Source organism: Reichenbachiella sp. MSK19-1 (assembly GCF_003590315.1).
Lineage (GTDB): Bacteria > Bacteroidota > Bacteroidia > Cytophagales > Cyclobacteriaceae > Reichenbachiella > Reichenbachiella agariperforans.
The window spans coordinates 115344-346029 of record NZ_MIER01000021.1; the positions used below are offsets into that span (position 1 = coordinate 115344).

The 230686-nt window shown below is 42.5% G+C and carries 204 protein-coding genes and 5 tRNA genes (1 of these 209 running past the window's edge); 138 read left to right on the top strand and 71 right to left on the bottom strand.

The features are described from left to right. The 5 genes from BGP76_RS18385 to BGP76_RS18405 all read right to left on the bottom strand — a co-directional run. Positions 1 to 1904, bottom strand: the 5' portion of a protein-coding gene (locus tag BGP76_RS18385) for a TonB-dependent receptor domain-containing protein (protein WP_119845776.1). It extends 493 nt beyond the left edge of the window; 1904 of the gene's 2397 nt are visible here — the first part of the coding sequence; its start codon is at positions 1902 to 1904; its stop codon lies beyond the left edge, outside the window. Continuing rightward, positions 1897 to 3222 carry an HTTM domain-containing protein gene (locus BGP76_RS18390; RefSeq protein WP_255416157.1) on the bottom strand — a complete coding sequence of 442 codons (1326 nt, stop codon included), beginning with the start codon at positions 3220 to 3222 and terminating at the stop codon, positions 1897 to 1899. Before BGP76_RS18390 ends, BGP76_RS18385 begins: the two co-directional genes overlap by 8 nt. Continuing rightward, entirely contained in the window at positions 3215 to 4291 is a 1077-nt protein-coding gene (locus BGP76_RS18395) for an imelysin family protein (protein ID WP_119845777.1), read from the bottom strand. The genes BGP76_RS18390 and BGP76_RS18395 overlap by 8 nt, the downstream gene beginning before the upstream one ends. Next, the gene (locus tag BGP76_RS18400; protein ID WP_119845778.1) at positions 4288 to 5676 is read right to left on the bottom strand and encodes a di-heme oxidoredictase family protein; all 1389 of its coding nucleotides are present in this window, start codon (positions 5674 to 5676) and stop codon (positions 4288 to 4290) included. The genes BGP76_RS18395 and BGP76_RS18400 overlap by 4 nt, the downstream gene beginning before the upstream one ends. 71 nt (positions 5677 to 5747) lie before the next feature. Then, a complete protein-coding gene (locus BGP76_RS18405) occupies positions 5748 to 6932 on the bottom strand; it encodes an imelysin family protein (protein ID WP_119845779.1) in 1185 nt (394 codons plus the stop codon). Positions 6933 to 7688: 756 nt separating this feature from the next. On the opposite strand from BGP76_RS18405, the gene BGP76_RS18410 reads away from it, so the two are divergent. Then, complete coding sequence (locus BGP76_RS18410; RefSeq protein WP_119845780.1) at positions 7689 to 8417, top strand: DUF6261 family protein; 729 nt, start codon at positions 7689 to 7691, stop codon at positions 8415 to 8417. A gap of 158 nt (positions 8418 to 8575) precedes the next feature. On the opposite strand, the gene glmS is transcribed toward BGP76_RS18410, so the two are convergent. From glmS to BGP76_RS18425, 3 genes are read right to left on the bottom strand one after another with little or no spacing between them, the layout of a single operon-like run. Beyond that, positions 8576 to 10411, bottom strand: a complete 1836-nt coding sequence (glmS, locus tag BGP76_RS18415; RefSeq protein ID WP_119845781.1) for a glutamine--fructose-6-phosphate transaminase (isomerizing) — start codon at positions 10409 to 10411, stop codon at positions 8576 to 8578. A 5-nt stretch (positions 10412 to 10416) separates the two neighbouring features. Further along, positions 10417 to 11832 (bottom strand): DUF4270 family protein, encoded by a 1416-nt coding sequence (locus tag BGP76_RS18420; RefSeq protein WP_158584333.1) that lies wholly within the window; start codon positions 11830 to 11832, stop codon positions 10417 to 10419. Further along, positions 11825 to 12637 (bottom strand): glycogen/starch synthase, encoded by an 813-nt coding sequence (locus tag BGP76_RS18425; RefSeq protein ID WP_073122937.1) that lies wholly within the window; start codon positions 12635 to 12637, stop codon positions 11825 to 11827. The genes BGP76_RS18420 and BGP76_RS18425 overlap by 8 nt, the downstream gene beginning before the upstream one ends. 118 nt (positions 12638 to 12755) lie before the next feature. On the opposite strand from BGP76_RS18425, the gene panC reads away from it, so the two are divergent. From panC to BGP76_RS18450, 5 genes are all read left to right on the top strand, one after another. After that, a complete protein-coding gene (gene panC / locus BGP76_RS18430; protein WP_119845782.1) occupies positions 12756 to 13610 on the top strand; it encodes a pantoate--beta-alanine ligase in 855 nt (284 codons plus the stop codon). After that, the gene (locus tag BGP76_RS18435) at positions 13610 to 14614 is read left to right on the top strand and encodes a lysylphosphatidylglycerol synthase transmembrane domain-containing protein (RefSeq protein ID WP_158584334.1); all 1005 of its coding nucleotides are present in this window, start codon (positions 13610 to 13612) and stop codon (positions 14612 to 14614) included. The genes panC and BGP76_RS18435 overlap by 1 nt, the downstream gene beginning before the upstream one ends. Positions 14615 to 14664: 50 nt before the next feature. Then, positions 14665 to 15354, top strand: a complete 690-nt coding sequence (locus tag BGP76_RS18440; protein ID WP_119845784.1) for a zinc metallopeptidase — start codon at positions 14665 to 14667, stop codon at positions 15352 to 15354. Between the two features lie 136 nt (positions 15355 to 15490). Then, positions 15491 to 16630, top strand: a complete 1140-nt coding sequence (locus BGP76_RS18445; protein ID WP_119845785.1) for an acyl-CoA dehydrogenase — start codon at positions 15491 to 15493, stop codon at positions 16628 to 16630. Positions 16631 to 16753: 123 nt separating this feature from the next. Further along, positions 16754 to 17674, top strand: a complete 921-nt coding sequence (locus BGP76_RS18450) for an AraC family transcriptional regulator (RefSeq protein WP_073122932.1) — start codon at positions 16754 to 16756, stop codon at positions 17672 to 17674. On the opposite strand, the gene BGP76_RS18455 is transcribed toward BGP76_RS18450, so the two are convergent. The 11 genes from BGP76_RS18455 to BGP76_RS18505 all read right to left on the bottom strand — a co-directional run bounded on the left by BGP76_RS18455 (position 17657) and on the right by BGP76_RS18505 (position 28065). Then, positions 17657 to 18421, bottom strand: coding sequence for a geranylgeranylglyceryl/heptaprenylglyceryl phosphate synthase (locus BGP76_RS18455; protein ID WP_073122931.1), 765 nt, complete (start codon positions 18419 to 18421; stop codon positions 17657 to 17659). The two genes, BGP76_RS18450 and BGP76_RS18455, sit on opposite strands and share 18 nt — an antisense overlap. After that, a complete protein-coding gene (locus BGP76_RS18460) occupies positions 18390 to 18767 on the bottom strand; it encodes a hypothetical protein (RefSeq protein WP_119845786.1) in 378 nt (125 codons plus the stop codon). The genes BGP76_RS18455 and BGP76_RS18460 overlap by 32 nt, the downstream gene beginning before the upstream one ends. Then, positions 18757 to 19110, bottom strand: a complete 354-nt coding sequence (locus BGP76_RS18465) for a phage holin family protein (protein WP_119845787.1) — start codon at positions 19108 to 19110, stop codon at positions 18757 to 18759. Before BGP76_RS18465 ends, BGP76_RS18460 begins: the two co-directional genes overlap by 11 nt. 136 nt (positions 19111 to 19246) lie before the next feature. Next, the gene (locus BGP76_RS18470; protein ID WP_119845788.1) at positions 19247 to 20437 is read right to left on the bottom strand and encodes a M20 family metallopeptidase; all 1191 of its coding nucleotides are present in this window, start codon (positions 20435 to 20437) and stop codon (positions 19247 to 19249) included. A gap of 132 nt (positions 20438 to 20569) precedes the next feature. After that, complete coding sequence (locus BGP76_RS18475; protein WP_158584335.1) at positions 20570 to 21109, bottom strand: SPOR domain-containing protein; 540 nt, start codon at positions 21107 to 21109, stop codon at positions 20570 to 20572. Positions 21110 to 21133: 24 nt separating this feature from the next. Continuing rightward, the gene (secA, locus tag BGP76_RS18480; protein ID WP_073122926.1) at positions 21134 to 24499 is read right to left on the bottom strand and encodes a preprotein translocase subunit SecA; all 3366 of its coding nucleotides are present in this window, start codon (positions 24497 to 24499) and stop codon (positions 21134 to 21136) included. Between the two features lie 382 nt (positions 24500 to 24881). Beyond that, on the bottom strand, positions 24882 to 25649 hold the full coding sequence (gene dapF, locus BGP76_RS18485) for a diaminopimelate epimerase (protein WP_119845789.1): 768 nt from the start codon (positions 25647 to 25649) through the stop codon (positions 24882 to 24884). A gap of 115 nt (positions 25650 to 25764) precedes the next feature. Further along, positions 25765 to 26118 (bottom strand): 50S ribosomal protein L19, encoded by a 354-nt coding sequence (rplS, locus tag BGP76_RS18490; RefSeq protein WP_073122924.1) that lies wholly within the window; start codon positions 26116 to 26118, stop codon positions 25765 to 25767. A gap of 116 nt (positions 26119 to 26234) precedes the next feature. Continuing rightward, complete coding sequence (gene trmD / locus BGP76_RS18495; protein ID WP_119845790.1) at positions 26235 to 26924, bottom strand: tRNA (guanosine(37)-N1)-methyltransferase TrmD; 690 nt, start codon at positions 26922 to 26924, stop codon at positions 26235 to 26237. Beyond that, a complete protein-coding gene (gene rimM, locus BGP76_RS18500; RefSeq protein ID WP_073122922.1) occupies positions 26914 to 27447 on the bottom strand; it encodes a ribosome maturation factor RimM in 534 nt (177 codons plus the stop codon). Before rimM ends, trmD begins: the two co-directional genes overlap by 11 nt. Before the next feature lie 6 nt (positions 27448 to 27453). Continuing rightward, complete coding sequence (locus BGP76_RS18505) at positions 27454 to 28065, bottom strand: 30S ribosomal protein S16 (RefSeq protein WP_119845791.1); 612 nt, start codon at positions 28063 to 28065, stop codon at positions 27454 to 27456. Positions 28066 to 28418: 353 nt separating this feature from the next. Here BGP76_RS18505 and BGP76_RS18510 point away from each other — a divergent pair, with 353 nt between their 5' ends. The 17 genes from BGP76_RS18510 to BGP76_RS18580 all read left to right on the top strand — a co-directional run bounded on the left by BGP76_RS18510 (position 28419) and on the right by BGP76_RS18580 (position 46987). Next, positions 28419 to 31130: a 2-oxoglutarate dehydrogenase E1 component gene (locus BGP76_RS18510; RefSeq protein WP_119845792.1), complete on the top strand. Its 2712-nt coding sequence runs from the start codon at positions 28419 to 28421 to the stop codon at positions 31128 to 31130. 37 nt (positions 31131 to 31167) lie between these two features. Then, a complete protein-coding gene (gene odhB / locus BGP76_RS18515) occupies positions 31168 to 32694 on the top strand; it encodes a 2-oxoglutarate dehydrogenase complex dihydrolipoyllysine-residue succinyltransferase (protein WP_119845793.1) in 1527 nt (508 codons plus the stop codon). A 24-nt stretch (positions 32695 to 32718) separates the two neighbouring features. After that, the gene (locus BGP76_RS18520) at positions 32719 to 33069 is read left to right on the top strand and encodes a four helix bundle protein (RefSeq protein ID WP_073122918.1); all 351 of its coding nucleotides are present in this window, start codon (positions 32719 to 32721) and stop codon (positions 33067 to 33069) included. A 64-nt stretch (positions 33070 to 33133) separates the two neighbouring features. Further along, on the top strand, positions 33134 to 34528 hold the full coding sequence (lpdA, locus tag BGP76_RS18525) for a dihydrolipoyl dehydrogenase (protein WP_073122917.1): 1395 nt from the start codon (positions 33134 to 33136) through the stop codon (positions 34526 to 34528). A 138-nt stretch (positions 34529 to 34666) separates the two neighbouring features. Further along, positions 34667 to 35707 (top strand): serine hydrolase, encoded by a 1041-nt coding sequence (locus BGP76_RS18530; RefSeq protein ID WP_119845794.1) that lies wholly within the window; start codon positions 34667 to 34669, stop codon positions 35705 to 35707. 43 nt (positions 35708 to 35750) lie between these two features. Further along, positions 35751 to 35963, top strand: a complete 213-nt coding sequence (locus BGP76_RS18535; protein WP_119845795.1) for a hypothetical protein — start codon at positions 35751 to 35753, stop codon at positions 35961 to 35963. Between the two features lie 174 nt (positions 35964 to 36137). Beyond that, positions 36138 to 36557, top strand: coding sequence for an HU family DNA-binding protein (locus BGP76_RS18540; protein WP_099599972.1), 420 nt, complete (start codon positions 36138 to 36140; stop codon positions 36555 to 36557). A gap of 548 nt (positions 36558 to 37105) precedes the next feature. After that, positions 37106 to 37273 carry a hypothetical protein gene (locus BGP76_RS20360; RefSeq protein ID WP_158584336.1) on the top strand — a complete coding sequence of 56 codons (168 nt, stop codon included), beginning with the start codon at positions 37106 to 37108 and terminating at the stop codon, positions 37271 to 37273. Between the two features lie 19 nt (positions 37274 to 37292). Beyond that, positions 37293 to 37463 (top strand): hypothetical protein, encoded by a 171-nt coding sequence (locus tag BGP76_RS20365; RefSeq protein WP_158584337.1) that lies wholly within the window; start codon positions 37293 to 37295, stop codon positions 37461 to 37463. A gap of 64 nt (positions 37464 to 37527) precedes the next feature. Next, positions 37528 to 39306 (top strand): carboxypeptidase-like regulatory domain-containing protein, encoded by a 1779-nt coding sequence (locus BGP76_RS18545; protein WP_158584338.1) that lies wholly within the window; start codon positions 37528 to 37530, stop codon positions 39304 to 39306. Between the two features lie 88 nt (positions 39307 to 39394). Then, a complete protein-coding gene (locus tag BGP76_RS20640; protein ID WP_119845797.1) occupies positions 39395 to 39505 on the top strand; it encodes a hypothetical protein in 111 nt (36 codons plus the stop codon). Between the two features lie 163 nt (positions 39506 to 39668). Continuing rightward, positions 39669 to 41462 (top strand): hypothetical protein, encoded by a 1794-nt coding sequence (locus tag BGP76_RS18555; RefSeq protein WP_119845798.1) that lies wholly within the window; start codon positions 39669 to 39671, stop codon positions 41460 to 41462. A 285-nt stretch (positions 41463 to 41747) separates the two neighbouring features. Next, positions 41748 to 42350, top strand: a complete 603-nt coding sequence (locus tag BGP76_RS18560; RefSeq protein WP_119845799.1) for a CPBP family intramembrane glutamic endopeptidase — start codon at positions 41748 to 41750, stop codon at positions 42348 to 42350. Between the two features lie 626 nt (positions 42351 to 42976). Continuing rightward, the gene (locus BGP76_RS18565; protein WP_119845800.1) at positions 42977 to 43903 is read left to right on the top strand and encodes a hypothetical protein; all 927 of its coding nucleotides are present in this window, start codon (positions 42977 to 42979) and stop codon (positions 43901 to 43903) included. Between the two features lie 189 nt (positions 43904 to 44092). Further along, a complete protein-coding gene (locus BGP76_RS18570; RefSeq protein WP_147407520.1) occupies positions 44093 to 45253 on the top strand; it encodes a carboxypeptidase-like regulatory domain-containing protein in 1161 nt (386 codons plus the stop codon). Between the two features lie 139 nt (positions 45254 to 45392). Continuing rightward, the gene (locus BGP76_RS18575) at positions 45393 to 46319 is read left to right on the top strand and encodes a hypothetical protein (RefSeq protein ID WP_119845802.1); all 927 of its coding nucleotides are present in this window, start codon (positions 45393 to 45395) and stop codon (positions 46317 to 46319) included. Further along, a complete protein-coding gene (locus BGP76_RS18580; protein ID WP_119845803.1) occupies positions 46307 to 46987 on the top strand; it encodes an ABC transporter ATP-binding protein in 681 nt (226 codons plus the stop codon). Before BGP76_RS18575 ends, BGP76_RS18580 begins: the two co-directional genes overlap by 13 nt. Before the next feature lie 157 nt (positions 46988 to 47144). Here BGP76_RS18580 and BGP76_RS18585 read toward each other — a convergent pair whose 3' ends face one another. Next, positions 47145 to 47402, bottom strand: coding sequence for a hypothetical protein (locus BGP76_RS18585; protein ID WP_073122907.1), 258 nt, complete (start codon positions 47400 to 47402; stop codon positions 47145 to 47147). Positions 47403 to 47661: 259 nt separating this feature from the next. Between BGP76_RS18585 and BGP76_RS18590 the strand changes: the two genes are divergently transcribed. Together BGP76_RS18590 and BGP76_RS18595 are read left to right on the top strand one after the other, a co-directional pair. Continuing rightward, positions 47662 to 48225 (top strand): Crp/Fnr family transcriptional regulator, encoded by a 564-nt coding sequence (locus tag BGP76_RS18590; RefSeq protein ID WP_119845804.1) that lies wholly within the window; start codon positions 47662 to 47664, stop codon positions 48223 to 48225. A 91-nt stretch (positions 48226 to 48316) separates the two neighbouring features. Next, on the top strand, positions 48317 to 48706 hold the full coding sequence (locus tag BGP76_RS18595; protein ID WP_119845805.1) for a RidA family protein: 390 nt from the start codon (positions 48317 to 48319) through the stop codon (positions 48704 to 48706). Between the two features lie 43 nt (positions 48707 to 48749). On the opposite strand, the gene BGP76_RS18600 is transcribed toward BGP76_RS18595, so the two are convergent. Both BGP76_RS18600 and BGP76_RS18605 read right to left on the bottom strand, forming a co-directional pair. Next, positions 48750 to 49127, bottom strand: coding sequence for a hypothetical protein (locus BGP76_RS18600; protein WP_119845806.1), 378 nt, complete (start codon positions 49125 to 49127; stop codon positions 48750 to 48752). A gap of 153 nt (positions 49128 to 49280) precedes the next feature. Next, a complete protein-coding gene (locus BGP76_RS18605) occupies positions 49281 to 50243 on the bottom strand; it encodes a substrate-binding domain-containing protein (RefSeq protein ID WP_119845807.1) in 963 nt (320 codons plus the stop codon). 508 nt (positions 50244 to 50751) lie between these two features. On the opposite strand from BGP76_RS18605, the gene BGP76_RS18610 reads away from it, so the two are divergent. The 3 genes from BGP76_RS18610 (at position 50752) to BGP76_RS18620 (ending at position 53303) form a co-directional block, all read left to right on the top strand. Further along, positions 50752 to 50934, top strand: coding sequence for a hypothetical protein (locus BGP76_RS18610; protein ID WP_073122902.1), 183 nt, complete (start codon positions 50752 to 50754; stop codon positions 50932 to 50934). Next, positions 50922 to 51119 (top strand): type II toxin-antitoxin system RelE/ParE family toxin, encoded by a 198-nt coding sequence (locus BGP76_RS20645; RefSeq protein WP_221409909.1) that lies wholly within the window; start codon positions 50922 to 50924, stop codon positions 51117 to 51119. Before BGP76_RS18610 ends, BGP76_RS20645 begins: the two co-directional genes overlap by 13 nt. 387 nt (positions 51120 to 51506) lie before the next feature. Further along, positions 51507 to 53303, top strand: coding sequence for an NACHT domain-containing NTPase (locus BGP76_RS18620; RefSeq protein WP_119845808.1), 1797 nt, complete (start codon positions 51507 to 51509; stop codon positions 53301 to 53303). A gap of 541 nt (positions 53304 to 53844) precedes the next feature. Here BGP76_RS18620 and BGP76_RS18625 read toward each other — a convergent pair. From BGP76_RS18625 to BGP76_RS18640, 4 genes are all read right to left on the bottom strand, one after another. Further along, positions 53845 to 54909, bottom strand: a complete 1065-nt coding sequence (locus tag BGP76_RS18625) for a phytase (RefSeq protein WP_119845809.1) — start codon at positions 54907 to 54909, stop codon at positions 53845 to 53847. Positions 54910 to 54915: 6 nt separating this feature from the next. Continuing rightward, positions 54916 to 55896 (bottom strand): hypothetical protein, encoded by a 981-nt coding sequence (locus BGP76_RS18630; protein WP_119845810.1) that lies wholly within the window; start codon positions 55894 to 55896, stop codon positions 54916 to 54918. Between the two features lie 21 nt (positions 55897 to 55917). Continuing rightward, the gene (locus BGP76_RS18635; RefSeq protein ID WP_119845811.1) at positions 55918 to 58656 is read right to left on the bottom strand and encodes a TonB-dependent receptor; all 2739 of its coding nucleotides are present in this window, start codon (positions 58654 to 58656) and stop codon (positions 55918 to 55920) included. Between the two features lie 177 nt (positions 58657 to 58833). Beyond that, entirely contained in the window at positions 58834 to 60507 is a 1674-nt protein-coding gene (locus BGP76_RS18640) for a tetratricopeptide repeat protein (protein ID WP_119845812.1), read from the bottom strand. Between the two features lie 246 nt (positions 60508 to 60753). Between BGP76_RS18640 and BGP76_RS18645 the strand changes: the two genes are divergently transcribed. The 4 genes from BGP76_RS18645 (at position 60754) to BGP76_RS18660 (ending at position 64151) form a co-directional block, all read left to right on the top strand. Beyond that, positions 60754 to 62505, top strand: a complete 1752-nt coding sequence (locus tag BGP76_RS18645; protein WP_158584339.1) for a T9SS type A sorting domain-containing protein — start codon at positions 60754 to 60756, stop codon at positions 62503 to 62505. A 570-nt stretch (positions 62506 to 63075) separates the two neighbouring features. After that, positions 63076 to 63282, top strand: a complete 207-nt coding sequence (locus tag BGP76_RS18650; RefSeq protein ID WP_147407521.1) for a hypothetical protein — start codon at positions 63076 to 63078, stop codon at positions 63280 to 63282. 47 nt (positions 63283 to 63329) lie between these two features. After that, a complete protein-coding gene (locus BGP76_RS18655; RefSeq protein ID WP_119845815.1) occupies positions 63330 to 63809 on the top strand; it encodes a PAS domain-containing protein in 480 nt (159 codons plus the stop codon). Positions 63810 to 63875: 66 nt separating this feature from the next. After that, positions 63876 to 64151: a hypothetical protein gene (locus tag BGP76_RS18660; protein WP_119845816.1), complete on the top strand. Its 276-nt coding sequence runs from the start codon at positions 63876 to 63878 to the stop codon at positions 64149 to 64151. Between the two features lie 62 nt (positions 64152 to 64213). Here the strand turns inward: BGP76_RS18660 and BGP76_RS18665 are convergent, their stop codons facing one another. The 9 genes from BGP76_RS18665 to BGP76_RS18705 all read right to left on the bottom strand — a co-directional run bounded on the left by BGP76_RS18665 (position 64214) and on the right by BGP76_RS18705 (position 78862). After that, a complete protein-coding gene (locus tag BGP76_RS18665) occupies positions 64214 to 66700 on the bottom strand; it encodes a heavy metal translocating P-type ATPase (protein WP_119845817.1) in 2487 nt (828 codons plus the stop codon). Positions 66701 to 66768: 68 nt separating this feature from the next. After that, positions 66769 to 67335 carry an AraC family transcriptional regulator gene (locus tag BGP76_RS18670; protein WP_119845818.1) on the bottom strand — a complete coding sequence of 189 codons (567 nt, stop codon included), beginning with the start codon at positions 67333 to 67335 and terminating at the stop codon, positions 66769 to 66771. A gap of 64 nt (positions 67336 to 67399) precedes the next feature. Next, positions 67400 to 67981 carry a DUF3347 domain-containing protein gene (locus BGP76_RS18675; protein WP_119845819.1) on the bottom strand — a complete coding sequence of 194 codons (582 nt, stop codon included), beginning with the start codon at positions 67979 to 67981 and terminating at the stop codon, positions 67400 to 67402. Positions 67982 to 68033: 52 nt separating this feature from the next. Next, entirely contained in the window at positions 68034 to 69806 is a 1773-nt protein-coding gene (locus tag BGP76_RS18680; RefSeq protein ID WP_119845820.1) for an efflux RND transporter periplasmic adaptor subunit, read from the bottom strand. Between the two features lies 1 nt (position 69807). Then, positions 69808 to 71052 (bottom strand): TolC family protein, encoded by a 1245-nt coding sequence (locus BGP76_RS18685; protein ID WP_119845987.1) that lies wholly within the window; start codon positions 71050 to 71052, stop codon positions 69808 to 69810. Positions 71053 to 71065: 13 nt separating this feature from the next. After that, the gene (locus BGP76_RS18690) at positions 71066 to 74983 is read right to left on the bottom strand and encodes an efflux RND transporter permease subunit (RefSeq protein ID WP_119845821.1); all 3918 of its coding nucleotides are present in this window, start codon (positions 74981 to 74983) and stop codon (positions 71066 to 71068) included. A 174-nt stretch (positions 74984 to 75157) separates the two neighbouring features. Beyond that, positions 75158 to 75568 (bottom strand): hypothetical protein, encoded by a 411-nt coding sequence (locus tag BGP76_RS18695; protein WP_147407522.1) that lies wholly within the window; start codon positions 75566 to 75568, stop codon positions 75158 to 75160. Between the two features lie 98 nt (positions 75569 to 75666). Next, positions 75667 to 76782, bottom strand: a complete 1116-nt coding sequence (locus tag BGP76_RS18700) for a lactonase family protein (protein WP_119845823.1) — start codon at positions 76780 to 76782, stop codon at positions 75667 to 75669. A gap of 400 nt (positions 76783 to 77182) precedes the next feature. Further along, positions 77183 to 78862: a polysaccharide lyase family 7 protein gene (locus BGP76_RS18705; protein WP_305000237.1), complete on the bottom strand. Its 1680-nt coding sequence runs from the start codon at positions 78860 to 78862 to the stop codon at positions 77183 to 77185. 368 nt (positions 78863 to 79230) lie between these two features. On the opposite strand from BGP76_RS18705, the gene BGP76_RS18710 reads away from it, so the two are divergent. The 6 genes from BGP76_RS18710 to BGP76_RS18735 all read left to right on the top strand — a co-directional run bounded on the left by BGP76_RS18710 (position 79231) and on the right by BGP76_RS18735 (position 86457). Further along, positions 79231 to 79974: a FadR/GntR family transcriptional regulator gene (locus BGP76_RS18710; RefSeq protein ID WP_119845825.1), complete on the top strand. Its 744-nt coding sequence runs from the start codon at positions 79231 to 79233 to the stop codon at positions 79972 to 79974. A 547-nt stretch (positions 79975 to 80521) separates the two neighbouring features. After that, entirely contained in the window at positions 80522 to 82699 is a 2178-nt protein-coding gene (locus BGP76_RS18715) for a heparinase II/III family protein (RefSeq protein WP_255416158.1), read from the top strand. 44 nt (positions 82700 to 82743) lie between these two features. Continuing rightward, entirely contained in the window at positions 82744 to 83115 is a 372-nt protein-coding gene (locus tag BGP76_RS18720) for a cupin domain-containing protein (RefSeq protein ID WP_073122878.1), read from the top strand. A gap of 73 nt (positions 83116 to 83188) precedes the next feature. Further along, on the top strand, positions 83189 to 84454 hold the full coding sequence (locus BGP76_RS18725) for an MFS transporter (protein ID WP_073122877.1): 1266 nt from the start codon (positions 83189 to 83191) through the stop codon (positions 84452 to 84454). Positions 84455 to 84480: 26 nt separating this feature from the next. Beyond that, complete coding sequence (locus BGP76_RS18730) at positions 84481 to 85242, top strand: SDR family NAD(P)-dependent oxidoreductase (RefSeq protein ID WP_221409910.1); 762 nt, start codon at positions 84481 to 84483, stop codon at positions 85240 to 85242. Positions 85243 to 85437: 195 nt separating this feature from the next. Beyond that, positions 85438 to 86457 carry a sugar kinase gene (locus BGP76_RS18735; RefSeq protein ID WP_073122875.1) on the top strand — a complete coding sequence of 340 codons (1020 nt, stop codon included), beginning with the start codon at positions 85438 to 85440 and terminating at the stop codon, positions 86455 to 86457. A gap of 569 nt (positions 86458 to 87026) precedes the next feature. Here BGP76_RS18735 and BGP76_RS18740 read toward each other — a convergent pair. Beyond that, positions 87027 to 87947, bottom strand: coding sequence for a PKD domain-containing protein (locus BGP76_RS18740; protein WP_158584340.1), 921 nt, complete (start codon positions 87945 to 87947; stop codon positions 87027 to 87029). Between the two features lie 293 nt (positions 87948 to 88240). After that, positions 88241 to 89689 carry a polysaccharide lyase family 7 protein gene (locus BGP76_RS18745; protein ID WP_147407523.1) on the bottom strand — a complete coding sequence of 483 codons (1449 nt, stop codon included), beginning with the start codon at positions 89687 to 89689 and terminating at the stop codon, positions 88241 to 88243. A 471-nt stretch (positions 89690 to 90160) separates the two neighbouring features. Between BGP76_RS18745 and BGP76_RS18750 the strand changes: the two genes are divergently transcribed. After that, the gene (locus tag BGP76_RS18750) at positions 90161 to 92656 is read left to right on the top strand and encodes a chondroitinase-B domain-containing protein (protein ID WP_119845830.1); all 2496 of its coding nucleotides are present in this window, start codon (positions 90161 to 90163) and stop codon (positions 92654 to 92656) included. Positions 92657 to 92750: 94 nt separating this feature from the next. Continuing rightward, on the top strand, positions 92751 to 95072 hold the full coding sequence (locus BGP76_RS18755) for a chondroitinase-B domain-containing protein (RefSeq protein WP_119845988.1): 2322 nt from the start codon (positions 92751 to 92753) through the stop codon (positions 95070 to 95072). 233 nt (positions 95073 to 95305) lie between these two features. On the opposite strand, the gene BGP76_RS18760 is transcribed toward BGP76_RS18755, so the two are convergent. Continuing rightward, a complete protein-coding gene (locus BGP76_RS18760; RefSeq protein ID WP_119845831.1) occupies positions 95306 to 96706 on the bottom strand; it encodes a polysaccharide lyase family 7 protein in 1401 nt (466 codons plus the stop codon). Between the two features lie 546 nt (positions 96707 to 97252). On the opposite strand from BGP76_RS18760, the gene BGP76_RS18765 reads away from it, so the two are divergent. Next, entirely contained in the window at positions 97253 to 100267 is a 3015-nt protein-coding gene (locus tag BGP76_RS18765) for a TonB-dependent receptor (protein ID WP_119845832.1), read from the top strand. Positions 100268 to 100314: 47 nt separating this feature from the next. After that, positions 100315 to 101928 carry a RagB/SusD family nutrient uptake outer membrane protein gene (locus tag BGP76_RS18770; RefSeq protein ID WP_158584341.1) on the top strand — a complete coding sequence of 538 codons (1614 nt, stop codon included), beginning with the start codon at positions 100315 to 100317 and terminating at the stop codon, positions 101926 to 101928. 301 nt (positions 101929 to 102229) lie between these two features. Here BGP76_RS18770 and BGP76_RS18775 read toward each other — a convergent pair whose 3' ends face one another. Continuing rightward, positions 102230 to 102877, bottom strand: a complete 648-nt coding sequence (locus tag BGP76_RS18775) for a response regulator transcription factor (protein WP_119845834.1) — start codon at positions 102875 to 102877, stop codon at positions 102230 to 102232. Then, positions 102877 to 105012 (bottom strand): tetratricopeptide repeat protein, encoded by a 2136-nt coding sequence (locus tag BGP76_RS18780; protein ID WP_119845835.1) that lies wholly within the window; start codon positions 105010 to 105012, stop codon positions 102877 to 102879. The genes BGP76_RS18775 and BGP76_RS18780 overlap by 1 nt, the downstream gene beginning before the upstream one ends. 130 nt (positions 105013 to 105142) lie before the next feature. Between BGP76_RS18780 and BGP76_RS18785 the strand changes: the two genes are divergently transcribed. Then, on the top strand, positions 105143 to 107164 hold the full coding sequence (locus BGP76_RS18785) for a PKD domain-containing protein (RefSeq protein WP_119845836.1): 2022 nt from the start codon (positions 105143 to 105145) through the stop codon (positions 107162 to 107164). A 216-nt stretch (positions 107165 to 107380) separates the two neighbouring features. On the opposite strand, the gene BGP76_RS18790 is transcribed toward BGP76_RS18785, so the two are convergent. Further along, positions 107381 to 108331 carry a phosphatase PAP2 family protein gene (locus BGP76_RS18790; protein ID WP_119845837.1) on the bottom strand — a complete coding sequence of 317 codons (951 nt, stop codon included), beginning with the start codon at positions 108329 to 108331 and terminating at the stop codon, positions 107381 to 107383. A gap of 558 nt (positions 108332 to 108889) precedes the next feature. Between BGP76_RS18790 and BGP76_RS18795 the strand changes: the two genes are divergently transcribed. The 48 genes from BGP76_RS18795 (at position 108890) to eno (ending at position 142184) form a co-directional block, all read left to right on the top strand. Next, positions 108890 to 108975, top strand: a tRNA-Tyr gene (locus BGP76_RS18795). A 37-nt stretch (positions 108976 to 109012) separates the two neighbouring features. Beyond that, a tRNA-Gly gene (locus BGP76_RS18800) sits at positions 109013 to 109085 on the top strand. 14 nt (positions 109086 to 109099) lie between these two features. Next, positions 109100 to 109171 (top strand) — tRNA-Thr (locus BGP76_RS18805). Between the two features lie 228 nt (positions 109172 to 109399). Continuing rightward, on the top strand, positions 109400 to 110587 hold the full coding sequence (gene tuf, locus BGP76_RS18810; RefSeq protein ID WP_073122864.1) for an elongation factor Tu: 1188 nt from the start codon (positions 109400 to 109402) through the stop codon (positions 110585 to 110587). Between the two features lie 116 nt (positions 110588 to 110703). Continuing rightward, a tRNA-Trp gene (locus tag BGP76_RS18815) sits at positions 110704 to 110776 on the top strand. A gap of 27 nt (positions 110777 to 110803) precedes the next feature. After that, positions 110804 to 110995, top strand: coding sequence for a preprotein translocase subunit SecE (secE, locus tag BGP76_RS18820; RefSeq protein ID WP_073122863.1), 192 nt, complete (start codon positions 110804 to 110806; stop codon positions 110993 to 110995). Between the two features lie 19 nt (positions 110996 to 111014). Beyond that, a complete protein-coding gene (gene nusG / locus BGP76_RS18825; protein ID WP_073122862.1) occupies positions 111015 to 111572 on the top strand; it encodes a transcription termination/antitermination protein NusG in 558 nt (185 codons plus the stop codon). Between the two features lie 2 nt (positions 111573 to 111574). Continuing rightward, positions 111575 to 112018, top strand: coding sequence for a 50S ribosomal protein L11 (gene rplK, locus BGP76_RS18830; RefSeq protein WP_073122861.1), 444 nt, complete (start codon positions 111575 to 111577; stop codon positions 112016 to 112018). A 12-nt stretch (positions 112019 to 112030) separates the two neighbouring features. Beyond that, positions 112031 to 112729, top strand: a complete 699-nt coding sequence (gene rplA, locus BGP76_RS18835; RefSeq protein WP_073122860.1) for a 50S ribosomal protein L1 — start codon at positions 112031 to 112033, stop codon at positions 112727 to 112729. A 51-nt stretch (positions 112730 to 112780) separates the two neighbouring features. Next, the gene (gene rplJ, locus BGP76_RS18840; RefSeq protein ID WP_073122859.1) at positions 112781 to 113311 is read left to right on the top strand and encodes a 50S ribosomal protein L10; all 531 of its coding nucleotides are present in this window, start codon (positions 112781 to 112783) and stop codon (positions 113309 to 113311) included. Between the two features lie 40 nt (positions 113312 to 113351). After that, complete coding sequence (rplL, locus tag BGP76_RS18845) at positions 113352 to 113732, top strand: 50S ribosomal protein L7/L12 (protein ID WP_073122858.1); 381 nt, start codon at positions 113352 to 113354, stop codon at positions 113730 to 113732. A 132-nt stretch (positions 113733 to 113864) separates the two neighbouring features. Further along, positions 113865 to 117737, top strand: coding sequence for a DNA-directed RNA polymerase subunit beta (rpoB, locus tag BGP76_RS18850; protein WP_073122857.1), 3873 nt, complete (start codon positions 113865 to 113867; stop codon positions 117735 to 117737). 54 nt (positions 117738 to 117791) lie between these two features. Beyond that, positions 117792 to 122105: a DNA-directed RNA polymerase subunit beta' gene (gene rpoC / locus BGP76_RS18855; protein ID WP_119845838.1), complete on the top strand. Its 4314-nt coding sequence runs from the start codon at positions 117792 to 117794 to the stop codon at positions 122103 to 122105. Next, positions 122098 to 122433, top strand: coding sequence for a DUF3467 domain-containing protein (locus BGP76_RS18860; RefSeq protein ID WP_073122855.1), 336 nt, complete (start codon positions 122098 to 122100; stop codon positions 122431 to 122433). The genes rpoC and BGP76_RS18860 overlap by 8 nt, the downstream gene beginning before the upstream one ends. Before the next feature lie 216 nt (positions 122434 to 122649). Next, on the top strand, positions 122650 to 123030 hold the full coding sequence (gene rpsL, locus BGP76_RS18865; RefSeq protein ID WP_073122854.1) for a 30S ribosomal protein S12: 381 nt from the start codon (positions 122650 to 122652) through the stop codon (positions 123028 to 123030). 16 nt (positions 123031 to 123046) lie between these two features. After that, positions 123047 to 123514: a 30S ribosomal protein S7 gene (gene rpsG, locus BGP76_RS18870; RefSeq protein ID WP_073122853.1), complete on the top strand. Its 468-nt coding sequence runs from the start codon at positions 123047 to 123049 to the stop codon at positions 123512 to 123514. 12 nt (positions 123515 to 123526) lie between these two features. After that, positions 123527 to 125626 (top strand): elongation factor G, encoded by a 2100-nt coding sequence (fusA, locus tag BGP76_RS18875; RefSeq protein WP_073122852.1) that lies wholly within the window; start codon positions 123527 to 123529, stop codon positions 125624 to 125626. Between the two features lie 19 nt (positions 125627 to 125645). After that, entirely contained in the window at positions 125646 to 125951 is a 306-nt protein-coding gene (rpsJ, locus tag BGP76_RS18880) for a 30S ribosomal protein S10 (protein WP_073122851.1), read from the top strand. Between the two features lie 180 nt (positions 125952 to 126131). After that, positions 126132 to 126764, top strand: a complete 633-nt coding sequence (rplC, locus tag BGP76_RS18885; RefSeq protein ID WP_073122850.1) for a 50S ribosomal protein L3 — start codon at positions 126132 to 126134, stop codon at positions 126762 to 126764. 2 nt (positions 126765 to 126766) lie between these two features. Then, positions 126767 to 127396 carry a 50S ribosomal protein L4 gene (rplD, locus tag BGP76_RS18890; protein WP_119845839.1) on the top strand — a complete coding sequence of 210 codons (630 nt, stop codon included), beginning with the start codon at positions 126767 to 126769 and terminating at the stop codon, positions 127394 to 127396. Positions 127397 to 127400: 4 nt separating this feature from the next. Continuing rightward, positions 127401 to 127688, top strand: a complete 288-nt coding sequence (rplW, locus tag BGP76_RS18895) for a 50S ribosomal protein L23 (RefSeq protein ID WP_073122848.1) — start codon at positions 127401 to 127403, stop codon at positions 127686 to 127688. A gap of 11 nt (positions 127689 to 127699) precedes the next feature. Next, positions 127700 to 128521, top strand: coding sequence for a 50S ribosomal protein L2 (gene rplB, locus BGP76_RS18900; protein ID WP_073122847.1), 822 nt, complete (start codon positions 127700 to 127702; stop codon positions 128519 to 128521). A 3-nt stretch (positions 128522 to 128524) separates the two neighbouring features. Further along, positions 128525 to 128800: a 30S ribosomal protein S19 gene (gene rpsS / locus BGP76_RS18905; protein WP_073122846.1), complete on the top strand. Its 276-nt coding sequence runs from the start codon at positions 128525 to 128527 to the stop codon at positions 128798 to 128800. Positions 128801 to 128810: 10 nt separating this feature from the next. Beyond that, complete coding sequence (gene rplV, locus BGP76_RS18910) at positions 128811 to 129200, top strand: 50S ribosomal protein L22 (RefSeq protein WP_073122845.1); 390 nt, start codon at positions 128811 to 128813, stop codon at positions 129198 to 129200. After that, positions 129200 to 129937 carry a 30S ribosomal protein S3 gene (rpsC, locus tag BGP76_RS18915; RefSeq protein WP_073122844.1) on the top strand — a complete coding sequence of 246 codons (738 nt, stop codon included), beginning with the start codon at positions 129200 to 129202 and terminating at the stop codon, positions 129935 to 129937. The genes rplV and rpsC overlap by 1 nt, the downstream gene beginning before the upstream one ends. Before the next feature lie 44 nt (positions 129938 to 129981). Further along, complete coding sequence (gene rplP, locus BGP76_RS18920; RefSeq protein ID WP_073122843.1) at positions 129982 to 130401, top strand: 50S ribosomal protein L16; 420 nt, start codon at positions 129982 to 129984, stop codon at positions 130399 to 130401. 31 nt (positions 130402 to 130432) lie between these two features. Then, positions 130433 to 130630, top strand: coding sequence for a 50S ribosomal protein L29 (rpmC, locus tag BGP76_RS18925; RefSeq protein ID WP_073122842.1), 198 nt, complete (start codon positions 130433 to 130435; stop codon positions 130628 to 130630). Between the two features lie 7 nt (positions 130631 to 130637). Continuing rightward, positions 130638 to 130895: a 30S ribosomal protein S17 gene (rpsQ, locus tag BGP76_RS18930; protein ID WP_073122841.1), complete on the top strand. Its 258-nt coding sequence runs from the start codon at positions 130638 to 130640 to the stop codon at positions 130893 to 130895. Positions 130896 to 130897: 2 nt separating this feature from the next. Then, on the top strand, positions 130898 to 131266 hold the full coding sequence (gene rplN / locus BGP76_RS18935) for a 50S ribosomal protein L14 (RefSeq protein ID WP_073122840.1): 369 nt from the start codon (positions 130898 to 130900) through the stop codon (positions 131264 to 131266). A 33-nt stretch (positions 131267 to 131299) separates the two neighbouring features. Beyond that, complete coding sequence (rplX, locus tag BGP76_RS18940) at positions 131300 to 131620, top strand: 50S ribosomal protein L24 (RefSeq protein WP_073122839.1); 321 nt, start codon at positions 131300 to 131302, stop codon at positions 131618 to 131620. Further along, positions 131613 to 132173 carry a 50S ribosomal protein L5 gene (gene rplE, locus BGP76_RS18945; RefSeq protein WP_073122838.1) on the top strand — a complete coding sequence of 187 codons (561 nt, stop codon included), beginning with the start codon at positions 131613 to 131615 and terminating at the stop codon, positions 132171 to 132173. The genes rplX and rplE overlap by 8 nt, the downstream gene beginning before the upstream one ends. A 1-nt stretch (position 132174) precedes the next feature. Then, positions 132175 to 132444 (top strand): 30S ribosomal protein S14, encoded by a 270-nt coding sequence (rpsN, locus tag BGP76_RS18950; RefSeq protein ID WP_073122837.1) that lies wholly within the window; start codon positions 132175 to 132177, stop codon positions 132442 to 132444. Positions 132445 to 132517: 73 nt separating this feature from the next. Beyond that, positions 132518 to 132913 carry a 30S ribosomal protein S8 gene (rpsH, locus tag BGP76_RS18955; protein ID WP_073122836.1) on the top strand — a complete coding sequence of 132 codons (396 nt, stop codon included), beginning with the start codon at positions 132518 to 132520 and terminating at the stop codon, positions 132911 to 132913. A gap of 10 nt (positions 132914 to 132923) precedes the next feature. After that, positions 132924 to 133475, top strand: a complete 552-nt coding sequence (gene rplF, locus BGP76_RS18960) for a 50S ribosomal protein L6 (RefSeq protein WP_119845840.1) — start codon at positions 132924 to 132926, stop codon at positions 133473 to 133475. 9 nt (positions 133476 to 133484) lie between these two features. Next, complete coding sequence (rplR, locus tag BGP76_RS18965) at positions 133485 to 133832, top strand: 50S ribosomal protein L18 (RefSeq protein WP_073122834.1); 348 nt, start codon at positions 133485 to 133487, stop codon at positions 133830 to 133832. 6 nt (positions 133833 to 133838) lie between these two features. Then, a complete protein-coding gene (gene rpsE / locus BGP76_RS18970; protein WP_073122833.1) occupies positions 133839 to 134357 on the top strand; it encodes a 30S ribosomal protein S5 in 519 nt (172 codons plus the stop codon). Between the two features lie 4 nt (positions 134358 to 134361). Next, positions 134362 to 134541, top strand: coding sequence for a 50S ribosomal protein L30 (gene rpmD, locus BGP76_RS18975; protein WP_073122832.1), 180 nt, complete (start codon positions 134362 to 134364; stop codon positions 134539 to 134541). 31 nt (positions 134542 to 134572) lie between these two features. Beyond that, entirely contained in the window at positions 134573 to 135019 is a 447-nt protein-coding gene (gene rplO / locus BGP76_RS18980; RefSeq protein WP_073122831.1) for a 50S ribosomal protein L15, read from the top strand. A gap of 3 nt (positions 135020 to 135022) precedes the next feature. Beyond that, a complete protein-coding gene (gene secY / locus BGP76_RS18985; protein WP_073122830.1) occupies positions 135023 to 136342 on the top strand; it encodes a preprotein translocase subunit SecY in 1320 nt (439 codons plus the stop codon). Between the two features lie 13 nt (positions 136343 to 136355). Then, positions 136356 to 136574 (top strand): translation initiation factor IF-1, encoded by a 219-nt coding sequence (infA, locus tag BGP76_RS18990; RefSeq protein ID WP_073122829.1) that lies wholly within the window; start codon positions 136356 to 136358, stop codon positions 136572 to 136574. 6 nt (positions 136575 to 136580) lie between these two features. Further along, positions 136581 to 136697 carry a type B 50S ribosomal protein L36 gene (gene ykgO, locus BGP76_RS18995; RefSeq protein ID WP_073122828.1) on the top strand — a complete coding sequence of 39 codons (117 nt, stop codon included), beginning with the start codon at positions 136581 to 136583 and terminating at the stop codon, positions 136695 to 136697. Between the two features lie 2 nt (positions 136698 to 136699). Further along, entirely contained in the window at positions 136700 to 137077 is a 378-nt protein-coding gene (rpsM, locus tag BGP76_RS19000; protein ID WP_073122827.1) for a 30S ribosomal protein S13, read from the top strand. Between the two features lie 9 nt (positions 137078 to 137086). Beyond that, complete coding sequence (rpsK, locus tag BGP76_RS19005; protein WP_073122826.1) at positions 137087 to 137479, top strand: 30S ribosomal protein S11; 393 nt, start codon at positions 137087 to 137089, stop codon at positions 137477 to 137479. 24 nt (positions 137480 to 137503) lie between these two features. Next, positions 137504 to 138109 (top strand): 30S ribosomal protein S4, encoded by a 606-nt coding sequence (gene rpsD, locus BGP76_RS19010; RefSeq protein ID WP_119845841.1) that lies wholly within the window; start codon positions 137504 to 137506, stop codon positions 138107 to 138109. A gap of 33 nt (positions 138110 to 138142) precedes the next feature. Further along, positions 138143 to 139132, top strand: coding sequence for a DNA-directed RNA polymerase subunit alpha (locus BGP76_RS19015; protein ID WP_073122824.1), 990 nt, complete (start codon positions 138143 to 138145; stop codon positions 139130 to 139132). A gap of 1 nt (position 139133) precedes the next feature. Next, entirely contained in the window at positions 139134 to 139682 is a 549-nt protein-coding gene (rplQ, locus tag BGP76_RS19020) for a 50S ribosomal protein L17 (RefSeq protein ID WP_119845842.1), read from the top strand. Positions 139683 to 139800: 118 nt separating this feature from the next. Further along, a complete protein-coding gene (carA, locus tag BGP76_RS19025; RefSeq protein WP_119845843.1) occupies positions 139801 to 140910 on the top strand; it encodes a glutamine-hydrolyzing carbamoyl-phosphate synthase small subunit in 1110 nt (369 codons plus the stop codon). Continuing rightward, positions 140907 to 142184: a phosphopyruvate hydratase gene (eno, locus tag BGP76_RS19030; RefSeq protein WP_073122821.1), complete on the top strand. Its 1278-nt coding sequence runs from the start codon at positions 140907 to 140909 to the stop codon at positions 142182 to 142184. The genes carA and eno overlap by 4 nt, the downstream gene beginning before the upstream one ends. Positions 142185 to 142280: 96 nt before the next feature. Here the strand turns inward: eno and BGP76_RS19035 are convergent, their stop codons facing one another. The 8 genes from BGP76_RS19035 to BGP76_RS19070 all read right to left on the bottom strand — a co-directional run bounded on the left by BGP76_RS19035 (position 142281) and on the right by BGP76_RS19070 (position 152965). Continuing rightward, complete coding sequence (locus BGP76_RS19035) at positions 142281 to 143090, bottom strand: hypothetical protein (protein ID WP_119845844.1); 810 nt, start codon at positions 143088 to 143090, stop codon at positions 142281 to 142283. A 12-nt stretch (positions 143091 to 143102) separates the two neighbouring features. Next, the gene (locus BGP76_RS19040) at positions 143103 to 143894 is read right to left on the bottom strand and encodes a DUF6503 family protein (protein ID WP_119845845.1); all 792 of its coding nucleotides are present in this window, start codon (positions 143892 to 143894) and stop codon (positions 143103 to 143105) included. Positions 143895 to 143920: 26 nt separating this feature from the next. Continuing rightward, on the bottom strand, positions 143921 to 144961 hold the full coding sequence (locus BGP76_RS19045; RefSeq protein ID WP_073122818.1) for a hypothetical protein: 1041 nt from the start codon (positions 144959 to 144961) through the stop codon (positions 143921 to 143923). A 52-nt stretch (positions 144962 to 145013) separates the two neighbouring features. Further along, positions 145014 to 146390 (bottom strand): PAS domain-containing sensor histidine kinase, encoded by a 1377-nt coding sequence (locus BGP76_RS19050; protein ID WP_119845846.1) that lies wholly within the window; start codon positions 146388 to 146390, stop codon positions 145014 to 145016. Next, positions 146380 to 147759, bottom strand: a complete 1380-nt coding sequence (locus tag BGP76_RS19055) for a sigma-54 dependent transcriptional regulator (RefSeq protein ID WP_073122816.1) — start codon at positions 147757 to 147759, stop codon at positions 146380 to 146382. Before BGP76_RS19055 ends, BGP76_RS19050 begins: the two co-directional genes overlap by 11 nt. A 197-nt stretch (positions 147760 to 147956) precedes the next feature. Then, positions 147957 to 148349, bottom strand: a complete 393-nt coding sequence (locus tag BGP76_RS19060) for a T9SS type A sorting domain-containing protein (protein ID WP_073122815.1) — start codon at positions 148347 to 148349, stop codon at positions 147957 to 147959. 102 nt (positions 148350 to 148451) lie between these two features. Next, the gene (gene gcvP / locus BGP76_RS19065; RefSeq protein WP_119845847.1) at positions 148452 to 151337 is read right to left on the bottom strand and encodes an aminomethyl-transferring glycine dehydrogenase; all 2886 of its coding nucleotides are present in this window, start codon (positions 151335 to 151337) and stop codon (positions 148452 to 148454) included. A 338-nt stretch (positions 151338 to 151675) separates the two neighbouring features. Next, positions 151676 to 152965, bottom strand: coding sequence for a DEAD/DEAH box helicase (locus tag BGP76_RS19070; RefSeq protein ID WP_119845848.1), 1290 nt, complete (start codon positions 152963 to 152965; stop codon positions 151676 to 151678). 149 nt (positions 152966 to 153114) lie between these two features. Here BGP76_RS19070 and BGP76_RS19075 point away from each other — a divergent pair, with 149 nt between their 5' ends. The 3 genes from BGP76_RS19075 (at position 153115) to bshC (ending at position 156625) form a co-directional block, all read left to right on the top strand. Continuing rightward, positions 153115 to 154455, top strand: coding sequence for a dihydroorotase (locus tag BGP76_RS19075; protein WP_119845849.1), 1341 nt, complete (start codon positions 153115 to 153117; stop codon positions 154453 to 154455). Positions 154456 to 154525: 70 nt separating this feature from the next. Further along, positions 154526 to 154601, top strand: a tRNA-His gene (locus tag BGP76_RS19080). 464 nt (positions 154602 to 155065) lie between these two features. After that, positions 155066 to 156625, top strand: a complete 1560-nt coding sequence (bshC, locus tag BGP76_RS19085; RefSeq protein ID WP_119845850.1) for a bacillithiol biosynthesis cysteine-adding enzyme BshC — start codon at positions 155066 to 155068, stop codon at positions 156623 to 156625. A 238-nt stretch (positions 156626 to 156863) separates the two neighbouring features. Here the strand turns inward: bshC and recQ are convergent, their stop codons facing one another. The 9 genes from recQ to BGP76_RS19130 all read right to left on the bottom strand — a co-directional run bounded on the left by recQ (position 156864) and on the right by BGP76_RS19130 (position 167717). Continuing rightward, complete coding sequence (recQ, locus tag BGP76_RS19090; RefSeq protein WP_119845851.1) at positions 156864 to 158990, bottom strand: DNA helicase RecQ; 2127 nt, start codon at positions 158988 to 158990, stop codon at positions 156864 to 156866. Between the two features lie 135 nt (positions 158991 to 159125). Continuing rightward, positions 159126 to 159920, bottom strand: coding sequence for a transporter substrate-binding domain-containing protein (locus tag BGP76_RS19095; protein WP_119845852.1), 795 nt, complete (start codon positions 159918 to 159920; stop codon positions 159126 to 159128). A 15-nt stretch (positions 159921 to 159935) separates the two neighbouring features. Beyond that, positions 159936 to 160637 carry a hypothetical protein gene (locus tag BGP76_RS19100; protein ID WP_147407524.1) on the bottom strand — a complete coding sequence of 234 codons (702 nt, stop codon included), beginning with the start codon at positions 160635 to 160637 and terminating at the stop codon, positions 159936 to 159938. A gap of 147 nt (positions 160638 to 160784) precedes the next feature. Then, positions 160785 to 162563, bottom strand: coding sequence for a translational GTPase TypA (gene typA / locus BGP76_RS19105; RefSeq protein WP_119845854.1), 1779 nt, complete (start codon positions 162561 to 162563; stop codon positions 160785 to 160787). 76 nt (positions 162564 to 162639) lie between these two features. Then, entirely contained in the window at positions 162640 to 163215 is a 576-nt protein-coding gene (locus BGP76_RS19110) for a YqaA family protein (RefSeq protein ID WP_119845855.1), read from the bottom strand. A 15-nt stretch (positions 163216 to 163230) separates the two neighbouring features. Further along, a complete protein-coding gene (locus BGP76_RS19115; RefSeq protein WP_119845856.1) occupies positions 163231 to 163965 on the bottom strand; it encodes a hypothetical protein in 735 nt (244 codons plus the stop codon). An 85-nt stretch (positions 163966 to 164050) separates the two neighbouring features. Next, entirely contained in the window at positions 164051 to 164935 is an 885-nt protein-coding gene (locus BGP76_RS19120) for a diacylglycerol kinase family protein (protein ID WP_119845857.1), read from the bottom strand. A gap of 69 nt (positions 164936 to 165004) precedes the next feature. Beyond that, positions 165005 to 165943, bottom strand: coding sequence for a DUF3078 domain-containing protein (locus tag BGP76_RS19125; protein WP_119845858.1), 939 nt, complete (start codon positions 165941 to 165943; stop codon positions 165005 to 165007). 88 nt (positions 165944 to 166031) lie between these two features. Continuing rightward, positions 166032 to 167717, bottom strand: a complete 1686-nt coding sequence (locus BGP76_RS19130; protein ID WP_119845859.1) for an AMP-binding protein — start codon at positions 167715 to 167717, stop codon at positions 166032 to 166034. Between the two features lie 472 nt (positions 167718 to 168189). Here BGP76_RS19130 and BGP76_RS19135 point away from each other — a divergent pair, with 472 nt between their 5' ends. From BGP76_RS19135 to frr, 4 genes are all read left to right on the top strand, one after another. Then, positions 168190 to 168660 (top strand): Lrp/AsnC ligand binding domain-containing protein, encoded by a 471-nt coding sequence (locus BGP76_RS19135; protein WP_073122801.1) that lies wholly within the window; start codon positions 168190 to 168192, stop codon positions 168658 to 168660. A 59-nt stretch (positions 168661 to 168719) separates the two neighbouring features. Next, entirely contained in the window at positions 168720 to 169214 is a 495-nt protein-coding gene (locus tag BGP76_RS19140) for a biotin/lipoyl-containing protein (RefSeq protein ID WP_119845860.1), read from the top strand. 64 nt (positions 169215 to 169278) lie between these two features. Next, positions 169279 to 169983 (top strand): UMP kinase, encoded by a 705-nt coding sequence (pyrH, locus tag BGP76_RS19145; RefSeq protein ID WP_073122799.1) that lies wholly within the window; start codon positions 169279 to 169281, stop codon positions 169981 to 169983. A 38-nt stretch (positions 169984 to 170021) separates the two neighbouring features. Further along, positions 170022 to 170582, top strand: coding sequence for a ribosome recycling factor (gene frr / locus BGP76_RS19150; RefSeq protein ID WP_119845861.1), 561 nt, complete (start codon positions 170022 to 170024; stop codon positions 170580 to 170582). Here the strand turns inward: frr and nadD are convergent. The 4 genes from nadD to BGP76_RS19170 are packed head-to-tail and all read right to left on the bottom strand — an operon-like array spanning position 170579 to position 172622. Further along, positions 170579 to 171163: a nicotinate (nicotinamide) nucleotide adenylyltransferase gene (nadD, locus tag BGP76_RS19155; RefSeq protein ID WP_073122797.1), complete on the bottom strand. Its 585-nt coding sequence runs from the start codon at positions 171161 to 171163 to the stop codon at positions 170579 to 170581. The genes frr and nadD overlap by 4 nt on opposite strands. Beyond that, complete coding sequence (gmk, locus tag BGP76_RS19160; RefSeq protein ID WP_119845862.1) at positions 171160 to 171732, bottom strand: guanylate kinase; 573 nt, start codon at positions 171730 to 171732, stop codon at positions 171160 to 171162. The genes nadD and gmk overlap by 4 nt, the downstream gene beginning before the upstream one ends. Positions 171733 to 171739: 7 nt before the next feature. After that, complete coding sequence (locus tag BGP76_RS19165; protein WP_119845863.1) at positions 171740 to 172063, bottom strand: hypothetical protein; 324 nt, start codon at positions 172061 to 172063, stop codon at positions 171740 to 171742. Next, entirely contained in the window at positions 172041 to 172622 is a 582-nt protein-coding gene (locus tag BGP76_RS19170) for a sigma-70 family RNA polymerase sigma factor (RefSeq protein WP_073122794.1), read from the bottom strand. Before BGP76_RS19170 ends, BGP76_RS19165 begins: the two co-directional genes overlap by 23 nt. Before the next feature lie 287 nt (positions 172623 to 172909). On the opposite strand from BGP76_RS19170, the gene BGP76_RS19175 reads away from it, so the two are divergent. From BGP76_RS19175 to BGP76_RS19210, 8 genes are all read left to right on the top strand, one after another. Beyond that, entirely contained in the window at positions 172910 to 173503 is a 594-nt protein-coding gene (locus BGP76_RS19175; RefSeq protein ID WP_073122793.1) for an RNA polymerase sigma factor, read from the top strand. A gap of 168 nt (positions 173504 to 173671) precedes the next feature. Beyond that, positions 173672 to 174622: a FecR family protein gene (locus BGP76_RS19180; RefSeq protein WP_119845864.1), complete on the top strand. Its 951-nt coding sequence runs from the start codon at positions 173672 to 173674 to the stop codon at positions 174620 to 174622. Between the two features lie 66 nt (positions 174623 to 174688). Next, positions 174689 to 177973: a TonB-dependent receptor gene (locus BGP76_RS19185; RefSeq protein WP_119845865.1), complete on the top strand. Its 3285-nt coding sequence runs from the start codon at positions 174689 to 174691 to the stop codon at positions 177971 to 177973. 233 nt (positions 177974 to 178206) lie between these two features. Further along, positions 178207 to 179643, top strand: a complete 1437-nt coding sequence (locus tag BGP76_RS19190) for a hypothetical protein (protein WP_119845866.1) — start codon at positions 178207 to 178209, stop codon at positions 179641 to 179643. Positions 179644 to 179921: 278 nt separating this feature from the next. Further along, entirely contained in the window at positions 179922 to 181505 is a 1584-nt protein-coding gene (locus tag BGP76_RS19195) for an IPT/TIG domain-containing protein (RefSeq protein WP_158584342.1), read from the top strand. Positions 181506 to 181673: 168 nt separating this feature from the next. After that, positions 181674 to 182375 carry a DUF4469 domain-containing protein gene (locus tag BGP76_RS19200; RefSeq protein ID WP_073122787.1) on the top strand — a complete coding sequence of 234 codons (702 nt, stop codon included), beginning with the start codon at positions 181674 to 181676 and terminating at the stop codon, positions 182373 to 182375. A 224-nt stretch (positions 182376 to 182599) separates the two neighbouring features. Further along, entirely contained in the window at positions 182600 to 183562 is a 963-nt protein-coding gene (locus BGP76_RS19205; RefSeq protein ID WP_119845868.1) for a YncE family protein, read from the top strand. A gap of 221 nt (positions 183563 to 183783) precedes the next feature. Beyond that, a complete protein-coding gene (locus BGP76_RS19210) occupies positions 183784 to 185415 on the top strand; it encodes a S8 family serine peptidase (RefSeq protein WP_119845869.1) in 1632 nt (543 codons plus the stop codon). A 101-nt stretch (positions 185416 to 185516) separates the two neighbouring features. Here BGP76_RS19210 and ahcY read toward each other — a convergent pair whose 3' ends face one another. Then, positions 185517 to 186818, bottom strand: a complete 1302-nt coding sequence (ahcY, locus tag BGP76_RS19215; RefSeq protein ID WP_073122784.1) for an adenosylhomocysteinase — start codon at positions 186816 to 186818, stop codon at positions 185517 to 185519. A 200-nt stretch (positions 186819 to 187018) separates the two neighbouring features. Further along, entirely contained in the window at positions 187019 to 187771 is a 753-nt protein-coding gene (locus BGP76_RS19220) for a biotin--[acetyl-CoA-carboxylase] ligase (RefSeq protein WP_119845870.1), read from the bottom strand. A 39-nt stretch (positions 187772 to 187810) separates the two neighbouring features. Here BGP76_RS19220 and rsfS point away from each other — a divergent pair, with 39 nt between their 5' ends. The 6 genes from rsfS to BGP76_RS19250 all read left to right on the top strand — a co-directional run bounded on the left by rsfS (position 187811) and on the right by BGP76_RS19250 (position 193079). After that, positions 187811 to 188182, top strand: coding sequence for a ribosome silencing factor (rsfS, locus tag BGP76_RS19225; RefSeq protein WP_073122782.1), 372 nt, complete (start codon positions 187811 to 187813; stop codon positions 188180 to 188182). Between the two features lie 51 nt (positions 188183 to 188233). Next, on the top strand, positions 188234 to 190297 hold the full coding sequence (ftsH, locus tag BGP76_RS19230) for an ATP-dependent zinc metalloprotease FtsH (RefSeq protein ID WP_073122781.1): 2064 nt from the start codon (positions 188234 to 188236) through the stop codon (positions 190295 to 190297). A gap of 76 nt (positions 190298 to 190373) precedes the next feature. After that, positions 190374 to 191129, top strand: a complete 756-nt coding sequence (locus BGP76_RS19235) for a UDP-2,3-diacylglucosamine diphosphatase (protein ID WP_119845871.1) — start codon at positions 190374 to 190376, stop codon at positions 191127 to 191129. Continuing rightward, a complete protein-coding gene (locus tag BGP76_RS19240) occupies positions 191126 to 191911 on the top strand; it encodes a hypothetical protein (RefSeq protein WP_119845872.1) in 786 nt (261 codons plus the stop codon). The genes BGP76_RS19235 and BGP76_RS19240 overlap by 4 nt, the downstream gene beginning before the upstream one ends. A gap of 27 nt (positions 191912 to 191938) precedes the next feature. Then, the gene (locus BGP76_RS19245; protein WP_119845873.1) at positions 191939 to 192397 is read left to right on the top strand and encodes a DUF6452 family protein; all 459 of its coding nucleotides are present in this window, start codon (positions 191939 to 191941) and stop codon (positions 192395 to 192397) included. Then, the gene (locus BGP76_RS19250) at positions 192372 to 193079 is read left to right on the top strand and encodes a DUF6048 family protein (RefSeq protein WP_119845874.1); all 708 of its coding nucleotides are present in this window, start codon (positions 192372 to 192374) and stop codon (positions 193077 to 193079) included. Before BGP76_RS19245 ends, BGP76_RS19250 begins: the two co-directional genes overlap by 26 nt. A gap of 46 nt (positions 193080 to 193125) precedes the next feature. Here the strand turns inward: BGP76_RS19250 and BGP76_RS19255 are convergent, their stop codons facing one another. The 3 genes from BGP76_RS19255 to lysA all read right to left on the bottom strand — a co-directional run bounded on the left by BGP76_RS19255 (position 193126) and on the right by lysA (position 196980). Then, complete coding sequence (locus tag BGP76_RS19255) at positions 193126 to 194352, bottom strand: pyridoxal phosphate-dependent aminotransferase family protein (protein ID WP_073122776.1); 1227 nt, start codon at positions 194350 to 194352, stop codon at positions 193126 to 193128. A gap of 74 nt (positions 194353 to 194426) precedes the next feature. Then, entirely contained in the window at positions 194427 to 195548 is a 1122-nt protein-coding gene (locus tag BGP76_RS19260; protein WP_073122775.1) for a hypothetical protein, read from the bottom strand. Between the two features lie 250 nt (positions 195549 to 195798). After that, positions 195799 to 196980, bottom strand: coding sequence for a diaminopimelate decarboxylase (gene lysA / locus BGP76_RS19265; protein WP_255416162.1), 1182 nt, complete (start codon positions 196978 to 196980; stop codon positions 195799 to 195801). 104 nt (positions 196981 to 197084) lie between these two features. On the opposite strand from lysA, the gene BGP76_RS19270 reads away from it, so the two are divergent. Next, on the top strand, positions 197085 to 197756 hold the full coding sequence (locus BGP76_RS19270; RefSeq protein ID WP_073122773.1) for a hypothetical protein: 672 nt from the start codon (positions 197085 to 197087) through the stop codon (positions 197754 to 197756). 7 nt (positions 197757 to 197763) lie between these two features. Here BGP76_RS19270 and BGP76_RS19275 read toward each other — a convergent pair whose 3' ends face one another. Both BGP76_RS19275 and BGP76_RS19280 read right to left on the bottom strand, forming a co-directional pair. After that, positions 197764 to 198462 carry a M23 family metallopeptidase gene (locus BGP76_RS19275; protein ID WP_119845876.1) on the bottom strand — a complete coding sequence of 233 codons (699 nt, stop codon included), beginning with the start codon at positions 198460 to 198462 and terminating at the stop codon, positions 197764 to 197766. A 6-nt stretch (positions 198463 to 198468) separates the two neighbouring features. Beyond that, positions 198469 to 198804: a PadR family transcriptional regulator gene (locus BGP76_RS19280; RefSeq protein WP_073122771.1), complete on the bottom strand. Its 336-nt coding sequence runs from the start codon at positions 198802 to 198804 to the stop codon at positions 198469 to 198471. A gap of 399 nt (positions 198805 to 199203) precedes the next feature. Here BGP76_RS19280 and BGP76_RS19285 point away from each other — a divergent pair, with 399 nt between their 5' ends. The 19 genes from BGP76_RS19285 (at position 199204) to BGP76_RS19375 (ending at position 223010) form a co-directional block, all read left to right on the top strand. Further along, positions 199204 to 200370 carry a cytochrome c3 family protein gene (locus BGP76_RS19285; protein WP_245816835.1) on the top strand — a complete coding sequence of 389 codons (1167 nt, stop codon included), beginning with the start codon at positions 199204 to 199206 and terminating at the stop codon, positions 200368 to 200370. A gap of 36 nt (positions 200371 to 200406) precedes the next feature. Continuing rightward, on the top strand, positions 200407 to 203490 hold the full coding sequence (locus BGP76_RS19290) for a TAT-variant-translocated molybdopterin oxidoreductase (RefSeq protein ID WP_073122769.1): 3084 nt from the start codon (positions 200407 to 200409) through the stop codon (positions 203488 to 203490). Positions 203491 to 203504: 14 nt separating this feature from the next. Beyond that, entirely contained in the window at positions 203505 to 204869 is a 1365-nt protein-coding gene (gene nrfD / locus BGP76_RS19295; protein ID WP_073122768.1) for an NrfD/PsrC family molybdoenzyme membrane anchor subunit, read from the top strand. A 1-nt stretch (position 204870) separates the two neighbouring features. Next, positions 204871 to 205398 (top strand): DUF3341 domain-containing protein, encoded by a 528-nt coding sequence (locus BGP76_RS19300; RefSeq protein ID WP_073122767.1) that lies wholly within the window; start codon positions 204871 to 204873, stop codon positions 205396 to 205398. A gap of 27 nt (positions 205399 to 205425) precedes the next feature. Continuing rightward, positions 205426 to 206046, top strand: a complete 621-nt coding sequence (locus BGP76_RS19305; RefSeq protein ID WP_119845877.1) for a cytochrome c — start codon at positions 205426 to 205428, stop codon at positions 206044 to 206046. Positions 206047 to 206067: 21 nt separating this feature from the next. Continuing rightward, entirely contained in the window at positions 206068 to 207393 is a 1326-nt protein-coding gene (locus BGP76_RS19310; RefSeq protein ID WP_119845878.1) for a quinol:cytochrome C oxidoreductase, read from the top strand. A 35-nt stretch (positions 207394 to 207428) separates the two neighbouring features. Beyond that, a complete protein-coding gene (locus BGP76_RS19315) occupies positions 207429 to 208484 on the top strand; it encodes a cytochrome c oxidase subunit II (RefSeq protein WP_073122765.1) in 1056 nt (351 codons plus the stop codon). Between the two features lie 10 nt (positions 208485 to 208494). After that, entirely contained in the window at positions 208495 to 210336 is a 1842-nt protein-coding gene (locus BGP76_RS19320) for a cbb3-type cytochrome c oxidase subunit I (RefSeq protein WP_073122764.1), read from the top strand. A 3-nt stretch (positions 210337 to 210339) separates the two neighbouring features. Next, entirely contained in the window at positions 210340 to 211401 is a 1062-nt protein-coding gene (locus BGP76_RS19325; RefSeq protein ID WP_119845879.1) for a heme A synthase, read from the top strand. Position 211402: 1 nt separating this feature from the next. Beyond that, a complete protein-coding gene (cyoE, locus tag BGP76_RS19330) occupies positions 211403 to 212296 on the top strand; it encodes a heme o synthase (RefSeq protein WP_119845880.1) in 894 nt (297 codons plus the stop codon). A 14-nt stretch (positions 212297 to 212310) separates the two neighbouring features. Beyond that, complete coding sequence (locus tag BGP76_RS19335; RefSeq protein ID WP_245816834.1) at positions 212311 to 212874, top strand: cytochrome c oxidase subunit 3; 564 nt, start codon at positions 212311 to 212313, stop codon at positions 212872 to 212874. A 17-nt stretch (positions 212875 to 212891) separates the two neighbouring features. Then, positions 212892 to 213638 carry a cytochrome c oxidase subunit 3 gene (locus tag BGP76_RS19340; protein WP_073122760.1) on the top strand — a complete coding sequence of 249 codons (747 nt, stop codon included), beginning with the start codon at positions 212892 to 212894 and terminating at the stop codon, positions 213636 to 213638. Between the two features lie 17 nt (positions 213639 to 213655). Beyond that, positions 213656 to 213985 (top strand): cytochrome C oxidase subunit IV family protein, encoded by a 330-nt coding sequence (locus BGP76_RS19345; RefSeq protein ID WP_073122759.1) that lies wholly within the window; start codon positions 213656 to 213658, stop codon positions 213983 to 213985. Between the two features lie 57 nt (positions 213986 to 214042). After that, the gene (locus BGP76_RS19350) at positions 214043 to 214624 is read left to right on the top strand and encodes a hypothetical protein (RefSeq protein WP_139280993.1); all 582 of its coding nucleotides are present in this window, start codon (positions 214043 to 214045) and stop codon (positions 214622 to 214624) included. 1 nt (position 214625) lies between these two features. Then, positions 214626 to 215198: a DUF420 domain-containing protein gene (locus tag BGP76_RS19355; protein ID WP_158584344.1), complete on the top strand. Its 573-nt coding sequence runs from the start codon at positions 214626 to 214628 to the stop codon at positions 215196 to 215198. A gap of 10 nt (positions 215199 to 215208) precedes the next feature. After that, the gene (locus BGP76_RS19360) at positions 215209 to 215463 is read left to right on the top strand and encodes a hypothetical protein (protein ID WP_073122756.1); all 255 of its coding nucleotides are present in this window, start codon (positions 215209 to 215211) and stop codon (positions 215461 to 215463) included. Between the two features lie 31 nt (positions 215464 to 215494). Then, entirely contained in the window at positions 215495 to 215815 is a 321-nt protein-coding gene (locus tag BGP76_RS19365) for a DUF983 domain-containing protein (protein WP_245816833.1), read from the top strand. 73 nt (positions 215816 to 215888) lie between these two features. Further along, positions 215889 to 219464, top strand: coding sequence for a HAMP domain-containing sensor histidine kinase (locus BGP76_RS19370; RefSeq protein ID WP_119845883.1), 3576 nt, complete (start codon positions 215889 to 215891; stop codon positions 219462 to 219464). Positions 219465 to 219524: 60 nt separating this feature from the next. Next, positions 219525 to 223010, top strand: coding sequence for a hypothetical protein (locus BGP76_RS19375; protein ID WP_147407525.1), 3486 nt, complete (start codon positions 219525 to 219527; stop codon positions 223008 to 223010). Between the two features lie 302 nt (positions 223011 to 223312). Here the strand turns inward: BGP76_RS19375 and BGP76_RS19380 are convergent, their stop codons facing one another. Both BGP76_RS19380 and BGP76_RS19385 read right to left on the bottom strand, forming a co-directional pair. Then, positions 223313 to 224068, bottom strand: a complete 756-nt coding sequence (locus BGP76_RS19380; protein ID WP_119845885.1) for an ABC transporter ATP-binding protein — start codon at positions 224066 to 224068, stop codon at positions 223313 to 223315. A 1-nt stretch (position 224069) separates the two neighbouring features. After that, entirely contained in the window at positions 224070 to 224798 is a 729-nt protein-coding gene (locus BGP76_RS19385; protein WP_073122751.1) for an ABC transporter permease, read from the bottom strand. Positions 224799 to 224959: 161 nt separating this feature from the next. Between BGP76_RS19385 and BGP76_RS19390 the strand changes: the two genes are divergently transcribed. From BGP76_RS19390 to BGP76_RS19415, 6 genes are all read left to right on the top strand, one after another. Beyond that, complete coding sequence (locus BGP76_RS19390; protein ID WP_119845886.1) at positions 224960 to 225664, top strand: SDR family oxidoreductase; 705 nt, start codon at positions 224960 to 224962, stop codon at positions 225662 to 225664. Between the two features lie 110 nt (positions 225665 to 225774). Further along, entirely contained in the window at positions 225775 to 227706 is a 1932-nt protein-coding gene (gene ispG, locus BGP76_RS19395) for a (E)-4-hydroxy-3-methylbut-2-enyl-diphosphate synthase (RefSeq protein ID WP_119845887.1), read from the top strand. After that, on the top strand, positions 227703 to 227903 hold the full coding sequence (locus BGP76_RS19400; RefSeq protein WP_119845888.1) for a DUF6728 family protein: 201 nt from the start codon (positions 227703 to 227705) through the stop codon (positions 227901 to 227903). The genes ispG and BGP76_RS19400 overlap by 4 nt, the downstream gene beginning before the upstream one ends. A 1-nt stretch (position 227904) precedes the next feature. After that, a complete protein-coding gene (locus BGP76_RS19405) occupies positions 227905 to 228258 on the top strand; it encodes an MmcQ/YjbR family DNA-binding protein (protein ID WP_119845889.1) in 354 nt (117 codons plus the stop codon). A gap of 267 nt (positions 228259 to 228525) precedes the next feature. Beyond that, the gene (locus BGP76_RS19410) at positions 228526 to 229134 is read left to right on the top strand and encodes a hypothetical protein (RefSeq protein ID WP_147407526.1); all 609 of its coding nucleotides are present in this window, start codon (positions 228526 to 228528) and stop codon (positions 229132 to 229134) included. Positions 229135 to 229178: 44 nt separating this feature from the next. Next, complete coding sequence (locus BGP76_RS19415; protein WP_073122745.1) at positions 229179 to 230435, top strand: replication-associated recombination protein A; 1257 nt, start codon at positions 229179 to 229181, stop codon at positions 230433 to 230435. Positions 230436 to 230686: the final 251 nt, after the last annotated feature.

A 230686-nucleotide genomic window follows, 5' to 3' on the forward strand; every position in this document is an offset into this window, starting at 1 on the left:
CCTACATTGGTTCTAAATCTAGCACCGGTTCTATTGGACAACATGGGACCTATGCGGTCATTGTATCTCAAATAGAAAACAGATATGTCATACTTGATTGCTTTATTTCCTCCCCTGATACCTATGTCTGCGTTGTAGCCAAACTCATCGCTAATGTTTTCATCTACGGTCAGTGAAGGATTGATTACTCGGATATCGTTAAAATTAATGGCTTTGTAGTTTTGAGAATAGTTGGCATAAATCTCCAGTATATCACTAGCCTTGTAGCTCGTACCCAATCCGAAAATCATGAAGTGTCGGGACTTATCTCTAGATTCATCCTCGCGATCTACGCGTAATATATTCCCAGCAAAATCGGTCACAGGGTAATAGTAGAATCCATCCGCTTGCGTTTTGATGTATTCAAATCTAGCTCCTGGCGTTACACTCCACTTGTCTGTTAGGTTAAAGACATTCTCCACAAAGACCGATACATTGGTGCTTGGAAACAGATATTCTGAGTAGCTGTTTTGCTGCTCGATAAAATCGAAATCTGCTCCCGAGGATGCGCTACCTTCTCCTTGTCTGCGATCAGTCTTGCCAAAATAAAGTCTGTTCCCTATGATCATGACTGATTTCTTGCCGAGCAGCGGGTAGTGAATGATAGCCCTCAATTCATTGCCCCAATTGAAATATTCATCCTTGAGCAGGTTCCTCTCACTGCTGAGGTCATCGTCTTCATTGATGTTTTCTAGATTGCCCACTGCATATCTATTGGCGCTAAGAAGGAAGGTTCTGTTGTTAAATTTAATACTGTTGTTCACTCGGTAATTCCACTCCATGGCAGACAAGTCCCAGCCCACCTGAAACCAATTTCTCTCCCGCTTGGATATGGAAGGGTCACTGTTAAACTCATCATCGGTCATCCCACCTGGCTGATGTGCCAAATAGGACATGTGAGTGTGCTCAATTTTCACATTTAACAAAGGGGAAATATTATAAGTAACCGACCCGAAGAGATTGTGCTGACTCTGGTCCGAATTGGGTCGCCAACCTTCACTGGTCTTGTACTGGTAAAACCCGTAATAGTTCACCTTGCCAACCGTGCCTCCCAGGCTGTTAAAAGAATTGAAAAGTCCGAAAGAACCTAGGCTTTGTGTAGAGCTCACACCTATCTTTTTATCCTTTGGACCTTCTTTGAACTGGAAGTTGAGCATGCCTCCAAATTGGGTTCCGTACTGTAAACCGGCCGCTCCTCGTACCAATTCGATGCGCTGTAAGGCTTGAATCGGAGGAGTATAGTAACTCTCAGGATAGCCTAATGCATCCGCTGAAATATCGTATCCATTCTGGCGGACGTTGAAGTTGGACGTTCTATTAGGGTTCAATCCTCGTCCACCAATGCCTAGGTTAATCCCTGCACCATCATTTTCCCAGATATTCAGCCCAGGTACACGTGAATATACTTGACGACCTACGTTGGCTGCCTTGTTGCCAATGAGTTTATCTATTTCGATTAATTCGGTTTTTTTGGATTCATAGATGGCACTGCCCGAAACAGACTGGAGCCATCCCATGTCTGTATCTCCAGAGATAGCCTCAGTAATTGTTACCTCTTCTAGTTGGGTATTAAGGTCTTCTAATACAAAATCAAAGGTTAGCTTTTGGTTTGACTGAAAAGTCAGTTTGGTAGAGGTAGTTTGGTATCCTGATACGAAGGCCACTAGCTTGTAAGTTCCCGCTTTAAAACCGGAGAGAGAGTACTTTCCGTCCTGACCAGAAGGAGCTTTATATGAGGTGCTTTCTATGAGTACAAACCCTTCTAACGGTGCTCCGTCAATGTCCGTGATTTTTCCTGAAACCTCTTGAGCAAAACTGATGCTTGCCCACAGTAACAATCCTATGATGAATATTCCTCTACTCATAACTTAGCACCCAATCTTTATGTTTCCAGCCCTCTTTCAACTGGCTCAAATCTTTTTGTTCTTCTATAAACCTTCTACTTCTTCTACCATTGAGGGTCACATAGGCATCTACAGTTACCTTTGGATCGTTCATTCCCTTCTGTTTATAGATATTTTTCAAGTGATGTGCATATTGCAAAATCATGTCAGGTTGGGTGGCCATCATTTTTTCCTGCTGCGGGGTAAGATGTAATGAATTATCAACTATCATTTTTCGATTTCCGTCGGAGATATAAAAAGTAGCCTGCCCCATCTTTTCCATGAGCATGACTCTCCAAGAAAAGCGATAGCCTTGCTCATGCCAGAATACAGACCCTGGATAGGCCAGATAGCGCCAAGGCATGGCCAGCTGAACCAGCGCAAAACAAACAAATAATAGAACCTTAGCCTTCGAAAATGTGGAAATACTGTTGAGAGGCAGCTCATTAGATAGTTTCCTTTCGATACTACTCAGCCATTTCTCCTGTTGGGAAGAGGGAAAGAATATCAGCGTACTCAATATCATCACGTAGGGAAACATCCCAATAGGGAAAAGAAGGGCTGTCAATGTATGAAAGACGATGACGGAGCAATATGCCACCCATCGCGTATATCGCATAGATAGAAAAAAGGGGATCGTCAAGTCATACAATGCACCAAACCAAGAGAAGAAATAAGCAACCCAGCTTTTGGTCAGTAAAGCCCCAATGATTGGTATGTGACTATTGGCAGGCAACCAGATTTTCAATGGAAGTGCCTTGAGCAACCAGTCTGGATTGAGTTTGGCTATCCCTGCAAAGCAATAGAGTACAGCTACTTGAAACCTCAATGTGGCGATCTCATAAAAGCGACAAGTCTTCTGAACAGTGCCTCGCCACCAAGCATCCACTGAAAACCTCTCTCCAGCAGGGAGCCAGATCAATAGAAAAGCTATCAAGCTCACGAAATAGTAATGATTGAGATAGTAGGTCTGATCAATCAGCTCCACATAGGTGAAGCTCAGAAAAAACACTGTGGTAGATATTCGATAAAGAAGCCCTAAAGCTATGCCTACTGCAGAAATTAGCATCAGGGCAAACAGCACGTGCATGCCATATTTAGGCAAAACCTGTACCCACTCAAATCCATAGTAGGAGAAATGAAAAGATGGAGTCAGGTAGAATTCTTCTACCCAGCCATTGATCATGAATCGTACGACACTGGCAGTCATTAATATACCAAAAGCCATCCTGAATAGCACCAGAGGTGCATTAGATACCTCGCGCTTTTGATACTGCCATATGGATTTGAGATCAGTCACCGTCGTTATCACTAAAAACCACGAGCAATCCGAGCTGAGACATCATGTCTGTTTTGATGAGTAAGGTCAATTCTTGTAAATCATTGTAGAGCAGTTCTACTGCAGCTTTGTCTGAAGTTATCGCCTCTTGCATAGTGCCAGATATGGCAGTCAGGTCGGCCTGACATTTGTCTATCAGATTAACAATCACAGCTGATAAGGCTTGGCCATCGCTGTCTTCTATTTTCAGTTCATTCAGATAGTCATCAAAACCACTGCCATCTCCTCCAGTAAAAACTCGCTTGGTGATCACTAGACTTTGTGCGATCAGCGCTTTAGATTCATGGGCATAGTAAGACTCCAGTGTCTTAGGCAATGGAGTTTCAGAGCCAGAACGAATCCCTAAGGGGGTGGCAAGGCGGTAATTTTTAATTACCTCTACATGATAGATGAGCTCATTGGCTAGTAAGGTGGTACTCGCACCTGCTCCATTGCCTAAGTCAGCTTTGAACGCAGCAGCATAAGAATCTGACCATGTATTCTTCATTTGCACAGCAATGGCATTCAAATTATCAATGAGTAAACCGAGAAAAGTCAAACGGTTGGTGTCTTGAAATGCCAACAAGGTTTCTTCATCCGACAGATTAAACAATAGGTATTCGATGGCGGCAAAACCCTTTCTATCACTGGGTATGATATTAACATTGGTCGAACTAGCGTCCTCGCTGGTGGTTTCAATCCCATCTACGTTGATAGGCCATAGATCCACCGCGTTTTCTACGCCTGATGATTCTAATGGGCCAAATTTGAATGGTTCACAATTCTTCCAGCTTAATCGAGCGGTTAACCAGGCTGTTCTCAATTCAGCCAGACTTTGATTGTCCAGATTGCTTTGGAATGTTGCAAACTTGGCTTGACAATCCGATGTGCTGGAAGCAAAATCATTCCAAGCAGGCAAAATGATATTATCGGTGAGGTTGTTTAGGATCAGGCCTCTGTCAAAATTATCCTCTACACCATCGTTTTCTGCACTACACCCTAGTAAAACAAAGAGCGTTACAACGCTGGCTATGACACTTACACTTCTCATAATGATTCTATAAATTTTATTAATGCGCTTCTACCTGACTTGTCCAAATCTTTAAAGTTTTGCTGGCTGGTCTTCGCCTCTCCTCCATGCCAAAGGATGGCTTCTTCTATATTTCTGGCTCGGCCATCGTGCAGCAAATAGGTATGGCCACTGACCACATGAATTAACCCTAGTCCCCACAGTGGTGGGGTCTTCCATTCCTGACCATCTGCCAAACCATCAGGCCGGTTATCTGCTAGTCCGCTTCCCATATCATGCAAAAGCAAATCAGTATAAGGACGGATGGTTTCGTTAGAAAATTCGGGGTGGACATCATAGTTCCCCGTGACTATTTTGGGGATATGGCAACTGACACAACCCACTGATTCGAACAGCCCTTTGCCTTTGAGTACTTCAGGCTCTTCCCAGTCTCTTCGTCTTGGCACAGCCAACACTTCACTGTAGAGTGATACACGGTCCAATATATCTTCTGTAAGTTCTGGATCTCCGCCATGGGCAATCTCAGAGCAGTCTTGGTTGGGGGCACAGGGCTGATCGGGGAAAAGGGAGGATGTGATTCCGATATCACCATTGAACGCGCCTGCTACCTGTTGTCTCACGGTTGGTTGGTTGGCCTTCCATCCAAAGCGACCAATCTGCATCATGCCAGTCTCTACATTCATGACATAATTGGCTCTTCCTGAGATTCCGTCACCATTTGCATCTTCTGGATCAGCAAAACCCAAAAGGGTTTCTTCTGCAATCGCTTCTAGCAGACCAAGACCTATCATTTGTGGTCCTATCCGTGGTGAAACTTGCGTCTCAGGTTCTAGCGAACCATAGTTCAGTTTGGAGAAGTCATAGATCGGATTCCTTAGCGAGTAGGTGGTACCGTCAGGATAGATGCCTGGTTGCTCTCGGTATGAGACAGATACAAACCCTTCTCCTTCTACAGCTAGGATTCCGTGAGGCTGGATTTGAAATCCATAATTATCATCTGGTAAGTCCTCGCCTCCAGAAGGTTTGCTCAGTCTAAACAATAGTCCTAAGGGCTCTTCGTCTGGCGTCAGAGGAGGAGCAGCGCGACCGTCAAGAGCGTGGCAGGCAGAGCAAGAGCGGGCATTAAAATAGGGGCCTAACCCATCCAGATCTTCTGTGGATGCTGGAGCGGTTACCCAATTTCTTTTGAAGAATGCATTACCTGTGACAAACAGCAAATCCTTGTCTCCAGTCAGGTTAGGTGCAGCCTGCCCAAAGGCATTGACAGATTCGTCTAATATCGTGGTAGCTCCTCCACCAAACTCTTCTCCCTCTTCCAAAAATGCTTGATAGGGTACTTCTGCCTCTGGTCCGCACGAAGCGAAAAGTATCCCCAATAAACCACCAAGTAGTATAAATCTAGTCATATATAAAACGCAAGAAAGTACATGCCTCTTGACATGTACTTTCTCATAGTTAATTCGTTATTGGATATCTATTAGATATCTGTTGGGTCAAATTCAAAACCAAGTGCTGAAGCAGCTTCTGCCAATTGATCACCCTGCGCTCTCAGGCTAGTGATAGCGGCGAAGATTCTAGTTCTACCTGCTTCATTCAAAAATTCCTGATCAAATGGATCTTGTATCGCTTCGCACAATTCCACGCTAGATGCGATCTGTGCTTTTAGTTCGTTGGCTAGTTCTTCATCTTCCATAGCAATTACATCGTAAATGGAAGGGCCAGTCAGGTTGCCATACGAGCCAAGGAATACATTTTGAATCCCCAGTGCATTGGTCACAATGTCTCTGTGCGTATTGTCACTAAAGCACGAGTGCTCGTCTTCTTTGCTCTGTAAGTCATATGCTACGAACATTCTTTCGCCAGCTAGCTCACCTTTGCTCAGTTTGCCTAGTGCACTAACAATATTTTCAATGGACTCATCAACCGATGACTCAAAGCTCACTCTATAGCTGGCGCCTTCTTCCCAAGCGCTCACCAATGAAGATAGGTCGTTCACCAAAAGTTTAGTTACCTCTACTAGGTAATTAGCTCTCCTTTCTTGGTTGGCATTAGTGCCTGATCCATCTGTTACATAGTCGGTATAGGGTCTTTCACCTCCACCAGCACCCTCACTAAGATCCTGACCCCACAGCAAAAATTCAATTGCGTGGTATCCTGTGCTGATGTTGGTTTCACTTCCTTGCTCATTTAGACCAGCTAATATTTCTGCCGTAATTTCTGGAAAGTCATTTGGGCTATTGATGATGTTAGTACCATCGACAGGCTCATCTCCTACGATTACATAGTCAATGTATGACTCATCCAAAGGCCAAGCGTTCAACTGTCCTTCTGGGCCATCTTCGTCATCGATCGGTCCACCATAAAACCTAAAGGCTTCTGTTTGTCCATAAGTTTCTCTTGATGCCAACCAAGCATCTTTAGCGGCTTCTAGCGTAGTCTCGGATGGAGAGGCTACCAAAGCATCTATCGCAGTTTGTAAAGCTACTGCATCAGTATGGGCGTCAGAGTAATTGGCATGTACGATGGTGGCATATTGAGCGATGGCTCCAGCCTTGGCATCATCGAGTGCCGACCCACCATTGTCATTGTCACTATCGCATGATGCAACGGCGAAGGCGAGGATAATAAGGGTAAAAAACTTTGTTGATTTTATGAGATTCATACTTAGGTGTTATTTTAATTTATTCTAAATAAAAGCGAAAGTAGGTCAAAAAACGAATTCAGGCAAGGTACTCTTGTTTTTTCGTGAGAGGGAGGGGTGGAAAATTCATTTCAAATTTTTCAAGTAACCTATTTCGACCCGTCAAATTTTTGTTGAAAGAGGATGAGTAAAACAATAAAAAACAGCCTTTGTCAAAGTGGTAATCACAAAATCATTGTAGCAGAACTCTCTCAGTCACATCACCTTCCTAAACGACCGACGAAGGACTATTTTTATTTGGTTATGATTTGCAACGCCCGTTGAGCAGCCTCTTGTCTTCGAAGACCCCGTCTGACAGGCGTTTGATGACCTGATCAAGCCAATCTACTCCCTAAATAATCGTAGAGCAAGCGTTTTTGTCTTGTTAAGCTCCCCAACGGTCTTCGAGGAGGTGTTTGGGTCTCGACAGGTTCTCCGACGGGTGTTTGGGGTGTGTTTTGATCTCCGATAGTACGCCAACGGGCGTTTGGGGTGTGTTTTGATCTCAGACAGTACGCCAACAGGCGTTGGAGAGGATGGGCAGCTTCGACAGCTATTTCGACACCCATTGGCATGCTATGAGACATTGAGATTCATCCCCTTGCATCGATGGAGATTTAGCGGGGGAGCGATTTGGAGAGAGTAGATGATCATCATCATTATTTTGTTATATTTGGATAAGCAGCCACATGAGAATAGTTAATTGTTTAAATCATTTTTTCAATTAAATATTTTATCATGATTATTAGACCAATCGTTAAGTCCTACTATTCTAATCAAGAGATAGAGGCTTTGTCCAAAAGTTTTATTGAGGCAATCGCCAAAGTACAAGGAGAGCAAGCCATTGTTCAGGCTTTGGGAGAGAAACTTTCCGCCGCGCATGAAGCCATCAAGGAGGCCAGCCTCAACTCTAATCACAACAGCAAAACGGCACTCGTACAAGAGGCCGACCGTGTGCGCGACCTAGCATTTCGTGCCTTTTACGATTTGATAGAGGCAGGGATACTTCGTCAAAACGAAGCGCACCGCATCGCCTGCACCAAAATCATGAGTTATTTGGAGCGGGTGGACAAGCGGCTCTACAGCTATGGCTATACCAAAGAGTCTATCGAACTGCGCAAGCTATTTGATGAGATGGAAAACGTCAAAGACGAGATCGATTTGGTCAGTGCTAGGGACTGGCTCTCAGAGTTGAAAAGTGCCGAGGAGGCGTTTAGCATACTACAGCAAGAAAAGCTAAATGAAGAAACGGAGACACGTATCGTGATTCGTACCAAGGAGGCCAAAGACCAAGCCTTGGGCCAGTTGATCAATGTGGTGAACACGCTCAACGGTCTAGCGTCCATCGGCATAGCAGGTGTCGCTGAGCTCAATGCACAACTCGACAGTATCGTTGCAGCGATCGAAGGGCCTGCCAAAGCTCGCTTGAGTCGTCGAGAGAACCAATCCGTCGAGATCAGCGAATAGTATTAATAGTATCTGAGATCTAATTGCTGTCTAACGAGTAGCGGTTAGATCTCTGTTTTGTTACTCATATCCGCTACCTAGCCTAGACCTACGAAAACCAGCGTTTCTTCTTGATAGTGGGAGTATTCTTTATCATAGACCAAATTGCCATATTTTACTTACTCCACAGTCACAGACTTGGCTAGATTCCTAGGCTGATCGACGTTGCAGCCTCGCATGATCGCGATGTGGTAGCTCAGCAGTTGTAGCGGGATCACAGAGATCAGTGGCATGAGTGCCTCGTCACACTGTGGCACTTCGATGACATAGTCTGCCATGTTTGGAATCAAAACATCTCCCTCTGTCACGATGGCAATGACGACTCCTTTTCTAGCTTTTACCTCCTGAATGTTGGAGACGATCTTGTCATACGAGCTGTCTCGTGTAGCGATGACTACCACAGGCATTTCTTCATCGATCAGCGCGATTGGCCCATGTTTCATCTCTGCGGCAGGATAACCTTCGGCATGGATGTAAGAGATTTCTTTGAGTTTGAGCGCTCCCTCTAGTGCTACAGGGAAGTTGTACCCGCGACCTAGGTAGAGGAAGTTTTTGGCATCTTTGAATTTCTCCGAGATCTTTTCGATCTCATCATTCTTCCTCAATACCTTTTTGATTTTTTCAGGGATGTTTTCCAAATCTGAGAGCAGATCCTTCAACTTGCTATCTGTGATGGTTTTTTTCCTCGCAGCAGTAGACAATACGATCATCGTCAGCACAGAGAGTTGTCCTGTGAATGCTTTTGTACTGGCTACACCGATCTCTGGGCCTGTATGTAGATAGGCTCCTTCGTGCGACACGCGGGAGATAGACGATCCTACTACATTGACCACTCCGAGGATGATGGCTCCTTTCGATTTAGCCAGTTCTATGGCGGCTAGGGTGTCTGCAGTTTCGCCAGATTGAGAAATGGCGATGACGACATCTCCTTCGTTGATGACGGGGTTTCTGTATCTGAACTCCGAGGCGTATTCAACCTCCACTGGGATTCTACAGAACTCCTCGAAGAGGTACTCCGCAACCAGTCCAGAGTGCCAGCTGGTGCCACAGGCAATGATGATGATACGCTTTGCCTCGGCTAGATGATCCGCATATTCATGAATGCCTCCTAGCGTTAGTTTGTTGTTTTTTCTATCTACTCTACCACGCATACTATCGGAGATGGAGTTGGGCTGTTCGAATATTTCTTTGAGCATGAAATGCTCATAGCCGCCTTTTTCGATAGCGTCTAGTTCGAGCTCTACTTTTTGGATGTAGGGATCTTGTTCGACATTTTCAATGTTGACGATTTTGAATTCGTCTCTACTGATCACAGCGATTTCTTGGTCGTTGAGGTAGACTACCTCGTCTGTATATTCGATAATAGGTGTGGCATCCGAAGCGATGAAATATTCTTTATCTCCGATTCCTAGCACCATTGGACTGCCCTTTCTAGCCGCGATCAGTTGATCGGGGTTGTCCTGATCCATGATCACAATAGCATAAGCTCCTTCGATAGTGGATAGGGCTTGTCTCACGGCGGCTTCCAGAGTCAGGCCGTGCGACTTGATATCTTCGATGAATGTGATGAGCACCTCTGTGTCTGTATCACTGGCAAAGGAGTAACCTTTAGATTCTAACTCCTTTTTGAGGGAACTGTAGTTTTCGATGATTCCGTTATGGATGATCGATAGCTTTTTATCACTCGAAAAATGCGGGTGCGCATTTTTGTCATTCGGTTCCCCATGAGTAGCCCAGCGGGTATGACCTATGCCGATGGTACTTTTGAGTTTTTGGCTTTTGAGGGAGTTCTCTAACTCGGCTACTTTGCCCGCTTTTTTAAAAATCTGCAGTTGGCCGTCTTCGTGTACGGAGACTCCAGTACTGTCGTATCCTCGGTATTCGAGACGTTTGAGTCCTTTGATGATCAAAGGATAAGCTTCTTGGTTACCCAGATAAGCTACGATTCCACACATATACCTTAGTTAGGTTTGGAGTAAAATATTTTCATTTTGATACTGTCCTGCGGGATGATCGATCGATCAATAGACATAGGATCGGTAGATAGTAGTACTAGACTATTACGTATAGATTCTCCCTCCTCTGGTTTTAGATCGATGTATCCATTATTGACAGACTGGGCAAATAATGTAGCAGCGCCACGGTATTTGACCGCAGAGGTATCAATGGGCAAGTTGAGTAACAGCAGTGAACCTGTGAGATAACCTATGTCAGTCATGACTCCCGTTGTATAGAGATTTTGGGCCGAAAGCCCGTTGATATTGATCTGAGATTGGTCACCGATGAAGTACAGTCTTAAGTTTTTGACCTTGTTGTTCAGCGGAGTTTCTGTACCTTCTGATACTAATTCGAACTCAACATTGTTGAGCTGAATGAGCTCATTACCGTCAGCTTCTAAGAAATCGACTAATGGCTGTAGACTGAGCTTTGGATGTATACCAGAAGCAGGATTGATATAGAGTTTGTTGTCTCCTGTAGAGAAATTCTCCAAATTGTCACCGATGTGATTACCGATCAGGCTTCCCGTGCGATCTGTCGTGATCTTATTGTATTTTGCATTAGCTGCTGATAGTGAAAAGTTGACCACAAGACTGTCTGCATATACGGTATCTGCCTCTAGATGATAGTGTACATTGAGAGCCGTGAGCCCTGTGGAGAGATATTCTATCATTGCAGTATTCGTTTCGTCTGGCACGATCGCTATTCCTTTGAAGTCTTCACGAAGCAACTGTGCTCTGTCTGATTGTCTAGCAATTTCAAATAGTCTTTCAGCCCAAGTTTGGTTGAGTTTGAAATGCACTGTGTCACTCGAAGGATCTTCTAGTGTCAGAGAATCCATTCGCGGAGTGAAAGAGAATCCATGCGCTGATTCTGCGGGTAGAATAGGCGTTTCGAAATCAGCGAGGTAATACACGCCAGAAAATAACTGGTCATCGACTTCATGAATACTTAGCGTCTGTGAGGTGACGGTAGCCTCGCTCGAGCTAATATCACCATAGTTGAGCGTCAGGACTGCCGAATCAATCACATATTTAGTCCATAGTGTGTCTACTACTATTGGGTCTGTACTGAGCGTGTCTAGTCTAAATACCAGAGGCTGTACACTCGACACGGTAGAGAGCTGTGCATAAGCAGTGGAGCTTGTGCTGCCGAATACATCGTCGGTGATTTTTCCGATCAGAAACCGGAACTGTTCACCAGTACTTGTCCTAATGCTGTCTATGAATACGTTTTGGGCGGGGAGGAGTAGTTCTTCGTAGTACACTCCTGTTTCGATACCGTCTGGATCTAATCCTAAACCAACTTCACTCGGGTCTTCACAAGAAAAAATGGTTAGGGTTGCGAAAATCAACAACCCAGACCAATTTTTATCCAACAAGTTCATTATATAAATTATAGTAAGAATCTAAGTAATTGTCGTCCTTTTGAATGGTTTCGACTTTTTTGTCCTTAGGCGCGGCACTGATCAGTTGATCAATTTTGTCACCTACTTCTGCTTTAGAACTGATGACTGCATCTGCATATTCCATACCAAGCTTAACAAAGCCTTCATAATCGGCAGTGAGCAAATGATCTAACATGCTCTCGTCTATGTCCATCATCATCGCCTTGTTGATCAAGTTGCCTTGGAACTTGTGGTCAAATGAGTTGCCATAGATGTTGTAGATCGACTTTGCATCCTTAAATATGGGATCGTTTTTGTAGGTCGTCTTCAAATAGAGCGGAATAAAGCTTGTCATCCAGTCGTTGCAATGTACGATGTCTGGTGCCCAACCCAATTTTTTAACTGTCTCCAAAACACCTTTACAGAAGAAAATAGCTCTTTCGTCATTGTCTTCATGGAATTTTTCTTCTTTATCGAAAAACACAGACTTTCTGTGGAAGTAGTCTTCGTTATCGATGAAGTAAACTTGGAGTTTGGCATTTGGGATAGAAGCCACTTTGATGATCAAAGGTTTCTCTTCGTCACCTACTGCAATGTTGATTCCTGAGAGTCGAACTACCTCGTGTAGTCTGTTCTTACGTTCGTTAATTAAACCGAATCTTGGAACCAAAATTCGTATTTCCATTCCTCGTTCTTGCATAGCCTGGGGCAAGGCTCTAACAAAATCTGCCACTTCTGTGGTCTGTAAAAATGGGTTTATTTCATTTGCAACATAGAGAATCTTATACTGTGACATAAACCTTGATTTTTAAATATGTTATTATTTCAAAATGACCACAAAATTATACTATTTTTGGATCATTTTCAACTATAATGCCTTTTAACATCGAGGCAGTCTGGATTTATCCTCTCATATGATCGTTTATCGTAGTATTCATGACTTGCGCGCTGCGCTAGATGCTGAGCGTGCTCATGCTAAAACCATCGGTTTAGTTCCTACTATGGGAGCGTTGCATGCGGGGCATATGTCACTGTTGGCACAGAGTGTAGAGCACAATGACCTAACGGTATGTAGCTTGTTCGTCAATCCCATTCAATTCAATAATCCTGAGGACTTGAAAAAGTACCCTAGAAATGAAGTCGCTGATTTCGCCATGCTAGAATCTAATGGTTGTGATATTGTCTTTGCTCCGGACCAAGGGGAAATGTATGGTGAAGAGACAGGGTTGAAGATGAACTTCGGAGTACTAGAGAGCGTACTGGAAGGGGAATTTAGACCAGGACATTTTTCAGGAGTGGGGGTGGTCGTTTCTAAGCTATTCAATATAGTACAGCCACACCGTGCCTATTTTGGACAAAAGGATCTACAGCAGTTGGCAATTATTCGTAAGCTGACCAGAGATTTAAATTTTCCAATCCAGATAGTGGGAATACCTATCATGAGAGAAGCCAATGGTTTGGCCATGAGTTCTCGTAACATGCGGTTATCCGATGCACAGCGAGATATTGCAGCACAGTTGTACGTGGCTATGTCATCGATCAAGGAAGACTTGGATAGGAATGTGCCGATAGAGAAAAGTATTGCTTTGGCCAAGGATAGCCTGCGGCATATGGAAGGAATCCAACTAGAATACATGGAGATCGTAGACTCAGACACGATGCAACCCGTCTCCAACATAGAGAATGACAAGAATATATCGATTTGTGCCGCCGCATTCGTAGGAGAGGTCAGAATCATCGATAATTTATACATAGCCCAAAATAGATAGTGAAAATATCGACTGTTTTAAAGTTTAGTGTTTCTATAGTCTTAGCAGGGCTAATATTTTATTTCGTTTTTAGAAATGTGTCTTTTAGTGATTTTACCGAGAGACTTTCTAGTGTCAGTTATGGTTGGGTCTTTCTATCAATGGCCTTGTCTATCGTTAGTCATTTACTTAGGTCATATCGGTGGAATCTAATGCTGGAACCCTTGGGTTATAAGCTGACGCTCTGGAGGACATTTTTGGCATTGATGTCAGGATACTTGGCTAATTTGGCTTTCCCAAGACTAGGAGAAGTGACAAGATGCGGTGTGCTCAAACGAAACGATGGCGTGCCGATTACAGTCGGTTTTGGATCGGTAATCACAGAGAGGGTATTGGATTTTTTGATCTTACTGAGTTTGATCGCCTTGGATCTGATCCTAGAGATGGATCAGATACTAGACTATTTCATGACGTCTGTGCGCTATGATCAATGGCGAGCTAACGGTTGGCTAATCGCGGCGGTAATAGCCATTCTACTTGTAGGAGGTGTGGTTGGGGTGTTGGGTCTTAGATACATTCTCAAAAATGAATATAGCAACGAGACGTTAAATAAAATACGAGCAAAGCTGGCTGATATGGTCAATGGACTGATGTCCATTCGAAAAGTGAAGAGCCCAGTGGGGTATATTCTCTCTACTATTGGGATATGGGTTTTGTATTTTTTGATGAGTTACGTGATTTTCTTTTCCATGGACGCAACTTCCTTTTTGGGGTTTGGAGCAGGGCTGTCCATACTAGCTGCCGCAGGGGTAGCTATGGCTGCTCCGGTGCAAGGTGGGATTGGTGCTTACCATGCTTTGGTTAGTGGTGTGTTGACGATCTATGGAGTGGAAGCGACTACTGGTTTGTTTTTTGCGACGATGCTGCATACCTCACAGGTGATTATGTACATAGTGGTAGGAGGTGCGTGCTTGGTCATTAGTTTGTTTGTTAAGAAAAGAATTAGAACAGAATTTAGCATTTGACGTAATGTCATTTGAGCGGTTATAGCCATTACATATATATTCTTAGAAGTATGATAGTTATATTAATTGTATTCATGATTGTTGGCTTTATAGTGAGCAATCGTTTGAAGAGCAAGTTTAAGAAGTACTCACAGGTCGGGTTACAATCTGGTTTATCGGGTAGGGAGATAGCGGAGTTGATGCTCCGGGACAACGGGATCACGGATGTGAAAGTAGTTTCAGTACAGGGACAATTGACGGATCATTATAACCCAGGCAATAAAACTGTCAACCTGAGTCCGGAGGTTTATGGAGGACGCAGTGCAGCAGCTGCTGCTGTAGCATCACACGAATGTGGGCATGCGGTACAGCATGCCACAGCCTACAGCTTTTTGGAGTTTAGGTCTGCCATGGTGCCCATTCAGAACTTGAGCGCCAAGGTGCTGAACTTTTTGATGATAGGGATGTTTCTTTTTGGGAGCATGGTCTATGCGATGAATATGCAGACGATATTCTTGGTGATAGTAGCAGCACAGGCAGTGATTACCTTGTTCGCGTTGGTTACGCTACCTGTGGAGTTTGACGCCAGTAAGCGTGCATTGGCATGGATAGACAGACGAGGTATCGTTACAGCAGAGGAGCATGTGATGGCTAAAGATGCCTTGCATTGGGCGGCCATGACTTACGTGGTAGCAGCCATATCGGCGATTACTCAGTTGCTCTATTTTGTGATGCTATTTTTAGGCGGTAGCCGAGATTGATTTGTTCGATTCGAAGAAATGAAAAGGCTTGAGAGATCAAGTCTTTTTTTGTGCTCTCTAGAAATAAAGTATGCGCGCATACTAATGTTTGATCAGATTGATTTATTTTCACTCTAGAACATTAAACGCTTAGAAGATGAATTTCGATTACTCAGAAGAACACTTAGCTGTTAGAGAGGCAGCTAGAGAATTTGCAAAAAACGAATTACTGCCTGACGTAATAGATCGGGACGAAAAGCAGCAATTTCCAGCAGACCAAATCAAGATGATGGGAGAGTTGGGTTTTATGGGGATGATGGTGCGACCTGAGTATGGAGGTGGAGGGATGGATACGGTGTCTTATGTACTCGCCATGGAAGAGATTTCTAAAATTGATAGTTCTTGTTCTGTTTCTATGTCGGTCAACAATTCTCTGGTATGCTGGGGGTTGGAAAAATACGGTACGGAGGAACAAAAACGGAAATATCTGAAACCATTGGCCTCTGGGCAAATTATTGGTGCTTTTGCACTCTCTGAGCCAGAAGCAGGGTCGGATGCTACCTCTCAGCACACCACCGCAGCAGATATGGGTGATCATTATCTATTGAATGGTACGAAGAACTGGATTACCAATGGCAGTACGGCTTCCGTGTACATTGTCATGGCACAGACCGATCCCGAAAAGAAGCACAAAGGGATAAATGCACTGATTGTCGAAAAGGGGCAAGAAGGCTTTGCGGTAGGCCCAAAGGAAAATAAATTGGGTATACGAGGTTCGGACACCCATTCTTTGATGTTTTCGGATGTGAAAGTCCCAAAAGAGAACAGGATTGGTGATGATGGGTTTGGGTTTAGCTTTGCGATGCAAGTGTTAAACGGCGGGCGTATCGGGATTGCCTCTCAGGCATTAGGGATTGCTTCTGGCGCGATGGAGTTATCCATCAAGTACGCAAAGGAGCGCAAGACATTTGGAAAGCCTATTGCCGAACATCAGATGATTCAGTTTAAACTTTCCAAAATGTCTACTGAGATAGAAGCGGCAAGGTTGCTGGTGCTACAAGCGGCAATGAAGAAAGATAAGGGGGAGTCTTTCGTGAAGGAAGCAGCAATGGCTAAATTGTATGCCTCACAAGTCGCAATGGATACTACCGTAGAGGCGGTGCAGATCCATGGTGGCTATGGCTTTGTCAAGGAATACCATGTAGAACGATTGATGCGAGACGCAAAAATCACACAGATTTATGAGGGTACATCAGAAATCCAAAATATCGTTATTGCTCGGGAGATATTGAAATAATATAAAAGTACAGGGGTGTTTAACTTCGGTTTGATTTTGTGATTTTTCTAGAAAATATTAGATTTATACAATGCTATGTTTGATATTTGCTGGTATTCGATGGATAATCCTAAATAATTTACAGTGGAAGACTATAATAAAATCATAGAGTCGCTCGGCGTTAGATTTATTTCGGCTAAGAATATTAATATTTTGCAGCCAGTTACGATAGAAAATTACTACGATGTGGAGAACGTGTTTATTTACGTTCACAAGGGTGAAATGTCTGTAGGGAAAGACAAAGAGGTCGTAGGAGAGAGTGAGATATTGTTCGTGCCCGGAGGTAAAATGGTGTCATTGACCTATGGTAGTGGTCAGGCTTTGAGTCTGTCTAATGACGATTTTATCAACAATAAGGAGAAGTTCTTTCAGAATAACGAAAAATTCAGCTCACTCCATGAGCATGATAATGTTACGATGATCAATTTCGAGGCGAAGGTGTTTGACACAGTCAATTTCTTTGCTTCTCTCGATATTCCGCCATTTGTGATCCGAAACAATAATAAGTTGATTTCACTGGCCAAAGAGATCGTGAGAGAGATTTATTCAGATGCTCCTGGGAAGGCACGAATCGTCAAATTGGAAACCGAGTATGTGGTGGTAGAGTTGATCAGACATATACTGGATCAGGGACTTTTCGTGGAGCAATTGGCTACCAATTCTACATATTTTAAGGATCCCCGATTAATAGATATCTTTTCTTACATTAAAGATCATCTCAATGATGACCTGTCGAACAAAGCCTTGGCTAATGTCGCAAATGTATCTGAGGATTATGTGGGGCAGTATTTCAAGATGCTGACAGGAATCAATCCACAGGATTACATAGAGTATCAGCGAATGGAAATGGCCGTCAATATGTTACGTACGACCAAGAAAAGCATTAGAGATATTGGTAAAGAAGTGGGCTTCAAAGACACGGCTTATTTCTGCCGACGATTCAAAATGATGTTTGGTATACCTGCAGGAAAGATGAGACGAAGAGAATCACTGATGAACGTCTAAGGCGGCGTTCATACTGTGTATCTTTTCACTGACTTCTATCAGGAGATTTTGATCTTTTTCCAGCGCATTGCCAATGACTATAACATCTGCGCCAGCTTCCAGTGCTAGGTTGACCTTACTTATCGAATTGAGTCCTCCCCCTACAACGAGAGGGACTGATGTCGATCGAGACACTTTTGTAATGATTTTTTGAGGAATAGGTGTTAATGCACCACTCCCTGCATCGAGGTAGATGGTCTTGAGACCAAGCATTTCACCAGCCATGGCGGTACAGGCTGCTATCGTGGTTTTGTCTGAGGGGATGGGCGTGGTATTGCTCATGTAACTGGCCGAAGTGGCAGGCCCTGAATTGACCAGCATATAACCCATTGGGATGATCTCTAGCTTGCTCTTTTTTAGAATAGGTGCTGCTAGGACATGCTGTCCGATAAGGAACTCAGGGTTCCTCCCTGATATTAGTGACAGGAGTAGGATTCCATCTGCATTAGAATCAATCTGAATATTGTTCCCTGGAAAAATCAACACCGGTATATCTGTGTTTGACTTGATGAGCGCTATGACTTTAGAGAAGTTGTCGTTGGTAATTAGGCTACCTCCTACGAAAATATAATCTACCCGATTTTCAACGCATAGATGTAGCGTTTGCATCAAGTGAGTCACTTCATCGATCTTGTCAGGATCAATGAGAACGGCGAGCGATTTTTTATTGCAAGCTTTATTTTTTTCGAGTTGTCCCAGTAGACTCATTCGTTTGATTTGATTGATGGGAGTTTAATTTTTCTACTGCCAAAGGTAATAGTTTCGTTATTGCTAGAGATAGTACAGATCGCCCAATCGTTTCTGCGAGCTTTGGAGAGCTAGTTTTTGCTATCACGGGTGAGACTTTCTGACGTTTAGGCTTAGAGGGAGAAAATAATTTGTATAAGGTGTATGCCCCAACTATGCCTGCGGTGACGACTCCAAGCGTTTTTAACGTTTTTATGAGCTGCTCTTCTAGTTCGGAGGTTTCTTTATTCAGTTGGTGGCGAAGCTCCTCTTCGGTTTTCTTCATTTTTTCTTTGACGCGGAGGTTTTGGATATCTTTATTCTTCATCGTGTTGGTCGTTTTTGTCAAAACTAGAGATCATTTTCTCTTCGAAGAAGGATTCTAGTTTGCCTGATTTGAGAAAATAAAACACAACGGATAGAATCAAAGCATAAGCGCCTGCAACGACCATAAAACCAAGATAACTACTCTGTAGCTGTTCATTGATAAGAAAAGCTAGCCCGATGCTGATAAAGAAAAGGACTACCAGTGCTGTCAATACAATGATGGAATAGGCTATGACTTGAGCAACTACCCTAGAGATGTGTTGGCTCATATCTAGTTTAAATAGCTCAATTTTCACTTTGAGATAGTCTGCGAATGCTTCTTTTAGTTTGTTGATATTGAACATATCGGTGTTTTTGGGCTCGTTACTAATTTGGATATAAATATAAACGAATTGGGATAGACTACTTTCTTATTACCTAATAGTAATTGACTTGAATCTAGACCAGATCTAATTGTAAACGAACGGAAGTGGAGGAAGTTTACATAGATAGCTCATTGAGCGCTATCCATGCCATCAGGCCTGGTCCTAATTCTAAGGCTTCTTCGTCTATATCGAAGGTAGAGGTATGCACGGCAGAGATGATGTTTTTTTCCTCATTTCTAGTTCCCAGACGATAGAAACAGGCATCGGCTTTTTGGGAATAGTAGGCGAAATCTTCTGCACCCATCCATACATCTAAGTCTACCACATTTTCTTCGCCGAGATAGGAGATGGCTGATTGACGTGCGCGTTCGGTTAGTTCTGGTTCGTTTTTCAGGAAAGGGTAACCTACTTGGATGTTAAAATCACAAAAGCCTCCCATTGATTCTGCTAGTCCTTCTGCCAGTTTTTTCATTCGGACGTGTGCTTCTTTTCTCCACTTTTCATCCAAGGTTCTAAATGTACCTTCTATTTTCACTTCACTTGGGATGACATTGGTTGCACCCATCGCTTCTACCTTACCAAAAGTGAGTACGCTTGGCGTTTTAGGGCTTGCCATTCGACTGACGACCTGCTGGAGTGCTACGATGATGTGAGAGGCAATGAGTACAGTGTCCACACAAAGTTCTGGGAGTGCGCCATGTCCGCCTTTCCCTCGTACGGTGACGTAGATTTCGTCGGCACTAGCCATGTACATTCCCTTGCGGAACCCCACTTTTCCTACGGGGATCAGTGGCATGACGTGTTGTCCAAAAATGGAAGTAGGCTTAGGGTTCTTTAAAATCCCTTCCTTGATCATGAGTGATGCCCCTCCGGGGAAAACTTCCTCTCCTGGCTGGAAGATGAATTTCACCGTGCCTTCGAACTGATCTCGGAGTTCGTGGATAATTCGGAGACAAGTCATCAGTGACGAGGTGTGTACATCATGACCGCAGGCGTGCATGATGCCAGGCTTGGTTGATTTATAGGGTTTTAGGCTTTCTTCCTTGATAGGGAGGGCATCCATGTCCCCACGAAGTGCGGTGATTTTCTTTTCTGGATTTTTACCTTCTACGATGGCTTCTATCCCATTTCCGGCAATACCAGATTTATATTTTACGCCTATTTTTTCTAGAAAAGCTATGATATAAGCAGCCGTTTCAGTTTCCTCAAACGACAACTCAGGGTAGGCATGCAGATGCCTCCTGTTGGCAATTGTGTCTTCATGAAACGTGCTAGAAAGCGATTTTATCTTATTGATTAAATCCATAGGTAAATTTTTGGCAAGTTAGTCAATTTACCGTTTTGCTATGAGTGAATCTTAACGATTGTCGTAAAATTTAAATCAGATTTAATAAAACACAATGATTGTTGAATGTATCGTAATTTTTATGAGGAGGGCTTAATTGTCTATTTGAATCTTTGCGGGGATAAGTACTGCGCGTGAGAAGGTTTTCTTGAGGGTATTGTAGTCTTTGTTTGCTTCTAGTTTGCTGTAGTACTCGCCGACCTTGACCTTGTAGTTGGGCTGATCATAGATGACCCTAGGTCTTTGGTTTTCTAGTAGATCGTAGGCTCTGCTTTTGTACCCATTTGCTTGATCACGACTGTTACCAGAGTAGATTTGAATAGAGAAGCCATCGACGTAGTTTACGTCTTTTCTTGTGTCAACAATGATGTTAGTGATGCTGTCTAGTTCCACTCTGATGTCATGTGAGGGAGCTGGAGCAGTGATACGTACTTCCTCTATAGGCGTTTCCTTAGTGTCTTTATCTAAGGTGATGTCATCTTCTTTGTATTCCTTTCGGTATATAGAGAGGTCTTCACTATAAGAACTGTTGCTTATTGTTTTGGATGCACTGGGTGCGCAAAATTGAAGCAGTGTAGCGATGGTGATGATTGGGAACAAAGCCAACGGGTTAATATGGTGATGATTTTTCAAAGCACTAAAGATATATGGATTCTATTAATTCTCAATAATGACACAATTATTAGCCGCTACGTCTGCTTCTACGCTCTTGAACTTTACGTCCTTTTTTACTGTCCCGTTGGCATATTGAACTGAAACTTTGTCATTTCGTCCATACACTTTATTAGACTTAATAGGGGCTGTTTTTTCTACAGGAGCGGTGCGGTTTGCGTTTGGTTGTCGGTTGCCTCCGCTTAGCGCAGAAGAAGATTCCTCTTTGCTTTCTTGGTAGTTTTGTGTAGCACGCTGACGTCTTGCTTCTTGTACTTCTTCTGGATCTTGAATAGGGATTTCAGCTTTGGTCAAGAAAGATACGGTGTCTTCATTGACCCTGGATATGAACTGTTTGAACATCTGGTATGACTCAAATTTGTATACCAAAAGAGGGTCTTTTTGTTCGTGAACAGCCATTCTTACGGACTGTTTTAGATCGTCCATTTCTCTGAGGTGTTCTTTCCAAGTCTGGTCAATGATGGCTAATGCAATCAGTTTTTCCATCTGCTTGATCAATTCACGCCCTTCAGACTCTACTGTTTTTTCCAAGTTGGCTACTACACCGATTTGTTTTTGTCCGTCAGTAAATGGGACTTTGACTTCTTTGAATGTAGCACCTCTGGTGGTGAGAATATTCTTCATGACAGGGAGAGATTTCTCAGCCACCATTTTGTTTTTCGTACGATAGTTGGCAAGTGCCTCTTGGAAAAGCTGTTCGCCTAACTTGTCTTCTGACGTACCTAAGAATTGATCTTGTGATAATTTGGTATCTAAGCCTAAAGTGCTCAAGCCATTGAGTTTGAAACTCTCATAATCATTGCTCGCTTTGGCATTGCTTGCTAACTCTTCAGAAGTGTCATACATCATGTTGAGTATGTCTAGGTCGAGTCTTTCGCCGAATAGGGCATTCTTTCTTCTCTTGTAGATTACTTCTCTTTGAGAGTTCATGACATCATCATATTCGAGGAGGTGCTTTCTAGAGGCAAAATTGTTTTCCTCTACTTTCTTCTGTGCGCGCTCGATAGATTTGGTAATCATGCTATGCTGGATAACCTCTCCTTCCTCTAGTCCGAGTCTATCCATGATTTTGGCAATACGGTCAGAGCCAAACAGGCGCATCAAGTTGTCTTCCAGCGATACGAAAAACTGAGAAGACCCTACGTCACCTTGACGACCTGATCTACCTCTAAGCTGTCTGTCTACACGTCGGGATTCATGTCGTTCGGTACCGATGATAGCAAGACCACCAGCAGCCATAGCTTCTTTGGTGAGTTTAATATCTGTACCACGACCTGCCATGTTGGTAGCGATGGTGACTGTACCAGGCTTACCCGCTTCGGCTACTACATCAGCTTCTCTAGCGTGTTGTTTGGCGTTAAGAACCTGGTGTTGGATACCTTTCATGTTTAGCATTCTACTGACAAGCTCGGAGATGTCTACGGATGTAGTACCAACGAGTACAGGTCTGCCTGCTTTAGTGAGTGTGACAATTTCATCTGCCACAGCGTTGAATTTTTCTCTTGTGGTTTTGAAAACCATGTCTTCTCTATCGTCGCGCTGAATAGGCCTGTTGGTAGGGATGACGATTACATCCATTTTATAGATTTCCCAGAACTCACCTGCTTCCGTTTCTGCAGTACCTGTCATTCCTGACAGTTTGTGGTACATACGGAAGTAGTTTTGGAGCGTGACGGTCGCATACGTTTGCGTAGCATCCTCTACTTTGACATTTTCTTTTGCTTCTATTGCTTGGTGCAGCCCGTCTGAGTAACGTCGACCATCCATGGCACGTCCCGTTTGCTCATCTACGATCATTACTTTGCCGTCTACCACGATGTACTCCGTGTCTTTCTCGAATAGCGAGTAAGCTTTGAGTAGTTGATTGACAGAGTGAATTCTTTGTGCTTTGGCAGAATAGTCTCGGATCAAGGCTTCCTTTTGATGAAGCATGTCCGACTCGTTGAGTTCAGTATTGTTCTCTAACTGAGCGATTTCCATCCCTATATCTGGGAGGATGAAAAAGTGTGGGTCTTCGCCTGATCCAGTGATCAGGTCAATTCCTTTGTCAGTTAATTCGATACCATTGGTTTTTTCGTCAATAGTGAAGTATAGCGGCTCGTCTGCCTCTGGCATCAGTTTTTGATTGTCTGCTAGATAGACGTTTTCAGTTTTTTGCAGCACCTGTCTGATTCCCGTTTCACTCAGGAACTTAATCAAAGGTTTATACTTTGGTAATCCTCTAAAGGCTCTGAATAGCGCTAGCCCACCTTCGTTTTCATCACCAGCAGCAATTTTCTTTTTGGCTTCATTGAGATATTGGCCGACCTCTTTTCTTTGAGCTTCTACCAGTTTGGCAATTCTTGGTTTGAGCTCATAGAATTCGTGCTCGTCTCCTTTCGGGATAGGACCAGAGATAATGAGTGGCGTACGCGCATCATCAATCAATACTGAATCGACCTCATCGACCATGGCAAAATGGTGTTTGCCTTGTACTAATTCGTCTGGGTGGTGTGCCATGTTGTCTCTGAGGTAATCAAAGCCAAATTCGTTGTTGGTACCGTAGACGATATCACATTTGTATGCTTGTCTACGCTCAGGAGAATTGGCTTTGTACTTGTCTATACAATCTATGGTGATGCCATGGAATTCAAAGATAGGGGCATTCCATTCTGCATCCCTTTTGGCTAGGTAGTCGTTGACTGTAATGACGTGTACGCCTTTGCCAGATAGACCATTTAGGAAGGCTGGAAGGGTCGCTACCAAGGTTTTTCCTTCCCCTGTCATCATCTCTGCAATCTTGCCTTGGTGTAGTACTACACCTCCGACGAGTTGAACGTCGTAGTGGATCATGTTCCACTCTACGTCGACCCCAGACGCTACCCATTTGTTGTGCCAGATCGCTTTTTCTCCCTGTATTTCTACATGTGGCTTTTTGGCAGCATACTCTTTGTCTAGCATCGTCGCTTCTACCACGAGTTGTTTGTTTTCTGTCAATCGACGTGCGGTATCTTTGACGATGGCGAATGCTTCAGGCAGAATCTGTAGGAGTACTACTTCGAGTTCTTCGTCTCTGTTTTTGGCGAGCTTGTCAATTTTTGCAAAAACATCTTCTTTCTCATCGATATCCATGTCAGGATTGTTGTCGATGGTTTCGTGATGTTGAGCTATTTTGTCATCTATTTCCTGTAGGTGGGCTTGAATTCTATCCCGTAGTTCTTGTGTCTTCGCTCGTAACTGGTCGTCAGAGAGAGGGCTTAGTTTTGCATATTCACCATTGATTAGGTCTATGTATGGCAAAAGATCTTTTAAATCTCTGTCGGCTTTGGTTCCGAATACTTTTGCAATGCCTTTGGTCAATAAATTCAACATAAAATATAATGGTTAAACTATGTGCTGTTAGCCTAGTCGTTTTATAGTTATTTAAAAATCAGTGAACAGATTCGTGGTCTGAGTGGGTATTGTCTTAGGCTTAAAGCCATGTTCAAAAACCCATGCCATGCTGTCTGAGAGGAGTGTTTCAAAGAAACAATTCTTCAGACGTATTCTGTTCTTTTTTTGTCCGAATTGGCTTGTGCGGTTTTCGGATTAAATGAAGTCGTAAATTTAATTTCTTTTTAATTCTAGCCTATGCATTCATGTTTTATTCCCTTAAGAATTTGCAGAATGCATGCTTGATTATGAGAAGAAGCTTTCAAAATCTTGCCAAAGGGAAAAAGAGAGACAAATTGGCAGTTAGAGAAAGGGAGGCTGTTTAGATATCTATGCTGCCTTCGAATACCTGTTCAGCAGGACCGATTAGTTTGATGTTTGTGAAGCCTCCATTGTTTCGTTCGAACTGAACTTGAAGGCGGCCGCCTTTCGACTGAACATCAATAGGGCTCATGAGGCCTTTATCCGCAGAGGCTAAGCATGAAGCTGTGATGCCTGTCCCACAAGAAAGGGTTTCGTCTTCTACACCACGTTCATAGGTTCTGACGAACACTTCGTGTTGGTTGATGATCTCTACAAAATTGACATTTGTACCGTTGGGTTGGTAGGCTTGTGAATAGCGGATGGTCGCTCCTTGTTTTACCACAGGAGCGGTTTCGGCTTTCTCTACAAAAATGATGTGATGGGGTGATCCGTTATTTAGGAAGTAGTGATCTTCGAATTGTTCGGGTAGTACTTGGTCTTTCATCGATAAGTGTACGATCCCGTCTTTTACTTCGGCAGCATACTGTCCGTCGATGGTGTTGAACTCTGTAGTGTCTTGAATAACGCCAAGGAACTTGGCAAAGTTGACAGCACATCGGCTGCCGTTTCCACAGAGGCTTTGTGATCCGTCTGCGTTGAAATAGACCATGTCAAAATCTAGTGAGGGGTGGTTTTCGATCAGTATAAGACCATCTGCACCTATGCCTGTTCGGCGGTTGCATAGTCGGGCGATTAATTGGACATCATGCGGAAAGACGGATTCTCTATTGTCTATCATGATGAAATCATTGCCAGTGCCTTGGTATTTGTAGAACGAAATTGACATAGCGCAAACATTGTTGGTTTGAGTTGTTACGGATTAGTGCAAATTGGGTTTGTTGAACTAAAAAAAGCCATTCGTCGGTAGACGAATGGCTTTCAATTCCTTTGGTGAGGAAGAATTATAGTTTCTCCTTAATTCTCGCCGCTTTACCTTTTCTACCTCTCAAGTAGTATAGTCTTGCTCTTCTCACTTTACCTTTTCTCAATACTTCGATTTTATCGATGTTTGGAGAAGATAATGGGAAAATTCTCTCTACAGCAATGCCGCTTGATATTTTTCTTACAGTGAAAGTCTCCCCGTTTGTGTTAGGGTTTTTTCTCTGCATTACTGTTCCTTGGAACTGCTGGATTCTCTCCTTAGTACCCTCGATAATCTTAACGTGGATGTTTACAGTATCGCCAGGACCGAAAGTAGGGAACGATCCTCTTCTTTCTTTATATTCTTCTTCGATAAGTTTTATTAACTCGCTCATTTTTTTAGCTTTTATACCCTTCTCAAAAATCGGACTGCAAATATAGGAAATATATTTTCAAATTGTAATTATGATTTGAAGATAATTACTTGAATTTCTGATGTTTTGATGGGATGTTATTGTTTTATGTCTTCACTGAGTAAATCAGGTCGTTTTTCCTGAGTTCTTTTCACTGCTTGTTTAAACCGCCAGTCATTGATTTTAGCTTCATGTCCAGAGGTGAGAACTTCTGGCACTGTCCAGCCTTTGTATTCTGCGGGTCTGGTGTAGACTGGAGGTGCTACTAGATTGTCTTGAAATGAATCTGTCAGTGCCGAGGTTTCGTCGTTCATCACACCTGGAATGAGACGGATGACAGAGTCTGCTACGACTGCAGCTGCTAGTTCACCACCAGTCAATACATAGTCTCCAATACTGATTTCTCTGGTTACTAGATGCTCACGTACACGTTCGTCTACTCCTTTGTAATGACCACAGAGTAGGATCATGTTTTCGTTGAGACTGAGTTCGTTCGAGATGCCTTGGGAGAGGAGTTCCCCGTCAGGACTCATATAGATGATTTCGTCGTAGTTTCGTTGTGCTTTTAGTCCCGAAATGCATTTTTCGATAGGCTCTATCATCAGTACCATGCCTGCACCACCGCCGAAAGCATAATCGTCTATTTGATTGTGCTTGTTGACGGCATAGTCTCTCAGGTTATGTATGTGGATGTGGGCTACATTCTTGTCTGCAGCACGCTTAAGTATGCTTTGATCCACGGTGCCTGTAAACATCTCAGGTATACATGTGATAATATCAATCCTCATTGTCCTCTAGATATACTTCTAATAATCCTTCAGGTAATTTCGCAAGAATGATGTTTTTCTCAAAATCTACCGATTCAATGATTTGATCGTTGATCGGGATCATGATCTCTTTGCCCTGATGGGTGATGGATAGTAGGTTTTGTGGAGCGATTTCATAGACAGAGTCTACTATGCCAAGTTCTTTTCCTTGATTGACTAACGTGAGTCCTACGAGTTGGTGATAGTAGTACTGTCCGTTTGGTAGATCGGGTAGATTGGATAGCGGGAGATAGAGCTCACAGCCGACGAGTTTGTTTGCCTCTTCTATACTGTCTATGTCTTCTATTTTAGCAATCGACTTCTTGGAATTGATTTGGATGTGATCCAAAAAAAATGGAATCAGTGCATTGCCTTGTTTGACAAGTACTGATTCCAAATCTTGATATTCACTGGGGGCGTCCACATCCAAAAAGAACTGAACTTCCCCTTTCAATCCATGAGTCTTGATTACATAGCCTAGTTGGTAGCAATCTTCGACTTTCATAAGATATTATTCAGCTTTTTTCTCTTCTTCAGCTGGAGCCTCTGCTGCAGGAGCTTCTTCAGTAGTCTCCACTGCTGGCGCTTCCTCAGTAGTTGCTTCTGTTGCAGTTTCTTCGCTAGCTTCCGCCTCGGCAGCCGCTACCGCTTCTGCTTCCTCTTCTACTTTGTTTTTCTTAGCGATTTCTTCAGCTCTAGCAGCGTTCACTTTGGCTTCTGCTTCTAGTCTTGCTTTTTTATCAGCTGCTTGAGTCTTAGCTAGGCCGTCAGCCGTACCTTGAACTTTCGCTTCCTTCTCACTCCACCATGCGTCATATTTCTTGTCTGCATCTTCTTGAGTGATTGCTCCTTTGTTCACACCTACTTGCAAATGCTTTCTGTACATTACGCCTTGGTCTGAAAGGATTTTTTTGGCTGTTTCTGTTGGTACAGCTCCATCCAATACCCATTTAACTGCGCTATCAACATTGATGTTGACATATGCTGGGTTTTGGTTAGGGTTGAATGTCCCCAACTTCTCGATGAATTTACCATCACGTGGTGCTCGAGCGTCCGCTACTACTACATCGTAGATCGGTTGTTTTTTACGGCCTCTTCTGGCCAATCTGATTTTTACTGCCATTATATATAATGTTAAAAGTTCGCGGATCGCGTCCGCATTTATTTAAAAAGTCCGCAAATATAGAGTATTTATCACTCACAAGTGACCTAAAATCAGGTCTTTGTTTGTGAATTTATTGTATTGGCTGTTAGTAGAAAGGAATTCATGATGATTGGTTAATGAGTTTGGGATTGTCTCGTGTATTGAGGATAAAAAATGTAGCTTTATGTGGAGTCGTAGTTGCGCATCTGTCAGTGGAGTTGAAATCTCTCTTTTTGACGGCTAATTGCTAATATTTGTGTAAACGATTTAACAGTTTTCAAATTAAAAACTAACCTTCTATATTTGTCATCGCAAAATCAAAATTTGATGTGATGGACAAATATTCTTATATCGCCAATGCACATACCAATGTGATAGACGATATGTACCAATCGTACAAAAACAATCCAGAGTCTGTAGATGAGACCTGGCAAAGGTTTTTTGAAGGGTACGATTTCTCTTTGGCTAAATATGGCGAAGACGGACAAGCAGACGTAGGTGTCTCAAATAAAGAAATCGCAGTACGCGACTTGATCCACGCCTACAGATCGAGAGGTCATTTAAAATCAACTACTAACCCAGTCAGAGAAAGAAAAGACCGAGAGGCTCGCCTAGAGCTAGAGGATTTTGGTCTGAGCAAAGCTGATCTGGATACAGAGTTCGAGTGTGGTAAGCTTATCGGAGTTGGCAAAGCCAGCTTGAAGAAAATCATCGAAGCGCTCAAGGATATCTATACAGGCAATGTCGGGTTTGAATATTTGTATATCCGCAAGCCAGATATCGTAGATTGGTTCAAAGAAAAGGTAGAGAAGGATGCGCTTAAATACAATCCCCCTATCGAGGAGAAAAAGCAAATTCTATCTAAGCTTAATGAGGCAGTTGTTTTTGAAAATTTCCTCCATACCAAATATTTAGGTCAGAAGCGATTTTCACTCGAAGGAGGGGAGACGACTATTCCTGCCTTGGACGCGCTCATCGATCGTAGTGCCGAGCTAGGTGTAGAAGAAGTTGTGATCGGTATGGCTCACCGTGGACGTCTCAATGTCCTCGTGAACATCATGGGTAAAACCTACGAGCAGATATTCAATGAATTCGAAGGATCTTTTGCACCGGATCAAACGATGGGCGATGGTGATGTGAAATACCACATGGGCTTTTCGTCTCAGGTAGTAACTCCGTCAGGCAAGAATGTCAACTTGAAGTTAGCGCCTAATCCGTCTCACTTAGAGGCAGTCAATCCAGTCGTGGAGGGATTTGTAAGAGCGAAAATTGATAACCTATATAAGGACAGCAAAAAAGTAATGCCGATCCTCATCCATGGTGATGCGGCATTGGCAGGTCAAGGAATTGGATACGAGTTGATACAGATGTCCAAACTCGATGCGTATGGTACAGGGGGCACGATTCATTTCATTATCAACAATCAAGTAGGATTTACCACGGATTTTGATGAAGCGAGATCGAGTATATACTGTACAGATTTAGCTAAGACAGTAGATGCACCTGTGCTTCACGTCAATGGTGATAGTCCAGAGGCGGTCGTCTTCTGTATGAAGGTAGCTGCGGAGTATCGTCAGAAATTCGAAGGAGACATCTTCATCGATATGGTGTGTTACAGACGTCACGGACACAATGAGTCAGATGAGCCGAAGTTTACTCAGCCATCGCTCTACAACTTGATCTCTAAGCACCCGAACCCAAGAGAAATTTACAACAAGAGCCTCATCGAAAGAGGGGACATTGATGCGGGATTGGCCAAGTCAATGGATAAGGAATTCAAAGCGCAGTTGCAAGATCGTCTCAATATGGTCAAGCAAGAGCAGCTTCCATATACACTGCAGGAGAGTGAGAAGGAGTTTTCGGAGATGAGACTGTCTCGTCCAGAGGATTTTGATGAGTCTCCAGATACGTCTGTGAGTGCAGAGTATATCGAGAAAGTAGGTAAGGCTTTGATGAGCGTACCGAGCGGCTTCAAACCAATCAAGCAAATCGACAAAGTGCTCAAACAGCGCAAAGAGATGTTCTTTGACAAGAAAGAGCTGAACTGGGCCTCTGCAGAATTGTTGGCTTACGGATCGCTATTGCTTGATGAGAAAGTCGTGCGTATGACTGGGCAGGATTGTAAGCGGGGCACATTCTCTCACCGTCATGCGGTGGTCAGAGATATGAATACCAACGAGCCGTACAACTTCCTCGATCATATCGAAGAAGGACAAAAGCCCTTCCAAATCTACAACTCACTGTTGTCAGAGTTTGGGGTACTTGGTTTTGAGTTTGGCTATGCGATGGCGGATCCAAACGCAGTAGTGATTTGGGAAGCACAGTTTGGCGATTTTGCCAACGGTGCACAGGTGATGGTGGATCAGTTTATCTCATGTTCGTACACCAAGTGGAGAAGAATGAACGGTTTGGTTCTTCTTTTGCCGCATGGCTATGAAGGGCAGGGGCCTGAGCACTCCAATGCTCGCCCAGAGAGATATCTACAGTTAGCATCAGGCAACAACATGTATATCTGTAACCTAACCAAGCCTTCTAATTACTTCCACATGATCAGAAGACAGCTTGCCATGCCGTTTCGTATGCCGTGTATCTTGATGTCGCCTAAGTCTCTGTTTAGACACCCATTGGTGGTGTCGAAAGTAGAGGAGTTCACCGACGGGAAATTCCAAGAGGTGATCGGAGATGACTATGTCGATGCGAAGAAAGTAACGAAGGTACTGTTGTGTACAGGTAAGGTTTATTTTGATCTACTCGAAAGACAGCAAAAGGATAAGCGCAAGGATGTCGCAATCATCAGAGTCGAGCAGTTGCACCCATTCCCTAAAAAGCAAGTGATGGCTGAGCTGGACAAATACAATGTCAAGACGGTACATTGGGTACAAGAAGAGCCAGAAAACATGGGCGCATGGTCGTTTATCTTGAGAACTTTCAGAGAAGTGAAGAAAGACGTCATCTCAAGAAAGAACGCCGCTTCACCAGCGACAGGATTTGCGAAAGTCCACAAACAAGAGCAGGAAGACATCATGAACAGGTCGTTCGCTTAATTTAATATTTGAATCAAAACATTGAAAACATAGAGATATGATTGAGGTTAAAATACCAACAGTTGGCGAGTCGATCACAGAAGTGACGATCTCCCAATGGACCAAACAAGATGGGGATTACGTCGAAATGGACGAGGTAATCTGCGAATTGGAATCTGACAAAGCGACGTTCGAGCTCAATGCTGAATCAGCTGGAATCCTAAGTATCAAAGTAGAGGAAGGCGAAACCATCGAGATCGGTACAGTAGTATGTACGATCGATGATAGTGCTGCCAAAGGTGCGTCCGCTTCGGAAGCTACGCCTGCTGCTAAATCTGCAGAGCCTGCAGCTGCTCCAGCGTCTAGTGGAGGCAAAACAGGTGAAATCTACGAAATGATCGTCCCTACTGTAGGGGAATCTATCACTGAGGTGACTGTGGGCTCATGGGTCAAAGAAGACGGTGACATGGTCGAGCTGGACGAAATCATCGCAGAGATTGAGTCAGACAAAGCGACTTTCGAATTGACTGCTGAGGCGAGAGGAATCCTCCAAATCGTCGCACAAGAAGGAGATACCATCGAAATCGGTGGCATGATCTGCAAGATTGAAGTAGTAGAAGGGGCAGCACCAGCTGCCAAGACAGCAGCAAGCGCACCAGCTGCCACAGCTAGTGACGAAGGAAACTATGCGGCAGGGCATCCATCTCCAGCAGCGGCTAAGATACTCGCAGAAAAAGGTATCGATGCATCACAGGTGAAAGGCACTGGCAAAGACGGTCGTATCACCAAGGAAGATGCAGAAGCAGCTCAAAAGGCAGCACCTGCGCCGAAGAAAGAAGCGCCTAAGGCTGCTGCAGCTCCTGCAGCTCCGTCACTGGGAGGCAGCAGAGAGCAGACACGCAAAAAATTGACGCCATTGAGAAAGACAGTTTCTCGTCGATTGGTGTCTGTGAAAAATGAAACGGCGATGTTGACTACTTTCAACGAAGTAGACATGAAGCCTATCATGGATCTTCGCAAGAAATACAAGGATGCATTCAAAGACAAGTACGAAGTAGGGCTTGGGTTCATGTCTTTCTTCATCAAGGCATCTTGTATGGCACTCCAAGAGTGGCCTGCAGTCAACGCACAGATCGATGGAGATGAGATCGTCTACAATGACTTCTGTGACGTATCGATTGCAGTGTCTGCACCGAAAGGGTTGGTAGTACCTGTGATCAGAAATGCCGAATCTTTGTCGTTCAACCAAGTGGAGAGCGAAGTGGTGAGATTGGCTGTCAAGGCTAGAGACAACAAGCTGAGCATCGACGAGATGCAAGGCGGTACTTTTACCGTGACCAACGGGGGTATCTTTGGTTCGATGCTGTCTACACCGATTATCAACGCACCACAGTCAGCCATCCTAGGGATGCACAACATCGTGGAGCGTCCTGTAGCGATCAATGGCCAAGTAGAAATCAGGCCAATTATGTACTTGGCACTGTCGTACGATCACCGTATCATCGATGGGCGTGAGTCTGTGAGCTTCCTCGTGCGACTCAAGCAGTTGCTCGAAGATCCAGCGAGATTGATGCTTGGTATTTAGTACAAAGTCCTAAGACTTATTATCATGCACAAGTACAAGGAATTGAAAGTTTGGAAGAAGGCAATGGATTTGGTAGAGGAGGTTTACTCTGCTGTAAAGAAATTTCCTGATGATGAAAAGTTTGGTCTAACTAGCCAGATGAAACGTTGTTCAACTTCAATTCCTTCTAATATTGCCGAAGGAGCCGGAAGAAATACAGGTAAGGACTTTAACCGGTTTTTAGATATGGCAGTTGGGTCTTTGTTTGAATTGGAAACGCAGACGTTGCTTTCCGCTCGATTAGGTTTTATGCCTAATGAAAACCAAGAAGTAATATTGAAACAGATCTCTGAAATACATTTAATGACCATTGGCTTGAAGAAGTCATTGGTGTAAAAGACGCAAACCGTACTTTGTCTCAGTACTTTGTACTGGATACTCTGTACTCAATAAAAGAAAAATGAAATACGACATAACAGTAATCGGATCGGGTCCTGGTGGATATGTGGCAGCCATTAGATGTGCACAGCTAGGGATGAAGGTCGCTATCGTAGAAAAATACAGCACACTTGGAGGCACTTGTCTCAACGTGGGGTGTATTCCTTCCAAGGCTTTGCTGGACTCTTCGGAGCACTATCACAATGCCGAACATACGTTCAAAGAGCACGGGATCGATATTCCAGCGCCTAAGGTGAACTTCACACAAATGATCGCACGCAAGGGTGAAGTGGTGAAGCAGAACGTCGAAGGGATTGCTTATTTGATGAAAAAGAACAAGATCGATGTATTCACTGGTCACGGTTCGTTTGTCAACAAGAACACTATAAAAGTTTCAGGAGAGAAGGAAGAAGAAATCTCGACGGACAAAGTGATCCTTGCGACGGGTTCAAAGCCTACTTCTTTGCCATTTATTGAGATCGATAAGAAACGCGTCATCACCAGTACCGAAGCACTCGTGATGAAAGAAGTACCGAAGCATTTGGTCATCATCGGTGGCGGTGTGATCGGATTGGAGTTGGGTTCTGTCTATGCGAGATTAGGATCTGAAGTGTCGGTGGTGGAGTACTTTGATCGTATCATTCCTGGTATGGATAGTACCATGTCCAAAGAACTCACCAAATCGCTCAAGAAGCTCGGGATGAAAATCTATACCAAGCACAAGGTGACCGAAGTGAAGTCAACGGCTAAAACCGTAACAGTCAAAGCGGATACACCAAAAGGCGAAGTACTGGAACTCAAAGGAGACTACTGCCTCGTGTCTGTAGGACGTAGAGCCTACACAGACAAGCTTGGTTTGGAGAACGTCGGCATCAAAACCGACAAAGCAGGAAGAATCGAAACGGATGATCACCTCAGAACGAGCGTAGACAACATCTACGCCATCGGTGATGTGGTCAAAGGAGCCATGCTGGCGCACAAAGCAGAGGAAGAAGGTGTCTTCGTCGCAGAGACGATTGCAGGTCAGAAGCCGCACATCAACTACAACCTCATCCCAGGGGTCGTGTACACATGGCCTGAGGTCGCAGGTGTCGGTCAGACGGAGGAGCAGCTCAAAGAAGCTGGTCGTGCCTACAAAGTGGGTTCATTCCCGTACAAAGCATTGGGTAGAGCCAGAGCCAGTATGGATACCGATGGTTTGGTCAAAGTGCTCGCAGACAAGAACACGGACGAGATCCTCGGGTTACACATCATCGGTGCGAGAGCAGCGGATATGATCGCCTCGGGCGTGACTGCCATGGAATTCAGAGCGTCAGCAGAGGATGTGTCGCGCATGTCGCATGCACACCCGACGTATATGGAGGCTGTCAAAGAAGCCTGCCTTGCCGCGACAGATAGCAGACCGATCCACATGTAAGGAGCTCCTGCCAAAATAATATTCAAAGCCCTTAGTCTATTGATTTGACTAAGGGCTTTTTTATGTTTGGAGGAGGAAACCAAACTAAACTGGTGTGATGGCTGCCACAGAGCGCCTCAGACCCTAATACTCTGAGATATGACCAAGAAAAAATTCAAACAAGTATTCAGGATCGTATTGTTCTCTGGAACGGCAATCTCTATGTTTTACGTGCCGTGGATATTGGTGTGGGCGTGGATACTGCCGCTACCAGATACGGTTCAAGAGCAACTCGATGAAGCCATCGGTCACGGGTTTGATGGGATGATTGTGTATGTGGATGAGGCAGGTAAACCTCCAGCGTTTTATACAGCGGGCTGGGACGACAGAGACAATCAGATACCGGCCAGACCGGATGCTTTATTTAAGATCGCCAGCATCAGCAAACTGTACGTGGCAGTTTCTGTCGCCAAATTGGCTCATGCCCAACGCTTGTCTTTGGATGAAACACTAGCGGATTATTTTCCAGAGCTGGTGGGTCGCATCGAGCATGCAGACCAAATCACCTTGAGGATGATGGTGCAGCACCGGAGCGGTATTCCCAATTTTACCAACAACCCTGCTTTCTGGGAGGACGAACAGGAAAACGGAAAACGAGCCTTGGACTTTGCATTGGACTTGCCGGCGAGTTTTGAACCAGGCGAGGGCTATGAGTATTCTAATACCAACTATTTGTTGCTCCGAGAGATCATCGAGCAGGTGGTGGGCTATGGTCACTTTCAATACATCAAGGAAGAAATATTGGAACCTCTCGGGCTCAAGCATACCTATGGTTCGCTGAAAGAAGTGAATATTGACGATGTGATGAGCGGCTACTATGTCGGTATTGATGCGGATTTTAAGACGAACGAAAACGGAATGCTTGCTACCGCGGAGGACGTGGGGAGGTTCTTGCGCGCGTTGAACGACGGTTCCGTATTCGACGAGGGAGAGCAGGACATCTACTCCTCGATATATGAGTACGAGCATGGGGGGTTGGTGCCTGGCTACCAGAGCTTAGCAGAGTACCACAAGGACATAGATACAGTGGTCGTCCAATTTGTGAACACAACGGACTTTGAAGGGTACGAATGGAACTTATCAGAGATCGTCATCAATCGCATCGTGAAGATATTGAGAAAGGAAAAAAGGTCAGCGTAGTGCGTTTTGCTCTTGTTAAACGATCAAGGGGATAAGCATAGAGATGATCGTTGACTTATTCATAGGTGATGCATTTGTGCTCAACTTCCTATCAAACCAAACCAAAGCAGTGCAACTGGCTTCATCACGTACGGTTGTCCTTGCCTTGAGCTTGCGCAAGCAGGACTATCTACTTGCGCAAGCCACCAACCCTGCTTGCGCAAGCTCAACGCTCTACTTGTGCAACGAACCAGCCCTGCTTGCGCAAGCCTTATAAAGCAATGAGTCAATGGTAGAAAGTGCTACTGCTTACTCCGACTTTTTTTAACAATCTTTAGCATTTATAAGCCATTAATTGGTATGGATGTTGCTGATAATCAATCATATCTTGCAGAGCGCTCAGTTAGGGTATCATATCAATTCATGTTTAATCTTTTAAATATTATCAATTATGTCTGTACAATATAAAGTAGCAGAGCGCGCAGACCCAAGAGATGTTACGCTCCCCAAAAAGTTTTATGCCAGAATCAGCAATGGCGATGATGTTAGTTTTGAAGAATTGGCAGTGCTTATCAGCAAAGTATCTAGTTTGAACTATGGCACTGCGTTAGGTGCCTTAGGAACCTTGATCGAGGTGATAGAGATGCAACTTGCTCACGGTAGACAAGTGAGACTTAGTAATCTAGGGACCTTCTACCTGACGCTGAAAAGCCAAGGAGTAGATGCTCCAGAGGATTTTCGTACCGCTCAGATCAAGGGTGCTCGCATCAGGTTTAGACCAGGGGCAAGACTCCAGAAGCTAACGGATAATCTGGAGTACGAAAAGGTAAGTGTCCATGAAACTACCAAGACGACAGATCAAGCTGCATAACGATTACCCTAAAGTATATACCATGTGTAACGATAGACAATGAAACGGTCTCGCTGAAGTGAGGCCGTTTGGTGTTATAGGCCGAAGTGTACATTATAGAATCAGGGTTTCAGATGGCTAATGTTTTGATGTAGGTACATGTTTAAAAAGTGAATTATTGTTTTGATAAGTTGAGTTTTTTCAAAATTATTGTTGAGCATTTGTAATGCAAATTTCCTCTCGCACGATACCTTCTAGTGCTATTCAAGTTGAAAACTTGAAGCCATGCCGTCCTCGTCACAGACGATCTCTTAAAAATTTAGGCGCGGACATCGTGTATGACAAAGTGCATAAGACCTACTATTATACAGATCGAAGAATTAAAATTGATTTTCATTTTGAAGTGCTTAGCTCAGAGGTTGTTATGAAGACGGGTGGTGGTTTTTTGTTAAAAGAGTCAGAGTGCAATTTTATTTCACTTTGCGAACCTACCTTAGTTGCATGCTAGCATAAAGGGTGCTTCCTGCCACCCAAACAAAGAGCAGGTCTAACTTAAATTTTAATGCAAGATGAAAAATTTGAATGAATTAGGTCTTGTCGAGATGAGACAAGCTGAAATGCATAAAGTTGAAGGGGGAGTTTTTGCTTTAATGGCCATAGGTTTCGCCGCAGGCTTGTTGTTTTCTTACTTCATGTTTAAAAATGAAGGTAGTGCGAGTGGAAATGGACCTGGTTAAATCTTAAAACAATAAAAAGATGAATACGATAAAATTAAATGAGTACGGTTTGGAAAGCCTCGCAAAAGAGGAACTTCAAGAAACAAACGGAGGGCTTTTGGCAGCGCTTGTAGGTGGTTTTGCAATCGGTGTCTTGGTGGGTTGGTTGATTCATGGTGTTAGAGAAAGTAACAGTGGGTCTGGAGGTTAATATTGAAATGAAAGATTGGGTCAGGCGTTGATATGACGTCTGGTCTTTTCTGAGTATGAATATTATGAGGTATATAATAATAGTGATTATTTTGCTTGTAAAGTCCCAGGGCGTCATTGGACAGGTTTTGGCTAGGAGCTTTCAATTATTAAGTGAGATTGATAGAGAACCAGTAGCTTATGCTCATGTTGTATCAAATGAGAAACTTTTGGCAATTTCCGACCTCCAGGGAAGGTTCAAACTTGATTCTTTGCCATCCGAGAAATGTGCAATAAAAATCACATGCGTAGGATTTAAGGATTATAAACTATCAACTAATCAAATTTCTAGACATAAAGCAACTAAAATTTACCTCAAAACTGATGAGCATTACCTCAACGAGGTTACAGTCAAGCCTGAGAACCTTAAAGGAATTATCAGCACAATCTATAATCAAATCTCAAAAAAGTATTTTCATCAAAGGCATCTTTTATTAGGTACTGTTACAGAGGAATATGTTGATACCTCGGGACATGTTAATATGGCGGCAGAAGCAATAATAGAAGTTGCTAAATCTGGGTATAGTAGGAAAACAAGGGTAGGAGATGTGAAATTAGATAAAGTGTACCAATATCACGATATACAATCTGATGTGAAAGAATATACTTACTCTGGTGCTCATATACCTCATCGTTTCGATTTTGTGATGCAGCGCTTTGATTTTATCTCCCATTTGGATAGGTACGACTACATATTTCGTGGAGAATTCGTCAGTGATGATGATACATTGGAAGTGATAGAGTTCAAACCAAAGGATCAGCTTTTAGGTGGGGATTTTAGAGGGCTACTTTATTTAAATATGACAGATAGTGTCTTTGCTAAGGCAGAGTATTCTTTTGCAAAAGATGGTAACATTAAGCATCAATATGAAAGTTGGAAGGGACATAGAAAATTTTTGGTTGAATATAAAGAACACCAGGGACAGTGGTTTTTAGCACGTGTTTGGAACCAAGCTTTGGACAATGAAAATAATTTTTTATTGAGACAATCCTATTTTACGAACGAGGTATTCCCTGATTCGACCGTTAGATGGGATGAAAATGAGAAGCACTTGTTTCATCAAGTGTTGGTTTCAGAGCCTCCCGATAGCGTTAATGAAAAATGGTCGCAAACGGTTGTTGATACGTTATTGGAAAATAAGGGGGCTAGTTGGAAAAACAAATGGCTAGGGATTGTTGCCAATCGCTTTGTTGTCAATTTGGGTGTTTGTGGGTATTTCATGAATTCGGGTATTTATCAAATGGATGGAAGTGTAAATGGTGATTCATTTACTGACGAAGAAAAGGTGACTGAATTCAATTTGGGGTTATACTTTAATTATCATTTTTTGTTAGTAGAAGACTGGTATTTAGGTCTAGGTTTTAGTGAAAGTTTTGGAGGCGATTTTACCAATAAAAATTTTGAGGTAGGGTTGACCAAAGAATGGGAGATTCCAAGCTTTCGTCCAAGTTATATTGTTACCGAATTGAATTATTCTTCTAACCAGACAGAATTACTGTTTGGTGATCAAAAGGGGTGGCAGCCAACGTATGAAACTATAAATAATGGTGTGGGTTTGGGAATGGGGTATGAAGTTTCTCTGGGGCATCAGTTTGGTATAGGGGTGCACTATTCTTTTCTGTTGGGTATCAATAGGTCTTATCGTTATTTTGCGCAGCGTAATTCAGGTTTTTTGGATTTGAAAAAAGATGAGAAAAGTTTAGATGAAGCGGAGTTGGTTTTAAATGAAGAGCCTATTGACCATGAGTTTTTGATGCAATCGCCCCATACGATAAAATTGGTAATTCGTTTAGGAAGACATTGATCAACCATTCTTAACTATTAAATTAGGGCAGGTCTAACTTGAATTTTAATACAAAATGGAAAATTTGTAGGAATTAGGGCTTGTCGAGATGAGACAAAGTGAATTAGAAGATGTAGAAGGAGGACTAATTATGGCCATTGCACTTGGGGTTTGGGCAATTGGAGCTGCTTTAATGCTTCGTTCATGGGGTGTAATATAGGAAGATAGGATTAGACTATCAATCTGCTCAATTATGTTGATAGATTATGTTATTGACATAATTGAGTAGTAAATATCGAATATTTCCTCTTCAGTAAAGGATATAATACTGATATAGGTGAGTAGAAATATAAGACCAAATTAACTGCTAGGATACAATTTATATGAAGCAAATACTACTTCTAACCTGCTTGTTGCTTTTTTCATTTTTTCTAGTTTTTGCTCAAAAGGACCAATCGAAATCATTTCAATTACTTGATGCCAATACTTCAATGCCTGTTCCCTATGCTCATATAATTCATGAGGACAGGTTGATTGCTATGACAGATTATTACGGTAATTTCAAATTGAAACTTAATGGTACAGAAGGTCAATATTTGGTTTCATGTATAGGATATGAGAACTTAATTTTTAACATAACTCGACTTCCTGGACATAGTTTCGAAAAGTTGTGGATCAAACCTAGTGAAAGATTATTGGGTGAGGTAACTATATCTCCTACTTCACTACAGGATATGATCGCTGAAGTATACGACAATATTCCCAAGGCATATACTTCAACACCACATCTGTTGATAGGAGTGCTTCATGAAAAATATACAGATACTACTGGACATGTTCATATTTCGTCTGAAGCTCTATTGCAGGTACAGAAACTAGATTATAAAAGTCAAAGAAATAAGGGTGATGTTAAAATTGATAGCCTATCTAAGAAATACGATGTAAAAGATACTTTGTATTCAAAAATTTATGCTGGAGCTCATATTCCGCACCGTTTTGATTTCGTGATGCGCAAAGAAGATTTTATAAACCCAAATGGATTCGATAAGTATGATTACAGTTATCTAGGAGAATGGGAAAGTAATAATCAGAAGCTAACAGTGATAGGTTTTGAACCCAAAACTATGGGGCCAATGAATGGGCAATTCAGAGGGGAAATGTATATCGATTTTGATCAAAAGGTATTTGTCAAAGCAGAATATGAATATTCACGCATGGGTTTCATAAGCAATCCACTGTCGAGATGGGCGGATAAGAGGACGTTTATTTCAATATATGAACAAAGCTCTGATGGATGGCACTTGTCGTCTACCTGGGATGAAGCCGTGAGATCTAAGGACAATTTTGTGTTAAGTCAGTTTTACGAGACAAAACAGGTGCATTTTGATACCATGACTCACTGGACATATGACGAAAAAATTCATTTACAAGAAGCTGTAGCAGAACAAAAAGCAGATACTATAATTGCTGAAAGCAAGAGTAAGGATCATATCAAAACAGTTGGTTATGATAGAGGCCGTAAATTCAATTGGCTGGATAGGATCGAAGTAGGTTATGGGTTGAAATATTATCTATTTAACACATACACCTTGTCTTCGGTTGGAAGTACGACATACAATTCGCAAAACTTCAATGTGACAGATACATTTGATATAAAAAAGGGATATCTAAATCTATTGACTACTATCCGTTATCGTTTGCTTCCTAATTTCTTGTTGACATTTAATGCTGCGGGTAGTTTCAATGAAGTTGTTAGAAATGAGTCGATGGATTTAGGAATATTATATCTTTTCGATTTGAAAACTTCGCGCCCCTCATGTATTAGTACTTCTATCGCTTATGCCCATTATAAAAACTTACTCATGTATGAAGAGATTAATCAAACAACTCCTATTTATGAAAAAAAAGAACGTGGAATACAATTGGGTATTGGATATGAGTTTAGACTTAATCCTAATTGGAAACTTGCACTTTCTTACAAAAACTTTGTCTCATTGAATGAAGGAGAGAGGTATTATTTGCAGGAAAAGTATGGGTTTATGAATTTGCTTAAAAAGAAGCACAATTACTCAAAAAAAGAGATCATTTGGGTAAATGATGAAAACAGTATAGATGCAATACCTCAATTGTTTAAATCTCACTCCTTTGATATTTCATTCATCTTTTCTGTAAAATAGTACAAATATGTGTGCTCTGTTAAACGCCTATTTGCATAGCAGTTTAACCATGCAGAATTGGCGTATATTTTTTGAAAGAAAGACTATTCTGTAGCCTGATAAAGGGATGGGGTACAGAGGAGATGAAGGATGTTGATTGGTTTTGGCTGTATCCTTAGTAGGTAGCAATGCAAGGAGTAGGGCCTAAATAATATGTTACAATAGAAAAGTAGACTGTTCAGGGCTATTAGATAATATAAATTTTAATTAGGTTTTGAGTTCAGAACAAGTCTGCTTAATAATTTTATGAATTATAACCGTTTGGTTAGGCATATTGCCTATTTTTTTCTCGGCACATTAATGCTCTGTCTTCCTTTAATTATATTGTTTGTTGGAGGATTTATTACTTTTTTGGCTGTCCCATTTGACTTAGAAGCCTTTTTAGCATTTTTTGTTGGCTTCTTTTTTTTTGCACTGATTGAAGAATTGATATTCAGATATTATTTATTAAATGGATTGTTAATTTTTATAAAATCGCATTGGGCGATAATCATATCATTAATGATTTTTGCAACTGCTCATGTACTAAATCCAGAAATAACTATGCTTGGTTTTGTTAATGTGTTTCTTATAAGTGTTGTTCTAGGATTTATTTTCATTACATATGATAAGAGCATTGGAGAGTGTGTAGCGCTACATTTTGGTTGGAATTTTTCATGTGTTGTTTTTTTTGGCATACCAGTTAGCGGAATTTCTATCCCCTCCATTTTATTTTCTAGTATGTCAGAAAACTCTATTTTAACTGGTTCGGGGTTTGGTATTGAAGGATCAATTCTCTTAACAATAGAACTTTTGACAATATTGTTGATTTTCAAAATCAAGAAGTTTGGAGCGGGTAACTCTGTGTAGTTTATGGCTAATCGTTTTATGAACAGTCCTTAAAGACCAACCTACTACCTTGTGAACTGTCAATGAGCATTTGTAATGCGAATTTCCTCTCGCTTAATACCTTCTAGTGCTATTCAAGTTGAAAACTTGAAGCCATGTCATCCTCGTCACACACGATCTCTTAAAAATTTAGGCGCGGACATCGTGTATGACAAAGTGCATAAGAGCTACTATTATACAGATCGAAGAATTAAAATTGATTTTCATTTTGAAGTACTTAGCCCAGAGGTTGTTATGAAGACGGATGGTGGTTTTTTGTTAAAAGAGTTAGAGTGCAATTTTATTTCACTTTGCAAACCTACCTTAGTTGCATGCTAGCATATAGGGTACTTCCTGCCACCTAAACTAAGAGCAGGTCTAACTTAAATTTCAATACGAAATGGAAAATTTGAATGAATTAGGGCTTGTTGAGATGGGACAAGAGGAAATGAATGAAATTGATGGGGGAGTAATGCAATATATTTGTGATAATGATTGCGGATGGGTTTGGTGGAACTCTGAGACTGGATCGTGCCACTCGATGATCGGAAATGAATGTTATTAAAAGGTATAAGGGTAGTTTTTCTACCCTTATTATATAGACGATTATGAGGTATAATATTTTAGTACTATTTGTTACAATCACGATTGCTTCTTGTGATCGCTCTGAAGTGTACATAGTGAATATGGATGAGTGTTTGAAAAATATTACGCTCAAGCCTAAGTTTATATCAGCAGCTGGTATAGACTGGTGTAGAGATTCGCTTTTGTCGGATTGCCAGACTTTAAATTTTGCGATGAATGGCTCACATGGTGAGAAGATGAAGGTACGGATGATGGGGTTCAGAGGTGGAGTATTTGAAAACCCATATGGCGTGGACTTTAAAATTGCTTTGGTGGATTATGACAACAACGGGAGGTATAATGACCTAGACATAGATAGACTTTTTGTAGTGCCACACAATACGGATTCTTTGCTAACGCATATAGCTGGGCTGGACCATATTGTTGGTAACCATGTGAATATTAAGGTAGATGATAAAAATTTTAAACTAATTAAAATATCAGATGATGGTCTAGAAGTAGAGCTGATGGTAGTTAATGATTCGTCTACTTTGGGTGATGTGATTGATTTTTCATTTGATATTTCTAAGTATGCATTCAAAGAGACATTTACAGAAAGAGTGATAGAGGGCAAAGATTTGGCAATCAAGGGCAAAAAGACCTATCTCTATTATTATTCTAACACTTGTACGCCTTGTTTAAAGGCGATTCCTAAACTGAATGAATTGAATGCTTTGAGTGACGACATTGCAGTACGGTTGGTGGCTCATGGTCAAAGATTGGCTATTGAAAAGAACAGAAGCTTTTTGAATAAGCTAGGGGTTGACGAAGATGCAATAATACCATTAGACGTTGACTTTTTTAGAGAGTTTGAATTCTACGCCTATTCTGATGGAGTACTATTTGATAAGCAAGGACAAGTTGAAAAAGTACACGTTAATCCAGATAACATACTCCGAGAGTATCAGTGACCCCTTTCCTACTAATCATGGGGTAGTCATCAATAAGGATCAATCGGTAAACAAGGGAGGTCTCTCGTGAAGAAAGTGTTTTTGATGCAATTGATACCTAGCAGCTGTTCTAATCAATCGCAACTTACTGTTGATACTTTGGTATGTTTATCACGCATATCATATTACCATGAGTCAAACTAAAACAATATGATTTTAAGAAAAGTACTTTTATTATTGCTGCTGTTGCCAATCTGGTGGTCGTCTACTGCTCAACTTAGTCTAACGATTTTTGATTCTCTGTCGGGAGAGACGGTTCCCTATGCGCATGTGTTAGGCACGGGTAATGAAATCGTCGGGGTGACCGATCGCAACGGGTTGATTTGGATTGATTTGAACGGGAAGTCGGAGTTCTCGGGGACTATCCAGCATGTATCTTATACAAGCAAGGCTGTTAGGATTTCGGTGACTGACGCTCAGGTTTTACTCCTGCCAGTTACACTGGGGGAAGTGGTGGTTAGTTCGTCCGAAACAGTTCCAGATAAGAAGAAAGCGGAGCAGTTCATTGTCTTGAACGGTTATTTTAGAAGTTATGAGTTAGAAGATAATAAAGTAAAGTATTATTCAGATGGATTTGTGAATTACTACTTTCCTGCCAATGGAGGGGGAGAAAAATTGGCTCCCGTAGAAGTGCTAGAGCACAGGACTTTTCAGGATTTGAAAATGCTAGAAGAGGAAAAGAGCAGGGCTTTCAACATGAAGCAAGAAAGTTTTGGGCCTCCTTTTTTACGGGATTGTCCACGGATCAAAAGCGTTTCCAATGCTTTTGATATCCAGTTACAGGACGCTGATCTGAAGGCATGGATACTAGATGAGGAGGACTCTATCGGTGAGATCGTTTCTAAACCCACTTTGAACATGGCCTCTTTGGATGTAGATATCAACTATAGCGAGAGACTGAAAGTGAAAAAGATGTTTGGCTACAGGTCAATATTCGAAAGGCATATATTTTCAGAGCTATATGGACCGAGGGCAGTGCAACTCATGGACAATGGGTATGATAACATGAATAGGGTCTCTGAGTATAGAAAACTACGGTTCAAACATAAATCTGAAAAGGAATATCGAACGGTAGAGTGGTATCATGAGTTCTATGTCATAGATCGGTATTATTTGGACAAAGAGGAAAAGGATATGAATGCGCTACGAGAGTACCGTGATGTGAAATATGCCAGTAGTTATAGCAGTACTTTCGTCCAACAGGTAGACAGTCTTGGACTGGAAGAATTACCTGATGCAGTACTGCATAAACTGGATGACGATCTTGTTTTGGCCACCAAAGAAGCAGAGTGCCCTCAGTGCCAAGAATGAAGATTGGGACTGGTTTGTCTCGTGGAGATAAGTCGGAATAGGGGCAATTTCCATAACCTAGGCTGGGCTGTATTAGTGCAGGTTAACGTTTAAGGAGCTCCATTACAATATATTTGCAGAGAATAATTTATTTGATGTATTGAGTTTCTTTAATTTCTACCTCCTTCTACAAACCAAAAGAGCGAATCGCTATGTCCGTGAGGCGGGTATTCATCCGATGGTCATTTATGTATTACTGATAGGGGTGTTTGCTTTTGTATCCTTGCTGCTCTTGGAGCAAGTGGAGCATGGGCAGATGATCTATGTAGGGCTGGGCGTTTTTGTCGTAAGTGCCATCAAACCCAATGAGCGATTCTTGATGCAGATGGCGCACAGACAGGTGTTTTGGATCAGGGTTTTCATCGGACTTATTTTGACCGTTCCCTTTGTGCTGTTTTTGGGCTTTTATGGAGGCTACTTAGAGATAGGAGGCTTGCTAGTGATGACGTGGTTGCTTTCTGTGAAGAGCTTCTCGCCAGTGTTTAGTTCAAGGGTCGTACCAACTCCTTTTGCTCAAAGACCCTTTGAGTTCATGATTGGATTTAGGCGTTCGTACCTTGTGCTGGTTTTGTCCTTCACTCTTTCCTTGGTTTCTGTTTATGTGGACAATTTTAATGTTGGCCTGTTTTCTCTGTCGGTTGTTTTGCTGCTGATCCTTGGGTTTTATTCGTACACCGAGCCTAGATATTACGTTTGGAATTTTGCAGGATCGGCTCAGCAGTATTTGAGGCAGAAGCTTTGCTTTTTGTTGATCAACACCATGATACTGATCGTTCCGATTTGTATGGTTCTATTCATCGGTTTTTCTGAGATGTATTTGGGAGTAGTAGCGGTGGTCGTACTCGGTTTGTTGTATATCATACTTGCGATGTTGATCAAGTACGCCTATCTGCATCGTGGGCTGGATGTCCTCAAATCAATTTTGTTTGTATGTTGTCTCTTTATGCCTCCGTTACTATTGGTGTTGATACCGCTGATATACGCCAAGGCGCTCAAAAATGTAACAAGTACGCTATGGTCAGAGTAGAAAATTTGTCAGTCAGCTATGGGAGCAAACAGGTATTGGATCACTTGAGTTTCGAAGTGAAACCTGGGGAGGTTCATGGCATAGTTGGAGAGAATGGCGCGGGTAAAACTACACTCTTTGAAAGTTTGGTAGGATTCAAAAAGGGGTACAGTGGGTCTGTTGACTATGTGCCTGATGTACAGCAATCCATCGGTTTTTTACCCGCTAACCCTCCGATGATTACCAAAATAACGGGGAGTGAATATTTGAAGTTGGTGCTACTAGCAAGAGGGATTGATCGGGACGACTTTGATGGATCCAATATATTTGATTTGCCCTTGAATAGTTATGCAGATACCTACTCCACAGGGATGCAAAAGAAATTGGCTTTGCTGGGTGTCATACTACAAGGCAATGCATTCTATGTTCTCGATGAGCCTTTCAATGGTCTGGACTACCAAAGTTGTTTGCTGGTGATAGATATATTGGCTGAGCTTCGGACTGCGGGTAAGGCCGTCATTGTTTCTTCACACATATTCTCCACTTTGAGTGATAGTTGTGATTACATTCATTTCCTCAAGCGTGGGGCTTTTCAACATAGCGTAGGGAAAGAAAAATTCTCAGAAATAGAAGCCGTCATCAAGAGGGAACTGATACGGGATAGCGTGAAAGGGCTAGGGATTCGGTAGCTCTTCATTAGGTTTTTAGGATTAAATTTCAACCATGAATACCAGCCAACCCTATATGGAGTAAGTGCAGAGGTGGGCGTAAAGAAAGTAAACCTAACAGGTTTTTCAGAGTTGAAATCTGTCAGGTTACTAAATACCAACTACTCTATACCAGAATTTACTTCCCGATAGAGCCCATCACACGACTCATGAAGCCATTGAGTGCGTCTTTTTCTGCAGTTCCCTTTTTGATTTCTTTGTGAACCTCTAGGCTGCCGTATAGGTTGGAGAGGAGTTCGCCGATCACTTCGAGTTCTTCGTCTTTGATTCCCTTGGCATCCGCCAAATGCTCCAGCAGTTCGATGGTCTCGTGTACCCAATCCTCGTCGTTTTCTTTGACGAATTCCAATGTGTGTTTTATAATCGGTAGTCTCATGTCTGTATTGCTTTGTTATTATCGTGTTGCAATATTAGATACGAAGGAGGATGTATGCAGAATAAGTTCATCAATAAAACCAATCACACCATAAGCGATGAGAATCGAGTCGTTCTTCTTTACAGGTCTTCATCCGTTTGTCACTGGATCGGAGCAAGTCTAGCAATGACAGATTTCTTTTTATAGGCTTAATTCTTTTGAAGACTAGTGGGATGGGACACCTGTCATCCTCGCAGTTTGGTTTACTTTTATGTGCTGGATGGAGCAGCAGCTAAAGAAACAAATCGACCGTGTAGTGGAGTTGACCCCTGAGGAGTTTTCGGTGGTGCTCGAACATTTTACGGTCAAAACTTTCAAAAAGCGTCAGTACGTTTTTCGAAAAGGTGAGCGCGTAGATTATGCCTATTATGTAGGTCAAGGACTGCTCAAGCTAATACACACGGATGACATGGCTCGTGAGTACATCGTGTCTTTTGCGATGGAGGATTGGTGGGAGAGTGACTTTATGGCTTACTTTGACAGAGGGACAGCAAGCATGTCCTTGAAGTGCCTAGAAGAGACGGTGGTTTTGTGCTTGTCACTTGACAACTATCGGAAACTCCGCAAGGAAGTGCCTAAGATGGAGCGGTTTCTTCTTGAAAAATCCAATAGAGGATTCATCGCTTCTCAACAGCGAATCTTGTCTCTGATGACTCTCAGCGCCAAGGAACGCTACGACCAGTTACTGGCTCAGTATCCGAGTTTGCTGCAGCGCGTCTCCAAAACACAGCTCGCTTCGTATCTAGGTGTCTCACGCGAAACGCTGAGCCGGTTGTCCTCCTAGACTCTAGTCTTTTTTGTAATTGTGACGTAGGTCACAGGTAGAGTTGAGCCTTGCGCTCCAGTTTTGTAATTCACCAATAAACGAAATACAAATGGAAAAGAGAGTCATTAACCCTTGGCAATGGCAAGATGCACGAAGCTATGTGCAGGCCGTAGAAATCAAACAACCACAAGCCGTACTCTATGTAGCGGGACAGGCAGCAGTCGATGAGCATGGGGGATCAAGTGTCGAAGACATGAGGAGTCAATTGCTATTGGCAATTGCTAACTTGGAAAAAGTGATCCGTGAGGCGGGTTATGAACCCAGTGGCATTGTCCGGTTGAATATTTACACTACCTCTGCCGAAGAATTGTTGGGTTGCTTTGATGTCTTTCAGGATTGGGTTGCAGTACATGGTATCAAGCAGGCCAGTACGCTGCTCGAGGTTCAGTCTTTGTTTGACACGTTGACCGTCGAGCTGGAAGCTACTGTGGTACGATAGACCTTGATATGAAAGTCAAGAGAAGTAGATTTTACGGGGCTAATTAATCTCCATCCTCATTCTTTAGCAGATATTCGAGTGCAGCTTCTTTGGTGTCAAAGGGTTGCATACCATCATTGCTACTGAGGGCATTGTAGCCTTTGAGGAGGATTTTTTTGATACCTGTGATGCCGATGGCAGCACTCTTGGTCGTCTTGTGATGAAGGACACGTTCTCTGCTTTCGTTGGCTTGTTTCATAAATTCTGAACTGCCATGTGCATTCGTATAGTCAAACAGTATGAGTAAGTGTTCTTCGGGTAGATCGATGAGATAATCAGGTACCTCGCTACCGAGTTGGAGCATGTCTTGTTTGTTTTTGCACTTGGAGTAGTCTATCAAGACTATCTTTTTGCCTCTGTGGGTAATTTGAGAAATGGACATGATTTGGTTATTTGGTCTTTCATAATTTACACCGAATTCGCAAAATGGGCAACTGTATCATGTTTTCTATAGAAAAAAGATGCGTAGAAATTAAAAAGTCGCCATGACTCTAGGAGAGTTATGGCGACTTTTTAATCATACGATAGATGTAATCTATTCTTTGAGTAGCGCTTTGTACTCGTTGATGTTGTCTTTGTTCAAAACAATAGGATCGAACAGGTAGCCTTCAAAAGAGTTTTCGCCAATCTGAATGGTGTGTAGTTTGAGGTTTTTCTTTCCGTTGATTTTTGCTAGGGTAAGTTCAGCTGTTTTATGAGCCAGTGATTCGATAGGTTTATAAATAGACATATTTTGAATGTCATTTTCTATTTTGTTCACGACACTTTTAACTGGATCTTGCCCAGTCGTGTAAATCTTTTTGAGTGGCTCGCTGCTACCCAGGTACTCTGCGATGGCATTGTTGAACCAGTCGACTGCTGAGATCACTCCGTCTATTTGGCTAAAGTCTGGAGACAACTCATGTAGTTTTAACAGTGCTTCCATTTCGTTCCAGCTATCTAGCACGATATCTTCTACGATCTTGATTTTTCCTGCGTCTACATAAGGCTTTAGGACTTCCAGTTGACCTTTTCTAAACTGAATGGCATTGACATCTGCAACAGGGCCATTGATCAGAATGATGTTGCCTTCAGGTACATTTTCCACCATTGACTGTGCTTGTTTTTTACCTACTTCCAGATTGTTGTAGGATACATATAGATCGACACGGTCATCGAGTATGGGCCTGTCATAGGCCACTACGAGTACGTTGTTTTTGCTCGCTATGTCCAAAATGGGCTGACTGTGGGCGCCATCTACAGCGATCACTACGAGGGCATCTACGCCTTGCTCTATGAGCTCTTTCGCTTGGCTCACTTGTTTGTCAAAACTGGAGTGTGCTACTGTGATGGTACATTCTGCACCAAGTCTGTTGAAGTGTTTTTCTAAATATCCTGCGTCGATTTCCCATCGCGCACTAGCGAATTGGTCAAATAATAATCCGATTTTTAAGTCCTGCCCAATGCTCATCTGAATGCCGCATATCAGCAGCAAATAGGTCATAATCATCTTTCTCATGCTTGCAATAGTTATTCGTTCTTAATCTTACAAATCCGGGTACGGGAGAGATAAAGGGGGACGGGATTCTAAATCTAGAGAGAAAAAATTAATTTATAGCAAAATACATAGGAAACTCTGCGTGTATACCATAATTAACAGCGAAGGTTTAGCAAGGAATAATTGATAGTTTTTAATATTGAAAAACTGTCCGAAGAAGGGGCGGTTTCATCTCCCGATCGTCGTACTGTTACAATCTAGCACCTACCCAATACCGTTTTGTAATATTCCAAGGGATTGCCAGTGGGTGTGGGAAGTGTCAAAAGGAAAGATTAGTTTAACCATCCAAGCCGATCAGCAGTCGGCTTCCTGCAGCATCATTCGAGAAGAAGAGAAACGACTTTTTTAACCGCTTATTAAACGAGTGTACGGTGCGCTTTATATATAAGATAAGTGCATTGCGTATACTTACCATTAGGGTCTATTCGGACCTTTTCCTATTGAGCGGTCAATTCTGTAACTTTATCCTATGAATAAGAACAAAGTGATTGAAGCCCTTGAACAGTTGCCCAACGAATTCCCAACTGAGGAACTCATTGACAGATTGCTCTTTGTTGAAAAAGTGGAACAAGGACTAAAAGATGTAGAAGAAGGAAAGGTTATCCCCCTAGACGCTGCAAAGGAACGTTTCAACTCTAAATGGTCGAAATAACTCTAGCTGCATCTGCCTGGAACGACCTTGATTCAATAACCGATTACATAGCGCAAGACTCTCCGCGGTATGCTCAAGAATTTGGGGAATGGGTTTTTAGGCGGATCGAACAAATCAAGGAATTTCCTCAATCTGGACGTGTCGTTCCTGAATTCCAGAATGAGGAATTGAGGGAACTCATTTGACACAAGTATCGAATTGTGTATCGTATCTATTCATTAGAGCAAATAGTGATTCTAAGAATCGTGCATGGAGCTAAGTTACTAAACTAAACAGACGCTAACGTGCTTTTGTGCGTATCGGCTGCTCCCGATCGTCGTACTGTTACAATCTAGCACCTACCCAATACCGTTTTGTAATATTCCAAGGGATTGCCAGTGGGTGTGGGAAGTGTCAAAAGGAAAGATTAGTTTAACCATCCAAGCCGATCAGCAGTCGGCTTCCCGCAGCATCATTCGAGAAGAAGAGAGAAACATTTTTTAACGCTTATTAAACGATTGTACAGTGCGCTTTATATTATAAGGTAAGTGCATTGCGTATATTCGGTTGTTATGTAGAATAAAGACCACCTAATGGAAGAACTCACCGAAACTCTATTAAAGTCAGCAATTGAAATTACATTAGACTCTATATCGAACCTAACAAGCGGATGGGATTCAAAGCTAAAATCCAAATTCAGAGGTTCATTCAAAACATATACGGAAGAAACATGTAAGCACTGTTCTGTCGTTCACAACTTAATAAATAAGAATAGCCCTTCTAATCTCTCAGATATCTATGTAGAACCGCCGTTTTACTTCTACACGGACAAAAAGGAATATTTTTCATTCAATACCTTCAATCCGTTTGAGAAGCACAATAATATCCTAATAAAAGGAACCGCAGGTTTAGGGAAATCCACTCTTTGTAAGCACCTTTATCTTCACTTTGTCAAAAAAAAGGAAGGCATCCCACTATTCATTGAACTAAAGCACATTAACAACACAAAACTGACTCTGTGGGAGTTCATATTGAATGAGTTAAAATTGACTGGAGTAAATATTAATAGTGAACATATTATCGATTTGTTTAAATCAGGCAAATTCATTCTGATTCTCGATGGCTTTGATGAAGTTGACCCTGAAATAAGGCATAGACTAGAATTACAACTTAGAGAGTTACTTAAAGAATGCAGAAAGCTCAAAATAATGATTTCCTCCCGCCCTGACGAAAGATTGGCTAATTGGGACAACTTCAGGATTATTAAGCTTCTCCCATTTACCAAGGATAAATCAATCGAACTAATTCAAAAAATCGATTTCAATGAAGAAATCAAAACAAAGTTCACTGGATTGATAGGGACTGATGACATCTATAGTAAGTTTAAAAGTTTCCTTTCTAATCCACTTTTGACAACAATAATGTTTATTACCTATGACGAATTTGGATATAATACGTTATCTGATAAAATGAATATTTTCTATGAACGTGCATTTGAAGCTTTGCTCGTAAGGCATGACAGCACAAAATCACAATTTCATAGAAAGTTTTCTTCAAACCTAAATCCATATGACATAAAAGTTGTTGCCGAAGCATTCTCCATTCAATCATATGTTGATAGAGCATTCGCTTTCTCAGAGTCTCAGACAGTGGAATACATTAAGAAATCTAAGAGACTAACTAAACTAGATTTCGAAACTGAATTTATGCTAACCGATCTTACAAGGTCTATATGTTTATTACATATGGATGGATTGAATTACACTTTCACACACCGTTCATTTCAAGAGTATCTCTCGGCTGTTTTTTTATCGAAACTAGAGCATGAAAGCAGAAGAACTCTCTTAAATAATGTGCTAAAAAATATTGAGACGGATAATGTCATTGAACTGTTATTTTCAATTAACCCTCAAATGGTAATTAGAGAGGTGGCCATACCTCTGTTTCAAGAAGCAGTTGATGAGTTCTCGAACCTTCAGGGTAAGGGAAAGCACACCGAAGCTCTATTACGATATTACGCTGAGTTCAAAATCACCAAAAACCCTGGTTATAATCTGATATTTCGAAATTCAAACCCCAGAATTAAACTACTCAAATTGATTGCGAAGCAGTCAAAACCAATTAAGATTCTCTTGCCAAAATTTCCCAGGACCGTTGAGTTAAGTGGAAGTAAAGCAGTACTCGAGACCCTCATGAATATCCCATCGAATCATGGAAGAAAAACCTATAATCTTCAAATTATATCAGGGGAAAAAGATTTGGACTTGAATCTTCTTAAATCGCAAGCAACTCTCATTGATGTTGACAGAATTTACAAGAGTTGCCTCTTACATTTCAACACAGAAATTCAGAACACGAATGACAGAATCTTTGAATATTTGATTAAATGAAAATCTACATAACAGATACTAAAAATGAATATGCGAACCGAGCAATTTGATAGGACAATTCGAAACAGAAACTTCTGTGCTTCATGCAAGTGGGGCGCATACTCATTTAATTAGTCGCTACCCTCCCTCAGACACATTTCCTAATGCGGCTGAAATCTTTCAGGCATTTGTAATCCCCGTTCTCTGCACCAAGACCTAAAACAACCAAGGCGGCGATACTCCCAACCGCCCAAATGCATTTTTCTACTCTCCGAAGGTCTTCGGAAGGTCCAAAAATGTGTTTTTCTGCGTTCCGCAAGCTCGCGGAAGGTCCAAAAATTGATTTTTCTGCTTCCGCAAGTCCGCGGAGAGTCCAAAAACGTATTTTTCTGCGTTCTGCAAGTCTGCGGAAGGTTCCAAAACGTATTTTTCTACTTTTCCCAGCTTGCGGTAGATTCGCTAACAGCCGCTGTGTATTCTGTTTTTTTTGACATAAAAAAGCCTTCTCGTGAGAGAAGGCTTAGTGCGGTCCGTAGACCTGATTCAGAATGAAAAAGTATTCTTATTTACTATCCAAAAGCGCCGCTTCTATGTCGCGCCAATCGTAGATTTGAAAGGTCTTGTTGTCAGACATAGCGACGAAAAACCCTCTCGGGAAGTCTTCGTTGTAGGCTAGGTGCGAGACCTCTGATCCATCGCTTTCGTGGGTAGATACAGGGATGCTTTTGACCAGAGGGTGATCGTGTGGGTTGTCAATGGTGCCTTCTCTAGGAAATACACGAAAGGCATTGGCTTGCTGATCCGAAACCAAGATATAACCTGTGGAGTCAGCGCTCTGGTAGATGGAGATGCCTTCACGGTCTTCGGTGAAACCATCCGTGCCGAATACTGCCAGTTGTTCATCGCCCATGGCTGGGTCTACATGGTATTTTCTGATCCCAAATAGCTCATCTGAGTAGTAGACATAGCCTAACTGGTGATCTACTGCGATGGCTTCTATCTCTCCGTCTCCTCCGCTGAACTGACCAAACTTGCGTACCAGCCTACCCTGTACGAGACTGTCCTGATAGGAGAGTGCGTACTGGTAGAGGTAGCCATCGGTAGGGGAGTTCTCTCCCTTTCTGCTGACTATGGCAAATAGCGAATCATCAGCGGCACGTTGGTACAGTGCCACGCCCATGACATCTCTGCTCGGGCTATCCTCGAATACGGGGATGCCGCCCCCATCGATGGGTTGCATGTCTGGTAGGCTGTATACGCGGATGCTGTTTTTGCCACGCTCGGAGAATACCGCTACGTCGACAGTCGTCGTGCTGTCTATGCGAAACCCATAGGCTATGTCGACATTGTTGGGACGGTCGATTCCTGTGATCCGTCGTGTGCTGTCTTCTTTTCCCTTCAGATCAAAAACAAATACGCCTCCTTCACCATTTTCGCGTTTGTCGGTACCGAGTATGAGAGACTGGCTCAGGTCGGTCGGGTGCATCCATATGGCCGGGTCGTCACTGTCAAAATTGACAGGATCGGTGATGTATTTGGGCTGGATAACCGTAGGAGGGGTGTTAGACTGGGGCTGGCTGCAGGCTGCAGCTAGTCCTAATAGTAGGATTGAAATATATTTTTGCATGATAAATTAGTCTTTGATGAGTGTGAATGAAGTGTTGCCAGTGAAAAGCTCGTCCCCTGACTCGAAGTGATCTTCGTCTATGATGGATGTGAAAGTCATCACTACCTCATCATCAGCGTCAGACGAATACGTCGCTTCGATGATGAAATCGAACTCTTCTGCGTCCTCAGTGAAGTAGGATCCTTCATAGGTGATCTCACCGTCTTCGGCATCATAGTCTGCTTCGATTTCGATGATGAGGTTTTCCATCTCCGTTTCGATTTCACCTTCTTCGCATTCGGTGACTTCTTCTTCTTCGACCCGTTCGATTTCTATTTTCATCTCTTCGAACGCATACTCGAATTTTACCTCGCCAGTGATCTCAGCAAAGGTAAGCGCTGCTAGATCCGTAGAGATCGTCCCAAATAGATTTTGGAAGTCAAGGAATTCACTTTCGGTCGTGAGTTCTAGTATCCACTCTCCGGCCATATCATTGTCTAGGATTTCATACGCGAAGGTATTGGCATCACTGAATAGGACATTGTCTGTGGTTTCGATACCTGTGATGATGAGTTCGAATTCACTGTCGGACGCGTCGATCTCTGCTTCGTTCATCAGTACGACGATTTCGAATGCTTCTGGTACGGTGCCTAGGTCTGCATCTACGGGGACCGTTATGGTCTGATCTGTGAAAGTCATCTCCCGTTCGAATACACAGTCGTCCTCTTCGTACTCGTATATGATTTCGTCGATCACAGCGCCGCTAAAGTCCCCTTCGCCTGACAGTTCGTAGGTCAGGGTAATCGCAGCACTCGGTAGCTCACCGAGATAGTCTGCAAAGGAGATTTCTACTTTGTAGTCTTCGGCATCCGCCAAATCCGCTCCTTCTTCGTCTATCTGTAGACGAAAGGGGAAGTCATTGTCTTGAATTTGGACCTCTGGCTCATCGAGCGAACATGCGCTCCATAGTGCTGCCACTGCTAGGAGTAATATATAATTGATCTTCATGATTTAATTTCTTTAGTCGATTTACAAATTGAATTTCACACCTACTCTAGACCACCAAGAGTAGAATTCGCGCTGTACGAGTTGGCTTTCGTCACCTCCGACGTATGCCTCGAAAGGTACGTTGGTGATGTTGAGACACTCCGCGAATACGTTGAAGTGCTGGTTGATTTGGTAGCTGGCTGTGGCATCTACTTGGAGACGGCCTTTGATGGAGCGGTCTTCCTCTGCATCAGCACCTAACTCTTCGATGTATGCACCGGCATAGTTGCCAGAGAGTCTGACATTGAACCCTTTGAGGTTGTATGACAAGCTCAGGTTACCGACGTGAGTCGCCTGACCGGGTAGGTTGATTTCTTCACTTTCGTCTATCCCAGATCTGTCCTGTAGTGTAGCGGATGATGCGGTGAAGGTATAGTTGGCATAGATGCCTAGTCCTGATAGTGCGCCAGGCAAGAAGGTCATGTTCTGCTGATAAGAAAGCTCTATCCCCGCGATGTTGGCATTTTGTCCATTCACATCCTGTGTCAGGTCTACGTCCGTTCCGAAATCAATTCCTTCGTAAGTATCTGTTTCGAATCGACGCTTGTAGATGAAGTTGTCTAATTTTTTGTAGAAGACGCCTGCTGAGATGATGCCTACCGTTCCGAAATAGTGATCTACCATGAAGTCAAGATTGATCGCTGAGACAGGTTTTAGGTCGGGGTTTCCGATGGTGCCTTCTCTGTCTCCGATGCTGATCTCCTGTGCAGGTACGATGGATTCGAAGTTTGGTCTGGCATAAGAAGTCGTCGCTGCGAGTCTGAGGTTGGTCAGGCTACTGATCGCGTATCTGAAGTTGATTTGTGGCAGTACGAAAGTGTAGTCTGTTTTGCCCTCTTCGTCTATGATCTCCTCTAGGTCACCTTCATCGTCGAAGAGTACCGTGTGGTATTGGTAATCGACGTTGGTCTGTTCGAAACGTACCCCACCGACTATCTGCAGTTTATGGATCGTGAGGTCTGTCATCAAGTAGGCTGCCATGACGTTCTCTGTCGCTTCGTAGCTTTCGACGCTCTCATCGACGAGCTTGTCTTCGACCTCCAGTTCGAACCCTGACTGGTTGGCATTGAAGAATCGCACGACTTTGTCCATGTCCGCGGCAGCAGCTAGGGTGTATCTGTCTCCGAGGAAATTGTCATCGACGAGTCCTCCGTCGAATTTTTCTAAGGTGAAGTCACCAGACTGTCCTTCGAAGGAAACATCTCCTCCAGCCCAGCCGAACTTGTTGTTGACGACTTCTAGGTTCTTGTTTTTGTTTCGGTATTTTCCACCGAACTTCAAAATCCCGCTGTGCTCACCGAGTTGGTAGGGAATGCCAATGTTGATTTTGCCTGTGATGTTTTCATCTTTGGCGTAGGTGTTTCCAGCTTCTAGTTCGTCGAATTCATAGTTGCTGTTGTCGAGATAGTCGAACGCTGGATTGGTCGTGAACTGAGGGAAATCAGCATTAGAAAAATCTGTAGCCAATGCATCCGGTTCTCCGATGAAAGTGACCTCATAGTCGAATGGGGTGTCCTGGACAGCTGTAGCATAAGAAACCTCATAGTCTACCGAAAAACCTGGAAGGACATGCTTGCCGCCTAGGTTGAAACTCGTAATGTCCTGACGTTCGAACCGGTCTTTGGTAGAGCGTTCGATTTCATGGTCTTCGAATGGAGAGTCGTCCACATTAGGAATGAAACTATATCTGCGTCTATGCTCTCTGTCTGAGAAGGTGTTGTAGATTCCTCGGAGATAGACCTCACTGTTTTCGTTGAATCGGTAGTCCACTGTACCGCTGACCGCACTACGCGTTCTGCGCAGGGCATAGTCTCTTAGTTCCATTTCGTCCCCGTCACGTTCCCAGTTGTCAGAGCCTCTGTCTGTGTAGAAGTGGCTACCATTGACCAATACACCGAGTTTTTCGTTGGCACCAAACCTTTTTCCGATTAGGAGTGACCCTTGGCCGTTGGGCTCGCCCATCAGTTGGTTGTAGCCCCCTACTAGGGTTCCTTGCACTTCGGTATTGCTGCTTTTTGCTTTTCGTGTGACCAGGTTGACCGATCCACCGATGGCATCTCCGTCCATGTCTGGCGTGAGTGTTTTGGAGACCTCTATCGATGATAGCTGATCCGCGGGTATTGCGTCCAATGCGACGAAACGTACGCCTGCTTCAGGAGACGGGATCTGCTCGCCGTTGATGCTGATGTTGGTAAACTGAGGCGCTAGACCTCTGACGACTACATAACGCCCCTCACCTTGGTCGCGCTGTAGCGTGACCCCTGGCATGCGCTGTATCGCCTCTGCGACGTTAGGATCAGGGAATCTACTGATCTGATCTGCGGCAATGATGTTTTTGATATTGCCTGCATTTTTTTGCTGATTGAGCGCTTTCTGCTGACCTTGTAGCGATCCGTAGACCGTCACTTCTAGTAGTTCTGGATTTAGCTCACTCAGTTGTATTTCCACTTGGCTCGTCTGTGCAGGATCGACTTCCGTGACGAAATCTTTGTAGCCCAGATATTTGATCACGAGCGAATTGATGCCTGATTTAAGTCTGAGTGTAAACTCGCCATTGACATCTGTAATCGTGCCTTGTGTGCTGTTTTCTATCAGTACGGTCGCGCCAGGCAGAGGCTGGCCGTTGACTCCATCGGTGATGACGCCACGTACGACCGTTTCTTGGGCGTATGCGCATAGTCCGATGAGACTAAATAGGATGACTGTAAGTATTCTTTTCATAATTTCATAGTTGACTATTATCGAATTATTTGACTCGGCAAATAATCATTCCTAGTATGAATTGGGTGTTAATAGCGGGATCAACAAAATAGCAACGAGTCTAAAAATCAAGGCATCAAAACGTAAACATGGTTTTTTAAGTATCAGTTTTTCAGTGGGTTACATGTTACCGATGCGTTAACCTATGCTGACGATATAGTTGTATAAATTTTCACCTTTTTCCAATCCGAGTTTTTTTCTGAGTCTATAGCGTGCGATTCGTAGGCTGTCGCTAGATATACTGAGGATGGATGCGATCTCGTGAGAGTGGAGGTTGATGTGAATCATGGCACAAAGTCGCACTTCGGAGTTGGTGAGTGTAGGGTGTTTGGCTCTGAGCTGATCGAAGAACTCGGTGTGTATCTGTTGGAATATGTTTTCGAACTCTTCCCAGTCTTCGTCCATGTTGAAGTTGAGGTCTATGGATTTGGTTAGTTTACTGATCTTTTGGTGGACGTCTTCCTTTTGGCTTTTCTTGATTTTTTTGAGGTTGGTTCGCAGTGTTTCTAGGAATTCATTTTTCTGTATCAGGTGGAGGGCAGATCGACTCAGTGCGCTGTTTTTCATCTCCAGATCCATTTGTAATTGGGTCTCTTGGAGACGTTTGTTTTCCAGCTCTGTCCTGAGTTTTTCTTCATTGAGCTGGGCGTTGATGAGTTCTGATTTGCTGAGTTCGTTTTCGATCTGCAGTAGTTTTCTCTCTTTGGCAGATCGCGTCACACGCTGATAGGAGATGTAGGCGACCAGCAGAAGTAGGATAGCCAAACCGATGGCTCCTCCTAAAGTGACTTTTCGGGTCAGCGACTTTTCTTTTTCGAGCAGTTGTATGGTTTGTTGCTTCTTTTCCAAGTCAAAAATAGTCTGCGCATTGGCGATTTTTTTGGCGATCTCATGACCGAATATGGTTTCGTTGAGTTGATAGCTCTGATCGAGAAAATAGTAGGCACTGTCTACATGTCCTGTCTCTAGGTAAATGATCGATAGATCTCGTGCAGCAGATTGGACTTGATACTGATTTTGCTGGAGGGTGGCTTGCTGCCACGCGATACGCGTGTAGTGAATAGCACTGTCGTATTGTTGTCGTTTACGATAGGTGTCTCCGATATTGTTTAGGTTGACGATGGCCTCATCGATATTGCCGAGGGCTTGGTTAAAATCATAGGCTTTCACAAAGTGCTGATACGCTTCGTCGTAGACCTCTAGATCCTCATAGATGCTGCCGATGTTGTCGTAGATAGCAGCCAATTCAGCAGAGTCCATGCGCTGCTCAAAATAGTCGAGCGCCATTTGCTGATAGTAAAGTGCCGAATCGTACTGTTCCGTTTTTTCGAATAGATGTCCCAGTTGTCCTTGTATGCGCGCCTCGCCGGTATGGTTATTCATCTGTGTAAAGAGCGCCATCGACTCTCGGAGATGAATAAGTGCTTGTTGATAATTCTCAGAGCGGAGGTAGACCTGCCCGATCATACTGGTCGCCTCTGCGAGGTGCTGTGGATCGTCTAGCAGTTCATACTGGTGAATAGCAATGTGAAGGTGATTGATGGCGAGATCTAGGCTGCCGATTTTGTACAGAATGCTACCCAGCAAATGACTACTCCGCGCTATGCCATAGGGGTAGTTAAGCTCCTCGGAGAGAATCAATGCCCTCCGTGTCATGAACAGTGAACTGTCTCGGTTGAGAGCGGGGTGTGTCTCGACCTGAAGCAGCAGGTGATCTACGGCTGTGTTAGTGGGGAGATCATGAGAGTGCTGACGACATGCACCCAAAAGCAAGGGCAAAACAAAGGCAAATAATGTAGAACGAATTGACATAATCACGGAATCCAAAGCGTCATTTCCTAGGAGATAAATGCACGCCAATAATCCACAAACGTACCTTTCTAGTGTGTACTGGAGGAAAAGCCTATGTTATGAATTTGTTGTGATTATGAAGTCGTAGCAAATACGCTGGACGACATGAATCTACTATTCAACGAGAAAATGCGGCCGTTGAACTCTCTAAACTCAAGCGTAAATCACGCTGGTCTATTTTTGGATCGAGTTCTAAATTATAAGACTATGAAAAGCAAGCATCTCATCTTTAGTTTATTTATGGTTCTAGGCCACTACCAAGGGTATTCTCAGTGTACTGGGACAGGCAACCAAACCGATTATGGTTCAGGGAACTGGATCGCTTATGTATATGATGGGACGCAAAATTACACGACTGATTTTAGAGGGAGGTATTCGATTACTACATCTAATTTCGATACTGATATTTGTGGGGGCAACAATTGTACATTTGACACCAACTCTTGTACTGATATTTTAGCAGAAACGATTTCTATTCGGCTCAAAATGAATGAAACTTATACCAGAGGGATTTATCGAATTACTATTGGAGGAGATGATGGTGTTCGGTTGAGTTTAGATGGTGGATCGAGCTTTGTTCTTAGTGATTTTAGTACGCATGCATATAGAGAGAGCTATACCGAAATACTGTTAGATGGAAATTATAATCTGGTATTCGATTATTTCGAAGCGTCGGGAGGAAATCGATTTTCTATTCAAATTGATTATTTAGGGGATCAATCTGGAGGCGAGATTGGATCAGATCAAGATATTTGTCAGTTTGGCGCAGTGGATCCAGACCCATTTACCAGTAATATTGCCGCCCAATTTATCTCAGAATTGGCGCCTGTCTATTTGTGGCAGACTTCTGTAGATGAGGTGACATGGTCAGATATTCCTTTGAGCAATACTGAAAATTATGATGCCCCAGCTGGAGTTAGTGGCACTTTGTACTATCGTAGAAGTGCCGAGTCGGGAGGGGTAACGGTATATTCTAATACTTTGACAATCAAAGGACAAGAGCCTGCTGGAGATGAGGTGACTTACGGGGACGAGAGTTGGATTGGTTATGTCTACGATGGGCAGGATGATTTTATGACAGACTATAGAGGAGAAATCTTTGAGACCGATATTTTTGATGAAAGCTTTGGAGGAGCTGATGGGGCTATCAATACTACGGGATGTGATGTAGATGCGACAAGCTTTTCGGTTCGATTTAAGATGAGAAAGACTTTTGAGCATGGTGAGTATACCTTGACCATTGGAGGAGATGATGGTGTCCGTTTGAGTTTGGATGGGGGAGCAACTTATATCATAGATGATTATAGCAACCATGGCTATAGAACTGTAGATGCGGTCAATGTAGAACTAAATGGTGCTTATGATATGGTGTTAGAGTACTATGAAGGATCTGGTGAAAACCGAGTGTCTTTTCAATATGCAATAGAAACATCATTGCCCGTGACTTATTTGTTTATGAAGGCGAGCACTGAAGGAAACGGAAATTTGATCCAGTGGGCTACAGCTAGTGAAACCAATAATGATTATTTCGAATTAGAAAGAACCATAGATGGAGACAATTGGGATGTGATAGCAGTTATTGCAGGGCATGGAAACTCTTCGTCTACGATTACCTATGAGTACATGGATAGTGGGTCGGCAGGCCTGTCGGTATATTATCGTCTGCGTCAAGTAGACTATGATGGGAAGTATGAATACTCTGATATCATTAGTGTGAAAGGAGAACATAATAGAGAAGAGCCAGTGTGCTATCCTAATCCTGCGATGGATCAAGTGCGTGTCAATTGGGATGGACATATTGTCAAAGAAATTGTGTTATATGATTTGACAGGAGATAAGGTTAGGTATGCGGCTAGTACAACAGATGTGGACCTGGTAGGTTTGGACTCAGGCTACTATCTAGTACAGGTACTTAATGCAATGGGGCAGACGAATACCCTTCGCTTGCTAGTGAGGTAGATGATGCTAAATTTCCATTCATAGATCCTTAAGTGTGTTTTGTCTAAAACTAGTCTACTTGCCTGTGGTAGGTAGGGAGGCAATGTAGGACATTTCATTTTTTACTAAATCACAGCCTTTGCCGACATGCAAGTATGGTACTTCAGCCTATAGTGGTTTAGTCAAACCTTGACAGGTATCAAAGCTTATTTTGAAGACTTCTCAAAAACGCGTATTGTAAGTATTCACCTCCTTGTGTTGAAGTTGAAAAATCACAAAGCCCATTCTACATCAAAGATTATAATCTTGTCTGAGAAGAGCACATTGTTGTTTCCTAAATAACATATTGATACGTCCAGTGTCATTCTGATTGGTAGTCCCATCTTAGCTTATGCGGCTACTAAACCCATGTTTATGTTGCTAATCAGTATAATAGGATGGCCTCTATGTCTAAAACCAGACCGTTAGACAAGCGACCAAGGGCTGAATATTTCATTGAACGAGAAAAAGATGTCGTTCACCGTCTTGTTCCCTTTCGCTTTCATATCCGTGCTAAGTTTGATCATAATTAAAAACAAAAACACAGTCGATATGAAATCTTTTAAACTCATTTTCTCCAAAACAATTTCATCTATTTCTAAAGGTTTTTCTTTTCCATCCGAAAGCGACAGTACGCATGGTTCAGAGAACATCAATAGACACGCAGTAGAAGTGAATGAAATTCCCGATACTGATTCTCAGAATCAGATAGACATGGATAACCATCACATGCAGAACACATTTAACACGATGATGTAATATTCGTGTAGCCAACCTTAGACTCTTTTTTCAACCTTAATTCAAAAATGATGAATAACCAGCCCTTTAGTGCCAAAGAGTCTCGCTCGAAACGAGCGTTAAGCAACTGGCAAGAGTTTCAGTTGGCATTAGTCAATATAGAAAACCAATGGTTTTATGAGGTGGAAAAAATGGAAGGGACAGGTACCTGGGAAATTTCTCTGACCAAAAATGGTGATCTAGAAAGGCACACACTTGCTTGGTCTGAGAGTTTGTATATTCTGTATGGATATGAACCGTATAAAGTAGAGCCAACGATGGAGTTATTTGCATATCATGTTGAGCCTAGTCAGTTGGAATCAGTAGTGGATGCTATCAAATCTCAACTCAGCTTAGCGGGTAGTTTCGAAGTAGAGCATGATATCGTGATACAATCGGGAGAGAGAAGACGTATTATTCAAAAAGGTAAGGTTGTTCTTAATAGTAAAGGAGAGCGATTGGGGATTTTGGGGATCACGCAACTTGTTAGGGAAGGAATCGAAAAATAAAATTAGTGGTGTAAGTTACTGGCAATGAAATCGTGTCGAAGTGCGTCGATATACATTATGTCAACAATGGATCATGCATTGTACTTCATCGCATCACAGGCTTTTGGTGTGTCGAAGATGACATTTTTGTTGGATTTGGATATGCCAGATCTAGATGGAACTCGGTTTATTGGAGCGTTTGAGAAATTATCACAAAGTGTAAAAGAGAAGGTTCAAATATATGTGTTGGGTTCTATTAGCAAGGTCAATGAGTTTTCTCAACAAGCCCAAAGTCCTTCGATTGAAAATCATTTTCAAAAGCAGCTGCTATTAGGACAGTTACAGATGATGCAAAGATGCTAACAGTGAAAGCCTACACTTACCAGGCTAGCGTAACTCGGAGGAGTTACGCTTTTTTTGTGTCTTTAGTCAATCGAACGTGATCGTAAGCGTAGGGCATTGCCTATGACTGATACGGAACTGAAACTCATGGCTGCAGCGGCTAGCATGGGCGAGAGCAATAGCCCAAAAAATGGATAGAGTAATCCTGCTGCAATGGGAACGCCGAGTGTATTGTATCCCAGAGCGAAGAAGAGGTTTTGTTTGATATTGGACATTACAGCTTGACTGAGATGTTTGGCTTTGACGATACCATGGAGATCACCTTTGACTAGCGTAATCGCAGCGCTTTCTATTGCGACATCTGTACCTGTTCCCATCGCTATCCCGATGTCTGCTAAAGCTAAGGCTGGCGCATCGTTGATCCCGTCTCCTGCCATAGCCACGGTTTTGCCTTCTTCTTGTAGTGATTTGACCTTATCTTGTTTGTCCTGAGGTAGGCAGTCGGCTTGGTAGTCATCTAGCCCTAACTCCTCTGCCACTGCTTGGGCAGTGTATGAGTTGTCCCCGGTCATCATGATGACTTCTATGCCTAATTTTTGCAGTTCTTTGATGGCTTTGTGGCTGTTGGACTTGATCGCATCGCTAATGACGACATAGCCGATGAGCAAGCCATCTACCGCAACGAAAGGGACGGTTTTGCCTTTGGCTTGTTGTTCTTGCGCTTGGCTCATGAGTTGTTCGGGGCAGTCAATTTTTTGTTCTTCCATCAGTTTATCATTGCCTACCCACACTGTCTTTTCGTCTAGTGTTGCTTTGACGCCCATGCCAGTGATGGATTCAAAATTTTGGATCTCCCGTGTACTGATGTTTTGTGCTTCGGCATAGTGTAAGGTGGCTTGAGCGAGGGGATGTTCGCTTTGCTGGTTGACCGATGCGACGATTTGTGTTATGTCCTGATCGGAGTAGTCTGCAGATCCAGCGAAGATAGATTCTACAGAGGGTTTTCCTTCTGTCACAGTACCGGTTTTGTCTATGATGAGTGTGTCGATTTGGTTCATGCGTTCTAGCGATTCGGCATCTTTGATGAGTACGCCGAGTTCTGCGCCTTTGCCCACGCCGACCATGACGGACATGGGGGTAGCGAGCCCCAGCGCACATGGACAGGCGATAATTAATACGGCGATGGCATTGACAAAAGCATATACCAACCGAGGCTCTGGACCGAATATGATCCAGATCACAAAGGTCAGTACCGCGATCCCGATAACTGTAGGGACGAAGTAGCCAGAGATTTTGTCTGCTAATTTTTGGATGGGAGCTTTGCTACGGCTTGCACTATTGACCATGTGGATGATTTGAGATAGCAGGGTGTCTGCACCGACTTTTTCTGCTTTCATGACGAAGGAGGATTGTCCATTGATGGTGCCGGAGCTGACCTGATCCTCTACCGTTTTGTCTACAGGGATAGGTTCTCCTGATATCATGGACTCGTCTATGGTGGATTTTCCATCTGTGATCATGCCGTCTACGGGGATTTTTTCTCCTGGCTTCACGCGGAGTAGATCGCCCACTTTGATTTCATCTATGGCAATGGAACGTTCTTTTCCATCCTCTATGATGGTAGCAGTATTGGGGGCGAGTTTTAGAAGCTCTTTGACTGCCGAGTTGGTTTTGCTGTGGGCGCGGGCTTCTAGTACTTGTCCGAGCATCACGAGCGTAAGGATCACCGTAGCAGCTTCGAAGTACATGTGTACTGCACCAGAGGCTGTTTTGAATTGCGCTGGAAACACCTCTGGAAACAGCAATCCCATCACACTAAACAGCCATGCCACACCAGCGCCTATGCCGATGAGGGTAAACATGTTGAGGTTCCAAGTCAGGATAGATCGATAGGCGCGTACAAAAAACATCCAGCAGGTATAAAATACGACAGGTAACGAGAGCGCGAACTGTACCCAACTCCAGTTTTTCATTGGCATCAGATCAAGAACCGGATTGTTAGGGATCATATCAGACATAGCGATCAGAAAAATGGGGACCGTAAAGACGCAGGATATCCAAAGCTTTTTCAAGAGTTTTTGGTAGGTTTTATTCTCTTCTGACTCGTCTACTTCTTTGGGTACGAGATCCATGCCGCATTTAGGGCATGAGCCTGGTTCGTCTTTGACCACCTCAGGATGCATAGGGCAGGTGTACTGTGTAGAAGAGGAATGGTTGTCGGCTTCTTTGACCAAGTCCATTCCGCATACTGGGCAGTCACCTGATTGGTTGTAGGTCTTGTCTCCCTCACAGTGCATGGGACAGTAGTATGTGCCCTTTTCGGTTTTCTTCTTTTTGATGAGAGGTAGGGGGGCGAGAGATTCGGAAGGAGCTTCTTTGTGGATGGAGTAGTTAGAGCCCTTTAGGGCTGATTCTAATGCCTCGAAGGGTGCTTCTGTTACTAGTTGGGCTGTTTTGTTGGTCAGGTCGACTGTCGCAGAGGATACACCTTCGACTTGGGCTAGTGTTTTTTCTACATGGGCTTGGCAGCCCGAGCAGGTCATTCCAGAGATAAAGTATTGCTTTGTCATGAGGCAAAGGTCGTGGTTTTTGCGGGCACGTGCTTTACATCATTTTGATTAATGCTTACAGGATTAGACTAGATGGTCTCTCGTGAGGTATGTCCAGGCTTGTTGCTCTTTTTGAATGCACTGGGTGTCATGCCTGTTTCTTTTTTGAACTGACTCGACAAATGCGCCACACTGCTATAGTGCATGTCATGGGCGATTTGAGAAAGGGTCTGTTCATTGTAGAAGAGGAGTTCTTTGACCCGTTCTATCTTCTGAGTCAATACATATTTTTCGATGGTGATGCCTTCTGATCCAGAAAACAACCGACTCAATGAAGCATAGTCATGGTGGAGTTTTTCCGAGAGTAGTGTAGAAAAATTGACATGCAATGCCTTATTGGATAAGTGGATGCTTTCAATAATGATGGCTTTGATTTGTGCGATTAGTTTCGTCTTAGGGTCTTGTATCAACTCAAAACCAGCGGTCTCCAAAGCTTCACTCAACTGCTGATGCTGTTTTTGACTTAGGTCAATGGCTAATTGCACTTCGCCCAGTGTCACCAGTATAGATGGGATGTCTAGTTTGGACATGATGTCTTTGACCGAAGCAATGCATCGGGGACAGACCATGTTTTTGATGTGAAGGGTTTGGGGCATTTGAGTTGTGATTGTGGAGAAAATCCTCCTAGCCGTAGAGATACTGCTAGGAGGTGGGTGTGGTTTAAATCTCTTCTTTGACTGATCCGCATCGGAGCATCTTGTCACCGAAATAGGGGTTCAGCACTTCTTTTTCACTACTGAGCCAGTAGGCTCCTTGGTTGTCCATTGCCATGGGACAGTACTGGCGATAGAGAGGAGCATCGTTGGCTTCTGTAGACTTTACTAGGGTGTAGATGTCCTCAGAGAGTTTGTTGAATGCGCTGCGCTGTACTTCCGCATCGTTGGTCGCTGCGATATAATCTGCATTTACTTTGATCCTGAGGCTAAGTTCGTCGCTACCATCCAATAGAGGGATCATAGTCGTCGCTGCTGTACTGGCCGTAGTACCGTCTGTTTCGACCAGTGCATCTTTGATGGATAGGTATGCACTTAGTACTTGTTGTGCAGATTCTTTGGTGATCATGGGGGTAGCAACTGTCGTTTCGACGTTTTCTTCATTCATATCTTTCATGCCTTCCATTTCAGTCATGTCATGATCATTGTGGCTGGATTTACTTTCTGATTTTTTGTCACCACAGGCGGATATACTTAGCCCTATACTTGCTGCAAGTAGAATGGAGCCGATTGCTTGATTATATTTCATGTTTTTGCTTTTGTAGTTTGTAAATTATTGTTTGTTTTCGTTGATTCAATTGTCAATGAGAATGTCCAAATCGGTGTGTTACCTCGCCACATTTGGGCATTTCACTACCAAAGTAAGGATTGTTGATCTCTTCTTCTATGCTCATCCATCTTGCTCCTTGATTTCGGTTAGCCATCGGACATTTTTGAATGTATAATTTAGTGTCTGTAGGATTGAAAGTCATGGAGACTTTGATCATATTTTCTGAAAAACCAATGAATGCTTGGCGGAAAGATTGAATGTCTATTGATTTGGACAATGCGCTTATGGATGCTGATAGTTTTGGTTGAATCTGCATCCAAAGCTGGTGAGAGCTTTCTTGGGAGGCTGTCATGTCAACTTCTGACAAGTCTTTTTTTATTTGTTCTACAGCTTTTTGCGCCTGAGAGTAATTGTCTCGCGTCAAGGCATTTTTCATCTGCATATAATCGGCTAACAAAGGACGCAAGGCAGCTTTGGCATCCGCATCTACCGTGATTTCTTGTGGACTGTCAGCTGTTTCTTCCTGAGACATGTTCATGTTTCCATGCTGATGACCAGTCATGGTCGTACCTCCTGCTTTGTTCATCATGCTGGGTTTACCAGCCAGTTGCGCCGCGGCATCCACACTGAATGTGCCATACACCACGATTTCCTCTCCCTCTGACAATCCTGAGGACACGACATAGCTATCTCCCAGCGAAGGTCCCAAGACAACTTCACGCATCATGAAGTTGCCCTGACCTATTTTGATATAGACAATTGACCGCTGACCCGTCCACATCACCGCAGACTTGGGTACGACGACAGACACTTCTCCTTGTCCGATGAGGCTTTCCAAAATTCCCGTCGCAAACATCTCTGGTTTGAGCCTGCCTGTGTTATTGTTGACAATCACGCGTGCTTTGGCTACCCGAGATTTGGAGTCGATGATAGGGTCGATGAAACTCACCGTACCAGTGAATGTTTCTCCGGGAAGGGATGGGATAGTGAACGAAAGTTGGTCACCTGTTTTGACCCAAGCCATGTTGCGCTCATAGACATCAAAGAGCACCCAAAGTTGGGATAAATCCGCAATCTCGTAGAGTGCTTGACCCTGAGAGACATGGTCTCCGACGTTGATTTTTTTGGCTATCACGACACCATTTTGATCCGCTAGGATGGGGAAATTGTCTACCGGTTTTCCTGAAGCGAGAATACCATCAATTTGTCGGTCGGTCAGCTTCCAGTTTTTGAGTTTCTCTCTGGCCGCTTGAAACAATGCAGGTTGGGTGGCTTTGATTTTCTGCGCTTCAAACAGTTCTTTTTGTGCGGTCAATAGCTCTGGGGAATAAATGTAGGCGATGACTTGTCCGCGTTTGATGTATTCTCCAGTGAAGTTGACTTTCAGCTTTTCGATCCGACCTGTGATGTGAGACACTTGGGACGAGACATGCTGTTCGTTTGGCTGCACTTTCCCTGTCAAGCGCAGTTGTTTCACGGGTTGCTGCAAGACCACTTTGGCCGTTTGCACGCTCGCTAGTTGCATCGCTGTAGGTGACATTTTAATAGACAAGGGATCGGTATTCAGCGCTTGATCCGTATCTATTGGGATCAAGTCCATGCCACAGATGGGGCACTGACCCGGCTCTGCCTGGCGAATCTGTGGATGCATAGAGCAGGTCCATTCACTATGTGCCACCTCGCTGTGTTCGGTCTCATCTTTGGGTGCAGATGAGCCACCTCCAAATATCAACCCTCCTACCACAAAGCCTACTAGCAAAGTAGCCAAGGCTATGATTATCGTTTGTTTATCTATCTTTTTCATCTTATTCTGATTTGGCGGTGAGGTAATCCAATTGTGCCTGAGCGAGGTAATAATTTTTGATCGCGGTGGCTTTTTCCATTTCGTATTTGAGCAACTGCTGTTGCATGCGTAGGACTTCTTCGAACTCTTTTCCTGAATTGCTGTAGGCTGTGTAGAGCAAGTCTATTGCCTGTCTCGTTTTGACAATTTGTTGGTCATAGAGTTGGTAAAGCTGTGCTGCTTGGTTGACAGCATAATCGGCCATTTCGTAGTTCGATACGAGACTATTGGTCATTTCCATTCTCCTGTGCGCCAAAGCTGTTTGTGTGAGCTGCGCTTCCCGAACCGCAGCTTTGTACTTGCCTCGGAAGATGGGGAGCGTCATGGTTATCATAGGCATGATTGCATTCCGACCATTGTCGGGCACGTCCATGTCTTCTCTCTTGCCCACAAAGGCATAGTCCAGTCCCACCCCGAACTGCGGTGCACCACTTTTTTTTGCCATGCGTTCGTTGGCCTTGGCAGCTTCTTGTTGTAGTGTAAGTGCTTGCAATTTAGGATTCTGTACCAAGAGGCTATCTCGAATAACAGGAGAAATCCTCTCTATCAAGCCCAATGAATCCGAAACGATGATCGCAGCAGTGTCTACACGGTCGAGCAGACGGTTGAGAACTATCTCCAAGGGAGCAACCTTTTCCTCCAATAGCTGAATCGTCATCTCGGTATCGTCCATCATGATGTCCGTCCTGATCACATCGACCATACTGCCCCTCCCGCTCGCAAAAGAAGTCGTAGACAGTGCCTTGTACGAAGCAAGAATTTCCAGATTCTTTTGTTGCCAATGGATCTGCTGCTTGACTTCATAGATGGGATAGTAGGCTTGCTTGACTTTGAAATACAACTCATTTTTAGCATCCAAAAAGGTTTGGTATCGCGCTTCCGCCATCTTCGCAGCGGCATCTTCTCTGGCGCGCAGTGTCCCAAACCATGGGAACATCTGCGTCAAGGAAATCTTGGCGCGCTGTGGTCCCAACCGTGTCTCGATCGGACTGATGAAATAACCAAAGGATAGCGTAGGATCTGGCAAAGCATGAGCTTGTGAAACCCGCTGCATCGCTGCCTCGAACTCTGCATAACTGGCTTTCAAACCCGGATTATTCTCCGCAGCAGTTTGTAGATAATCATCCAGGGATTGAGCTGTCAGATTGCTATTGATCCAGCATAGGCTTACCATAAGTAAGATGATTCTATTGAACATTGTTTTCATCCTATTAAGCATTTTATGATTTTTCATTTTCATTGAATTGAATCTGCTTTAGTTTTCTTTCCTCTCTCCAGCTGTACAATACTGGCGTGATAAAATAAGTGATCGCTGCAACCAGCATCCCACCAAATGCGGGGATCGCCATGGGGATCATGATGTCCGAGCCCCGCCCCGTGGATGTCAATACCGGCAACAAGGCAATAATCGTCGTGGCAGAGGTCATGATGGCAGGTTTGATGCGTCGGCGACCTGCTTCTCTTACCGCCACTCTGATCGCTGAAATACTGGATGGTTTGTGCTGTGCCATGCTGTAGTCGAGATAGGTTCCGATCAGCACGCCATCATCCGTGGCGATTCCGAATAAGGCGATGAACCCGACCCAAACAGCCACACTCAGGTTGATGGTATGAATCTGAAACAGATCACGCATGTTGGTTCCCATGAGGGAAAAATCTAAAAACCAGGCTTGTCCATACAACCACAGCATCAAAAACGCCCCACTAAAAGCCATCGCAATCCCGGTGAAAATCATCAGAGAAGTCGAGATGGATTTGAATTGGAAATAGAGAATCAAGAAAATGATTGCTAAGACTAAAGGAACGATGATGGCGAGCCGCTTTTCTGCGCGAATCTGATTTTCGTAGCTGCCTGAGAACTTGTAGCTCACACCTCCAGGTATGATCAGCTCCTTTTGATCTATTTTGTTTTGGATGAAACGCTGCGCTTCTTCCACCACATCTACTTCGGCATAGCCTTGTTTCTTATCCAGCAGGACATACCCTAGCAGAAAGGTGTTTTCGCTTTTGATCATTTGCGGACCTTGGACGTACTCAATATCCACGAGTTCGCCCATCGGGACTTGCACGCCTGTAGGTGTGGGGACGTAAATTTCTGCCAAGGCACTCGGATCATCTCTGAGTTCGCGAGGATAGCGTACCCGGATTGGGAATCGCTCACGCCCCTCCACCGTGGAGCTGATTTGCATCCCCCCGATAGCAGTTTCTATCGTCTGTTGTACATCCTCTACGCTGAGGCCGTACCTCGCAATGGCTTGTCTGTCGATGTTGAGATGAATGTAGGGTTTGCCCACGATCCGATCCGCAAAGACCGCTTCGGACTTCACCGAAGGCACTTCTTTGAGGATGGCTTCCAATTGCAGCCCGAACGCCTCGATGGTTTTCAAGTCAGGACCGAAAACCTTGATCCCCATCGGTGCACGCATACCAGTTTGCAACATCACCAAACGCGTCTCGATCGGTTGCAACTTGGGTGCGGAGGTCACGCCAGGGATTTTTGCTACAGCGATGATTTCTTGCCAGATATCATCGGGGGATTGGATGTGCGCCCGCCAATTGCGGAAATAGTCTCCATCTGCATCAGGAATCAGGTGCGAAGTGATCACATCAAAATTGAGAGGAAAATCCACCGATTCGACTGCTTGCATCCTGTTATCCAAATGAACAGTATCTTGACCCATCACCAACCAAGTTTTGTCTCTGGCCAGCACCCATCGCCTGATATTTTTGCTCTGCTGTTGGATCGCGGTGAGCAGGTAATCACCCTGATCATCGACGAGATATCTTTCTCGGTGACCCGATTCGCTGACTCGGTATTCTGATCGGTAATTGATCACCGTTTCGTACATAGAAATCGGCGCGGGATCGAGTGCCGTTTCTGCTCTTCCCATTTTCCCTACTGCCAGTTCTACTTCTGGGATGTTAGCGAGCAGCATGTCCAGCTGCTGCACGACTCTTTTGTTTTGGGTCATTCCTGCATGAGGCATGGAAGTCGGCATCAGCAGAAAGCTCCCTTCGTCCAGCGAAGGCATGAATTCTTTCCCGATTCCGGGAAAAGTGTGATTCATCACAGACCAAACCTTGGTGGTACGGACATTGACCCCCACAGCATCTAAGCCACGGTCGACCCACCCAAAGGTGCTTGAGAACCCAATCCAAGTCATTAGTCCAAGGGAAATCAACAGCATCGGGAGTGCGAGAAAAGTCTTTTTGTGTGCCAGACACCAGTCGAGGATGAGAGAGTAGTATTTTTCTAACAAAGCAAAACTGCCCAATATGATCACCAACAGCAGGGTCACAAAAAAGAAGTTGAAAGCAGTGCTTTCACTTGCCCCAAGAGGCATCCAATATTTAGCCAGCAGCCAAGTGACCGAGAACAACGCGATCAGTACCGAGGCATTTCGAATAGCCCAAGGGCGATAACTGTCGTACTCATTGACAAACCACGCCACGGCAAATGCTACCAGCGTCATACCAGCCCATAACGAAACCCATAGCGCTACGACTAATCCGCCAACCAGCATGATTCCATTCAGCACTTTGGCGACTGCCTTTTTGTTGATTTTCATCCCAAAAAACCATCGTGCAAGCGTGGGCAAAATGATCAGCGAAACAAACAGAGCAGCCAGCAGTGCGAAGGTCTTGGTAAAAGCCAAAGGACGAAACAACTTACCCTCCGCAGCTTCCATCGTGAAGACGGGAATGAAACTGACGATGGTAGTAGCAACAGCAGTGACGATGGCAGAACTCACCTCGGCAGAGGCTTTGTAGATTGTTTCTTTGAGGGCTTGTGTTTTGGGGGCTTCTTGGATGTGATTGATCACGTTTTCGGACAGGACGATGCCTAGATCGACCATGGTTCCAATCGCAATCGCAATCCCAGACAAAGCCACAATGTTGGCATCCACGCCAAAGTAACGCATCGCGATGAAGACCATCAGCACTGCAATCGGCAGTAAACTAGAGATCAACAGAGAGGCCCGAAGGTTTAACACCATCACGATCACCACGAGTATCGTAATCAGGATTTCCAGCGACAAAGCTTCCTCCAACGTACCCAAAGTCTCCTGTATCAACTGTGTCCTGTCGTAGAACGGCACGATGGTCAACTGACTCTCTACACCATTGGCGAGGGTCTTTTTGGGTAGGCCGGGAGAGATGTCTTGGATTTTGTCCTTGACCTGGTTGATCACGGCGAGAGGATTGGAGCCATAGCGGGCGACTACCACGCCACCGACGACTTCTGCGCCGTCTTTGTCCAGTAAGCCTCGACGAGTCGCTGGGCCTAAACTCACCACACCAACATCTTGCACGCGGATAGGGACATTGTCGTTGACTGTCACGACTGCCAGCGCTATGTCTTCGACGGACTTGACATACCCCAAGCCACGGACGAGGTATTCGGCTTGGTTGATTTCTATGGTTTTAGCACCGACATCTCGGTTGGATTGGCGTACCGCAGACATGACTTGTGAGAGCGTGATGTTGTAGGCTCGGAGTGCATTGGGATTGACATCCACTTGGTATTCTTGGACAAACCCTCCAATAGAAGCGACTTCAGACACACCATCCACGGCATTTAATCCATACTTGACATAGAAGTCCTGCACCGTTCGCAGTTCGTGCAGATCCCAACCACCCGTAGGATTGCCCTCTGGATCGCGTCCCTCCAGCGTGTACCAATATACCTGACCAAGTGCTGTGGCATCAGGTCCGAGGGAGGGTTGCACACCTTCTGGTAAAAGACCAGCCTGCAGAGAATTGAGTTTCTCCAATATCCTCGACCGAGACCAGTAGAACTCTATGTCTTCGTTGAAGATGATGTAGATGCTGGATACACCAAAGATGGAGGAGCTTCGGATGGATTTCACGCCAGGGATTCCTAGCAAGGAAGTAGTGAGCGGGTAGGTGATTTGATCCTCGATATCCTGAGGTGATCGACCTTTCCACTCCGTGAATACGATCTGTTGGTTCTCGCCGATGTCTGGAATGGCATCCACAGGTACGGGATCTTTGGGCAGAAAACCAGTGTCCCAACCAAAGGGCGCTGTAACCAGTCCCCAGCCCACCAATGCTGCCAGCAGCAAGCTGGTGACCAATGGATTGTCCAAAAAGTAACGGATGATTTTGTTAAGCATGTTCTTTTCTTAATGCTATGAAATAGATGAATTACGCTGTGTTAACCTTGATTTGTGATTCGCAAATCTTAACCATGGTTTGTGACCCACAAACCAAAATACTGCTACGGTGTTCTGTGACACACAGAACACGGGGCATTATTAAAATCCTAATAGGATTAACTCAGAGGAATATCAAATAAGAAAAGACTGAAACAAGACGGGAATGTCCTGATGCAGTAGTGGGGGAGAGTAATCCGAGTATGCTACGAATTGGTCTACATCAGATAAATGAAAATCAATGAAAGTGAATGCCAATACATAGACAAAATCTAGGTTGATAGAGAAACTAGATAGTGCAAGCTTGAAGTCATCTTGCAGCTCGTAAGACAGGTAGCTGTTTTCACAGCAGTTCATGGTCTTGCTCAGTTGTGTTTGTGTGCAGACTGGAGGTAGAGTCTCCATCATGCCACAGTCCAAATGCGCCTGACCTATCGCAAGCTGAGATTGCACCGCCTTGCCTCCACAGTAGTGCGTGGAGATAGCTAGTCCCATGTTGCTGAGCAGCAAGAGCATGGAGAGCGATATGGCGATGATTCTTTTCACTGATACAAATGTACGGAAATATACGAATAGAGATTTATAGAATTTTGATTTGCTCTTATAAGGTTAGGTGTGCTAAGGGAGTATGTGGTTTTCTGGTTCTAGCGTTTCAAGAACTTGATACACTGTGGTGCTACGGCGGTCTCCGTGGTGTTAGTATGGGTCAGTAGCCCCGTTTGGGTATTCCGCTCAAACACGCTGATGCTGGCAGAGCGTTTGTTGGCGACTAACACAAACTGATCCGAAGGGTCTATCTCAAAAGCTCTTGGCCATATACCTCCAGAGCTACTGAAAGTAGGATCGGTCAGCGAACCATCTGGGTTGATGCCAGAGATGGCTATGCTGTTGTCTCCACGGTTGGAAGCGTATAGGTACTGTCCATCTGCAGAAAGATGGATGTCTGCGGATTTGTTGAAATCTTTAAACTCAGCAGGGAGAATACTGATCGTGTCTATCGGATGAGTGATGCCTAGTCTTGGGTCATGTTCAAATGCCATGACATGTCCGGTGAGCTCGGCTAGTACATATAGGCAGGGTAGCTTGGGATGAAAAACCAAATGTCTCGGTCCAAAACCTGCTACTGCGGAGGTAGTCGATACAGGTACTTCGTCGAGTTTTCCAGCCTCTGAGATAGGGTAACTCAGGATTTGGTCTGTTCCTAAGTCAGTCACATAGACCAAATCACCAGCGGGTGCTGGGATGATCATGTGTGCGTGTGGTGAAGACTGTCGCTCGTGAACGCTAGAACCATGATGTCTGATGCGGCTGATTTCTGAGCCAATTTTGCCATTTGGTTCTATCCCGAAAGTGGCGACTTCTCCTGATCCATAGTAGGCGACCATGAGATAGCGTTGGTTTTGGCTGATGCTGATGTAGCAGGGACCTTTGCCTTGGTGTACTTGAGAGTTGATGGGTGACAGAATGCCAGTCTCTGGGGCTATGGAGAAGGAATGGACGCCTGAGCCGTCTATAGAATAGAGGTGATGGTTTGATGAGTCGATGGCTAGATATGACGTGGTATGGGTGGTGGAGTCTAGTCCCTGATGGATTAACTGTCCGTCTGCTGGTGTCCAGAGGTAGCGATCGATTCCTGCAGTGGATGTGGCGTCATTGGACGAGACATAGACCCAGTAGCGGTCTGGTGCAGGCTCACAAGTCATTAGCAGTATTCCTAAAAGAAGAATGATGAGTGCGGAGGAGTATGTTCTTCGGTTCATAGCTGGAAAATTAGTGGATTGTAGGGTGAAAGGGGGGATGATTTCCTCTAAATTGTAATGCTACATTTTTTAAACGCTCTACATGTCATAAAGCTAAGAAATCAACATTATGAAGACAATTGGGATCAGTCTGTGAAGTTGTGGGGGTAAACTCGGTAGACAGGTTCGATATTTTTATTCCAATCATTCAAATTAACCTCAAGGACTTATAAGAGATGGTTATTTACGAAAAATAATCATGAATTTCGAACAATGAATCTTGAATCACGAAGTAATCCTCGATCTCTCCTCAGAAATACGGATTGATCCGACAATTGTAGGGGTAATCTAACAATGGAGAAAGAAAAAGCGGACTCATCTGAGTCCGCTTTTTCTTTCTTTCTATTCCTCCACGTTTGTTTTAGTGGCTCACATAGAAGTCGTATACTAAGACCTCCCCATAGTTGTTTGGATTGTCAGTTTCGCTGCCTTCTTTATCTGCGTTACTTTGCGTGTAGTTACCGATTTTGAAATAGGCTTCTCCATAGCTCTTGTCCATCACGTAATTGTTGTTGCCATCTTTCACTAGATAGTTGGACGCGTTCCCATTGGCGTAAGCACTTGCTAGATTACCATCTTCGCTATAGTAGCAATAGTGCTTACCATCGATTACCTCGAAGATGACTTCATGTACTGTACCTAATGAGTAGTTGGTAGAGACTGTGACATCATCTCTCAGTTTGCCTCCGTTGAAGCTTAGGAATAAGTGAGAACCTTCTAGTCTCAATACCATTGCGTCATCGATACCATCAGATTTATTTCCATGGATTTGCGTGGCAACAAGGTGATCTTTGACGATAGGTAAATGTGTGATCGCTTGTTTCGAGTACACTACGTGCGTACCTGAAGTCGTCCAGTATATGTCAGAGCTTCCAGATTCGGTTCTTTCTCTCAACTCAGACCGGATATAATCCGAATTAGGGGTAGATCCGTTGTTGCTTCTGATCGGAACTCTAAACACGATTGCATTTTGATCATCATTCACATAAAAATACTCATTGTTGCTTTCGTTGCACAGCGTTTTGTCTTCTTCACCATTCGGGTAAGTGATTTTCCATTGGTTGCAGTTGTCCATTAGATCAGATGGTACATTTGCTGAGCCAGGATCAGTCGGATCTACTGGATCTACAGGATCAGTACCCCCGTCTTGTGCTTCGCCGTAGATTTCTACTTCGGTGATACTGTTCCAAGTGTTCGAGCTATTGCCGAGGCCTGTGATCCGGATGTAGCGAACCTCTGTTGCATCGAAGTTGTAGGTCTCTAGGTTATTGGAGCTACCGCTGGATGAACCAGAATATACTTCTGTGAGCGATGAAGTGCTGTTGCCTACTCGAATCTTGAAGGTAGAGCTACGTTGGTCACCTTTGTACCATGCTGCTTTGACACTACTGACGGTTTGAGAAGAACCGAGATCATAGGTGATATACTGGCCGGATCCATTCGCTGACCACCTAGTGTCTAAATCTCCGTCAAGGGTATTTGTTGGGACATTGCCATCGTCTGCGGAGGCTGATACACTGCTAACTGACAACTTACCTTCCGTTGGTTCTGCAGCGTCAGTGCTACCAGCGCCTTCTATCAACTCGAAATCATCGAACCGCCCTGTGCCTCCGTTGTAGGCTGCGTAGATCGTGATGCTCGTACTGGAACCACTATTGAAACTAACGGTTACCTGTGTCCAGTCGTTATAGTCTCCGCCATCGCTATAATTCGTGCCACCTACATTTGCACCAATCGTGCCTGCTTCGAGTATATATGCTGATAGCGTATAGTCGGTATTGGTATTTACAGTCAGGGTTTGTTCTACTTTACCATCACTCCCGGTGATTTTAGCAGATTTGGAACCATTGTGTGAATCTCCAGAAGTCGCTGATGGATCTGTATCGGTCCATCCCGTCCAGTCGCTTTCGAATCCTGGGTTAGTAATGTTTACCAGATCACCTGCTGCTGATAATGCGTTAGATAAACGGATGTCTGGTTCTGCCATATTCTCGTCACATGACTGTGTAGAAAACAGAAGTGCTGAGGCTATTACGGCCATTGAGGAAACCTTAGTTGCGTGTTTCCATCCTACATAAAAATAGTCTTTCATCATAAATGCTTTAAAAGTGGAAAATTTAATAGTAATCATGTCGGTCAACCTATTGATTGGGTAATCAATTATTGGTTGTCCAAAAGCAATTACGTTAGAATATTTATTATTTCAAAATATAGGAATGGTTGTAACAGTCTTTAAATAAGTGTTTTATATAAAAATTATGTCTTATTTGGTGTTTTAACGCATAAAAAATTGTGATAAAAAAGCATGTATTTTTTTCAAATCCATAAAAATATGGAGGGATTAATTTGTATCCTGATCAAAAATACATAAATTGGTCAACCAATTAATAAGAGTCAAGAAAACATCGAATGGAATTACTGAATAACTTTAAACAGATCGTCATAGAAACGCCGGTCGACAAGATTATCAATCAGATCAAGGAGTTGATTACGTCTGGACAACTGATGCCTGGAGATAAACTCCCACCAGAGAGAAAATTATGTGAGGCATTGGGCGTGGGGAGGTCTCATGTCAGAGATGCTATTAAGAAATTGGAGTTCTATGGTATCCTAAAAACGCTACCACAAAGCGGGACTGTAGTAGCAGGTCTAGGAATGACTGCTCTAGAAGGCTTGATTACGGATGTACTCAGGTTAGAAGTTAAGGATTTTAGATCTCTCGTGGAGACCAGAGTTATATTAGAAACCAATGCTGCTGCGCTAGCTGCTCAAAATAGAACTGAGGAGGATTTGGCGGGTATAGAGGAGGCTTTGCTAGCTTATAAAAATAAGAAAGCAGCGTCTGTCTATGCAGTGGACGAAGATTTGATGTTTCACTTGAAAATAGCTGAAGCAAGTAAGAACTCGGTGCTGAAATCGCTCATGTTGGTGATTACGCCAGATATACTTACCAATTATAACGAATTAGATGCCTGTGGTGACGGGAGATCAGTATCTGCCCTAGAAGAGCATGAGCTTATCTTGTTTCACATCAAGGAAAAAAATATAGAAGGAGCTACTCAGGCTATGCGTGCTCATTTAAGTGACATTTTGGATTTCTCAAATACGCTTCAAGTGGAGGATTTTAATCGTAGTAACGGAAAAAAGAGATAAAGGAACATGGCGTAAAAACGAATTAAAAGAAGAATGGATTAACCAAGGGCTAATCCATTCAGGGGAAAATCTTACCAATTAAAATATCAATTTGGTCGTCGGTATTGTCATTGTGTTCGATTAACCACTATTTACAAAGATAGGCAAGATATCTAAAATTTTAGCTATGTCTTTTTCCCCTCCCAAATGCTCTCTTTCAGAATCATTTTTGACTCTAATTGGCAAGTAAAGAGAGCCTAATCAGGCTTCTATTGTAGAAGCAGTACTCAGATTTATTAATTGTATGTACAGCGTGGTGCTGTGAGTTGATGTACTTGATGTTCCACTATTGTACGGTTTTAGGAGTATTTGGATGATATGCCTAGCGTGAGCTGTGTCCAATTGTCAAATATGGCGACTCTAACCTAAGAATTTTAAGACACTTACTATTAAAAGAAGAATGGTGAAGATAGCATTAGTGATATATCGTACTAGTTTAATTAGTTGTTTGAATTTGTTGTTTTTATGCTCGATCGTATCATGCGATTCGGAGCATAAAACAACAACTTTGAAACACAAAAGTATCTTGTTTACAGCGGCATCTTTGTCCACTGTGCAAGAACAGTATAGTAGTGTCCAGCTGTTTCAGCAGTCTATGGATCAGGCGATCAAAGAGGTAGATGCTCAGATCGCTAATGGTATCGAAGTGCCTATCCCCAAAGATCTAGCAGGAGGGTATACTCATGAGCGTCACAAGCTCAACTATCTAACTATGCAACGAGCTGGAAAGCTCTATAGGGTTACAGGAGAGGAGAAGTATGCTGTCTATGTGCATGATATGTTGCGTGAGTATGCTGAGATGTTTCCCACACTGGACAGACACCCTAGCGAAAAATCTTATTCACGAGGCAAGCTATTCTGGCAGTGTCTCAATGATGCCAACTGGCTCGTATATGCTAGTCAGGCGTATGATTGCATCTATGATCGTTTGAATGCAGACGAAAAGGCGTTTTTAGAGACCAATCTTTTTAGACCTTATGCTAATTTCCTATCTATAGAAACACCACAATTCTTTAATAGAATACATAACCACAGTACATGGGCCAACGCAGGTGTAGGGATGATTGGGTTGGTGATGAATGATACCGTATTGGTCAAGCGTGCGCTCTATGGTCTAGAGGAGGATGGGCTGGATACCGCCGCAAAAGACAATGATGGTGGCTCGATCAAAGAAGAAGGGCAAGAGCGGGCGGGGTTCTTGGCGCAGATGGATTTGTTGTTTTCTCCTGATGGCTTTTATGCGGAGGGACCTTATTACCAGCGTTATGCTATTTACCCGTTTGTGGTGTTTGCTGCGAGTTTGCAAAATGCTAGACCTGATCTGAAAATATTTGAGCATCGAGATGGAATCTTATCCAAAGCAGTGTATGCGCTGCTAAACCTAACAGATAGCAATGGGGAGTTTTACCCGATCAATGACGCGCAGAAGGGAATGTCCTACTATTCTCGTGAGTTGGTATCGGCAGTGGATATTATCTATCATTTTGGAGATCAAAATCCTGAATTGCTCTCGATCGCTGAGAAGCAAGGGCGTGTATTGCTAGACGTGACGGGTTTTAGTGTGGCAGAGGCAATCAGCCAAGGTAAAACACAGGCATTTGTACCTAAGTCTATGGAACTCAAGGATGGAGCTGATGGATCCGAAGGTGGACTAGCAATATTGCGCATGAATCATACTGGAGGAGATCTCAACGCGGTATTTAAATACACTGCACAAGGGATGGGGCATGGACACTACGACAAATTATCTTACTCACTTTTCGAAAACGGTGAAGAGGTACTACAAGATTATGGTGTCTCTCGTTTCGTCAACATCGAACAAAAAAATGGAGGAGGATACCTCAAAGAAAACAAGACTTTTGCCAAGCAAACCGTAGCGCATAACACGGTAGTCGTGAACCAAACGACTAACTATGGTGCTGACATAGATGTGGCGAACAAACGACACTCGGATAGGTTCTTCTTTGATGATTCTAAGAAGAATATTCAAATCGCTAGCGCAAAGGATACAGGGGCTTATGATGGCGTGAGGATGCAACGTACGATTGCGTTGATAGCAGATTCGTCATTCGCTAAGCCATTACTCGTAGATGTGTTTGATATCGATTCGGACGAGATCAATACTTATGATCTGCCCTACTATTATTTTGGTCAGTTGCTATCGGCTAACATGGTCTATGAGACACGTGCTACACTAGCACCTATGGGGGATCAATTTGGCTATCAGCACCTCTGGGAAGTGGCCAAAGCTGATAAGTTGCCCAATCAGACGAAGGTGACTTGGATGAACAACCAGCAGTTCTATTCATGGACTGCCTCGACGGACACTTCGGATGAGTTTCTTTTTGGCCGTATAGGCGCTAATGATCCCAAGTTCAATTTGAGGGCAGATCCGATGTTTATGCTGAGGAGAAAGGCCGATCATGCTGTATTTGCTTCGGTATTGGAGTCACATGGTAGCTACTCTGCGGTGAGCGAGCTGTCTGAGGATGCATTTTCGAAAGTAACGGGTATAGATGTGATCTATCAATCTGATGATTATACAGCAGTACAGATCAGACATGAGGGTGGTACACTGCAACTGGTGCTTTGTCGCAACGATAGTGCTGCTGATCAGTCACATGAAATAACAATAGAATCTAAAAAAGTGTCTTGGACCGGAGCGTATGACTATCAGGTCATGTAAGCGTAGTGTTTAAGGATCATTAACAGGGAAAACAAAAGGATATTATGAAGCGATTTAGTGAGAAATTTATTTTAACTGATAAGATGGAATGGGAAGAACTAGGTGGAGGTGTCTCTCGCAAGTTCTTGGGATTTGACAATCAGATCATGATGGTACAAGTGAAGTTCGAAAAGGGGGCTGAAGGTACACCACATGCTCATTTTCATACTCAATCAACCTACTGTGCTTCGGGCAAGTTTGAATTTACCATAGATGGTGAAAAGCAGATTGTCAAAGGAGGAGATGGTGTTTACATCGAGCCTAATTTATTGCATGGAGCCATCTGTCTCGAAGCAGGTATTCTTATTGATGTTTTCAGCCCAGTGAGAGAGGATTTTCTTGAGGGTGGGGAAGTATCATATTTTGGAAAAAAATAGTAAACCGTGCTTCGGTCTAAATGCCTCTCATGCTGAGAGGGGTGAGGCCATGGGGCTTTGAAAAGCAGAGATTATGAAAGTGAAAGGACTAAGGTGGTGGATCATCATATTGATTTTTTTGGCCACTGTGATCAATTATATAGACAGAACGGCCATTAGTGTGATGTGGCCTGGGATATCTGAGGAACTAGGGTTTACCAAGCATCATTATTCTATCATGCTAAACGTATTCATGGTAGCTTATGCGATCGGTCAATCTGTTTCGGGACGGATGTTTGACAAAATCGGTACACGAATGGGTTATGTGGTCAGTATCATGGCGTGGGGGATTTCCACGGCGATGCATGCTTTGGCTTCAGGGTTGTTGTCGTTTGGGGTGTTTCGAGTGATGCTCGGTGTGTCAGAGGCAGGTAACTGGCCTGGGGCGGTTAAGAGTAATGCAGAGTGGTTTCCTGCGAAGGAGAGGGCTATGGCACAGGGGATCTTTAATGCTGGAGCCTCTATGGGGTCTGTGATAGCACCGCCATTGATTGCGATGCTCTACCTCGGATTTGGATGGAGAGTCACTTTTGTGATTGTAGGTAGTTTGGTGTTTTTGTGGGTTATTCCATGGTTGATCATCAACAAGGCATCACCTAAAAAACACCCTTGGATTACTTCGGAGGAGCAGGAGCATATTTTGTCTGATCAACCAGTAGAGACTAGAGACGAGGATGAGAAGGCATTGTCATTGAGAGAAATACTGTCGCATAAAGAAGCGTGGTCTGTACCGGCATCTCGTTTTTTCTTGGAGCCACTGTGGTGGTTGTTTGCGGGATGGATGCCTATTTATTTGGCTGATACCTATGGTTTTGATGTCAAAGAAATCGGGATGTTTGCTTGGGTGCCTTATGTAGGAGCCGCCATAGGTAGTATGTCTGGAGGGTGGTTTGCTGGCAAGTTGATCGCACAAGGCAAAGGAGTAGACAAAGCACGTAAAACGACGATTTCGATTGGTGCTGTGTTGATGTTCTTGGGACTGTTGGCCACTATTTTTATTGCCAATACGCCAGAAAAATTTGTAGGGATTGTCGCAGTGGTCCTTTTCGGCTTCCAGTTTTCGATTAGCAATGTCCAGACTATACCGAGTGATTTGCTCAGTGGAAAATCTGTGGGGGCATTGGCTGGTTTTGGAGGAACAGTCGGTCTGTTTTGTGTGATTGGAATGAATTTTCTCATCCCCTTTATTACAGAGACGTCTTATACGCCTGCTTTCGTGATCATCGGTGCATTCGTACCCTTGAGTGTGATCGCAATATTTGTCCTTTGTAAGGAGATCAAAAGAATAGAAATAAAATAGAACTAGATATTAAAATTAATACAATTATGAAGTCAGAAGGTAAAGTGGCCGTAGTGACAGGAGCTACAGGTGGAATAGGTTTTGCAGTAGCAAAAAGGTTAGGAAAAGAGGGATATACTGTTGTTTTGAATGGTATTGAAGAAGAAAAAGGAGCGGAAAGAGTAAAAGCGCTTGAGGCAGAAGGGATAACAGCAGAGTACGTCGGGTTTGACGTGACTAGTGATGAAGCTGTCACTGAAAATATCACCAAAATCGGTGAGAAGTACGGTAAGATTGATCTTCTCGTAAATAACGCAGGAGGTCTAGGTGGAAGAGCTAGATTTGAGGAAATGACTACTGAGTTTTACAGATCTGTTATGGCTTTGAATTTGGATTCAGTGTTTTTTGCATCAAGAGCGGCTATCCCTTTCCTCAAAAAAGGAAAAAATGCGTCGATTATCAACTATACATCAAACGCTGGATGGAACGCAGGTGGACCTGGAGCAGGTGTCTATGGTACGTCTAAAGCAGGAGTACACGCGATCACGAGAGCACTTGCCAAAGATTTGGCAGAATATGGAATTAGAGTGAATGCAGTATCTCCTGGTACGATTGACACACCATTCCATGCCCAAATCAAAGCGACTAAGCCGGAAGTGTTTGCTTCATGGAAAAACAACATTTTGTTGGGACGAATCGGTGAGCCAGAAGAAGTTGCTTCTGTTGTGGCTTTCTTAGGTAGTGATGATGCTTCTTTCATCACGGCTGAGACGATCCAAATCGGTGGAGGTCAAGCTTTAGGAATTTAAGGAATGTAATCGAATCGGGCGAGTCGGCTTGATTCAACGAAGATCGTTTTCTTAAAGAATCGAAATATTTAGGAAGCGTGTCCTACCTGCCGCTGGTAGGTAGGACGTTTTTTTTTGAATAGTATTGGGTGTTCAAGGAAGAGAATTTTGTTTTTCTCAGTCTTAATTTTGGACTCGAATTAAAACTAAAGTCAGATGTCAAAGAAAAGAGTAATCACGTTTGGAGAATTGTTGATGCGTTTGGATGTACCGAATCAGGCACGGTTCGAACAGGCCAATGCCTTCAAAGCGTCTTATGGTGGGACAGAGGCCAACGTGGCAGTCAACTTGACCAAGATGGGGATGCCTTCAAAGTTCGTCACTGTTTTGCCAGACAATGATCTCGGAAGAGCGGCGCGTGGACACATGCAAAAATCTGGTGTGGATGTATCGGATGTACTTATGCAGGGCAGACGCCTAGGACTCTACTTTCATGAGACGGGTACCATGCTGCGCTCTAGCAACGTGATCTACGATCGTGAGCAGTCTGCATTTGCGGAAGCCAAACCTGGGGATTTTGATTGGAAAGAGATACTCAAAGGGTATGATTGGTTGCACTGGTCTGGGGTGACACCTGCTGTTAGTGAGCAGGCGTACAATTTGCTCTTGGAAGCGATCAAAGAAGCGCGAGCACTAGGGATGACGATCTCTGTAGATCTCAATATCCGAAAGAAACTGTGGAACTGGGGTAGAAAACCCAACGAAGTACTGCCTGAATTGATCGAGGAGTGCGATATCTTGCTTGGCAATGAGGAACATATCAAGGAACTATTTGGAATCGAAGAATGTCCGTATGACTTGCGGTCTAGTACTGCGCATCTCGGTGAGGTGTTGACGAGTCGTTTTACCAATCTCAAAAATGTGGTGGTGACGTGGCGTAGAACCATAAGTGCGAGCCACAACAAGATCTCTGCGGCTATATTTGACGAGCACAACGTCTACGAAGGTAGAGTGATTGATATTCCAGATATTTTGGATAGAGTGGGCAGTGGTGATGCACTGACCTCTGGGATCATCTATGGGTTGATCCAATTCGAACATGATCTATACAAAACCATCGACTATGCCATCGCTTGTTCTGCGATGAAACATACCATACCGGGAGACCTGAATCTCGCCACGAGCCAAGAAATTATGGCTATTGTAGATGGAGATAATCAGGGTGTAAAGAGATAATAGACCTGGCGCGATCTAGGTGGTCTTTACGGGTCAGGTAGTGTCAAAACAAAGATTTCTATTTATTCAGTCAATATTTTTTAAAGAGAGCAAGCGGTTGCTCTCTTTTTTTGTGGTATCTAGCTGAATCATAGTAAACTACTATAACGCTCGTTTTCACGAGTTAAATCACATAGGGAAAATCTAAACGATTCCACAGATTCGCTTTTAAAGCATGCATTCCAAAGGAAAAGTCAACTGTCTTTTCAAGTCAGTATCAATTTGCATAACGCTTTAGATTTTTACGCTGCACTGTGAAATGACAAAAGCAAGAGGTGATGTATGGGAGGTCTCACTCTCCCTTACGACATTTCAATGGTTCCGTTTTTCAAAAAGGTTAGCGTTCGAATTGTCAGAAATGGCTTTAGTACTTTTGTTGAGCCTTTTTCAGAACCGAATTTAGGTTGTTAGTAATGAGTGGGTTTGGTTTGTGGTTGTTTACGTTGGGGTTGAGTTTTGATTAAATATTGGGTATAAAAAAAGGCTTGAGAAACTCTCAAGCCTTTTGTAAACGAGATACAATTTATTTCTTACTGAATAGTAATTGTAACATTATCAATCCAAGTTTCTGCGTCACCATTAGCATTAGGGTCTACACTCTTCATGAAGAACAGTAGCTCTTCGGTCTCCGCAGTGAACTGCATAGTGTAAGTCTGGAAGTTAGCCTTAGCTGCATCAGCATAACTCACTACTGTTACAGAAGTGTATGTGTTATCTGCTGTGATCTCAGTCTCTGAATGGATGTCGCCTTTCAATAACCAAGCCGTTACTTTGTCAATTGCAGGTACATCTACTGACTCAGTAGAGGCACGGAAGCTTACTTCGTATGTTGCGCCTGGTACTACAGTGATTTTCTGATAAGCACCTCTCAATGGATCGTTGAATTTGATACCGTTTGTTTTGGTACCGTCCTCTAGCTTCTCTCCATCACTAGTCATACCACCACATCTGAATGCATCGTCATCCCAAGCATGTTCTGCAGGTAGTTCCCACTCATCATTGTTTGTTTGGTAGATGTCTTTCAGTACATCTGATTCGTAACCTGCTTCATCAAAGGTCCCATTTCTGAATGACGCCTCTGGGATCACAATTTCTACAGTGTTGGTCGCTTCGCTAGTTGTACCGTCCTCACCTGTCACGGTTAAAGTAACGTCATAAGATCCAGGAGACGTGTAGGTATGGATTACATTCTGATCAGTAGAACCTTCAGAATCATCACCGAAATTCCATGCGTAGCTAGCTGCTCCTGTGGAAGCGTTGATGAAGGTAACTTCAAATACATCTACTTCAGCACTGAATGCTGCTGCTGGAGGTAATGCTGGCTCATCACTGCCACTTTCTTCGCCACATGATGTTGCAAATACTAGTACACTCATAGCAAATAGTGATGCTAGAAATCCTCTAGTGAAAAAGGCTGCCACCTTGTTTTTAGTTAGAAATGTTTGTTTCATAATCATTCTTAATTTTAATAGTTTATAAAATAGTCTTGCTTTTCCAATCTTGAATGGTGTTCCAAAAATTGGTATACCAATATAGTCTGTTCTTGTGGTTAATCCAAAATAATTATCATTATTGGTTCAAAATATCTTCTTTAATGTCTTTAAATAGTGTTTTTATCAACCTGCCATTGTTTTGGTATGTCAAAAATTGAATAACCAAAAATGATTTTGGACACATAGAACCTTGACGTAAGTCTTATTACATCAATAAATTCTATTTTGGTTAACTCAATTAATTGTCTCTATTACAGGAGTTCCATGTCGTAGATTACGACTTCTGCGAGTTGATCGGGATCTTCATCAGGAGAACTCTTTCCGTTGCATTGGTTTTGAGCACTGGATTGAGAGTAGCACCCTGCTTTGAAGTAACAGTTTTTCAAGGTTTTGTCCCAGATCAGTTTGTTCTCACCGTTGTAGTTGACGATCACTTGGTTGTTTTGTGCTATTATTTCAAGTTCAAAAATCTCCCCCAAGGTATAATCTAGATCTAACGCTACGACTTGTTTACTGTTTTCGTAAAAACAGGCGAGGTAGCCAGTGTTATCATCAGGGTCACCTTCCTGAGTAATAGTGCCTAAGCAAGGGTCATCGGTGCTCCGCGTGTATTTCCCTGGGCTATTTCCAGTATACCGTATCAATATCTGGTCGTCACCATTGTGTATTTGTCCTGCTACGACCTGCGGTTTTTGTGTAGGGGCTTTGGTGATAGCTTGGCGTAGATACATGCGGTGCATGGTACTGCCTTCATTGCTCCAGTCATTGTTACCACTTCTGTTGTACTCGCGTAGCTCTGTTCTGGGGTAATAGGTACCACTTGATGTTCTTGCTCCTCCACAGTTGGTGGCAAATTTGACACCTATGTCTTTACCAGCATCGTCCTGTACTGTTTCGAAAAATCCATAAGTACTTTCTGAATAGGTCAATAGTTCGTCAGGCTTGATCTCGAGTGCATCGCCTGGTTGGTTGTCTGTGACGTATTCTCCACTTTTGCTCAGGGGTAATGTTAGTTTCCATAGTCCACGCATGTGTAGTACCGAGTGTGGAGTGCCCGTACCGTCTTCGTCTTGATGTACTGTGACGATGTATTCTTGAGTTGAACCATCCTCTGCAGTGACAGTATAGGTGATCGGGTTGCTAAAATCCTGTGTCACGCCTGATTCTGGAGAGATACTTGCTTTTTCTGAGATTACTAGTGTCGGGGTGAGTGCACTTTGACTAGATTGATAAGGAACCCACGCGTGTACTTCTTGATACTTATTATCCACGGCACCTGGTACCGTTGGATCTAGATCTTCGAATGTGAATGATATAATCTCTTTGCTGTCACTGAGTGGAGCAGCTTCTTTGCTGACAGTTACTGAATATGTATGGCTAGTGCCATCCTCTGCTGTTACAGTATAGTCTACCGAGGAACTGAAGTTTTGACTAGTTCCTGACTCGGGAGAGACCGTAGCTTTGTCTGATATGGTGATGCTAGGCGTTAAAGCGGTCACATCTGTATCGAAGGGTACGGTTAGGTCTATCACGTTATCAGTGATGACCCCATCTACCTCTGGATCTAGCTCTTCTAGTACAAAGGTTTCTATTTGTTTTGCGTCGTTTAATAATGCTTCGGGTTGCTCATCTTCCTTACATCCACTCCATATTAACGCTAGGAGGCTCCATGAGCCCAATAGTAGTAAATACTGCTTCATAATCGTTCTTTTTTCTTTAGTCTTCTTCTCGAATGAGTAAAACAAACCTAAGTAATAATTGATCCATAATCAATTGGATCACTAAATAAAACACAATTGGTTTACCAATTGTGTTTTGTAACGACATCTATTCCAAATGGAAAACCTGTCTATTTGTAATAGATACTGCGCTTGAGAATGATTGGGGGAGTTGTTGGAAAATGTTTTGAGTTGGAATTCAGCTTGTTGTAAGAGGTTTTGTAGTGTTTGAGTTGTTTCTAGGCCAAGCTTTGCTAGCTTGGAAACTGGCTATTTTATGTGGACACTTGTTTTTGTGCTATTCTCTGGGCTGTCCTACTATATGACTTTATAGGGACTACTCAGTGCTATTTTTTGTCTCAGTTTTCTCATTTCAGATAATATACCTATATTGGTTGACCAATTTTTGGATTTCCAGAAGTTGGGCATGAAAGAGATTATAAAGACTAGACTATGAACAAAAACAAACTATGGAAAACAGAGTTGAACTCTGTTAAGAAACTCTGTGCTACAATAGGGTTCATGATATATTGTACGAGCACCTTTGGTCAAAACGTAACGACCGTCAGTGATATCGATGAGCTCAAAGATATTATCAACGCAGCTTCTCCCGGAGATACAATTCAGATTGCAGATGGTACATACGATGGCAATGGTATGACCATCAATGTACAGGGAACGGATATTGCAGATATTACTGTACGTGCCGAAAGTACCGGAGGCGTTGTATTCACAGGAGATACCAAGTTTGTGCTCCGAACTTGCGCCTACTTGACGATTCAAGGAATCACCTTTACCAACAGCGGTACCGCTATTAAACTAGAAGGATCTAATAATATTCGTATTACTCGAAATATCTTTAGGCTGACGGAAGAGTCCTCTACCAAATGGGTATACATAGGAGGGGTTTGGGATCAACCCACTTCTTCGTTTAGTCATCACAACCGTATCGATCACAATCTATTCGAGAACAAAGTAGAAGTTGGCCACTATATCACTATAGACGGGTCAGGAGAGACGGTTCAGTCGCAGTTTGATGTCATCGATCACAATCATTTTCGCAACAATACTCCTCGTGCAACCAATGAAAAAGAATCGATTCGGGTAGGATGGAGTGAAATGTCTGAATCTAGCGGCTTTACGACAGTAGAGTTCAACCTCTTCGAAGAGTGTAATGGTGATCCAGAGATCGTGTCACTCAAGTCCTGCGATAATATCGTCCGTCACAATACTTTTCTCAAAAGTGAAGGAACTTTGTCTCTCAGACATGGCAATAGGAATCGCGTAGAAGGTAACTATTTTTTGGGAGGAGGCGCAGCATGCTCTGTTACAGCTGAGGGGACCTATTGCACTGGAGGGATTCGAGTTTATGGAGAAGATCATGTTATTGTGAATAATTATTTTGAGGGACTCAAAGGTCAAAAATGGGATGCGCCCATTACCTTGACAGAAGGAGATGCCGAATCGGGCAATGGTTCGCTGAGCAAACATTTTCGCATTGAGCGTGCGCTGATCGCCTACAATACCTTGGTCAACAATGATTATGGAATTGAAATAGGATTTGATAACAATGGGAAATACAGTAAGCCACCACGTGATGTGACCATGGCTTATAATATAGTTACAGGCTCGACCAATGATCTTATTTACTATCACAATGAGCCAGACAATATGGTGTGGGTCAACAATATTATGCAACCTACTGGTACTGCTATGTTGACTAGCGATGAAAGAACATTTGAGTCGACGGAGGTTTCGGTAGAGAACCCTTTCCTCTCCTACGACGATGAGACGGGTACATGGAGGTCTACGGACCAGACTCCTGTAGCATTGAGAGCCTCTACAATATTGGATGAGTTGGCAGAGGATATTGAGGGACATAGTCGCCCAGAGACGAGTACCGTAGGTGCAGATCATTATAGTCTCGAATCTGTACGATATGCACCGCTGACAAGCGAAGATGTCGGGCCGTATTCTTTTCACCCAGATTATGACGGAGAGTCCGAAGTGGACTACCTCCTTGTCTCTACTAATGAAATCAGTACGGGAACAAATGCGACTGTATCTTCATTAGATATCAATACTAACCTAGAATGGACGGTATCTACTGATGCGACATGGGTAAGTTTAGATGTTACTAGCGGTACAGGGTCCGGTAGTGTATCCGTTTCGGTCACTGCTAATACGGACTATATGCCGCGTACTGCGACTATACAGGTGTCTGGAAGTGGGTTCTCACGAGACATTACCGTGGTGCAGGCTGCTGCTGTATTAAACTTAGGGGGAGAAAAACTCAATATAGTAGCTGTCATGGCAAGTGCTGAACAAGATGGGAATGGTAAAGAAAATGCCATAGATGGAGATATGGACACGCGATGGTCGGCAGAGGGTGAGCAGCATTTGACTTTAGAACTGGATGGAGTCCACGAGGTGAGTTATGTCAAAATAGCATTTCTCAATGGTGATGAACGTACGACTACATACAAAGTAGACCTGTCTGAAGACAATACGACGTTTGTGAACTTGGTCGCTAAAACAGAAAGCGCTGGTTTTACTGAGGATTTTGAAACGATAGATTTCGAGGATACGATAGCCAAATATATCAAGCTTACAGGGTTTGGTAATTCATCATCGGATTGGAACAGTATCAGCGAGATAGAAGTATGGGGAGAAGCCAATGGTAGTCAGACCACGCTCAGTACTAAGGATCAAAACAGATCGGATATAGTACTTTATCCGAACCCCGTTCAAAGCACCATTCACCTTAAAGGACTAATGGTCCATTACCATGCCTATACACTGTTAGATATGACCGGACGTGTGCTGGAGCACGGTGAGTTGCAAGGGAATGTCATTGATGTCAGTGGCGTTTCTTGGAGTGGGATGGTCATGTTAAAGATCAGTGGTCTTCATGCAAAACCACTTTCTTTCACAGTGATAAAGCAGTAACTTTTAATCGAGTTGTCTTATCAGAGAATAGTCCGTGCAATACATGTTTTTAATCAATCAGGGAGATAAAGAATTTACTACAAATAAAAGAGCAATGAAAAGGAATACTATTTGGCTAGCAGCATTACTATTTTTGGCAGCAGCCTGTCAGGAGAAAGTTACGAGTAATCAGCAACGGGTCGTTACGGACGCTGCATCGTTACAGGTCGCACTGGATAGTGCTAAGGCGGGCGATGTGATCACCATGGCAAATGGGGTTTGGAAGGATGTCCAAATCAAATTTGGAGGAAAAGGAACCGAGGATGCTCCGATAACCCTGCAGGCAGAGACGCCAGGCCAGGTGTTTATAGAAGGAGAGTCGGATTTGAAATTCGGGGGGGAGTATTTAACAGTGAGTGGTCTTTACTTCCGAAATGGGTATACGCCATCAAATGCAGTGATCGATTTTAAATTTGATAAAGAGCAAGTGGCAAATCACTGTCGCATCACCAATACCGTGATCGAGGGGTTCAACCAGATGAGCCGAGATAGAAAGGATCACTGGGTAGAATTTTGGGGTAGAAACAACCAAATGGATCACTGCTATCTCGCGGGAAAATCCAACGAGGGGCCGACTGTCAGAGTAGAGATTAAAGGCAGGAGAAATATTAAGAACTTTCATCAGATCGTTAACAATCATTTTGGTCCTCGTCCAAGAAAGGGAGGACCTAAAGGGGAGACGATCCAACTAGGAGATAGTTTTAGCTCCATGTCTCCTAGCAATACTACAGTAGCCAATAATCTATTCGAAGAGTGTAACGGAGAAGTGGAGATTATCTCTAGCAAGACGAATTTCAACGAGTTTAGAAACAATGTTTTCTATAAGAGTGAGGGATCGCTCGTGACGCGTCACGGTAACTACTGCACGATTGATGGCAATTATTTTATCGGAGATGAAAACTCTGAAAATATTGGAGGAATTAGACTGATCAATACAGGGCATGTTGTGACCAATAACTATTTCTACAACTTGAAAGGAAAAAGTTTTAGAAGCCCATTGGCTGTGATGAATGGGATACCAAAGTCGCCACTCAATCGCTACAATCAAGTGACGGATGTCATCGTCGCGTACAATACTTACGTAAACTGTCCATCTCCATGGCAGTTTGGGGTAGGGACAAACATCAGCCAAAAAGAAGTACTACCACTATCCGAAATCAGGTCCGCAAGGCCGATCCGTACAGTAGTTGCCAATAATCTGATCTACAACGAACAAGGAGACACTGCTCCAGTTGTAGAACACGACAAGGCTGATGGAGTGACTTTTGCTAGTAACTTTATTCAAAATCAAGGTGTTCGGTTTGATGAAAGGCAAGGGTTAACATCTACAGAAATGACACTAGACAAGGTGGGTGAGTTGTTGTACAAGCCTACTACCGCATCAGCAGTAGAGGCATATCAAGGCTTTGAGTTTGATCAATTCAAAACTGATATTTTTGGTAATTCCAGAGCTAACGATACTAGTATTGGTGCTATGATTAAAGCGCCTGCTGCGTACCCTATGATTTTGGATAAGGGTCAGTACGGTGCAGGTTGGTTCTCGAATGAAAAGGAAACCAAAGAACCAAGTATGATCGATGTGCATCCAGAGGGGACAGATCTAGTAGATAAACTTGCCTCTGCAGAAGCGGGAGATGTTATCGTATTGATGCCTGGTACTTATACGCTGACCGAATCTCTGGTAATCAATAAGGCGATTACGATCCAGTCGAAAGATGAGAATCAACTCGCTGAGATCATATACTCCGGAGCTGCTGGTACACCAGCGTTTCAGATGAACCCTAAAGGTGAGCTGATACTCTCTCAAGTTATACTATCGGGTACAGGTACCCAGCAGGCATTTGCTAGCCTCGAACAAAACATGTCTAGTCATTACAATCTTAGAGTCAAAGGATGTGAGATCAAAGGGTTCGATTACGTGCTAAAGGCATATAAGGAGACTTTTGCAGAGGAGATTAGTTTTGCTAATTCTACACTCAGAGATTGTCAAAATGGGATTGAATTATCCCAAGAAACAAATGACAAGGGAGACTACAACGTGGAATTCTTGACCGTAGAGGGGTGCGTATTTGATAATGTAAAAGCCAACGTAATAGACTACTACCGTGGAGGGTATGACGAGTCCACGATAGGTGGTAATCTCTCGGTCATCAACAGTACATTCACACAATGCGGAGGAAAAGAGAGCAACGGAATCTTACTCAACACACGTGGGATTGTTAATGTAAACTTAGAAGACAATACCTTTAAAAATAACTCAGTCAAACTGGTCGCTCTACTGTGGGGTGCGAAGAACAATACGCACGCTAACAATCAAATATCCAACTCAGGTAAGATTGTAGTGCAAGAAAACTTAAAGTTGACGCTTGTTTATTAGTAGATAGAATCTTAATACCCCTAAAGACCTTGTCGTAGTTTGCCTACTGGCAAGGTCTTTTTACTTATATGGGTATCTGTGTGGTAAGAGGCTGCATTCCCTGATTGCTTTTTCATTGTTTCGTAGAATGTATGAGCCGCGAAGAAGGTATTGATTAGTCTAAAAGCCTTAAACCTAAATTGGGTTGAGTAGGTTTAAGGCTTTTAGCCTGACTAGGCCACTAGATTGGTTATTTATTCAGTGTGAGCAGTTCTAGCCGAATATAGAATGACTTGTGAATCTTCGACCTTGTCGTCATTCCATTTAAAGTAGTTTCCAGTTTTGAAATAGTTGTCGTGAATGTAGCCATTTGTTGCATAGTCATACAGTTCTGTATACTCCACGTCGATCCCTTTTGCTTCACAGTGCAACGCATAGTAGAGAACGCCTCTTTTTACGAGCAGTGTAATGGTGAACTTTTCATTGTCTACTTGGCCAATTGAGGTTTTTCTAATGTATTTACTCGTCCAGAGATCTCCTTCTTTGGTGGGTTTTACATAGTGCTCTGTGATCAATTCACCTTCTTTCCAAAGAACCTTGACAGTAGCAGGATCTCCTGGTGCACCCGTTCTACTTCTACCATGTATTTGAGCGACATAGGTTTGTCCATCGCCGTTGCAGAAGTCTACGCTCAGCGTAGAGGCTAAACCATGCACACTTTTTCTATCCATGATCCAGTTGTCTGATGTGGATTGATTTCCTCTCCAATATTCACGGAGTTCGGTTCTGCAGTATCCCGAGCCGTTGATTTCTTTATAACCAGATGTAGTAGCTCCTGTGAATTTGGTGTACATCGTGTAGCTGTCATCATCATTTGGGTAAAAGAATGGAGCGGCATCCTCAGACAAGTTATTATTTTCAATGTCTTCATAGTAGATAGAAGTGGCACTACCGCCATTATCAATTGGGACAGACAGGTACCAGTTGATCCATGTAAACGCTGGGCCTGATGCTAAGTCTACTTCGGTCTCTTCGGCGATGGTCGTGGTATAGGTTTGTATAGAGCCGTCTTCTGCCGTCACGGTATATGTGATAGGAGACGAAAAATCTTGTGCTACACCAGAAGCGGGTGATATTGTAGCGTTCTCTGAAATGACAATGGTAGGGGTTAGGTTGCTTGCTGCAGAGAGGTCTGGTATCCACGCTTTGATTTCTCCCTCGCCAACGTAGGCTGTTACTACAGGGGCTAGTCCCTCAAATGAGAAATTGAGTATTGCATTTGAGGAATCTAAAGGAGGCTCTTCTTTAGTGACAGTAGCAGTATAGACTTGCGTAGAGCCGTCTTCAGCTGTGACGGTATAATCTACAGGGAGTCTAAAGTCCTGAGTTGTTTCTGAAGCAGGAGATAAACTCGCCAAAGCGGAATGAGTAACTGTTGGAGTCAAGGCTGTTACATCAGTATCGTAAGGTACGGTCAATACTATGTCTGTGTTAGTGATGACACCTGTCACCACAGGAGCCAATTCCTCAAAAGAAAAACTCTCTATCTGTTTGGTGTCATCGAACTGTTCTTGTTTGTCTTCTTCATCGCACCCTGTGAGGGTATTCAAGAACAAGAACGCGAATGCGGCTAGTAATAGTAAGTACTGTTTCATAATCTGTCTTTTTTTAATTCTTTCAGTTCCTAATTGAACCTAACAAACCTAGTGGTAAAATCGGATTTATAGTATTGGTTTGATAATAAATATGTAAATTGGTTAACCAAAAATAATATTTGAGACGAGGAATGGTGTATTGCTTTGAGTGTAGTGCAAGTGTAGCATGACGAATGTAGTAGGCAAGAAGAGTAGGGCGAAGTTCATGTCTTGCTAGTGCTAAATCATTTTTCTGGAGTGTCATTGGTTAAATTCAGCACGTTTTATTTGTATGTATATACATGTAAATAACAGTAAAGCTTTCTTTTACTAATGTAGCCTAAGGTTTTAGCAGATGATTTTATTGACCGAGGTTTATGGCGAAGTGAATAGTAGCTCCGCTAGATGCGAGGAAATGACATTTGATAATTTGAATTCATAGGATTGATTTTTTGATAAATGTTATGGAGTTGTTAAGATATTCTCTATATTGGCTTCTCAATCGATTGGTCTACCAATTAATTGATTATCCAATTAGCATTGATTACAAAATTAAGTTTACGAATTATGAAAAGACTATTACTATTAAAAAGTAAGTACATGGCGGTTATTGCCATGTGTTTGTTATCGTTTTGGGCATCTGCACAGACTACTGTGACGGGTGTTGTCACTTCGTCTGAAGATGGCGAAAGTGTGCCAGGTGCTACGGTACTGGTGAAGGGAACGACCAATGGTACGATTACAGATTTGGATGGCAAGTATTCATTGTCAGTGCCTGAGTCTGCCACCTTGGTAGTTTCGTTTGTAGGTTTCGAACAGCAGGAAGTGGCTGTTGGAAGTAGGTCAGTTGTCGACGTATCGTTGAATACTGATTATCAGCAATTAGAAGAAGTGGTTGTAGTGGGGTATGGTACTGTCAAGAAAAGTGACAATACAGGCTCGCTATCATCAGTCAAATCAGAGGAACTCAATGCGTTCCCAACGCTAAATGCGGTACAAGGTCTGCAAGGTCGTGCTGCGGGGGTTCAAATTCAATCTACGAATGGTGGTCAGCCAGGTGCTGCGATGAGCATGAAAATCAGAGGGGGGAGTTCCGTCAATGCGAGTAGTCAGCCTTTGGTAGTGGTAGATGGATTCGTTGGAGGAGAAATGCCACCACCGGCAGATATTGCATCTATGGAAGTATTGAAAGATGCATCGGCTACTGCAATCTATGGTTCTAGAGCAGCCAATGGAGTACTACTAGTTACAACTAAATCTGGCGGTGTAGGTAAAACGAAAGTGGATGTGAATAGCTCATACTCTTATCAGAATGCGAGTAATAGGCTTGACTTATTGTCTGGTGAAGATTATAGAGACTATATCACCGAGATATCATCTAATTATTCTTATGACGCAAGTGTAGATACAGATTGGCAAGACGAGATTTTCAGGCCAGGTCATATTTGGAACAACCAAGTATCTGTCAGTGGAGGGAGTGAAGCTGTCAAATACTATGTGTCAGGTACACAGTACGAGCAAGAAGGTGTAGTGGATAATTCTAGTTATGAGCGATTTTCAGTAACCAGTAATTTGACTTTTAAAGTTTCTGATCGAGTCAATGTTGGAGTGAATTTGTATGGAAGAAGAAGTATTGATCAAGGTGTATTGACTCAAGAGACTACAGGAGGATCAAGTGATACAGGTGTAATTGGTGCGGCAGCACGTTTAGAGCCTGACACCCCTGTTCGTGATGCGGACGGTAATTATACACGTTCTAAAATCGGTGACAACATTGACAATCCAGTAGCAATTGCCAACGGAATTGATAGAGAAAGAATTTCTGATAGATTTCAAACTAATGCATTTGCAGATTTCCAACTGTTGGATTGGTTGAGCTTCAAAACTACATTGGGTGCTGGTGTTACTTCATATCGGGAGGGCGAATTTAAGTCTTCTCAGTTGACTAGAGGTGGTGATGCAGGTATTGCTTCTTTAGAATATGACAAAGGTACTAACCTATTGACAGAGAATTATTTTACGATCAAAAAGGAGTTTGGTGTTCATCGAATCAACTGGGTCAATGGTTATTCCTATCAGAAGAGGGTAGACGAAAACTTGTGGACTGGGGCCAGTGTATTTCCGTCAGAGGCGGTATTGTACTGGAATCTAAGTAGTGGAGCAGAGGGGTCTCCTTCTACCTCAGAGATATCGACTAGAATTTTGAAGTCTTATTACTCTAGAGCGAACTATACGCTACTTGATAAATATGTTTTTACCGCTACAATTCGATATGATGGGGCTTCTAATTTCGCTCAAAACAACAAATGGGCATACTTCCCATCAGGAGCTGTAGCGTGGAATATAGGTGACGAAGCATTCTTACAGTCAGTCAATAGTATATCCAGCATGAAGCTTCGAGCAAGTTATGGCTTGACTGGTAATCAGGGTATCGGAGCCTACGAGTCATTGGCTTCTTTGAAAGCACAATATTCTAACAGACCAGGCGAGGGATCCTTAATCCTGGGTAGTCTGGCAAATCCAAATCTAACATGGGAGACCACTTCACAACTGGATGTAGGGGTAGATATCGGGATGTTCGAAAACAGAGTGAATTTGACACTTGATTATTATAATAAGATTACTTCTGACTTACTATTTGATAGACCAATCCCTTCGTTTTTGGGTGTGGATGAGGATCCTTCTACACAGCTCCAGAACGCTGGCGAGATTCAGAACAGAGGCTTTGAAGCGATGTTGACAACTAGAAATCTGGTCGGAGAACTAAAGTGGAACTCAAATTTTGTTGTTTCTGTAAATAGAAACGAAGTGTTGTCTCTACCTGATTCGGTAGTGCAGTACGAATCTGCTCCAGGTCATTTTGGTATCAATACTGGTTTTCAGCTGCTGCAAGAAGGGCAACCCATGGGAGTCTACTATGGGTTTGTATACGAAGGTGTAACACAGCCAGGAGATGTATTACTCGAAGGTTCGGATGAAAAAATAGGAGGGGAGCAGTTTGCTGACCTTAATAATGATGGAAAACTTACTGATGCGGACAGGAAGATAATGGGTAACCCTCACCCTGATTTTGTTTGGTCTTTTAACAATGATTTTTCTTATAAGAACTTTGACTTGAATATTTATATCCAAGGGGTTCATGGCAATGACATGATGAACTTGACTAGAATGGAATTGGAGTCGTTTCGTGGTACAACGAATGCGTCTACTGCTGCACTAGATAGATATCATGTATTGGACAATCCTAGTGGTAGTATACCTTCTGCAGATCCTGATAGGGTACAGAAAGTTACATCTCGTTGGGTGGAAGATGGTAGTTATGTTCGCTTGAAAAACATAGCACTTGGTTATTCGCTTCCAGAGTCTGTGTTGGAGAGAATCAGAGTTCGTTCTTTGAGGTTCTATGTGAGTGCGCAGAACATATGGACACTCACTAACTATTCTGGTTTAGATCCAGAGGCTGCCTATGGTAACGAAGGACCGAACACGAACAATGCTGATTCTAACCGTAACCTAGGCTTGGACTATGGTAGTTACCCGAACGTGAAAACATACACCGTGGGACTAAACTTAGGCTTCTAAAAGTAGCCTTATCAATGAATTGTCAATTATTAATAATTAAGAATATTATGAAAAAATCATATATAATCTCAGCAATGTTCGCTTTGGTCATGGTGTTTTCCATGTCTTGCGAAGATTTGGACGAGAGACCTGTTGGGGTACTAGCACCAGAGGGCTTGTTTAAGACTGTATCAGAATTACAATCAGGTGTAAATGGCGGTTATTATTTGATATGCCGTGAAGAGTTTCATGGGCGTAAGCTGTCTTTGGCTCTTTTGTTAAGATCCGACATGGTAGGTATTGGTGATCCTACGACCGGAGCACTCAGACATGCTTGTGACCTAATGGAGATGGAACAGAATAATGGTTTTGTAGATTCTTTCTGGAATGTAGGTTATAAAGCTTTAGCGGCGGCAAATACCGTGATTAATGCAAGAGATGTAGTCTCTGGAGATGAGGATGAGATCAATGCAGTAGTAGCAGAGGCATATTTCCTCCGTGCATACATACATTATGTATATGTGAGGCTTTTTGGAGAATTTATCTATATGGATGGTACGCCATTTGAGGATCCTTACATGGCACAGCAATCTTCGGTAGCGGATATTTATGAGGGCATCATAGCGGATTTAGAATTTTGTAAGCAATGGTTGGTTGACGTCCCAGCGGATAGATCTCACCCTAGTAAAGCAACTGCATATGGTATGCTTGCATCTGTGTACATGACCAGAGCTACTTCGGAAGCCTCTCAGGGGTCTGATTGGCAGGATGCTTATGATAATGCAAAACACGTTATCGACAATGAAGGAACATATGGTGTTAGCCTAGATGAGGACTACTATGATATTTTTGCGCCAGATTTTACTTCGTCAGAGGTATTGTTCAAACTCAATATGATTGCCGCAGACAACCATGGTATTACGCCTGGAGATATAGGAGGACAGAATGCAGGTACAGATCAGATCACTGCTGTGACTGGCCCAAGAGGAGATAGACGTTTCGAAGATCTCAATGATGCAGCGTTTGGTTGGAGTGCGGCTGTTCCAGAGTTGAGAGTGTATAGTACTTGGGATGGCAAGGATTACCGTAAGGCTGTAAGTCTTGATACGGCGATCACGTATGGGGATACGACAGATTATTATTTCACTAGATGGGACATTATTGAGCAAAATGTAGCTAGACCAGCAATTGCCAAATACTTTAGGGCAGTTGGAGAAGCAGGGTTGAGAACTGGGACTAAGCAAGGTGCAAGTCTGAGAGATTCCAATGTGAAGCCAGTTATTTTGAGATATGGTGAGGTTGTATTGATAGCTGCAGAAGCGGCTGTCGAGTTAGGTCTCGATGGAGAAGCTGTGAAGTATATCAATATGATTAGAGAGCGTGCTAGAAATGCAGGTGGCTCTGGCCATAGCAAGTATCCACCGAGTGCAGTGCCTGCTGCGCACCCAGGAGGGGTTACCGTCGATGACGTCATAGAGGAGCGTAGGTTAGAACTTGCTTTCGAGGGGGTCAGATGGTACGATATCGTTAGAAGAAAATTGGGTAAAGTGTATTCTGGAACTGCTCCAGCACTAGAGGACAGAGACTTTGATGAGTCTGTGGATTATCTATGGCCTAAATACTACGTTGATGTTGATCTACTGGATGGGTTGACTCAAAACCCTGGATACGAAGGTTTGTAATCTGAGACTAGAAAGTAGACTAGAATTCTTTAATTGTACTAAAAGGACTGTTCATCATGAACAGTCCTTTTTTTATAAAAAGAGAGTTATTAGGGAAAAGAAGGGGTCAGTCAGTAAAGTTGGGGGGAATTCGGTAGACAGGTTCGATATTTTTTATTCCAATCATTCAAATTAACCTCAAGGACATATAAGAGATGGCTATTCACGAAAAACAATAATGAATTTCGAACAATGAATCTTGAATCACGAAGTAACCCTCGATCTCTCGCCAGAAATACCGACTGATCCAAAAGAGCAGCGTTTACAGCAGAACAAACCCTTCTCTGATGGCATACTTGATAAGGTCTGCGGTGGAGTTGACTTTTAGCTTCTTTTGGATATTGGCTTTGTGAGATTCGACGGTTTTGATACTCAGGGATAGGGCAGCTGCTATTTGTTTTTGGAGCTTCCCTTCTGCTAGGAGTTGGAGTACTTCGATCTCTCGTGGGCTGAGGAGTTGTTTGTGTGTTTGATCTTGCTGTACACTATTAGCGAACCCTTCAAAAGCGATGTGAGATATACTCTGTCCAAAATAATGTTCTCCTTGATGTACGCGCTGTATGGCTTCCATGATTTCTTCTTTGCTAGCATCTTTGGTCAGGAAACCACGAGCACCCGCTTTGACGCATGCTTCGATGAGAGACGAGTCATTTAGGGCGGTTAATATTATAATGCCGACTTGTGGACTGGAGGCCTGAAGTCTTTTGGTGAACTCAAGTCCTGATTCTCCCGGTAGATTCATGTCGAGCAGCAGAACATCTGTCTGACCCAATAGTCCGCTATTGATATATTCGTTAGCAGATCGAAATGCACCTGCAATGTGCAACTTCGCCTCATGCTGTAATAGGGAGATGAGTCCCTGTAGCATGATTTTGTGATCATCGACAAATACCAAATTGATTTTATTCATTAGGCTGCTTGATTTGATTTAGGCAAAGATATAGTGAAGACACTTCCTTTGTCAGGTGCGCTATCGACGTGGATCATTCCTTGATTTTTTTTGATAAACTCATGACATAGGATGAGGCCCAACCCACTGCCTTTATTGGGTGAATGACCAATTTTGGAGGGATCTTTGGTGATGTCAAAGAGCATCTTTTGTTCGTGCGTACTCATACCAATACCAGTGTCATGAATACTGACCTTGACGAACTGTTCATCATACGAGCCATGTATGTGGATAGCCCCGTCAGGGTGGGTGAACTTGACGGCATTGGCTAAGAGATTCCTAAACACCAAGTCAATGGTAGCGAGATCCGCATGAGCATAGAGTTGAGTATCCGTACTCATGTTTACTTGTATGTTTTTGTTTTGTACCGCGGACTGTATGAGTTGGATATTTCGTTTGAGTAGCTCGCTCAGGTCTAGTGTTTGTGTATTTATCGCAAGAGACTTAGTCTGAGAGAGAGCCCACTGTAGTAGGTTTTGTAGGAGCTCGGATAGTTGCTGTGTTGACTCGCCGAGATAGTCTAATTGTTCGTGCAGCTCTGCAGTAGAATAATGTTCTGCATTTTCACGGAGACCGGTTGTGAGCATCTTGAAAGCCGAAAGAGGGTTTCGCAAATCGTGTGCGATAATGGCGAAAAATTTATTTTTGGCAGCATTGAGTTTTTCTAGTTCTTCGTTTTGAGTTGCGAGCTTTTGTTCCGCTTGTTTTTTGAAGCGATAGCGACTCCATAGTACGAGTGCTAAGATGGCTAATAATGCCAGAGCAGCCAATAGCCCGTTTCTAAAGGTGTTTTGTCTTGCTAGATTTAGAGCCGTGATTTCATTCTCTTTGTCTAGAACAGCGATGCGATTGTCGCGATTGGCGATTTCGTAATTTTTTTGCAGACTGCTGATTTCTTGGACTTGCGTGGCATTGAGGATACTATCGGCATTGGCTTTGAACTCTTCGTGATAGTTGAGTGCTTGGCGGTAGTCTCCTGTGGCTTTGTATAACTCGTAGTAGCTTTCTGCAATACTTTTTTTGAGTACAAAAGAGTTAAGCTCAGCAGCAATCGTATTGGCTTGATCTAATGTCGTTTTTGCTTTGTCAAAGTCTCTCATCAATCGAGAATTGATAGAAATGCTTACTTGAGATTGTGCGACATTGGTCCGCATGCCCGATGCTGAAAAAATCGGTAAGGCTTTTTCGTAGTAGTCAATACTGCGTGGGTAGTCGTCGAGAGAGAAGTAGACAGACGCAAGATTATAGTAGGCAAAAGCAAAACCTACAGTGTCGGCGATGGATTGGCTCAGTGATAAGGCTCGTTCGTTATGAAATAGCGCACTGTCGTACTTCTTTTGCTTAGAAAAAATGTTGCCTAGATTAAGATGGCTGATGCTTAGCCCAAAAGTGTTGCCCGATGCTTGCTGTTGTAGCATGGCCTTTTGATTGAATCGGATGGCTTCTTCATAATTGCCCATATTTTTAAATATCTGTGCCACGTTGTTATAGGTCGTGGATAGGTTTTTTGTGCCCATGGCCTCTTTAATGGTCAAGGCGTTTAGGTAAAAATCTATGGCTTCTTGATTAAGTCCCAGGTGGTTAGAGACATTGCCGAGGTTGTTGTAGGCTTTAGCCAAACTAGAGGAGTCGTGGACTGATACCGCGAGTGCTACTGCTTCTAGTAAAGGTTCACGAGCAGATGTCATTTGATCCAGTTTGGTCATTTGGACTCCAGTAATGATCAGGGCATGGATGAGTAACCGGTTGTCTCTAACCTTTCGGATTTTCGGGATGATTTGATTGAGGCTATCGATGCTTTGCTGACGGCTGTGGATCAGTCCGATTGCGCTAGACTCTTCTATTTGTATCCAATATAGATCTTTCGTTTGACCGAGTTTACGTGCCAATTGTTTTCCTTCTCTAGAATAATTGAGCGTGCGCTGCGCACCTTCTCGGTCTGATATACCATGGTTACATAAATCTACCAAAGTAGCCAATCTCTCGTGGGCAGACTGACTGTCTAGTACCGCTCGAATGCTGTCCTGAGTCGTTCTTTGATCACTGATGCTCAGTGTCGTACTCAGGACGGTAATGATTAAAAGTTTGATTGTCATGGTGTTTTTGAAGCTATTTTAGGGATTTCCTGAGTGGGTTTCAGGGTAATTCCTGATTGATTTCCCCCTTGTTTCAACCCTAAATTAGCCAAAAGAAACAAATTGGATTAATCAAATAAAAAATAATATTATGCCATCTTATTCGAATTTTCATAAACTCATGCGCAACATGCTGTTGCTTGTACTAATAACCGGTCTTATTTCTTGTGGAGAGGATGATGGGGGAGACCCAAACGGAGGCACACTCACTGTAGATGCTGGGCCTGACCAGACAGTAGAGTTAGGTGATGAAGTCACTCTAGCTGGGAGCGGAACTGCAGACTTACTTTATTTTTGGGAATTTACGACAGTCCCGTCATCGGTTGGTTTTGCGCTAGTAGATGACCCTGCTGATCCTAACTCTACTTTTACACCTACCGAGGCAGGTACTTATGTGCTACAGCTTACGGGAGAAAATGCTAATGGAGATACGGAGAATGACGAGATGACACTGACTGTGGAGACGGGAGATGTGCCTGAGGAGATAGGCGGTACGATCAGTACAGACCGCACGCTGGTCAATCGATTTGAAGATCCAGATCTGCCAGATTATATCGCCTCGTCCATGGTCAGTGTACAAGCTGTACTGACAATTGACCCAGAGGTCAAAATTATTTTTGCCGAAGATCAAGGACTCGAAGTGACTACTGGAGGAAGTATTATTGCTGTAGGTAGTGGTACGGAACCTATCACTTTCATAGGAAAAGATGAAGTGAAAGGCTACTGGATGGGTATCAATATCCTGTCCAATAATCCTGCTAACACACTAGAATATGTGGAAGTTCGCTATGGAGGGAGTAGTGGCTTTGACGGAGCGAATGTGAAAGCTAATGTCACGCTCAAAGATGCAGGTCGATTGAAAATGGCACATTGTACCTTGTCAGAAGGTGGGGGGGCAGGTGTTGCCTTGAGAAGTTTGACTTCTACATTAGTTGACTTTACTAGCAATACCATCACACAAAACGAAGTGCCGGCAACAGTTCTTTTTACTCATTTTCATTATTTCGATGGACAGTCGGATTACAGTGGGAATACTGATGATTATATCGATTCGGAAACTACGAGCCACGATACATCAGAAGATGTGACTTGGGCAGCGTTAAATGTACCTTATAGATTACCAGCCAATATTGCAGGAATTCAATCCGATGTTGTGATTGAAGAAGGTGCAGAATTTATCGGTCAGGAAAACAGTGGTTTGCAAATCATGGATGGAGGTTCTCTGAATGCTGTGGGAACTGCTAATTCCAAGATTGTATTCCGTGGTGAGCAGGACGTAAAAGGTAAATGGATAGGCCTATCATTTCATTCTAATACTATAGCCAATGAACTGACGTACGTGGAGATATATAACGGCGGACAAAAAGGTTTCGATGGAGCTAATCTCAAAGCCAATATCATGGTAGATGATGCAGGGCGTCTCAAGATGACAAATGCTCTGTCGACCAAGAGCGCTGGCTATGGACTCTATACCCGAGATTTGGAGAGTACACTCGATGATTTCGCTAACAATGTACTAACTGATAATGATGCTCCTGTCATGACGAGATACAGTCACTATCATTATTTTGACGCAGCGTCGGATTACTCTGGTAATACGCACGACTATATAGATTCTTACTGGGGCAACAAAGAGAGCACACAGACTTGGACGTGGGAGGCTTTAAACGTGCCCTATCGATTAGCACCTAATGTTGAGGATATATACTCTAATGTTACGATACTGGCGGGGGCGGAGTTTATCGGTCAGCCTAATGGTGGATTTCAAATCCAAACAGGTGGCTCCATGAAGGCCAATGGAACGAGTGTCAACCCTATTGTATTCCGAGGAGAGCAGGATGTGACCGGATATTGGAAAGGCTTGCGTTTTTTGTCCAATATGCCTGATAATTCTTTTGTCTACACTACTGTGTCTAATGGTGGAGAGGAAGGGTTCGATGGAGCGAACAGAAAGGCAAACGTAGAAGTAGGCGGGGCTTCAGCTCAGTTCTCGGCGAATAATTGCACCTTTAGCAAGAGCGGTGATGCGGGGGTTCGCGTGCAGTCAGGAGGCGCTTTTTCTGATACCAATAACACTTACTCTGGTAATTTAGGAGTAAATGTGGATAGCTAAATGGCTAAACGTAAGATTTTAACCTATAGCGTTAGGTTATGTATTTACCCCGGGTTGGCTTTGGCTGATTCGGGGTAACTTTTTAGTGTAGATTATACAGCGTTTCATCAAATGATAGTCATACTAATAAGTGAGCTCTTTATCATTTGGAATGATAAAGAGCTTCTGGTTTGTTAGATAAGCTTAGGTTTTGCTCTTCCGTACACAGGTTGTTTACTAGGATAGTAGTTTTAGTTTGATAGAGAGCCATGGTGCAATGTAGATACCTGACAGCGCTGATATAGTATAGCGAATGTACTGAAGGAGATGATTGATATAAGAATTATCCGTCCAATCAATAAAGGGTAGTTTTTTTAGTAAAACGATAGGAGCAACGATGAGAGCCATTGTCAACAACGTCCGAATGAGTTTTATGACGATTGATTTACTCTTGGGATCAAAACCCAGTGTTGTTTTTTCTAGCCTGGCACCAATCAAGATTCCAAAAATGAACCCCAAACTCCCTGTGAATGCCGTCGGTAGGTTTGTAATGTTTGCGTCTTTAATAAGTAAGGTCGTCAGCCAAAAAAGCAGACTGACTCCTATGGAGGTTAGCGATATTTGAAATAGGCTAAGTTTATTCCAGTGCTGGCACACCTCCTCTTCATACTTCAAAACGATTGCCAAGATGAGCCCTCCAAAGCCCCAGCCTAGTATAATGTCTTCTAGGTAATGCACGCCCAGATATGGTCTGGAAAAGCCAATTAATAAAATGAAAGCTAGTGCTATGATCCTGAAATGTAGGTTATGATACGTATGGTGTAAATATCCAAAAAATGGCACAGAAGCCATTGCATGCCCAGATGGAGTGGAAAATTCCATGGCAGTAACCTCGGCGTAACTGTGCGATACTTCCCAGTGTTTTAAGTAGGTACCTTCTAGGACAAAGGGTCTGGGGTTAGCAATAATCATTTTGAGTATTTGATTGATTATTGTTGTAGAAAGTACAATTACAGCTAGTCGTAAGGCTAGTTTTTTGTCGTACATCATGTAAACCCCCACAATAATTAAAATATAACCTTCTTTATCCCCTATAAGAGTGAAGGTATGTAAGATCAAGATCCAGAACTCGGTTCGGTATTCGGCGATTGCTTTAAGAGCATCAAGTCCAAGTGGGAAATCAGGCATGCTTTGTTTTTTATGATGGAAATAGTTCAGTACTATGGAGTATACAGGATGGTTTATACTGAATACTAGTGAAAGCCGCAGTTGAGTAAAATAGAGTAAGACTTGTTGAAGTCCAACTTAATGATCTAAGAAAGGCATTCTCAGCTAATGATATAAGACGATTCTGGAACATAGCAAAGCGTTATTCAAATCATAAAAAAATTGATTGTCAACTCTATAATGTGTAAGGAGAGGGGGAGTAGGATTTTTTATATGATTCCATCCCATAAAACGATTGTATTCATAGATATAAACATTAGCTTTGCAGTCCTGTTGAAAATCAGTTTCTAAGTAAGTCCGTAGGGATTGCTAGCTTTAGTTTTTTGTCAGCTCGATCGTTTGACAGAGACAGTTGAAATCGATTTAGGATAGGGTTTTGGAAAAATATTCGAATGTTCTGAAAATAAATTTCCAAAAATTTGAATAAGAATCAAAAGCATATAATTTTGCACTTCCTAAAAAACGAGAGAGTGATTTTCTTCCCTCGGTTTAGGGAAGGTTCTTAAATTTAATGACCAAGGGGGGATACCAAAGCGGCCAACTGGGACGGACTGTAACTCCGTTGACTTATGTCTTCACAGGTTCGAATCCTGTTCCCCCCACCATTGGCCGTGCCATGCAAGCATGGTGCGTTTATAATAAGCGGGAGTAGCTCAGTTGGTAGAGCGACAGCCTTCCAAGCTGTAGGTCGCGGGTTCGAGCCTCGTCTCCCGCTCTTATTATTGATTAGCCGATGTAGCTCAGGGGTAGAGTGCTTCCTTGGTAAGGAAGAGGTCACGGGTTCAAATCCCGTCATTGGCTCAAATTTTGAGCTTTTTATGGTTGAGCTAAAATTACCCAGTAAATTGAAATGAGTGGCCAAGCAATATTTATCATTCGATAATTATTCTCTTTATCCAGTCATCTTTTTATTTTCTGAGTCTTCTTTCTTTGTTAAAGAAGCTATTGGCGAGAATTATGTGTTGCTATATATGTAGTGTAGCATTTTTATATTTAAATAAGTTTTAACTAAAATAGGAATTTTCAGACATGGCTAAAGAAACCTTTGACCGTTCGAAACCTCACGTGAATATTGGTACTATTGGTCACGTGGATCACGGTAAGACTACTTTGACAGCTGCTATCTCTTCAGTATTAGCAAACAAAGGTCTTGCAGACGTAAAAGATTTTGGTTCGATTGATAACGCACCAGAAGAAAAAGAAAGAGGTATTACTATCAATACTTCTCACATTGAATATCAAACAGAATCTAGACACTACGCTCACGTAGATTGTCCAGGTCACGCCGATTATGTAAAGAACATGATTACTGGTGCTGCTCAAATGGACGGTGCTATCATCGTGGTTGCCGCTACTGATGGGCCAATGCCTCAAACTAGAGAGCATATCTTGCTTTCTCGTCAGGTAGGTGTTCCTGCTTTGGTTGTATTCATGAACAAAGTGGATTTGGTCGATGACCCTGAATTACTTGAGCTAGTTGAAATGGAAGTAAGAGAATTGCTTTCTGAATACGACTTCCCAGGTGACGATATTCCTGTAATCGCTGGTTCTGCGCTTGGCGCATTGAACGGTGAGCCTGAGTGGGTTGCTAAAGTAGAAGAGCTAATGACTGCTGTGGATGAGTATATTCCATTGCCAGAAAGAGCTGTAGATAAGGATTTCTTGATGCCTGTTGAAGATATATTCTCTATTACTGGTAGAGGTACTGTTGCAACTGGTAGAATCGAAAGAGGTGTGACTAACACTGGTGATGCTGTTGACATCATTGGTATGGGTGCAGAGAACATGAAATCTACAATTACTGGTGTTGAGATGTTCAGAAAGATTTTGGATAGAGGCGAAGCTGGTGATAACGTTGGTCTACTCTTAAGAGGTGTTGAAAGAGATCAGGTGAAAAGAGGTATGATTATCTGTAAGCCTGGATCAGTTAATCCTCATGCTAAATTCAAAGCTGAAGTTTACGTGCTTTCTAAAGAAGAAGGTGGACGTCACACTCCATTCTTCAACAGATACCGTCCACAGTTCTACGTAAGAACAACTGACGTAACTGGTGAGATCATGCTTCCTGAAGGAGTAGAAATGGTTATGCCTGGTGATAACGTAACTATCGAAGTTACTTTGATTAATAAAATCGCCCTTGAAAAAGGATTGAGATTTGCGATCAGAGAAGGTGGTAGAACTGTTGGTTCAGGACAAGTAACTGAAATCTTAGACTAAGGTCTAAGGTCTTATCAAGAATATAACAATGCGCTTCATTAATAATAATGAAGCGCATTTGTTTATATGATTTATATATACTAATTTTGCAGTCCTTTTTGAAGGGATTGTTATACACGGGTGTAGCTCAATTGGCAGAGTAGTGGTCTCCAAAACCATTGGTTGGGAGTTCGAGTCTCTCCACCCGTGCAATGTTTAATAGCAAAGGTTTGTACTATGACTAAACTGATAAATTTTTTTAAAGAATCTTATGATGAGATGGTCCACAAAGTTACATGGTCCAAATATTCAGAATTACAGAGTAGTTCAGTTTTAGTTCTCGTCGCTTCCCTGATCTTTGCGTTGTTCATTGGTTTGATAGATATCAGCTTTGAGAATCTATTGGACTGGTACTATCATAATTTATAAAGCCTAAACCCTAGATACAATGAGTGATCTGAAATGGTACGTAGTTCGTGCTGTCAGTGGGCAGGAGAAGAAAGTTAAATCTTATCTCGAAACTGAAATTACCAGAATGGGTCTAGAAGATTTCATTCCTCAAGTCATGATACCTGCAGAAAAGGTCTACGAAATGAGAAATGGAAAAAAGAGAGTCCGCGAGAGAAACTTCTTTCCCGGATATATTCTTATTTCTGCAGACATCAATCACGGTGAAGTACAACATACTATCACGAACATCCCTGGTGTTATAGGTTTTTTAGGTGCAAATGATGGGGGACCTTCTAAAACACCAGTTGCGTTGCGTCAAAATGAGGTAAATCGAATTTTGGGTAAAGTTGACGAGGCGGAAGAGCAAGAAGAACAGCTCGATACTCCGTTTATCGTAGGTGAGGCAATCAAAGTTATGGATGGTCCATTTAGTGGATTTACAGGTAATGTCGAAGAAGTCTTCGAAGAACGTAAAAAACTTAATGTTATGGTTAAGATTTTTGGACGTAATACGCCTGTAGAGCTTAATTATATTCAAGTAGAAAAAACAGAGTAGAAATGGCTAAGGAAATTAGTGGTTACTTAAAATTACAGATTAAGGGTGGTGCTGCCAATCCTTCTCCTCCTGTAGGGCCTGCACTTGGTAGTAAGGGTCTAAATATCATGGACTTCTGTAAGCAGTTCAATGCTAGAACCCAAGAGAAAGCAGGTCAGGTTCTTCCTGTACTGATTACTATCTACACTGACAAGTCTTTTGACTTTGTGATCAAGACGCCTCCAGCAGCAGTATTGTTGCTGAATGCATCCAAACTAAAGAAGGGTTCTTCTGAGCCTAACAGAGATAAAGTTGGATCTGTGTCTTGGGATCAAGTGAAAGAAATTGCCGAGACTAAAATGCCTGATTTAAATGCATTTACAATAGAGTCTGCAATGAAGTTGGTAGCTGGTACAGCTAGAAGTATGGGATTAACAGTAAAAGGACAAGCCCCTTGGGCCAATTAATTTAAAATTAAAATGGCAAAATTAACGAAAAGTCAAAAACTAGCTGCTGAAAAGTACGACAAGACTCTATCATACAGTATGGAAGAGGCTTCAAAGCTAGTGAAGGAAATTACTACAACTAAGTTTGACGCATCTGTAGATGTGGACCTTAGGTTAGGAGTTGATCCAAGAAAGGCAGACCAAATGGTGAGAGGAGTAGTTGCTCTTCCTCATGGTACAGGAAAAGATGTGAGAGTATTGGTGCTATGTACGCCTGACAAAGAGCAGGAAGCAAAGGATGCTGGTGCGGATCACGTAGGCTTGGATGAGTATATCAAGAAAATCGAAGGTGGTTGGACTGATGTAGATGTTATCATCACTATGCCGACAGTTATGGCTAAAGTAGGTCGTATCGGTAGAGTTCTTGGACCTAGAGGTTTGATGCCTAATCCTAAGTCTGGTACGGTTACGCTTGATGTAGCGAAAGCGGTAAAAGAAGTAAAGTCTGGTAAGATTGACTTCAAAGTAGATAAATTTGGTATTATTCACGCTAGCGTAGGAAAGGTGTCTTTCACTGCTGAGCAGATCAAAGAGAATGCTTTGGAATTGATTAGCACCGTGTCAAAATTGAAACCTGCAAGTTCTAAAGGTACTTACTTTAAAGTAATTAGCCTTTCTAGTACGATGAGTTCAGGGATCACTATTGATAAGGGGTCAATTGCTGGATTGTAAATTAGCTTTAAATATTTCGTGCCATTAGGGTAGGATATAAAAAGAACTAAGATGACAAGAGAAGAAAAAGCCAAAATTATAGAAGAGCTTTCTGGAAAGTTTCAGTCAACTGGATACTTTTATTTCACAGATGCAGCAGGAATGACTGTTGCGGAGGTGAACAACTTTAGAAGAAAGTGCTTCGAAAGTGGCATAGAATACAGAGTGATCAAGAATACCTTGATCAAAAAGGCATTGGAAACAGTCGATGCTGATCTCTCTTCATTGAATGATGAAGTTTTGAAAGGTTTTTCTGGTGTTTTGTTTGCGGATCAAGATTCGGCAAGCGCTCCAGCTAAGCTTATCAAAAAGTTTAAAAAAGAAGACCAAGCAGATAGACCAAAACTTAAAGGGGCTTCCATCGAATACGATCTCTTTATAGGTGAGGAACATCTAGATACACTTGCTAAGCTCAAGTCTAAAAACGAGCTTATTGGTGAGGTTATTGGATTGTTACAATCTCCAGCCAAGAATGTTATCTCTTCACTTCAGAGTGGAGGACAAACACTTTCTGGGTTGCTACAGACTTTGTCTGAACGTTAATTTAGGTTTAAAATCATTAAAAATTTAATTATTTAAGAAAATGGCAGATTTAAAAGAATTCGCTGAACAGTTGGTTAACCTTACTGTTAAGGAAGTAAATGAATTAGCTGAGATATTGAAAGATGAGTATGGTATCGAGCCTGCAGCTGCTGCTGCTCCTGTAATGGTAGCTGGTGCTGCTGGTGGAGAAGCTGGTGGAGCAGAGGAGAAAAGCTCATTTGACGTTATCTTGAAGTCACCAGGTGGAGCTAAATTGGCTATCGTTAAATTGGTGAAAGAATTGACTGGTTTAGGATTGAAAGAAGCTAAGGAATTAGTAGATGGCGCTCCAAAAGCAGTTAAAGAAGGTCTTGCTAAAGAAGAAGCTGAAGGGCTGAAAAAGCAACTAGAAGAAGCTGGTGCTGAAGTAGAGCTTGCATAAGATTTGACAGTTTTTTTAAAAAACGTCTAAATATTTAGACCTGGTCCCGACTCATATCGGGATCAGGTCTTTTCCTATTTCTGCTTAGGTAGAAAGATTTCCTTATTTGTTATCACATAAAATTATACGGCCTTGGCTAGTAAAAATAAATCTGAAAGAATTAGTTTCTCTTCTATAAAATCGGTGATTGATTATCCTGATTTTTTGAAGGTTCAATTACAATCTTTTGAGGATTTTTTCCAGTTGGAAACTCCAGCAGAAAAAAGAGTTCAAGAAGGGTTGTTTAAGGTGTTTTCAGAAAACTTCCCAATATCTGATTCAAGAGAGAACTTTGTATTGGAGTTTATCGATTATTTGGTCGATCCTCCTAAGTACAACGTAGATGAGTCAATTGACAGAGGTCTAACATACTCTGTCCCGTTGAAAGCAAAATTGAGATTATCCTGTAATGATGAGGATAATGATGATTTTGAAACCATCGAGCAGGAAGTATTCCTAGGTAACATACCTTACATGACTGCCAAAGGTTCGTTTGTCGTCAATGGTGCTGAAAGAGTGATCGTGTCTCAGCTACACAGATCTCCAGGCGTGTTCTTTGCCCAAAGTAAACACACTAACGGTACGAAACTTTATTCTGCAAGAATTATCCCTTTCAAAGGATCTTGGATAGAGTTTGCAACGGATGTTAATAACGTCATGTATGCCTATATCGACAGAAAAAAGAAATTCCCTGTAACTACATTGTTGAGATCAATTGGTTACGGTTCGGATAAGGATATTTTGGATTTATTTGGTCTATCTGAGGAGGTGGACGCAACTAAAAAAGCTTTATCTAAAGTAGTAGGTCGTAAATTGGCCGCTAGAGTTCTTAGAACTTGGACGGAGGATTTCGTGGATGAAGATACTGGAGAGGTAGTGTCTATAGATAGAAACGAGGTACTCTTGGAGCGTGATTCTATGATCAACGAAGAGGATATCGATACTATCGTTGACTCTGGGTCTAAGTCTATCATTCTACATAAGAAGGATGTGAATATTACGGATTATTCTATCATCTACAATACACTGCAGAAGGATAATTCTAACTCTGAGAAAGAGGCTGTAGAACAAATCTATAGACAATTAAGAAATACAGAGGCTCCAGATGAGCAGACTGCGCGTGACATTATCAATAACTTGTTCTTTAGTGATAAGCGTTATGATTTGGGTGAAGTAGGTCGATATAGAATCAACCGTAAGCTTCAACTCGACGAGACTAATGTGTCAAGAGTATTGACTAAAGTTGATATTATCTTGATTGTGAAATATCTGATCGGTTTGATCAACTCCAAAGCGGTAGTGGATGATATTGATCACTTGAGTAACAGACGTGTAAGAACAGTTGGTGAGCAATTATATTCTCAGTTTGGTGTGGGGCTATCTAGAATGGCTAGAACTATCAAAGAGAGAATGAACGTTAGAGACAACGAAGAGTTCAAGCCTATCGATTTGATTAATGCTAGAACTTTATCTTCTGTTATCAACTCATTTTTCGGGACCAATCAGCTGTCTCAGTTCATGGATCAAACCAATCCATTGGCAGAGGTGACACACAAAAGAAGAATGTCAGCCTTAGGACCTGGAGGTCTTTCTAGAGAAAGAGCTGGTTTTGAGGTTCGAGATGTTCACTATACACACTACGGTAGACTTTGTACAATTGAGACTCCTGAGGGACCAAACATTGGTTTGATATCTTCGCTATGTGTTCATGCTAAAGTGAATAGCATGGGATTCATCGAGACTCCTTATAGAGAAGTTGACAAAGGAATAGTAAATATGACTTCTGATGTTAAATATTTGACCGCAGAAGAAGAAGATACTTACAACATCGCGCAGGCAAACGCACCATTGAATGATGATGGAGAGTTTCTGAACGACAGAGTAAAAGCAAGATTCGAGGGTGACTTCCCAGTTGTTGAACCCAAAGAACTTAAATACATGGATGTAGCACCTAATCAGATTGTATCTGTGGCGGCATCTATGATACCTTTCTTGGAGCATGATGATGCGAACCGTGCTTTGATGGGATCAAACATGCAGCGCCAAGCTGTACCTTTGTTGAAGCCACAAGCACCGATTGTAGGTACTGGTTTGGAAAAACGAGTAGCACTTGATTCAAGATCACTCATCTTAGCTAAGCAGTCTGGTACGATTTCGTATGTAGATGCGACTAAGATCATGGTGAAGTATGACTTGAGCGATGATCAAAAGTTGATTTCTTTCAATGACGAAGTAACGACCTACGATCTGATCAAGTTCAGAAGAACTAACCAAGACACTTGCATTAACTTAAAGCCTATTGTCTTTAAGGGGGATAAAGTAGTAGCAGGTCAGCCACTGTGTGAAGGTTTTGCGACTGAAGATGGTGAATTAGCATTGGGACGTAACCTAAAAGTGGCATATATGCCATGGCAAGGATACAACTTTGAGGATGCGATAGTTATTTCTGAGAAAGTTGTTAGAGACGATGTTTTCACATCTATTCATATTGATGAGTATGAATTAGAGGTAAGAGATACGAAAAGAGGTGAGGAGGAGTTAACTTCTGAGATTCCAAACGTAAGTGAGGAAGCAGTGAAAAACTTGGATGAACATGGTGTCATCAGAGTAGGTGCTGAAATCAAAGAAGGTGATATCCTGATCGGTAAGATTACGCCTAAAGGAGAAACTGACCCTACTCCAGAAGAGAAACTCTTGAGAGCAATCTTTGGTGATAAGGCCGGTGATGTTAAAGATGCTTCATTGAAAGCGTCGCCTTCTTTGAGAGGGGTAGTAATTGATACCAAGCTTTTTTCGCGTCCGAAAAAGGATAAAGATTTAAGAGCGAAAGCTAAGAAGGAAGTAGAAATACTAAAAGCAAGTTATTCAAAGCAACTTAAAGATTTACGTGCACAAATCGTAGAGAAGTTAGTGGAGCTATTGGGTGGTAAGACTTGTCAAGGTGTTAAACATAAGTTTGGCGAAGAAATCATGTCTAAAGGCGTGAAATTCAATGCTAAGAATATACAAGAAAACTTCTTCCCAGATAGAAATATCTACAGAGATGAAAGTAGTTATCACGTGGCTGAAGAAGTTAACTTGATCTCAGATTTGATTCTCGATGGATGGACAGTTGATCCCAATATTAACGGTATGGTTTTCCAACTTGTTAAGAATTACAACAAGAAGAGAAACGATATTGGAGGTATCTTTAAGAGAGAGAGATTCACACTAGAAGTAGGGGATGAGTTACCAGCAGGTATTGTCAAACTCGCTAAGGTTTATGTTGCTAAGAAGCGTAAACTAAAAGTAGGTGATAAGATGGCTGGTCGACATGGTAACAAAGGTGTGGTAGCAAGAGTTGTTAGAGAGGAAGATATGCCGTTCCTAGAGGATGGAACTCCTGTTGATATCTGCTTGAACCCACTTGGTGTACCTTCTAGGATGAACATTGGTCAGATCTACGAGACAGTGCTCGCTTGGGCTGGTTCGAAGCTAGGCCGTAAGTATGCTACACCGATCTTTGATGGTGCAACTATGGAAGAGGTGGCTGCAGAATTGACCGAAGCAGGATTGCCAGAATACGGTAGATCATACCTATATGATGGTTTGACAGGACAGCGTTTTGATCAACCAGTCACGGTAGGTATTGCTTACATGCTGAAGCTAGGTCACCTTGTAGATGATAAAATGCACGCTAGGTCTATCGGACCATACTCACTCATTACGCAGCAGCCATTAGGAGGTAAAGCCCAATTCGGGGGTCAGCGTTTTGGAGAGATGGAAGTGTGGGCATTAGAGGCATTCGGTGCTGCTAACGTGCTACAAGAGATCTTGACCATCAAGTCTGATGACGTGATTGGTAGAGCAAAAGCCTATGAGGCTATTGTTAAAGGTGAAAACATGAACAAACCAAATATCCCTGAATCATTCAACGTACTGGTTCACGAATTGAGAGGTTTGGCTCTTGAAATCACTTTGGACTAATTTATTAATGATAACTCGGCCCCTTTTTGGGGTCACTAACTTATATATTGAATTATGGCATTCAGAAAAAGCAAAAAGCTAAGCAGTGACTTTTCGAGAGTAACGGTAAGTTTAGCTTCTCCCGAATCTATTCTGGAAAGCTCACATGGTGAGGTTACACAGCCGGAAACAATCAATTATAGAACATACAAACCTGAAATGGGTGGATTGTTCTGTGAGAGGATTTTTGGACCAGTTAAGGATTGGGAATGTCATTGCGGAAAATACAAGCGCATCAGATATAAAGGAATTATATGTGATCGCTGTGGTGTAGAAGTTACCGAAAAGAAAGTTAGAAGAGAGAGAATGGGACACATCGAATTGGTGGTTCCTGTTGCTCACATTTGGTACTTCAAATCACTTCCAAACAAGATTGGTTATTTGCTAGGGATACCTACCAAAAAGCTGGATCAAATCATCTACTACGAGCGTTACTTGGTTATTCAACCAGGACTGAAAGAAGAAGATGGTATAAGTAGACATGACTTCTTGACTGAAGATGAGTATTTGGATATCTTGGATAAGCTTCCAAGAGAAAACCAGTTGCTCGATGACGATGATCCGAACAAGTTTATCGCAAAAATGGGTGCTGACGCCCTAGAGATGTCTTTGTCAAGAATCGAACTTGATACTTTGTCGTATGACTTGAGACACCAAGCAGCCACTGATACTTCTCAGCAGAGAAAAGCAGAGGCATTGAAGCGACTCAAAGTAGTAGAGGCATTTAGAGATGCAAAAACTAGAATCGAAAACAGACCAGAATGGATGATTATCAAGATGGTTCCTGTTATTCCTCCAGAGTTGAGACCTTTGGTTCCTTTGGATGGTGGTAGATTCGCAACTTCTGATTTGAACGATCTATACAGACGTGTGATTATCAGAAACAATAGATTGAAGCGATTGATAGACATCAAAGCACCAGAAGTGATTCTTAGAAATGAGAAACGTATGCTTCAGGAAGCTGTTGATTCATTGTTTGATAACTCTAGAAAGGTCAATGCTGTTAGATCTGATGGAAATAGAGCTCTGAAGTCTTTGAGCGATATGCTCAAAGGTAAGCAAGGTCGTTTCCGTCAAAACTTATTAGGTAAGCGTGTTGATTATTCTGGTCGTTCGGTTATTGTCGTAGGTCCAGAATTGAAAATGCACGAATGTGGTTTACCTAAAGGGATGGCTGCCGAGCTTTTCAAACCTTTTGTAATCAGAAAGTTGATTGAAAGAGGTATTGTTAAGACTGTAAAATCAGCCAAGAAAATCGTAGATAGAAAGGATCCTGTGATATGGGATATTCTAGAGAACGTATTGAAAGGACACCCTGTCCTACTCAACCGTGCTCCTACGCTTCACAGGTTAGGTATTCAAGCTTTTCAACCGAAATTGATCGAAGGTAAGGCTATTCAGTTGCACCCACTTGCTTGTACAGCATTCAACGCCGATTTTGATGGTGACCAGATGGCGGTTCACGTTCCACTGGGACATGAAGCGATTCTTGAGGCATCTCTATTGATGTTGGCATCACATAATATCTTGAACCCTGCGAACGGAGCGCCGATTACGGTTCCTTCTCAAGACATGGTTTTAGGATTGTACTATGTGACCAAAGGCCGTAGAACTACTAAAGAGCAAAGTGTACAAGGAGAAGGAATGACTTTCTACAGTGCAGAAGAGGTGATTATAGCGATCAACGAAGAAAGACTATCTAAGCATGCTTACATCAAGGTGAGAACCATGGTGAGAAATGAAGATGGTACTTTGGAAAGAAAAATCATCGAGACAGTAGCGGGTAGAGTTTTGTTCAACCAGTTCGTACCAGAAGAGGTAGGTTTCGTAGATGAGTTACTTTCTAAGAAGAAGCTACAGAAGATTATTTCTCATGTATTCAAGATCACTGGTATGGCGAGAACTGCACAGTTCTTGGATGATATCAAGCACCTTGGATTCCAGTCTGCTTACAAAGGCGGATTGTCGATGGGACTAGGAGATATCAATATCCCGGATGAGAAGGATAGTCTAGTAGCGCAAGCTAAAGAAGAAGTCGATGCAGTGTGGGCCAATTATCAAATGGGTCTAATTACTGATAACGAAAGATATAATCAGGTGATTGACATCTGGACTCGTATCAACTCTATGTTGACGGGAACTTTGATGACGCAGCTGGAAGAAGAAGATCAAGGATTTAATTCGATCTATATGATGATGCACTCAGGAGCAAGGGGTTCTAGAGAGCAAATTCGTCAGCTAGGAGGGATGAGAGGGTTGATGGCTAAGCCACAAAAGAACCTTCAGGGTTCTGTGGGAGAGATCATTGAAAACCCAATTCTATCTAACTTTAAAGAAGGACTAGATGTAATCGAGTACTTTATTTCTACTCACGGTGCACGTAAAGGTCTTGCGGATACAGCATTGAAAACTGCAGATGCGGGATACCTAACGAGACGTTTGGTTGATGTAGCGCAGGATGTAGTCGTCAATGAAGAGGATTGTGGTACGCTGAGAGGTCTACAAGTTTCTGCTCTGAAGGATAACGAGGATATCGTTGAACCATTATCAGAGAGAATCTTAGGACGTGTATCTGTACATGATGTCTATGATCCAATCACTGAGCAGTTGTTGATCCCTGCTGGAATAGAAATTTCTGAGGAAATCGCTTCGAAAGTTGATGAATCAGCAGTCGAAGAAGTAGAGATTAGATCGGTCTTGACATGTGAGTCTAAGAAAGGGGTATGTACGAAGTGTTATGGTAGAAACCTTGCAAGTGGTCAGATGGCTCACAAAGGTGATGCTGTTGGGGTAATTGCCGCACAGTCTATCGGAGAGCCTGGTACACAGTTGACATTGAGGACATTCCACGTTGGGGGTACAGCATCTAACATTGCGGTAGAGGCGACTATTCCAGCGAAGTTTGATGGTGTGATTGAGTTCGAAGAACTCAGGTCTTTGAAAACTACTAATGCAGATGGTAAAGAAGCTGTAGTAGTAATGGCTAGAGCGGGTGAGATCAAAATCAATGATCCAGAAACTGGAAAAACTTTGATTAGCAATCACGTTCCTTATGGAGCATTTTTGAATGTTAAGAATAAGAAGAAAGTTAAAAAAGGAGATCAGCTATGTAGCTGGGATCCATACAATGCAGTTATTCTTTCTGAATTCGATGGTAAGATTGAGTTCGAGGCTATCGAAGAGGGGATAACATACAAAGAAGAGTCTGATGAGCAGACTGGTCACAGAGAGAAAGTAATTATCGATACAAAAGATAAAACTAAGAACCCTGCGATCGTAGTAATCAGTGGCGATGATGAGAAATCATATAACATCCCGGTGGGAGCTCACTTGTCAGTAGATATTGGAGATGAGATACATGGAGGTCAAATCCTAGCGAAGATTCCTAGATCAATGGGTAAATCCAGAGATATTACAGGGGGTCTACCAAGGGTAACGGAATTGTTTGAGGCTAGAAATCCATCTAACCCAGCAGTTGTGTCAGAGATCGACGGGGTAGTTACTTATGGAGGAATCAAGCGTGGTAACAGAGAGATCTTTATTGAGTCAAAAGATGGTGTAAAGAAGAGATACCTTGTGTCACTATCTAAACATATTTTGGTTCAGGATAATGACTTTGTAAGAGCGGGTTATGCCCTATCTGACGGCGCAACTACTCCTGCTGATATATTAGCGATCAAAGGTCCTACTGCTGTTCAAGAATATTTAGTGAATGAGATTCAAGAAGTATACCGTCTGCAAGGTGTGAAGATCAATGATAAGCACATCGAGACGATCGTGCGTCAGATGATGCAGAAGGTTGTGATTCTAGATGCTGGTGATACTAGCTTCCTGCCAAACCAGTTGGTAGATAAAATCAAGTTCATGGAAGAGAATGATTCTGTTCTTGACTTGAAAGTAGTCTCTGATGCAGGTGATTCGGGTAACTTGAAACCAGGTCAGATTATTACTTCTAGACAGTTGAGAGATGAGAACTCTAGCTTGAAGAGAAGAGATATGAAGATTGCAACGGTAAGAAATGCTGAGCCAGCCGTTTCTAAACCGACACTTCAAGGGATTACACAGGCCTCTTTGGGAACGGAAAGCTTTATTTCTGCAGCTTCCTTCCAGGAAACGACTAAAGTGTTGAGTGAGGCTTCTATTAGAGGAAAGAGAGATAGCTTACAAGGACTTAAGGAGAACGTGATCGTAGGTCATTTGATTCCTGCAGGTACTGGTCAGCGTCAATTCCAAAAGCTGATCGTAGGGTCGCAAGAGGAATATGATACGCTAAAGTCTTCTAAAGAGGAGTTTGCGAATAAATCTAAAGAATATCAGGAGAATGAATAAGGACGAGAATAAACAGGAAAAGAAAGTACAAGGGAATCAGATTAATATTGAATTGTCTGAAGAAATTGCCGAAGGAGTATATGCTAACCTGGCAATGATTGCACATTCGAATTCTGAGTTTGTTGTTGACTTTATTCGCTTGATGCCAGGTGTGCCAAAGGCAAAGGTGAAGTCTAGAGTAGTGATTACTCCCGAACACGCCAAGCGCCTACATGCGGCACTTCATGATAATATAGTGAAATACGAACAGACATTTGGCCCCATCAAACAGGTGGAGGATTCGCCCAAGTTCCCGATGAATTTCGGAGGAGCAGTAGGAGAAGCCTAACAGCTAGTGTTAAAAATAAGTCTGAAAAGGAGTTCTATATGGACTCCTTTTTCATTTTATTAGATTGGATGTAAAGAAGGAGAATTACAGAATATTATATCAAAAAGACTGATAATCAACACATTTTTTTATTACAGTGTTTTAATATAAAGTAATTGTCTCTATCTTTGCGTTCCCAAAAAATGAACGGTAGAGAATAAATTAAATTAAAGATAAATGCCTACTATACAACAATTAGTTAGAAAAGGTAGAAAAACATTGGTCTCTAAATCAAAGTCTCCGGCTTTGGACGCATGTCCTCAAAGACGTGGAGTTTGTACCAGAGTTTATACTACTACACCAAAAAAACCTAACTCAGCGATGAGAAAGGTAGCTAGGGTAAGATTGACGAATGGTAAAGAAGTGAACGCCTATATTCCAGGTGAAGGTCACAACCTACAAGAACACTCGATCGTGCTGATCAGAGGTGGTAGAGTAAAAGATTTACCAGGTGTTAGATACCATATCATTAGAGGAGCTCTTGATACTGCTGGAGTAAGCGGTCGTTTACAGAGAAGATCTAAGTATGGTGCGAAAAGACCAAAGGATAAAAAGTAAAAACTGATATTTTAAGATGAGAAAATCGAAACCAAAGAAGAGATATATTCTTCCTGATCCGAAGTTCCAAGATACGCTCGTATCTAAGTTTGTGAACTATCTAATGGTGGACGGAAAGAAGAGTATTGCTTATGCAATCTTTTATGATGCTATTGACATCATTGAAGAAAAGACAAGTGAGAATGGTCTTGAGACTTGGAAAAAAGCGCTAAACAACATCATGCCATCTGTCGAGGTGAAAAGCAGAAGAGTAGGCGGTGCTACATTCCAGGTTCCAATTGAGGTCAGACCGAACAGGAAAACTTCATTAGGGATCAAGTGGATGATTTCATACGCTCGATCGAGAGGCGAAAAAACGATGAAGGAACGTTTAGCTGGCGAAGTTATCGCTGCTGCGAAAGGTGAAGGAGCTGCTGTGAAGAAGAAAGACGATACGCACAGAATGGCTGAAGCAAACAAAGCATTTTCACATTTTAGATTTTAATCAGAAGAAATAATGGCAAGAGATCTAAAATTGACACGTAATATTGGTATTGCTGCGCATATTGATGCAGGTAAAACTACCACTACCGAGCGTATTCTATATTACACTGGTGTCAGTCACAAGATAGGTGAGGTGCACGATGGTGCAGCCACTATGGACTGGATGGAGCAAGAGCAAGAAAGAGGTATTACTATTACTTCTGCTGCTACCACCGTTTTTTGGAATTATAAAGAACAACAATATCATATCAACATCATTGACACTCCTGGTCACGTTGACTTCACAGTTGAGGTAAACAGGTCTTTGAGGATTCTTGATGGGTTGGTTTTTCTATTTAGTGCAGTAGATGGTGTGGAGCCACAGTCTGAGACTAACTGGAGACTAGCTGATAACTATAAAGTTGCTAGACTAGGATTTGTCAATAAAATGGACAGATCTGGAGCGGACTTCTTGATGGTATGTAAGCAAGTGAAAGAAAGATTGGCTACCAAAGCCGTTCCTTTCCAATTGCCTATCGGTGCTGAAGATGGTTTCCGCGGTGTTGTCGATCTTGTAGAGAGAAAGGCAATGGTCTGGAACGAAGAAGATAAAGGTATGACTTTCGACGAGATCGAAATTCCTGCTGATATGGTAGATGAGGTAGATCAATATAGAGAGGAACTACTCGAGGCTGTCGCAGAATATGACGAAAGCCTAATGGAGAAGTATTTCGAAGATCCGAACTCGATTACCAAAGAAGAAATTATTGCAGCTTCTAGAAAAGCTACTATTGACTTGGCGTTTGTGCCAATGTTCTGTGGGTCAGCTTTCAAGAACAAAGGCGTGCAGACTATGCTTGATTACGTGATGGAATTACTTCCTTCACCTATGGATAGAGAAGGTATCACAGGTACTGATCCTGATACTGAGGAACCTACAACTAGAAAGCCGTCTGCATCTGAGCCATTTGCTGCGTTAGCATTTAAAATCGCAACAGATCCATTTGTTGGCCGTTTGTGTTTTGCTAGAGCGTATTCTGGTACTTTGGATTCTGGATCTTATGTATGGAACACAAGAACAGATAAGAAGGAAAGAATTTCTAGAATCTTCCAAATGCATGCAAACAAGCAAAATCAAATCGATCAGTTTCATGCGGGTGATATTGCTGCAGTGGTTGGGTTTAAGGACATTAAGACTGGAGACACACTTTGTGATGAAAAGCACAAGATAGTCCTTGAGTCTATGGACTTCCCAGAGCCAGTTATTGGTTATGCTATTGAACCTAAGACTCAGGCAGATGCTGACAAACTAGGTATGGCGATTGCTAAACTTGTAGAAGAGGATCCTACGCTAGTAGTAGAGACAGATCACGATACAGGACAGACGATCTTGAGAGGTATGGGTGAGCTTCACTTGGATATTATCATCGATCGTTTGAAGAGAGAGTTCAAGGTTGAAATCAATCAGGGAGCGCCTCAGGTTGCTTACAAAGAGGCTATCCAATCGTTGGTCGATCATAAAGAGGTTTACAAGAAACAATCGGGTGGTAAAGGTAAGTTTGCTGATATCGTATTTGAGTTATCGCCAATAGATGAGGATTACGATAAAGATGGTTTACAGTTTGATAACAAGATTGTAGGTGGTGTGATTCCTAAAGAATTCATTCCTTCTATCCAGAAAGGATTTGAGTCTGCAATGTTGAACGGGCCACTTGCTGGGTTCCCACTTGACTCTATGAAAGTGAAACTATACCATGGGTCTTTCCATGATGTGGATTCGGATGCACTCTCTTTTGAGATGGCAGCTAGATTAGGTTTCAAAGCAGCAGCTAAAAAAGCTAGTCCAGTATTGCTAGAGCCCATTATGGCAGTAGAGATTGTAACTCCAGATGAGTACACAGGATCTGTAACAGGTGATATGAACAGACGTAGAGGTATCATGAAGGGAATGGACGTAAAAGGAAATTCTCAAGTGGTAAAAGCTGACGTTCCATTATCTGAGTTGTTTGGATATGTAACTGATTTGAGAACGATGACTTCAGGTAGAGCTACTGCTTCGTTGACATTCTCTCACTATGATCCAGTACCAAAGAACATAGCAGATGAAGTGATTAAAAAAGAAAAAGGCGAATAGTCCGCAAATAATTATTGATATGAATCAAAAAATTAGAATCAAACTAAAGTCTTACGATCACAACTTGGTTGACAAGTCATCTGAGAAAATCGTAAGAGCGGTGAAGACTACTGGTGCGATAGTAAGCGGACCAATCCCTCTTCCTACTGTGAAGGAAAAATTCACAGTATTGAAATCACCACACGTAAACAAGAAAGCTAGAGAGCAATTTCAGCTTTGTACATACAAGAGATTGGTAGATATCTACTCTAACAGTGCGAAGACAGTAGATGCTTTGATGAAGCTAGAGTTGCCAAGTGGTGTTGATGTTGAAATCAAGGTCTAAATTATAAGACTGGTATATAAAAAAGAACCAGCATTCAGTTGCTGGTTCTTTTTTTGTCACTACGTGTGGCTAATATTTATGTTTTAATATTTGAGATAGAGAAGATTATCACTATCTTTGCAGTCCTTTTGCCGAGAAGAGTAAAAGGAAACAATAAGTTTATAGAAATTTAATACTGTAATGTCAGGTATAATAGGAAAAAAAATTGGGATGACTAGTGTCTTTAGTGCCGATGGACGTAATGTCGCATGCACATTGATAGAAGCTGGTCCTTGCGTAGTGACGCAAGTTAAGAATGAAGAGACTGACGGGTATACAGCGGTGCAATTGGGTTACGGAGAACGTAAAGACAAGCGCACTACTAAAGCCTTGAAAGGTCACTTCGCAAAAGCGAAGACCACTCCTAAGCAACAAATAGTCGAGTTCAGAGACTTCCGTGTTGAGTTTGAAGGAGGAGTTGAATTGGGACAAACACTAAGTGTTGCGGATATTTTCCAAGAAGAGGACTTTGTCGATGTAATCGCTAACTCTAAAGGTAAAGGTTTCCAAGGGGTAGTGAAAAGACACAACTTCGGTGGTGTAGGACAAGCAACTCACGGTCAGCATAACAGATTAAGAGCACCAGGATCTATTGGTGGAGCTTCATATCCAGCGAGAGTATTCAAAGGCATGAGAATGGCCGGACGTACTGGTAACGATAGAGTAAAGGTGACCAACTTACAGGTGATGAAAATCATACCTGAAAAGAACCTTATTTTAGTAAGTGGATCAGTTCCTGGTCCTAAGAATGGTACAGTAATTCTAGAGAAATAGTCATGAAAGTATCCGTATTAACTAAGACTGGTGAAGATACCGGGAGAAAGGTAGATTTGTCGAAGGATGTTTTTGGTATCGAACCAAATGATCATGCTATCTACCTAGATGTAAAGCAGTTTTTGGCAAACCAAAGACAAGGTACACACAAGTCTAAAGAGAGAGCAGAAATAGCAGGCTCTACAAGAAAGATTAAAAAACAAAAAGGAACTGGTACAGCGAGAGCTGGTAGTATCAAGTCTCCTGTGTTCAGAGGTGGAGGTAGAGTGTTTGGTCCTAGACCAAGAAACTACAGCATCGATTTGAATAAGAAATTGAAGGTGTTGGCTAGAAAGTCAGCTTTGTCATACAAAGCAACAGAGAAGAGTATCTCAATATTAGAGGATTTTTCTTTTGATGCACCAAAGACAAAGGACTATGTGACGCTTTTGAACACCCTTTCTTTTACTAACAAAAAAACATTGTTAGTTCTAAAAGAAGATGATAAGAACGTCTTATTGTCATCAAAAAACTTGAAAAAAGCACAAGTAACTACTGCGGAGCAAATCAATACTTATGATTTGTTGAATGCTGACAACTTGATCCTTTTGGAAGGTTCTATTGAGAAGATTCAGAACTTATTAACGAAATAAGAAGATGAGTATATTAAAGAAACCGATAGTTACAGAAAAAGTTTCAGCGCTAAACGAGAGCGGAAAGTATGGCTTTGTAGTAGATAAAGATGCTAACAAAGTTGAAATCAAAAAAGCGATTGAGAAAGCTTACGGTGTAACAGTAGAAAGTGTAAACACGATGGTTTACCCTGGAAAAGCAAAAACTAAGTATACCAAATCAAAAGTGATATCTGGAAGAACATCTTCTTTTAAGAAAGCTATTGTGCAGGTTGCTGATGGAGATATAATTGATTTTTACGGAGGAGTATAAATAGTTAAAAAATGGCTGTAAGAAAATTAAAACCGATAACTCCGGGTACAAGATACAGAGTCGCTCCCGTATTTGAGGAGATAACTAAATCTACTCCGGAAAAATCCTTGACCAAAGGTGTTCACCGCAATGGCGGTAGAAACGATACTGGTAAAATGACGATCAGAAATGTAGGTGGTGGTCACAAGAGAAAATATAGAACAATAGATTTCAAAAGAGACAAGCATGGTATTCCAGCTGTTGTGAAATCTGTAGAGTATGATCCGATGAGGACTGCTAGAATTGCATTGCTGTTTTATGCAGATGGTGAGAAGAGATATATCATCGCTCCACAAGGATTGAAAGTAGGACAGACTGTATTGTCGGGACCTGGTGTTGCACCAGAGGTAGGTAATACACTTCCATTGTCTGATATTCCATTAGGTACGATCATTCACAACGTAGAATTGAAGCCAGGACGTGGGGCATGTATCGCTCGTAGTGCTGGTAACTATGTGCAGTTGTTGGCTAGAGAAGGGAAATATGCTACGGTAAAGCTTCCTTCAGGAGAGATGAGAATGATTCTAGTGGTTTGTTTAGCAACTATTGGTACGGTGTCTAATGGAGATCACATGAATGTGGTTCTTGGTAAAGCAGGTCGTAACAGATGGTTAGGGAGAAGGTCTAGAGTAAGAGGTGTCGCGATGAACCCAGTTGATCACCCAATGGGCGGTGGTGAAGGTAAATCTTCGGGAGGTCACCCACGATCTAGAAATGGTATTTTTGCCAAAGGTCAGAAGACTAGAACACCGAAGAAATATTCTAATAAATTCATCATTGGTAAAAATAAATAAGCAATGGGAAGATCATTAAAAAAAGGGCCTTATATAGATTTTAGGTTAGAGAATAAGGTGGATGCCCAGAATGATTCGGGTAAAAAAGCAGTTATCAAGACTTGGTCAAGACGATCTATGATTTCGCCTGACTTTGTAGGACATACATTTGCTGTTCACAATGGAAATAAATTCATCCCAGTATTTGTTACTGAGAATATGGTTGGACATAAGTTAGGTGAGTTCGCACCAACGAGAAACTTCAGAGGCCATATCAACAAAAAGGATAAAAGGAAATAATTAGCTAACTATGGAAGCTGTAGCAAAACTAAAGAATGTACCAACTTCTCCTCGCAAAATGAGGGTCGTAGCTGATTTGGTTAGAGGCCAAAGAGTAAACAATGCATTGAACATATTAAAGTTCGAAGCAAAGCAAGGTGCTGCTAGACTAGATAAATTATTACTTTCTGCTATTTCTAATTGGGAAGCTAAGAATGAAGGCGAAAAGCTCGAAGAGGCTGATCTTTATGTAAAAGAAATCTTCGTCGATAGCGGTAGAATTTTGAAACGTTTGAGACCTGCTCCACAGGGTAGAGCTCATAGAATCAGAAAGAGATCTAACCACGTCACAGTTGTAGTGGATAGCCGAAATACCGCTGAAGGAAAAGAAGAAAGTAACACGGAAAATTCAGATAAGTAATGGGACAAAAAGTAAACCCTGTAGGACTTAGATTAGGAATCGTTAAAGGTTGGGATTCTAACTGGTATGGTGGAAAAACGTTTCCTGATAAATTGGTAGAAGATACCAAAATCAGAAACTACATCGAAGTACGTATTCCTAAAGGAGGAATTTCAAAAGTTGTTATTGAAAGAACGATCAAAAGAATCACTTTGACTATTCACACAGCTAGACCAGGTGTTGTGATTGGTAAAGGAGGATCTGAAGTAGATCGTATCAAAGAAGAATTAAAGAAACTTACTGGTAAGGATCTTCAGATTAACATCTTTGAGATCAAAAGACCAGAGCTGGATGCTGTATTGGTAGGTCAGTCTATCGCACAACAGTTGAAGGCTAGAATCTCTTTCAGAAGAGCAATGAAGCAAGCAATTGCTGCTACAATGAGAGTAGGTGCTGAAGGGATCAAGATCAAATGTTCTGGAAGACTTGGTGGTGCTGAAATGGCAAGATCGGAGCAATACAAAGAAGGTAGAATTCCTCTACATACTTTGAGAGCTGATATCGATTATGCTATATCAGAAGCTAACACTATTTATGGCAAGATTGGTATCAAGGTTTGGATATTCAAAGGTGAAATCTATGGTAAGAGAGATTTGTCTCCTAACATAGGTGCAGCTAACCAAAACTCTGGTGGCCGAGGTGGCAATAATAGAGGTGGTCGTCCAGGTGGCGGAGCTCCTAGAAGAAATAGAAAATAATTTTTTTGACTACTCCATTGAATTGGAATTAAAGAATTAAAGAAATGTTACAACCAAAAAGAACCAAGTTCAGAAAGAAACAGAAAGGCAGAATCAAGGGTATAGCCCAGAGAGGACATACGCTGGCTTTCGGTACTTTTGGTATCAAGTCTTTGGAACCAGGGTGGATTACCAGTAGACAAATAGAGGCTTCTAGGATTGCTATGACAAGAGCAATGAAGAGAGAAGGTCAAGTATGGATTAGAATTTTTCCAGACAAGCCTATCACTAAAAAGCCAGCAGAAGTAAGGATGGGTAAAGGTAAAGGTGCTCCAGAATACTGGGTAGCAACTATCAGACCTGGCACTATCTTGTTCGAAGCAGCTGGTGTAAGTGAAGGACTAGCTAAAGAAGCCTTGAGATTGGCTCAGCAGAAGTTGCCAGTTAGAACGAAGTTTGTTGTTAGAAGAGATTATCAAGGATAAGGTTTAACCTCCCTGATTAAATAATAAAACTATGAAAAATTCTGAAATACAAGGATTGTCATTGGAAGAGTTAAAAACTAAGGTGGCCGCAGAGAAGGATAGCTTAGCTAAGCTTCAGTTTGCTCATGCAATCACACCTATAGAGAACCCAATGAGGTTAAAAGACTCTAGAAAATTAGTAGCAAGGTTAAACACTGAAATCCGAGCTAAGGAATTGGCTCAACAATAAGTTCAAGATGGAAACCAGAAATTTAAGAAAAGAACGTGTAGGTAAAGTGGTCAGCAATAAGATGGATAAAACCATCACTGTCCAAGTACTTCGTAAAGTGAAGCACCCTATATATGGTAAATTCATGAGTACAACTAAGAAGTTTTCTGCTCATGACGAGAACAATGATTGCGGTGAAGGAGATACCGTTAAAATCATGGAGACGAGACCTTTGTCGAAGAACAAAAGGTGGAGATTAGTAGAAATTATTGAAAGAGCTAAATAACAATGGTACAACAAGAATCAAGACTTAGTGTAGCGGATAACAGTGGTGCTAAAGAAGTACTTTGTATTCGCGTATTAGGAGGTACTGGCAAAAGGTACGCTTCAGTAGGTGATAAAATTGTTGTGACTGTTAAATCAGCAATTTCTTCTAGTAACCTTAAAAAAGGGACAGTGTCAAAAGCTGTGGTCGTGAGAACTAAGAAAGAGGTGCGTAGAAAGGATGGATCTTATATCAGATTCGAAGATAACGCAGCTGTGCTTTTAGGTGGTAATGACGAGCCTAGAGGAACAAGGATTTTCGGCCCTGTGGCTAGAGAATTAAGAGAGAAGCAATTTATGAAAATTGTTTCTTTAGCACCAGAAGTGCTTTAAGGGTTGTATTCTAATTTGAAAAGATATTAGACAATGAAATTTCACGTAAAAAAAGGGGACACTGTAAAGGTACTTGCTGGTAATTCTAGAGGAAAGACTGGTGCTATACTAGAAGTATTCCCAGGCCAATATAAGGCGATAGTTGAAGGATTGAATATGGTGACTAAGCACACCAAGCCTTCAGCGGAAAATCCAGAAGGTGGCATCAAAAAAATGGAAGCTCCTATTCATATGAGCAACTTGATGTTAGTAGATCCTGCAAGTGGTAAGGCAACTAAGGTTGGCAGAACTACAGGAGACAATGGGAAAATAGTTAGAGTATCTAAAAAAACAGGGGAGGTGATCAATGGCTAATCCTAGATTAAAGACCAAATATTTGGAGGAAATTGTTCCTGCATTGAAAGAGAAGTTTCAGTACAAGTCAGTAATGCAAGTACCTAAGATCGAAAAAATATCGATCAATAGAGGTATTGGTGATGCTGTGTCTGATAAGAAGTTAGTTGATGCAGGAGTAGATGAGTTGTCTCAGATTTCTGGACAGCGGGCTGTGCCTACATTGTCTAAGAAAGCGATATCTAATTTCAAATTGAGAGAAGATATGCCGATTGGTGCTCGTGTAACACTTAGAGGAGATAAAATGTACGAGTTTATCGATCGTTTGATGACTGTAGCACTTCCACGTGTGAGAGACTTCAAGGGAATCAAGGATAAGGGATTTGACGGAAGAGGTAATTATACTTTGGGTGTTAAAGAACAAATTATCTTTCCTGAGATTTCTATCGATAAGATCAACAGAATTTCAGGTATGGACATCACATTTGTGACTAGTGCCAATACCGATGAAGAAAGTTTTGAATTATTGAAAGCGTTTGGAATGCCTTTCGCTGGAAAAAATAATAACAACTAAGATGGCAAGAGAAGCAATAAAAGCCAGAGAGCGTAAAAGAGAAAGACTAGTGGCAAAGTATGCTGCCAAGAGAGCTGAATTAAAAGCTGCTGGTGATTTCGAAGGCTTGGACAAGTTACCAAGAAACTCTTCTAAGGTAAGATTACACAACAGATGTAAGCTTACTGGTAGACCAAAGGGATACATGAGAAAGTTTGGTATATCTAGAGTTACCTTTAGAGAGATGGCAAGTGCAGGTAAAATACCTGGTGTTACCAAATCTAGCTGGTAAAAGAGTTTTTAAAATATAAAATATTAACTAACTTTGCACCCCTGTTAAAAAATAGGGGTAAAAGTATACTGTAATGACAGATCCAATAGCAGATTATTTAACAAGATTGAGAAACGCTATCACAGCGAATCATAGAATCGTAGAAATCCCTGCTTCTAATGTAAAGAAGGAGATGACTAAAGTGTTGATGGACAAAGGTTTCATCCGTAACTTTAAGTTCGAGGATGATGGTGTTCAGGGGAAAATCAGAATTGCGTTGAAATACAATTCTCAAACCAAGCAGTCGGCAATCGTTCATTTGGAACGAGTGTCTAAGCCAGGATTGAGAAAGTATGCGCAGGCTGACGCATTACCTAGAGTTTTGAATGGGCTTGGTATTGCAATTTTGTCAACTTCTAAAGGCGTTATCTCGAACAAAGAGGCCAAAGAATACAACGTTGGCGGGGAAGTATTGTGTTACGTTTATTAATTAGAGCAAGATGTCACGAATAGGAAATAAGCCGATAGCATTGCCACAAGGTGTCGAAGTGAAAATAGACGGTACAGTTGTGAATGTGAAAGGTGCCAAAGGTAGCTTAGCTAGAGATATTGATAGTGACTTTGACGTTGCAGTTGAAGACGGATCGATTACTGTTAAAAGACCAACTGACCAAAAAAGACACAAAGCACTTCACGGATTGTATAGATCATTGATCAACAATATGGTGATAGGTGTTTCGGATGGATATAAAAAGGAATTGGAATTAGTAGGGGTAGGTTATAAAGCCGTTACTAGTGGCCAAATTCTAGAGATGAACTTAGGTTATTCTCATAATATTTTCATGGAAGTTCCTGCTGAAGTGAAAGTGAGCGCAGAGACGCTTAAAGGTAAGAACCCAATTGTTACACTTGAGTCTACGGACAAAGAGTTAGTAGGTGAGGTTGCTGCAAAGATTAGATCATTGAGAAAAGTTGAGCCTTACAAAGGTAAAGGTGTCAGATTTGTTGGTGAGATTATTAGAAGAAAAGCTGGTAAAACTGCTGCTAAATAATAGATAGACATGGCAATTACTAAAGAGCAAAGAAGACTTAGAATTAGAAGAGGTATCCGTAACAAAGTGAGCGGAACTGCCGAACGTCCTAGATTATCAGTATTTAAGAGCAACAAGGCGATATATGTTCAGTTGATTGATGATGCTAGTGGAAATACACTTGCATCAACTTCATCTGCTGAATTAGGTACTGCTACAGTTAACATCTCTTTGTCTAAAGAGGTAGGTAAAAAGTTAGCTGAGAAAGCATCTGCTAACGGTATCAGTAGTGTTGTATTTGATAGAGGAGGTTATCCTTATCATGGCAAAATAAAAGCCTTGGCAGAAGGTGCTAGAGAAGGAGGCCTTAAATTTTAATTGATTATGTCTAAGAATAACGTAAAAGCTATAAAAGCAAGCGAAATCGAACTCCAAGAAAAGGTTGTTGCGATTAAGAGAGTTGCTAAAGTGGTCAAAGGCGGTAGAAGATTTAGTTTTTCTGCAATCGTTGTAGTAGGAGATGGGAATGGTGTTGTAGGTTACGGTTTGGGTAAGGCCAATGAGGTAACTGATTCAATCACTAAAGGTATTGATGACGCGAAGAAAAATCTTGTAAGAGTTCCTGTTTTCAAAGGAACTGTACCTCATGATGCTATTGGTAAATTTGGTGGTGGATTGGTTCTTTTAAAACCAGCTGCTGAAGGTACCGGAGTTATTGCTGGTGGAGCGATGAGAGCGGTGTTAGAGAGTGCAGGTGTACATGATGTACTTGCTAAATCTAAAGGTTCTTCTAATCCGCACAACGTGGTGAAAGCTACTTTCGATGCATTGAATAAAATGAGAGACCCATATGCGGTAGCTCAGCAAAGAGGAGTAGAATTGTCTAAAGTTTTTAACGGCTAGAGAGATGTCTAAAGTAGTAATAACACAAGTTCGAAGTATTATCAAAAGACCTAATGATCAAAAGCTGACTATTAAAGCTTTAGGTTTAGGAAAGATAAATAGATCAGTTGAGAAAGACTCAACTCCTCAGATAGAGGGAATGATTAAGAAGGTGGCACACTTAGTGTCAGTGGAAAGAAAATAATTTTAGGACTTTTTTCTGAAATCAAATTAAGATGAAATTAAATACTTTAAAACCGGCAGAGGGGTCAATCAAGACTGGCAAAAGGATCGGTAGAGGTCAAGGGTCTGGAAGAGGTGGAACTTCAACTAGAGGTCATAATGGAGCTAAGTCTAGATCGGGATATTCTAGAAAATTAGGTTTCGAAGGAGGGCAAATGCCTTTGTATAGAAGAGTACCTAAGTTTGGTTTCAGATCTCCTAATAGAATAGAAACTAAACCAGTCAACTTGGATACCCTTCAAGAATTGGCTACTAGCAAAAAACTATCAGTTATTACTGTAGAGACTTTGTTAGAGAATGGTTTGGCTGCAAAAGGTGATGTGGTAAAAGTTTTAGGTAGAGGCGAGTTGTCAGCTAAGGTTGAAGTAACTGCTCACTCTTTTTCTAAATCTGCGATTGAGGCAATCGAAAAAGCAGGTGGGAAAGCAACTACACTATAATTTATGAAAAAGTTTTTCAGTACGATAAAGAATATTTTTTCTATTGAAGATCTAAGGGTTAGGATCTTAAACACGATAGGTTTTTTAATCATTTTTAGATTAGGGACCTTTGTGGTTCTGCCTGGTATAGATCCTTCTAAGCTTGCTGATAAGGCAGAAGGAATATTTGGTCTACTTGATACTTTCTTAGGAGGGGCGTTTAACAATGCCTCTATTTTTGGTCTTGGTATTATGCCTTATATCTCGGCATCTATTGTGATTCAACTTTTGACGATGGCTGTGCCATATTTTCAGAAGCTTCAAAAAGAAGGAGATAGTGGTAGAAAGAAAATTAATCAGATTACAAGGGTACTAACGATCGCTATTACGTTCGCTCAAGGTAGTGCTTATTTGGCGGGAGCTATACCAGCTGAAGCTATTGTACTCGAAAATAAAGTAATGTTTACTTTTTCAGCGATTGTAATTCTAACGGCAGGTACTATTTTTTGTATGTGGTTGGGAGAGAAAATTACAGATAAAGGTATTGGGAATGGTATTTCGATGCTTATTATGATAGGTATTATCTCTCGTTTCCCTGGTAGTTTGTTGCAAGAGGCGATCACTCGCGGTATGAGTGAGGCGTTATTTTTCTTGTTAGAACTTATAGCACTGTTCTTTGTGGTTATGGCAGTTGTACTGTTGACACAGGCAGTGAGACGAATTCCAGTTCAGTATGCAAAACAGGTAGTAGGGAATAAGGTGTATGGCGGCCAACGTCAGTACATTCCTTTGAAGGTTAACTCGGCAGGTGTAATGCCAATTATATTTGCTCAGTCGTTAATGTTTTTGCCTGCTATGATAGCTAGTTATTTTGCAGACTCTAGTGATGTGGCTCAGTATATAGGAGCGACTTTCTCCAACTTCCAGTCATGGCAGTATAACTTGACTTTCGGGATTATGATTGTATTATTTACGTTTTTCTATACGGCTATATCTGTGAACCCTAATCAGATCGCAGATGATATGAAGAGAAATGGAGGGTTCATACCAGGTGTTAAACCAGGTACTGCTACTTCTGAATTCATTGACACGGTCCTGACTAGAATAACATTGCCAGGTTCATTGTTCTTGGCAATGGTGGCAGTGATGCCTGCTTTTGCTCAGATGGCTGGTGTGAGTACTAATTTTGCACAGTTTTTTGGGGGGACTTCACTATTGATTATGGTGGGAGTGATTCTTGATACGCTGCAGCAGATTGAGAGCTACTTGCTGATGAGACACTATGAGGGTATGATGAAGTCAGGCAAGCTTAAGGGTAGATCAGAAAATATAGCAGTAGCTTAAATTAGGATTTATCATGGCGAAGCAAGCATCAATAGAACAAGACGGTACAATTAAGGAAGCATTATCTAACGCTATGTTTCGTGTAGAGTTGGAGAATGGACACGAAGTAATTGCTCATATTTCTGGTAAGATGAGAATGCACTATATCAAAATTTTACCAGGAGATAAAGTAAAGATGGAGATGTCTCCATATGACTTAAGTAAAGGAAGAATAGTTTACCGCTATAAATAGAATATTATGAAGGTTAAAGCATCCGTAAAAAAGAGAAGCGCTGACTGTAAGGTCATTCGTAGAAACGGAAAAGTATACGTTATTAACAAAAAGAACCCTAGGTTCAAGCAAAGACAAGGATAATTATGGCTAGGATTGCAGGAGTAGATATTCCAGATAACAAGAGAGGTGAGATATCACTTACTTATATTTTCGGACTGGGTCGTAGTTCAGCTCAAAAGATTTTGACTGAAGCAGGTGTAGACTGGAGCAAAAAAGTTCAAGACTGGACTGAAGAAGAAGCAGGTAAAATCAGATCTGTCATCAGCGAAACCTTTAAGGTGGAGGGTGTATTGAAATCAGAGGTTCAACTTAACATCAAGCGTCTTTTGGATATCGGATGTTATAGAGGCCTAAGACATAGAAGAGGTCTTCCGGTAAGAGGTCAGCATACCAAAAACAATGCTAGAACCAGAAAGGGTAAGAGAAAAACTGTTGCCAATAAGAAGAAGGCTACTAAATAATAATTGACGATGGCACAAAAAAGAAAAGATAAAGCTAGAAAAAGAGTCGTTGTTGTAGAGCCGATAGGTCAAGCACATATCAAAGCTTCATTCAACAATATCATAATATCGTTGACTAACCAAACAGGTCAAGTGATATCTTGGGCTTCTGCTGGTAAAATGGGCTTTAAAGGCTCTAAGAAAAACACTCCTTATGCTGCTCAAGTAGCTGCTCAGGATTGTGCTCAAGCTGCCTATGAGTTAGGTCTTAGAAAGGTGGAAGTATTTGTAAAAGGTCCTGGTGCTGGTAGAGAATCTGCAATCAGAACTATCCAGAATGCTGGAATTGAAGTGACAATGATCAAGGATGTTACTCCACTACCACACAACGGATGTAGACCTCCGAAAAGAAGAAGAGTTTAATATCATTTTTAGAAGAAATAAAAAATGGCAAGATATAGAGGACCAAAATCAAAGATTGCGAGAAAGTTCAACGATCCAATCTATGGCCCAGATAAGACTTTAGCTAAAAAGAACTATCCTCCTGGACAACACGGTAGAGGTAGAAGAAAGAAGCTGTCAGAATACGCTATTCAGTTGGCTGAAAAGCAAAAGGCTAAATATACTTATGGCTTGTTGGAAAAGCAATTTTCTAACTTGTTTGACCATGCTTCAAGAAAAAGTGGTGTTACAGGTGAAATTCTATTGCAACTTTTGGAATCTAGATTGGATAACGTAGTGTTTAGATTGGGAGTTGCTCCTACTAGAAATGCAGCTAGACAATTAGTTCTTCATAAGCATATCACTGTCAATGGAGAGATCGTAAACGTACCTTCTTTTTCTGTGAAGCTTGGTGATATTGTTGCTGTTAGAGAAAAATCAAAATCTTTGGAAACTATTACTTACAGCCTCTCTAGAGGTGCGGTGAGTAAATACCCATGGTTAGAGTGGGATTCGACTGCATTGGCTGGTAAAGTAAACGTCCTACCAACGAGAGAGGAAATTCCTGAGAATATCAAAGAACAATTGATAGTAGAATTGTACTCTAAATAATCTATTCATTAATTAATTAAGCAAGAAATAATTATGTCAATACTAGCATTTCAAATGCCTGAGAAAGTGGTGATGGAAAAAGCTGATGATTTTCATGGCTTATTTACCTTTAAACCTCTTGAGCAGGGCTATGGTGTAACCGTCGGTAATGCATTGAGAAGAATCTTACTGTCTTCATTAGAAGGGTACGCCATAACTGGAATTAAGATCCCTGGAGTATTGCATGAATTTTCTACAATTGAGGGAGTAGTAGAAGACGTATCTGAGATCATATTGAACCTAAAAATGGTTAGGTTTAAAAAGATTGCAGATGTAGCGGATAGCAAAATTGTAGTAAGTTTATCTGGTAAGAAGGAATTCAAAGCAGGTGACATAGGAGGCTCTACTGATGCTTTTGAAGTGTTGAATCCGGATCATGTGATCTTCAATATGGATGAGAGTGTTAAATTTGAAATCGAATTGTCGATTGAGAAAGGAAGAGGTTATGTGGCTGCAGAGGAGAACAAGCCTGGAGAGCAAGTCTTCGGTTTTATTCCGATTGATGCCATCTTTACACCAATTAAGAATGTAAAGTTTTCTGTAGAGAATACGCGAGTAGAGCAGAAGACAGATTACGAGCAATTGATCTTGGATATAGAAACGGATGGTTCTATTCACCCTGAGAATGCGCTCAAAGGTGCAGCGAATATTTTGATCCAACACTTTATGTTGTTCTCAGATCAGACGATGATCTTAGATACGCATGATGCGGGTGAGCCTGAGGCAGTGGATGAAGAAATGCTACACATGAGAAAACTATTGAAGACTGGCTTGAATGATCTCGATCTTTCTGTTAGAGCTTACAATTGTTTGAAAGCTGCTGATGTTAGATCATTGGGAGATTTAGTAAGATTAGAGATTTCTGACATGATGAAGTTTAGAAACTTTGGTAAGAAATCATTGGCTGAGTTGGAACAACTCGTAGCTGACAAGAACTTAACTTTTGGCATGGATTTGTCAAAATACAAATTAGACGAGGAGTAAAATGAGACACGGGAAGAAATTTAATCATTTAGGTAGAAATGCATCGCACAGAGGCGCGATGTTATCTAACATGGCTTCTTCTTTGATTTTGCATAAGAGGATTACCACCACTGTTGCAAAAGCAAAAGCTTTAAGAAAGTACGTAGAGCCGATCATTACTAGAGCAAAAGACGATACCACTCACTCAAGAAGAGTAGTTTTCTCTTACTTGCAAAATAAAGAATCTGTGAAAGAACTTTTTGGAGGGGTAGCTGATAAGGTAGCCGCGAGACCAGGGGGGTACACTAGAATCTTCAAAACAGGTACGCGCTTAGGTGATAATGCTGATATGTGCATTATGGAATTGGTTGATTACAACGAGTTATTGTTGAATGAGGCAGCTCCTGCTAAAGCGAAGACTAGAAGAAGCAGAAGAGGTAAGTCTACTGGAGCAACTGCTGCACCTGTGGCAGAAGATGCTGTAGTAGTGGAAGAAGCACCTGAAGCTTCCGCAGATGAGGCGCCACAGGCGGATGACTCTGCTGAGGAAGCTAAAAAGGAAGAAAATTAATAATTGAGTATTCAGTTATGATAGGAAAGCCATCTTGATTTGTTTCAAGATGGCTTTTTTTATGTCAAAAAAAGGGTAAAATTTGCGGTGAATTTCAATCACCAGTTCAATTGCTTATATGAAACTAAAACAAAGAGATAAAGCTTTTTTGCTTCTAGCTGACGGGAGTTACTATGAAGGTACTTCTATTGGTAGTAAAGGAACAAGTGGAGGAGAGATTTGCTTCAACACTGGAATGACTGGTTATCAAGAGGTCTACACGGACCCTTCCTATTTCGGTCAAATAATAGTCAATACCAATACACATATTGGTAATTATGGTGCTGTGGATTTAGAACAAGAATCCGAAAGACCGAAAATCAATGGGTTGGTCGTGAATGAGTACTCGGAGATTCACAGTCGTGTAGATGGAGAGTCTACGCTGGATGAGTATCTGACTAAGTCTGGTGTAGTAGGTATATCAGGACTGGATACACGTAAGATTGTGAAGCATATCCGTAGTACAGGTGCTATGAATGCAATCATTACATCGGAGATAGATGATCTAGATACCCTAAAGGCGGAGTTGCTGAAAGTGCCTAGTATGGATCATTTAGAGTTGTCTACAAAGGTGACCACTAAGGATAGCTATCTAATGAATGAAGGTGGTGAATATAAAGTAGCAGTCTTGGATATCGGTTGTAAGAGGTCTATTCTCTCCAACTTAACTGACCGTGGATGTGAACTCAAAGTATTTCCAGCGGAGACATCATTTAGCGAATTGAAGGCGTATAATCCTGATGGTTATTTTATTTCTAATGGACCTGGGGATCCATCGGCTATGCCTTATGCAGTAGAAACAGTGAAGCAAATCATGTCTGAAAACAAACCGATGTTTGGTATTTGTTTGGGACATCAGGTTATCGCTTTGGCGAATGGCATTGGTACTTTTAAGATGCACCATGGTCACAGAGGATTGAATCATCCCGTGAAAAATATTATAACAGGACGTAGCGAAGTAACTTCTCAAAATCACGGTTTTGCTGTGATAAAGGAAGATGTAGAGGCGTCTGAAACAATAGAATTAACACACATTAATCTCAATGATAATACCGTAGCTGGAATTAGAGTAAAAGGGAAGCCATTCTTTTCGGTGCAACATCACCCAGAAGCATCTCCTGGACCTCACGATTCTAGGTATTTATTTGACGATTTCATTCAACTAATTAAAAAACATAGAGAATCATGAGTTTAATTGAAAGCGTATTTGCAAGACAAATACTGGATTCAAGAGGAAATCCAACCATCGAAGTAGATGTAGTGACAGAAAATGGTGTGTTAGGTAGAGCGGCAGTTCCATCTGGAGCATCTACAGGTGTCAACGAGGCGGTAGAGCTAAGAGACGGTGACAAAAGTACATACCTAGGCAAGGGGGTTTTGAAGGCTGTTGAAAATGTGAACGAAACGATTCAGCCAGAGCTGCTTGGATTGTCTGTGTTTGATCAGAGATACATCGATCAATTGATGATTGATCTGGATGGAACAGATACTAAATCTAAATTAGGGGCTAATGCGATTTTGGGTATTTCTCTGGCTGTAGCTAAGGCTGCTGCTGAGGAACTAGGATTGCCATTGTTTAGATACATCGGGGGTACTAATGCACATACATTGCCAGTGCCGATGATGAACATCATCAACGGTGGCTCTCACTCTGATGCTACGATTGCATTCCAAGAGTTCATGATCAGACCAGTAGGTGCTGAGACATTCTCTCAGGCTATGCAGATGGGTGCTGAGACTTTCCATGCCTTGAAGAAGATTCTTCATGACAAAGGATTGAGTACAGCAGTTGGTGACGAAGGTGGATTTGCTCCAGCTTTCACTGGTGGTACGGAAGAGGCATTAGAAAGCGTATTGAGTGCTATTACAGCAGCTGGATATGAGCCAGGTAAAGACATTACAATTGCCTTGGATTGTGCGTCTTCTGAGTTCTTCGAAGATGGTAAATACAATTACAAGAAATTCGAAGGTGAGGCTGCTTCTGTTAGGGACATGAACGAGCAAGTGGATTACTTGGCTTCTTTGGTTGAGAAGTATCCGATTGACTCAATCGAGGACGGATGTGCTGAAGAGGATTGGGCTGCTTGGGCTGCATTGACTGCTAAGATTGGTGATAAGTGCCAGTTGGTAGGAGATGATTTATTCGTGACTAACGTGAAATTCTTGCAAAGAGGTATTGAAGAGAAATCTGCGAACTCGATTTTGATCAAAGTAAATCAAATCGGAACTTTGTCTGAGACGCTTGATGCAATCGAATTGGCTCACAAAGCTGGATTTACAGCAGTGATCTCACACAGATCAGGGGAGACTGAGGATGCGACGATAGCTGATATTGCTGTAGCAACTAACGCAGGTCAAATCAAAACAGGTTCACTGTCGAGATCTGATAGAATGGCGAAATACAACCAATTGTTGAGAATCGAGGAAGAGCTAGGCGAAGTTGCCAAGTTTCCAAAAGCTTAATAATTGAAATATCCTTGACTTTGAAAACAAGGGATATAAATACAAAGACCTGATAGTAACTACTATCAGGTCTTTCTTTTGCCATCTGGTGTGAACTTACTTTTGGAACTGCTGTTGCATGTTGATGGTTTTTCTAGCATAACCACTAGGGATGCTAAACTGACTTTCTGCGATTCCTGTTTCAGTGATGCTTTGAATGATCGTTTCACTCTTAGAGCTTCCTTCTGCATAGGTTCGGGTTTTGACAGGAAAACCTTCTTTTAGGATAGGGCTATTCTCGTCAAAACTAATCGCAGACATGGACTGACTCGTCGGGAGCATGGTAGCTACCTCTTGAAGGTTCTCGGTAAAGAAGTCAATTAGCTGTTTCATTGCATTGAATTTTTCAGCTTCAATACCGAGTGTTTCGAAGCTTGCTATGTTTAGTTCGAGGACCTTTTCATTTTCATTTGTGCCTTGAAATTGTTTAGTGTTCCAATTACCTACTTTTCCAGTTCCAGTTTCTTTGTAGTTGATGATTGCGCCATTGCTGGGGTTAAGTATCATATCTAGCTTCTTTTGTTGCTCTTCGGGCATTTGAGAGGCGAACTGCTTCATGACCTGAACCATCATTTTTAGCTGCTCTTTTAGTTGCACTAATGTCGGTTTATCGAATTGATAGTATTCTCTCTTTTTGTTATCGATAAAGGTGAAGACTTCCTTGTTTGCATCGAAGATCATACTGCTATTGTCTTGTCCTGAGTTGCTGATCTGTAGTTTAGAGTCAGTTAGGTATATTTTAGACGTAGTGATCTGTTGTGATGATAAATTAGTCGATTTGGATACGATTAAAACACCCTCTGTTGCCAGTGCGAGTTGACTGAGTGAAAGAAGGGCGAGTGTCATTATAGTTTGAAATGCTTTCATTATATCTCGGTTTTAAAATTCGTAGAATGTGTTTTTCGGTAGAGATGTTAGAACCTCTATCTCTTGGGTTGGGGTATTACTTTGACTTTCTGGCAAGAGGATGTTTCCGTGTTTTTTATAGTTTGACCATGTGTTAGTGGTAGTTGGCTCAGTGTATGCTTCGCTTGGGTAATAGTCTGTCTGTGTGATGCGTCCATCCTCTGCATCTATCCATATTTCATACATTGGAGGCGAAGAGGATAGTTGTTTGTCAAAAGTCAATTGTAGCTTTTGACTATCCCGACCATTGGCAGTTGTATCTTCACCTAAGTAATACAATGTAACTCCATTTTCTTTAAGCATATACGGCATGAGCAGATCGTAAGAATCTTTGAACCAAATCTCATGACCTTTGCTCAAATACTTTGCCAATGAATCCGAGGATTCAATTACTTTTCCATTTTTCTTCACTTTTCCGCTTCCATCATTCAGATTAAGCAAATAGATGTCGTTTTGCGCCGGGGTATCTATTCTGACTTTATTGTTTTTTTTATCCCATGAGAGTGTTCTTTGATTAGGGATCTCCCAGCGTATGTAAGCGATCTCGTTCCATGCTTTTCTCCCGCCCATAGCTGTCATGACTTTGTCTGCTAAGAAAATAGCTGTAGGATCTGACTCTTCAATATTAAAACCAATTGCTGGCTCATTGATGTCGGTTATAGCTGTTTGTTCATTGTTCTTTGTTTCTTCAGTTTTAGGTTGGGAGGGAGAACAGGCAAGTAGTATAGCTCCGAACAATAAAAAGAATATTTGGTTTGATTTCATGGTTTTGTTGATTTCGATATAAAGACTTATAAGTTGTAGAGGTCAGGTTTTTTGATGAGCATCCAAAGACTCACTTTGACGATTTCGCCCATGTTTTTGCATTCGATAAATTTTTTTTCATCATAGAATTCTGCTAGGTCATTTTTTAACATCATTACATTCTCTGGTGATGAAATTTGATCTTTGACCATGACACGTAGCAAATCGGCAATTCGGTACCGCTCTACTTTGAGCCGATTGGTGATTAGAGCACGTTCTTCTTTTTGGTACTGCCTTACGGTCTCAGGGGTCATGTATTTGAGCCCCATCTCGATGAGTGGATTGTTTTGTTTGAAATACTGAGGGAGATAGATACTCCTACGTCCCTCGTAGCATTGTTGATCAAAATCTATTGCTCTCAGCCTGTACGATACCTCCTCAAAATCGGGAGTTATATTCACTACGAAGTTGCTGGAGTGCATATCGCCAAGTAATTGGACAAAACACCGCTCATTGAATTTCACAAACTCCTTGGCCAGCCTGATTTCATTGATGCCCTTGTCTTTGAGGTTATTGGTGATAAACTGGTCGCAGGGTATCCCTGCTATATGTTCTTCGATGAGCGTCTGGTTGTACACACCGTAGCTGATGCGATTCGGAGACAATAGATGCTCTAATTCTAAACCATACACGCGCGATGCATCAGCATTCTTGATGTAGAAGTAGTCAAAGTTATCATTGATCTGATTGACTACCCGAACTCTAAAGGGTTTGGTGTTTCCGTATTGGCAGATGTCAACACGATCTATCACTAGGTGGTCGATGACTGCCAGATCTCCATCTGATTTGATGACAGCATATATTTTTTTGAGACTATGGTAGATAGACGCCATGTCTGATTGAGGATAAAAGACAGTCTCCCAAAGGGTATCCTTACCATTCTTGTCGTACAGCGGGATGGAGTTGTCATACCTAAATAAATCCGTGTATTCAATAGGCGTATTGATGGCTCGCTGATATTTCCGTAAATACTTGAGGAGCAAAGGGCCTACTTTGTATGGTATTTTCTTTTTGCTAATGAGCGCCATAGGGTTCGATTATGATAGCTAATATACGATGAACCTAAATGAATCAATCGGTCTATTCATTGAATACCAAAGTAAATGTGGTACCCACATCGATGGTACTGCTGACGGATATGTTGCCGTTGTGTTTGCGCATGATTTGTTTGGATAGACTGAGACCAATACCAGATCCAGACTTTTTTGTAGTGAAAAAGGGGATAAAGATTTTTTTCACGGCCTCTTCGTCTATCCCACTACCATTGTCCTTGATATGAATGTAGACGCGCCGGAACTCATCAAAACCTGCTTCTATCTTTAGCTTCTTGTTTTTATGTTCTTCGGGATTTTCTTCTAGGGCTTGGATGGCATTTTTTAGCAAATTAATAAGGACCTGTTCGATCTGTTCTTGATCCGCGTTGATGCAGATGTCTGTGGGTTGAATTTGGGTTGTTACTTCTATTTGTTGTTCTTGAATGTCATGTTTGAGTAGGGTCAGTATTCCTGTAAACAATTCTTCGAGGCAGATCGTAGATTTCTTTGGGATTGGAATTCGGGTTAAGTTTCTGAAATCACTCACGAATTTAATGAGGCTTTCGCTACGTCGATGAATCGTATGTACAGCCATGTGAAAGTCTTCAATGTCTTCTTTGGATATATTTTTAACGTTAAACTCTTCGTCGATCACATCCGCCAGATTTGATTCGACCGTAGCTGCTAAGGAGGAAATCGGCGTGACCGAGTTCATGATTTCATGGGTCAGCACATTTACAAGGTTTTGCCAAGCATCCATTTCTTTCTCATCCAGTTCACTTTTAATGTTCTGAATCGAGACTAATTTAAATTCCTCTTCTCTACGCACCAGTTGTATGGCGTAGACTGATAGTTGAATCTCTTCTCCTTTTCTGTCAATTTTGATTAAGTCTCTGCCTCCAGTTTGGAGATCTTTTAGACTATTGACGAGTTCTGGATTCAGGTCAGACAGGTCATCTATGCTTTTGATCTGGCTGATGTCTAATAGGGATTTTGCTGCTGCGTTGATGATTTGAATCTGACCTGCTTTGTTGAAGGTGATGATGCCGATCCCTACGTGCTGGACTATTGTACGTAGGTATTGGTATTGTGCCTCTTTTTCGGCTCTGATCTCTCGGAACTTCTGGATGACCATATTGAAGCGTTCATAGAGTTCGTCTTGAGAGGTGCCAGTCCGTTTGGTGGAGTAGGTTTGAGTAAAATCATCATACTTGATGGAGTTGAGAAAATTGGTAAACTCAATATTAGACTTGTCTAGATACTTTGCCAGAGAATACCCTTGGACTACCAGAGCAATGAGTAATAGCAGCTTGGTAAGGGTGTAAGAGTCAGTATAAAATGAGTTGACCAAAAAAATACAGGTCAACAGGACTAGACCAACTCTGACCCCTATAGTGAATCTAAAGTTGTTGTTAAAGTCCATGTTTTTCTAGTCTTCTGTATAAAGAAGCACGCGTTAGACCTAGTTCTTTGGCTGCTCTAGAGATATTACCTTGATTTCTATCGATTGCTTTTTGAATGATGTTGCGTTCTACTTCATCTAGGTTAAATGTTTCTTCTAAGTTGATACCATCACTTTCTGTTTTATAATTGAGAAAAAAGAAATCCTCAGGTACCATGCTGTTTTCGTCACTCATAATCACCGCCCGCTCTATGGCGTGCTGAAGTTCACGGATATTGCCTGGCCAGTGATACTTTTGGAGTTTCTTTAATGCCGCGGACGAGATCTTTTTGCCATTCTTTCTGTATTTCTTGCTGTAGACTTTGATGAAATGCTCAGCAAGTAGCGGGATGTCCTCTATGCGTTCGCGCAGCGCGGGTAACTTGATCTCGACGGTATTGATTCGGTAAAGTAGATCTTGTCTAAAGCTTGAATCCTCTACCATTTCGTACAGGGGCATATTGGTAGCACAAATCAGTCGAATATCGATATTTTGTATTTTGTTTGATCCAATAGGTGTGACCTGTCTGTTTTGTATGGCAGTGAGTAGTTTGGACTGAAGTGGCATGCCTAGGTTGCCAATTTCATCTAAGAACAATGTGCCTTTGTGGGCTATTTCGAATCGACCTTTTCGGTCATCTTTGGCATCTGTAAACGCCCCTTTTTTGTGTCCGAATAATTCACTTTCGAATAATGTCTCCGTGATAGCTCCCATGTCGACCCCCACGAACACGTTGTCTTTGCGCATGGACTTCATATGTACAGCACGTGATATGAGCTCTTTCCCTGTCCCGTTCTCTCCTAGTATGAGTATGTTGGCATCTGTCTCGGCTACTTTATCAATCAACCTAAATACGCTTTTAATGGCTTCACTCTCTCCAATGATTTCTTTAAACGGCTGGTTGATTTCTTCTTCCAGTTGTTTTTTTGCAGTCTTGAGTTGATCTACTTCTTTGTAGGATTTTTTGAGCTTAATGGCGGACGATAATGTCGCTAGCAATTTTTCGTTTTGCCATGGTTTTAGTACAAAGTCGGTAGCACCTTCTTTGAGTGCTTTGACGGCCATCTCGACATCTCCAAAAGCTGTGATGAGAATGACTACAGCTTGTGGGTCACGCTCTAGTATCTGGTCAAGCCAGTAAAAACCTTCTTTTCCACTGGTGATGTCCTTGCTGAAATTCATATCCAACATGATCACATCGTAGGTGTCATTGTTGAGTAGGAAAGGAATCTTTTTTGGGTTCTTTTCTATAATGACCTCTTGCGCATATTTTTTGAGCAGCATCTTGGCTGCAAACAACACATCTTCGTCATCGTCTATGATCAGTATTTTTCCAAGCTCTTTGTCCATTGTAGATTTTATTTATCAAATAGATATTCAGTATTTGTGCCAAAGATGAGAAAGTTTTCCTGAACGGAATAGAGGGAGTTTTGACGCGTTCTTAAACGAGGAACTGCCCTATTTCGTACAAAGAAGTGTCTCAAAATCGGACATAATTTACACAAAGAAAATTTGTGGAAGGGAGGGATCGAAAGAAATGTGGGATATTAAAGGTTGACGCGCTTGATGACGTTCTCTTCTCCTGATTCTACTTTTACTACGTAGATTTTGGTGTTGTTCTTATTGAAGTTGTATTCTATTTCAGAACCAATCATGTATTTTTTTTCTTCGGTCAAAACCAAATTACCGATGATGTCATAGATTTTGATGTTGACATAGTCTGACGGTCGGTTAACGAAGATCAATTTAAACTTCCCATCTTCAAGTGGTTCAAGGTTGTAATCAAGTTTGTCAGGAGATAGGCTCTTGTTGTAATTGATACGCTTTTCTACGCTCCTAGAGTAGTCTAGGGCATTTTCCTTATTGTCAACTAAGTCTTGTGCTATGGGAGCAAAAGAAAGCGTGAAAAGAAATAGGATGAGTAAGTAGTTTTTCTTCATGAATCAAAGGTTGACTTAATAGGAAATAAACAGGCAAATTTCATTCCATATATGTATACGGAATGAAATTTTACTTGTTTTAGTTGCTTATTTTCTCACCGATTACGAGTAGGATTCTGTTGGGATGCAGCTGCAATAGAGGTTTCGGTCTCCGTAGGCATTGTCTACACGACCAACCGATGGCCAAAATTTATTATTTCTTAGATAAGCAATAGGGTAGACTGCTTCGCCTCTTGAATATGCGTGATCCCAATCATCGCTCAAAGAATGATCCGCCGTGTGCGGAGCATTTTTTAGGACGTTGTCTTCCTTGTCTGCTTGACCTATTTCTATCTGACGAATTTCTTCGCGTATGCTTAATAGCGCATCACAGAATCTGTCCAGCTCTTCCTTCGATTCACTTTCTGTAGGTTCTATCATCAATGTCCCTGCTACTGGGAAAGAAACTGTAGGGGCATGAAACCCATAATCCATTAGACGTTTAGCGATATCTTCTACTTCAATGCCGGATTCTTTGAAGGATCTGCAGTCTACGATCATTTCGTGTGCGCATCTACCATTCTTGCCACTATATAGGATGTTGAACTCGGTTTCCAACCTTGCTTTGATGTAGTTGGCGTTTAGAATAGCGAGTTTGGTGGCGTTTTCTAGTCCTTCTGGTCCCATCATCGCGATATAAGCGTAGGAGATGGCGAGTACGCCAGCACTACCGAATGGAGCACTAGAAATTGCTGTGATCGCTTCGTCTTCTGCTACTTGGATGAGTGGGTTGCCTGGTAGAAATGGAGCAAGGTGCTCTGCGACACCTATAGGGCCGATACCTGGGCCACCACCACCATGAGGGATTGCAAATGTCTTGTGAAGGTTTAAGTGACAGACGTCAGCACCAATAATACCTGGGCTGGTCAGTCCTACTTGAGCATTCATGTTAGCGCCATCCATGTAGACTTGTCCTCCGTTTTGGTGGATGATATCGCAAATCTCAGTAACACTCTCTTCGAATACGCCATGCGTAGAAGGATAAGTAATCATGAGTGAGGATAAATTGTCTTTGTGTTCTTCGGCTTTTGTCTTCAAGTCAGCTACATCTATGTTTCCCTGAGCATCACATTGTACGATGACAACTTTGTTGCCAGCCATGACCGCACTAGCAGGGTTGGTACCGTGTGCCGATGATGGGATGATGGTGACGTTTCGGTGTGCTTGACCTATTGACTCTTGGTAGGCGCGGATCACGAGTAGACCCGCATACTCACCTTGAGCTCCAGAGTTAGGTTGCAATGAAACCGTGTGGAAATCTGTAATTTCTGAGAGCCATTTGGTGAGGTCTTCGATGATATGCATGTATCCACGCGTCTGAAATGCTGGTGCAAATGGATGGATCATCGCAAACTCTGGCCAAGTAATCGGAATCATCTCCGAGGTGGCATTGAGTTTCATGGTACATGATCCGAGCGAAATCATGGAGTGTGCTAGTGATAGATCTTTATTTTCCAGATATTTCAGATACCTGAGCATTTCGTGTTCTGAGCGATGCTTATGGAATACTTCATGCGTCAGATAAGCCGACTCACGTTGGAATACTGAGTCAAATGCTATTGTGACAGCATCTGCAGCGGTAGTGACTTGATCAGTGTCTACAATCACTTCACTGTATTTCTGGAATACGGAAATGATATCGAGTAGGTCGCTCAGCGTATGTGTCTCATCAAAGGCGATGAGGATGTGATTCTCGACAAAGTAGTTGAAATTTATTTTTTTTGCTTCTGCCTCAATTTTGATTTTCTCAATTAGGCCTGGATCCACTTCGAGATCTAGCGTGTCAAAGAACGTGTCGTTGTTTTGCTTGAATCCTAGTTTTTGGATGTACTTGTCAGCAAGTTTAGCTAGTCCGTGTACACGCTTGGCAATTCTTTCTAGTCCTTCAGGGCCATGATATACTGCATAAGCACCTGCCATGACACCTAAAAGTACTTGAGCGGTACAGATGTTAGAAGTGGCCTTCTCTCGACGGATGTGTTGTTCGCGGGTTTGGAGGGCCATTCTGTAGGCTTTCTTGCCATGGCGATCGACAGATACACCAATGATACGACCAGGTAGCGAGCGCTTGTTTTCCTCTTTGGTAGCGAAGAACGCAGCATGCGGTCCCCCGAAAGACATAGGGACTCCAAATCGTTGCGTAGTACCTACTACTACATCAGCACCCCATTCGCCCGGAGGAGTGAGTAGTGTTAGACTGAGTAAATCTGCCGCTGCGACTATTTTGACTTGGTTTTCTTTGGCTTTTGCAAAGAGCGTTGTGTAGTCCTGTACGTTTCCTTGTGCATTAGGGTACTGTACCATGACACCAAAGTATGCTGGAGCAGATAGGTCAGCTTTTGTGTAGTCCCCGATCTCTAATTCGATATTCAGAGGAGTCGCACGAGTCTTCAGCACGTCTAGTGTCTGTGGGAGTACGTTTAGATCGACGAAGTATTTTGTAGCAGATTTTTTTTCTTTTTTGCGGAGTGCAAACAACATGGTCATCGCTTCTGCAGCGGCAGTACCTTCGTCGAGCAAGGACGCATTGGCAATTTCCATTCCAGTCAGATCACTGACGGTAGTTTGAAAATTGATCAGAGCTTCTAACCTGCCTTGTGCAATTTCTGCTTGGTAGGGTGTGTAGGCGGTGTACCACCCTGGGTTTTCTAGAATGTTTCGCTGGATTACTGCTGGCGTGACACACCCGTAATAGCCCATCCCTATAAATGATTTGAAGACTTTGTTCTGATTCGCTGTTTCCTTCATCGCGTGGAAATAGCTGAACTCGTCTAGTGCAGTTGGGAGGTTTAGTTTTCCTTTTCTGCGGATGTTTTGTGGAACTGTCTCGTCGATCAGGTGATCCAAAGAGTCTACTCCGATGGTTTGGAGCATAGTGTCTATGTCAGTTTGAGACGGTGCGTTATGTCGGTTTTCGAAGTGGGTTCTCTCGTTTAAATTTGCGATCATTTTGGGTATGGTGCTTTATGAAAATCCAGAAAAATGTAATGGGCGCAAATTTAGGTTGAAAAACCCTAATAAGTAGACGTAGGTTTACCTATTTGTAAAGAATCCAATGAGAAAAAAGTGTTAGAATGGAGCGATTGAGGAGGGGAGTAAATCGATACTTGTGGGATTAGATACCGTTGTACCTAACTCCCCACAAGATCTTTTCAACCAGCTATGGAAAGAAAGACTATTAATCCATCTTTCTGTCACAATTATAAGGGCTTTAGCCTTATCAATGCTTGTGATTTGGATGAAGGTATGGGTATTTTCGATGAACGGAATGTATTTATAGACGAACACTATTTTCGCTTTGGGCGCTTTTTATCGAATCTTGTGTTTTTTTTCTTTTTGTCATGGAAAGCCCCCTTGTAATCAGGGTCTTCTTTCTTTTTGAGGAAGTCTAGTTCTCGCAGCATCTCTTGGTTTTCTACAAATGGAGTCTTCTCTACTTCGACCTCTTCAGGGATGTCGCTTACTGCTATGGTACGATTGATGAGTTTTTCAATTTTTTTGATGTGGTACTGTTCGGCTTGGTTGCTGAATGTGATGGCGATCCCCTTGTTGGTCGCACGGCCTGTACGACCTATCCGATGGACATAGTCTTCGTAGATCAGCGGGACATCAAAATTGATGACATGGGACACGAGTGACACGTCGAGCCCCCGAGCAGCTACATCAGTAGCAACGAGGATTCTAGTTTCTCCTTCTTTGAACGAATCTATCGAGTTCATTCGGGTGTTTTGCGCCTTATTACCATGGATGACTTTGACGGATTTAGTGATTTTCCGATCAATGAACTTAAAGATGTTGTCGGCGTTTGCTTTGGTTTTGACAAAAATGATCACCCTACTAAATGCCTCATTCTCCAGTAGATGGTCGAGCATGTTGATCTTGGTTTTGAAGTTTGGGACATGGTAGAGCACTTGGTCTATGGTGTCCACAGTGGACGCTTGTGGCGTGACTTCTATTTTCTCTGGGAATTCTAAGAATTCTTCGGAGAGTATCATGACGCTTTCGGGCATGGTCGCGGAGAAGAGTAGGTTCTGTCGCTTGACAGGGATGATTTCTAAAATCTGGCGTATCTGCGGCATGAATCCCATGTCCATCATTTTGTCTGCCTCGTCGATGATGAGTGTTTTGATTTCTCGTGTACCGAAGATTTGTTTTTTGTACATGTCCATGAATCGCCCTGGAGTAGCTACAACTAGATCCATACCATTTTCGAATGCCTCTATCTGCACTTTCATTCCTGATCCACCATAGATAGCTGTATGCCGAATGTCTAGGTAGGTGGCGTATCGTTTGACATTTTCTTCGATTTGTATCGCGAGTTCTCGGGTAGGTGCTAGGATAAGCGCACGCGGATTAGTCCCCTGTGCATATTTTAGTTTCATCAGGAGAGGTAGGACAAATGCGGCTGTCTTTCCAGTCCCTGTTTGGGCTATCCCCATCAGGTCATGGCCTGCTTGGATGAGTGGGATCGCTTGCTGCTGAATAGGCGTAGGGGCGATATATCCAGCTTCTTGGATTGCATTTTGGATCTGCTTGTTGAGTTTTAGTTCCGAAAAACTTTCAATGTTATTGGACATGGATAATATTTTAGAGGCCTGATCCCGTTACTTTTGTGGTGCAATTTACGGATGAAATTGTTAATCGCTGAGCGTTAAAATTGAATAGGATGCAGATTCTTTCATATTTTCGGTCAGACTTAGCTATTTCGAACATGAAAAGATAAACTATGTCAAAGTACACCCTAATTAAGAATGCAAAGTTGGTCAACGAAGGCACGATGTTGGCGCACGATGTTTTGATCAAAGATCAGATGATAGAAAAGATAGGCTATGACCTTAGTCAAGATACTGCTACTGTCATCGATGCAGAAGGCAAGTTTTTGCTACCTGGTGTGATTGATGATCAGGTGCATTTTAGGGAGCCAGGTTTGACACACAAGGCGGAGATTTATACCGAGAGTCGAGCAGCGGTAGCTGGTGGGATTACTTCATTTATGGAGATGCCCAATACCGTACCGAATACGCTGACGCAGGAGCTGCTTCAGGACAAATATGACATAGGTGCAGAGAAGTCACTGGCGAATTATTCATTCTTTATGGGAGCGTCTAATGATAACCTAGAGGAAGTGTTGAAGACGAACCGAAGAGATGTCTGCGGGATTAAGGTTTTTATGGGGTCGTCGACGGGTAATATGCTAGTGGATGACGAGGAGACACTTAATAATCTTTTTTCTAGAGCGGAGATGCTCGTCGCAGCACACTGTGAGGACGAAGGGACGATTCGCAAAAACATGGAAATCTATAAGGAGCGTTACGGAGATGATATACCATTTACTGCGCATCCGTTGATTCGTAGTGAGGATGCTTGTTATATTTCTTCATCGAAGGCGGTGGCACTGGCTAAGAAGAACGGAACTAAATTTCATGTCTTGCATATCTCTACGGGTAAGGAGACCGAGCTGTTTGATAACAGTGTCCCGCTCAAAGATAAATTAGTGACTTCAGAGGCGTGTATCCACCACATGTGGTTTAGTGATGAGGACTATGTGACTAAGGGTGGGAATATCAAATGGAATCCTGCGGTGAAAACGGCTTATGATCGCGATATGGTTTTTCAAGCGATGCTGGATGATAAGATCGACGTGATCGCGACTGATCATGCACCACACACGATGGAGGAGAAGAACAACGGCTACCTCAACTGCCCATCGGGAGGGCCTCTAGTGCAGCACGCACTGCCTGCGATGATGGAACATTACCTGAATGGAAAGATATCCATCGAGCGGATCGTCGAAAAGATGAGCCATAATCCTGCGATACTATTCGAGATCGAAAAGCGTGGGTATATCAGAGAGGGATACTATGCAGACTTGGTACTTGTCGACACCACAGATCACTGGGTCGTCAACAAGGGTAATGTGTTGTCCAAATGTGGCTGGAGTCCATTCGAAGGGCAAAAGTTAAGATCTAAAATCACGCATACTTTCGTCTCTGGGCATCTCGCCTATCAGGAGGGCGCATTCGATGAATCGCAGTTAGGAAAAAGACTTTTGTTTGATAGAAAATAAATCAGAATTTTGTTTTGGAAAAGTGGCTATCTCTTTTCTATTTTTGCACTCCCGAAAACGGGAAACATACGGTGGATGTAGCTCAGTTGGTTAGAGTATTGGTTTGTGGTACCAAGGGTCGCCGGTTCGAGCCCGGTCTTCCACCCACGAAAGCAGTAACGTTGAAAAATGTTACTGCTTTTTTTATGTCCGAGGTATTAGGTCTGCCTCTCCTTTTGTTGGATCAATCCGTATTTCTGGGGGAGAGGTAGTAGATCACTTTGTTATTCAAGATTCATTGTTCGAAATTCGTTATTGTTTATTTTATAAGATAATCACCTAATATGAGTCTTTGAGGTAATATTTAAAGGATTGGAATAATGAATGCCGAATGCTCAATATCGAATATTGATTTTTATTCTCAGAAATACCGACTGATTCGTGTCTGTAAGGCTAGGCTGTAGGAGGGGCTGGAGATTCCATGATAGCTCTTCTGTCACTTCAGCGATGGCGGGTGGTTTTATGATCTGATGCAGTTTTGGAGAGTATTGTCAGTTTCTTTGTTCAATTTTAAGCATCCAATTTTGGATCATCTCGTACAAGCTAACATCATATAATACAATCAAGATACATGCAAGTCAACAAGGTAGCTCTCAAGGACACTCAGTCGTTTTCTCAGTTTTTTATAGATTATTTGTCGAACAAGCAGGAGCTGGCTCCATTTTATGGTTTGCGTCCAGAGATTGATGCTTTTGGTGAGCAGATTGATAGAAAGTCGTTTTCGAACCTAAACCGAAAAGTGCTCTGCGAAGTGCTCGAAGATCAGTATGAAGGGTACGAAGTGGCGCCTACCCTGGCGGGTAACTTGACCGATCTGGCACTGCCCAATACCTACACCGTCACCACAGGTCATCAGCTCAATATCTTTACGGGACCACTATATTTTATCTACAAGATTGCTACGGTAGTCAATGCCTGTCGTGAGTTGAAGGTCAAATATCCAGATAGTAATTTTGTACCTGTCTATTGGATGGCCTCTGAGGATCATGATTTTGATGAAATTTCTTATTTCCACCTATTCGGTAAAAAGTACCAATGGGAGTGTCCGGGGCAAGGAGGAGTGGGGCGTCTGTCTACTGAAAGTTTGACAGGACTACTGGAGGAGCTACCGGAGAAGGTGGCGTTGTTTGAGCAGGCCTATCGGGATCATGGCAACCTCGCAGATGCCGTTCGTTGTTATGTTAACGACTTGTTCGGTGAAGAGGGATTGGTTGTCTTAGATGCCGATGATGACAGGCTCAAAAAACTCTTTTCGCCCATGATCAAGGATGATTTGCTCCACCATTCGGCAAATACACTCGTAGAGCAGACTAACGATGAGTTGGCCCAGTTGGGATACAAAACGCAGATATTCCCACGAGAAATCAACTTCTTTTATCTCGATGATGGGGTACGAGAGCGTGTTGTCAAAGAGGATGGTCAGTATCTCGTTAACAATACTGAGCTGTCATTTTCGGAGACAGAAATACTCGCTCTTCTAGATTCCAATCCCGAAAAATTCAGTCCCAACGTAGTGATGCGTCCTCTGTATCAAGAGGTGATCTTGCCTAACCTAGCTTATGTGGGTGGTCCTGCGGAGGTGATCTATTGGCTTCAGCTGGGTAAGGTTTTCGAAAAACATGAGGTCACCTTCCCTATTTTACTCCCAAGGAATTTTGCCCTCTATATCAATGGGGCATCACAGAAGAAATTAGCGAAGTTTGGTTGGTCGGACGAGCAGTTGTTTCAGTCGATAGATGAGTTGCAGGCGCAGTATGTAACAACGTATGGTAGTGACGAAGTGACGCTTAATGGAGAGTACAAAGACCTAGAGGCGGTGTTTGAGCAGTTGATCGAGAAGGCGGAGGTTATCGATGGTTCGCTCAAAGGTTTCATCTCTGCTGAACATACGAAGGCAGTGAAGAGTATCGATAACATTGGTAAACGCCTCAAAAAATCTGAAGAGCGCAAACACGAGACCGAACTCAATCAGATAGCTTCCGTCAAGGAAAAGCTCTTCCCAAGAGGAGGTCTACAAGAGCGCCATGACAACTTCCTCAACTTCTATATCAACAACCCCAATTTCGTCAAAGAACTGCTTGTGGCATTAGATCCCTTTGACCTGCAGATGCATGTGCTGAAGGAAGGATAGAACTATGGTTCGTGAGCCAAGACTCAATACTCAAGATTAGAGACCCTTTGTGTTATTCGTGTATGAGTTTTGAGTAGTGCTTACTGTGGGGGCTTCCCTGATAGCTCCTTGGTCGCTTCAGAGAATGGCGGGGATCCGTTGGTTTGATGTTTCGGCTGTCCTGTCAGGTTTGTTTCTGTATGTGACTGACGGGGCTGGGGCATCTGATCTTGTCTAGGTTCTAGTATCTAAAAGCTAGTTAAAGTCTTTTCTTATGAACCGCCATTGCTAGTCTCAGTTTGTAGTAGGGGATTTCTTCTTTGAAGTGGTCGAAGAGAGGTTTGAGTTTTTCGGTTTCTCCAGTTTCTTCTATGCCCTTTATGATCTTGGATTCTTCTTCCTCACTGATGTAATTTCGGATGTTGATGTCACGTCTCTGTTCGTAGAGTGTGGCGAGGTGCGAATAGATGGTGATGATGTTGAGTTTTCGTTTCTCAGCGATCTCTTCGGGATTGAGACCTTCTTTGAGGTACTCGAAGGTGATCAAGTGTGTTGCGCCTTTAATTTTCTCTCCCTGTTCGGCTTTTTCCTTCACGAAGGCAATAATCTCACGGACGAATCTATCTCCGTATTGGGTTACTTTCTGCTGGCCGACTCCTGATATTTCTAGCATCTCGTCTTCGTTGCTTGGTCGCTTGGCAGCCATATCTTCGAGTGTCGCATCATTGAATACCACGTAGGCTGGGACTTGCTGCTCTTCAGCGATCTTTTTGCGCAGTGTTCTGAGTCGATCAAATAGCTCGTTGGAGTGCTGAACCGATTTTCGGGGTTTGGCAGGTGTGAGCCTTTGGTTTCGTTCGTTGACACTTTCTGGTTTGGTGATTTGTACTGGAACCTCTCCACGTAGCGCCTTCTTGCCGTGTTCGGTGATGCGAAGGATGTTGTGGTTGTCAAAGGCGATCTCGAAGAGTCCGAGGTTGAGGAACTGCCCGATGAAATGCTGCCAATCGAAATAGCTATGCTCTTTGCCTGCTCCATAGGTTTTGATGTTTTGGTATCCGAGCTGGTAGATTTCTTGGCGACCTGATCCACGGAGGATGTCTATGAGTAGTCGGCTACCGACTTTTTCTTGGGTGCGTGCACTGGCAGAGAGAGCTTTCTGAGCGAGGATAGTACCGTCCATGAATTCGGGAGGGTTGCGACATACATCGCAGTTGCCACAGTCTGTTTCGAGCTGTTCTCCAAAGTAACTCAGTAGTACCCGCCTGCGGCAGGTAGTCGCCTCAGCGAACTGCTGCATACGCTGGAGCTTGGCCTCAAGTAGCGCCTTCTGAGGACTGTCCTCCATGAATTGCTTGAGCTGTACCACGTCAGCATAACTAAAGAATAACAATGTTTTGGAATCTAGCCCGTCTCGTCCCGCACGACCGATCTCTTGATAGTAGCTTTCTAGGTTTTTGGGTAGGTTGTAGTGGATCACCCAGCGGACGTTGGATTTATCTATCCCCATTCCGAATGCAATCGTAGCACAGACTACTTTGAGGTCGTCTCGGATGAATCGCTCTTGTGTTTTGTTGCGTACGTCGGCGGGCATGCCCGCATGGTAGAAGTCTGCATCTATGCCTTTGGCTTGCAGTTTCTCGGCTACTTTCTCACAGCTCTTTCTACTGAGACAGTAAATGATGCCTGATTCGTCAGGCGCACGATTGATCATCCCGATGATGGATTCTAATCTACCCTGTGCAGCTCGAACCGTGAGGTCTAGGTTTGGTCTATCAAAGGATGCTAAAAATGTCTTGGCATGTGGGATGCCCAATTGAGAGGCAATGTCTGTACGGGTAGCTTTGTCGGCAGTTGCGGTCAGTGCCATGATGGGTACGGTAGGGAACTGCTTTTTGAGGAAGTCGAGTTTGGTGTACTCGGGACGGAAATCATGTCCCCATTGAGAGATACAGTGCGCTTCGTCCACCGCGATGAGATTGAGGGTGACAGATTTGAGGACATTGAAAAAGTCTCTGGTTAGTAGTTTCTCTGGTGAGACGTACAGGATTTTGATCTCTCCTGAGAGGAATTGCTCTTCTATTATATTTTGTTCTTTTCCAGTCAAGCTGCTGTTGAGATAGGCAGAAGCTACACCATTTTGTTTGAGTGCTTCGACCTGGTCGCGCATCAGTGAGATTAAGGGGGATATGACTAAACAAACACCTTCTTGGGCAAGTGCGGGCAGTTGGAAACACATAGATTTCCCACCTCCTGTGGGCATAATCACTAGTGAGTCATTGCCATCTATCGCATAGGAAATAACATCTCGTTGCAAAGGTCTAAATTCCTTGTAACCATAGGTTTCTTTGAGGATAGATTGTGCTTTGTCTAATACAGAGGGCATAGTTGGGATTTTGAAATGATGCGGATCAAAGGTAAGAAACTCGGCTGGAGTGTGGGGAGGAAAAGAGCTGAAATAAAAAGGGGCTGTTTCGAGATGACATTTCGAAACAGCCCCTTGGCTAAAGTCTTGAGTTGGTTATTTCAGTTGAGCCAACCAGTATGGGTTTTCAAACCATTTTTGCTCCATCATTTCTAGTACGCCAGCAGCTTCTAATGACTCGATGTAGTTGTCTACGAGGTTGACAAATAGCGCATCGTCGTTAGGCAAAGCGATACCGATTGGCTCGATTGTCATCGGTCTGTCCAGGATGACCAGTTCATCATTCGGGAACTTCAGCATCGCGTACGCACACGTCGGGTAGTCCGCAATCATGATTTCCGACTCGTTGTTTCTGATTTTGTCAATTGCGATATCGTAGTTGTCTACCAACTCTAGATCTACGTCTGTTAAGTGTTTCTCAGCGAACTTCTGACTTGTCGATCCCTTGAGGGTTACGACTTTTCTGTTGGTGTTGATGTCCTGAGGATTGGTCACGTTAGCCAATACTTTTGATTTAGTCAATATGGATTTTCCTGAGATCAGATAAGGACCAACGAATGCAGTTTTAAGGTTTCTAGCTGGTGTAATGGTCATGCCTGAGATGACTAGATCTACTTGACCATTGGCCAAACCTGGGAGTAGCTCAGCAAAGGGTAGTTCTACGAGAATTAATTTTAACTCCATAGAAGTTGCCAATAGATTAGCCAAGTCTACATCGAAACCGATCAGTTCATTATTTTTAGCTTTCATAGAGAACGGAGGCTGAGTACCTGTGAGTCCGACGCGGAGTTCACCACTTTCTACGATTTTAGATAATCTGTCTTGTGCGAAAAGTGTATTGGCGGTCAGTAGGATCACCGCTACGAGCAAATATGTTTTTATTGTCTTCATTGGGATTGTGATTGATTATTTTAAGATTTTGTTATTTTCTAAGTCTTTGAGCAGAATTTTGGCGTATCTCGCCGCGAGTGTTCTCATGTTGGAAGACTCTATAAGCTGAGACTGTCCAGTCCAAATGATGGAATTGTCTGGATTGGTGTTTTCTCCTAAATCATATACCTGACATTCGATGAGGTATTGGGTCTGTTCTGTGTAGTAGCCAGGGTCTTGCCAGCCATAACCATAGCCGCCATAGTAAACATTGTAGCCATAGCGATAGTTGTAATAGTTGTACATATCGTATCCATACGGACCGTACCCACCGTAAGCGCCACCAGCATAAGGGCCATTGTAGTTGGAGTGGTATTGTGTCTCTGTTTTTTGATCCACTGCACTTGCCATGATGACCAGATCGAAATTTTCCTTCTTAATAATTCGCTGCATGTGTTCATTAGAGGTGATTTCGAAACTAGGAGGTATGAGTGTCATACCGTGAGCAGCGGGGTAGCCAAGATCAAGCAGTGCGTCGACTACAGCTTCTTCGAATGCCAATCTAGTGTCCAGTCGTTGAAACATCCCAAAGACGATAACTTTCTTGAAATCGTGGGGTTGGTAGGTAGGGTTGGTCCATGAGACGAGTGCAGGAGCACAACCATGGAGCAAAATTCCCATCAAGGTGAGCATGAGTAGCTTGTGGGATCGTTGGGTTAGTTTTTTCAATAGCGTCATGTATAGACTTTTACAATTGTAGGGAAATTCGAATAATTGTGAAACTAGTCACAAGTTGTGAAAAAGAACGGTGTGTTAGAAACAAAAAAAGACAACTCATTGCTGAGTTGCCCTTTTCGTTTTTGACCTTATCTTTTATTTCAGTGCTTACGCCTTGAAATTAATTTTTCTCATTCGGAGAGATAGTGGTGTTACTTCCACATATTCGTCTTTGTTGATGTATTCTAGTGCTTCTTCTAGAGAGAATTTCTTAGCAGGAGCGATTTTCATACCCGCATCTGTTCCAGATTTTCTCATGTTAGTCAACTGCTTACCTTTTTGGACGTTGACTGCTAGGTCATTTGAGCGAGAGTGTTCTCCGATCACCTGGCCGATGTATAGTTCATCACCTGGATCGACGAAGAATATACCTCTGTCCTGCAGTTTGTCAATAGAATACGCAGTACCAGATCCAGTCTCCATAGATACCAAAGATCCGTTGAGACGCTCAGGAATTTCGCCTTTGAAAGGCTCGTATCCACTGAATCTGTGTGTCATCACTGCTTCACCAGCTGTGGCAGTCAAAATTTGGTTTCTCAACCCGATCAACCCACGTGCAGGGATATTGAATTCCAAGTGTTGTACATCACCTTTAGGCTGCATGATGGTCATTTCGCCTTTTCTCTTGGTGACTAGTTCGATGGCTTTTCCAGAGACTTCTTCTGGTACATCAATCACCAAGTGCTCGATTGGCTCGTGTTTCTGACCGTCGACATCTTTGTAGATTACTTGTGGCTGACCTACTTGTAGCTCATATCCTTCTCTTCTCATGGTCTCGATTAATACAGACAAGTGAAGTACACCACGGCCATAAACCAAGAATTTATCTTCACTATCAGTAGACTGAACCTTGAGTGCAAGGTTTTTTTCGGTCTCTTTCATCAAACGATCTCTCAAGTGACGAGAAGTGACGAATTTACCTTCTTTACCGAAGAAAGGAGAGTTGTTTATGGTAAAGAGCATGTTCATTGTAGGTTCATCTACACCTACTCTTTCCATTGGTTCTGGATTATCAAAATCTGTAATTGTATCACCAATGTCGAAGCTTTCGATGCCTGTCACTGCACAGATGTCACCGCATTCTACTTGCTCTACACTTCTTTTGCCGAGACCTTCGAATATGTGTAGTTCTTTAATTCTTACTCTTTGGACTGTTCCATCAGATTTGGTCAATCCTAGGCTTTGGCCTACTTTGATGCTGCCTTGGTGGATTCTGCCAATGGCGATTCTCCCTGTAAATGAAGAGAAGTCCAGAGAAGTGATTTTCATTCTTAAGACACCTTCTTTTTTCTCTGGAGCAGGAATGGTTTCTAGGATCGTGTCAAGGAGAGGTTCCAAGTTGTCGGTTTCATCTTTCCAGTCATGACTCATCCATCCGTTTTTAGACGAACCGTATAGCGTAGGGAAGTCTAGTTGGTCTTCAGTTGCTTCGAGGTTGAACATAAGGTCGAAAACTTCCTCATGTACTTCGTCAGGACGACAGTTTTCTTTGTCGACTTTGTTAACTACCACGATTGGTTTCAAGCCTATACCTAAGGCTTTGCTCAATACAAATCGAGTTTGAGGCATAGCGCCTTCAAACGCATCTACCAATAGGATTACACCATCAGCCATACTCAATACACGCTCTACTTCACCTCCGAAATCGGCGTGACCAGGTGTATCAATAATGTTGATTTTCGTTCCTTTGTAGTTTACAGATACGTTCTTGGAGAGGATGGTGATACCACGCTCTTTTTCAAGATCATTGGAGTCCAGGATCAAGTCATTGTTGTCCTGTGATCTTTTAGCATCGTTTGCTTGCGCAGCATAGATGATCTTATCAACCAATGTAGTTTTGCCATGGTCAACGTGTGCAATAATTGCTACATTCCTTATCTCAGTCATTCTTTCTTTTCTTAGAAATTCGGCGCAAAGTTACGGCTAATAATTGACTTCTGATAGGGGCGGCGTTAATTAGCTGTTAAATCTTGTCTACTTGCCAAACAACATAGGCATAAACCCCGAAACGGAGCAATCTACTGATGCCAAATAACAGAAAATGAGAGAGTTTGAAATGTGCTGCGCCGACGATCATACAGATGGCGGAGTAGGGTACAGGTGTGGCTGCTGCGATGACGATCATGAACCCTCCGAAACGTTTGACTTGCCGTTTGAGCTGCGGACCAGCTTTGGTCAGGAGCTTATTGTAGAGAGGAGTTGTACTGAAGAACCTACCAAAGAAGTAACCGATGATCCCGGCAGTGTATGAAATCCCTGCCAATAGTATGGTGAAAAGAATGTAATGGATGACTCCTCCCTGATGTAGAGACCATATCATGAACAGTTCTGGCGGGATGATACCAAACAAAACTTCAGATAGTGTGAAAGCACTGAAGACTAATAGGGGCTTGTCTGATAGGTGCTGCATGACCGTGTCATACCCACTTTGGAAATAGTACTTTGCGATCAGAAAGAGAGCTAGGATTAGTACTAGCCAGATCAATCCTTTGCCGAGGTTGGAGAGGAGGTAGCGGTATTTGCTATTTTGTGTTCTCACAGATCTAGGATGAAATCACGAATTTTCGTGTAAGTTGTTTTTTTGAATATCAATGGGTACTAGCTCATCTTTGCCTTCTGTAGAAGGTGAATTTGATGCTATGAGGTGTTTGTTCGTTTTTAGTAAGTCTTCTGAGTCGCCGATAGTTACTTTCCAGTAGGGGTCTCGTAGATCGTAGTAATGGTTGTTGTACTGGGTGAGCATGATTTTGACAGCATAGTTGAGTCGGTTGAGTGCGTCAGTTTTATAGTCACGCCTATTCATAGGGTGAAAGATGAAAAACTTGACAATCGGAAAGGATTTTCGCCTCAGCTCCCCTAGGATAGAGGGAATGCGGATGTCTTCAGTCTTAACAGCTTTATTGATACTATCGATGGCTTCTTCACAGTAGGTACTCAGCCCGTTTAACAAATCAAAGTAGAGCCAGACTTCTTCGTTTTGGCTTTGTTTGAGAGATTCGACATAATCATTACAAAAAACTTTTAGAATACTGAGTTGCGGAACACACAATGCGGGTTGTGTATAGACATTGGGTTGCCATAGTATTTCTCGAAATGTGAATATAGATGGGAGCAATTCCGTGTCGTAGTTTTCTTCTTTTTTTAAATTCTGAATGTCACGAGAAGAAAGATTTTGGATTACAATATCACCAGCAATTAGCTCATAGATCCAACTTTTCCCTTGATTAGCTTGAAGTGGCTCAGGCGCCATTTCCATAAATTCCCATATCTCATTGAGGTCTATCTTCATTTATCTTTAGATCACTATCTGGTTCTAACAAATATATTCATTGTGTAGCACAAAAGTCTATTTGAAGTTTTCTATAGGTGTCTTTTTAGATTTTGGGAGCGAAAATTAGCAGCGATTTGGGTTTGATTTCTACAGTGTTGGTGGCTTGAGCTGCGATAGTTTCTCCGTCAATCTGCGCTTTAGCTGCTGACGTATGGATGACGATTTTTTTTGCAGTCATCAACTGTGTGTGTTTGCTATTGCTTAGGGATTTGGTAAATAGTTTGTACGGGAAGGTTAAACAACGTGCAATGTTTAAGGGAGCGACAATGGTTAGGTTCAATAGACCATCTTCTAAGGAAGCATGAGGGGAGATGAAGGCATTGTTGCCGTACTGGCTGCCATTAGCGATTGTGATGATGAATGGAGTAGTTTTTACTTTTAGCTGATCTACGATTAGTTCCGTTGCCTGCGGAGTGAACTGTAGGTACTCGCGGATAGATAACCAGATGTAGGAGAGTAAGCCTCGGCGATCATGGTTATCGAATGCATGTGCGACCTGTGCGTCGAATCCTATACCTGCTACGTTGAGGAATAGTTGATCGTTGAACCATCCAGTATCTATGGGGGTGGTCTGCGAGTCATTGAGTTGAGAGATGGCAGTAGGGATGTGGTCAGATATACCTAGGTGCTTTGCAAGTCCATTGCCAGATCCGTTGGGTATGATGCCCATGGGCATGGTTGTGAAAATTAGCCCTTGGGCTACTTCATTGATGGTGCCATCTCCTCCTACAGCGACGACTAGGTCGAAATTTTCTTGAACAGCCTTTTGCGCTCTTTCTGTAGCATCACCACGCTGTTTGGTCTTGTATATAGTCCAGTCGAAGCGTTGGTTGTCGAGATGTCGTGTGATTAGAGCTGGTAACTTGAGTTTGGCTCCTGGGCCAGAGATAGGATTGGCGATGAAGAGCACTTTCCTTTTGGGGGACATAGATAGGATGTCTGATCGTGAGGTATAAAAAAAGACCAGCTAAAAGCTGGCCTTTGAAATGTCGTTTGATTAGCCTCGGGTGCCTCCGAATTTGTAAGAAAGGCCTAAGCTAAGAATGCTTTTGAATTGCCATCTAGCTTCTTCTGTAGACAGGATAGGCTCTCCTGCTCCATCTAGGTCATAAAATTTAATGTCATAATCGTAGATCGTTTGGATGTAAACCATTGCTGATAGAAAATCATTCACCTTCATGGTCAGGGTGTTTTCCCAGTTGACGTCTATCTTGTCGGTATTCTCCATATAGTTGGTGAATAACAACAAGTTGGTACTATAGGTAGTGTTTTTAAAAATCTCTTTGTTATAATTGATTTTTATAGTTGCTCCAAATTCTGCCCTCATGTTTTTGCCAGTACCAGCTATAATAGCGCCAGTGCCGTCAGTTTCAGCTGCGTCAACTCCATAAGCCCCAGCGTCTGCTAGGTCATCGTCCATGACAAATGTCATTTTGCCAGAAAGAAGACCAAATGAAGCGCTAAAGTTGTCGTTAGGTTTATAATCAGCACCTACAGAAGCTAAGAGGTAGCCAGGAGACATGAAGCTAGAGATTTTATTATTTTGCTCTGGGTCATCGTACCCTGGAGCGAACTGAGTCCTGAAATCAACCATTGCGCTATAGTACCATTTTCCTTCTCCCATTTCTTTGCCGTACTGTGAGGTAATCACTAACCTATCATCTGCTTTTTTACTATCTACCTTGTCTTCTTTGATAAAACCGAAACCTAGGTCTATTGTGTTTTGCCAGAATACGCCTTCTTTTTTGTAATCAAAAAACTGAAAGAAATAGGCTCCACCAGAGTAAGTGTTGATACCACCTGCTGCCCAGTTTTTTAAAGTCGCTTGGTTAAACGTTAGACCTACATTACCACCTTTGTTCCAATAGGTCGTGTCAGATTGTGCTTGCACCAATAGGGGTGCTATGAGGATGAGGGTTAGTATGATTTTTTTCATAATTATTAACGGGAATGATTATTCTTAATGTTGAAACTAGCAGCTAAAATAATAGAAAATACGCTAAGGCTTATTTTCTTAATGTTAATTAATCGTAGGTATTGGTTTTAGCGTCATTTTCTTTCAGGATACGTCTGAGAATCTTTCCAACGTTTGATTTCGGTAGTTCGTCACAGAATTCCACATGTTTAGGACATTTGTATGCAGTGAGGTTTTCGCGAGCATAGGTTTTAATCTCTTCTTCTGTTAAAGAGTTGTCTTTCTTTACGATAAATACTTTGACCGCTTCGTTTGACCTTTTGCTTGGGACACCTATGGCCCCTACTTCTAACACTTTAGGATGAGCGGCGAGTGTGTCTTCTATTTCATTCGGATAGACATTGAAGCCTGAGACTAGTATCATTTCTTTTTTTCTATCCACAATACGTATAAAGCCGTCTGAATCCATCGTAGCAATATCGCCTGACTTGAACCATTCCCCTTCCATGACATGTTTGGTTTCTTCTGGTCTGTTCCAGTAGCCTTTCATGATTTGGGGGCCTTTTGCATAGAGTTCTCCCGGTTCGTCAAAGCCTACCTCAGTACCATCTTCTGCTATGAGTTTGATCTCAGTACTAGGCATGGGTACGCCTATAGTGCCTATTCTGTGGTTGCCGTTGAGAGGGTTGACAGTGAGTACGGGGGAGGTCTCGGTTAGCCCGTAGCCCTCTGCTAAGAATGAGCCTGTCACAGTAGCCCATTTTTCGGCAACCGCTTTCTGTACTGCCATACCGCCTCCGATGGCCACTTTTAGTTTGCTGAAGTCAAGTTTAGCAAAAGCTTCCTGATTGAGTAGTCCATTAAATAGTGTGTTGACTCCTGTGATAACCGTGAACTGGTGCTTGCTCATGTCTTTGATGAAAGCAGGCATATCGCGAGGGTTGGTAATGAGGACGTTGTGTGCTCCATACTTGAACATCGTGAAGCAGTTGCTCGTCAATGCAAAAATATGATAAAGAGGGAGAGCTGTGATGACAATTTCTTTCCCTTCTTCGAGCATTACTTCGAGCCATCCGCTGACTTGTTGGAGGTTGGCTACTAAGTTTCGATGGGTGAGCATTGCACCTTTGGCTACACCTGTAGTGCCGCCAGTGTATTGTAAGAAGGCGAGATCCTCACCGTCGATTTCTATTTGACGAAAATGTTTTTGCTTGCCTAGCTTGATCGCATCATTGAAGGGGATAGTTGATGGTAATGAGAACGAAGGAACCATTTTTTTAATCCGCTTCACGACAAAATTGACGATGGTTTTTTTGAGGCCTCCCAACACATCTCCGACTTGCGTCGTGATGATTAGTTCAATAGGTGTGTCTGAGAGGATTTTCTCTAGATTGAATGCAAAGTTTTCTACGATGAGGATGGCTTTGGCTCCAGCATCATTGATTTGATGTTTCATCTCCGATGCGGTGTATAGCGGGTTGATGTTGACGACTACCAGTCCACATTTGAGTGCAGCGAACATCGCGATGGGATATTGCAGTAGGTTGGGCATTTGGATGGCAATGCGGTCACCTTTTTCAAGAGTCGTTTCATGCTGAAAGTAACTCGCCATGTGATTGACCTGGGTTTCGAGTTCTTGGTAGCTAAGCACCTTCCCCATATTTTCCATGGCTGGAGAGTTTGCGAATTTTTTGAATCCGCGATCTAGCAAATCGGCTAGTGAGGAATAGTCGTCAGCATCTATCTTATGTGGAATCCCATCAGGGTACTGCTTGAACCAAGGGTAATTTTTCATATTCGTTGTCTTTAATAATCACTTTGGGTAATGGTAGGCTAGGTCACTATTCATGATAAATATGACTATAGAAAACGGAATAGCAAAGAAAGGACTGTGAAAAAAGGGTGGAAAGGAGTTAGTTTTGCAGAAAATGAAAAAAGTCTGGTAAAACCAGACTCTTTCATTAAACAACATTAACCCAAAAATGATAGCTGTAGGAGAAGGATTCGAACCTCCACGGAGCGGTTAGCCCCTTGACGGGATTTATTCCTTATCTCCACCCCCGAGACAGGGGGGCATGGCTGCCTGTTTCATCACCCTACATTATGTCAAAGTATCTAAGAGAACTTCTTTTCCCTTCCTTTGTGATTACAAATTTATAGTAAACACTCGGAATATTAAAAATTTTTCATAAAAACATTTAATAATTTATATGTGATCTAATAAATCTTTATAATTGTTGAGTAATTAATAAAATGACTTGTAAATCATGCCGAAAAATTATGAAATTGATGAAGTGGATTTAAAAATCCTTTCTCACCTGATGATTGACGCGAAAACTCCCTATACAGAGATAGCCAAAAAGGTATATGTCTCGGGAGGTACTGTCCATGTAAGAATGAAAAAACTCGAAGAAATGGGCGTAGTGAGAGGTACAACCTTACAACTAGATTACTCCAAGTTAGGGTTTGATGTCACATGCTTCCTCGGGATTTATTTGCAGCGTAGTTCATTGTATGATTCTGTAGTAGAAGAGCTAAAGGGTATCCCTGAGGTAGTGAGGATACACTATACAACAGGTAATTATAATATTTTTATCAAGATTCATTGTCGTGATACCAATCACCTGCGTCAGGTATTGCACGACAAGATTCAGAAAGTAGATGGTATTGATCGAACGGAGACGTTTATTTCCCTAGATGAGAGTATGAGTCGACCGATACAGTTGACAGGAGAATAACAGACAGTATATGGGGTAAATTGACATAGTCACGTTATTTTTATGTCAAACACCCAAAAATGAAAAAAGTAACAATAGGTAAAAGCACCATCGAACTTGAAAAAGTTGATGGTGCTTTTTTATTAAACGGAGTATCAGTCATGCTCGATATTCATCAAAAGACACCTGTCAACTATCACGTATTACATGGTAGAGGTTCCTACATGGTGGAAGTGGTGCATATCGATAGAGATAGAAAAGTGGTCAATATGCTGATCAACGGAGTAGCCGTTACTACGGCTGTTGAAGATGAGCTAGACTTAGTTTTGGAAAAAATAGGTTTTGAGAAAGGTGCTGGATCAGGAGATAATGAGGTCAGGGCACCTATGCCTGGGGCAATACTCGATATGCTCGTAGCGGAGGGACAGACTGTCCAAAAAGGAGATCCACTTCTTATATTAGAGGCCATGAAAATGGAGAATGTTATCAAAAGTCCAATAGATGGTGTGGTCAAAAGTTTGTGTACCGCAGTAGGTGAGTCCGTAGAGAAGGGCAAAATTCTTTTGATATTTTAAATGATGTCGAATTCCATTCTATATTTGTAGGATTTGAAACACAAATAGGAATAATACCTGATAGATGAAGTACAAAAGAATATTATTGAAGCTGAGTGGTGAAGCATTAATGGGCGATAATCAGTATGGGATAGACGCTTCAAGACTGGAACAGTATGTCCAGGACATCAAAAAAGTGTACGACGAAGGTATAGAGCTGGCGATTGTGATCGGTGGTGGTAATATCTTCAGAGGAGTACAAGCCGAAAGTTCTGGAATTGATCGTGTACAGGGGGACTACATGGGTATGCTAGCGACCGTGATCAATGCAATGGCGCTACAGTCTGCACTAGAAGGAGCAGGGCTTTATACGAGACTCATGTCAGGTATCAAAATTGAGGAGGTCTGTGAGCCATTTATCAAGAGGCGTGCAGTGAGGCATCTCGAAAAAGGACGTATCGTTATATTCGGTGCGGGTATTGGCAATCCTTATTTTACGACTGATTCTACGGCTAGTTTGCGAGCCATCGAAGTAGAAGCAGACGTGGTACTGAAAGGTACACGAGTGGATGGTGTATATACCGCTGACCCAGAGAAAGATCCTACAGCCACCCGTTATCAGGACATTAGTTTTCAAGAGGTGTACGAAAAAGGGCTAAACGTGATGGATATGACGGCATTTACGTTATGTCAAGAAAATAATCTGCCTATTATCGTTTTTGATATGAACAAAAAAGGGAATCTATTAGAAATCGCCAAAGGAGCGGATGTAGGAACCTTAATTTCATAAAGCATACATTTATAATAACACATAGATAGAATTAAGACATGGAAGAGATCGAAATGTTTTTGGATGAAGCCAAAGAACAAATGGACAAATCTGTAACCCACTGTGGCCAAGAGCTAATCAAAATACGAGCAGGAAAGGCCATGCCTAACATGTTGGATAGCTTGATGGTGGATTACTATGGTAGTCCAACACCGATCACTCAAGTAGCCTCCATCAATACACCTGATGCTAGGACACTCGCTGTGAAGCCATGGGAAAAAAATATGATCTCTGAGATCGAGCGCGCCATCATGAATAGTGATTTGGGATTGAATCCGCAGAATGATGGGGAGCAAATTCGTATCAATATACCAGCATTGACTGAGGACAGAAGACGTGATTTAGTAAAGCAAGCTAAAAATGAAGCAGAAAATGGTAAAATCAGTTTGAGGAATGTGCGTAAGGACACCAATGAGTCCTTGAAAAAACTACTGAAAGATGGCGCGTCAGAGGATGAGATCAAAACTGCAGAAGCCGAGGTTCAAAAAATCACTGATGCACACGTAGCTAAAATCGATGAGCTTTTCGTGTTAAAGGAAAAGGATATTATGACGATCTAATTGTAGAGCTTTTTACTCTTAATGAGATAGTCTACTTCAGGGGGCACTAGGTATTTGATCGAGTGCCCCTTTTCTATGGCTTCACGGATATAAGTCGCCGATATGTGCAGCATGGGCGCTTTGATAAAGTCCGCCTTATCTTCTATGTCTATTTTGGGTGCACGAGCATTAGGACGTGGATAGACAATGAGTTGATGATGTTTTAGAATTTCTTCGTGGTTTTTCCACTTGTGAAAATGTGTCAAATTGTCTTCACCTATGATAAGTTTGAATGATTTGTCTGGATGTTTTTCGGATAATACTGCTAGTGTTTGGACGGTATAGCTCGGTTTTGGTAAGTTGAATTCTACGTCAGATGTTTTCATCTGCGGTTGGTCTTGAATCGCAGCTTCGACCATTTCTAGTCTGTCAAATTCATGAAGCAGGTTGCTGTTTTTTTTGAAAGGATTCTGTGGACTCACGATGAACCATAGTTCGTCTACACTGCCCGCATCGATCACCGCCTGGGCAATAATCATGTGACCGATGTGAATGGGATTGAATGATCCAAAAAACAAGCCTACACTGCGCATGTTATTCATGAATTTAAGAAGGCTTGCACTATTTTTTTGCTCTCGGCAAAAGACTCTTCGAGGTTGTCATTGATGATGACTTGGTCAAATTTGTTTTCAAAGGACATCTCGAATTTGGCTTTGAAGAGTCTTCGTGATAGACTTTTTTCATCCTCTGTTCCACGGTCTTTGAGGCGCTCTGCCAACGTCTCCATGTCTATAACCTTGACGAAGATAGCTAGTGCATTGTCGCCAAAGTATTCTTTAAGGTTTAGACCGCCTTTGACATCTACATCGAATATGACGTGCTGGCCGTTGCTCCAGATTCTTTCGATTTCTGATTTGAGTGTGCCGTAGAAATTGCCTTCATAGACTTCTTCCCATTCGATGAATTCGTCTTTGTCTATTTTTTCTTTGAACGCCTCGGGGCTTAGAAAGTGGTAATCTTTCCCGTGAGTCTCACTACGACCTCTTTTGTCTCGAGTGGATGCAGAGATGCTGAATGCCAGTTCGGGGATTTGTGACAGTAGGTGTTTGACAATGGTCGTTTTTCCAGAACCAGACGGTGCTGAGAATATAATGGCTTTTCCTTGGTGCATGAGGCTTTTAGAAAGTTGACTTCTCTATTTTACTACGGATAGACTCTGCCAGCCCAGCGGGGACTTCTTTGTTTGTCATCTTGTGCTGAATGGCTTTTTTTAATTCCTGCTCCAAATTTAGTTTATCTACACATTTTAAGCACAATTTTAAGTGTCTTCTCAGATATACTTCTTGTGCAGGAGAAGATTGGTTGTCTATGACATCATGAATCAATGCGATGTAGTCAGAGCATTTGGCCATCCCTGTTTGGAGTTTTATGTTGTGTATGTACTGTTTTAATCCCACGGTTTCTACTGTTCTTGTTGTCTTAATACCCCATACTAGCCGCATAGTTGGCTAGTTTTTCTTTGAGTAGGTTTCTAGCACGATGTATCCGAGACCTTACTGTACCGATCGGGATATCCAAAATTTTTGCCATCTCGTCATAAGTGAAACCTTCTAGGTCACAAAGAATGATGACGGTTTTAAAATCTACATCTAGGCTGTTGAGCGCATTGGTGATTTCGTCTCCCATCATGTTCTTGACAGTATCTACACGTAGGTCTGTCGTAACGGATGGCTTATCAGTTCCTTCGGAGTTGTAGTATCCCTCGACTTCCTGATAGTCGACTTTGGAGGGTTGCTTGCTTTTCTTTCTATACTCGTTGATGAAACTGTTTTTCAGAATTCGAAACAACCATGCCTTGGCATTAGTTCCCTTTTGAAAAGAATTGATGAAACGATGCGCCTTCATGTAGGTGTCTTGAACTAGGTCTTTGGCGTCATCTTCGTCATAGGTTAGTTTATAAGCAAAATTGTAGAGGGCATTGAGCTGAGGCATGAACTCGTGATCAAATAGCTGCTGCTGCTCCTGAGGTGAATATTCATTTTTCTCGGTGTTTTCTTCCATGGTTACTTTTAGGCGTCCTCAGATTAGATGTGTCTAAAAAGACAATAGAAACGTGGCTAGTTTTGATAAGTTATATGCCTCACAGTTTCCTTTCAAACTCAAGGTATAAAAAGAGTTTCACAGCTTGAAGAATTTAGTGATTTTGATTTCTACAATGTTTCATTATCAATTATGGTCTAAAGCGCTGTACTTTATGTTTTTCTAAATTTAATGTTTTCATAAAGGGTATTTATAGATCGATCTGATGTTGATACATAAATTTGGTGTACTCCAACTTATGCTTCAATATGATATTCGACACAAGTAGTGATGCTAATTTAATACCTGCACTAAAAAAAGGAGATAGAGAGGCATTTGAAGCGATCTATGCTCATTTTTGGAAACCACTGTATATACATGTTTACAAAAGGTTGGATGATACATATTTGGCAGAAGAGATGGTTCAAGAGGTTTTTGTTCAGCTCTGGGAGAACCGACAGAAAGTGGAAATCGAAAGGTCATTGAGTGCATATCTCTATGGTTCTGTAAAGAATAAAATATTACTGCACTTTAGAAACCTGTACCGTCACAGTGCTCATCATGCGGAGATCAAGTATCAGGCAATTAAGTCAGATCAACAATTGGAACGCAGTGTAGTCCAAGGAGATCTATTGGACAAAATAGAGCAGCTCATTCAATGTCTGCCGAACAAATCTCGTCGTGTGTTTGAGTTGAGTAGGGTAGATTTTTTGAGCAATAAGGAGATTGCTGATCGCATGGGCATCACTGACAAAACGGTGGAGTACCATATCAATTATTCTCTCCAATATTTGCGCAACCACTGTCCAGATTATCTACTGGCTAGTTTGTTTTTTTATACGATGACAGGTGCTCAGGCCTAAGTCACCCCATACACTTGATACAGGAGAGGACTCCCTAGGCATCAACTGGTACTTTATCTAATTGTTACTCCGTTACTTTTCTTTTAATGATAGCATAATAAAATCGACCTAGGGAAGTGAAGCTCTGGGGTAACTCTATGTGTGAACGCCAAAATAGCGGCGTAGCATATGGATGAGAATAGAATCAAGTATTTGTTAGATCGCTTTGCTGAGAATACCATTACGGGTACTGAAAGGGAGGAAATGGATACGTGGTATGAGCACTTTGATCTGCTAGAGGATGATCTACATCTGACCTATGTCCGAAACCATGAGGTGAAACTTGGTGCTAGGATGTGGCAAAAAATCACGCAAAAAATAGACTACAAGCGTCAACTTAAGGTGCCATACCGTTGGGCGGCAGCTGTAACGATACTTCTTGTTTCTACGTGGCTCATGGTAGCGTATAGACAGAGTATCTATCAAGAGCTCTACACGCTGACGACCAAAAGTGTGGAAGTACCCAAAGGCAAGATGCTCGTCGTAGATCTGCCAGATGGTTCCAAAGTCTGGGTGAGGTCAGGTAGTGTTTTGAGCTACAATTATCTCTTTCTAGGGGAGGAGCGGAGAGTAGATCTCACGGGAGAAGCATTCTTCGAAGTAGAGAAAAACCCTGAGAAGCCATTTGTAGTGAATGCTGGAGATTGGAACACACGCGTATTAGGAACCTCCTTCAATGTCAAAGCACTTCCCGATCTAGAAGCATATGAGGTACTTGTTAAAACAGGGAAAGTTCAGGTAAGTAACTCCGTTGATGTACTGGCTACTATGTTGCCAGGCGATCGATTGGTACGCAGAGGTCAGGAGCTGTACAGGGATCACCGAGCGCTGTCTCTCTATACCGATTGGAGAGGAGGTAGTCTTAGCTTCGACAATAGCTCGATGGAAGAGATTGTCTGGTATCTCGAAAACTACTTCAAGGTGGAGATTAATCTAGAAGCTGAGTCGCTTAGGACACATCCTTTTTCAGGAGATTTTACAGGGCTAGAGTTACATCAGATATTACGGATGATGCAGGAGTTGTACCCTTTTGAAGTGGAGCCTCTAGGTGTTAAGAGCATCTTGATCAAAGAAAAATAAAGAACAAGGGGAGCTGCGCCAACAGCCACCCCTTGCATGTTTAATAATAAGTAAGTCAACAAAACTATGAAAAAAAAATTACCGCATAGGTGGTTTCTAAGGAGTGAAAATCTCCAAAAACTAATGAGTCTTCTGGTGCTACTATGGCTAGGAGTCTCACCGTTACAGGCAGCTCAGGGCGTACTCGATGCGCAGGTTTCTATCCAGTGTCATGGGTGCTCTCTCAAGAGCGTTCTCATGCAACTGGAACAAAAAATGAGTGCCAAATTCATCTACAGTGAAGCAGATATCCAAGGAATTTTGGTCAATGCTACCTATGATCGGGTCACGGGTAGCAGGATCCTCGACGATATCCTAGGGACAAACAATCTCAGTTACAAAGTCATGAATGGTCGCGTGGTGATCAAGCGAAAAACGCCCCCACAGACTGGAGGACTCAAAGGCAAGGTCTACGATGCAGATAGCCACAGCGATGTACTGATAGGGGCTACAGTTCGGATAGAGGGCACTGGACTAGGCACTACCGTGAGTGTGGACGGTACTTTCGAGTTTAGGGAAGTGCCTGTGGGGGTCTATACAGTGGTAGTCTCTTTCGTGGGCTATCAGACCCGTCGGCTGCAGGAGGTCAAAGTCCTCCAAAACAATACGTCTGTGATAGAAATACCCCTAAACCAAAGCTCCACTGAGCTGGGAGAGGTCGTCGTGAGAGGTAATATCCCAGTTCAGTTTGCTCCGATCCAAAACTCCACAGAGATTTCTCTGATGAGCGAGATCCAGCGTAGCAATGTCGTACTCACCGGTATCTCCAGCCAGCAGATCACCCGCTCGCTAGACAGAGATGCAGCGGATGTGATGCAGCGAGTACCTGGAGTCAATCTGATGAACAACTTTGTACTGATCCGAGGCATGTCTCAGCGCTACACCATGACCTATATCAATGGCATGATGGCACCTAGCACAGAGGCAGATCAACGGGCTTTTTCTTTCAATCTATTGCCCAGTGGATTGATTGATAATATTCTGGTTTATAAAAGCCCAGCTCCTGAGTTGAGAGGAGGTTTTGCAGGGGGGCTTGTCAATGTATCTACCAAACAATCCAATACAGCGAGAAGGATACAAATTGGGTTTTCTGCACAGTACCGACCAGGCTCCTCCTATGCCGATGGCTATACCAATAGTGGCTCCTCTGCAAGTGACTGGTGGGGAGGTGGTCTGGAGGATCGGGAATACGACCGGCGGCTGTATGACCCTTCTTACTTATTCCCTGATAAAAACCCCTATGCACTGCGTGATCTCACGCTCAATTTTCCTAAGCCCTATGACTTGAAAAAGAAAAAGACTGATTTTGACAAGCGACTGGGCATCAACTATTATGACTCTTGGAAGATCGGTAACGCTAGGCTCAATAACCTAACCTCACTTAACTACACCACCCAGAGTCAGTTTGTGACGGGCTATACCAACGGAAATTCCATACCTCAGAATGATATAGAGGGAGCAGAAAGAGAAGAACTGGATTTTGAAGGGGTGGACAGTCTCTATCGGGAAAATCTACGGATCAGTGCCTTGCAGACGCTGGGGCTGAAAATCAACGATCATCATCGACTGGAGTTTACGGGGTTTTATAACCACACGGTAGACGACCGTACCAATATCCGGGACAAAAATGAGTATGTGACAAATGATAATTTTAACAGAACACGTGAGGTCAATTATGAGTACACGGTGCAGGACTTGTATACCGTACAACTCGGGGGGCAACACACCTTAGGTGCGCATGAGATCGACTGGCGGGTGGGAAAGAACTTCTCCTCCAGTGCTACACCAGACCTGCAGTCACATACTTTCGATGTGGCTGACGCTACGATTTCCTCTGGTACTTACCAAATAAGAGGCACTGGAGACGCGGTACTGCGTAGAGGCTCGGTCTTCACAGAAGAAGATGGAACCAGCTACGGTCTAGACTACCGAGTGAAGCTCTGGGACAAGTATCTGGTCAAAGCAGGCGCCATGCATCAGTCTCAGGAGCGAAGCTTCGAAAGTTGGTACTATTATCTGGCCTATAGCAACCCAGGCGGTTCAGACATCTACTCTACAGGTACAATAGAGGCACCATGGTATCAGCTGAGTGATATTGTCAACGATTCACTAGTCATAGATCCCGATGATGTCAATGGTGACGGCTTTACTGGCGGGACGTATATTGGTAGGGATTATAGTGAAGGACTTTTTAGAGCGGTCAATGACTATACAGCTGTCTATATCGGCACGGAGCTACCGATTAACAAAAAACTACAAGTGAATGTGGGCATGCGCTATGAGTGCTATTCGCGCAAGCTCTTCGATGAGCTGGATCGAGAGCTGATCACCACATACGGTTATGATCGCAAAACAGGCTTGCCTGTGGGTGATACACTCACTAGTGGGCCAGTCAACGAATACTGGCTGCCATCTGCCAGTCTCAACTGGAACATCTCTGATGACATGCGGATAACAACCTCCTATGGCAAGACTATAGATCGACCAGCCTACCGGGAGTCAGCCCCATTTGCTTATTACGATTTTGAAATCAACAGTCGCATATTTGGTGATGCTGGGCTGCAAGATGCTACTATTCACAACTACGACCTGAGATGGGAGTACTACCCTACACCTGGTGAATTTCTTGCGGTTGGTGTGTTTTATAAGGATATGGAAAACATCATAGAGTTGACCGATCGTACAAATACTAGCTTTCAGTCTGGCAATCGCTACCTCTATTTTGTCAATTCCCCTGAGGCTACAGTGAAAGGGATAGAGCTGGAAGCTCGCAAAAACTTGGGCTTTATCCCTTGGAAGCCGATGCAGTATTTTTCCATCATTGCCAACTATGCCGTGATGAAAAATGAGGTGAAAGTACTGGAGTTGGACAGTACCTCTGCCGAAGTACCGGCCGATGGTAAGCCACGTGTATTTGTGGGAGCAGCGCCCTATGTGTTCAATGCCAGCTTGTACTTCGAGCAGCCAGAGTGGGGCACTACCTTCAGTGTACTAGTCAATAGCATTGGCCAGCGCATGATTGCAGCGGGAGGCCCGCGGGTATCACCCATTTATGAGCAAGGACGCACGACACTAGATCTGGTGCTGCAGCAACGGATCACCCCTTCGCTCACACTCAAGGCAGGTGTGCAAAACCTGCTCAATACCAAGATCGTGCAGTACCGAGACCAAAACATGGACGGGAAGTTTGACGAAGGGAAAATACAAGAGGTGAACTACTATGGGCTGGACACTCGCTATGGCTTTGACTATATCACCCGAGAGTATGAGACGGGGAGTTATTATTCCCTAGGACTCAAACTTGAGTTTTAATGCAATGTTGAACTTTTCCAAAGTCTCAAACTTTGGAAAAGTTAGTCAGACTAAGGATCAATACTAAAATCATATAAAACCTTAAATGAGAGAGAATACCATGACTGTAGAGAAGTAGAGAAACAAAAAAGCCTCACACCGCCGAGGGCAGTAGTGAGACCAGTCGCCCACCGACTGAGAGCCAGTGGAAATAATTAAAACGTAAAGACAAAAGTAAATAACCATTTTCAATAATGAAAACATTTAAATTTAATCAGCTAGTATTAGGTTTGGGAGTGTTGGCAGCAGTTGCTACTACTTCTTGCCAAGATCAATTGTTAGATTCACCTCAGCCAGATTTTAAAGGGTCAGCTGCTGCTGCACCTCAGGTGACATTAAGTGGTGTTTTAAGTAACAGAACACTCGACAGAGACACTGTATATATCCTAGACGAATTTGTCCGTGTACCTAGTGGAGTGACTTTGACCATAGAGTCAGGTACTTTGATCAAAGGGGAAACAGGTACTTTGTCTGGTAACCCAGCAACAGGAACACCTCCGGGTACTTTAGTAATCGAGCGGGGTGGAAAAATCGAAGCAACAGGTACTTCTACCGCTCCGATCGTATTTACTTCTAATGAAACTACGCCTGCTTCAGGAGACTGGGGTGGAGTGATCATTTTAGGTAAAGCTCCTGTTTGTTTCGACGGTACGACAGCAATCGAGGGAATTCCTACTTCTGCCTCTGGTGACAATGGCTATGGTGGAGTCAACGATGCAGACAACTCTGGTACACTACAGTATGTACGTATCGAGTATGCGGGTAACGTATTGGTAGATGGTGATGAGATCAACGGTTTGACACTAGGTGGTGTTGGTAGCGGTACGACTATCGATCACGTACAAGTGACACATGGATTGGATGACGGTTTCGAGTTCTTCGGAGGTACGGTCAATGCGAGCTACTTGATCGCTTCTTTCAATAAGGACGATGATTTCGATACAGATCAGGGCTACAGTGGACACATCCAGTTTGGTGTTTCTTTGAGAGATCCTAGTGTGTTTTCTTCTTTGCCTACGGGTGGATTTGAGTCTAATGGAGACAATGATGATGCTTCAGGTTGTAGTTTTACCAACGCTACTTTCTCTAACTTCACTGTGATAGGACCGATTGGGCCTAATTCTAGTAGTGCTGTGAACGTTGCATACAACTCTGGTGTATTGATCAGGGATGGCAGTGAGTTGAACTTGTTCAACTCTATTATCACGGGTTACCCTAACTATCAGTTGGAATTAGAAACTATAGCTGATTTTGATAATGACGATAACAGTACTACGGATGATGTGGTAAGTGTGGAAGGCGTGACTTTGGTATACCCTACATTTAGCCCATTCAATGCGCAGGGGACCAATGTAGGTATTTTTGATTTTGCCTTTATTGCAAACTATCACAATGAATCAAGCAATGCTACTAACACTGGAGCTGGTACTTCCCTTACGGATCTTACCGGGTTGAGTGCGTCAGCTTGGAATTTGACAGCTCCCAACTTTGTTCCTGACACAGAAAAGCCTTCAGATTTCTCTCACAATTTACTTTCTGGTTGCGTTTCTGTCGACTTCCGTGGAGCCTTTGGTAAAGATGGCGATGCAATAGAGGGTACCAACTGGGACTTAGGTTGGGAGCAGTTTTAATTTGATTTTCTGATTCAGAGAGAGACTCGGCAGCTTAGTCTATGCCATACTAGCGCTACCCCGCAAAGGTTATTTGCAATATGCCAGAGCACTGGTGTGTCATTCGTATGGGAGCAGGGTTTCTTTTTACCACTAAACCTGACGGGTTTTCAAAACCTGTCAGGTATCATTTAAGCTTAATATCCAATAACCCTCCAAGGGTTTTGAACCCCTTGGAGGGTTTAATTCATAAAGAATTCAAAATGAAATCGAACAATAAGAGTACATATACTAGAACGATGAAAAATTATACCGGGAAAGTCACTGCCACGATGTTGGCAGTTTTGATCACAATGGTCACACTGATCAGTAGCTGCAAAGAGGATGAGGGTGGAGAAGTGCCTGGAGGAGGAGAACTCACCATCACAGCCATAGATCCAGCCAAGGCACGTATCGGAGAGCAAGTGACCATCACAGGGACAGGATTTAATCCCGACTATAGCCAAAACGAAGTGAAGTTCTACGCAGGGGATGACCTCACTGGAGGTGAAGCGACCAAAATATATGAAACAGCCACGCTCATAAAGGGTACAGTGACTAGTCTCGTAGTAGAGGTGCCCGCCAAGGCGCAGGATGGTCACATCATCGTGATGGCCAATGGCGAAGAGCTGGAGTCGTCCATGGATTTCGTAGTAGATACATCCATAGGTAATCCCGTATTGACTAGCCTGAGTCCGACCAATGGCTACCCTGGAGCTGAAGTAGTGATCACAGGAGAAAACTTTGGTGAAAGTGTTGAGGCGATCGAGGTGAAATTTGACGAAGTAGTAGCTACCATATCCGAAGTGACCAGTACGACCATCACGACGGCTGTGCCAGAGGGCATGACCGAGGGAGAAGTGCAAGTAAATGTGAGCAGAGAGGGGACAGCAGCAGACAAAACCCTGAGCTATACGGTGAACAAAATACCCGTAGATGTGAAAACAGCTTATTGGACAGCAACTGATGGTATTTACCGTGGTATAATTAGTGAATCTGGTGTTATCATCACTAGGTTATATGCTGACGCAGATGAAAATTTTGGTAGTGCGAATGGTATAGAGGTTGATGTTGATGGTGGGCAAATTTATTTTTCAGACCAAAGCAATATTTTCAAGGCTCCTATCAATGGAGAAGGACCAGTGGAGTTGTTGTATGAGGGTATTAGTTCTACGGGAGATATTGCCATAGACAAAGTTTCTGAGTCAGTTTACTTTACAGCCAGAGATAGCTTTAAGCCGGTACTAACTACCAATAGTTATATTATAAAAGGGAGTCTCGATGGTACACAGTCATTGGATACGCTATATGTATTTGATAGAGATTTCAACCCAAGTAGTAATCAACATGAGGGACCAAGCCCAGTTTCACCTAAACTATATGTCGCTAACAATAAATTGTACTGGACGGATCGAGGAAAAACTTTAGGAGTATGGGAAGGTAGTCTAGATGGAACTGTGGAAGCAAAAGTATTATTTGATGCGACAGATGGATTGGTGGGGCCATCAGGAATTACTTTTGATAGAGAAAGTAGCAAGTTGTTTATTGCTGATAACGGACTTAGTTCTGGGCTTGAGAGTACAATTTACGTTGGTAATTTAAATGGAGAAGGTGATTTAGAAACATTAGTAGGTCCTGGTGACAATGTTCGCGCTCCTTCTGATATGGAAATCGATACTGAGAATGGGTTTGTATTTTGGTTAAATGTAACGAATGAAAATGAAATGGGAGAAACAGAATTGAACCGTGCCAGTTTGGACGGTGAGATTGTGGAAGTTTTATTTGATGATTTCAATTTTGCCAATTACTTCGATCTAGAGATTGGCGAAGTGCTGCCAGAGTAAGTCATATTCTATTTTGTATAGGCGTGTACTGATGGGTACACGCTTACTTTTTTAGTCCATACCTGACGGGTTTTCAAAACCTGTCAGGTATTAATTCTATCATACCACTAAGGATTTTTTTAGGTCTTGGTGGTTTTTCACTATCTCATATACTAAAAAAACAACACTATGTCACTACAATATACTCTGAGAGAAAACAAGATCACCAAGGACATACCAGATGACTATGTCGGTGTGCCCCATGCGGTCACTATACATACACGTGAAGAAATGATCCTAGCGATGACAGGGTCAGGGTCCATTCTGAAACCCACTGAATCCAATGCCGTCATAGATGCCTACTGGAGTCAGATAGCAGACTGGATCGGCGAAGGGGAAGGCTATGCGGATGAGTACATCAGTGTCCGTTTTAGCATCGGAGGGGTGTTCGTCACCATAGACGACCGGTTCGATACCGCACGCCACAGTCTCAATGTGATCACTTCGCTGAAGCAGCAGATGCTCAGTCGAGGGTTAGATGTCACACTACAGTACATCAAAGCGGATGATCGATCACCAGAGATCGAGAGTGTATACGACTGGGGCAGTGATACCGAAAACAAACAAATCACCTCAGGTCAGGCATTGGAGATCAAAGGAGAGTATCTCAAGATCCATGACAACACAGAGGAAGAAGGCGTGTTTTTCGTCAGTCAGTCAGGTGGGACAGAGATCAAAGCCGAGCGTATCCGGATCAATCAACCCCAGACACTAAGTCTGATGGCGCCTACGCTGGAGGCAGGAGACTATCGCATAGAGATCCGAAATACGGCATATAAAACCAAGACTTTGCGTACAGGGATCACAGGGGTCGTGTTCACCGTGGGGTGATGCATGCCCATACATGCGGACACTACCTACCCATACGTATGGGTAGGTAGTGTCCGCAGCTCTGTCATAGGGATACACGTCACTGTGGTAGGACATAGTAGTTCGGATAGCGTGGTAGATCGCTTTGTATCTTGAGATGACTGGTAAAAAATAATACAGCCATAACAATGGATGCTGACAAACAAAATAGATGACTACTACATTAGTCAACAGGATTTGAATCCATGAAACATAATATTTTTTTACTTTCCATACTTTTTATTTTCGCGATATCATCCTGTTCGGAAGAGGACCTTCCAGAGGTGGCGGTTTACTATACCTATCTCTACTGGACGAGTATGGCAGATCACCAGATTCTCAGAGCTGTATATCAGGACGATGTCTTGCTCCAGACTGAGGTGGTGTATGGCAGCCTCAAGGGGCTGGACACACCGACTGCCCTGGTCGTGGATGAGCCCAATCAGATGCTCTATTGGACTGATTTTTCTACCCGTCAGATACTCCGTGGAGCCTGGGACGGTAGTGGCAACCCAGAGGTGCTCTATACTGCACCGCTGAGGAGCTATGGCCCTGTAGAACTGGTCATGGATACAGAGCGACTGTACTGGACACAGCCCTATGATCAGCTCATCTTGTCTGCACCAGCCAATGGACTGGGGCCAGTAGATACTTTGTTTGATAGGAGTGATGGATTGAATGGTCCATGGGGGATTGATCTAGAGGTGTCGGCAGGGTACCTCTATTGGGTCGAGTACGAAGACAATGAGTTGTGGCGAGTTTCGCTAACCGAAAACAGTACCACAGAGCTCATCTATGCCGGAGGGAGCGGTTTTTTGAATCCCTATGGTATCGCCATCAGTGAGGGGACAGGAGAGTTGTTTATCACGGACAATGCCCTACCTGGAGCGGCCTATGCTGACCGCATACTGAGAGGAAGTCTGGATGGTGCCATGAAACTGGAGACCGTGTATGACGAGGAAGATGGCGTGAGCAATGCTTATGCTGTAGTGATCGATGAGTGGTCTGGAGAGCTATACTGGCTCAACCAGCTCAATGCAGGTAGTATCTACCGTGGAGGTGTCGATGGAAGGGCAACTGAAGAGCTGATCATGGATATCGCTTTGGGGCAAGGTCTATGTATTGTACGCAGTACGCATGAGCCCAATGTTTTAATGCAATATAAGTAAGGGATAATGAATCATGAGAATCAAGTGATCTGTGATCATAAACATAAAAGAAGTGTAATTAGTAGAAAGCTAGTGTGGCGGGTTCTTCTCGGATTGATAGGCATAGAGGTAGCTGTGCTATGTGCTTTCTTGTTTTGGAGATAGCTGCTATGAGTCTATGTTGTTAGGTTTTTTCAACCATAGGAGTAGGATTGAAGTATGGTAACAAACAAGGTTAAGTGATGAGAATGAGTCTTAGCGTATGGTGGTTCTGTATGGGTATACTCTGGTGTGTGTGTAGTACGCTATCAGCTCAGCCACGATTGATTGTCAAACTCAAAGAAGGTCAGTTGTTTTCCTATCCAGACAGTCAATCCAGTCTGAGTAGAGTTATCGATGAACATAAACTGGCGATCCCGGCTCGAACTCAGTCTTTGTCTAGAGAGAGTCTTGAGGAATCATTGTTTGTACTAGAGTTTACGGGCAGTAAGCCTTTGGATAGCTTACTCGATCAGTACCACCAGTCGGAGTTGTTTAGTTACGTCGAGCCAGATTATATAGGACGCGCGGCGGGGCAGTCAATGGACGTACCTAATGACCCAGAGTTTGATCAGCAGTGGTATTTGTACAACGACGGTACCTTCAATTTTGGGACTCCAAAGGCAGGAGCAGACATACAAGCATTGTCAGCTTGGGAGCGGTCACAGGGCAGTGCATCCATCACCGTAGCAATCATAGATAGCGGCATCAATCCTGACCATGCGGAGTTTGCTGGACGTCTATGGCGAAATGATGATGATCGATATGACGGTGAAGACAATGATCACAATGGATATATCGATGATTATTTCGGTTGGGACTTTGTCAACGAAGACAATGATCCTATGGATGACAATGGACACGGTACAGCAGTCGCAGGCGTCCTGGCAGCCAATGGTAATAATGCTTTGGGGTATGCAGGCATAGACTGGAACTGTCGCTTGATGATTTGCAAAGTCGTGGATGGGAGTCAGGTCGGCTACTATAGTGACTGGATTCGTGCGATCTACTATGCGGTGCAGGAAGATGCCGATGTGATCAATTTTTCTCTCGTAGGAGTAGATGATTCTAGGGCTCTGAAAGAAGCGGTGGATTATGCCTATCGCAAAGGTGTGCTGATAGTAGCTAGTATGGGCAATGGCAATTCGTCGATTCCTAATTATCCAGCAGCATATCATCACACGCTGGCTGTGGGAGCAAGTGACCCAGATGATCAGCGTAGTATGGCGTTTAATGGTAGCCCTTCTAGAGGAAGCAACTATGGCGACCACATAGATATCATCGCACCAGGTAATTATATCTTGGGTCTGAACCAGTACAGTACGGATCGTCCTGGAAACATATGGGCAGGCACCTCTATGGCTGCACCGATGACAACAGGTGTCGTATCTCTTTTGTTGGCAATAGATGAAGATTTGCCTCCTTCTCAAGTGACTGCAATCATGACCTCATCCTGCGAAGATCAAATAGGAAGCACCCAAGAAGATGTAGAGGGCTGGGATCCCTACTATGGATGGGGAAGAGTCAATGCAGCAAGAGCGCTAGCGTCTCTGATCGATCAAGAGACTGTACTGGAAGAAAACGAAATATTGATCTATCCTAATCCTGTAGCGAATGTGATGAATTTGAGACTAAAGTTGCCTGCCTCATCTAAGCTATCCATACTGATCGTTGATGTAGAGGGGCGTGAAGTGGAGCGCTTTTCTTTGGTAGTGGACGAGCAAAGAATTGGAGAGCTCGAGGTAGATCTGAGTACACATCCCGCAGGTCTGTATGTGATGAAAGTGCAGAGCCAGTTCGGGACGAGTATCCACCAGTTGATGATTAGGCATTAGGATGGATTGAGCAGTATGGCTATTTACGTTACTTCTTGATGAATAAATAAAAAGCCCCATCGGTAGGATGGGGCTTTGATTCTTTTGAGAGGTGCTACTGATTAGTATCTGTAGTACTCTGGTTTGTATGGGCCTTCTACTGTTACGCCGATGTATTCTGCTTGCTCTGTAGATAGTACGTCTAGCTCTACACCGATTTTTGCTAAGTGAAGCATTGCTACCTTCTCATCGAGGTGTTTAGGGAGCATATATACTTTGTTTTCGTATGCATCGGTGTTTGTCCAAAGCTCTAGTTGTGCCAATGTTTGATTGGTGAACGAGTTAGACATCACGAATGATGGATGCCCTGTAGCACAGCCCAAGTTGACAAGTCTCCCCTCTGCTAGGAGCACAATCTCTTTGCCATCTAGCGTGTATAGGTCTACTTGAGGTTTGATTTCGTCTTTAGTAGCGTTGGTATTCAACCATGCTACGTCGATTTCATTGTCGAAGTGACCAATGTTGCAGACGATAGCTTTGTCTTTCATCGCTTTGAAGTGACGATCTACGATGATGTCTTTGTTACCAGTAGTGGTCACGATGATGTCACCTTCTTTGACTGCATCATCCATTTTCTTCACTGCAAAACCATCCATTGCAGCTTGTAACGCACATATTGGATCGATCTCCGTCACGATTACTCTCGCGCCAGCACCTCTTAGAGATGCAGCAGATCCTTTTCCAACGTCACCGTACCCAGCTACGACGGCTACTTTACCAGCCATCATGACGTCTGTTGCTCTTCTGATCGCATCGACGAGAGATTCTTTACAGCCGTATTTGTTGTCAAATTTTGACTTGGTTACCGAGTCATTGACATTGATAGCAGGCATAGGTAGCGTGCCTTTCGCTTCGCGCTCCTGCAGTCTGTGTACACCCGTAGTAGTTTCTTCGGATAGACCTTTGATGTCTTTGACGAGTTCAGGGAATCTGTCGAGTACCATGTTGGTCAAGTCTCCACCATCATCTAGGATCATGTTGAGTGGCTTTCCTCCCTCGAATGCAAAAAGCGTTTGCTCGATACACCAGTCAAACTCTTCTTCGTTCATGCCTTTCCATGCGAATACTGGGATGTTAGCAGCAGCGATGGCAGCAGCAGCGTGATCTTGTGTAGAGAAGATGTTGCACGATGACCATGTCACCTCGGCACCTAGCTCGATCAAAGTCTCGATCAATACGGCAGTCTGGATGGTCATGTGTAGACATCCTGCTATTCTAGCTCCAGCGAGTGGTTTGCTGTCGCCATACTCTTCTCTCAAGGACATGAGACCTGGCATCTCTGCTTCGGCGAGTTTGATTTCTTTTCTTCCCCAGCCTGCAAGACTGATATCCTTTACTTTGTTTTTTACTTGTGTATCTATCATTGCTTTATATTTCAATCCTCCTTTGCAAAGGAGATGGTTTTGATTTTCTGACGCTTAACGTCCGAGTGTTGGTTCAGGTTCTATTCTGTATACTAACAGGCATGCCTGAGATTAATGCCATTTGTTTTTGGATGGCAAAGTTAAACTAATTCATGGAAATAAACCGTCACCAATTTACACCAATAGGTAGGCTAACCTCTTTATATAAAGGAGACTTCTTTGAAGTCAAAATGATGGACATTCCCTTTTTCTTCTATCATCAGTTTGCCATCAGGGGCGATTCCTGTGATTTGTCCGTGGAAAATTTTTCCTTCGGCTTGATAGCGGTGTGTTTCGTGGATTCTGTAAAGTATCTGCTCATATTTGGCAGCTAAGTTGGCGAGAGGTTCTGATAGTGGTTCGTACAGTTCTTCCATAGCGATCAAGATGTCTTCTGCTATTTGATCTATATCAAAGGTCGTTTGGCGAACCTTTGCTAGGCTAGTGGCTTTGTCAAGAGTAAAGTGCTCTTGATTGACATTGATTCCAATACCAATAATGGCATAGTCTATTTGAGCTCCTCTAAGTGTGTTTTCGATGAGTATGCCGCCTATTTTTTTGTCGCCATAGTAGATGTCGTTGGGCCATTTGACTTTGAGTCCTGGAGGTAAAATAGGGGATAAAGCTTCGTGAACAGCTAATGAAATCATCTGATGGAGTCGGAACTGATGGGAGATGTGTAGCGATCTAGGCTGGAGAACGATAGAATAGGTCAGGTTCTTGCCAGCGTCGGACTGCCACGTGTTGCCACGCTGACCTTTGCCATGGGTTTGATCAGCGGTCATGACGATCAGTCCTTCAGAGGCGTGCCGATTGTTAACCAATGACATGGCGATTTCATTGGTAGAGTGACATTGTGGCAGAAAGATCACCTTTTTTCCTATAAATCGAGTTTTGGCAAAGAATTTATGCAAGATTAATTGATTAATTTTGTACGAAATTATAGACAATATATGACAGAAGTAAAGGAAGCCCAGAAATCTGATAGTTTAGAAGAGGTAGTGGTTCAAGGAATGCAGGAAAGAAAGGCTTCAGATATAGTTGTCATTGATTTGAAGAATATAACCAACTCAGTTGCTAATTATTTCGTAATTTGCTCTGGTACTTCGGATACTCAACTAGAGGCGATAGCCCAATCAGTGGAGGACGAAGTATACAAGACCTTGAAAATAGACCCATGGCATAAGGAGGGTAGAGAAAACAAAGAGTGGATTTTGCTCGATTATGCCGATGTAGTGGTTCACATCTTTAGAAAAGATCGAAGAGAATTTTACTCGCTCGAAAAACTGTGGGGCGATGCTATATTGACTCAGATCGAAGATTAATAACCTAGAATAGGAATAAGCGTTAACAAAGACTTTTAGAATAAAATTATAATGGCGGAAAAACCAAAAAATAAAAATACAGCCACACAACCCAATAAGCCCAATTATCAGATTTGGGTGATTATTGGCTTGATGACTTTCATCTTTGGCATCTCGTATTTTTCCAATAACAATTCAGCAAAGGAGATTTCTTTTAAGCGATTCGAAAGTATGGTGCTCAGTAATGACATCAAGAAAGTGACGCTGATAGGGAATCAAAATATCGTAGAAGTAACGCTGAACGAGGAGGCATTAGACAATAGCAAATACAAGCTAGAGCTAGAAGATCAGAATAGTCTAGGAATGTCTACAAACGGCCCTCAGTATTTCTTTAAAATAGAGAGCAAGGATATATTCGTCAAGAAAAAAGATGAATTGAATGCTAGGCTAAATAATGGCCCACAGTACGAGTACTTGGTTGATGAGCGTTCGGATTATACCAATATTTTCTTGAATTCTGGATTTTTCATCATCATCATCTTCGGGTTTTGGTTCTTGATGAGAAGAATGACCGGTGGAGGAGGCCCTGGTGGACAGATTTTTAATATCGGAAAATCTAAAGCGGCGCTTTTTGATGCGGAGAACAAAGTCAAGATCACCTTTGACAATGTAGCAGGTCTAGACGAAGCGAAGGAAGAAGTAAAGGAGATCGTAGAGTTCTTGAAAACGCCTACCAAATTCACCAAACTAGGGGGTAAGATTCCGAAGGGTGCATTGCTCGTAGGCCCTCCTGGTACAGGTAAGACTTTGCTGGCAAAGGCTGTCGCTGGAGAGGCTGGCGTGCCTTTCTTTACGCTGTCTGGTTCTGACTTTGTAGAGATGTTTGTGGGGGTAGGAGCAGCGAGAGTGAGAGATCTCTTCAAGCAAGCCAAAGAAAAGGCACCGTGTATTGTGTTTATCGATGAGATCGATGCAATCGGTCGATCTAGAGGAAAAGGGCAGATGCCTGGTTCTAATGATGAAAGAGAAAATACGCTTAATTCTCTGTTGGTAGAAATGGATGGATTTTCTACAGATACTGGGGTGATTATCCTAGCAGCAACTAACAGGCCAGATGTATTGGATTCTGCATTGTTGAGACCAGGACGTTTTGATAGACAGATTGGGATAGACAAGCCAGATATCATTGGTAGAGATGCTATATTCAAAGTGCACTTGGAGCCTTTGAAGGTTGCGAAAGATATAGATTCTAGAAAGCTAGCTGCTCAGACACCTGGTTTTGCGGGAGCAGAGATTGCTAACGTTTGCAACGAGGCTGCTTTGATCGCGGCAAGAAAGGATAAAAAGGCAGTAGATGCTATTGATTTTCAAGATGCTATCGATCGTGTGATTGGTGGTTTGGAGAAGAAGACGAAAATTATTTCTCCTGAAGAGAAAAAGATTGTAGCCTATCATGAGGCAGGTCACGCAGTGGCAGGATGGTACTTAGAGCATGCAGATCCATTGGTCAAGGTGAGTATCGTGCCGAGAGGTTTGGCTGCCTTGGGGTATGCACAGTACTTGCCTAAGGAGCAATACCTGTATCAAACGGAACAGCTTTTGGATGAAATGTGTATGGCACTAGGAGGTCGAGTTGCTGAGGAGATTATTTTTGGTAAGATATCTACCGGCGCGCTCAGCGATCTGGAGCGAATTACTAAAGTAGCCTATAGCATCGTGACGGTATATGGTATGAACGAGGCTATTGGTAACCTTTCTTTCCATGATTCTAAGCAGTCAGAGTATAATTTTAATAAGCCATATTCGGATGCTACTGCCGAGAAGATTGATAAGGAAGTGAAATCTATTATCGATCAGGCTTACGCGAGAACGAAAGCTCTGTTGATCGATAAGCGTGATGATCTTGAGAAAATTGCTCAGTCTTTGTTAGAGAAGGAAATTATTTTTCAAGCCGATCTAGAGCGTTTGATTGGAAAGAGGCCTTTCGAAAAGGAAACAAATTATGAGGCTTTTACTAACGGAAGCGGAAGTGATAAAGGACCTCAAGAAATGAAGAATGAGGAGGCGCTAGAAGAGTTAAAAACTACTGTTAAGACTGAAGTAGAGGAAGAAGATTCTACGAACGAAAAAATGTAGAGAGGGATTGTAGTCGCTCTCTGCTGATTAATTATACTAAAAAACTAATTTGGGACTTTGTGTCCCATTTTTTTTGATGAATATCGACATCCCCATATTAGCTGAAGGTAAGAAGGTTTACTTCGCCAGTGATTTTCATCTCGGTGCGCCTGATTTTGAGACGTCTTTGGACCGGGAGCGACGGATCATAGCGTGGCTAGATTATGTTGCTGCTGATGCGCAAGTGCTATTTTTGGTGGGAGACTTATTTGATTTTTGGTTCGAGTACCGGCATGTTGTACCTAAGGGGTATGTGCGTTTTTTAGGAAAACTTGCGGAGCTGTCAGATCGTGGGATAGAGATTGTTGTCTTCGTAGGGAATCATGACCTATGGCTTGGCGATTATCTAAAAGAGCAGTTGGGTGCGACTATTTTGCATCAATCGCAGTCTTTGATCATCGGGGGACGGAAGTTTTTTATTGCACATGGGGACGGCTTGAATCCCTTGGATGGTAAATTTCGCGTAATCAAGAAAGTGTTTACTAATCCAGTGTGCCAATGGCTGTTTAGTTGGCTGCACCCTGATGTCGGGATTACATTGGCCAATTTATGGTCAGGAAAAAGCAGGCATAGTCAGAAGGGGACGAGTTGTGATAAGCATTTGATCGCACATAGTGAAAGAATTCAAGGATCTCAATACCATGATTTTTATATCTATGGTGATAGTCATGTAGATCGCTATCATGAGTTGTCAAATGGAGCTGTGTATTGCAATCTTGGAGATTGGATCGATAGAGATAGTTATGCTGAGTTTGATGGGGAAGAACTGAAACTACTTTACTTCTCGCTATGAGATCGATACTTGTCATCGGATGTGTACTAGTTTGGTCGATGGATGTCTCAGCACAGTGGAGACTGTATAAGGAGGTTAGTTGGAAAGATGCTGATCAGTTGGAGTTGGATGGCAAGGGTGCGATGTATGTCACTAGGACTAATGGGGATTTAGCGAAGTTCACTGCTGATGGTAGCTTGATGTTGGAATACTCACCGCTCGTCAACAATAGAGTGCAGCAGATAGATTTTAATAGTCAGTTCAAAGTGTATTTGTTCTATCAAGATTTTCAAGAGACTGTTATTTTGAATCGATACCTATCCGCTCCTGTCAAATATAATTATGCGGACTTTGGTTTTGGGTTTGTCTCAGATATAGCGCCAGATTCACAGCAGACTATCTGGCTTGTGGATATGAGTAGTTTTTCTTTGATTCGAATAGACCCTGGACGAAATGAAGTGCTCGAAAGGAGGAGTCTCGCTCAAGTCCTAAACCAAGGAAGCGCTACTGATGTTGTCATAAAGAATCATGACAACCGGAGTTATTTGATAGACTCTAAGCAAGGTGTTTTTGTGTTTGATAATTTGGGAAATTTTCTTTTTGAACTAGAGGTGGTTGCGGATGAGATAGGTTTTTTTAGAGATGAATTATATTATGTGAATGAAGGTATGTTACAGTTTGTGAACCTATACAGTCAAAAGAAGAGAGCTTTGCCCTTGCCTAAAGTCGCCTCTAATAAGTTTAGATATTTTGACGGAGTGCTCTACCTTCTTGAAGCAAACGGATTCAAGATATATAAGTAACTTAGCAATCGAAATGTTAGTGATGAGATGAAGAATTTCGTGTTGTTTTCTGTAGTGATTTTAGGGTCACTGTTTTTTTTGATGGCTTGTCAGAATGAGCCTGAATGTGATTTGGAGCGTCCCTATGACGAGATAAATATGGGGTTCTACGATTTCGAGACGTTGGAAATTGATACGTTGAGATATGATTTAATAGGAACAGCAGGGTCGGATTCATTGTTGTACACGAGCGCTGATACTTTGTCTGTTTTTACTTTTCCTCTCAATCCATCTGCTGATACATTGGCTTATTATTTCGTAACAGGTGTTTCTATTGACACGATTCAATTGAAGTATGATAGGAAATTGGAATGGCTGTCTGAACGATGTGGTCCATTTTTTAAGTATCAAAACCTAAAGATAGTGTATCATACATTTGACTCTGTTTCGGTCATACAATCAACAATTGATAGTTCTATTGATGAAAATATTCAAGTATATAATTAGTCTGGCAGCCTTGCTGTCGGTGGCACAGGCTGAGGCACAGGTTTATGAAAAAAGAGTTAGGGACTGGAAACCTTCTGAGTTTTTTATTGCTGCTGATGTAGTTGGATTAGGGCGATTAGCTTCAGGGGATGTTCAGACCGAGTTTCAGGCTAAAATCGATTTTGATTTTTATTACTTAGCCGTAGATGCGGGACGGACTGTGCTAAGTTCAAGCGGTGATGGTTTTGATTATTCGAGTAAGGGTAATTTTTTTAGAGTAGGGCCACAAATCAATCTTATTCCTTATAATAAGAACCGCAATGTTATATGTTTTGGGTTGATGTATGCACAATCTGATTTTTCGGATAAGATAGATTACTCACTTACTGCGGAGGACTTTTGGACTGAAAAACAGCTGGCTTTTAGCAATGATGATTTACAAGCGAGATGGTTGGAGGCTACTATGGGCTTGAATGTACGAATAGCAGGGCCACTTTATATGGGGTACACTATTCGTTTTAAATTGGCGAAAGACCTTGATGGTGTAGATACATTAGAGCCCTTTGAGATACCTGGCTATGGAGAGGCGTCTAAGACAAGTGCTTTTGGATTTAACTACTACGTGATTTACCGTTTTGGATTCAGGAAAAAGCCAGTACCAGCCAAACCACGTATGATATCGCCAAAGCAACCTGAAAACTAAAAGAGTATTAAGGGAAATGAAAAGCAGGATTTCTCCTGCTTTTTTGTTATTTGGCTATGACAGATTTTTCTGCTAGGATTTCTACTTCTTGACCAAAACCAATCTTTTTTCTAGCCTGAACTAACTTGTCCAAAGCGAAATCAATCTGCTCATGTGAGTGAGAGGCCATTAGAGAGAAACGAATCAACGAGTCTCCGCTTTTTACAGCAGGAGAGATGACCGGGTTCACAAAGACCCCATTTTCTACTAGGTACTGTGTCAGTTGAAAAGTCTTTTCATTGTCACGCACGTATATCGGAATGATAGGAGACTCTGTAGGCCCAATTTCGAAACCTAATGTTCGAAGACTTGAAATGGTGTAATTGGTGTTCTCCCATAGTTTGTCCATCAATTCAGGATGTGTCTGCATCAGTTCTAGAGCAGCTAGTGCACTGGCTGCTGAGGATGGAGGAATACTCGCTGAGAATATTAAGGCTCTGGCATGATGCTTCATGTAGTCTATTGCTACTTGATCCGCAGCAACAAAACCACCGAGCGAAGCTAAAGATTTACTGAAGGTGCCTACTATAAAGTCTACATCATCAGTGAGACCAAAGTGAGAAGCCGTACCAGATCCATTTTCTCCGATGACACCCACTGCATGTGCATCATCGACGATTATTTCAGCACTATATTTTTTAGCAAGCTCTACGATCTGAGGGAGTTTGACGATATCCCCTTCCATGCTAAAAATCCCATCTACAACGATCATTTTAACAGCTTCTGGCGGGAGCTTGGATAACTGTGCCTCTAGAGAACTCATATCGTTGTGGCGGTACTTGATGACTTTGGAGAACGAGAGCCTAGTGCCGTCGATGATAGAGGCATGGTCAAACTCATCTAAGATGATGTAATCATTGCGTCCCGTCATACAAGAAATAACACCTAGATTGGTTTGAAATCCAGTGCTAAATATGAGTGCAGCGTCTTTCTTGAAGAATTTTGCAAGTTTGTTCTCTAATTCGATATGAAGATCTAAAGTTCCGTTTAGGAATCGAGATCCAGCACATCCAGTACCATATTTTTCTATTGCCTTTTGTGCAGCTTCTTTGACTTTTGGATGGTTGGTGAGTCCTAGATAGCTATTGGAACCAAACATGAGTACCTTCTTGCCATTAATGATAACTTCAGTATCTTGATTAGAACCTATTTCTCTAAAATATGGATACAAGCCCGCTGCTTTCACTTCGTCAGCATATGTATATTTCGCAAGACGATCTTTTAAAATACTCATTAAGTAAGTTTATTTATAGGGCGATGCAGTTCCTAGTATCCTGATCGCCAGTTAATTCTATAATGTTTTTTCTGTTAGATTGCTTTTTTGTACAATCTGTGTTTTTTGTAAACATTTGCATTGATGTTTATCAACGCTTTGTTCATCATTTCGTTGCTCTCCAATATCCAAGAAGCCTCACCATAAAGTAGATTTTTGTTTTTGCTTTCTTCGAACGCTTTGGCATAGAAATATGCATCGATACCCAACTTCCTATATTCTTCGACAACTCCAAGGGTGATTACCCTCACTCGATCTATCTTTCTTTTGTAATAAAGTAACTTAAATATTCCGAACGGTAGGAGACGACCTCTTTTGATGTGTTTTTGAGCCACATTTAGATCTGGTAAGCTCAGTGAAAATGCAATGGGTTCTCCCTTTGCCTCAGCGATTAAAAGAAAGTCTGGATCTACTATGAGCTTCATGTCTTTGGCAGAGTGTTTGAACTCCTCCTCAGTCATGGGTACAAATCCCCAATTTTTCTCCCAAGCCTTATTATATACTCGATAGAGTTTGTCTACTTCGTTTTTAAAATCTTTGAGGTTGGCTTTTCTTATGGTGATTCCTTTCGATTCTAACCGGTCTTTGAGTAGTCCAGACATCCTACTTAGTTTTTCGGGCATGTCCTTCGTGTAGACAATGTATGAAAGTAGCGTCATGTCAGTCTCAAACCCATATGCTATCAAGAGGTCATTGAGGTACGGTTCATTAAAGGTCATCATGATTGTCGGGGGTAGGTCGTACCCCTCGATGAGCGTTCCACAACTTTCGTTCGTGGATAAGTTGTACGGGCCTGCCATCTGTGATAGTCCACGTTCTGCTATCCAACTTTTCGCCTTGTCTAGTAGCGCATTGGCTACTTCTGAATCATTGATCACATCAAAAAAACCAAAATGACCAATCTCATTGGAGGTATATTCGATGTAATTGTTGTTTTTGATAGCGGCTATTCTTCCTACTATTTTTCCATCTCTCTCTGCTAAGAAGTAGTCTGCCTCAGAATGCAAGAAAAATGGAGCAGATTTTTTATCCAAAATCTCATACTGACTCATGTACAGTTCAGGGACATAGTTAGGGTTGGATGCGTATAAGTCGTGAGGGAAATCAATGAACTGTTTAAGTTCTTTTTTAGTAGAGACAAGCTTAATCGAAACCATTGGATAATTTAAAGTGGGTTAGCAGGCAACTGCGCATCGCACAAAGATATACTATTCAGCTATTATTTGGGGTAACTCTAGTTGAGATTGTGCGAGGGAGTGATTAAGATAAATCCTCTTTATGATTTTTGAATCTCAAAGAGGAGTAGTTGCTTGGGGTGCAACTAGTTTAGCTTAGTGGTATTTATGCAAAAAAAAGAGCAGAATTTCTTCTGCCCTTCTCTAGTCGTTAAACTACTTATTCAGTCTCTTAGGTAAGTGAGGTTTCTTTTTTTTCACTTCCAACCCACGATGTTAATTCATTTTTATCAGAATAGTATGCTTTTGCACTATCTCTTAAATTATAATTTGAACTTAGTACTTGTCCGTAGGCTCCAGCAGATTTGATTTTGATTAAGTCTCCACGCTTTGTGATAGGCATTTCTAATTCACCAAAAACATCTGAACTCTCGCATATTGGACCTACTACAGAGTAGTTGTCTGTCCCTAGTAATGAGTCAGCAGTGATGTTTTCCATCTCGTGATAAGAGTCATAAAGTGCTGGTCTGATGAGTTCTGTCATGCCGGCATCTACGATTGCAAAGTTTTTTGTAGCTCCTTTTTTGACATAGAGTACTTTGGTGATCAAGGAACCACACTGGGCAACTACCGATCTGCCAAGTTCGAAATGAACCGTCTGACCTTCTCGTACATTTAAATGTTCATGGAATACAGCAAAATATTTCTCAAAATCTGGAATTGGGTTTTGGTCAGGATTCAAATAGTCAATTCCTAGCCCACCACCTACATTGATGTGGTCGAGTTGAATTCCTTCTCCTTCGATCTCGTCTAACAGCGTGTTTACTTGGTTGCATAGTTTGATAAACGGATCCATCGATAGAATCTGAGAGCCAATATGGAAATGAATACCAGAGAGAGATAGAAATTCCATCTTTCGGATTTCGGCAATGGCTCGGCTCACTTCACTGATTGGAATGCCGAACTTGTTTTCGCTGAGACCAGTCGTGATTTTGTGGTGTGTTTTGGCATCCACATTTGGGTTGATTCGGAACGATATGTTCGCCACACGGTTGTTCTGCTCAGCGATTTCATTGATCACTTCTAGCTCCTCTATTGATTCGCAGTTGATACTATGGATGCCATTGGAGATGGCAGTATGCAGTTCTGCATCACTTTTGCCTACACCAGCAAGTACGATCTCTGATGGGTTGAATCCACAGGCGATGGACTTGGTGATTTCATTGCCACTCACGCAGTCTGCCCCTAGTCCATATCGCTGTATCGTCTGTAGTATTCGATCTTCTGCGTTGGCCTTGACAGCATAGTGTACCTTGAATTTTGAACTAGGTATAGCATCATTCAGCGCTTGAAGCGTGTTTTCTAATAGAGCTAGGTCGTAGTAATAAAAAGGGGTCTGTACTGCCATTGTTATCGATTTTACATTTTCGGTTCTTCAAAAGTATTTTTTAGTAGTCGGTGTGTGAAATAAATGTGAAATATTTTCATATACTTTGCGCTGTGTTAATAATTTAACAAATGAAGAAGATATCTGACATAGTTGAGGAGGGGATTCGTAAGATGCCTTTTGTGGAAGAAGCGATGAATGCTGGCTTGATCAATTATTCCTCATTGGCGAGGTTGTTACAGCCGTTTGTCTCTAAGGAGCTGATGAAGGAAGCTACCGAAGCGTCTATTTTGATGGCACTAAAGCGACGCTCTACGATGGGGACTAACTCACTTAATTTGAACCCTAAGAACTTTAGAGCACATATTGGTGATATTTTCGTTCGTTCGGGGTTGTCAACTTTTACTTATATCAATTCTTCGACGTTGACCGAAAACCAGACACGTCTACTCCATGAGATTCAGAGTATACCCGACACGTATTGTTCCTTTACTCAAGGGATGTATGAGCGCACGTTAATTATCAGTGATAATATATCGGATCGTGTGGAGCATATCTTCAAAAATGAGCAGTACCTGACTGGTAATAAAGAACTCAGTTCCGCAACAGTCATGCTAAAGGCATCTAATGTGCGTGCTTATGGGCTCTATTATTATATATTCAAAATGATTGCGTGGTATGGGATCAACATCATAGAGGTGATCTCAACATCCAATGAATTTTCGATCGTCGTGGAGTCCAAAAATATTAATGATGCATTTTCGGTCTTGATGAAGATCAAGACCGATGATAGTGCTATTTGAGTTTTATCTATTCTAATAGATATGCTGCTGGATCGACATGTTTTCCGTTTTGAGTGATTTCAAAATGTAGATGTGGGGCAGTAGTCCTCCCTGTATTACCAACCGTACCGATGATTTCTCCTTTTTTGATAGTTTGACCTGTCTCTACCATGATTTTGCCTAGATGAGCGTATATGGATTGGTATTCCTTGTCATGTTGAATGGTGACCTTGTTGCCGTAAAACCCGTCAGGTTCTGCAAAGAGGATCACTCCATCTCCAGAAGCTTTAATGGGTGTGCCGCTAGGGCTTTTGAAATCTATTCCATGATGAGGCTTCTTGGTTTTCGAGATAGGGTCTACTCGCAAGCCAAAACTTGAAGTGATGACAGCCTCTGGCGCGATAGGGTTCATAGATGGTCTGTCTGTGATAGACACGTTAAACACGAAACAAAATATTGAAGCGGCGAGACTTGAGGTTAATAGTTGTTGTATCATGGTTTTTCGTTTTTGCTGAATAATAGGACTTGTTTGTTTTAATTCTGTAAACCCTTGGTCTCCAAAATCTAGTAGTGCTAGCGCATAGGCTTCTCGAAATTGCAAACCAGTGATCAAGTGTCCCTCTACCATACAGCAGATGTGATCTAGTGCCTCAGGTCTGAAGCCTGCGGATAGTTCTTTAGATTTTAGATCGTTGGATATATAGAGAATTTGATTGTTGGTGAGCATAAGGGCTTATTTGGTCAATTGAGGCTTGATGATGGCAAACATGGTCTTGGTGAAAGAAATGAATTCCTCAGCCCGAGCTGTTGCATTGGCTTGACCTGTTTCTGTTATGGAGTAGTACTTTCTTTTTCTTCCATTAAATATCTCTTGTTCTGAAGTAATAAGACTTTCCGCTTGTAGTTTGTGAAGAGTTGGATATAACGCTCCCTCGGTTAGGTTGATTTTGTCGTCGGTGAGAGACTTTACCCTTTGTGTGATTTCGTAACCGTACATTCTTCCACTATCCTGAAGCAGTTTTAGAATGATGGTTTTAAGTGTGCCTTTGATGAGTTCGTTTGAATACATAAGACAATTATACATAGTGTTATTATGTATTCAAATTTTCCGTACAAATACCTATTGCATTCTCTTCTATTTTGAGGTATATAATACGTCTCAATTATTTATTTGTAATAGTTCTAAATAGCCTTATTTTACTACTTAGAAAATAAACGTAATCACCTGTTAATCAGTATATAAAGCAATGGATGGAAGGTGTAGGTGAAGAAGTGGGCTTTTTAGCGAGAAATCACCCTTTGAAATTGAAAAACCCGTGGCTACATTTGCAACCACTTTTTTGTAGTAAAAGGAAAGCAAAAACTGATGTTAAAAAAATATAGTTACAATTCAAATAAGGGTAGCTCGCTTAAAGGCTTGTTATTTCTTTCACTAATTTTTTCAGTTTTATTGACTCAAAATGTAGCGATGGCACAAGATGCTGGAACTACTATCCCCAGTGATGAGGCAGTAATATCTAGCGGAGAAAAATTATTCAAGGCCAATTGTACAGTCTGTCATGCGGTCAATGAAAAGGTAGTGGGACCTGCACTTAAAGACGTGCACAAAAGAAGAGATGTTGCGTGGATCACGGCATTTGTCAAGAACTCTCAAAAAGTAATCAGCAGTGGTGATCCTTATGCTGTTAAACTGTACGAAGAGTTTAATAAGACTCAAATGACTTCTTTTGATTTTGCTGACGAAGAGATACTGTCCATCGTCGCTTATTTAAAAGCGGAATCAGAAAAAGAACCAGTAGCTGCAGCGCCAGTTGCAGGAGATACTACAGGAGGAGCAGTCGCTACTGAGCAAGAGCCATCAGGGATGGTTAATATCTTGATGATCGTCATTTTGATCATTCTAGTGTTGATTCTTGTGGTTTTGGCAATGATTATTTCTGTACTTAAGAAATACCTTTCACAAAAGGACGAGCTAGCAGAAGAGGATAAGGAGATCGTTAATCAAACCTTTGATGTAGTCGCGCTAGTTAAGAGTAATGCGTTTTTAGGGTTGGTCGCTTTTATCTTTACGGCGATCGTTTTAAAATCCGTTATTGATGGATTGTTTACCATCGGTGTGCAACAAGGGTATGAGCCAACGCAGCCTATTGCTTTCTCTCACAAAATACATGCAGGAGATAATCAAATCGATTGTAACTACTGTCATACAGGGGTTAGAAAGAGTAAGAATGCCAATATCCCTTCCCCTAATATTTGTATGAACTGTCACTCAGCGATCAAAACTGAATCGCCTGAGATTCAAAAAATATATGCGGCTGTTGAAAACAACCAGCCTATCGAATGGGTGAGAATACACAACCTGCCTGACTTGGCTTACTTCAATCACTCGCAGCACGTCGCTGTTGGGGAGATAGAATGTCAGACTTGTCATGGTCCTATCGAGGAAATGGATGTTGTATATCAATACGCTCCACTTACGATGGGATGGTGTATCAACTGTCACAGAGAAACTGATGTCAATGCCAAAGGCAACGAGTACTATGATAATCTGGTGGAACTACACGCAGAGCATAGCAAGGAGCCAATGAAAGTTGAAGACATTGGAGGACTCGAATGTGCTAAATGTCACTATTAATTAATTGAAAAGAATCTTTGGGATAGATATCATAAAATGAAAGAAACCAAAAAGCAATACTGGAAAGGATTAGAGGAATTGACCAAAAATCCAGAATTCGAGAAAAATGCTGAAAAAGAATTCCCTGAGTATTTGCCAATTAATGGTGAATCAGAAGGAACTGGAGCGAGTAGAAGGGACTTTTTGAAGTTGATGGGCTTTGGAGTTGCTGCGGCATCTTTGGCAGCTTGTGAGACTCCAGTGAGAAAGGCCATCCCTTATTTGAATAAGCCTGCGGATGTAGATCCAGGTATCCCTAACTATTATGCGACGACTTATGTCAATGGTAATGATTACTGTAGTGTAGTAGTGAAAACTAGAGAAGGTCGACCAATCAAGGTGGCTGGTAATAAATTGTCTTCTGTTAGTGGAGGAGGTACTTCTTCTCAAGTAGAAGCTTCTGTACTATCTCTATATGATAAAGAAAGATTGAAAGGTCCAGAGTTGGACGGCAAGTCTGTTTCTTGGGCTGATCTGGACAAAGAGGTGGCAAAGCAATTGGCTTCTGCTGGCAAGATTGCCCTCATTAGCAACTCTGTATTTTCTCCTTCTACATTAGCGGCGATTGATCAATTGAAATCAAAGTATGCAGGAATTGAGCATATCCAATATGATCAAGTTTCATTCAGCGGTATTCTTTCGGCCAATGAAAAGTCTTTTGGTTCAAGAGTTGTCCCTTCGTATGATTTTAGCAAAGCAGACACGATCGTGTCTTTCGATGCTGATTTCTTAGGTAACTGGCTGAACCATACGCTTCACAGCAAGCAATTTGCTCAGACTAGAAGATTAAGTGATAAAAAGAAGACCATGTCGAGGTTGTACTCATTTGAGTCAAACCTTTCTTTGACAGGGTCTAATGCTGATTATAGATCAGGGATCAAGCCATCGGAGCAAGCAACTTACGTGGCTAACCTCTATAACTTGATAGCGGCCAAAGCGGGTGCGAGTAAAGTGTCTGCTCCTAAGTTGGCTGATACGGCTGTACTGACGAAGGCAGCCAATGATCTATGGGCGAGCAAAGAGAAATCTTTGGTTGTATCAGGATCGAATGACGAAAACGTTCAAGTGATTATCAATGCTATCAACAACCTACTAGGCTGTTATAGCTCGACGATAGATTTAGCCGCTTCTGTTAACACCAGAAAAGGTAATGATACACAAATGGTAAACTTCATCAAGAGCCTCAATGCAGGTAACTACGGTGGAGTTTTGTTTTTTAACTGTAACCCAGTTTATGATCACGCATTGGGATCTAAACTAGCAGAAGGCTTGAAGAAGGCTAAATTCACTCTTTCTACTTCAGATAGAAAAGATGAAACGACTTCTTTGGTAAAGGCTTTAGCTCCTGATAGCCACTATTTAGAGTCTTGGAATGATTTTGAAGCAGTAGCAGGTAAGTTCAGTTTCTCTCAGCCTACGATTTCTCCATTGTTTGACACACGTCAGGCAGGAGAGTCATTCTTGGCTTGGGCAGGTAACAGCACTTCTTATTATGACTTCTTGAAGAACAAATGGTCAGCAGGTCAGTCTGGTGATGCACAAGGCTTCTGGGACAAGACATTGCAAGATGGTGTGATCGAAAACACGATAGAAGCATCAGCAGCGACTTTCAGCGCGGACTTAAATGCAGCAGCCAAAGGGTTGTCGACTACAGGTTCGGATATTGAATTGGTCGTTTATGAAAACTACAGCGTAGGTAACGGTACTCAGGCTAATAATCCTTGGCTACAGGAGATGCCTGATCCGATCACTAAGGCAGTTTGGGATAATTATTTGACAATTTCACCAGCGATGGCCAACGAGCTTGGGCTAGAGCTAGGAGATATGAAAACGCAGTTGGTAACCTTGACTGTAGGTAACCAAACCGTGAAATTGCCAGCACTGGTACAGCCAGGGCAAGCAAAAGGAACGGTAGGTGTAGCTATAGGGTTCGGTAGAACCAAAGCAGGTAAAGTCGCGAACGGTGTTGGTGTCAATGCATACCCTTTGATCAGTTACAAGTCAGGGGCTCAGAACCTCAACGTAACTTCAGGTGTCAAAGTAGAAATGAGTGGTGAAGAATACAGGATCGCTCAGACACAGACACACCAGACGTATATGGGTAGAGAGAATGTGATCCAAGAATCTATTCTTTCGAAATACCAAAAAGATGCAAGTGCAGGTAGAAGTCAACCAATGATCTCTACATACAGTGGTAAAGAGAAGCCAGGAGCGATCTCGCTATGGTCTGGTCATGAGTACCCAAACCACCACTGGGGTATGACCATCGACTTGAACTCTTGTACTGGATGTGGTGCTTGTACCGTTTCGTGTCAGGCAGAGAACAACGTGCCAGTCGTAGGTAAAGAAGAAGTTCTCAACCGAAGAGAAATGACTTGGTTGAGAATAGATAGATATTACAGCTTCGACGAAGAGATCGTGGATAGCAAAGGTGGAGCTCTGGCGAAAAACGCAGCTATGGAAGTAGCAGCAGCTGAGAATCCAGAGGTGACCTTCCAGCCGATGATGTGTCAGCAGTGTAACAACGCTCCTTGTGAGACAGTTTGTCCAGTAGCTGCTACCAACCACTCGACAGAGGGACTCAACCAAATGGCTTACAACAGATGTATCGGTACAAGATATTGTGCGAACAACTGTCCATATAAAGTAAGAAGATTTAACTGGTTCAAGTACCACGATAACGATCAGTTTGCAGAAAACACTTCAATGAACAATGATTTGGGTAAAATGGTATTGAACCCAGATGTTACTGTTCGATCTAGAGGTGTCATGGAAAAATGTTCTTTCTGTGTTCAGAGAATCCAAGCAGGAAAATTAGGAGCTAAGATGGAAGGTAGACGACCAGTTGATGGTGAGATTACTTCAGCATGTGCTGCTTCTTGTCCTTCTGAAGCGATTGTTTTTGGTGACATGAAAGACCCTAACTCTAGAATTTCACAAATGTTGAAACTAGAAGAAGGAGAGAATGGACCAGAAGTGAAGGAGCCAAGAGCCTACCATGTATTGGAAGAGCTTTCTGTGAAACCGAATGTGTGGTACTTCACGAAGATTAGAAATAAGGAAAACGAAAAGCAAGGTTAATAAATTAGATTAATATGCACGCAGAAGCAGTAGTTCGTAAACCGCTCGTCACGGGTGGTAAAACAGTTCACGACGTAACTGACGACATATGCAAAAGAGTAGAGGAGAAACCAGCCAAGTCTTGGTTGTTGGCCATGGCGATATCGCTGGGCTTGTTGACCTTCGGCGCTTATGCTGTATTCCGTTTGGTATGGGATGGAATTGGTAGCTGGGGATTGAATAAAACTGTAGGCTGGGCCTGGGATATTACCAACTTCGTGTGGTGGGTGGGTATCGGTCACGCAGGGACTTTGATTTCAGCGATTTTGTTGCTTTTCAGACAGCGATGGAGAATGTCGATCAATAGAGCGGCAGAGGCGATGACGATTTTTGCCGTTATATGTGCCTTGCAGTTTCCATTGCTTCACATGGGTAGACCATGGATTGGTGCACTTTGGGCTCTTCCACTACCTAATACATACGGTTCTCTTTGGGTGAACTTTAACTCACCGCTTTTATGGGACGTATTTGCGATTTCTACATATTTCTCTGTTTCACTTGTTTTCTGGTATATCGGGTTGATTCCTGATTTTGCTACGATTAGAGATAGAGCAACGGGACTTAGACAAAAAATCTACGGAACCTTGAGTTTCGGATGGGATGGTGCAGCGAAGACTTGGTCTAGATATGAAACGGTCGCTTTGGTGTTGGCAGGTTTGGCTACACCACTTGTACTATCGGTACACACGATTGTATCTTTTGACTTTGCTACGTCAGTAATACCAGGTTGGCATACGACGATTTTTCCTCCCTACTTTGTGGCAGGGGCGATCTTTTCAGGTTTTGCGATGGTATTGACGCTTCTCTTGGTGACAAGAAAGGTTTATAAATTGGAAGATTATATTACCATGGAACACATGGAGCTGATGAACATCATTATCATGGTGACAGGTTCTATTGTCGGGGTAGCATATATCACGGAGCTTTTCATTGCATGGTATTCAGGTGTCGAAGGAGAGCAATACGCTTTCTTGAACAGGGTGAGTGGCCCCTATGCTTGGGCATACTGGTCGATGATGACCTGTAATGTGATCTCTCCACAGTTATTTTGGTTCAAGAAAATCAGAACCAACATCGCGGCAACTTTCGTAATCTCGATCATCGTAAACATCGGAATGTGGTTTGAGCGATTTGTCATTATTGTGACATCACTACACAGAGATTTCTTGCCTTCATCTTGGGCAATGTTCTATCCGACTTGGGTAGATATGGGGGTTTATATTTTCACTTTCGGATTGTTCTTTACTCTTTTCTTCCTATTTGCTAAGTTCTTCCCGGTGATCAACATGGCAGAGGTGAAAAGTATTGTAAAAGCTACTGGAGAAAAAACTGACAAATAAAATGAGCGGAAATAAGAATTTTGTACTTGGTGTATATGATGACGAGGACTTGTTGCTAAAGGCAATCAAGGATGTACGTCAAAGCGGAGTGAAGATTTACGAAGTATTCTCTCCATTTCCAGTTCATGGAATAGATGATGTTTTGGGATACAAAGGATCGAGATTGTCAGTAGCAGCATTTATTTTCGGGTTATTGGGTACTACACTGGCTTTGACGATGCAGATTGGTATGATGACTTTTGATTGGCCGATGATTATCGGGGGTAAGGATTTCTTTCCATTCCCTACCTTCATACCTGTGACATTTGAGTTGACAGTGCTCTTGGGTGCTTTTGGTATGTGTGGTACTTTCTTCGTAGTGAGTAACCTGAAACCATGGGCTAAGCCAAGAATATTTGATTTGAGAATCACAGATGATAAACACATCGTCGCTGTGGATCTTGATAAGAATAGCATGAGCGAAGAAGAAATCAAGAAGGCTCTTGCCGCATCAGGTGCGCAAGAAGTCAATAACAAAAGTTTTGAATAATTCAACTGGAGTCGAAATTACGAAATGATGAAATTGAATACATATATAAAAGGAATTGCCATCGTAGCAGGAGCGTATATCATGACGTCTTGTGCGGCTGGTGTCGATAATACTGGGGTGGAGTATGCTCCCCAGATGTATCACTCAGTTCCTTACGAGGGGTTGGTTCAGGTCACAGATACAGAGGCTGGTAGATGGTTGACTTCACATGAAGGTGGAGAGGCTGAGTTTTACACATCCAACCCTAACAATCCACATACAATGAACATGCGTGAGCCAGTAGCTAATACGGTCAGAAGAGGAAGCTCTCTACCGTATAGAATCCCTAAGGATTCTATCGAATTGGCGGGTGAGGTTATGAAGAACCCATTGCCAGAGACGGATGAGGTTTTGGCAGAAGGGAAAGTATTGTTCACAAGGTTTTGTTGGCACTGTCATGGTGATGCTGGTTTGGGTGATGGTCCTGTAGGACAAAAATTCAAAGGAGTAACTCCATATACTTCACGTGCTGTGAAAGATAAGCCAGAGGGGCACATCTTCCACGTGATTACACACGGTAAAGGCAGAATGGGCTCACATGCTTCGCAGCTCAGTATAGAGGAACGATGGAAAATCGTTCGTTATGTTCAAACGCTACAAAATCAATAATTCTTAAAATAGTAAAGTAAGATGAGCGACGAAAAATATATATTTTCAGCAGGAGCTAAAAAGAACATTTTTATTGTGCTAGCAGTGGGGATAGTCTTAGCTGTTTTGGGAGTTATCTTAATGAACTCAGGGGGACATCATGACGCACACGGTACAGATCACGTTGTAGAAGCTGCTGCATCACATGGTGATCACGCCGTAGCTGCACATGACGAACACGGTGCTGAGGCTGCTGGAGGGCATCATGGCGGATACCACTGGACACATAGATTGAAGGCTAACCTTTGGATCAACAATCTGTTCTTTACAGGTCTGGCGATCATAGGCGTATTCTTTATTTGTATTCAATATGTCGCACAGGCAGGTTGGTCTGTAGGTGTGAAAAGAATTCCAATGGCTATGGCAAGCTGGTTGCCGATAGCAGGTGTTTTGATGGCAGTTGTTTGGTTGTTGTCTAACCACGAATTGTTTCACTGGACACATGCTTCATTGTACGATGTGAATAGCCCAGATTTTGATGCAATTATTAATGATAAAAAAGGATACCTAAACTTCGGGTTCTACATGGGTAGAATGGTGTTGTTCTTTGGTGTGTGGTATGTACTGTTTCTACAAATAAGAAAGCACATGTTGGCCGAGGATATTGAAGGAGGCGTCAATAGATGGAAGAAGCTTGTTGGCTTGTCAGCAGTGTTTATTGTATTCTTCGGTTACTCTTCATCAATCGCTGCATGGGATTGGGTGATGTCTATTGACCCACACTGGTTCTCTACTATGTTTGGCTGGTATGTATTTGCGAGTTGGTGGGTGTCAGGATTGGCTTTCATTGCATTCGTAGCTATTCTACTAAAGGACAAAGGATACCTTTCTGTAGTGAATGCAAATCACTTGCACGATTTAGGGAAGTTCGTCTGGGGTTTTAGTATTTTCTGGACGTATATCTGGTTCTCACAGTTCCTTTTGATTTATTATGCGAACATTCCAGAGGAGACTATTTACTTTGTAGAGCGTTTGAAAAGTGATTTTTACTCTAAGATTTTCTTTATGAACTTGGTTGTTAATTTTGTGCTGCCATTCTTGTTGTTGATGACAAGACAGTCAAAAAGACACGCTAGAATTTTGAAAGTTGTTTGCCCAATCGTTTTGGTTGGACACTGGTTCGATTTCTACTTGATGATTACACCAGGTGTATTGAAAGAGAACGGGGATTTTGGATTCTTAGAAGTGGGAATGATGATGATTTATGCATCTGCATTCGTGTATGTTGTACTACATTCTTTGGCTAAATATCCTTTGGTTGCAAAGAATCACCCGATGTACAATGAGACTTTGCATCACCACATTTAGTAGATAAATAAGACATTAATATATAAATAATAGGCATGTTGAATTTTGTAATCTTAGTATCGGTTATTCTAATAGGGGCCATATTGGTCACCATATTTAGAGCCCATACGCTGGTACAAGTAGTAAGAGGAAACAAAGACGGAGAGTCTTTAGGGAAGAGTAATAAGGTGAATGCCGCACTGTTTCTTGTATTCTTGATCGGCGGTATCGTTTTGTTCTTTGGATATTCTTACACGCAGTTTGATAGATATACTGTACCTGTTGCTTCTGAGCACGGAGAGGTTACTTTTAAACTTTTCTGGATCACTACTGCAGTGACTACTGCAGCGTTTATCCTCACGCATATCGTGTTGTTTTGGTTTGCATACCGTTACCAACACAAAGCGGGTAATACTGCGAAGTTTTATCCGCACAATGACAAGTTGGAGCTGATATGGACAGTAGTACCAGCGATCGTTTTGGCACTGTTGATTTTTGATGGTTTTAGAGCTTGGGTAAAGATCACGGATCAGGCACCTGATAATGCAGAAGTCATTGAGATCATGGGATACCAATATGCATGGGCATCTCGATATCCTGGAGCGGATGGAAAACTCGGCCCTTATGATTACAAATTGATCGATTTTGAGAACCAAATGGGAGTCGATTTTACCAACCAGTTTTCAAAGGATGATTTTATTCCTAGAGAGATTCATATTCCTAAAGGGAAGCCTGTATTGTTTAAGATACGTGCAAGAGATGTGATTCATAGTGTATATGTACCTCACTTTAGATTGCAGATGAATGCTGTGCCAGGAATGCCGACACAGTTTTGGTTCGTACCCACTAAGTCAACTGCTGATATGGCAGAGGAGACGGGTAATCCAGATTTTACCTATGAGCTTGTTTGTAACAAGATTTGTGGAAAAGGACATTTTGCGATGAGAGCAACTATAGTGGTAGATGAGCCAGCTGAGTATGAAAAGTGGAAAGCTTCACAGAAATCTTGGTTGTCTAAGAATCCTGAATATTTATCAAGTTTACAACCTGCTAGTCCTGTAGTGACTGAGGCAGCAAAAGAAGAGATTGAGGAAGCGCAAGCTTCACTATAATAGAAGAGATATGGCAGTTACTGAAGTACAATTAGATGAGCATGTAGAACATGCAGCGCATGATGATCATGAGCATCATGGCAATTTTGTGACGAATTATATTTTCTCACAAGATCATAAAGTCATTGGTAAGCAGTTTTTGATTGCAGGTATTTTTTGGGCGATTATAGGTGGTGGTTTATCTATCATCTTCAGATTGCAATTGGGTTTCCCTGACATGAACTTAGAGTGGTTGAGACCACTATTAGGTGGATGGATCACCGAATCAGGTAAAATCGATACAGAGTTTTATCTAGCTTTGGTCACTATGCATGGTACCATTATGGTATTCTTTGTGTTGACGGCTGGGTTGAGTGGTACGTTTAGTAATTTCTTGATTCCGCTACAGATAGGGGCAAGAGATATGGCTTCAGGGTTTATGAACATGCTGTCGTTTTGGTTCTTTATGTTGTCTAGTGTGATCATGTTTATCTCACTTTTCATTTCTACAGGACCTGCTGCAGGGGGGTGGACAATTTATCCACCGTTGAGTGCGTTGCCTCAGGCTATATCTGGATCTGGTCTAGGTATGACGCTGTGGTTGGTGTCTATGGTGTTCTTTATTGCTTCGCAGTTACTAGGTGGTATCAATTATATCAGTACGATTATCAACTTGAGAACCAAAGGGATGTCCTTTACGAAAATGCCTTTGACGATCTGGGCGTTTTTCTTAACTGCTATTCTAGGTTTGTTGTCGTTTCCTGTATTGGTGGCTGCTGCATTACTATTGGTATTTGATAGATCATTTGGTACTAGTTTTTATTTGTCAGACATATTCATCGGAGGAGAGGCATTACCTAATTCGGGTGGTAGCCCGATCTTGTTCCAGCACTTGTTCTGGTTTCTAGGTCACCCAGAGGTTTACATCATTATTATGCCTGCATTGGGTATTACTTCTGAGATTATATCTACTAACTCAAGAAAGCCGATTTTTGGTTATAGAGCAATGATTGGTTCTTTGATGGGTATTGGCATTCTGTCTTTTGTCGTATGGGCTCACCATATGTTTGTGACAGGTATGAGCCCGTTCTTGGGGTCTATCTTTATGATTTTGACCTTGATTATTGCTGTTCCTTCAGCAATTAAATCTTTTAACTATATAACTACGCTGTGGCAAGGTAATATTCGATTTACATCAGCAATGCTGTTCTCTATCGGATTGGTTTCATTGTTTATCTCTGGGGGTGTCACAGGTATCTTCTTAGGGAACTCTGCTCTGGATATATTCTTACATGACACTTATTTTGTAGTAGCTCACTTTCACCTTGTGATGGGTAGTTCGGCATTCTTTGGTATGGTGGCAGGTATTTATCACTGGTATCCTAAGATGTTTGGTCGTATGATGGATGAGAAATTGGGGTATATCCATTTCTGGTTGACATTTATAGGAGTGTACCTTGTGTTCTTCCCATTGCATTACATTGGTATAGCTGGATTTCCTAGACGATATTATTCATTCACCAACTTTGATGCGTTCTCAGATTTTGCAGATCTCAATATGTTCGTGAGTGTAGCAGCAATTTGTACATTTGGTGCACAGTTCATCTTCTTGTTCAACTTCTTCTATAGCATGTATAGAGGTAAGAAGGCGTCTTTGAACCCTTGGGATTCGAATACACTAGAATGGACTACACCACGTGAGCCTGGTCACGGTAACTGGCCTGGTGAAATACCAACGGTATACAGATGGCCTTATGATTATAGTAAGCCTGGTTCTGAGTCTGATTTTATCCCGCAGACCGTTCCTTATACTAATACTCCTGAATCTAACCTGCCTCATGAAGCTGAAGAAGCAAAGAATGAAAAGGTCTAGTGAATGAATACAGAACCTAAGAAAAGGTTTTTTAGAAGACTTAATTTAGTTACGATCATTGCCGTTTACTTTTTGATATTAGTAGGCGGCATTGTTCGTAGTACAGGGTCTGGTATGGGGTGTCCTGATTGGCCAAAATGCTTCGGGGCTTACACGCCTCCGACTCATGTGAGTGAACTTCCTGAAAATTATAGGGAAATATATGCCGAGAAACGCATAGAAAAAAATCAACGTCTTGCCAGGGTACTGGAGGGATTGGGGTTGGATGAGCTGGCACGGGAAGTCGTGGCAGGTGAGAAGGTTCAAAAAGAGCAAGAGTTTAATTTTACTAAAACTTGGATTGAATACCTGAACCGCTTGACGGGTGTTCTGATTGGCATATTTATCATTTGTTGTGTGGTCAGTGCTTTGACGTTTTTTAAGTCAGATCCTCGGGTTTTTTATCTCTCATTTGGCGCATTGGTGTTGGTCGTTTTTCAGGGCTGGACGGGATCCTTAGTCGTTAGTACGAATTTGTTGCCTGGCTTGATTACGTTCCACATGGTTTTGGCCATTGCGCTCATTGCTTTGTTGATTTATACTCGCTTTTACATAGGAAAGTCGAAGATTGTGGGACTGGTAAGCTACAAGCCTGCCAAAGTGAGAAGGCTGTTGTTGTTTTGCATGATTTTGTTTTTTGCACAAGTACTGTTAGGGACTCAAGTTCGAGAAGCTGTAGATCTAATTGCGGACACATTGGGAGAGGCGAATCGTTGGGACTGGATCGAAAATCTAGGGATTGTGTTTTATATTCACAGATCTTACTCTATTATATTACTGCTTTTGCATGCTTTCTTGATCTATCGTTTGACCAAGAGCATTGAGAATTTTTCGACTTCCAAGTACTTGGTGTGGAGTTTGTTATTTTTGGTAGTATTGGAGATTTTGACAGGAGTCGTTTTGTCGTATTTTGCACTACCTTATTTTATCCAACCTGTCCATCTGCTGCTCGCTATTGTTATCTTTGGCGTTCAGTACTTTTTGTACTTAATAATAAGTGAAAAGTCTGTAGACTTGACTGAGTAAAATGCATAAGATAGATACAGATATAGTGACGTTGAGTGGGATGCAAAAAATATCATTGTACATAGCATTGTTGAAACCTAGGTTGTCATTTTTGGTGGCATTTTCTTCTGGTTTTGGATATATACTAGCGGCACATTCCGATATTAACTGGAGTGTACTGCTGTTGTTGTCTTTAGGAGGCTTTCTAGTGTCGGGTGCATCGGTTACAATCAATCAGGTGTTAGAAGTAGAGTATGACGCTATGATGGAGCGAACCAAAAATCGTCCCTTACCTACTGGTAGTATTACAAAGAAGGAAGCCATAGCATTTGCCTTTTTTGTAGCGATAGTGGGGTTGGCGATTTTGTATATAACCACTAACCCACTGACGGTGGTGTTGTCATTCATATCATTGGTGCTATATAGTTTTGTTTATACTCCGCTAAAAAGAGTGGGGCCTATAGCTGTCTTTGTTGGGGCTATCCCTGGGGCATTACCGCCTTTGTTGGGTTGGGTTGCCTCTACGGGATATATTGGCCATGAGGCATTGATTATTTACGGTATTCAGTTCATCTGGCAGTTCCCACATTTTTGGGCGATAGCTTGGGTGGGAGATAAAGATTATAAAAAGGCAGGCTTCAAACTGCTACCTAATAAGGGCGAAAAGGATTTGAATACAGCAATCAATATCATGGTGTATACCTTGTTTTTGTTGCCATTGGGATTGTTGCCAGCTTATTTTGGGATTACAGGAATCAACTCAGCGATAATCGCTACAGTATGTGGAGCGGCTTTTTTAGCGCAGAGTTTTAATCTTATGAGAGATAATTCAGACAAGGCAGCGCTCAAAATCATGTTCGGTTCTTTTTTGTATTTGCCTATCGTGCAAATCGCCTATTTACTTGATAAAATATAGATATGGAAATGGCCATGAATAAAACCAAAGAGAGTTCTTTTAGAATGCATCCGCAGAAATTTGCGATGTGGCTCTTTATTGTCACAGTGGTAATGTTATTCGCCGCATTGACTAGTGCCTATGTGGTGAAACAATCCAGTGGTGTATGGTTGGATTTCGATCTGCCGTTTATGTTTGACATTACTACAGGGATAGTGATCGTCAGTAGTGTGTTTATGCACATGGCGTATCTGTCAGCCAAGCGAAACGAAGTTAGTAAGATTAGAATTTATCTTCTATTGACTGTATTGACTGGTATTTCTTTTTTGGTCGGTCAGTTGATCGCATGGCAGGAACTAGTACAAGAAGGGGTTTTCTTTGTGGGAAACCCTGCTGGATCTTTTGTCTATGTGCTCTCAGGTGTACATGGTTTCCACTTGTTGAGTGGAGTAGTGTTTCTTTTGATCGTCGCTGTAGCGGCATTTAAATATAAAGTACATTCGACGAGTTTGGTTCGAATAGAAATGTGTGCAACTTATTGGCATTTTTTAGGTGGACTTTGGTTGTATTTATACTTATTTTTGACTCTTAATCATTAATTAAACTAGATAATATCATGGCTGGAACGGCAGTAGTAGTAGATAGCAATGAGAACCTTTGGAATGGGGGGACAGAGCCATTGAAAGCGAGTTATGGAAAACTGATGATGTGGTTTTTCTTGCTTTCTGATGCGTTTACATTTACATCATTGCTCGCTACTTATGGATTCATTCGATTTGCACATCCTGCATTCGAAGGTGAAATCGAAAATTTTGTTTTTTCTCAAGAATATTGGCCTATCCCAGAGATGGTATTCAATGCAGTACCATTCTTACATGGTATCCACTTGCCGTTGGTATTCGTGGGGATTATGACTTTTATCTTAATTTTGAGTAGTGTAACTATGGTTTTGGCTGTAGATGCTGGACATAGGAATGATAAAGTCGCAGTAGAAAAATGGATGTTGTGGACTATCCTTGGTGGGTTGACTTTCTTAGGTTGTCAGGCTTGGGAGTGGATGCACTTTATCCACGGTACTGAGGCTGGTGGACAATTGTTAGATGGGTCTTTCTTTCATGGAGCGAACCTCTCGCTAAATCAATATGGCCCTCCTAACTTTGCAGCACTATTCTTTTTCATTACTGGATTTCACGGTTTTCACGTTTTCAGTGGTGTCGTGATTAATTTCATCATCTTCTATCAAGCGACGACTGGTGTGCTAGAGCGAAGAGGTACGTATGAAATGGTGGAGAAAGTAGGCTTGTACTGGCACTTTGTAGATTTGGTATGGGTATTTGTATTCACCTTCTTTTACTTGGTATAAAAAACTGATAGATAGACATGGAACAAGAAATTAAAGGACTGGACGTGACTCCAGTAGATAAAGACAAGATCAAAAAAATATGGAAGGTGACGGCCATCCTATTTTTGGCGACAGTGGTAGAGTTTATTATTGCATTCACAGTGGGAGCTGGTGCATTGAAAACTACTGTTTTCATCCTCTTGACTATATTCAAAGCATTTTACATTATCGGAGAGTTTATGCATTTGTCGCACGAGAAGAAAGGCTTGGTGTGGATGATTGTAGCCCCTACCGTTTTCTTGATGTGGTTAATTGCTGCGTTTTGGATTCAAGGAGAGGCGATATTCCAAGCGATATTTGGAAGCTAATTCTGATAGATTATAATACTAACTATGCCGTCACTAGACGGCATTTTTTTTGACCCAATGAAAATATTCAAGTCTATTGCTTTGCTGCTTCTGCTGTTTCTACCAGGAGCTATTTACTTGTTTCTCCAAGGGTTTGGGAAGAACAAATTTGATATTCCGATCTACTATTCGACAGGAGTCGATACGCTGACAGCATGTGGTCAGCTGATGGTAGCTGGTCAATACCATGTCGATCCGATACCCGCTATTTCGGGTCAGTTGATGGATAAGGTGACGTTGTATGATTTTGGCGTATTGTCTGACTCGAACTTTGTGTCTCAGCGAAATAACTTATTGACTTTCTTGACTAAGTTTAAAAGCGAAGAGCGTCTTCAGGTAGCGTCACTTTATACGACAGATTCCCTTTATACGACATTAGAGGGGTACTCAATCTTGAAATATGTGCGTGTAGATTCATCGATTTTTAAGACTTTTGTGTCGTGTCAGTTATTCGTGTTTGACGGAGATAAGGCATCTTCAGAAGCGCTACCTATGGTGTTGGTGGATAAAGAAAGGAAAATCAGAGGGTATTTCAATCCTAATGATTTGGAAGAGATAGATCGGCTAAATATCGAGGTTAATATTTTGTTAAATGAGTAAGATGAATAATAAGAAAATGGCCATGACTGTAGTGGCTGCCCTGTCGATAATAGTACCTGCGTTAGTAGCAGTATTGATTTATTCACCGTATAAAATTTCTACAGATTATGATTGGTTGAGGAGTATTCCTGCCTTCAATGCGACGATCAATTCTATGACTGCTATTCTATTGATTGCAGGCGCTGTGATGGTTAAGAAGGGGAATATTCAAGGACATAAAATTGCCATGTCGAGTGCGTTAGGGTTAGGGGTGTGTTTTCTGTTGGCATATGTCTTGTATCATGCGACGGTGGAGTCTGTGATATTTGGGGATGTGAATATGGACGGTGTATTGGATGATCAAGAAGCTCTCAGTGTGGGGACTATGCGTAGTGTGTATTTGACGATACTGCTGTCCCATATTTTGTTGTCTGCGGCGGTGGTGCCTTTTGTATTACTTGCATTTTATTTTGCGATTGCCCAAGAGTTTGATAGACATAAGAAGATTGTGAAGTTCACTTGGCCGATCTGGTTGTATGTATCTGTGACCGGTGTAATTGTCTATCTTTTGGCTAGCCCTTATTATTCAGTATAAAATTCGAGTCATGAGAAACCGAATCTTTTTAACATTCATTTTGGTAGTAGCACAGGTGACTGGTGCAATGGCACAGTGTGCTATGTGTAAAACCACTATCGTCAACAATGTGAGTAACGGTGAGTTGGCATTGGCCGATGGGTTGAATTTTGGTATTATGTATTTGTTCGTAACGCCGTACTTGGCGATTGCATTGATTGGTGGAATTTGGTTCTATAAGTATAAAAGACATGGGAAAAAGAAGTTCAACACAAGCGCTGCTTGAGTGTAAATGTCCTAGGTGTAGAGAAGGTGATATGTTTAAGACTTCCCTTTTTCGCAAGTGGTACGACCGAGAAATGTTGCCTAGCTGCTCGGTATGTCAGCAGTCTTTTGAACCAGAACCAGGGTTCTATTTTGGAGCCATGTTCGTGAGCTATGGTTTTTCAGTTGCTATCACTTTTGTAGTGGGCTTTGTTCTCTTTAATTTTTTTGGAGATCCCGAATCATGGGTGTATATCACAGTACTTGGTATAGTGATCGCCTTGGTTTGGCCTATCATGTATCGCTATTCTAGAGCTATATTTCTACATGTTTTTGGAGGGATAAGGTTTGATTCAAAATACATAAATGAGTAATTCTTTGTGTATTTTGTGATCTAAACTGGATCGTACTATTTTCAACGCTACTATTATAAAACTCTTTGCCTTCTTGGCTGCTATTTCCGTGCTGATTTTGGCAGGGCTGTTTGGCTATTCTCACAAGAATGAGGCACAGATAGCTACTGAAATAGAAGCAGCCGTAGCATCTGCTATAGACCAGATTCGTGAATTTGAATCGATGTTAGAGAAGGGAGAGATTCCGGCAGATACCGATCCGATTGACTATGTGGTGTATGATGTTCGAGGAGACGTGCTTCGCTGGTCGGACAATTCTTACATCCCTCCTTTTGAATATTTTCCTTTTCGTACGAGTGACCTGATTATAGCCAATGATCAAGGGGAATTTTTATATCAAAAAAAGCGATTCGAATGGCATGGCGATGATGCTTATATGGTAGTGATGATCCCCCTTAGGAGGAAATTTAATCAGTCTAGTACCTACCTCGACGATGTGTATAACCGGGACATCATCTCGCACAATGTCAAAATTACAGATGACCCTAATTTCATTCCTATTCAGTATCAGGAGGAAACGCTATTTACCATAGCATCTAATGGTCAAACCTACTACAATGACCTGCTCAATAATTTTATAACGGGGCTACTCTTTCTGCTGCTGATATGCATATTCGTGCTACTGTTTCAGGTCGCATGTCGAGTCAATAGAGGCTATGGTTTTGTACTTGGAGTTGGTGTTATTTTCTTGGAGTTAGTCGTGCTGCGAGGGACTATGATTCTAGTAGAGTTGCCGAGCTCTTTCGTCAAGATGAGCATTTTCCAACAGAGTGTATTTACCTACGATTGGTTCTACTATTCGCTCGGTGATAGTGTGATTAATTATGGTATGATAGCAGTACTGTTAGCGTTCATAATTTTGTACGGGAGAGATTATATCCGAACACTATCTGGAAGACAACTGACGGTATTGGGTAGTCTACTGTTGATTGCGAGCTACTGGGCACTATTTGCATTGCTCAATACGATCAGTCTCATACTGTCCAATTCACAAATTTCTCTGGATATAGCAGCGACGATGGATATGCCGTTCGAGCGAATGACTTGTTATTTCCTAATCGGGTTGTTGTCAATCATTTTCTTCGGGGTGCATTACCTGGCATATATTACGATAGCTCATCTTAGGAATACTGCTAGTGAAATGCGCCTGCTACATATTGTCTCTGGAGTGGTCTCGTGTCTATTCTTCTTTTGGAAGGCTAGTTTCGTTTTGGCGTTTGGTCTCAACGTGATTTATATCCTCGGATTGTATGCATTTGATATGCCGCAGAGTCTGAAGACGCTAAAATTCGAAAGTATTAATTATTTGCTATTTACTGTAGTGCTCATTTCTATAGGGGGATCTTTTGAGATTTATAAATCCTATGAACGCAACGAGATTTATAGCATGCAGAAGTTTGCTACTTATCTACAAGTAGACCGTGATGTAGAAGGAGAATATCTCTTGTCTACGATATTAGAGCAAATCAAACAAGATATAGTTGTCAATAGCAAAATGCTAAACCCCCAGAGCCAACTCAAGGGGATAGAACGAAAGATTCAGCGAACCTACCTCAATACCTATTTTAGTGACTATGAGGTGGACATTCACTTGTTTGACAAAAACGGAATGGGGCTGTCACGGAAATACCGCCGTGTCTCGATAGAGGATGTCAAAGAAAAGTATAGTGCGCCAGAGTTTCAGACCTCTTATGACAATGTGTACTATGATCGCAGGATGGATATCAACAAGCGAAAACGCTACATCTGCTACACCGAGGTGGAGCGATATGGAGATATCAATGGTTATGTAGAGATAGAATTGAGATTGAAAAAATTCTCATCCCGACGTGTATTGCCACAACTACTGCTCGATCGACGTATCAAATCTAGCAGTAGCTATAGTCATGCGCTCCTATCGGAGAACAATCTGATATATGTGTCAGGAAGTTATCCCTACGAATCGGACTTTGACACGACCTGGTTAGACAAACAAAATATATATGATCAAGGGCTGGAGCGTGAAGGCTTCCTTCACCTAGCCGCTGTGGTTGGGGATAAGGTTACGATCGTCTCCTCACCGCTTTATCTGACTCGTGACATAGTGTCCAATTTTTCTTTTTTGTTTGTACTGCTATTGATAGTCACCTGTTTGATAGGAGTAATTCGCTATTTGATCATTGGTCGGAATACTAATCTCAATTTCTCTACAAAGATTCTCATATTCACTGGGGGGTCCTTTGTTATACCCCTGCTGCTGGTGGCCGTGGCAGTTTTGACCTCTACAGAAAACTCCTATCGAAAGGAAATAGATAAGACTAACCTCAAGCGAACCCTGCTATTAGCAGAGAATGTGAATGATATATTCATGGAGTTTGAAGTGCAGAGTAGCAATCGTGAGGATCTTGAAAATAGTGTCGCAGAGCTGGCCAACAATGCCTCGATGGATATCAATGTCTATGATACGAAAGGTAAATTGATCGCATCCAGTACGCCAGAGATATTCGAATCGGGCATCATTTCAGAATATATGAACTCTTCCGCTTTCCATGCCTTGTCTAATGATAAAAAGGAACAGATGGTGGCAGATGAGCAGATTGGATCTTTCCTCTACAAAACCATCTATGTAAGTATCAATTCTCCAGAGGACGGAAGTGTATTTGGCTACTTGGCAGCTCCTTATTTTGGATCGAAACTCCATCTAGAGCATCAGCAGCTTATCGTGTTTAGCAACATCATTATCATTTTTACTTTTGTATTTATGCTGTCTATAGGGATCGCATATTATGTGATCTCTCGTTTGACTCGACCCATCACGATTATTGCCGACAGACTGCACGATACGGGGTTTGTCCAGACGAATCAACCCATAGACTGGGAGTCGGATGACGAAATCGGAGAGCTAGTACATGAGTATAACAATATGCTCGGAAAACTGGAGGCGACGAAAGAAGAATTAGCGCGAAATGAAAAAGAAGCTGCCTGGCGAGAAATGGCCAAGCAGGTAGCGCATGAAATCAAAAACCCATTAACCCCGATGAAGCTGACCATACAGCACATGCAGCGGATAATGGGGGACGATAGAAAGGACAAAAAGTCACTGGACATACTGCTAAGTCAGATCGATATGCTCGATGAAATCGTGACCTCATTTAGTCATTTTGCGAAGATGCCTACACCGCTCAAAGAACCATTTGATATAGGACAGGTACTTGAGAAGTCGGTGGACTTGCATGTGGATAAAAAGATAGAGCTGAGTCTAGAACCAGGCGAACATATTGTCCAAGGGGATATCAAGCTGTTTGGACGAATATTTAACAATTTGATCTTAAATGCATTTCAGGCGATGAAGAGGGAAGAGTTGCCTTCTTTACAGGTGACATTAGCACGAAAGGGGAGTCTCATTCTGATTACCTTTTCGGATCATGGTGATGGCATACCAGAGGATATCAAGGAGAAGGTCTTTGTGCCCAATTTTAGTACCAAGGAGTCTGGATCGGGGATTGGTCTGGCAGTTGCCAAACGTGGAATCGAGCACGCTGGGGGGGCGATTTGGTTCGAGTCTGCTGTAGGGCAAGGCACTACATTTTTTATCCAAATGGAAGACGCACAGGTGCATACCTTAGAATAATACAGCGGTTCTCGATTTTTATTCTTCTTTTTGCTGTTAGTTTGGAGATAACCGAGGCACTTGATACACCGATCACGATCATATTTGTTGCAGTTTTTTAGATGGCAGGCTATGCTGTTGGCTGTAAGATGCGTGACGCTGTGGATTTTTATTATAGGTAGTCACAGTGCAGTGGCTCAAGAGACTAATCAGCATTGTCAGATGATCGACGCTCGAACTTTTTCTTTACCAGATAGTTTGATTGTCGATCCGAGCAGTATTGTCCTGACACCTGACCAGCCATACCAACTGGATTTGGCTCAGTCCCAACTCACCTTTGAGCCTGCCTATGTGGGAGAGGTTTGTTTTAGATCTTTTCCCATCCAAAAGGGTAAAGTCCATCAGCACAAGTCGACAGACTTGTATGACTCGACAGTTAGTTTTTCTGCTCGTCAGCTACAGGGGAATGCAGGATACCAAAAAGAGGAACTATTCGCTACACCTAATATATACAAGACGGGCAGTCTCACGCGTGGAGTGTCGTTTGGGAACTCTCAAAGCGTCAACGTCCTTTCCAACTTCAATTTTCAGATGGATGGTCAGCTGACAGATGATTTGAATATCAGAGCAGATGTCACGGACCAGAATGTGCCTTTTCAGCCCGAAGGAAATACCCAACAAGTGCGCGAGTTTGATAACGTAACTTTTGAGGTGTACAATGATTCATTATCGCTACTGGCAGGTGATGTGGTTTTGAAAAATGGTGATTCGTATTTTCTGCGCCATTACAAGAATGCCTTGGGAGGGCAGGCAGATATTCGCTACGGCCTAGGGAACAATGGACAGGGTAGGAGTGTGCTGGCGATAGCTGCTGCTAAGGGGCAGTTTGCTGATGTGACAGTGCAGGCGGTAGAGGGACTGCAGGGGCCTTATCAACTGAGTGGACCGAGTGGTCAGCAGTACGTCGTGGTTTTGGCAAACTCAGAGCAGGTGTATCTCGATGGTCAATTGCTCAAGAGAGGGTTTAACCACGACTATATTATAGATTATAACCTTGGCGAAATCACTTTCAACCCGAGTGTATTGATTACCCAATTTTCTCGCATCCGAGTGACTTATGAATACTCTGATCAGAACTACAGTCGATCGATCATCGCAGCGCATCAGGAGTTGCAGATAGGGCGTACTACAGTGCATGCGGGCTACTATCGAGAGAAGGACAATCGCAACAAACCACTGGCTTTCAACTTGACCAATGACGATAAAATTCAGATGAGTCAAGCTGGTGATCATGCGATTCCTGTGCCGATATCAGGTGCTACCGAGACGGACTATAGTGGAGAACGTGTACAGTATATGCGTCTGGATACAGTGGATTTGGATGGAATGCCCCAGACTATTTATCGCTATTCGCGAGATTCTACGATACAGTTGTACAGCGTGTCTTTTACGAATGTGGGCATAGGGTCTGGAGACTATGCCTTGGTTGACAATGATGTGAATGGTAGAGTCTATGAGTGGGTGTCTCCATCTGGTGGCGTGTCGCAGGGTGAATATGCACCAGTACGGTTCGTGCCCGCTCCAAATCAGCGTGAGATGTTTGTGCTCGGCACGGACTTAAAGTTGTCTCCTTACCTGACCTGGTCAACAGAGCTAGCACTCTCAAATGAAGACAAAAACCTATATGCAGAGGTGGATGATGATGACAACAGTGATGTCGCCATCAGGTCTGGGCTAGAAGTGAAAGACAAGCCGCTGGGACGTTCGGATTACAAATGGTCGGGGGGATTGAATTACGAATATGACGGAGGGGATTTTCAGCCGATCGATCGTTTTCGGTCGATCGAGTATGACCGCAACTGGAGTTACATGCCTGCCGCAGACAGCTCCCGAACCGCAAACCATATTTTCAATCTGGGAATGAAAATGGAGAAAGACCGTTTCAACTTGATTCGAGCTAATTATAGCAATCGACAAAAGGATCAGTTCATAGATGGACATCAGATCGATAGCGAACTGCGACAAAGCCTAGGAGGAATGAAAGTATTAGGTGGTTTTTATGATATGAAAAACAAAAGCCTTGTGGAAGAGTCGACGTGGAGAAGGATGTTCGGAGAGGGGTATTTTGACTCGTTTTTTGTGGTGCCAGGCTATAGATATGAAATGGATGATAATCAGGTGTCGGCGGTAGGATCGGATTCCTTGGTTCGTACGGCGATGAATTATGAATCACATCAGTTTTATTTGAGGAGTCACGACACCCTGCGAACGAAATTTCGATTGGACTATACGCTTAGAGAGGACAAATCTATTTGGCAGGGGATCTTGAAACCATTCACGCTAGCCAAAACTGCCAGAGCGCAACTTTCAACAGCCTTTAGTCAGGGACAGGAAGTGGGGATGAATTTTACCTATCGGGAGTTGGCGTATCAGGAAGAGTTTTCGGACTTGGAGGATGAGGCTTTAATACTGGGCAATCTGACCTATAGGGGTGTATTCTTTGATAAACATGTGCGGACGAATCTGTCTTACACGACTGCCAGTAGTAGAGAGATATTGCGAGAGTTCGTCTATGTAGAGGTAGCAACGGGAGAAGGAACACACACATGGCGGGATCTTAATGGAGATGGCGTACAAGATCTAACGGAGTTCTTCGAAGCAGTCAACTTTGACGAAAGACGGTACATTAAAGTGTTCGTGCCTACCTCAGAATACGTAGAGGCTTTCAATACTATTTTTACCTTTACGATGAATGCCAGTATGCCGCGAGGTTGGAAGTCTGCGGGGGGATTCAAAGGGGTACTGAGTCAGTTTTCTAACAATACGAGCATCAGTATCAACAAGAAGTCTACTGAGGATTCCTTTGCTTCTCGGTTCAATCCTTTTACGCTGGATGTTAAGGATCAGAATTTGGTATTTGTTCGAGATGGAATCAGGAGTGCGCTGTTTTTTAACCGAAGTGGGCAGGGCTTAGGATTGGACGTAACTTATGCTTCGGTCAATTCGAAGCAACTGATCTCTCGGGGTGTAGAGTCTCGCTATGCGGTTGACTGGTTATATAATATGCGCTATCATTTGAGCAGAGAGTGGATCATGACGCTGGGCTTGGTGGATCAGCTCAAAGAAAATGCTTCGCAGTTTCAGGCTGAAAGAAACTATCTCATTCAGTCCTACAAGTTAGAGCCTGGTTTGGTCTGGCAGCCCAAAAACAATTACCGCATGTCAGTGATCTATAGCTATACCCAAAAGACTAATTTGGAAGGAGATACAGATGAAAAGTCGCTCATCAATATCGTTAGCAGTGAGATGCGCTGGTCCAACGGTGCGAAAAATGCACTGACGGCAAATTTCAGTTATTCTTTGATAGACTATGATGGTGATGAGAACACAGCGGCAGCCTATGAACTTCTCAATGCCTTACGGCCAGGTCACAACTATACCTGGCGGATTAACTACAGTCAGAAGTTGATTTCTGGACTGCAAATGAGCTTGGGGTACGAGGGGAGGCAATCCGCAGATAGTCCCATGATACACATGGGACGCATGCAAGTAACGGCACTATTTTAGAGGTAAGTCAAAACCATTCATTGAACAAATTTGGGTGTCGATCGAATAAAATTAGCGGTTGGTATAATTAATTATGAACTCAAATTTAGAATGTGGTACTTCGAATATCACTAATCTAAAACAGTATGATAGTAATTAATTATTTACTCAAAAACGTAGAAAGCCTCCATTGGAGGTCGCTCAAGTTAGTGGCAATGATAATTTCGTATTGCTCTCTATTGTTGGTCTTTTGGCTCAATATCTAGTGGAGGAAACCGGAGTTGTAGGTAATTATGTTCATGAATAGAGGTTTTCTGGCTTGGTTAACCTCTATTCTTTTTCACAGCCCTCATGAGCTTGTTTGCAAAAATAAAATCCTGCAACTCTTCACATTCACTGTCGAATATCGTGTCGTTATTTCCCTCCCATAGTTTTTTCCCTTTATACAAAAAGACAATGCTGTCGCCTATCTCCATCACGGAGTTCATGTCATGAGTTACGACGATGGTTGTGATGTTGAGCTCTTCTGTGATATCGTGGATGAGGTTGTCGATTCGGATAGAAGTCTGAGGGTCTAATCCAGAGTTAGGTTCATCGCAGAACAGGTACTTAGAGTCATTGACAATCGCACGAGCGATTCCTACCCGTTTTTTCATCCCACCACTGATTTCTGATGGCATTTTGGTGTTGATGCCAGCCATTCCGACGCGTTCTAGACAGTGGTTGACACGATCTAGCTTTTCACCTTTAGGCATATCGGTTAGTACATCTAATGGAAACATAATATTTTGTTCCACATTTTTGGAATCAAATAACGCCCCGCCTTGAAACAGCATCCCGATCTCGCGACGAATATCAGCTTTTACATTTTCATCCGCTCGGGTGAATTTTCGACCATCGAAGAGTACCTCTCCCTCATCAGGTTCTATCAGTCCCACGATGTTTTTTAAGAAGACACTTTTTCCTGTTCCACTAGACCCAATGATCAAATTGGTTTTGCCTTGATGAAACTGTGCACTGACGTCATTCAAAATATTTTTGTCATCAAATGACTTGCTCAATCTGTTAACCTCTATCATCTCAGAGCATTAGTTTGGTTAGGAGAAAATCTGCGCATAGGATCGCGATACAGCTATTGGTCACCGCTGATGTACTGGCTACCCCGACTTCTAAGGCGCCACCTTTGGTATAGAAGCCCTTGTAGGCAGAGATCGCAGCGACTAGAAAGGCAAAGACGTAGGCTTTGGTCAAGGCAAAGGTGATATTGAAAGGGATAAACTCATAGCGGATACCATACACGAACTCTGTAGGTGTAATCACCCCCGCCAAAGAACCCGCTAAATAGCCCCCGACCAATGATAAAAAAGCGGACACTACTACGAGCATCGGGTAGGTGATCAGTGAAGCGATGATTTTTGGCAGTACCAAATAAGAAGCCGCATTGATGCCCATTACTTCCAACGCATCGATTTGCTCGGTGATGCGCATGGTGCCTAGCTCTCCCGCGATGTTGGATCCGACCTTACCCGCATAGACGATAGCCATGACTGTAGGAGCTAGCTCTAGCAAGGTCATGTCACGTACTACCAGTGAGATGACATAGGATGGGATGAAGGGACTGACGAGGTTGTAGGCCGTCTGGAGGGTAGTCACCGCACCTATGAAGGTGGAGACAATTCCTACGAGTAGTATGGAGTTGAAGCCAATTTTGATAGACTCTTCTATCACGAGTCGGACATAGGTCATAAATGACTCTCGTCTGACAAACATGGAAGATAGGAATAAAGTGAAGCGTCCGAAGCTGCGCATGTACTGAGTTTGGTTTATGCCTCCAAATTAATAATTTTAAAACAACTAAAAGCTATAACTAGATCAAGTCTCAGCTTTTTGTCTTCGGGAGGTGAAATTAAATATAAGTGAAACCCGGTGGCCTTGTCTAGTTGTGGGATTATGTTCTACTTTGCGACGATATGATTAAGACAATAGTAGTAACAGGAGGTACAAAAGGAATAGGAAGAGCAATCATCGAACGGTTCGCAGGAGAGGGATTTCATGTGTTGGCATGCGCCAGAAATACGACAGATTTGACGGAAATGGAGTCTCTAATTAATGCATCTGGCGAAGGGCAAGTCAAAACATTTCAGGCGGATATGTCTCAGCGTGATCAGGTAGCAGCCTTTGCTACTTGGGTGTTAGAGTCGACTACTGTCATCGATGTTTTGATTAATAATGCTGGCGTTTTTCTACCAGGGAGTATCGAAGATGAATCTGAGGGGAATTTGGAGTTGATGATAGATACTAATTTGTATAGTGCTTATCACTTGACACGAACCTTGTTGCCGAGCATGGTTGCTCATGGTTCGGGAGATATATTTAACATCTGCTCAGTCGCCAGTCTCAAAGCCTATACCAATGGTGGGTCTTATAGCATATCAAAGTTTGCACTCTATGGTTTCTCTCAAAACCTCCGGTATGAACTCAAAGAAAAAGGGCTTAGAGTGATCTCTGTGATGCCTGGAGCTACGCTTACCGCCAGTTGGGATGGAGTCGATCTACCAGAAGAGCGGTTTATCAAAGCGACTGATGTGGCTGATTCGATTTGGTCCACACACCAGCTTTCCAAAAATACTGTCGTTGAGGATATCGTCATCCGGCCGCAGCTGGGGGACCTCTAATTAGTAGCTGCTCAGTGTCTTCGTGATGAATAATCCTGACAATATGTGAGTATCTATCTTGTTATTGTCTTGATCACCTTATTTTTACTTCCTCAAACAATAGATAGGTTTTGGATCAAAATAAATACTGTAATTCACTCACCGAATATTCTCGTAGAGAATCCGTGAAGGTGAATATTGGACAAGTCCCGCTGGGTGCTGACTGCCCGATACGTGTCCAGTCGATGACTACCATAGATACGATGGATACGCAGGGTTCTGTAGACCAAACCATCCGAATGGTGGATTCTGGTTGTGAGTATGTGCGTATCACTGCACCAAGTATCAAGGAAGCACAAAACCTTCAGGAGATTAAAAATGAATTACGAGCGAAGGGGATCGACGTGCCTCTAGTAGCGGATATTCATTTCACGCCGAATGCTGCGGAACTAGCGGCCAAGATTGTAGAGAAAGTCCGGGTCAACCCGGGCAACTACGCCGACAAAAAGAAGTTCGAGGAGATAGACTACACAGACGAGTCTTACGAGGCAGAGCTGCTTCGCATCAAAAAGAAATTTACACCGCTAGTAGAGATATGTAAGGCCAACGGTACAGCTATGCGTATCGGTACCAATCATGGTTCGCTTTCGGATCGTATCATGAGCCGTTTTGGCGATACGCCTTTAGGGATGGTGGAGTCTGCCTTGGAGTTTTTACGTATCTGTGACGAGATGGATTATCACGAGATCGTGCTATCCATGAAAGCCAGTAACACAAGAATCATGGTACAGGCCTATCGACTATTAGTTCATAAGCTAGAAGAGGAGGGATTGAAACCCTATCCGCTGCATCTCGGTGTGACTGAGGCGGGCGATGGAGAGGACGGTCGCATCAAGTCTGCCGTAGGTATAGGTGCGCTATTAGAGGATGGACTAGGTGATACGGTTCGGGTATCGCTGACCGAAGAACCAGAGTACGAAGCACCTGTAGCACAGTCGCTGATCGATCGCTATGCTAATCGATCGGGACATCAAATGATTGCTCCATTGGACCATAGCCCCGTTGATCCGTTTGTCTATGAGAGACGAAAATCTATTGAAGTACTCAATTTCGGAGATCAAAATGTGCCACGGGTTATCGCTGATTTTAGTGGTGAGAAAGTAGTAGACAAAAAGGCACTTAAACCCATAGGGCATCATTACTTGCCAGAACTGGACAAGTGGAAAATGGGTGATACAGGTGCAGATTACGTGTATTCGGGTACTAATCCTATTCCTTACATGTTACCCAATGGCCTGAGAGAAGTACTCGATTATGAGATCTGGAAGGCTTTGGATGACCAAGAAAATAAATATCCTCTCCTCACTTTAGAGGATTTGTCCGTGTTCGATGGAGTGGTGGCCTTTGTGCAGGTCGATGCAGCTAATCTAGCTGCGGTGACTGACTTGAAAAACAGAGCAGGGCTGGTGGTTATGCTCTACACACAGAATATTCATGCTATGGCAGAGCTGCGAAGATTCATCTTTGAGATGATGCTACAAGGCGTGGAGTTACCAGTGGTATTGATGCACAAGGTGATGGAGCAGGATCAAACCGAATTTCAACTCGCGACAGCTACGGATGTTGGAGGGTTGTTGATAGATGGATTAGGTGATGGAGTGATGCTGAGCGGTCAGGGCAATAAGAAGGTAGAGAATGATACGGCTTTTGGAATCCTGCAGGCTGCACGTACGCGTATGACTAAGACGGAGTATATCTCCTGTCCGTCATGTGGGCGTACGCTTTTCGATCTACAAGAAACCACAGCGATGATTCGAAAACGTACCGATCACCTCAAAGGGGTAAAGATTGGGATCATGGGTTGTATAGTCAACGGTCCAGGAGAGATGGCCGATGCAGACTACGGTTATGTAGGGTCTGGCAAGGGGAAGATCACGCTCTATCGTGGACAGACGGTGGTAAAACGTGCCGTGCCTTCTGAAAGAGCAGTGGATGAGCTGATAGAGATAATCCGTGAGGATGACAACTGGGTAGAACCTGAAACCGAAGTAATAGCACTATGACTGACGAAAAACACAGCAAAGGAGGGTTGAAGGATTTCTTCTCTATAGGAGAAGTGTTCGGGTACTTTTTCAAAAAGAAAGATTCGAATAAGAAGGCAGACTTCAATCTGAGAGCGATGCACTTTATCAACAAGTTTGCCATCATCGCTTTCTTACTAGGTATCATATATTTTCTATCAAAGAAATTCTTGTTTTAAGATGAATATCGAGGAATTCAGAGATTATTGTTTGGCTAAAAAAGGCGTTGCTGAAGGGTTCCCTTTCGACAGTTCTACTTTGGTGTTCAAGGTGATGGACAAAATGTTTGCCCTCACGAATGTTGATAATTTCGTTTCTATTAATCTCAAATGTGATCCTGAATTGGCTGTGGAGTTGCGTGATCAATACGAAAGTGTGCAGCCAGGTTATCACATGAGTAAGAAACACTGGAATACGGTCACTGTGGATCAAGATGCCTCTGATCAGCTCATCTTAGCATGGACGGATGCTTCCTATCAGCTGATCGTGGACAAACTCCCAAAAAAACGCAAAGAAGAGTTATCTAAACTTTGAGTTGAGTATCTCTTGGTACTATTTAGGGACTAAATGTTATTATTCTTTATTTAGGCCTATTATGGTCAATATTAAACTCACTATTAATTACTTAAATAAGGAAATATTCTACAATTTTGGTGGTTAGTGTTATTGTGTCCATCCGCCTAGACTATTTGAATAAAATTTGTGAGGAGAGCTTCTTTTCCCATATTGTTAGTGTTATGTATCGTTGTTTGCGCCTGCAAAGACAACGTGGTATGCCCTGCATTTCAGAGTACGTACATCTTGGATGACTCGCTGCGAATGATGCGCTACTCGATGTTTCTCAACGATACGACACCTAAGATGGCTGTGGCTTCACGTCGTACCAAATATGGTGTCAATAAAAAATCAAGTTTGTTTCGTAAGAACTACGACCTGATGACTGCTCCTAAAGTCAATGAAATCAGACGCCTGGAAGTGGATTCTTTGTACACGGAGGACGAAGGAGATTTTATGGTGGCAGACTTTGTGGATCAGGATTCGGTCGGAGTAGATTCGGTATCTGCCGCACCGATTTTGGCAGCGGTAGACAAAAAGGAAGAGGTACGGTATAAGTACAAATATGACCTGGAGAATGATTACAATCAGGATCAAGAATACTATAACAAGTACTATGGAGAGCTGTTCATCGATACACGGCCTTTGCCATCTGAGCGGGTAGAACCTGTTGAGCCTGATATCGCTGCGGATTCTTTGGGTACTGAGGAAAAGAAAGGGTTGTTTAGAAGAAAGAAGCAAGAAGAAGTGCCTGAGTCTGATGAACCAGAGGTAGATCAAGAGACCTTGGACAATGTCACCGAGACGTCAGAAGAAGCTCCTGTAGAAGAAGAGGTGCCAACGACCGAAGATTAGTCACTAATCTTACCTAATTTTCCATTCCAAAAATTCAAGTAAATATGTTGAATCAGTCACCGCTGGCAGAGCGCATGCGTCCTGTGACGCTCGAACAATTGGTAGGGCAAGAGCATCTCAAGGGGATATTGACCCGAGCAGTGCGCTCTGGAATCGTGCCGTCCATGATCCTATGGGGGCCTCCGGGAGTGGGTAAAACCACGATTGCTAATATCATAGCCAATACGGCTAAGATGCCTTTTTATGCGCTCTCTGCAATCAATGCAGGTGTGAAGGATATCCGAGAGGTGATTGCGAAAGCTAAGTTTGGCACCAAGTCTATCCTGTTTATAGATGAGATTCACCGGTTCAATAAGTCACAACAGGACGCGCTACTCGCTGCTGTGGAAAAAGGACAAATCACGTTGATCGGTGCGACCACCGAAAACCCAAGTTTTGAAGTCAATGCGGCACTCTTATCTAGATGCCAAACCTATACACTGAACGCACTGGGGAAGAAAGAACTCTTAGAGCTCATAGACAAGGCATTAAAAACAGACGAGCTACTTTCCAAAATCAAAGTAGAACTCAAAGAGGATCAAGCCTTGCTGAGATTGTCAGGAGGGGATGGACGAAAACTACTCAACCTGTTGGAGCTGGTCTTGGACTCTATCGATACGAAGAAGAAGGTGATCACCAATGATCTGGTGATAGAGATCTCGCAGAAAAAAGCCGCTATGTATGACAAGAGCGGGGAGATGCACTACGATATTATTTCTGCCTTTATCAAATCGATCCGTGGGAGCGACCCAAATGCAGCAGTCTATTATCTCGCTCGGATGATCGAAGGAGGGGAGGATGTTAAGTTCATCGCACGTCGTCTGTTGATACTCGCGTCCGAGGATATAGGCAATGCCAACCCTACAGCGTTGGTGATTGCTAATAACGCTTTTCAGGCCGTCAATGTGATAGGGTATCCTGAGGCGAGAATTATTTTGTCTCAGTGTGTGACCTATCTGGCCTGCTCAGCGAAGAGCAATGCTGCATACATGGCGATCAATCATGCCCAGCAGTTGGTGCAGCAGACAGGGGATTTACCGATCCCCCTAGATATCAGAAATGCACCGACCAAGCTGATGAAGGACTTAGGCTATGGAAAAGGCTATCAGTATGCTCATGATCATCAAGGTAATTTTGTAGAACACGAATTTTTGCCAGATGATATCAGAGGGACTAAGCTTTTCGATCCAGGGCATAACCCACGTGAAGAAGAAATGAGGAAAAAGCTTCGCTCTCAGTGGAAGAGCAAGTATGGGTATTGATAGATTAGTCGGTATTTTTGGGAGTGAAAATCAATATTCGACATTGAGCATTCGATAATCATTATTCCAATCCTTTAAATATTGCCTCAAAGACGCATAATAGATGGTTATTTAATAAAGAAACAACAACGAACCTGACTGTCGAATCAGGCAGTGATCCGTATTGATGACGTGTGGAGGTTAATAAAAAAGGGAAAGCCCTATCAGCCAAACTAAGCTGATAGGGCTTTCCCTTTTTGTGGTAATTTGAT

Excerpts from the sequence above, each read along its gene's own strand:
- BGP76_RS19270 (WP_073122773.1), top strand. The coding sequence starts at position 197,085 with ATGAAGAAGATATCTGACATAGTTGAGGAGGGGATTCGTAAGATGCCT.
- nadD (WP_073122797.1), bottom strand. The coding sequence starts at position 171,163 with ATGAATAACATGCGCAGTGTAGGCTTGTTTTTTGGATCATTCAATCCC.
- bshC (WP_119845850.1), top strand. The coding sequence starts at position 155,066 with ATGCAAGTCAACAAGGTAGCTCTCAAGGACACTCAGTCGTTTTCTCAG.
- typA (WP_119845854.1), bottom strand. The coding sequence starts at position 162,563 with ATGACTGAGATAAGGAATGTAGCAATTATTGCACACGTTGACCATGGC.
- rplB (WP_073122847.1), top strand. The coding sequence starts at position 127,700 with ATGGCTGTAAGAAAATTAAAACCGATAACTCCGGGTACAAGATACAGA.
- rplL (WP_073122858.1), top strand. The coding sequence starts at position 113,352 with ATGGCAGATTTAAAAGAATTCGCTGAACAGTTGGTTAACCTTACTGTT.
- BGP76_RS18665 (WP_119845817.1), bottom strand. The coding sequence starts at position 66,700 with ATGACAAAGCAATACTTTATCTCTGGAATGACCTGCTCGGGCTGCCAA.
- BGP76_RS19040 (WP_119845845.1), bottom strand. The coding sequence starts at position 143,894 with ATGAAATCAAACCAAATATTCTTTTTATTGTTCGGAGCTATACTACTT.
- BGP76_RS18700 (WP_119845823.1), bottom strand. The coding sequence starts at position 76,782 with ATGAACCGAAGAACATACTCCTCCGCACTCATCATTCTTCTTTTAGGA.
- BGP76_RS19355 (WP_158584344.1), top strand. The coding sequence starts at position 214,626 with ATGAATAATAAGAAAATGGCCATGACTGTAGTGGCTGCCCTGTCGATA.
- BGP76_RS18735 (WP_073122875.1), top strand. The coding sequence starts at position 85,438 with ATGTCAAAGAAAAGAGTAATCACGTTTGGAGAATTGTTGATGCGTTTG.
- BGP76_RS19250 (WP_119845874.1), top strand. The coding sequence starts at position 192,372 with ATGAAAATATTCAAGTATATAATTAGTCTGGCAGCCTTGCTGTCGGTG.
- frr (WP_119845861.1), top strand. The coding sequence starts at position 170,022 with ATGGAAGAGATCGAAATGTTTTTGGATGAAGCCAAAGAACAAATGGAC.
- BGP76_RS19180 (WP_119845864.1), top strand. The coding sequence starts at position 173,672 with ATGGATGAGAATAGAATCAAGTATTTGTTAGATCGCTTTGCTGAGAAT.
- rplW (WP_073122848.1), top strand. The coding sequence starts at position 127,401 with ATGAGTATATTAAAGAAACCGATAGTTACAGAAAAAGTTTCAGCGCTA.
- BGP76_RS18630 (WP_119845810.1), bottom strand. The coding sequence starts at position 55,896 with ATGAAGATCAATTATATATTACTCCTAGCAGTGGCAGCACTATGGAGC.
- BGP76_RS19415 (WP_073122745.1), top strand. The coding sequence starts at position 229,179 with ATGTTGAATCAGTCACCGCTGGCAGAGCGCATGCGTCCTGTGACGCTC.
- BGP76_RS19310 (WP_119845878.1), top strand. The coding sequence starts at position 206,068 with ATGAGCGACGAAAAATATATATTTTCAGCAGGAGCTAAAAAGAACATT.
- BGP76_RS18750 (WP_119845830.1), top strand. The coding sequence starts at position 90,161 with ATGAACAAAAACAAACTATGGAAAACAGAGTTGAACTCTGTTAAGAAA.
- ykgO (WP_073122828.1), top strand. The coding sequence starts at position 136,581 with ATGAAGGTTAAAGCATCCGTAAAAAAGAGAAGCGCTGACTGTAAGGTC.
- BGP76_RS18570 (WP_147407520.1), top strand. The coding sequence starts at position 44,093 with ATGATTTTAAGAAAAGTACTTTTATTATTGCTGCTGTTGCCAATCTGG.
- BGP76_RS18460 (WP_119845786.1), bottom strand. The coding sequence starts at position 18,767 with ATGAAGAATAAAGATATCCAAAACCTCCGCGTCAAAGAAAAAATGAAG.
- BGP76_RS18740 (WP_158584340.1), bottom strand. The coding sequence starts at position 87,947 with ATGAAACAAACATTTCTAACTAAAAACAAGGTGGCAGCCTTTTTCACT.
- BGP76_RS18510 (WP_119845792.1), top strand. The coding sequence starts at position 28,419 with ATGGACAAATATTCTTATATCGCCAATGCACATACCAATGTGATAGAC.
- rpsE (WP_073122833.1), top strand. The coding sequence starts at position 133,839 with ATGTCTAAGAATAACGTAAAAGCTATAAAAGCAAGCGAAATCGAACTC.
- trmD (WP_119845790.1), bottom strand. The coding sequence starts at position 26,924 with ATGAGGATTGATATTATCACATGTATACCTGAGATGTTTACAGGCACC.
- BGP76_RS19210 (WP_119845869.1), top strand. The coding sequence starts at position 183,784 with ATGAGAATGAGTCTTAGCGTATGGTGGTTCTGTATGGGTATACTCTGG.
- BGP76_RS19100 (WP_147407524.1), bottom strand. The coding sequence starts at position 160,637 with ATGACGCTATTGAAAAAACTAACCCAACGATCCCACAAGCTACTCATG.
- BGP76_RS18620 (WP_119845808.1), top strand. The coding sequence starts at position 51,507 with ATGGAAGAACTCACCGAAACTCTATTAAAGTCAGCAATTGAAATTACA.
- BGP76_RS18605 (WP_119845807.1), bottom strand. The coding sequence starts at position 50,243 with ATGAGAAAGATGATTATGACCTATTTGCTGCTGATATGCGGCATTCAG.
- BGP76_RS20640 (WP_119845797.1), top strand. The coding sequence starts at position 39,395 with ATGAGACAAAGTGAATTAGAAGATGTAGAAGGAGGACTAATTATGGCC.
- BGP76_RS19290 (WP_073122769.1), top strand. The coding sequence starts at position 200,407 with ATGAAAGAAACCAAAAAGCAATACTGGAAAGGATTAGAGGAATTGACC.
- BGP76_RS19190 (WP_119845866.1), top strand. The coding sequence starts at position 178,207 with ATGAAAACATTTAAATTTAATCAGCTAGTATTAGGTTTGGGAGTGTTG.
- rplK (WP_073122861.1), top strand. The coding sequence starts at position 111,575 with ATGGCTAAGGAAATTAGTGGTTACTTAAAATTACAGATTAAGGGTGGT.
- BGP76_RS18725 (WP_073122877.1), top strand. The coding sequence starts at position 83,189 with ATGAAAGTGAAAGGACTAAGGTGGTGGATCATCATATTGATTTTTTTG.
- BGP76_RS18465 (WP_119845787.1), bottom strand. The coding sequence starts at position 19,110 with ATGTTCAATATCAACAAACTAAAAGAAGCATTCGCAGACTATCTCAAA.
- BGP76_RS19340 (WP_073122760.1), top strand. The coding sequence starts at position 212,892 with ATGGCTGGAACGGCAGTAGTAGTAGATAGCAATGAGAACCTTTGGAAT.
- BGP76_RS19070 (WP_119845848.1), bottom strand. The coding sequence starts at position 152,965 with ATGTCCAATAACATTGAAAGTTTTTCGGAACTAAAACTCAACAAGCAG.
- BGP76_RS20365 (WP_158584337.1), top strand. The coding sequence starts at position 37,293 with ATGAATACGATAAAATTAAATGAGTACGGTTTGGAAAGCCTCGCAAAA.
- ftsH (WP_073122781.1), top strand. The coding sequence starts at position 188,234 with ATGGCGGAAAAACCAAAAAATAAAAATACAGCCACACAACCCAATAAG.
- BGP76_RS18640 (WP_119845812.1), bottom strand. The coding sequence starts at position 60,507 with ATGTCAATTCGTTCTACATTATTTGCCTTTGTTTTGCCCTTGCTTTTG.
- rpsD (WP_119845841.1), top strand. The coding sequence starts at position 137,504 with ATGGCAAGATATAGAGGACCAAAATCAAAGATTGCGAGAAAGTTCAAC.
- rplS (WP_073122924.1), bottom strand. The coding sequence starts at position 26,118 with ATGAGCGAGTTAATAAAACTTATCGAAGAAGAATATAAAGAAAGAAGA.
- BGP76_RS18625 (WP_119845809.1), bottom strand. The coding sequence starts at position 54,909 with ATGCAAAAATATATTTCAATCCTACTATTAGGACTAGCTGCAGCCTGC.
- rplF (WP_119845840.1), top strand. The coding sequence starts at position 132,924 with ATGTCACGAATAGGAAATAAGCCGATAGCATTGCCACAAGGTGTCGAA.
- BGP76_RS18535 (WP_119845795.1), top strand. The coding sequence starts at position 35,751 with ATGATCGTTGACTTATTCATAGGTGATGCATTTGTGCTCAACTTCCTA.
- rplC (WP_073122850.1), top strand. The coding sequence starts at position 126,132 with ATGTCAGGTATAATAGGAAAAAAAATTGGGATGACTAGTGTCTTTAGT.
- BGP76_RS19205 (WP_119845868.1), top strand. The coding sequence starts at position 182,600 with ATGAAACATAATATTTTTTTACTTTCCATACTTTTTATTTTCGCGATA.
- BGP76_RS19245 (WP_119845873.1), top strand. The coding sequence starts at position 191,939 with ATGAAGAATTTCGTGTTGTTTTCTGTAGTGATTTTAGGGTCACTGTTT.
- rplJ (WP_073122859.1), top strand. The coding sequence starts at position 112,781 with ATGACAAGAGAAGAAAAAGCCAAAATTATAGAAGAGCTTTCTGGAAAG.
- BGP76_RS19195 (WP_158584342.1), top strand. The coding sequence starts at position 179,922 with ATGAAAAATTATACCGGGAAAGTCACTGCCACGATGTTGGCAGTTTTG.
- BGP76_RS18610 (WP_073122902.1), top strand. The coding sequence starts at position 50,752 with ATGAATAAGAACAAAGTGATTGAAGCCCTTGAACAGTTGCCCAACGAA.
- rplN (WP_073122840.1), top strand. The coding sequence starts at position 130,898 with ATGGTACAACAAGAATCAAGACTTAGTGTAGCGGATAACAGTGGTGCT.
- BGP76_RS19140 (WP_119845860.1), top strand. The coding sequence starts at position 168,720 with ATGAAAAAAGTAACAATAGGTAAAAGCACCATCGAACTTGAAAAAGTT.
- BGP76_RS18400 (WP_119845778.1), bottom strand. The coding sequence starts at position 5,676 with ATGACTAGATTTATACTACTTGGTGGTTTATTGGGGATACTTTTCGCT.
- BGP76_RS19300 (WP_073122767.1), top strand. The coding sequence starts at position 204,871 with ATGAGCGGAAATAAGAATTTTGTACTTGGTGTATATGATGACGAGGAC.
- BGP76_RS18505 (WP_119845791.1), bottom strand. The coding sequence starts at position 28,065 with ATGGCAGTAAAAATCAGATTGGCCAGAAGAGGCCGTAAAAAACAACCG.
- BGP76_RS19345 (WP_073122759.1), top strand. The coding sequence starts at position 213,656 with ATGGAACAAGAAATTAAAGGACTGGACGTGACTCCAGTAGATAAAGAC.
- secY (WP_073122830.1), top strand. The coding sequence starts at position 135,023 with ATGAAAAAGTTTTTCAGTACGATAAAGAATATTTTTTCTATTGAAGAT.
- rpsL (WP_073122854.1), top strand. The coding sequence starts at position 122,650 with ATGCCTACTATACAACAATTAGTTAGAAAAGGTAGAAAAACATTGGTC.
- BGP76_RS18410 (WP_119845780.1), top strand. The coding sequence starts at position 7,689 with ATGATTATTAGACCAATCGTTAAGTCCTACTATTCTAATCAAGAGATA.
- BGP76_RS18395 (WP_119845777.1), bottom strand. The coding sequence starts at position 4,291 with ATGAGAAGTGTAAGTGTCATAGCCAGCGTTGTAACGCTCTTTGTTTTA.
- rsfS (WP_073122782.1), top strand. The coding sequence starts at position 187,811 with ATGACAGAAGTAAAGGAAGCCCAGAAATCTGATAGTTTAGAAGAGGTA.
- rpsK (WP_073122826.1), top strand. The coding sequence starts at position 137,087 with ATGGCACAAAAAAGAAAAGATAAAGCTAGAAAAAGAGTCGTTGTTGTA.
- rpsQ (WP_073122841.1), top strand. The coding sequence starts at position 130,638 with ATGGAAACCAGAAATTTAAGAAAAGAACGTGTAGGTAAAGTGGTCAGC.
- BGP76_RS19305 (WP_119845877.1), top strand. The coding sequence starts at position 205,426 with ATGAAATTGAATACATATATAAAAGGAATTGCCATCGTAGCAGGAGCG.
- BGP76_RS19320 (WP_073122764.1), top strand. The coding sequence starts at position 208,495 with ATGGCAGTTACTGAAGTACAATTAGATGAGCATGTAGAACATGCAGCG.
- BGP76_RS18635 (WP_119845811.1), bottom strand. The coding sequence starts at position 58,656 with ATGAAAAGAATACTTACAGTCATCCTATTTAGTCTCATCGGACTATGC.
- rplP (WP_073122843.1), top strand. The coding sequence starts at position 129,982 with ATGTTACAACCAAAAAGAACCAAGTTCAGAAAGAAACAGAAAGGCAGA.
- secE (WP_073122863.1), top strand. The coding sequence starts at position 110,804 with ATGACTAAACTGATAAATTTTTTTAAAGAATCTTATGATGAGATGGTC.
- eno (WP_073122821.1), top strand. The coding sequence starts at position 140,907 with ATGAGTTTAATTGAAAGCGTATTTGCAAGACAAATACTGGATTCAAGA.
- recQ (WP_119845851.1), bottom strand. The coding sequence starts at position 158,990 with ATGCCCTCTGTATTAGACAAAGCACAATCTATCCTCAAAGAAACCTAT.
- rpsM (WP_073122827.1), top strand. The coding sequence starts at position 136,700 with ATGGCTAGGATTGCAGGAGTAGATATTCCAGATAACAAGAGAGGTGAG.
- tuf (WP_073122864.1), top strand. The coding sequence starts at position 109,400 with ATGGCTAAAGAAACCTTTGACCGTTCGAAACCTCACGTGAATATTGGT.
- BGP76_RS18545 (WP_158584338.1), top strand. The coding sequence starts at position 37,528 with ATGAGGTATATAATAATAGTGATTATTTTGCTTGTAAAGTCCCAGGGC.
- BGP76_RS18765 (WP_119845832.1), top strand. The coding sequence starts at position 97,253 with ATGAAAAGACTATTACTATTAAAAAGTAAGTACATGGCGGTTATTGCC.
- BGP76_RS18580 (WP_119845803.1), top strand. The coding sequence starts at position 46,307 with ATGGTCAGAGTAGAAAATTTGTCAGTCAGCTATGGGAGCAAACAGGTA.
- BGP76_RS18600 (WP_119845806.1), bottom strand. The coding sequence starts at position 49,127 with ATGTCCATTTCTCAAATTACCCACAGAGGCAAAAAGATAGTCTTGATA.
- glmS (WP_119845781.1), bottom strand. The coding sequence starts at position 10,411 with ATGTGTGGAATCGTAGCTTATCTGGGTAACCAAGAAGCTTATCCTTTG.
- BGP76_RS19035 (WP_119845844.1), bottom strand. The coding sequence starts at position 143,090 with ATGAAAGCATTTCAAACTATAATGACACTCGCCCTTCTTTCACTCAGT.
- secA (WP_073122926.1), bottom strand. The coding sequence starts at position 24,499 with ATGTTGAATTTATTGACCAAAGGCATTGCAAAAGTATTCGGAACCAAA.
- BGP76_RS18760 (WP_119845831.1), bottom strand. The coding sequence starts at position 96,706 with ATGAAACAGTACTTACTATTACTAGCCGCATTCGCGTTCTTGTTCTTG.
- rpsG (WP_073122853.1), top strand. The coding sequence starts at position 123,047 with ATGAGAAAATCGAAACCAAAGAAGAGATATATTCTTCCTGATCCGAAG.
- BGP76_RS19335 (WP_245816834.1), top strand. The coding sequence starts at position 212,311 with ATGAATAAAACCAAAGAGAGTTCTTTTAGAATGCATCCGCAGAAATTT.
- BGP76_RS18440 (WP_119845784.1), top strand. The coding sequence starts at position 14,665 with ATGATAGTTATATTAATTGTATTCATGATTGTTGGCTTTATAGTGAGC.
- BGP76_RS18530 (WP_119845794.1), top strand. The coding sequence starts at position 34,667 with ATGACCAAGAAAAAATTCAAACAAGTATTCAGGATCGTATTGTTCTCT.
- BGP76_RS18560 (WP_119845799.1), top strand. The coding sequence starts at position 41,748 with ATGAATTATAACCGTTTGGTTAGGCATATTGCCTATTTTTTTCTCGGC.
- BGP76_RS18770 (WP_158584341.1), top strand. The coding sequence starts at position 100,315 with ATGAAAAAATCATATATAATCTCAGCAATGTTCGCTTTGGTCATGGTG.
- BGP76_RS19385 (WP_073122751.1), bottom strand. The coding sequence starts at position 224,798 with ATGCGCAGCTTCGGACGCTTCACTTTATTCCTATCTTCCATGTTTGTC.
- rpoC (WP_119845838.1), top strand. The coding sequence starts at position 117,792 with ATGGCATTCAGAAAAAGCAAAAAGCTAAGCAGTGACTTTTCGAGAGTA.
- BGP76_RS19275 (WP_119845876.1), bottom strand. The coding sequence starts at position 198,462 with ATGCTCACCAACAATCAAATTCTCTATATATCCAACGATCTAAAATCT.
- BGP76_RS18565 (WP_119845800.1), top strand. The coding sequence starts at position 42,977 with ATGAGGTATAATATTTTAGTACTATTTGTTACAATCACGATTGCTTCT.
- BGP76_RS19130 (WP_119845859.1), bottom strand. The coding sequence starts at position 167,717 with ATGAAAAATTACCCTTGGTTCAAGCAGTACCCTGATGGGATTCCACAT.
- BGP76_RS18785 (WP_119845836.1), top strand. The coding sequence starts at position 105,143 with ATGCCATCTTATTCGAATTTTCATAAACTCATGCGCAACATGCTGTTG.
- rpsN (WP_073122837.1), top strand. The coding sequence starts at position 132,175 with ATGGCAAGAGAAGCAATAAAAGCCAGAGAGCGTAAAAGAGAAAGACTA.
- lpdA (WP_073122917.1), top strand. The coding sequence starts at position 33,134 with ATGAAATACGACATAACAGTAATCGGATCGGGTCCTGGTGGATATGTG.
- BGP76_RS18670 (WP_119845818.1), bottom strand. The coding sequence starts at position 67,335 with ATGCCCCAAACCCTTCACATCAAAAACATGGTCTGTCCCCGATGCATT.
- nrfD (WP_073122768.1), top strand. The coding sequence starts at position 203,505 with ATGCACGCAGAAGCAGTAGTTCGTAAACCGCTCGTCACGGGTGGTAAA.
- BGP76_RS19255 (WP_073122776.1), bottom strand. The coding sequence starts at position 194,352 with ATGAGTATTTTAAAAGATCGTCTTGCGAAATATACATATGCTGACGAA.
- rpmC (WP_073122842.1), top strand. The coding sequence starts at position 130,433 with ATGAAAAATTCTGAAATACAAGGATTGTCATTGGAAGAGTTAAAAACT.
- rpsH (WP_073122836.1), top strand. The coding sequence starts at position 132,518 with ATGACAGATCCAATAGCAGATTATTTAACAAGATTGAGAAACGCTATC.
- BGP76_RS19405 (WP_119845889.1), top strand. The coding sequence starts at position 227,905 with ATGAATATCGAGGAATTCAGAGATTATTGTTTGGCTAAAAAAGGCGTT.
- BGP76_RS18790 (WP_119845837.1), bottom strand. The coding sequence starts at position 108,331 with ATGCCTGATTTCCCACTTGGACTTGATGCTCTTAAAGCAATCGCCGAA.
- BGP76_RS19360 (WP_073122756.1), top strand. The coding sequence starts at position 215,209 with ATGAGAAACCGAATCTTTTTAACATTCATTTTGGTAGTAGCACAGGTG.
- BGP76_RS18405 (WP_119845779.1), bottom strand. The coding sequence starts at position 6,932 with ATGAATCTCATAAAATCAACAAAGTTTTTTACCCTTATTATCCTCGCC.
- infA (WP_073122829.1), top strand. The coding sequence starts at position 136,356 with ATGGCGAAGCAAGCATCAATAGAACAAGACGGTACAATTAAGGAAGCA.
- rplQ (WP_119845842.1), top strand. The coding sequence starts at position 139,134 with ATGAGACACGGGAAGAAATTTAATCATTTAGGTAGAAATGCATCGCAC.
- BGP76_RS18595 (WP_119845805.1), top strand. The coding sequence starts at position 48,317 with ATGGAAAAGAGAGTCATTAACCCTTGGCAATGGCAAGATGCACGAAGC.
- nusG (WP_073122862.1), top strand. The coding sequence starts at position 111,015 with ATGAGTGATCTGAAATGGTACGTAGTTCGTGCTGTCAGTGGGCAGGAG.
- BGP76_RS19240 (WP_119845872.1), top strand. The coding sequence starts at position 191,126 with ATGAGATCGATACTTGTCATCGGATGTGTACTAGTTTGGTCGATGGAT.
- BGP76_RS19045 (WP_073122818.1), bottom strand. The coding sequence starts at position 144,961 with ATGGCGCTCATTAGCAAAAAGAAAATACCATACAAAGTAGGCCCTTTG.
- BGP76_RS18520 (WP_073122918.1), top strand. The coding sequence starts at position 32,719 with ATGCACAAGTACAAGGAATTGAAAGTTTGGAAGAAGGCAATGGATTTG.
- BGP76_RS18730 (WP_221409910.1), top strand. The coding sequence starts at position 84,481 with ATGAAGTCAGAAGGTAAAGTGGCCGTAGTGACAGGAGCTACAGGTGGA.
- BGP76_RS19365 (WP_245816833.1), top strand. The coding sequence starts at position 215,495 with ATGTTTAAGACTTCCCTTTTTCGCAAGTGGTACGACCGAGAAATGTTG.
- BGP76_RS19350 (WP_139280993.1), top strand. The coding sequence starts at position 214,043 with ATGAAAATATTCAAGTCTATTGCTTTGCTGCTTCTGCTGTTTCTACCA.
- BGP76_RS19200 (WP_073122787.1), top strand. The coding sequence starts at position 181,674 with ATGTCACTACAATATACTCTGAGAGAAAACAAGATCACCAAGGACATA.
- BGP76_RS20645 (WP_221409909.1), top strand. The coding sequence starts at position 50,922 with ATGGTCGAAATAACTCTAGCTGCATCTGCCTGGAACGACCTTGATTCA.
- BGP76_RS18585 (WP_073122907.1), bottom strand. The coding sequence starts at position 47,402 with ATGAGACTACCGATTATAAAACACACATTGGAATTCGTCAAAGAAAAC.
- rplX (WP_073122839.1), top strand. The coding sequence starts at position 131,300 with ATGAAATTTCACGTAAAAAAAGGGGACACTGTAAAGGTACTTGCTGGT.
- BGP76_RS19400 (WP_119845888.1), top strand. The coding sequence starts at position 227,703 with ATGACTGACGAAAAACACAGCAAAGGAGGGTTGAAGGATTTCTTCTCT.
- BGP76_RS19170 (WP_073122794.1), bottom strand. The coding sequence starts at position 172,622 with ATGGAAGAAAACACCGAGAAAAATGAATATTCACCTCAGGAGCAGCAG.
- BGP76_RS19135 (WP_073122801.1), top strand. The coding sequence starts at position 168,190 with ATGCCGAAAAATTATGAAATTGATGAAGTGGATTTAAAAATCCTTTCT.
- BGP76_RS18680 (WP_119845820.1), bottom strand. The coding sequence starts at position 69,806 with ATGAAAAAGATAGATAAACAAACGATAATCATAGCCTTGGCTACTTTG.
- BGP76_RS19055 (WP_073122816.1), bottom strand. The coding sequence starts at position 147,759 with ATGGACAAAGAGCTTGGAAAAATACTGATCATAGACGATGACGAAGAT.
- rplO (WP_073122831.1), top strand. The coding sequence starts at position 134,573 with ATGAAATTAAATACTTTAAAACCGGCAGAGGGGTCAATCAAGACTGGC.
- BGP76_RS18685 (WP_119845987.1), bottom strand. The coding sequence starts at position 71,052 with ATGAAAACAATGTTCAATAGAATCATCTTACTTATGGTAAGCCTATGC.
- BGP76_RS19325 (WP_119845879.1), top strand. The coding sequence starts at position 210,340 with ATGAATACAGAACCTAAGAAAAGGTTTTTTAGAAGACTTAATTTAGTT.
- BGP76_RS18675 (WP_119845819.1), bottom strand. The coding sequence starts at position 67,981 with ATGAAATATAATCAAGCAATCGGCTCCATTCTACTTGCAGCAAGTATA.
- BGP76_RS19380 (WP_119845885.1), bottom strand. The coding sequence starts at position 224,068 with ATGATAGAGGTTAACAGATTGAGCAAGTCATTTGATGACAAAAATATT.
- BGP76_RS20360 (WP_158584336.1), top strand. The coding sequence starts at position 37,106 with ATGAAAAATTTGAATGAATTAGGTCTTGTCGAGATGAGACAAGCTGAA.
- BGP76_RS19165 (WP_119845863.1), bottom strand. The coding sequence starts at position 172,063 with ATGCGGCTAGTATGGGGTATTAAGACAACAAGAACAGTAGAAACCGTG.
- rplE (WP_073122838.1), top strand. The coding sequence starts at position 131,613 with ATGGCTAATCCTAGATTAAAGACCAAATATTTGGAGGAAATTGTTCCT.
- BGP76_RS18755 (WP_119845988.1), top strand. The coding sequence starts at position 92,751 with ATGAAAAGGAATACTATTTGGCTAGCAGCATTACTATTTTTGGCAGCA.
- BGP76_RS18590 (WP_119845804.1), top strand. The coding sequence starts at position 47,662 with ATGGAGCAGCAGCTAAAGAAACAAATCGACCGTGTAGTGGAGTTGACC.
- BGP76_RS18470 (WP_119845788.1), bottom strand. The coding sequence starts at position 20,437 with ATGGATTTAATCAATAAGATAAAATCGCTTTCTAGCACGTTTCATGAA.
- BGP76_RS19115 (WP_119845856.1), bottom strand. The coding sequence starts at position 163,965 with ATGAAGATAGACCTCAATGAGATATGGGAATTTATGGAAATGGCGCCT.
- pyrH (WP_073122799.1), top strand. The coding sequence starts at position 169,279 with ATGAAGTACAAAAGAATATTATTGAAGCTGAGTGGTGAAGCATTAATG.
- BGP76_RS19315 (WP_073122765.1), top strand. The coding sequence starts at position 207,429 with ATGTTGAATTTTGTAATCTTAGTATCGGTTATTCTAATAGGGGCCATA.
- BGP76_RS19125 (WP_119845858.1), bottom strand. The coding sequence starts at position 165,943 with ATGAAAAAAATCATACTAACCCTCATCCTCATAGCACCCCTATTGGTG.
- rpsS (WP_073122846.1), top strand. The coding sequence starts at position 128,525 with ATGGGAAGATCATTAAAAAAAGGGCCTTATATAGATTTTAGGTTAGAG.
- BGP76_RS18540 (WP_099599972.1), top strand. The coding sequence starts at position 36,138 with ATGTCTGTACAATATAAAGTAGCAGAGCGCGCAGACCCAAGAGATGTT.
- BGP76_RS18425 (WP_073122937.1), bottom strand. The coding sequence starts at position 12,637 with ATGTCACAGTATAAGATTCTCTATGTTGCAAATGAAATAAACCCATTT.
- gcvP (WP_119845847.1), bottom strand. The coding sequence starts at position 151,337 with ATGATCGCAAATTTAAACGAGAGAACCCACTTCGAAAACCGACATAAC.
- cyoE (WP_119845880.1), top strand. The coding sequence starts at position 211,403 with ATGCATAAGATAGATACAGATATAGTGACGTTGAGTGGGATGCAAAAA.
- rpsC (WP_073122844.1), top strand. The coding sequence starts at position 129,200 with ATGGGACAAAAAGTAAACCCTGTAGGACTTAGATTAGGAATCGTTAAA.
- rplR (WP_073122834.1), top strand. The coding sequence starts at position 133,485 with ATGGCAATTACTAAAGAGCAAAGAAGACTTAGAATTAGAAGAGGTATC.
- BGP76_RS19175 (WP_073122793.1), top strand. The coding sequence starts at position 172,910 with ATGATATTCGACACAAGTAGTGATGCTAATTTAATACCTGCACTAAAA.
- rplV (WP_073122845.1), top strand. The coding sequence starts at position 128,811 with ATGGAAGCTGTAGCAAAACTAAAGAATGTACCAACTTCTCCTCGCAAA.
- BGP76_RS19060 (WP_073122815.1), bottom strand. The coding sequence starts at position 148,349 with ATGAAGAAAAACTACTTACTCATCCTATTTCTTTTCACGCTTTCTTTT.
- BGP76_RS19285 (WP_245816835.1), top strand. The coding sequence starts at position 199,204 with ATGGCACAAGATGCTGGAACTACTATCCCCAGTGATGAGGCAGTAATA.
- BGP76_RS18445 (WP_119845785.1), top strand. The coding sequence starts at position 15,491 with ATGAATTTCGATTACTCAGAAGAACACTTAGCTGTTAGAGAGGCAGCT.
- BGP76_RS19120 (WP_119845857.1), bottom strand. The coding sequence starts at position 164,935 with ATGTCCCCCAAAAGGAAAGTGCTCTTCATCGCCAATCCTATCTCTGGC.
- dapF (WP_119845789.1), bottom strand. The coding sequence starts at position 25,649 with ATGTCAATTTCGTTCTACAAATACCAAGGCACTGGCAATGATTTCATC.
- BGP76_RS18645 (WP_158584339.1), top strand. The coding sequence starts at position 60,754 with ATGAAAAGCAAGCATCTCATCTTTAGTTTATTTATGGTTCTAGGCCAC.
- BGP76_RS19050 (WP_119845846.1), bottom strand. The coding sequence starts at position 146,390 with ATGGACTTTAACAACAACTTTAGATTCACTATAGGGGTCAGAGTTGGT.
- BGP76_RS18780 (WP_119845835.1), bottom strand. The coding sequence starts at position 105,012 with ATGACAATCAAACTTTTAATCATTACCGTCCTGAGTACGACACTGAGC.
- BGP76_RS18655 (WP_119845815.1), top strand. The coding sequence starts at position 63,330 with ATGATGAATAACCAGCCCTTTAGTGCCAAAGAGTCTCGCTCGAAACGA.
- carA (WP_119845843.1), top strand. The coding sequence starts at position 139,801 with ATGAAACTAAAACAAAGAGATAAAGCTTTTTTGCTTCTAGCTGACGGG.
- rpsJ (WP_073122851.1), top strand. The coding sequence starts at position 125,646 with ATGAATCAAAAAATTAGAATCAAACTAAAGTCTTACGATCACAACTTG.
- gmk (WP_119845862.1), bottom strand. The coding sequence starts at position 171,732 with ATGCACCAAGGAAAAGCCATTATATTCTCAGCACCGTCTGGTTCTGGA.
- BGP76_RS19015 (WP_073122824.1), top strand. The coding sequence starts at position 138,143 with ATGTCAATACTAGCATTTCAAATGCCTGAGAAAGTGGTGATGGAAAAA.
- BGP76_RS19075 (WP_119845849.1), top strand. The coding sequence starts at position 153,115 with ATGTCAAAGTACACCCTAATTAAGAATGCAAAGTTGGTCAACGAAGGC.
- BGP76_RS19185 (WP_119845865.1), top strand. The coding sequence starts at position 174,689 with ATGAAAAAAAAATTACCGCATAGGTGGTTTCTAAGGAGTGAAAATCTC.
- BGP76_RS18710 (WP_119845825.1), top strand. The coding sequence starts at position 79,231 with ATGGAATTACTGAATAACTTTAAACAGATCGTCATAGAAACGCCGGTC.
- BGP76_RS19390 (WP_119845886.1), top strand. The coding sequence starts at position 224,960 with ATGATTAAGACAATAGTAGTAACAGGAGGTACAAAAGGAATAGGAAGA.
- BGP76_RS18455 (WP_073122931.1), bottom strand. The coding sequence starts at position 18,421 with ATGAGTCTACTGGGACAACTCGAAAAAAATAAAGCTTGCAATAAAAAA.
- BGP76_RS18555 (WP_119845798.1), top strand. The coding sequence starts at position 39,669 with ATGAAGCAAATACTACTTCTAACCTGCTTGTTGCTTTTTTCATTTTTT.
- BGP76_RS19280 (WP_073122771.1), bottom strand. The coding sequence starts at position 198,804 with ATGTATTCAAACGAACTCATCAAAGGCACACTTAAAACCATCATTCTA.
- fusA (WP_073122852.1), top strand. The coding sequence starts at position 123,527 with ATGGCAAGAGATCTAAAATTGACACGTAATATTGGTATTGCTGCGCAT.
- rpmD (WP_073122832.1), top strand. The coding sequence starts at position 134,362 with ATGTCTAAAGTAGTAATAACACAAGTTCGAAGTATTATCAAAAGACCT.
- BGP76_RS19095 (WP_119845852.1), bottom strand. The coding sequence starts at position 159,920 with ATGAAGACAATAAAAACATATTTGCTCGTAGCGGTGATCCTACTGACC.
- BGP76_RS18860 (WP_073122855.1), top strand. The coding sequence starts at position 122,098 with ATGAATAAGGACGAGAATAAACAGGAAAAGAAAGTACAAGGGAATCAG.
- ahcY (WP_073122784.1), bottom strand. The coding sequence starts at position 186,818 with ATGATAGATACACAAGTAAAAAACAAAGTAAAGGATATCAGTCTTGCA.
- BGP76_RS18705 (WP_305000237.1), bottom strand. The coding sequence starts at position 78,862 with ATGGCCGTAATAGCCTCAGCACTTCTGTTTTCTACACAGTCATGTGAC.
- BGP76_RS18745 (WP_147407523.1), bottom strand. The coding sequence starts at position 89,689 with ATGAAGCAGTATTTACTACTATTGGGCTCATGGAGCCTCCTAGCGTTA.
- odhB (WP_119845793.1), top strand. The coding sequence starts at position 31,168 with ATGATTGAGGTTAAAATACCAACAGTTGGCGAGTCGATCACAGAAGTG.
- BGP76_RS19260 (WP_073122775.1), bottom strand. The coding sequence starts at position 195,548 with ATGGTTTCGATTAAGCTTGTCTCTACTAAAAAAGAACTTAAACAGTTC.
- BGP76_RS18660 (WP_119845816.1), top strand. The coding sequence starts at position 63,876 with ATGGATCATGCATTGTACTTCATCGCATCACAGGCTTTTGGTGTGTCG.
- BGP76_RS18720 (WP_073122878.1), top strand. The coding sequence starts at position 82,744 with ATGAAGCGATTTAGTGAGAAATTTATTTTAACTGATAAGATGGAATGG.
- rplA (WP_073122860.1), top strand. The coding sequence starts at position 112,031 with ATGGCAAAATTAACGAAAAGTCAAAAACTAGCTGCTGAAAAGTACGAC.
- panC (WP_119845782.1), top strand. The coding sequence starts at position 12,756 with ATGATCGTTTATCGTAGTATTCATGACTTGCGCGCTGCGCTAGATGCT.
- BGP76_RS19235 (WP_119845871.1), top strand. The coding sequence starts at position 190,374 with ATGAATATCGACATCCCCATATTAGCTGAAGGTAAGAAGGTTTACTTC.
- BGP76_RS18650 (WP_147407521.1), top strand. The coding sequence starts at position 63,076 with ATGAAATCTTTTAAACTCATTTTCTCCAAAACAATTTCATCTATTTCT.
- BGP76_RS18775 (WP_119845834.1), bottom strand. The coding sequence starts at position 102,877 with ATGAATAAAATCAATTTGGTATTTGTCGATGATCACAAAATCATGCTA.
- rplD (WP_119845839.1), top strand. The coding sequence starts at position 126,767 with ATGAAAGTATCCGTATTAACTAAGACTGGTGAAGATACCGGGAGAAAG.
- rimM (WP_073122922.1), bottom strand. The coding sequence starts at position 27,447 with ATGAAAGTCGAAGATTGCTACCAACTAGGCTATGTAATCAAGACTCAT.
- BGP76_RS18690 (WP_119845821.1), bottom strand. The coding sequence starts at position 74,983 with ATGCTTAACAAAATCATCCGTTACTTTTTGGACAATCCATTGGTCACC.